At 63.6% G+C, this 226,339-nt stretch carries 207 protein-coding genes, 1 tRNA gene, 1 other RNA gene and 2 pseudogenes (2 of these 211 only partly in view); 86 read left to right on the forward strand and 125 right to left on the reverse strand.

Translation table 11 applies throughout. The features are described from left to right. Positions 1 to 438: the 3' portion of a siderophore-interacting protein gene (locus tag ABNP31_RS20785; protein WP_238066864.1), read on the forward strand. The gene continues 324 nt to the left of window position 1, outside the view; only the last 438 of its 762 coding nucleotides appear in the window; its start codon lies beyond the left edge, outside the window; the stop codon is at positions 436 to 438. 250 nt (positions 439 to 688) lie between these two features. Here ABNP31_RS20785 and ABNP31_RS20790 read toward each other — a convergent pair whose 3' ends face one another. Continuing rightward, the gene (locus ABNP31_RS20790; protein ID WP_085665435.1) at positions 689 to 1,324 is read right to left on the reverse strand and encodes a Pr6Pr family membrane protein; all 636 of its coding nucleotides are present in this window, start codon (positions 1,322 to 1,324) and stop codon (positions 689 to 691) included. 1 nt (position 1,325) lies between these two features. Continuing rightward, the gene (locus tag ABNP31_RS20795) at positions 1,326 to 1,547 is read right to left on the reverse strand and encodes a VF530 family DNA-binding protein (protein WP_003252112.1); all 222 of its coding nucleotides are present in this window, start codon (positions 1,545 to 1,547) and stop codon (positions 1,326 to 1,328) included. 165 nt (positions 1,548 to 1,712) lie between these two features. Here ABNP31_RS20795 and ABNP31_RS20800 point away from each other — a divergent pair, with 165 nt between their 5' ends. From ABNP31_RS20800 to cmoB, 7 genes are all read left to right on the forward strand, one after another. Continuing rightward, a complete protein-coding gene (locus tag ABNP31_RS20800; protein WP_350012718.1) occupies positions 1,713 to 3,758 on the forward strand; it encodes a TonB-dependent receptor in 2,046 nt (681 codons plus the stop codon). Positions 3,759 to 4,101: 343 nt separating this feature from the next. Then, positions 4,102 to 5,436 carry a carbohydrate porin gene (locus tag ABNP31_RS20805; RefSeq protein WP_075046166.1) on the forward strand — a complete coding sequence of 445 codons (1,335 nt, stop codon included), beginning with the start codon at positions 4,102 to 4,104 and terminating at the stop codon, positions 5,434 to 5,436. Positions 5,437 to 5,466: 30 nt separating this feature from the next. Beyond that, positions 5,467 to 7,878, forward strand: coding sequence for a glucose/quinate/shikimate family membrane-bound PQQ-dependent dehydrogenase (locus ABNP31_RS20810; RefSeq protein WP_085614224.1), 2,412 nt, complete (start codon positions 5,467 to 5,469; stop codon positions 7,876 to 7,878). A 217-nt stretch (positions 7,879 to 8,095) separates the two neighbouring features. Further along, the gene (gene lon, locus ABNP31_RS20815) at positions 8,096 to 10,516 is read left to right on the forward strand and encodes an endopeptidase La (protein WP_085614225.1); all 2,421 of its coding nucleotides are present in this window, start codon (positions 8,096 to 8,098) and stop codon (positions 10,514 to 10,516) included. A gap of 170 nt (positions 10,517 to 10,686) precedes the next feature. Continuing rightward, entirely contained in the window at positions 10,687 to 11,079 is a 393-nt protein-coding gene (locus ABNP31_RS20820) for a protease inhibitor I42 family protein (RefSeq protein WP_075046169.1), read from the forward strand. Between the two features lie 146 nt (positions 11,080 to 11,225). Continuing rightward, on the forward strand, positions 11,226 to 11,969 hold the full coding sequence (gene cmoA, locus ABNP31_RS20825) for a carboxy-S-adenosyl-L-methionine synthase CmoA (protein WP_025340420.1): 744 nt from the start codon (positions 11,226 to 11,228) through the stop codon (positions 11,967 to 11,969). After that, entirely contained in the window at positions 11,966 to 12,922 is a 957-nt protein-coding gene (gene cmoB / locus ABNP31_RS20830; protein ID WP_085590264.1) for a tRNA 5-methoxyuridine(34)/uridine 5-oxyacetic acid(34) synthase CmoB, read from the forward strand. The genes cmoA and cmoB overlap by 4 nt, the downstream gene beginning before the upstream one ends. Positions 12,923 to 12,990: 68 nt before the next feature. Here the strand turns inward: cmoB and ABNP31_RS20835 are convergent, their stop codons facing one another. Next, positions 12,991 to 13,194: a hypothetical protein gene (locus tag ABNP31_RS20835; protein ID WP_350012719.1), complete on the reverse strand. Its 204-nt coding sequence runs from the start codon at positions 13,192 to 13,194 to the stop codon at positions 12,991 to 12,993. A 349-nt stretch (positions 13,195 to 13,543) separates the two neighbouring features. On the opposite strand from ABNP31_RS20835, the gene ABNP31_RS20840 reads away from it, so the two are divergent. Together ABNP31_RS20840 and ABNP31_RS20845 are read left to right on the forward strand one after the other, a co-directional pair. Beyond that, entirely contained in the window at positions 13,544 to 14,218 is a 675-nt protein-coding gene (locus ABNP31_RS20840; RefSeq protein WP_003258489.1) for a heavy metal response regulator transcription factor, read from the forward strand. Continuing rightward, positions 14,215 to 15,597, forward strand: coding sequence for a heavy metal sensor histidine kinase (locus tag ABNP31_RS20845; RefSeq protein ID WP_350012720.1), 1,383 nt, complete (start codon positions 14,215 to 14,217; stop codon positions 15,595 to 15,597). Before ABNP31_RS20840 ends, ABNP31_RS20845 begins: the two co-directional genes overlap by 4 nt. A 127-nt stretch (positions 15,598 to 15,724) precedes the next feature. Here the strand turns inward: ABNP31_RS20845 and pdxJ are convergent, their stop codons facing one another. The 10 genes from pdxJ to rpoE form a co-directional block, all read right to left on the reverse strand. Then, complete coding sequence (gene pdxJ / locus ABNP31_RS20850; RefSeq protein WP_153670549.1) at positions 15,725 to 16,447, reverse strand: pyridoxine 5'-phosphate synthase; 723 nt, start codon at positions 16,445 to 16,447, stop codon at positions 15,725 to 15,727. Positions 16,448 to 16,508: 61 nt separating this feature from the next. Continuing rightward, positions 16,509 to 17,192, reverse strand: coding sequence for a DNA repair protein RecO (recO, locus tag ABNP31_RS20855; protein ID WP_350012721.1), 684 nt, complete (start codon positions 17,190 to 17,192; stop codon positions 16,509 to 16,511). A 170-nt stretch (positions 17,193 to 17,362) separates the two neighbouring features. After that, positions 17,363 to 18,265, reverse strand: a complete 903-nt coding sequence (gene era / locus ABNP31_RS20860; protein WP_015271595.1) for a GTPase Era — start codon at positions 18,263 to 18,265, stop codon at positions 17,363 to 17,365. Beyond that, positions 18,258 to 18,947, reverse strand: coding sequence for a ribonuclease III (rnc, locus tag ABNP31_RS20865; protein WP_003258487.1), 690 nt, complete (start codon positions 18,945 to 18,947; stop codon positions 18,258 to 18,260). The genes era and rnc overlap by 8 nt, the downstream gene beginning before the upstream one ends. Positions 18,948 to 19,108: 161 nt before the next feature. Beyond that, the gene (gene lepB / locus ABNP31_RS20870) at positions 19,109 to 19,963 is read right to left on the reverse strand and encodes a signal peptidase I (RefSeq protein ID WP_003258486.1); all 855 of its coding nucleotides are present in this window, start codon (positions 19,961 to 19,963) and stop codon (positions 19,109 to 19,111) included. A gap of 5 nt (positions 19,964 to 19,968) precedes the next feature. Beyond that, on the reverse strand, positions 19,969 to 21,768 hold the full coding sequence (gene lepA / locus ABNP31_RS20875; RefSeq protein WP_013973995.1) for a translation elongation factor 4: 1,800 nt from the start codon (positions 21,766 to 21,768) through the stop codon (positions 19,969 to 19,971). Positions 21,769 to 21,949: 181 nt separating this feature from the next. After that, a complete protein-coding gene (locus ABNP31_RS20880; RefSeq protein WP_371257967.1) occupies positions 21,950 to 23,350 on the reverse strand; it encodes a DegQ family serine endoprotease in 1,401 nt (466 codons plus the stop codon). Positions 23,351 to 23,572: 222 nt separating this feature from the next. Beyond that, the gene (locus ABNP31_RS20885) at positions 23,573 to 24,535 is read right to left on the reverse strand and encodes a MucB/RseB C-terminal domain-containing protein (RefSeq protein ID WP_085692281.1); all 963 of its coding nucleotides are present in this window, start codon (positions 24,533 to 24,535) and stop codon (positions 23,573 to 23,575) included. Between the two features lie 12 nt (positions 24,536 to 24,547). Then, positions 24,548 to 25,138: a sigma-E factor negative regulatory protein gene (locus tag ABNP31_RS20890; RefSeq protein ID WP_075046173.1), complete on the reverse strand. Its 591-nt coding sequence runs from the start codon at positions 25,136 to 25,138 to the stop codon at positions 24,548 to 24,550. A gap of 31 nt (positions 25,139 to 25,169) precedes the next feature. After that, entirely contained in the window at positions 25,170 to 25,751 is a 582-nt protein-coding gene (gene rpoE / locus ABNP31_RS20895) for an RNA polymerase sigma factor RpoE (protein WP_003252049.1), read from the reverse strand. Between the two features lie 434 nt (positions 25,752 to 26,185). On the opposite strand from rpoE, the gene nadB reads away from it, so the two are divergent. After that, entirely contained in the window at positions 26,186 to 27,790 is a 1,605-nt protein-coding gene (nadB, locus tag ABNP31_RS20900) for an L-aspartate oxidase (RefSeq protein ID WP_085665429.1), read from the forward strand. A 118-nt stretch (positions 27,791 to 27,908) separates the two neighbouring features. Here nadB and ABNP31_RS20905 read toward each other — a convergent pair whose 3' ends face one another. After that, a complete protein-coding gene (locus ABNP31_RS20905; RefSeq protein WP_350012722.1) occupies positions 27,909 to 28,367 on the reverse strand; it encodes a protein YgfX in 459 nt (152 codons plus the stop codon). Continuing rightward, positions 28,351 to 28,605 carry a succinate dehydrogenase assembly factor 2 gene (locus tag ABNP31_RS20910; RefSeq protein ID WP_003252043.1) on the reverse strand — a complete coding sequence of 85 codons (255 nt, stop codon included), beginning with the start codon at positions 28,603 to 28,605 and terminating at the stop codon, positions 28,351 to 28,353. Before ABNP31_RS20910 ends, ABNP31_RS20905 begins: the two co-directional genes overlap by 17 nt. Positions 28,606 to 28,738: 133 nt before the next feature. On the opposite strand from ABNP31_RS20910, the gene ABNP31_RS20915 reads away from it, so the two are divergent. Together ABNP31_RS20915 and ABNP31_RS20920 are read left to right on the forward strand one after the other, a co-directional pair. After that, on the forward strand, positions 28,739 to 29,680 hold the full coding sequence (locus ABNP31_RS20915; protein ID WP_350012723.1) for a YgfZ/GcvT domain-containing protein: 942 nt from the start codon (positions 28,739 to 28,741) through the stop codon (positions 29,678 to 29,680). 55 nt (positions 29,681 to 29,735) lie between these two features. Continuing rightward, positions 29,736 to 30,542 (forward strand): HDOD domain-containing protein, encoded by an 807-nt coding sequence (locus ABNP31_RS20920; RefSeq protein ID WP_015271603.1) that lies wholly within the window; start codon positions 29,736 to 29,738, stop codon positions 30,540 to 30,542. A gap of 127 nt (positions 30,543 to 30,669) precedes the next feature. On the opposite strand, the gene ABNP31_RS20925 is transcribed toward ABNP31_RS20920, so the two are convergent. Then, positions 30,670 to 32,049, reverse strand: a complete 1,380-nt coding sequence (locus ABNP31_RS20925) for a sensor histidine kinase (RefSeq protein ID WP_025340432.1) — start codon at positions 32,047 to 32,049, stop codon at positions 30,670 to 30,672. After that, the gene (locus tag ABNP31_RS20930; RefSeq protein ID WP_025340433.1) at positions 32,042 to 32,713 is read right to left on the reverse strand and encodes a response regulator; all 672 of its coding nucleotides are present in this window, start codon (positions 32,711 to 32,713) and stop codon (positions 32,042 to 32,044) included. The genes ABNP31_RS20925 and ABNP31_RS20930 overlap by 8 nt, the downstream gene beginning before the upstream one ends. A gap of 199 nt (positions 32,714 to 32,912) precedes the next feature. Here ABNP31_RS20930 and ABNP31_RS20935 point away from each other — a divergent pair, with 199 nt between their 5' ends. From ABNP31_RS20935 to ABNP31_RS20955, 5 genes are all read left to right on the forward strand, one after another. Beyond that, positions 32,913 to 34,202: an OprD family porin gene (locus ABNP31_RS20935; RefSeq protein ID WP_025340434.1), complete on the forward strand. Its 1,290-nt coding sequence runs from the start codon at positions 32,913 to 32,915 to the stop codon at positions 34,200 to 34,202. 46 nt (positions 34,203 to 34,248) lie between these two features. Then, positions 34,249 to 35,229 (forward strand): Bug family tripartite tricarboxylate transporter substrate binding protein, encoded by a 981-nt coding sequence (locus ABNP31_RS20940; RefSeq protein ID WP_025340435.1) that lies wholly within the window; start codon positions 34,249 to 34,251, stop codon positions 35,227 to 35,229. 138 nt (positions 35,230 to 35,367) lie between these two features. After that, a complete protein-coding gene (locus ABNP31_RS20945) occupies positions 35,368 to 35,826 on the forward strand; it encodes a tripartite tricarboxylate transporter TctB family protein (protein ID WP_046614795.1) in 459 nt (152 codons plus the stop codon). 3 nt (positions 35,827 to 35,829) lie between these two features. After that, positions 35,830 to 37,344, forward strand: coding sequence for a tripartite tricarboxylate transporter permease (locus ABNP31_RS20950; protein WP_350012724.1), 1,515 nt, complete (start codon positions 35,830 to 35,832; stop codon positions 37,342 to 37,344). After that, entirely contained in the window at positions 37,337 to 38,368 is a 1,032-nt protein-coding gene (locus tag ABNP31_RS20955) for an AbrB family transcriptional regulator (RefSeq protein WP_085590287.1), read from the forward strand. Before ABNP31_RS20950 ends, ABNP31_RS20955 begins: the two co-directional genes overlap by 8 nt. Positions 38,369 to 38,488: 120 nt before the next feature. Here the strand turns inward: ABNP31_RS20955 and ung are convergent, their stop codons facing one another. Continuing rightward, a complete protein-coding gene (ung, locus tag ABNP31_RS20960; protein WP_025340439.1) occupies positions 38,489 to 39,181 on the reverse strand; it encodes a uracil-DNA glycosylase in 693 nt (230 codons plus the stop codon). 126 nt (positions 39,182 to 39,307) lie between these two features. Between ung and ABNP31_RS20965 the strand changes: the two genes are divergently transcribed. After that, entirely contained in the window at positions 39,308 to 40,414 is a 1,107-nt protein-coding gene (locus ABNP31_RS20965) for an enoyl-CoA hydratase/isomerase family protein (RefSeq protein WP_350012725.1), read from the forward strand. A 130-nt stretch (positions 40,415 to 40,544) separates the two neighbouring features. On the opposite strand, the gene ABNP31_RS20970 is transcribed toward ABNP31_RS20965, so the two are convergent. After that, a complete protein-coding gene (locus ABNP31_RS20970) occupies positions 40,545 to 40,997 on the reverse strand; it encodes a hypothetical protein (RefSeq protein WP_025340441.1) in 453 nt (150 codons plus the stop codon). A 143-nt stretch (positions 40,998 to 41,140) separates the two neighbouring features. Between ABNP31_RS20970 and ABNP31_RS20975 the strand changes: the two genes are divergently transcribed. The 5 genes from ABNP31_RS20975 (at position 41,141) to ABNP31_RS20995 (ending at position 45,470) form a co-directional block, all read left to right on the forward strand. Beyond that, the gene (locus tag ABNP31_RS20975) at positions 41,141 to 41,353 is read left to right on the forward strand and encodes a cysteine-rich CWC family protein (RefSeq protein WP_085664353.1); all 213 of its coding nucleotides are present in this window, start codon (positions 41,141 to 41,143) and stop codon (positions 41,351 to 41,353) included. Positions 41,354 to 41,362: 9 nt separating this feature from the next. Then, positions 41,363 to 42,055, forward strand: a complete 693-nt coding sequence (locus ABNP31_RS20980) for a pseudouridine synthase (protein WP_350012726.1) — start codon at positions 41,363 to 41,365, stop codon at positions 42,053 to 42,055. A gap of 448 nt (positions 42,056 to 42,503) precedes the next feature. Beyond that, positions 42,504 to 43,391, forward strand: a complete 888-nt coding sequence (phaG, locus tag ABNP31_RS20985) for a (R)-3-hydroxydecanoyl-ACP:CoA transacylase (RefSeq protein ID WP_238066874.1) — start codon at positions 42,504 to 42,506, stop codon at positions 43,389 to 43,391. Between the two features lie 111 nt (positions 43,392 to 43,502). Beyond that, a tRNA-Gly gene (locus tag ABNP31_RS20990) sits at positions 43,503 to 43,576 on the forward strand. 163 nt (positions 43,577 to 43,739) lie between these two features. Then, positions 43,740 to 45,470 carry a SulP family inorganic anion transporter gene (locus tag ABNP31_RS20995; protein WP_350012727.1) on the forward strand — a complete coding sequence of 577 codons (1,731 nt, stop codon included), beginning with the start codon at positions 43,740 to 43,742 and terminating at the stop codon, positions 45,468 to 45,470. 31 nt (positions 45,471 to 45,501) lie between these two features. Here the strand turns inward: ABNP31_RS20995 and ABNP31_RS21000 are convergent, their stop codons facing one another. Beyond that, entirely contained in the window at positions 45,502 to 46,569 is a 1,068-nt protein-coding gene (locus ABNP31_RS21000; protein ID WP_238066875.1) for a glycerophosphodiester phosphodiesterase family protein, read from the reverse strand. Positions 46,570 to 46,808: 239 nt separating this feature from the next. On the opposite strand from ABNP31_RS21000, the gene ABNP31_RS21005 reads away from it, so the two are divergent. Beyond that, entirely contained in the window at positions 46,809 to 47,819 is a 1,011-nt protein-coding gene (locus tag ABNP31_RS21005) for a DUF4917 family protein (RefSeq protein ID WP_350012728.1), read from the forward strand. Between the two features lie 151 nt (positions 47,820 to 47,970). Here ABNP31_RS21005 and ABNP31_RS21010 read toward each other — a convergent pair whose 3' ends face one another. The 14 genes from ABNP31_RS21010 to ABNP31_RS21075 all read right to left on the reverse strand — a co-directional run bounded on the left by ABNP31_RS21010 (position 47,971) and on the right by ABNP31_RS21075 (position 60,762). After that, positions 47,971 to 49,014: a tetratricopeptide repeat protein gene (locus tag ABNP31_RS21010; RefSeq protein WP_350012729.1), complete on the reverse strand. Its 1,044-nt coding sequence runs from the start codon at positions 49,012 to 49,014 to the stop codon at positions 47,971 to 47,973. Position 49,015: 1 nt separating this feature from the next. Beyond that, positions 49,016 to 49,984 carry a type II secretion system F family protein gene (locus ABNP31_RS21015; RefSeq protein ID WP_075047036.1) on the reverse strand — a complete coding sequence of 323 codons (969 nt, stop codon included), beginning with the start codon at positions 49,982 to 49,984 and terminating at the stop codon, positions 49,016 to 49,018. Between the two features lie 26 nt (positions 49,985 to 50,010). Further along, positions 50,011 to 50,997: a type II secretion system F family protein gene (locus ABNP31_RS21020; RefSeq protein WP_075046191.1), complete on the reverse strand. Its 987-nt coding sequence runs from the start codon at positions 50,995 to 50,997 to the stop codon at positions 50,011 to 50,013. Further along, positions 50,994 to 52,436, reverse strand: a complete 1,443-nt coding sequence (locus ABNP31_RS21025) for a CpaF family protein (RefSeq protein WP_286100491.1) — start codon at positions 52,434 to 52,436, stop codon at positions 50,994 to 50,996. The genes ABNP31_RS21020 and ABNP31_RS21025 overlap by 4 nt, the downstream gene beginning before the upstream one ends. A gap of 3 nt (positions 52,437 to 52,439) precedes the next feature. Further along, positions 52,440 to 53,657: an AAA family ATPase gene (locus ABNP31_RS21030; protein WP_350012730.1), complete on the reverse strand. Its 1,218-nt coding sequence runs from the start codon at positions 53,655 to 53,657 to the stop codon at positions 52,440 to 52,442. Further along, positions 53,651 to 54,154, reverse strand: coding sequence for a TadE/TadG family type IV pilus assembly protein (locus ABNP31_RS21035; protein ID WP_286100493.1), 504 nt, complete (start codon positions 54,152 to 54,154; stop codon positions 53,651 to 53,653). Before ABNP31_RS21035 ends, ABNP31_RS21030 begins: the two co-directional genes overlap by 7 nt. After that, positions 54,154 to 54,624 (reverse strand): TadE/TadG family type IV pilus assembly protein, encoded by a 471-nt coding sequence (locus ABNP31_RS21040; protein WP_075046194.1) that lies wholly within the window; start codon positions 54,622 to 54,624, stop codon positions 54,154 to 54,156. The genes ABNP31_RS21035 and ABNP31_RS21040 overlap by 1 nt, the downstream gene beginning before the upstream one ends. A 9-nt stretch (positions 54,625 to 54,633) precedes the next feature. Continuing rightward, complete coding sequence (locus tag ABNP31_RS21045) at positions 54,634 to 55,956, reverse strand: TadE/TadG family type IV pilus assembly protein (protein WP_350012731.1); 1,323 nt, start codon at positions 55,954 to 55,956, stop codon at positions 54,634 to 54,636. Positions 55,957 to 55,991: 35 nt separating this feature from the next. Then, entirely contained in the window at positions 55,992 to 56,273 is a 282-nt protein-coding gene (locus ABNP31_RS21050; RefSeq protein WP_075046195.1) for a hypothetical protein, read from the reverse strand. A gap of 15 nt (positions 56,274 to 56,288) precedes the next feature. Beyond that, a complete protein-coding gene (locus ABNP31_RS21055) occupies positions 56,289 to 57,776 on the reverse strand; it encodes a type II and III secretion system protein family protein (RefSeq protein ID WP_075046196.1) in 1,488 nt (495 codons plus the stop codon). An 87-nt stretch (positions 57,777 to 57,863) separates the two neighbouring features. After that, positions 57,864 to 58,676: a Flp pilus assembly protein CpaB gene (gene cpaB, locus ABNP31_RS21060; RefSeq protein WP_350012732.1), complete on the reverse strand. Its 813-nt coding sequence runs from the start codon at positions 58,674 to 58,676 to the stop codon at positions 57,864 to 57,866. A 12-nt stretch (positions 58,677 to 58,688) separates the two neighbouring features. Continuing rightward, complete coding sequence (locus ABNP31_RS21065; RefSeq protein WP_350012733.1) at positions 58,689 to 60,023, reverse strand: AAA family ATPase; 1,335 nt, start codon at positions 60,021 to 60,023, stop codon at positions 58,689 to 58,691. Between the two features lie 15 nt (positions 60,024 to 60,038). After that, entirely contained in the window at positions 60,039 to 60,557 is a 519-nt protein-coding gene (locus ABNP31_RS21070; RefSeq protein ID WP_350012734.1) for an A24 family peptidase, read from the reverse strand. A 25-nt stretch (positions 60,558 to 60,582) separates the two neighbouring features. Further along, positions 60,583 to 60,762: a Flp family type IVb pilin gene (locus tag ABNP31_RS21075; RefSeq protein ID WP_075046200.1), complete on the reverse strand. Its 180-nt coding sequence runs from the start codon at positions 60,760 to 60,762 to the stop codon at positions 60,583 to 60,585. Between the two features lie 450 nt (positions 60,763 to 61,212). Between ABNP31_RS21075 and ABNP31_RS21080 the strand changes: the two genes are divergently transcribed. After that, positions 61,213 to 62,091, forward strand: a complete 879-nt coding sequence (locus tag ABNP31_RS21080; protein ID WP_238066882.1) for a response regulator transcription factor — start codon at positions 61,213 to 61,215, stop codon at positions 62,089 to 62,091. 4 nt (positions 62,092 to 62,095) lie between these two features. Here the strand turns inward: ABNP31_RS21080 and ABNP31_RS21085 are convergent, their stop codons facing one another. Continuing rightward, positions 62,096 to 63,319, reverse strand: coding sequence for a class I SAM-dependent methyltransferase (locus ABNP31_RS21085; RefSeq protein WP_350012735.1), 1,224 nt, complete (start codon positions 63,317 to 63,319; stop codon positions 62,096 to 62,098). 294 nt (positions 63,320 to 63,613) lie between these two features. Then, positions 63,614 to 64,231 (reverse strand): TPM domain-containing protein, encoded by a 618-nt coding sequence (locus ABNP31_RS21090; protein WP_075046203.1) that lies wholly within the window; start codon positions 64,229 to 64,231, stop codon positions 63,614 to 63,616. A gap of 186 nt (positions 64,232 to 64,417) precedes the next feature. Between ABNP31_RS21090 and bglX the strand changes: the two genes are divergently transcribed. The 5 genes from bglX to ABNP31_RS21115 all read left to right on the forward strand — a co-directional run bounded on the left by bglX (position 64,418) and on the right by ABNP31_RS21115 (position 72,862). Continuing rightward, a complete protein-coding gene (gene bglX / locus ABNP31_RS21095; protein WP_085664371.1) occupies positions 64,418 to 66,709 on the forward strand; it encodes a beta-glucosidase BglX in 2,292 nt (763 codons plus the stop codon). 146 nt (positions 66,710 to 66,855) lie between these two features. Beyond that, entirely contained in the window at positions 66,856 to 68,613 is a 1,758-nt protein-coding gene (locus ABNP31_RS21100; RefSeq protein ID WP_085664372.1) for a sensor histidine kinase, read from the forward strand. Next, positions 68,607 to 69,941, forward strand: coding sequence for a sigma-54-dependent transcriptional regulator (locus ABNP31_RS21105; protein WP_085664373.1), 1,335 nt, complete (start codon positions 68,607 to 68,609; stop codon positions 69,939 to 69,941). The genes ABNP31_RS21100 and ABNP31_RS21105 overlap by 7 nt, the downstream gene beginning before the upstream one ends. Before the next feature lie 279 nt (positions 69,942 to 70,220). Further along, the gene (locus ABNP31_RS21110) at positions 70,221 to 71,540 is read left to right on the forward strand and encodes an MFS transporter (protein WP_075046206.1); all 1,320 of its coding nucleotides are present in this window, start codon (positions 70,221 to 70,223) and stop codon (positions 71,538 to 71,540) included. Between the two features lie 182 nt (positions 71,541 to 71,722). Then, entirely contained in the window at positions 71,723 to 72,862 is a 1,140-nt protein-coding gene (locus ABNP31_RS21115) for a Fic family protein (protein WP_350012736.1), read from the forward strand. On the opposite strand, the gene ABNP31_RS21120 is transcribed toward ABNP31_RS21115, so the two are convergent. Next, on the reverse strand, positions 72,841 to 73,593 hold the full coding sequence (locus ABNP31_RS21120) for a COG4705 family protein (RefSeq protein WP_025340470.1): 753 nt from the start codon (positions 73,591 to 73,593) through the stop codon (positions 72,841 to 72,843). The genes ABNP31_RS21115 and ABNP31_RS21120 overlap by 22 nt on opposite strands. Positions 73,594 to 73,937: 344 nt before the next feature. On the opposite strand from ABNP31_RS21120, the gene ABNP31_RS21125 reads away from it, so the two are divergent. Both ABNP31_RS21125 and ABNP31_RS21130 read left to right on the forward strand, forming a co-directional pair. Continuing rightward, positions 73,938 to 74,264 (forward strand): hypothetical protein, encoded by a 327-nt coding sequence (locus tag ABNP31_RS21125; RefSeq protein ID WP_075046208.1) that lies wholly within the window; start codon positions 73,938 to 73,940, stop codon positions 74,262 to 74,264. Positions 74,265 to 74,382: 118 nt separating this feature from the next. Continuing rightward, positions 74,383 to 74,988, forward strand: coding sequence for a flavin reductase family protein (locus tag ABNP31_RS21130; protein ID WP_085614260.1), 606 nt, complete (start codon positions 74,383 to 74,385; stop codon positions 74,986 to 74,988). Here the strand turns inward: ABNP31_RS21130 and ABNP31_RS21135 are convergent, their stop codons facing one another. Further along, a complete protein-coding gene (locus tag ABNP31_RS21135; protein WP_015271637.1) occupies positions 74,989 to 75,255 on the reverse strand; it encodes a hypothetical protein in 267 nt (88 codons plus the stop codon). 130 nt (positions 75,256 to 75,385) lie between these two features. Continuing rightward, positions 75,386 to 75,679 carry a putative quinol monooxygenase gene (locus tag ABNP31_RS21140; RefSeq protein ID WP_075046210.1) on the reverse strand — a complete coding sequence of 98 codons (294 nt, stop codon included), beginning with the start codon at positions 75,677 to 75,679 and terminating at the stop codon, positions 75,386 to 75,388. Between the two features lie 202 nt (positions 75,680 to 75,881). Between ABNP31_RS21140 and ABNP31_RS21145 the strand changes: the two genes are divergently transcribed. Continuing rightward, positions 75,882 to 76,802 (forward strand): AraC family transcriptional regulator, encoded by a 921-nt coding sequence (locus ABNP31_RS21145; RefSeq protein ID WP_025340474.1) that lies wholly within the window; start codon positions 75,882 to 75,884, stop codon positions 76,800 to 76,802. 134 nt (positions 76,803 to 76,936) lie between these two features. Here the strand turns inward: ABNP31_RS21145 and ABNP31_RS21150 are convergent, their stop codons facing one another. Continuing rightward, positions 76,937 to 78,574 carry a 5-guanidino-2-oxopentanoate decarboxylase gene (locus ABNP31_RS21150; RefSeq protein ID WP_238066886.1) on the reverse strand — a complete coding sequence of 546 codons (1,638 nt, stop codon included), beginning with the start codon at positions 78,572 to 78,574 and terminating at the stop codon, positions 76,937 to 76,939. Between the two features lie 115 nt (positions 78,575 to 78,689). Between ABNP31_RS21150 and ABNP31_RS21155 the strand changes: the two genes are divergently transcribed. Then, positions 78,690 to 79,565 (forward strand): LysR substrate-binding domain-containing protein, encoded by an 876-nt coding sequence (locus ABNP31_RS21155; protein WP_238066887.1) that lies wholly within the window; start codon positions 78,690 to 78,692, stop codon positions 79,563 to 79,565. A 98-nt stretch (positions 79,566 to 79,663) separates the two neighbouring features. On the opposite strand, the gene ABNP31_RS21160 is transcribed toward ABNP31_RS21155, so the two are convergent. After that, entirely contained in the window at positions 79,664 to 80,278 is a 615-nt protein-coding gene (locus ABNP31_RS21160) for an NAD(P)-dependent oxidoreductase (RefSeq protein WP_350012737.1), read from the reverse strand. Between the two features lie 27 nt (positions 80,279 to 80,305). After that, positions 80,306 to 81,181 (reverse strand): MBL fold metallo-hydrolase, encoded by an 876-nt coding sequence (locus tag ABNP31_RS21165; RefSeq protein ID WP_085664381.1) that lies wholly within the window; start codon positions 81,179 to 81,181, stop codon positions 80,306 to 80,308. A gap of 103 nt (positions 81,182 to 81,284) precedes the next feature. On the opposite strand from ABNP31_RS21165, the gene ABNP31_RS21170 reads away from it, so the two are divergent. Then, positions 81,285 to 82,190, forward strand: a complete 906-nt coding sequence (locus ABNP31_RS21170; RefSeq protein WP_085664382.1) for a LysR family transcriptional regulator — start codon at positions 81,285 to 81,287, stop codon at positions 82,188 to 82,190. Between the two features lie 133 nt (positions 82,191 to 82,323). Here ABNP31_RS21170 and ABNP31_RS21175 read toward each other — a convergent pair whose 3' ends face one another. Beyond that, positions 82,324 to 83,193 carry an isocitrate lyase/PEP mutase family protein gene (locus tag ABNP31_RS21175; RefSeq protein ID WP_025340480.1) on the reverse strand — a complete coding sequence of 290 codons (870 nt, stop codon included), beginning with the start codon at positions 83,191 to 83,193 and terminating at the stop codon, positions 82,324 to 82,326. A gap of 452 nt (positions 83,194 to 83,645) precedes the next feature. Between ABNP31_RS21175 and ABNP31_RS21180 the strand changes: the two genes are divergently transcribed. Further along, positions 83,646 to 85,097: an MDR family MFS transporter gene (locus ABNP31_RS21180; protein ID WP_085614266.1), complete on the forward strand. Its 1,452-nt coding sequence runs from the start codon at positions 83,646 to 83,648 to the stop codon at positions 85,095 to 85,097. 220 nt (positions 85,098 to 85,317) lie between these two features. Here the strand turns inward: ABNP31_RS21180 and ttgR are convergent, their stop codons facing one another. Continuing rightward, the gene (gene ttgR / locus ABNP31_RS21185) at positions 85,318 to 85,950 is read right to left on the reverse strand and encodes an efflux transport transcriptional regulator TtgR (protein WP_025340482.1); all 633 of its coding nucleotides are present in this window, start codon (positions 85,948 to 85,950) and stop codon (positions 85,318 to 85,320) included. Positions 85,951 to 86,208: 258 nt separating this feature from the next. Here ttgR and ttgA point away from each other — a divergent pair, with 258 nt between their 5' ends. The 6 genes from ttgA to ABNP31_RS21215 all read left to right on the forward strand — a co-directional run bounded on the left by ttgA (position 86,209) and on the right by ABNP31_RS21215 (position 95,380). Then, positions 86,209 to 87,363: a toluene efflux RND transporter periplasmic adaptor subunit TtgA gene (gene ttgA / locus ABNP31_RS21190; protein WP_025340483.1), complete on the forward strand. Its 1,155-nt coding sequence runs from the start codon at positions 86,209 to 86,211 to the stop codon at positions 87,361 to 87,363. Positions 87,364 to 87,366: 3 nt separating this feature from the next. Next, positions 87,367 to 90,519 (forward strand): multidrug efflux RND transporter permease subunit TtgB, encoded by a 3,153-nt coding sequence (gene ttgB, locus ABNP31_RS21195; protein WP_075046219.1) that lies wholly within the window; start codon positions 87,367 to 87,369, stop codon positions 90,517 to 90,519. Continuing rightward, a complete protein-coding gene (locus ABNP31_RS21200; RefSeq protein ID WP_025340485.1) occupies positions 90,516 to 91,973 on the forward strand; it encodes an AdeC/AdeK/OprM family multidrug efflux complex outer membrane factor in 1,458 nt (485 codons plus the stop codon). Before ttgB ends, ABNP31_RS21200 begins: the two co-directional genes overlap by 4 nt. A gap of 339 nt (positions 91,974 to 92,312) precedes the next feature. Next, positions 92,313 to 93,569, forward strand: a complete 1,257-nt coding sequence (locus ABNP31_RS21205) for an OprD family porin (RefSeq protein ID WP_075046220.1) — start codon at positions 92,313 to 92,315, stop codon at positions 93,567 to 93,569. Between the two features lie 181 nt (positions 93,570 to 93,750). After that, a complete protein-coding gene (locus ABNP31_RS21210; protein ID WP_025340487.1) occupies positions 93,751 to 94,674 on the forward strand; it encodes a LysR family transcriptional regulator in 924 nt (307 codons plus the stop codon). A gap of 193 nt (positions 94,675 to 94,867) precedes the next feature. Next, positions 94,868 to 95,380, forward strand: a complete 513-nt coding sequence (locus ABNP31_RS21215) for a DUF962 domain-containing protein (protein ID WP_025340488.1) — start codon at positions 94,868 to 94,870, stop codon at positions 95,378 to 95,380. Between the two features lie 127 nt (positions 95,381 to 95,507). Here the strand turns inward: ABNP31_RS21215 and pcaC are convergent, their stop codons facing one another. The 9 genes from pcaC to pcaR form a co-directional block, all read right to left on the reverse strand. Then, entirely contained in the window at positions 95,508 to 95,900 is a 393-nt protein-coding gene (pcaC, locus tag ABNP31_RS21220; protein ID WP_013974040.1) for a 4-carboxymuconolactone decarboxylase, read from the reverse strand. 11 nt (positions 95,901 to 95,911) lie between these two features. Further along, the gene (pcaD, locus tag ABNP31_RS21225) at positions 95,912 to 96,703 is read right to left on the reverse strand and encodes a 3-oxoadipate enol-lactonase (protein WP_015271650.1); all 792 of its coding nucleotides are present in this window, start codon (positions 96,701 to 96,703) and stop codon (positions 95,912 to 95,914) included. Between the two features lie 11 nt (positions 96,704 to 96,714). Continuing rightward, complete coding sequence (locus ABNP31_RS21230) at positions 96,715 to 98,067, reverse strand: 3-carboxy-cis,cis-muconate cycloisomerase (RefSeq protein ID WP_025340490.1); 1,353 nt, start codon at positions 98,065 to 98,067, stop codon at positions 96,715 to 96,717. 9 nt (positions 98,068 to 98,076) lie between these two features. Beyond that, on the reverse strand, positions 98,077 to 99,366 hold the full coding sequence (locus ABNP31_RS21235) for an MFS family transporter (protein ID WP_025340491.1): 1,290 nt from the start codon (positions 99,364 to 99,366) through the stop codon (positions 98,077 to 98,079). Between the two features lie 185 nt (positions 99,367 to 99,551). Continuing rightward, positions 99,552 to 100,757, reverse strand: a complete 1,206-nt coding sequence (gene pcaF / locus ABNP31_RS21240; protein ID WP_178080684.1) for a 3-oxoadipyl-CoA thiolase — start codon at positions 100,755 to 100,757, stop codon at positions 99,552 to 99,554. Further along, positions 100,754 to 101,533, reverse strand: a complete 780-nt coding sequence (locus ABNP31_RS21245; RefSeq protein WP_015271653.1) for a CoA-transferase subunit beta — start codon at positions 101,531 to 101,533, stop codon at positions 100,754 to 100,756. Before ABNP31_RS21245 ends, pcaF begins: the two co-directional genes overlap by 4 nt. After that, entirely contained in the window at positions 101,530 to 102,390 is an 861-nt protein-coding gene (locus ABNP31_RS21250; protein WP_015271654.1) for a CoA transferase subunit A, read from the reverse strand. Before ABNP31_RS21250 ends, ABNP31_RS21245 begins: the two co-directional genes overlap by 4 nt. Positions 102,391 to 102,628: 238 nt before the next feature. Further along, positions 102,629 to 103,975 carry an MFS transporter gene (locus ABNP31_RS21255; RefSeq protein WP_085664387.1) on the reverse strand — a complete coding sequence of 449 codons (1,347 nt, stop codon included), beginning with the start codon at positions 103,973 to 103,975 and terminating at the stop codon, positions 102,629 to 102,631. A 411-nt stretch (positions 103,976 to 104,386) separates the two neighbouring features. Beyond that, positions 104,387 to 105,277, reverse strand: coding sequence for a pca regulon transcriptional regulator PcaR (gene pcaR, locus ABNP31_RS21260; protein ID WP_025340494.1), 891 nt, complete (start codon positions 105,275 to 105,277; stop codon positions 104,387 to 104,389). A 489-nt stretch (positions 105,278 to 105,766) separates the two neighbouring features. On the opposite strand from pcaR, the gene ABNP31_RS21265 reads away from it, so the two are divergent. Together ABNP31_RS21265 and ABNP31_RS21270 are read left to right on the forward strand one after the other, a co-directional pair. Further along, on the forward strand, positions 105,767 to 105,967 hold the full coding sequence (locus ABNP31_RS21265; RefSeq protein ID WP_003259583.1) for a hypothetical protein: 201 nt from the start codon (positions 105,767 to 105,769) through the stop codon (positions 105,965 to 105,967). A gap of 313 nt (positions 105,968 to 106,280) precedes the next feature. Next, positions 106,281 to 107,753 (forward strand): inorganic phosphate transporter, encoded by a 1,473-nt coding sequence (locus ABNP31_RS21270; RefSeq protein WP_085590382.1) that lies wholly within the window; start codon positions 106,281 to 106,283, stop codon positions 107,751 to 107,753. A 224-nt stretch (positions 107,754 to 107,977) separates the two neighbouring features. Here ABNP31_RS21270 and ABNP31_RS21275 read toward each other — a convergent pair whose 3' ends face one another. Next, the gene (locus ABNP31_RS21275) at positions 107,978 to 109,453 is read right to left on the reverse strand and encodes a helicase HerA-like domain-containing protein (RefSeq protein WP_085706234.1); all 1,476 of its coding nucleotides are present in this window, start codon (positions 109,451 to 109,453) and stop codon (positions 107,978 to 107,980) included. Between the two features lie 313 nt (positions 109,454 to 109,766). On the opposite strand from ABNP31_RS21275, the pseudogene ABNP31_RS26270 reads away from it, so the two are divergent. The 5 genes and pseudogenes from ABNP31_RS26270 to ABNP31_RS21295 form a co-directional block, all read left to right on the forward strand. Then, a pseudogene (locus tag ABNP31_RS26270) lies at positions 109,767 to 110,591 on the forward strand (cache domain-containing protein); the annotation flags it as partial. A gap of 309 nt (positions 110,592 to 110,900) precedes the next feature. Further along, positions 110,901 to 111,497 (forward strand): annotated as a pseudogene (locus ABNP31_RS26275) (methyl-accepting chemotaxis protein); the annotation flags it as partial. A 243-nt stretch (positions 111,498 to 111,740) separates the two neighbouring features. Then, entirely contained in the window at positions 111,741 to 112,862 is a 1,122-nt protein-coding gene (locus tag ABNP31_RS21285) for a glycosyltransferase family 4 protein (protein WP_025340498.1), read from the forward strand. After that, positions 112,855 to 113,619 carry a DUF2334 domain-containing protein gene (locus ABNP31_RS21290; RefSeq protein ID WP_238066891.1) on the forward strand — a complete coding sequence of 255 codons (765 nt, stop codon included), beginning with the start codon at positions 112,855 to 112,857 and terminating at the stop codon, positions 113,617 to 113,619. Before ABNP31_RS21285 ends, ABNP31_RS21290 begins: the two co-directional genes overlap by 8 nt. Next, the gene (locus ABNP31_RS21295) at positions 113,616 to 114,608 is read left to right on the forward strand and encodes a lysylphosphatidylglycerol synthase transmembrane domain-containing protein (RefSeq protein WP_085592062.1); all 993 of its coding nucleotides are present in this window, start codon (positions 113,616 to 113,618) and stop codon (positions 114,606 to 114,608) included. Before ABNP31_RS21290 ends, ABNP31_RS21295 begins: the two co-directional genes overlap by 4 nt. A gap of 308 nt (positions 114,609 to 114,916) precedes the next feature. On the opposite strand, the gene purU is transcribed toward ABNP31_RS21295, so the two are convergent. Next, positions 114,917 to 115,768 (reverse strand): formyltetrahydrofolate deformylase, encoded by an 852-nt coding sequence (gene purU / locus ABNP31_RS21300; RefSeq protein WP_023662871.1) that lies wholly within the window; start codon positions 115,766 to 115,768, stop codon positions 114,917 to 114,919. Positions 115,769 to 116,052: 284 nt separating this feature from the next. On the opposite strand from purU, the gene mvaT reads away from it, so the two are divergent. Next, a complete protein-coding gene (mvaT, locus tag ABNP31_RS21305) occupies positions 116,053 to 116,430 on the forward strand; it encodes a histone-like nucleoid-structuring protein MvaT (RefSeq protein ID WP_003259590.1) in 378 nt (125 codons plus the stop codon). Positions 116,431 to 116,515: 85 nt separating this feature from the next. Here mvaT and sbcB read toward each other — a convergent pair whose 3' ends face one another. The 3 genes from sbcB to ABNP31_RS21320 form a co-directional block, all read right to left on the reverse strand. Next, a complete protein-coding gene (sbcB, locus tag ABNP31_RS21310) occupies positions 116,516 to 117,949 on the reverse strand; it encodes an exodeoxyribonuclease I (protein WP_085664392.1) in 1,434 nt (477 codons plus the stop codon). A 75-nt stretch (positions 117,950 to 118,024) separates the two neighbouring features. Further along, entirely contained in the window at positions 118,025 to 118,384 is a 360-nt protein-coding gene (locus ABNP31_RS21315) for a PilZ domain-containing protein (protein WP_025340502.1), read from the reverse strand. A 123-nt stretch (positions 118,385 to 118,507) separates the two neighbouring features. Next, positions 118,508 to 118,894: a hypothetical protein gene (locus tag ABNP31_RS21320; RefSeq protein ID WP_084785259.1), complete on the reverse strand. Its 387-nt coding sequence runs from the start codon at positions 118,892 to 118,894 to the stop codon at positions 118,508 to 118,510. Positions 118,895 to 119,073: 179 nt separating this feature from the next. On the opposite strand from ABNP31_RS21320, the gene pyk reads away from it, so the two are divergent. Then, positions 119,074 to 120,528: a pyruvate kinase gene (pyk, locus tag ABNP31_RS21325; protein WP_013974057.1), complete on the forward strand. Its 1,455-nt coding sequence runs from the start codon at positions 119,074 to 119,076 to the stop codon at positions 120,526 to 120,528. Between the two features lie 138 nt (positions 120,529 to 120,666). Here pyk and ABNP31_RS21330 read toward each other — a convergent pair whose 3' ends face one another. Then, positions 120,667 to 121,587, reverse strand: a complete 921-nt coding sequence (locus tag ABNP31_RS21330; RefSeq protein ID WP_137162350.1) for an iron-sulfur-binding ferredoxin reductase — start codon at positions 121,585 to 121,587, stop codon at positions 120,667 to 120,669. Between the two features lie 369 nt (positions 121,588 to 121,956). Here ABNP31_RS21330 and ABNP31_RS21335 point away from each other — a divergent pair, with 369 nt between their 5' ends. Further along, positions 121,957 to 123,480 (forward strand): fumarate hydratase, encoded by a 1,524-nt coding sequence (locus ABNP31_RS21335; RefSeq protein ID WP_025340505.1) that lies wholly within the window; start codon positions 121,957 to 121,959, stop codon positions 123,478 to 123,480. A 119-nt stretch (positions 123,481 to 123,599) separates the two neighbouring features. Here ABNP31_RS21335 and ABNP31_RS21340 read toward each other — a convergent pair whose 3' ends face one another. Next, a complete protein-coding gene (locus ABNP31_RS21340) occupies positions 123,600 to 124,472 on the reverse strand; it encodes a carbon-nitrogen hydrolase family protein (RefSeq protein ID WP_350012738.1) in 873 nt (290 codons plus the stop codon). After that, a complete protein-coding gene (locus ABNP31_RS21345) occupies positions 124,469 to 125,059 on the reverse strand; it encodes a GNAT family N-acetyltransferase (protein WP_085664395.1) in 591 nt (196 codons plus the stop codon). The genes ABNP31_RS21340 and ABNP31_RS21345 overlap by 4 nt, the downstream gene beginning before the upstream one ends. A gap of 115 nt (positions 125,060 to 125,174) precedes the next feature. Here ABNP31_RS21345 and ABNP31_RS21350 point away from each other — a divergent pair, with 115 nt between their 5' ends. Continuing rightward, a complete protein-coding gene (locus ABNP31_RS21350) occupies positions 125,175 to 125,573 on the forward strand; it encodes a nuclear transport factor 2 family protein (protein WP_025340507.1) in 399 nt (132 codons plus the stop codon). A gap of 83 nt (positions 125,574 to 125,656) precedes the next feature. Here the strand turns inward: ABNP31_RS21350 and ABNP31_RS21355 are convergent. From ABNP31_RS21355 to ABNP31_RS21385, 7 genes are all read right to left on the reverse strand, one after another. Continuing rightward, positions 125,657 to 127,008 (reverse strand): IS3 family transposase gene (locus ABNP31_RS21355; RefSeq protein ID WP_371915777.1). Its coding sequence is split into 2 segments (ribosomal slippage): positions 125,657 to 126,537 and positions 126,537 to 127,008, totalling 1,353 coding nucleotides; the frame shifts between segments, so codons are not numbered across the junction. Between the two features lie 115 nt (positions 127,009 to 127,123). Further along, positions 127,124 to 127,702 (reverse strand): DJ-1/PfpI family protein, encoded by a 579-nt coding sequence (locus tag ABNP31_RS21360; protein ID WP_085601223.1) that lies wholly within the window; start codon positions 127,700 to 127,702, stop codon positions 127,124 to 127,126. Between the two features lie 51 nt (positions 127,703 to 127,753). Continuing rightward, positions 127,754 to 128,911, reverse strand: a complete 1,158-nt coding sequence (locus ABNP31_RS21365; RefSeq protein ID WP_085664396.1) for a phospholipase D-like domain-containing protein — start codon at positions 128,909 to 128,911, stop codon at positions 127,754 to 127,756. 1 nt (position 128,912) lies between these two features. Continuing rightward, positions 128,913 to 129,494, reverse strand: coding sequence for a YceI family protein (locus ABNP31_RS21370; protein WP_025340510.1), 582 nt, complete (start codon positions 129,492 to 129,494; stop codon positions 128,913 to 128,915). Between the two features lie 44 nt (positions 129,495 to 129,538). Beyond that, a complete protein-coding gene (locus tag ABNP31_RS21375; protein WP_238066895.1) occupies positions 129,539 to 129,835 on the reverse strand; it encodes an amidase in 297 nt (98 codons plus the stop codon). Beyond that, a complete protein-coding gene (locus ABNP31_RS21380; protein WP_350012739.1) occupies positions 129,832 to 130,914 on the reverse strand; it encodes a serine hydrolase domain-containing protein in 1,083 nt (360 codons plus the stop codon). Before ABNP31_RS21380 ends, ABNP31_RS21375 begins: the two co-directional genes overlap by 4 nt. Positions 130,915 to 131,081: 167 nt before the next feature. Beyond that, entirely contained in the window at positions 131,082 to 131,969 is an 888-nt protein-coding gene (locus ABNP31_RS21385; protein WP_350012740.1) for an acyl-CoA dehydrogenase, read from the reverse strand. A 160-nt stretch (positions 131,970 to 132,129) separates the two neighbouring features. Here ABNP31_RS21385 and olsB point away from each other — a divergent pair, with 160 nt between their 5' ends. Further along, positions 132,130 to 132,885 carry an L-ornithine N(alpha)-acyltransferase gene (olsB, locus tag ABNP31_RS21390; RefSeq protein WP_015271672.1) on the forward strand — a complete coding sequence of 252 codons (756 nt, stop codon included), beginning with the start codon at positions 132,130 to 132,132 and terminating at the stop codon, positions 132,883 to 132,885. Then, positions 132,885 to 133,673 carry a lysophospholipid acyltransferase family protein gene (locus ABNP31_RS21395; protein ID WP_350012741.1) on the forward strand — a complete coding sequence of 263 codons (789 nt, stop codon included), beginning with the start codon at positions 132,885 to 132,887 and terminating at the stop codon, positions 133,671 to 133,673. The genes olsB and ABNP31_RS21395 overlap by 1 nt, the downstream gene beginning before the upstream one ends. Positions 133,674 to 133,795: 122 nt before the next feature. Here ABNP31_RS21395 and ABNP31_RS21400 read toward each other — a convergent pair whose 3' ends face one another. Beyond that, positions 133,796 to 134,380 carry an ACP phosphodiesterase gene (locus ABNP31_RS21400; RefSeq protein WP_350012742.1) on the reverse strand — a complete coding sequence of 195 codons (585 nt, stop codon included), beginning with the start codon at positions 134,378 to 134,380 and terminating at the stop codon, positions 133,796 to 133,798. A 150-nt stretch (positions 134,381 to 134,530) separates the two neighbouring features. Between ABNP31_RS21400 and ABNP31_RS21405 the strand changes: the two genes are divergently transcribed. Then, positions 134,531 to 134,833, forward strand: coding sequence for an ArsR/SmtB family transcription factor (locus tag ABNP31_RS21405; RefSeq protein ID WP_003258229.1), 303 nt, complete (start codon positions 134,531 to 134,533; stop codon positions 134,831 to 134,833). Positions 134,834 to 134,850: 17 nt separating this feature from the next. Beyond that, positions 134,851 to 135,900 (forward strand): alkene reductase, encoded by a 1,050-nt coding sequence (locus ABNP31_RS21410; protein WP_013974072.1) that lies wholly within the window; start codon positions 134,851 to 134,853, stop codon positions 135,898 to 135,900. Between the two features lie 123 nt (positions 135,901 to 136,023). On the opposite strand, the gene ABNP31_RS21415 is transcribed toward ABNP31_RS21410, so the two are convergent. From ABNP31_RS21415 to ABNP31_RS21425, 3 genes are all read right to left on the reverse strand, one after another. Beyond that, complete coding sequence (locus ABNP31_RS21415) at positions 136,024 to 136,893, reverse strand: ATPase (RefSeq protein ID WP_085664401.1); 870 nt, start codon at positions 136,891 to 136,893, stop codon at positions 136,024 to 136,026. 87 nt (positions 136,894 to 136,980) lie between these two features. Continuing rightward, the gene (locus ABNP31_RS21420; protein ID WP_087500401.1) at positions 136,981 to 137,976 is read right to left on the reverse strand and encodes an NAD-dependent epimerase/dehydratase family protein; all 996 of its coding nucleotides are present in this window, start codon (positions 137,974 to 137,976) and stop codon (positions 136,981 to 136,983) included. A gap of 49 nt (positions 137,977 to 138,025) precedes the next feature. Then, positions 138,026 to 138,916, reverse strand: a complete 891-nt coding sequence (locus ABNP31_RS21425; RefSeq protein ID WP_025340518.1) for a LysR family transcriptional regulator ArgP — start codon at positions 138,914 to 138,916, stop codon at positions 138,026 to 138,028. Between the two features lie 97 nt (positions 138,917 to 139,013). Here ABNP31_RS21425 and ABNP31_RS21430 point away from each other — a divergent pair, with 97 nt between their 5' ends. The 9 genes from ABNP31_RS21430 to ABNP31_RS21470 all read left to right on the forward strand — a co-directional run bounded on the left by ABNP31_RS21430 (position 139,014) and on the right by ABNP31_RS21470 (position 152,740). After that, complete coding sequence (locus ABNP31_RS21430; RefSeq protein WP_003258234.1) at positions 139,014 to 139,613, forward strand: LysE/ArgO family amino acid transporter; 600 nt, start codon at positions 139,014 to 139,016, stop codon at positions 139,611 to 139,613. Positions 139,614 to 139,894: 281 nt separating this feature from the next. Beyond that, complete coding sequence (locus ABNP31_RS21435) at positions 139,895 to 140,491, forward strand: superoxide dismutase (RefSeq protein WP_013974076.1); 597 nt, start codon at positions 139,895 to 139,897, stop codon at positions 140,489 to 140,491. 329 nt (positions 140,492 to 140,820) lie between these two features. Then, positions 140,821 to 142,875 carry a putative bifunctional diguanylate cyclase/phosphodiesterase gene (locus tag ABNP31_RS21440; protein WP_238066899.1) on the forward strand — a complete coding sequence of 685 codons (2,055 nt, stop codon included), beginning with the start codon at positions 140,821 to 140,823 and terminating at the stop codon, positions 142,873 to 142,875. A gap of 158 nt (positions 142,876 to 143,033) precedes the next feature. After that, complete coding sequence (locus ABNP31_RS21445; RefSeq protein WP_025340520.1) at positions 143,034 to 144,371, forward strand: imelysin family protein; 1,338 nt, start codon at positions 143,034 to 143,036, stop codon at positions 144,369 to 144,371. 317 nt (positions 144,372 to 144,688) lie between these two features. Continuing rightward, positions 144,689 to 146,116, forward strand: a complete 1,428-nt coding sequence (locus ABNP31_RS21450; RefSeq protein WP_085664404.1) for a di-heme oxidoredictase family protein — start codon at positions 144,689 to 144,691, stop codon at positions 146,114 to 146,116. Positions 146,117 to 146,136: 20 nt separating this feature from the next. After that, the gene (locus ABNP31_RS21455) at positions 146,137 to 147,201 is read left to right on the forward strand and encodes an imelysin family protein (protein ID WP_025340522.1); all 1,065 of its coding nucleotides are present in this window, start codon (positions 146,137 to 146,139) and stop codon (positions 147,199 to 147,201) included. Between the two features lie 2 nt (positions 147,202 to 147,203). After that, positions 147,204 to 148,301: a DUF1513 domain-containing protein gene (locus ABNP31_RS21460; RefSeq protein WP_075046244.1), complete on the forward strand. Its 1,098-nt coding sequence runs from the start codon at positions 147,204 to 147,206 to the stop codon at positions 148,299 to 148,301. 233 nt (positions 148,302 to 148,534) lie between these two features. Then, the gene (locus tag ABNP31_RS21465; protein WP_350012743.1) at positions 148,535 to 149,683 is read left to right on the forward strand and encodes an efflux RND transporter periplasmic adaptor subunit; all 1,149 of its coding nucleotides are present in this window, start codon (positions 148,535 to 148,537) and stop codon (positions 149,681 to 149,683) included. 12 nt (positions 149,684 to 149,695) lie between these two features. Next, positions 149,696 to 152,740: a multidrug efflux RND transporter permease subunit gene (locus ABNP31_RS21470; RefSeq protein ID WP_025340524.1), complete on the forward strand. Its 3,045-nt coding sequence runs from the start codon at positions 149,696 to 149,698 to the stop codon at positions 152,738 to 152,740. Between the two features lie 169 nt (positions 152,741 to 152,909). Here the strand turns inward: ABNP31_RS21470 and ABNP31_RS21475 are convergent, their stop codons facing one another. The 5 genes from ABNP31_RS21475 to colR all read right to left on the reverse strand — a co-directional run bounded on the left by ABNP31_RS21475 (position 152,910) and on the right by colR (position 156,622). After that, on the reverse strand, positions 152,910 to 153,143 hold the full coding sequence (locus tag ABNP31_RS21475) for a hypothetical protein (RefSeq protein WP_025340525.1): 234 nt from the start codon (positions 153,141 to 153,143) through the stop codon (positions 152,910 to 152,912). Further along, positions 153,140 to 153,841: a lipopolysaccharide kinase InaA family protein gene (locus ABNP31_RS21480; protein ID WP_025340526.1), complete on the reverse strand. Its 702-nt coding sequence runs from the start codon at positions 153,839 to 153,841 to the stop codon at positions 153,140 to 153,142. The genes ABNP31_RS21475 and ABNP31_RS21480 overlap by 4 nt, the downstream gene beginning before the upstream one ends. Before the next feature lie 6 nt (positions 153,842 to 153,847). Continuing rightward, on the reverse strand, positions 153,848 to 154,531 hold the full coding sequence (locus ABNP31_RS21485; protein WP_025340527.1) for a class I SAM-dependent methyltransferase: 684 nt from the start codon (positions 154,529 to 154,531) through the stop codon (positions 153,848 to 153,850). A gap of 107 nt (positions 154,532 to 154,638) precedes the next feature. Next, entirely contained in the window at positions 154,639 to 155,949 is a 1,311-nt protein-coding gene (locus ABNP31_RS21490) for a sensor histidine kinase (RefSeq protein WP_025340528.1), read from the reverse strand. Then, entirely contained in the window at positions 155,939 to 156,622 is a 684-nt protein-coding gene (gene colR, locus ABNP31_RS21495) for a two-component system response regulator ColR (protein WP_003255215.1), read from the reverse strand. Before colR ends, ABNP31_RS21490 begins: the two co-directional genes overlap by 11 nt. Before the next feature lie 183 nt (positions 156,623 to 156,805). Between colR and ABNP31_RS21500 the strand changes: the two genes are divergently transcribed. Next, positions 156,806 to 157,534 carry a phosphatase PAP2 family protein gene (locus tag ABNP31_RS21500; protein ID WP_085614288.1) on the forward strand — a complete coding sequence of 243 codons (729 nt, stop codon included), beginning with the start codon at positions 156,806 to 156,808 and terminating at the stop codon, positions 157,532 to 157,534. A 200-nt stretch (positions 157,535 to 157,734) separates the two neighbouring features. On the opposite strand, the gene groL is transcribed toward ABNP31_RS21500, so the two are convergent. The 5 genes from groL to ABNP31_RS21525 all read right to left on the reverse strand — a co-directional run bounded on the left by groL (position 157,735) and on the right by ABNP31_RS21525 (position 162,461). Beyond that, entirely contained in the window at positions 157,735 to 159,375 is a 1,641-nt protein-coding gene (gene groL, locus ABNP31_RS21505) for a chaperonin GroEL (RefSeq protein ID WP_085592107.1), read from the reverse strand. Between the two features lie 48 nt (positions 159,376 to 159,423). Beyond that, a complete protein-coding gene (locus tag ABNP31_RS21510) occupies positions 159,424 to 159,717 on the reverse strand; it encodes a co-chaperone GroES (RefSeq protein WP_003260750.1) in 294 nt (97 codons plus the stop codon). Positions 159,718 to 160,040: 323 nt separating this feature from the next. Then, positions 160,041 to 160,502, reverse strand: a complete 462-nt coding sequence (locus tag ABNP31_RS21515) for an FxsA family protein (protein ID WP_025340530.1) — start codon at positions 160,500 to 160,502, stop codon at positions 160,041 to 160,043. A 67-nt stretch (positions 160,503 to 160,569) separates the two neighbouring features. Then, on the reverse strand, positions 160,570 to 161,301 hold the full coding sequence (locus ABNP31_RS21520) for a HugZ family protein (RefSeq protein WP_075046249.1): 732 nt from the start codon (positions 161,299 to 161,301) through the stop codon (positions 160,570 to 160,572). A gap of 149 nt (positions 161,302 to 161,450) precedes the next feature. Continuing rightward, on the reverse strand, positions 161,451 to 162,461 hold the full coding sequence (locus ABNP31_RS21525; RefSeq protein WP_085664406.1) for a DUF481 domain-containing protein: 1,011 nt from the start codon (positions 162,459 to 162,461) through the stop codon (positions 161,451 to 161,453). Between the two features lie 166 nt (positions 162,462 to 162,627). Between ABNP31_RS21525 and ABNP31_RS21530 the strand changes: the two genes are divergently transcribed. Together ABNP31_RS21530 and ABNP31_RS21535 are read left to right on the forward strand one after the other, a co-directional pair. Continuing rightward, on the forward strand, positions 162,628 to 162,981 hold the full coding sequence (locus tag ABNP31_RS21530) for an MGMT family protein (protein ID WP_085592113.1): 354 nt from the start codon (positions 162,628 to 162,630) through the stop codon (positions 162,979 to 162,981). A gap of 43 nt (positions 162,982 to 163,024) precedes the next feature. Further along, positions 163,025 to 164,572, forward strand: a complete 1,548-nt coding sequence (locus ABNP31_RS21535; protein ID WP_025340534.1) for an AmpG family muropeptide MFS transporter — start codon at positions 163,025 to 163,027, stop codon at positions 164,570 to 164,572. A gap of 132 nt (positions 164,573 to 164,704) precedes the next feature. Here ABNP31_RS21535 and ABNP31_RS21540 read toward each other — a convergent pair whose 3' ends face one another. The 3 genes from ABNP31_RS21540 to ABNP31_RS21550 form a co-directional block, all read right to left on the reverse strand. Then, on the reverse strand, positions 164,705 to 165,949 hold the full coding sequence (locus ABNP31_RS21540; RefSeq protein WP_025340535.1) for an MFS transporter: 1,245 nt from the start codon (positions 165,947 to 165,949) through the stop codon (positions 164,705 to 164,707). A 204-nt stretch (positions 165,950 to 166,153) separates the two neighbouring features. Continuing rightward, the gene (locus ABNP31_RS21545) at positions 166,154 to 166,996 is read right to left on the reverse strand and encodes a mechanosensitive ion channel family protein (protein ID WP_025340536.1); all 843 of its coding nucleotides are present in this window, start codon (positions 166,994 to 166,996) and stop codon (positions 166,154 to 166,156) included. A 114-nt stretch (positions 166,997 to 167,110) separates the two neighbouring features. Continuing rightward, positions 167,111 to 167,596, reverse strand: coding sequence for a YajQ family cyclic di-GMP-binding protein (locus ABNP31_RS21550; RefSeq protein WP_016713577.1), 486 nt, complete (start codon positions 167,594 to 167,596; stop codon positions 167,111 to 167,113). A 100-nt stretch (positions 167,597 to 167,696) separates the two neighbouring features. Here ABNP31_RS21550 and ABNP31_RS21555 point away from each other — a divergent pair, with 100 nt between their 5' ends. Genes ABNP31_RS21555 through ABNP31_RS21565 form a run of 3 tightly spaced genes read left to right on the forward strand, consistent with a single transcriptional unit; the run spans position 167,697 to position 171,251 of the window. Next, positions 167,697 to 168,614, forward strand: coding sequence for a putative 2-dehydropantoate 2-reductase (locus ABNP31_RS21555; RefSeq protein ID WP_085664408.1), 918 nt, complete (start codon positions 167,697 to 167,699; stop codon positions 168,612 to 168,614). Positions 168,615 to 168,652: 38 nt separating this feature from the next. Further along, the gene (locus tag ABNP31_RS21560; protein ID WP_085592119.1) at positions 168,653 to 170,683 is read left to right on the forward strand and encodes a sensor histidine kinase; all 2,031 of its coding nucleotides are present in this window, start codon (positions 168,653 to 168,655) and stop codon (positions 170,681 to 170,683) included. A 1-nt stretch (position 170,684) separates the two neighbouring features. Then, positions 170,685 to 171,251, forward strand: coding sequence for a cob(I)yrinic acid a,c-diamide adenosyltransferase (locus ABNP31_RS21565; protein ID WP_085626524.1), 567 nt, complete (start codon positions 170,685 to 170,687; stop codon positions 171,249 to 171,251). A gap of 143 nt (positions 171,252 to 171,394) precedes the next feature. Here the strand turns inward: ABNP31_RS21565 and ABNP31_RS21570 are convergent, their stop codons facing one another. From ABNP31_RS21570 to secA, 4 genes are all read right to left on the reverse strand, one after another. Next, on the reverse strand, positions 171,395 to 172,339 hold the full coding sequence (locus ABNP31_RS21570; protein WP_238066903.1) for a Nudix family hydrolase: 945 nt from the start codon (positions 172,337 to 172,339) through the stop codon (positions 171,395 to 171,397). After that, positions 172,336 to 172,968, reverse strand: coding sequence for a glutathione S-transferase family protein (locus ABNP31_RS21575; protein WP_075046257.1), 633 nt, complete (start codon positions 172,966 to 172,968; stop codon positions 172,336 to 172,338). Before ABNP31_RS21575 ends, ABNP31_RS21570 begins: the two co-directional genes overlap by 4 nt. Before the next feature lie 139 nt (positions 172,969 to 173,107). Next, the gene (gene argJ / locus ABNP31_RS21580; protein ID WP_023662147.1) at positions 173,108 to 174,325 is read right to left on the reverse strand and encodes a bifunctional glutamate N-acetyltransferase/amino-acid acetyltransferase ArgJ; all 1,218 of its coding nucleotides are present in this window, start codon (positions 174,323 to 174,325) and stop codon (positions 173,108 to 173,110) included. Positions 174,326 to 174,479: 154 nt separating this feature from the next. Beyond that, a complete protein-coding gene (secA, locus tag ABNP31_RS21585; RefSeq protein WP_025340542.1) occupies positions 174,480 to 177,215 on the reverse strand; it encodes a preprotein translocase subunit SecA in 2,736 nt (911 codons plus the stop codon). Positions 177,216 to 177,605: 390 nt separating this feature from the next. Between secA and ABNP31_RS21590 the strand changes: the two genes are divergently transcribed. Continuing rightward, positions 177,606 to 178,061 carry a DUF721 domain-containing protein gene (locus tag ABNP31_RS21590; RefSeq protein WP_085614293.1) on the forward strand — a complete coding sequence of 152 codons (456 nt, stop codon included), beginning with the start codon at positions 177,606 to 177,608 and terminating at the stop codon, positions 178,059 to 178,061. A gap of 190 nt (positions 178,062 to 178,251) precedes the next feature. Here ABNP31_RS21590 and lpxC read toward each other — a convergent pair whose 3' ends face one another. The 18 genes from lpxC to rsmI all read right to left on the reverse strand — a co-directional run bounded on the left by lpxC (position 178,252) and on the right by rsmI (position 197,591). Beyond that, the gene (gene lpxC, locus ABNP31_RS21595) at positions 178,252 to 179,163 is read right to left on the reverse strand and encodes a UDP-3-O-acyl-N-acetylglucosamine deacetylase (RefSeq protein ID WP_003260771.1); all 912 of its coding nucleotides are present in this window, start codon (positions 179,161 to 179,163) and stop codon (positions 178,252 to 178,254) included. 112 nt (positions 179,164 to 179,275) lie between these two features. Next, positions 179,276 to 180,472, reverse strand: a complete 1,197-nt coding sequence (gene ftsZ, locus ABNP31_RS21600) for a cell division protein FtsZ (protein ID WP_003260772.1) — start codon at positions 180,470 to 180,472, stop codon at positions 179,276 to 179,278. 55 nt (positions 180,473 to 180,527) lie between these two features. Further along, complete coding sequence (gene ftsA, locus ABNP31_RS21605; protein WP_015271706.1) at positions 180,528 to 181,784, reverse strand: cell division protein FtsA; 1,257 nt, start codon at positions 181,782 to 181,784, stop codon at positions 180,528 to 180,530. Between the two features lie 14 nt (positions 181,785 to 181,798). Then, positions 181,799 to 182,668: a cell division protein FtsQ/DivIB gene (locus ABNP31_RS21610; RefSeq protein ID WP_025340544.1), complete on the reverse strand. Its 870-nt coding sequence runs from the start codon at positions 182,666 to 182,668 to the stop codon at positions 181,799 to 181,801. Positions 182,669 to 182,673: 5 nt separating this feature from the next. Then, positions 182,674 to 183,630, reverse strand: a complete 957-nt coding sequence (locus ABNP31_RS21615; protein WP_350012744.1) for a D-alanine--D-alanine ligase — start codon at positions 183,628 to 183,630, stop codon at positions 182,674 to 182,676. Next, positions 183,627 to 185,075: a UDP-N-acetylmuramate--L-alanine ligase gene (murC, locus tag ABNP31_RS21620; RefSeq protein ID WP_013974110.1), complete on the reverse strand. Its 1,449-nt coding sequence runs from the start codon at positions 185,073 to 185,075 to the stop codon at positions 183,627 to 183,629. Before murC ends, ABNP31_RS21615 begins: the two co-directional genes overlap by 4 nt. Next, a complete protein-coding gene (gene murG / locus ABNP31_RS21625) occupies positions 185,068 to 186,147 on the reverse strand; it encodes an undecaprenyldiphospho-muramoylpentapeptide beta-N-acetylglucosaminyltransferase (protein WP_075046262.1) in 1,080 nt (359 codons plus the stop codon). The genes murC and murG overlap by 8 nt, the downstream gene beginning before the upstream one ends. Further along, entirely contained in the window at positions 186,137 to 187,351 is a 1,215-nt protein-coding gene (ftsW, locus tag ABNP31_RS21630) for a putative lipid II flippase FtsW (protein WP_075046263.1), read from the reverse strand. Before ftsW ends, murG begins: the two co-directional genes overlap by 11 nt. Next, a complete protein-coding gene (murD, locus tag ABNP31_RS21635; RefSeq protein WP_350012745.1) occupies positions 187,348 to 188,694 on the reverse strand; it encodes a UDP-N-acetylmuramoyl-L-alanine--D-glutamate ligase in 1,347 nt (448 codons plus the stop codon). Before murD ends, ftsW begins: the two co-directional genes overlap by 4 nt. 6 nt (positions 188,695 to 188,700) lie before the next feature. Then, on the reverse strand, positions 188,701 to 189,783 hold the full coding sequence (gene mraY, locus ABNP31_RS21640) for a phospho-N-acetylmuramoyl-pentapeptide-transferase (RefSeq protein ID WP_025340548.1): 1,083 nt from the start codon (positions 189,781 to 189,783) through the stop codon (positions 188,701 to 188,703). Then, the gene (locus tag ABNP31_RS21645) at positions 189,783 to 191,150 is read right to left on the reverse strand and encodes a UDP-N-acetylmuramoyl-tripeptide--D-alanyl-D-alanine ligase (protein WP_350012746.1); all 1,368 of its coding nucleotides are present in this window, start codon (positions 191,148 to 191,150) and stop codon (positions 189,783 to 189,785) included. The genes mraY and ABNP31_RS21645 overlap by 1 nt, the downstream gene beginning before the upstream one ends. Then, entirely contained in the window at positions 191,143 to 192,630 is a 1,488-nt protein-coding gene (locus tag ABNP31_RS21650; protein ID WP_350013428.1) for a UDP-N-acetylmuramoyl-L-alanyl-D-glutamate--2,6-diaminopimelate ligase, read from the reverse strand. Before ABNP31_RS21650 ends, ABNP31_RS21645 begins: the two co-directional genes overlap by 8 nt. Then, positions 192,630 to 194,372 carry a peptidoglycan D,D-transpeptidase FtsI family protein gene (locus tag ABNP31_RS21655; RefSeq protein WP_162276789.1) on the reverse strand — a complete coding sequence of 581 codons (1,743 nt, stop codon included), beginning with the start codon at positions 194,370 to 194,372 and terminating at the stop codon, positions 192,630 to 192,632. Before ABNP31_RS21655 ends, ABNP31_RS21650 begins: the two co-directional genes overlap by 1 nt. Continuing rightward, on the reverse strand, positions 194,372 to 194,665 hold the full coding sequence (ftsL, locus tag ABNP31_RS21660) for a cell division protein FtsL (protein WP_025340552.1): 294 nt from the start codon (positions 194,663 to 194,665) through the stop codon (positions 194,372 to 194,374). Before ftsL ends, ABNP31_RS21655 begins: the two co-directional genes overlap by 1 nt. Beyond that, positions 194,662 to 195,609: a 16S rRNA (cytosine(1402)-N(4))-methyltransferase RsmH gene (gene rsmH / locus ABNP31_RS21665; protein WP_025340553.1), complete on the reverse strand. Its 948-nt coding sequence runs from the start codon at positions 195,607 to 195,609 to the stop codon at positions 194,662 to 194,664. The genes ftsL and rsmH overlap by 4 nt, the downstream gene beginning before the upstream one ends. Continuing rightward, positions 195,606 to 196,061: a division/cell wall cluster transcriptional repressor MraZ gene (gene mraZ / locus ABNP31_RS21670; RefSeq protein WP_350012747.1), complete on the reverse strand. Its 456-nt coding sequence runs from the start codon at positions 196,059 to 196,061 to the stop codon at positions 195,606 to 195,608. Before mraZ ends, rsmH begins: the two co-directional genes overlap by 4 nt. A 308-nt stretch (positions 196,062 to 196,369) precedes the next feature. Then, an RNA gene (gene rnpB, locus ABNP31_RS21675) (RNase P RNA component class A) lies at positions 196,370 to 196,729 on the reverse strand. A 67-nt stretch (positions 196,730 to 196,796) separates the two neighbouring features. Next, positions 196,797 to 197,591: a 16S rRNA (cytidine(1402)-2'-O)-methyltransferase gene (rsmI, locus tag ABNP31_RS21680; protein WP_350013429.1), complete on the reverse strand. Its 795-nt coding sequence runs from the start codon at positions 197,589 to 197,591 to the stop codon at positions 196,797 to 196,799. A 267-nt stretch (positions 197,592 to 197,858) separates the two neighbouring features. Here rsmI and ABNP31_RS21685 point away from each other — a divergent pair, with 267 nt between their 5' ends. From ABNP31_RS21685 to ABNP31_RS21705, 5 genes are all read left to right on the forward strand, one after another. Further along, positions 197,859 to 199,676, forward strand: a complete 1,818-nt coding sequence (locus ABNP31_RS21685; RefSeq protein WP_350012748.1) for a penicillin-binding protein activator — start codon at positions 197,859 to 197,861, stop codon at positions 199,674 to 199,676. Then, positions 199,676 to 200,047: a YraN family protein gene (locus tag ABNP31_RS21690; protein WP_085664411.1), complete on the forward strand. Its 372-nt coding sequence runs from the start codon at positions 199,676 to 199,678 to the stop codon at positions 200,045 to 200,047. The genes ABNP31_RS21685 and ABNP31_RS21690 overlap by 1 nt, the downstream gene beginning before the upstream one ends. Positions 200,048 to 200,133: 86 nt before the next feature. After that, entirely contained in the window at positions 200,134 to 200,727 is a 594-nt protein-coding gene (locus ABNP31_RS21695) for a phosphoheptose isomerase (RefSeq protein WP_012274070.1), read from the forward strand. Further along, positions 200,724 to 201,302, forward strand: coding sequence for a BON domain-containing protein (locus ABNP31_RS21700; RefSeq protein WP_015271720.1), 579 nt, complete (start codon positions 200,724 to 200,726; stop codon positions 201,300 to 201,302). The genes ABNP31_RS21695 and ABNP31_RS21700 overlap by 4 nt, the downstream gene beginning before the upstream one ends. 163 nt (positions 201,303 to 201,465) lie before the next feature. Next, positions 201,466 to 201,684 (forward strand): YgdI/YgdR family lipoprotein, encoded by a 219-nt coding sequence (locus ABNP31_RS21705; RefSeq protein WP_025340556.1) that lies wholly within the window; start codon positions 201,466 to 201,468, stop codon positions 201,682 to 201,684. Between the two features lie 48 nt (positions 201,685 to 201,732). Here ABNP31_RS21705 and ABNP31_RS21710 read toward each other — a convergent pair whose 3' ends face one another. The 7 genes from ABNP31_RS21710 to rplM form a co-directional block, all read right to left on the reverse strand. Beyond that, positions 201,733 to 202,164, reverse strand: coding sequence for a ClpXP protease specificity-enhancing factor (locus tag ABNP31_RS21710; protein ID WP_025340557.1), 432 nt, complete (start codon positions 202,162 to 202,164; stop codon positions 201,733 to 201,735). 10 nt (positions 202,165 to 202,174) lie between these two features. Beyond that, complete coding sequence (locus ABNP31_RS21715; RefSeq protein WP_238066906.1) at positions 202,175 to 202,798, reverse strand: glutathione S-transferase N-terminal domain-containing protein; 624 nt, start codon at positions 202,796 to 202,798, stop codon at positions 202,175 to 202,177. 117 nt (positions 202,799 to 202,915) lie between these two features. Further along, entirely contained in the window at positions 202,916 to 203,695 is a 780-nt protein-coding gene (locus tag ABNP31_RS21720) for a cytochrome c1 (protein ID WP_085614300.1), read from the reverse strand. Continuing rightward, positions 203,695 to 204,906 carry a cytochrome b gene (locus tag ABNP31_RS21725; protein ID WP_025340560.1) on the reverse strand — a complete coding sequence of 404 codons (1,212 nt, stop codon included), beginning with the start codon at positions 204,904 to 204,906 and terminating at the stop codon, positions 203,695 to 203,697. Before ABNP31_RS21725 ends, ABNP31_RS21720 begins: the two co-directional genes overlap by 1 nt. Next, positions 204,906 to 205,499 (reverse strand): ubiquinol-cytochrome c reductase iron-sulfur subunit, encoded by a 594-nt coding sequence (gene petA, locus ABNP31_RS21730; protein ID WP_015271723.1) that lies wholly within the window; start codon positions 205,497 to 205,499, stop codon positions 204,906 to 204,908. Before petA ends, ABNP31_RS21725 begins: the two co-directional genes overlap by 1 nt. A gap of 263 nt (positions 205,500 to 205,762) precedes the next feature. Continuing rightward, positions 205,763 to 206,155, reverse strand: coding sequence for a 30S ribosomal protein S9 (rpsI, locus tag ABNP31_RS21735; RefSeq protein ID WP_003260797.1), 393 nt, complete (start codon positions 206,153 to 206,155; stop codon positions 205,763 to 205,765). A gap of 14 nt (positions 206,156 to 206,169) precedes the next feature. Further along, positions 206,170 to 206,598 carry a 50S ribosomal protein L13 gene (gene rplM / locus ABNP31_RS21740; protein WP_003260798.1) on the reverse strand — a complete coding sequence of 143 codons (429 nt, stop codon included), beginning with the start codon at positions 206,596 to 206,598 and terminating at the stop codon, positions 206,170 to 206,172. Positions 206,599 to 206,855: 257 nt separating this feature from the next. Here rplM and ABNP31_RS21745 point away from each other — a divergent pair, with 257 nt between their 5' ends. Both ABNP31_RS21745 and ABNP31_RS21750 read left to right on the forward strand, forming a co-directional pair. Beyond that, a complete protein-coding gene (locus ABNP31_RS21745; RefSeq protein ID WP_023662822.1) occupies positions 206,856 to 207,896 on the forward strand; it encodes an NADP(H)-dependent aldo-keto reductase in 1,041 nt (346 codons plus the stop codon). Between the two features lie 274 nt (positions 207,897 to 208,170). Next, positions 208,171 to 209,091 carry a GlxA family transcriptional regulator gene (locus ABNP31_RS21750; protein ID WP_075047039.1) on the forward strand — a complete coding sequence of 307 codons (921 nt, stop codon included), beginning with the start codon at positions 208,171 to 208,173 and terminating at the stop codon, positions 209,089 to 209,091. Positions 209,092 to 209,208: 117 nt separating this feature from the next. Here the strand turns inward: ABNP31_RS21750 and zapE are convergent, their stop codons facing one another. The 3 genes from zapE to ABNP31_RS21765 form a co-directional block, all read right to left on the reverse strand. After that, entirely contained in the window at positions 209,209 to 210,303 is a 1,095-nt protein-coding gene (zapE, locus tag ABNP31_RS21755) for a cell division protein ZapE (RefSeq protein ID WP_025340562.1), read from the reverse strand. Positions 210,304 to 210,467: 164 nt separating this feature from the next. Continuing rightward, complete coding sequence (locus ABNP31_RS21760; protein WP_025340563.1) at positions 210,468 to 211,817, reverse strand: tryptophan--tRNA ligase; 1,350 nt, start codon at positions 211,815 to 211,817, stop codon at positions 210,468 to 210,470. Positions 211,818 to 211,842: 25 nt separating this feature from the next. Then, the gene (locus ABNP31_RS21765; RefSeq protein WP_350012749.1) at positions 211,843 to 212,478 is read right to left on the reverse strand and encodes an alpha/beta hydrolase; all 636 of its coding nucleotides are present in this window, start codon (positions 212,476 to 212,478) and stop codon (positions 211,843 to 211,845) included. Positions 212,479 to 212,613: 135 nt separating this feature from the next. On the opposite strand from ABNP31_RS21765, the gene ABNP31_RS21770 reads away from it, so the two are divergent. Then, positions 212,614 to 213,051, forward strand: coding sequence for a YhcB family protein (locus tag ABNP31_RS21770; RefSeq protein ID WP_025340565.1), 438 nt, complete (start codon positions 212,614 to 212,616; stop codon positions 213,049 to 213,051). Between the two features lie 162 nt (positions 213,052 to 213,213). Here the strand turns inward: ABNP31_RS21770 and ABNP31_RS21775 are convergent, their stop codons facing one another. Further along, positions 213,214 to 214,410 (reverse strand): methionine gamma-lyase, encoded by a 1,197-nt coding sequence (locus tag ABNP31_RS21775; protein WP_350012750.1) that lies wholly within the window; start codon positions 214,408 to 214,410, stop codon positions 213,214 to 213,216. A 127-nt stretch (positions 214,411 to 214,537) separates the two neighbouring features. On the opposite strand from ABNP31_RS21775, the gene ABNP31_RS21780 reads away from it, so the two are divergent. Then, positions 214,538 to 215,017, forward strand: coding sequence for an Lrp/AsnC family transcriptional regulator (locus tag ABNP31_RS21780; protein WP_016498026.1), 480 nt, complete (start codon positions 214,538 to 214,540; stop codon positions 215,015 to 215,017). A 256-nt stretch (positions 215,018 to 215,273) separates the two neighbouring features. On the opposite strand, the gene cysN is transcribed toward ABNP31_RS21780, so the two are convergent. The 3 genes from cysN to ABNP31_RS21795 all read right to left on the reverse strand — a co-directional run bounded on the left by cysN (position 215,274) and on the right by ABNP31_RS21795 (position 219,106). Then, positions 215,274 to 217,175 (reverse strand): sulfate adenylyltransferase subunit CysN, encoded by a 1,902-nt coding sequence (gene cysN / locus ABNP31_RS21785; protein ID WP_025340568.1) that lies wholly within the window; start codon positions 217,173 to 217,175, stop codon positions 215,274 to 215,276. Positions 217,176 to 217,190: 15 nt separating this feature from the next. After that, entirely contained in the window at positions 217,191 to 218,108 is a 918-nt protein-coding gene (cysD, locus tag ABNP31_RS21790; protein WP_013974136.1) for a sulfate adenylyltransferase subunit CysD, read from the reverse strand. A 239-nt stretch (positions 218,109 to 218,347) separates the two neighbouring features. Then, complete coding sequence (locus ABNP31_RS21795) at positions 218,348 to 219,106, reverse strand: Nif3-like dinuclear metal center hexameric protein (protein ID WP_075046277.1); 759 nt, start codon at positions 219,104 to 219,106, stop codon at positions 218,348 to 218,350. A gap of 169 nt (positions 219,107 to 219,275) precedes the next feature. Between ABNP31_RS21795 and algW the strand changes: the two genes are divergently transcribed. Then, positions 219,276 to 220,436 (forward strand): Do family serine endopeptidase AlgW, encoded by a 1,161-nt coding sequence (gene algW / locus ABNP31_RS21800; RefSeq protein ID WP_025340570.1) that lies wholly within the window; start codon positions 219,276 to 219,278, stop codon positions 220,434 to 220,436. Positions 220,437 to 220,556: 120 nt separating this feature from the next. Here algW and ABNP31_RS21805 read toward each other — a convergent pair whose 3' ends face one another. The 4 genes from ABNP31_RS21805 to ABNP31_RS21820 form a co-directional block, all read right to left on the reverse strand. Beyond that, positions 220,557 to 221,321 (reverse strand): amino acid ABC transporter ATP-binding protein, encoded by a 765-nt coding sequence (locus ABNP31_RS21805; RefSeq protein WP_003251792.1) that lies wholly within the window; start codon positions 221,319 to 221,321, stop codon positions 220,557 to 220,559. 10 nt (positions 221,322 to 221,331) lie between these two features. Beyond that, positions 221,332 to 222,429: an amino acid ABC transporter permease gene (locus tag ABNP31_RS21810; protein WP_025340571.1), complete on the reverse strand. Its 1,098-nt coding sequence runs from the start codon at positions 222,427 to 222,429 to the stop codon at positions 221,332 to 221,334. A gap of 10 nt (positions 222,430 to 222,439) precedes the next feature. Further along, positions 222,440 to 223,618, reverse strand: a complete 1,179-nt coding sequence (locus ABNP31_RS21815; RefSeq protein WP_085692186.1) for an amino acid ABC transporter permease — start codon at positions 223,616 to 223,618, stop codon at positions 222,440 to 222,442. Positions 223,619 to 223,685: 67 nt separating this feature from the next. Then, complete coding sequence (locus ABNP31_RS21820) at positions 223,686 to 224,714, reverse strand: amino acid ABC transporter substrate-binding protein (protein WP_085614304.1); 1,029 nt, start codon at positions 224,712 to 224,714, stop codon at positions 223,686 to 223,688. 331 nt (positions 224,715 to 225,045) lie between these two features. Between ABNP31_RS21820 and ABNP31_RS21825 the strand changes: the two genes are divergently transcribed. After that, on the forward strand, positions 225,046 to 225,702 hold the full coding sequence (locus ABNP31_RS21825; protein ID WP_025340573.1) for an alpha/beta hydrolase: 657 nt from the start codon (positions 225,046 to 225,048) through the stop codon (positions 225,700 to 225,702). Positions 225,703 to 225,803: 101 nt separating this feature from the next. Beyond that, positions 225,804 to 226,339, forward strand: partial view of an ATP-dependent RNA helicase RhlB gene (gene rhlB / locus ABNP31_RS21830; RefSeq protein ID WP_025340574.1) — the beginning only. The gene runs 928 nt beyond the window's last position; only the first 536 of its 1,464 coding nucleotides appear in the window; it begins with the start codon at positions 225,804 to 225,806; its stop codon lies off the right edge, out of view.

Genomic DNA, 226,339 nt, shown 5'->3' on the forward strand with positions numbered 1-226,339 from the left:
ACCTGGGCAGCCCAGGCGGCACCCGGGCAAACCCTGGACATTGCCGGGCCGCGGGCTTCGATGGTGGTGCCGGACATCTTCGACAGCTACCTGCTGATCGGCGACGAAACCGCCATTCCGGCCATTGGCCGCCGCCTGGAGGAATTGCCAGCGGGCCGCCAGGTACTGGCGGTTATCCAGATCGAAGACGAGCAGGAACGCCAGCCACTGCCGAGCAAGGCACAGGTGGAAGTGATCTGGGTACGTCGCCAACAGGAAGACGTGCTGGCGCTGGTGAAGAACCTGACCTTGCCACAAGGCCGGTTGTATGGCTGGGTGGCACTGGAAAAAGCCCTGACCCGGCAGGCCAAGGCACTGTTGCTGGAGAAAGGTTTGCCTGAGGATGCGCTCAAGGCTGTGGCCTACTGGCGTGCCGACGGGACTGCGGACGACGAATGATTGTTTATTGCCTGCACTGGCCCTATCGCCGGCAAGCCAGCCACAGGAATCGCTTAGCCCCTGTGGGAGCGGCCTTGTGTCGCGATAGGGCTGCAAAGCAGCCCCAGCAATTTCAACTATGGCGCATCAATCCTGGGGCCGCGTTGCGGCCCTTTCGCGACACAAGGCCGCTCCTACAGGTACAGCGACAACCTCGAGAGCAACGCTGTACCTGTGGGAGCTGGCTTGCCGGCGATAGGGCCAGTGCAGGTCAAGCCAATCTGTGCAGCCCCCGCCACCTGTCCAGCCCCAGCAACACCAGCCCAATCCCCCAGAACCCAGCCAACACCCCCAGGGCATTGAGCAATACCTGCCCATACCCCAGGCTCGCCACATCGATGAACGGGTAGGCATACACGCCAATCTCGCTCCCCCGCCACAGCGCGTAGGCAAAATACATCGCCGGGTACACCGCCCAGACCAGCAGATGCCATAGCCGCAACCTGCCCTTGGGCACCTCGCACCACCAGTACAAGGCATATAGCACGGGCATCACATCGTGCAGCAACTCGTCCGCCAGCCATTGCCAGCCCTGCGGTTGCCACAAGTGACGCAACAGCACGCTGTACGCCAATGCCACCAGCACGATGCTGGCGGCCACCGCGGAACTCACCGCAGGCGACAGGAAAAAGCGCTTGGCACGGCCTTCCCGGCCGAACGCCGCATAACTGAGCACTGTTGCCACCAGGGTATTGGTCAACACGGTGAAATACCCGAACACATTGATCAGGCCACCCACCAGACTGGCCTGTTCCTGCCAACGCGCCAACAGCACCAGGTACACCTGCACGGTCAGGCCGAACCAACCCAGCACGGCCATGCCGGTCAGCCAGGGACGCCGCGGCATGTCAGGCCTGGCGCTGCAGCTTCACGTACAGCTGCTCGACCTTTTCCCGTGCCCACGGCGTCTTGCGCAGGAAGGTCAGGCTCGACTTGATGGTCGGGTTGCTTTTGAAGCAGCGCACATCGATGCGCTCGGCCAGGCCCTGCCATTGGTAGTGCGCCACCAACTCGGTGAGGATCTGTTCGAGGGTCTTGCCGTGCAGCGCGTTGTGTTGGGCCGTGCTCATGCCAGTGCTCCGTAGGAAAGATGCGCACCTTACACGAGTGTAGTGGTGGGTGGGATCAGGTGAGTCGACAGAAAAACCGCTGGCCAGGCGCAAAACCTCTGTGCTGAAATAGAGATGTTATATTGTAACAATACAAAAGCATCTGCCAAGGAACGCCCCATCCCCATGCTGTACACACCGCTTCGCCTCTCTCCCCTCGCCGTCGCGCTGTGGCTGGCCGCATCACCCAGCCACGCCGTGGAACTCGAACCCCAGGTCATCACCGCCAACCCTTTGGGCAACAGCCAGCTGGCCGCACCCAGCACCGTGCTAGAAGGCGACAACCTGCTGCAACAGCAGCACGGCAGCCTCGGTGAAACCCTGAACAAGCAGCCCGGGGTCGCCTCCACCTGGTTCGGCCCAGGCGCCAGTCGCCCGGTAATTCGTGGCCTGGATGGCGACCGCATTCGCATCCTGCGCAATGGCGTCGGCGCCCTGGATGCTTCATCGCTGTCCTACGACCACGCCGTGCCGCTGGACCCGGTGACCGTCGACCGCGTCGAGATCGTCCGTGGCCCGGCTGCCCTGCTCTACGGCGGCAACGCCATCGGAGGCGTGGTCAATACCTTCGACAATCGCATCCCGGATACCCCCATCGAGGGCATCCAAGGTGCCGGTGAACTGCGCTACGGTGGCGCCGATACCACCCGCAGCAGCGCTGGCAAGCTGGAGGCCGGCAACGGTGCCTTCGCCCTGCACCTGGATGCCAACAGCCGCCAGTTCAACGACCTGCGCATCCCCGGTTACGCGCGCAGTTCCAAGGTGCGCGACGCCGACGAACCCGGCGGCAAGCACCGCCTGGAAAACAGCGACGGCCGCCAGGACGGTGGCGCCGTGGGTGGGGCCTACCATTGGGACCACGGTTACGCCGGCCTGTCGTACAGCCGCTACGACAGCAACTATGGCTCGGTGGCCGAGCCAGGTGTGCGCCTGGACATGAAGCAGGACCACTACGCCTTCGCCTCCGAACTGCGTGACCTGGACGGCCCGTTCACTTCGGTCAAGGTCGATGCCGGCTACACCGACTACGAGCACCGTGAAATCGAAGAAGGCGAAGTCCACACCACCTTCAGGAACAAGGGCTATGAAGCACGTATCGAAGCCCGCCACCAACCGCTCGGGCCGGTAGAAGGCGTGATCGGCGCCCAGGTCAGCCGTAACGAATTCTCCGCCTTGGGTGAGGAAGCCTTCGTCCCGCACACCGACACCGACAGCCTGGCGCTGTTCATGCTGGAGCAGTGGCAAGCTACCGAGCGCCTGAACCTGAGCCTGGGCGCACGCATGGAGCACACCCGGGTCGACCCGGATGCCAAAGGCAACGAGAACTTCGCCGTCGCCGACAGCGCCAGCACTTTCAACGCCTTCAGCCTGTCTTCCGGGGCGGTGTACCAGCTCGACCCGATCTGGTCGCTGGCCGCCAACCTCGGCTACACCGAGCGCGCCCCGACCTTCTACGAGCTGTATGCCAATGGTGCCCACGTGGCCACCGGAGCCTTTGAAGTCGGCGATGCCAGCCTGAACAAGGAAAAAGCCATTTCCGCCGACCTGGCCCTGCGTTTCGACAACGGCACCCACAAGGGCAGTGTCGGGGTGTTCTACAGTCACTTCCGCAACTACATCGGCCTGATCGGCACCGGCAACACCCGCGAGGGGCATGACCACGACCATGGCGAGGATGACCATGACCACGATCACGACCATGACGGTTTCCCGGAATACCAGTACCAGGGCGTGCGGGCGCGCTTCTATGGCATCGAGGCCCAGGACCGCTGGCAACTGGCCGAGAACCGCTATGGCAGCTTTGCCCTGGAGCTCTCCGGTGACTACACCCGGGCGAAAAACCTCGACAGTGGCGAGCCGCTGCCACGCATCGCCCCACTGCGCCTGAACAGCGGCCTGGTCTGGGAGCTGGACCGCTGGCAGGCGCGGGTCGACGTGCAGCATGCTGCGTCGCAGCATCGCAAACCGGCCAACGAAACCAGCACCGATGGCTATACCACGCTGGGGGCCAGCGTTGGCTACCGCTTCGAAGTTGGCCAGAGCCAGTGGCTGGCGTTTGTGCGCGGCGAGAACCTGACTGACCAGACCGTGCGCTATGCCAGCTCGATCCTGCGCGATATCGCCCCGGCGCCGGGGCGTAGTGTGGAAGTGGGTCTGCGTACCACCTTCTGATCTACCGGGTCCTTTGGGATCAACCGTTTTACTTAAGACTTGAAGCTGACGAGATTCCTGTGGGAGCGGGTTCACCCGCGAATGCGATGCCAGGACCACCATCGCATTCGCGGGTGAACCCGCTCCCACAAGATCCCGTATTAACCTAACTTCATCTGTACTGTTACCAGACAAGCAACAATCCACTGCGACAATTTGTCTTTTTTTCTTACAACTTCCCCTATATCCTCCCCGCCGCAAGCTGAATCGCTTCATCGAAACCATCTTGTCGCCATATCCATTGAGGGGCCCGCCCTTCGATGCGCTTGCCGTTTATTCAATAATCAAAAGATAGCGCTATCTCATGCTCCAACTGCCCAAAACCTGTTACATCGGCCTTGCCCTCAGCGCCCTGGCGGCCCCCACCGGCGCCAGCGAGATGTTCGCCAGCGACTCCCCCTGGATGCTCGGCGACTGGGGTGGCACCCGCAGCGAACTGCTGGAAAAAGGCTACGACTTCACCCTCGGCTACACCGGCGAGATGGGCAGCAACCTGCATGGTGGCTACGACCACGACCGCACCGCGCGCTACAGCGACCAGTTCACCTTCGGCAGCCACCTGGACCTGGAGAAGATCCTTGGCTGGCACGACACCGAATTCCAGCTGACCATCACCGAGCGCCACGGCGACAACATCAGCAACGACCGCATCAACGACCCGCGTGTCGGCGGCTTCACCTCGGCCCAGGAGGTATGGGGCCGTGGCGAAACCTGGCGGCTGACGCAGATGTGGATCAAGCAGAAGTACTTCGATGGCGCACTGGACGTGAAATTCGGCCGTTTCGGCGAAGGCGAGGACTTCAACAGCTTCCCCTGCGACTTCCAGAACCTGGCCTTCTGCGGCTCGCAGGTAGGCAACTGGGTGGGTGGCATCTGGTACAACTGGCCGGTCAGCCAGTGGGCCCTGCGCGTGCGCTACAACCTCAGCGACGCGCTCTACGCCCAGGTCGGCGTGTTCGAGCAGAACCCCTCGAACCTGGAGTCGGGCAACGGCTTCAAGCTCAGCGGCAGCGGCACCCAAGGCGCGGTAATGCCGGTGGAATTGGTGTGGAGCCCACAGATCAATGGCCTGAAAGGGGAATATCGCGCCGGCTACTACTACAGTAATGCCAAGGCACAGGATGTTCTCAAGGACAGCAACGGCCAGCCGGCAGCCCTCAGCGGCGCCGCCTACCGCAGCAGTTCGAGCAAGCACGGCTTGTGGCTCGGCGCCCAGCAGCAGGTGACTTCGCTGGCGTCCGACCAGTCGCGTGGCCTGAGCCTGTTCGCCAACGCCACGGTGCACGACAAGAAGACCAATGCCATCGACAACTATGTGCAGGCAGGACTGGTATACAAAGGGCCCTTCGACGCCCGCGCCAAGGACGACATCGGTTTCGCCCTGGCCCGTGTGCACGTCAACCCTGCCTATCGCAAGAACGCGCGCCTGGCCAACCAGGCCGCCGGCCTCTACGACTACGACAACCCCGGTTTCCTGCCAGTGCAGGACACCGAGTACAGCGCCGAGCTGTACTACGGCATCCACCTGGCCGACTGGCTCACGGTCCGCCCCAACCTGCAGTACATCCGCCACCCGGGCGGGGTGTCGCAGGTCGATGGCGCCCTGATCGGCGGCCTGAAGATCCAGAGCAGTTTCTAACCCCCTTTTTGACCTGACGGAGAACCTACGATGAGCACTGAAGGTGCCAACAATGGAAGCCGCTGGCTACCGCGCCTGATCGGCGCGCTGCTGTTGCTGATGGGCCTGGCCCTGCTGGCCGGCGGCATCAAGCTGAGCCAGCTGGGCGGATCGCTGTACTACCTGATCGCCGGTATCGGCTTTGCCCTGTCGGGCATCCTGCTGCTGGCCCAGCGCCGCATCGCCCTGGGCCTGTACGGCCTGGTACTGCTGGGCAGCACCGTGTGGGCCCTGCTCGAAGTGGGCCTGGACTGGTGGCAACTGGTACCGCGCCTGGCCATCTGGTTTGCCATCGGTGTGGTCCTGCTGCTGCCCTGGGCGCGTCGCCCGCTGATCGGCCCGGCCAACAAGGCCAACACTGCGCTGCTCGGCATTGCAGTGGTCGCTTCGGGCGCTTGCGCCCTGGGCAGCCAGTTCACCCACCCCGGTGAAGTGTTCGGCGAACTGGGCCGCGACAGCAGCGAAATGGCCAGCGCCGCCCCGGCCATGCCCGACGGCGAATGGCAGGCCTACGGCCGCACCGAGCACGGCGACCGCTATTCGCCGCTGCGCCAGATCACCCCGCAGAACGCCTACCGCCTGGAAGAGGCCTGGCGCATCCGCACCGGTGACCTGCCGACCGAAAACGACCCGGTGGAGCTGACCAACCAGAACACCCCGCTGAAGGTCAACGGCATGCTCTATGCCTGCACCGCGCACAGCCGCGTGCTGGCCCTGGACCCGGACACCGGCGCGGAAATCTGGCGCTACGACCCGCAGGTCAAGAGCCCGGTCGGCACCTTCAAGGGCTTCGCCCACATGACCTGCCGTGGCGTTTCGTACTATGACGAAAACCGCTACGTCAGCCGCGACGGCAGCCCGGTACCGAAAATTACCGACGCCGGCCAGGCCGTGGCCCAGGCCTGCCCGCGCCGCCTCTACCTGCCCACCGCAGACGCCCGCCTGATCGCCATCAACGCCGACAACGGCAAGGTCTGCGAAGGCTTCGCCAACCAGGGCGTGATCGACCTCACCACCGGCATCGGCCCGTTCACCGCCGGCGGCTACTACTCCACCTCGCCAGCCGCGGTCACCCGTGACCTGGTGATCATCGGTGGCCATGTCACCGACAACGAGTCGACCAACGAGCCATCCGGCGTGATCCGCGCCTACGATGTACACGATGGCCACCTGGTGTGGAACTGGGACAGCAACAACCCGGACGACACCCAGCCACTGGCTCCCGGCAAGATGTACAGCCGCAACTCGGCCAACATGTGGTCGATCGCCAGCGTCGACGAAGACCTCGGCATGATCTACCTGCCACTGGGCAACCAGACCCCGGACCAGTGGGGCGCCAACCGCACCCCAGGCGCCGAGAAGTACAGCGCCGGCGTGGTCGCCCTGGACCTTGCCACCGGCAAGGCTCGCTGGAACTACCAGTTCACCCACCACGACCTGTGGGACATGGACGTCGGCAGCCAGCCGACCCTGGTCCACCTGAAGACCGACGATGGCGTGAAGCCGGCAATCATCGTGCCGACCAAGCAAGGCAGCCTGTACGTGCTCGACCGCCGCGACGGTACGCCGATCGTGCCGATCCGCGAGATCCCCACCCCGCAAGGTGCGGTGAAGGGCGACCACACCTCGCCGACCCAGGCCCGCTCCGACCTCAACCTGCTCGGCCCTGAACTGACCGAACAGGCCATGTGGGGCGCCACGCCGTTCGACCAGATGCTGTGCCGCATCCAGTTCCGCGAGCTGCGTTACGAAGGCCAGTACACCCCGCCGTCCGAGCAAGGCTCGCTGATCTACCCGGGCAACGTCGGTGTGTTCAACTGGGGTAGCGTGTCGGTCGACCCGGTGCGCCAACTGCTGTTCACCTCGCCCAACTACATGGCCTTCGTGTCGAAGATGATCCCGCGTGAGCAGGTGGCCGAGGGCAGCAAGCGCGAAAGCGAGACCAGCGGCGTGCAGCCGAACACCGGTGCGCCGTACGCGGTGACCATGCACCCGTTCATGTCGCCACTGGGCGTACCGTGCCAGGCCCCGGCCTGGGGCTACGTCGCCGCCATCGACCTGTTCACCAACAAGGTGGTGTGGAAGCACAAGAACGGCACTACCCGCGACAGCACCCCGGTGCCGATCGGCATGCCGGTTGGCGTGCCGAGCATGGGTGGTTCGATCGTCACCGCCGGTGGCGTCGGCTTCCTCAGCGGCACCCTGGACCAGTACCTGCGCGCCTATGACGTGAACAACGGCAAGGAACTGTGGAAAGCCCGCCTGCCAGCGGGTGGCCAGGCCACGCCGATGAGCTACAGCGGCAAGGATGGCAAGCAGTACGTGCTGGTGACTGCCGGCGGGCATGGCTCGCTGGGCACCAGGATGGGCGACTACATCATCGCTTACAAACTGGCTGAGTAATCCAGAGATGCGGCAGTGAACCTGCTGCCGCATTCGCGGGTAAACCCGCTCCCACAGGTATGGCGCTGCCCCCAAGCTCGGCGCCGTACCTGTGGGAGCGGGTTTACCCGCGAAGAGGCCGGTACAGGCATCACTCCTCTCTGCACCCTTCAACTACCATTGAAACCCATCCCCCCCCGCCCCATCTAAGCACCATAGTCATTCACGCAGGTGCCCCATGAGCGACCAGCAGGATTTCCCGGAACATCCCGACGAACACAGCGAAGTCGAACACACCACTCCCCAGGCCGAAACCGGCCACGCCCTCGCCCTGCCCGGCCAGCAGCTGCCGGACAAGGTCTATGTGATCCCGATCCACAACCGCCCGTTCTTCCCGGCCCAGGTGCTGCCGGTCATCGTCAATGAAGACCCTTGGGCAGAAACCCTCGACCTGGTGGCCCAGTCGCCAGACCACAGCCTGGCCCTGTTCTTCATGGATACCCCGCCAGAAGACCATCGTCACTTCGACACCTCGGCGCTGCCGCAGTACGGCACGCTGGTGAAGGTGCACCACGCCAGCCGCGAAAACGGCAAGCTGCAGTTCGTCGCCCAGGGCCTGACCCGGGTACGCATCCGTACCTGGCTCAAGCACCACCGCCCGCCGTACCTCGTCGAGGTGGAATACCCGCGCCAGCCAGCCGAGCCGACCGACGAGGTCAAGGCCTACGGCATGGCGCTGATCAATGCGATCAAGGAGCTGCTGCCGCTCAACCCGCTGTACAGCGAAGAGCTGAAGAACTACCTCAACCGCTTCAGCCCCAACGACCCGTCGCCGCTCACCGACTTCGCCGCCGCCCTCACCTCGGCCACCGGCAACCAGTTGCAGGAAGTGCTCGACTGCGTACCCATGCTCAAGCGCATGGAAAAGGTCCTGCCGATGCTGCGCAAGGAAGTCGAGGTGGCGCGCCTGCAGAACGAGATCTCGGCCGAGGTCAACCGGCAGATCGGCGAGCACCAGCGCGAGTTCTTCCTCAAGGAACAGCTCAAGGTCATCCAGCAGGAGCTGGGCCTGACCAAGGACGACCGCAGCGCCGACCTCGAGCAGTTCGAGCAGCGCCTCGAAGGCAAGACCCTGCCGGACCAGGCACGCAAGCGCATCGACGAAGAGATGGGCAAGCTGGCCATCCTCGAAACCGGCTCGCCCGAATACGCCGTCACCCGCAACTACCTGGACTGGGCCACCGCCCTGCCCTGGGGCGTGTACGGCAAGGACAAGCTCGACCTCAAGCACGCACGCAAGGTCCTCGACCAGCACCACGCCGGCCTCGACGACATCAAGGAGCGCATTCTCGAGTTCCTTGCCGTGGGCGCCTGGAAAGGCGAGATCAGCGGCTCGATCGTGCTGCTGGTGGGCCCGCCCGGGGTAGGCAAGACCAGCATCGGCAAATCCATCGCCGAATCGCTCGGCCGGCCGTTCTACCGCTTCAGTGTCGGCGGTATGCGTGACGAGGCCGAGATCAAGGGCCACCGCCGCACCTACATCGGCGCCCAGCCCGGCAAGCTGGTGCAGGCCCTGAAGGACGTCGAAGTGATGAACCCGGTGATCATGCTCGACGAGATCGACAAGATGGGCCAGAGCTACCAGGGCGACCCGGCTTCAGCGCTGCTGGAAACCCTGGACCCGGAGCAGAACGTCGACTTCCTCGACCACTACCTGGACCTGCGCCTGGACCTGTCCAAGGTGCTGTTCGTGTGCACCGCCAACACCCTGGATTCGATCCCCGGGCCATTGCTCGACCGCATGGAAGTGATCCGCCTGTCCGGCTACATCACCGAAGAGAAACTGGCCATCGCCAAGCGCCACCTGTGGCCCAAGCAGCTGGAAAAGGCCGGTGTGGCCAAGACCAGCCTCGGCATCAGCGACAGCGCCCTGCGCGCGGTGATCGAAGGCTATGCCCGCGAAGCCGGGGTACGCCAGCTGGAGAAACAACTGGGCAAGCTGGTGCGCAAGGCCGTGGTCAAGCTGCTGGAAAACCCCGAGGCCAAACTGAAGATCGGCACCAAGGACCTGGAAGCCGCGCTTGGCATGCCGGTGTTCCGCAGCGAGCAGGTACTGGCTGGCAAAGGCGTGATCACCGGCCTGGCCTGGACCAGCATGGGCGGCGCCACGCTGCCGATCGAAGCCACCCGCATCCACACCCTCAACCGCGGCTTCAAGCTGACCGGCAAGCTGGGTGATGTGATGAAAGAGTCGGCCGAAATTGCCTACAGCTACGTCAGCTCCAACCTCAAGCAGTTTGGTGGTGACCCTGGCTTCTTCAACGAAGCGTTCATTCACCTGCACGTGCCCGAAGGCGCCACGCCCAAGGACGGCCCGAGTGCCGGCATCACCATGGCCAGCGCCCTGCTGTCGCTGGCCCGAGACCAGGCGCCGAAGAAGGGCGTGGCCATGACCGGCGAGCTGACCCTGACCGGGCAGGTACTGCCGATTGGCGGTGTGCGCGAGAAGGTGATTGCGGCGCGGCGGCAGAAGATCTTCGAGCTGATCTTGCCGGAGCCTAACCGTGGGGACTATGAGGAGCTGCCGGACTACCTGCGCGAAGGCCTGACCGTACATTTCGCCAAGCGCTTTGCCGACGTGGCCAAAGTGCTGTTCTAGCCAGCACCGGCCTCTTCGCGGGTAAACCCGCTCCCACAGGGATAGCGCAGGGCTTGAGCCCAGTGAGATCACTGTGGGAGCGGGTTGACCCGCGAAAGGGCCGGCACAGGCAACACAAATCTCCTCGATCATCGGTTATCCTCAGGCCATCGTCAGCCTCCGGAGCCAACATGACCGCCCCTCGTCTGCTCGTTCCCCTGAGCTTCGCCCTGATTTCCGCCTGCGCCCAACAGCCCACGCAACCCGTCGAACTGGACGCCGAAAGCGAATGCCCGACGCGCCTGCAGGTTGGCCAGGCGCTGATCCTGAGCTTGCCCAGCAACCCGTCCACCGGCTACCGCTGGCGCGTCGAAGCACCTGCCTCCAACGTACTGCGCAGCCTTGGTCCGGAGGTGTATAGCGCTCCCGAGGAGGAAGACGTGGTCGGCAGCGCCGGTGTCTCCACCTGGCGCTACCAGGCCAGCGATACCGGCGATGGTCAGTTGGTGCTGGTGTACCAGCAGCCATGGGCCGCAGATATCGCCCCCGTGCAAACCTTCGACTGCAAGATCATCGTCCGCTAAAGTCCGCAGCTTCGCTCATAGGCAACCTGCACACCCACCAGGCAGGCGCAGAGGTCCCTCAGCGCCCGCCCCTGAAGCGCTGCCATGGCAAGAATCGCGGCCTTTGGCTAAAATGCGCCTCCGTTTCACCCTGTATCGAGCCCGCCGTGAGCAAACAACCCGACCGCCTTTTCGCCCAGCCCTTGGAGCAAGTGCCCGACTTCGTCTTCAACGAGGATGTGGTGCGTGTGTTCCCGGACATGATCAAGCGCTCGGTTCCGGGCTACCCGACCATTGTCGAGAACCTCGGCGTGCTGGCCGCGCGCTTCGCCCAGCCGCATACCGCGCTGTACGACCTGGGTGCGTCGTTGGGTGCCGTTACTCAATCGCTGCGCCGCCATGTGCGCAGTGACGGCTGCCGGGTAATCGCCGTGGACAACTCCGCGGCGATGGTCGAGCGTTGCCGCCAGTACCTCACCGCCCAGGACTCGATGTTCCAGGAACTGCTGCCGGTGCAGGTGCTGGAAGCCGACATCCTGGCCCTGCCCTTCGAGCCCGCCTCGGTGGTGGCGATGAATTTCACCCTGCAGTTCATCGCCCCCGACCAGCGCCTGGAGCTGCTCGGCCGCATCCGCCAGGCGCTGTTGCCCGGTGGTGCGCTGATCCTCTCGGAAAAACTGCGCTTCGCCGATGATGAACAGCAGGACTTGCTCAATGAACTGCACCTGGACTTCAAACGTGCCAATGGCTACAGCGAACTGGAAATTGCCCAGAAGCGCAGCGCCATCGAGAACGTGATGAGGCCCGACACCCTCGAAGCCCACCAGGCGCGCCTGCGCGCAGCCGGTTTCTCGAAGGTGGTGCCCTGGTTCCAATGCCTTAATTTCGCCTCTTTGATTGCCCTGCCATGATCGATCTGTCCCCACTCGTCCGCCGCCTGGCGGGCACGCCCCTGGCTTCCTGGTCGCAAGGCCTGCAAGCGCAACTGGAAGCCAAGCTGGAGAAGGGTCACGGTGACCTCGACCGCTGGCGCGGTGCGCTGGAAGCCTTGCCCGCCCTGAATCCGAGCGAAATCGACCTGGTCAACGGGCTGCGCCTGGACTGCGATTGCGACGACGCCACCCGCGCGCAGATGCGCCAGGCACTGATGGGCCTGTCCCCTTGGCGCAAAGGGCCATTCGACCTGTTCGGCGTGCATGTGGACACCGAATGGCGTTCGGACTGGAAATGGTCCCGGGTCGGCCCGCACCTGGACCTCAAGGGCAAGCGCGTGCTCGACGTGGGCTGCGGCAACGGCTACTACCAGTGGCGCATGCTCGGTGCCGGCGCCGACATGGTGATTGGCGTAGATCCCAACTGGCTGTTCTTCTGCCAGTTCCAGGCCGTTCAGCAATACCTGCCAGAGCTGCCCGCCTGGCACCTGCCATTCGCCCTGGAAGACCTGCCGGCCAACCTCGAAGGTTTCGACACGGTGTTTTCCATGGGGGTGTTCTACCATCGCCGCTCGCCCATCGAGCACCTGCTGGCGCTCAAGGACTGCCTGGTCAAAGGCGGGGAACTGGTGCTGGAAACCCTGGTGATCGAGGGTGACGAAAACCAGGTGCTGGTACCTGAGGACCGCTATGCACAGATGCGCAACGTCTGGTACCTGCCGTCGGTACCGGCCCTGGAGCGCTGGTTGCGCCGTGCCGGTTTCAGCGACGTGCGTTGCGTCGACGTAAGCGTGACCAGCGTCGAGGAACAGCGCAGCACCGAGTGGATGCGCTACCAGTCACTGGGCGACTTCCTCGACCCGAACGACCACAGCAAGACCATCGAAGGCCTGCCGGCCCCACGCCGCGCCACCCTGCTGGCGCGCAAATAAAAAAGGCGCCCGGATGGGCGCCCGAATACACCTGCGCCGAGGAGCTGTCACGGCGCAGGTGCTGTCACTCAATCCTTGGCCAACTCGCGGGCCTTCTCCTGCGCCTTGCGCTCACGCTCGGCAACGGCCTGTTGCTTGTCGTCGTGCAGGCGCTGCTGGTCTTCGCGGAACGCTTGCCAGAATTGTTTGGAACGTTCCGCACCGCCCTCGGCGTAAACACTGGCGCTGCCCAGGGCAAGGGTGGCCAACAGCAGGTATTTGGTCAGGTTCATCGTGGTTGCCTCGTGATAACCGATCAGACAGGGCCATCCTAGCGAGGGCTAGCTAACGGCAAGGTGAGGCGGGGATTACAGTCTTGCAATGTGGCCCTGTTTTGCCTGTTCGGGCCCTATCGCCGGCAAGCCAGCTCCCACAGGATCACCACAAGTCTTGAAAACTGTGCAGTACCTGTGGGAGCTGGCTTGCCGGCGATAGGGCCCGAACAGACAGCCAGATAACACCAGGATTACAAATCCGTTATCTGCGCCGCGCGTCCTTACTCATGCCGTAACATCCCACGCCTTGACCCTGATGCCACTACAGGGTCGAGAATCGCCCCCTTTCATCACACCGAGCCCACCCATGCGTCTACTGATCATCGAGGACGAACTGCGTACCGCCGACTACCTGCAGCAGGGCCTGCGCGAGAACGGCTACGTGGTCGACTGCGCCCACACCGGCACCGATGGCCTGCACCTGGCCCGCCAGCAGCCCTACGACCTGGTCATCCTCGACGTCAACCTGCCCGAACTCGATGGCTGGACCGTGCTGCAGCGGCTGCGCGCCGAATCGGCCACGCGCATCATGATGCTTACCGCCCACGGCCGCCTGGCCGACCGGGTCAAGGGCCTGGACCTGGGGGCCGACGATTACCTGCTCAAACCTTTCGAGTTCCCGGAACTGCTGGCCCGTATCCGCAGCCTGCTGCGCCGCAACGACCAGCAACTGCAGCCCAGCACCCTGCGCGTCGCCGATCTGGAGCTGGACCCCGGCCGTCACCGCGCCTACCGCGCGGGGCAGCGTATCGACCTGACCGCCAAGGAGTTCGCCCTGCTGCACCTGCTGATGCGCCAGACCGGCGAGGTGCTGTCGCGCACCCAGATCATCTCGCTGGTGTGGGACATGAACTTCGACTGCGACACCAATGTGGTCGAGGTTTCGATCCGGCGCCTGCGGGCAAAGATCGACGACCCGTTCGACAACAAGCTGATCCATACCCTGCGTGGCGTCGGCTACGTGCTCGAGGCACGCTTTTGAAAAACGCCAGCCTGTCACTGCGCCTGGGCTTGAGCGTGACGCTGATGGGCGCCGCACTGGTGCTGCTGCTGGCCTGCCTGGCCGTGTTCGCCCTCGATCACGAACTGGACAGCCGCGCACGCAAGGACCTGGCGCGCAAGATGCTGCAGGTCGAGCACAACCTGCGCGTCGACCTGCGTAGCGAAGATCTGGGCAGCCGCGCCCATCCCTTGCTCGACCTGGTGATGGGGCACGACAACCTCAGCCTCAGCGTGCTGGCCCTCGAAGGCCGCCACCCGCACCTGCTCAGCCTGGGGCCAGCGCTGGAATCGCAGGTAGGCGATCTGCGCACCGATGCCCGCCTGGCCTTTCATGCGTGGCGCGACAGCAATGGCAACCAGATACTCACCGTGACCCGGCTGATGCGCCTGCGCGACGACACCCCGGTCAAGGTGATGATGTCGCTCAACCGCGCCGACGACAACGCCCTGCTGCAGGCCTACCTGCACTCCACCTTGCTCGCGCTGCCGTTGCTGCTGTTGCTGATCGGGGCCGGTGCCTGGTGGCTGATGCAGCGCGGCCTGAGACCACTGCGGCACTTCCGGCGCATTGCCGGGCGGGTGTCGGCCCAGGACCTGCAACATCGTCTTCCCGCTACCGGCCTGCCGCTGGAGCTGGCAGAGCTGGCCAGCAGCATCAACGTGATGCTCGACCGCCTCGATCAGGGCGTCAGCCAGTTGTCGCAGTTCTCCGATGATCTGGCCCATGAACTGCGCACACCGTTGAGCAACCTGATGGGCAAGGCGCAAGTGACGCTGGCCCGCGAACGGGACAACGCGAATTACCGGGAAGTGCTGGAAGACAGCATCGAAGAACTGACCCGGCTCAACCGCATCATCAATGACATGCTGTTTCTCGCCCAGGTCAGCCAACCCCAGGCCCAGGTCGCGCTCAAGCCCATGGCATTGGCCGACGAGACGGCGCGGGTTGTCGAGCTGTTTGCGTTCAGTGCCGAGCTGAAAGGGGTTGAGTTGCGTGTGCAAGGCTGGGGGACGGCGCAGGGTGATCGGCTGATGTTTCAGCGGGCACTGTCGAACCTGTTGAGCAATGCCATTCGGCACTGCCCCGATGACAAGCCTGTGGAACTGCGTATCGAGCGCGTGGGCAGCGAAGTTCGGCTTTCGGTGGAAAACCAGGGGCCTGGTATTGCTGAAGAACACCAGTCGCGCTTGTTCGAGCGGTTTTACCGGGTGGGCTCCGGGCGCTCACGGCTGGAGGGAGGGACCGGGTTGGGGCTGGCGATCGTGAAATCGATCATGCAGTTGCATGGCGGGCGGGTCGAGGTCAGCAGCAGCCCCTTTGGGCCTACCCGGTTTACCCTGGTGTTTCCAGCCGAGTAATACATCGCTTGTGTCGGCCTCTTCGCGGGTAAACCCGCTCCCACAGGGATTGCACAAGCCTCAAGGCCTGTGGGGTACCTGTGGGAGCGGGTTTACCCGCGAAGAGGCCGGTACAGGCGACCAACGATTAGCGCGACGCGGCCACGATCAGCGCCTTCATCTCGGCCACAGCGGCCTTGAAGCCGACGAACAGCGCATGCGCCACCAGCGCATGGCCGATGTTCAGCTCATTGATGCCTTTGATTGCCGCCACCGCCTCGACGTTGTGGTAATGCAAGCCGTGGCCGGCATTGACGATCAGCCCCTGCCCCACGCCAAACGCCACGCCATCGACGATACGCTTGAGTTCCTCGGCCACTTCGGTCGGGGTTTCGGCATCGGCGTAACGCCCGGTGTGCAGCTCGATGGCAGGCGCGCCAACGCGACGCGAAGCCTCGATCTGCCGCTCGTCGGCATCGATGAACAGCGACACTTCGGCACCGGTACGCGACAGGCGCTCAACCGCAGCCTTGATCCGTGCTTCCTGGCCCGCCACGTCAAGGCCGCCTTCGGTGGTCAGCTCCTGACGGGTTTCGGGTACCAGGCAGATATGCGCCGGGCGGATCTTCTCGGCAAAGGCCATCATCTCTTCGGTGACGCCCATCTCGAAGTTCATGCGGGTCTGCAGCACGTCCTTGAGCAGCACCACGTCACGCTCCTGGATGTGCCGGCGGTCTTCACGCAGGTGCACGGTGATGCCATCGGCGCCTGCTTCCTCGGCATCCAGGGCAGCCTTGACCGGATCAGGGTAACGCGTGCCCCGGGCCTGGCGCAGGGTCGCCACGTGGTCGATGTTTACGCCGAGAAGCATGCGGTTGCTGTGAGTCACGAAAGGCTCTCCTGAAGATTTAGCCCCACAGCATACGTCGTGATCAGCGCTTGCGAAACAGTTCCCGGCTGACCAGCGGTTTTGCCCCGAGGTGAACCGCCAGTGCCTGGCGCATCAGGCGCTTGGCGGCGAGCAAGGCACCTGGGGCATCCCAGTCGGCTTCGGCCAGGGCCAGCAGTTCGGTGCCGCGGAACAGCCCGGGTTGCACCAGCTCGACCCGTTCCAGGCCGGCATCCACACGCAAGCGGTACAGGCCATCGACCGCGATCGCCTGGTCATTGACGTCGTGGTGCAACGAAAACGCGTAACCGAGTTCGTCCAGCAGCCGCCATTCGAAGGAGCGCAGCAGCGGCTCCAGCGGGCGACCGGCGGCCAAGGCTTGCAAGGTCAGGGTGTAGTGCTCGAACAGCGCCGGGAAAGGCGCTTCGGCGGGCAGCAGGCGCATGAGCAGTTCGTTGAGGTACAACCCGCTGAACAGGGCATCGCCATGCAGCCAGGTGGCGATGCCGGCACTGTCCATGCGCCCGACATTCTTCAGCTCGCCACGCCCACGCAGTTCCAGCTCCAGCGGCACGAACGGCCGCACCAGGCTGCCACCCTTGCCACGCGCACGGCGCAGCACGGCGCGCATGCGGCCCTGCGGGGTGAAGAAGTCCACCAGCGCGCTGGTTTCCTTGTAGGCACGGCTGTGCAGCACGTAGGCTGGCTGGCCGACAGGTTGTTCCATGGAAAATACGTGCCCCAGGGGTTGCACTGGCCCTTGTAGGAGCGGCCTTGTGTCGCGATAGGGCTGCGCAGCAGCCCCAGCAATTTATGCTGCGAAACTGAAAATCCGGGGCCGCTTTGCGGCCCTGTCGCGACACAAGGCCGCTCCTACAGAGACCGGCCGTGCGAGGCTTAGAGGTCGCCGTAGCCCAGCGAGCGCAGGGCGCGCTCGTCATCGGACCAGCCGCCTTTCACCTTGACCCACAAGTTGAGCATGACCTTGGAGTCGAACAGCACCTCCATGTCCTTGCGCGCCTCGGAGCCGATGCGCTTGATGCGCTCGCCCTTGTCGCCAATGATGATCTTTTTCTGGCCGTCGCGCTCGACCAGGATCAGCGCATGGATGTGCAGCACATGACCCTGCTGCTTGAATTCTTCAATTTCCACGGTGATCTGGTACGGCAATTCCGCACCCAGCTGGCGCATGATCTTCTCGCGCACCAGTTCGGCGGCCAGGAAGCGGCTGCTGCGGTCGGTGATCTGGTCTTCGGGGAAGAAGTGCTCGTTCTCAGGCAGGTGCTTGGCGATCTGTGCTTCCAGCGCCTGCAGGTTGTGCCCCTGCTGCGCGGAAATAGGCATCACTTCGGCGTTCGGCAACTGCTCCTGCAGCCATTGCAGGTGCGGGATCAGTTCGGCCTTTTCTTCCATGCGGTCGGTCTTGTTGACCGCGATGATCAGTGGGCCCGTCACGTACTGCACGCGCTCCAGCACCAGTTGGTCCTCATCGGTCCATTTGGTGCGGTCGACCACGAAGATCACCACGTCGACGTCCTTCAGGGCCGCCGAGGCGTTGCGGTTCATGTAGCGGTTCAAGGCCTTGTCGTTGGCCTTGTGCATACCGGGGGTATCGACGTAGATCGCCTGCACGTCACCCTCGGTCTTGATGCCGAGCATGTTGTGGCGGGTGGTCTGCGGCTTGCGCGAGGTGATCGCCAGCTTCTGGCCGAGGATGTGGTTGAGCAAGGTCGACTTGCCCACGTTCGGGCGGCCGACAATGGCTACGTAGCCGCAGCGGGTCGGGTTGCTATCAGTCATTGCCATTCTCCACGCCCAGGGCGATCAGTGCAGACGCGGCAGCGACTTGCTCGGCGATACGCCGGCTAACGCCTTGGCCACGGCTCTTGTTGTTCAGCAGCACCACTTCGCATTCGACGAAGAAGGTCCGGCAGTGCGGTTCGCCCTGGATGTCCACCACTTCGTAACGCGGCAGCTCGCAGCTGCGCGACTGCAGGAACTCCTGCAGGCGGGTTTTCGGGTCCTTGTTGGTATCGACCAGGGTCAGGCCTTCGAACTCATCGGCCAGCCAGGCCAGCACGCGCTCCCGGGCCGTTTCCATGTCGGCGTCCAGGTAGATGGCGCCAATCAGCGCCTCCAGGGCATCGGCCAGGATCGACTCGCGGCGGAAGCCACCGCTCTTGAGCTCACCCGAACCCAGGCGCAGGTGATCGCCCAGGTCGAAACCACGGGCCAGGCGGGCCAGGGTCTCACCCTTGACCAGGCGCGCGCGCAGGCGCGACAGCTGGCCTTCGCGGGCCTGCGGGAAGCGCTCGAACAGCGCTTCGCCGGCGACGAAGTTGAGAATGGCGTCACCGAGAAACTCCAGGCGCTCATTGTTGCGCCCGGCGTAACTGCGATGGGTCAGTGCCAGGAGCATCTGGTCCTGGTTCTTGAAGGTATAACCGAGCTTTCGCTCCAGACGGGCAAGGGGAGCACTCATGCAGCCACCCGTTCGTTGTTCAACGCGTTGTTCAAATCAACATCCTGAAAGACTGTTTGGCTGTGGCCCGCCGCGATGTGCGGCGAATCTCCCGATCCCTGAGAACACAGCCTATGTCAGAAATGCATTCGGCGCTGCCTGCTGGCCAGCGCCGATGGGTATCAATGGATCAGACCGACCCGCGACAGGTTGGGCAGGTGGCTGAGCTTGGGCTCTGGCCAGCTCATCCACACCGCGAAGGCCTTGCCGACGATGTTCCGGTCCGGAACCATGCCGTGCAGTTCCTTCGGGATGTTCGGGTCATCCCAGTAACGGCTGTCGTTGGAGTTGTCGCGGTTGTCGCCCATCATGAAGTAATGGCCTGCCGGCACGGTCCATTGCTGGTCCGGCGGCATGCGGTAACGGCTCATTTCCTTGCGGATCAGGTGTTCGGCCTCGCCGAGCTTTTCCTTGTACAGCTCGGCGCTGCCCAGGGTGCCCGGCTCGGTGCCCACCAGTTGTTCGGCAATCGGCTGGCCGTTGACGAACAACCGCTTGTCGCTGGTGTAGCGCACCTGGTCACCCGGCAGGCCGACCACACGCTTGATGTAGTTGACGTTCGGGTCGCTCGGGTAGCGGAACACCATCACATCACCGCGTTGCGGGTCACCCACCTCGATGACCTTCTTGTCGATCACCGGCAGGCGAATGCCGTACGAGAACTTGTTCACCAGGATGAAGTCGCCCACTTCCAGGGTCGGCTTCATCGACCCCGAAGGGATCTGGAACGGCTCGACCAGGAACGAACGCAGCACCAGCACGATGAACAGCACCGGGAAGAACGACTTGCCGTACTCGACCAGCAACGGTTCCTTGCCCAGGCGCTCGACCACCGCCATCTCGGGCTGGCTGACGCTGCCCTGGTAGTTGGCGATTGCCGCACGCCGGCGCGGAGCCAGGAACAGCAGGTCGATCAAGCCCAGCAGGCCGCAGACGAAGACGGCGATGACTAGCAACAGCGGGAAATTTAGCGACATAGGACCTAGCTATCCAACCTGAGCACGGCGAGGAAGGCTTCCTGTGGAATCTCCACGTTACCCACCTGTTTCATGCGTTTCTTACCGGCCTTCTGCTTCTCCAGCAGCTTCTTCTTACGGCTGACGTCACCACCGTAGCACTTGGCCAGTACGTTCTTTCTGAGCGCCTTGACGGTTGTCCGCGCGATGATCTGGCCGCCGATAGCTGCCTGGATCGCCACATCGAACATCTGCCGAGGGATCAGTTCCTTCATCTTCTCGGTCAACGCACGGCCTTTGTAGGCCGCGTTGTCGCGGTGCACGATCAATGCCAGGGCATCGACCTTGTCGCCGTTGATCAGTACATCCAGCTTGACCAGGTTGGCCGACTGGTAGCGATCGAAATGATAGTCCAGCGAAGCATAGCCGCGGCTGGTGGACTTGAGGCGGTCGAAGAAGTCCAGCACCACTTCGTTCATCGGCAGGTCGTAGCGCACCTGCACCTGGCTGCCGAGGAACTGCATGTCGCGCTGCACGCCACGCTTCTCGATGCACAGGGTGATGACGTTGCCCAGGTGTTCCTGCGGTACCAGGATGGTGGCAGTGACGATCGGCTCGCGGAAGTCGGCGACCGCCGAGACGTCTGGCAGCTTCGACGGGTTGTCGACGGTGATGGTCTCGCCGGTTTTCAGTTCCAGCTCGTAGATCACGCTTGGCGCCGTGGTGATCAGGTCCAGGTCGTATTCGCGCTCCAGGCGCTCCTGGATGATCTCCATGTGCAGCATGCCGAGGAAGCCGCAACGGAAGCCGAAGCCCAGGGCGTCGGAGCTTTCCGGCATGTACTGCAGCGACGAGTCGTTCAGGGTCAGCTTCTGCAGCGCATCGCGGAAGTCCTCGAAGTCGTCGGAGCTGACCGGGAACAGGCCGGCGTAGACCTGCGGCTGGATCTTCTTGAAGCCTGGCAGCACTTCGACCTCAGGGGTCGCGGACAGGGTCAGGGTGTCACCGACCGGGGCACCGTGGATGTCCTTGATGCTGGCAATGATGAAGCCCACTTCGCCGGCCTTCAGGTCGGCGGTCTGGGTGTGTTTCGGGGTGAACACGCCCACGCTGTCGACCAGGTGCACCTTGCCGGTGGACTTGACCAGGATCTTGTCGCCTTTCTTGACGCGGCCGTGGCGTACGCGCACCAGCGAGACCACGCCCAGGTAGTTGTCGAACCAGGAGTCGATGATCAGTGCCTGCAGCGGCGCCTCGATATCGCCTTCCGGCGCGGGGATGGTCTGCACCAGGCGCTCGAGCACCTCGTCCACGCCCATGCCGCTCTTGGCACTGCAGGCCACGGCGTCGGTGGCGTCGATGCCGATGATCTTCTCGATCTCGTCCTTGACGCGATCCGGATCGGCCTGGGGCAGGTCCATCTTGTTCAGTACCGGCATGACCTCAAGGCCCTGCTCGATGGCGGTGTAGCAGTTGGCTACGGACTGGGCCTCGACGCCCTGGCCAGCATCCACCACCAGCAGCGCGCCTTCACAGGCCGCCAGCGAACGCGAGACTTCGTAGGTGAAGTCGACGTGGCCGGGGGTATCGATGAAGTTCAGCTGGTAGACCTTGCCGTCCTGCGCCTTGTAGTTGAGCGTGACGCTGTGGGCCTTGATGGTGATACCGCGCTCACGCTCCAGGTCCATGGAATCGAGCACCTGGGCTTCCATCTCGCGTGCCGACAGGCCACCGCACATCTGGATGAAACGGTCGGCCAGCGTCGACTTGCCATGGTCGATGTGGGCGATGATGGAGAAATTGCGGATATGACTCAAATCACTCACGGGTCAACACTCGAAAAGGCTGCGAGCCGGACGCCCGCCGAAAAATAGCCGGGAATTGTACCTTAAGCTGCCGGGATATGGGAGATTCCTCTATCGGGCTGTACACAGCATTCGCCCCTGCAATTGTGAACTTTCATGAAAAAGGGCAGCCGAAGCTGCCCTTTTCTCCTTGCCAAGCCGCTTATTCAGCCAGCTTGAAGGTAATGAAGCTGGCACGGCCCTGACGCAGCACGCGCATCGACACCGAACGGTTCTTCGGCAGTTCCTTGGCGATTTCGGTGAATTCCTTGGCCGAACCGATGGCCTGGTTGTTCAGGTGGCTGATCACGTCACCCGGGCGCAGGCCGATCATCGCGGCCGGGCCATCCTGGACTTCCTTGATGACCACGCCACCCTTGAGCTCCAGGGCTTTCTTCTGCTCGGCGGTCAGGTCGGCCACCGAGACGCCCAGGCGGTTGCTGCTGCGCTCGGCGCTGCCTTCGGCGCCGGTACCGATGTCGGCATCGTCGTCCGGCAGTGCGCCAACGCTGATGTCGAGGTTCTGGCGCTTGCCGTTGCGGATGATCTCCAGCTTGGCCTTTTCGCCGTCCTTGAGGCTGCCGACCAGGTGCGGCAGGTCGGCCGACATGACGATCGGCTGGCCGTTCATGCTCAGGATCACGTCACCCACCTGCAGGCCGCCCTTGGCTGCCGGGCCGTTTTCCAGCACCTGGGCCACCAGGGCACCGGCCGGCTTGTCCAGGCCGAACGACTCAGCCAGGTCCTTGTTGACCTCCTGGATCACCACGCCCAGCCAGCCGCGACTGACCTTGCCGTCTTTCTTCAGCTGGTTGGAGACATCGATCGCCACATCGATCGGGATGGCGAACGACAGGCCCATGAAACCGCCGGAACGGGTGAAGATCTGCGAGTTGATACCCACCACTTCGCCGTTCATGTTGAACAGCGGGCCGCCGGAGTTGCCCGGGTTGATGGCAACGTCCGTCTGGATGAACGGTACGTAAGTGTCGTTGGGCAGGGTGCGCCCCTTGGCGCTGACGATACCTTTGGTCACCGAATGGTCGAAGCCGAACGGCGAACCGATGGCCAGTACCCACTCGCCCACCTTGAGCTTCTCGGAATCACCCAGCTTGACGGTCGGCAGGTTCTTGCCCTCGACCTTGAGCAGGGCCACGTCGGTGCGCGGATCGGTGCCGACCAGCTTGGCCTGCAGCTCGCTGCGGTCCGACAGGCGGACGATGATCTCGTCGGCATCAGCTACCACGTGGTTGTTGGTCAGCACGTAGCCATCGCTGGAAATGATGAAGCCCGAACCCAGCGACTGGGCCTCGCGCTGGCGGTCGCCACGCGGCGAGCGCGGCTGCTGCGGCATGTTGCGCTCGAAGAACTCGCGGAACATCGGCGGCAGGCCTTCCAGGTCGGGCATCTGCCCGGCGGCCATGCGGCGGTCCGGCAGCTTCTGCTTGGTACTGATGTTGACCACGGCTGGCGAGGCCTGCTCGACCAGGGTAGTGAAGTCCGGCAGGGCTTCCTCGGCCTGGGCGCTGAGCACCTGGCCGAGCATCAGCACGGCGGCGAACATCGATAGGTAGGATTTCAAGCGTGGTATTGACATACGGCTCCCGTCACAACGAGCGGTAGTTTAGAAAGGCCCCTGCACAAAGCAGGAAAGGCCAGGCTCCAAGAAGCCTGACCTATAGAAAATTTGCCGATGGATTGCAAATGACAATGCTTTAATTTCATTTCAGAGGCATGTCCGCACGCCTTGGCATGGCCCGCACGCCAGGCCCGCAAATGCTCGCCATCACTGGCGCGCCTGGCCATCCTGGGGGCGCATCGACAGCGCCACACGCTCTGCGGTACCCAGCGGGATCTCGCCGACCACAGTGACCATCACCTTGCCCTTGGGCGTGTTCAGCCGACGCGAGACCGCCGAAGTCGGGCCAAGCTGGGTACGCATGTCGGTCCCGCCCTCATCCTTTACCAGCTCGAGGAACACCGAGAAGCGCGCCAGGCCATCGTCGTACATCAGGCTGCTGACCGTGCTGTCATTCTTGGGGTCGCGGCGTACCGAGCTGTTGACCAGTTCGAAGCCAGGCGGCAGCCAGTCCGAACGCCAGCCGGCGACCGTGTCATTGGCGGCAGCGGCCACATGCTGCACCGGCTTGCACGCAGCGCTGGCGCGCAGGTCGTCGTCGCTAGGTGCTTCGGTATCGAGACGGGTCATCTGGAAGCGCTCCAGCAACTGCCCCTTGTCGTTGACCATCAACGAGCGCAGCGGCAGGCCGGTAGCACGGTCCAGGTGCAATTCGAAGGCATAACGGTGCTGGTCGCGCGGGGTGAGCGTCACGATCACGGCATCGCGCCCGGCGACCCGTGACTTGCCCGCCACGCTCAAGTCATACCAGCCCATCAGTTTCAGCGGATCAAGCACACGCTGCGCGGTGTCCGGGGGCGTCGTCACACCACTGGCCAAGGCCCCGCTGACGCACTCTACCTTGCCATCCACGCGCACGATCTCCTGGGCGGCGCCATCGAGCTGCAACAGCCGCTCGCTGACCTTGCCGTCGTCGACCCTGTGCCAGATCTCGTGGGAAGAGAAGCTGCCATTGCGTTCGTAGACAAAAGAGCCTTGGTAGCTCTGCTTTTGCTCGGCCTGTGCCAGCTTGCTCAGCCACTCGCTCGCCTCGGGCGAGGAATTGGCCGCCAATGCTGGCACCGTCATGCAGCTGCCAATCAGCAGCGACAGGAGAGGTAGCGCGCGCATGATCCTCCTTACTTAACGGTTTTCCAGGCTGGCGGCGCGGGCATACGGCAATGCGGTTTCAGTGCCCTTGAGCGCAGATTCCTGGGCATGCTGGCGCAGGTAGCCTGGCAGACGCTGGTCCCAGCCGGCCTGGTTCTGCAGCACGCCGTTGGCCATCGGCCCGGTCGGTTGCTCACTGCTCTCACTATAGCCTGCCAAAACGGCCGGGCCTTGTGCTTGTGGCACAGTCAGGCCTTGCTGGGCAGGTTGCTGGGCAGCAAGCTCGGCGCCAGTGATCTCGTCCTGGTTGTACATGCGCACACCGGCCAGCACCGCTACGGTGACCGAGGCAGCTACCGCCAGGCGGCCAATGCTGCGCCATGGCCCTTTCTTGGCCTTGGCCGGCACGGCTTCGTCAGCCAGCGCTGCAGACACCGCCGAGGCGATATCCAGGTTGGGCAGCAGCAGCTCCTTGTGCATGGCTGCGCGGGCAACCTGGTAACGCGACCAGGTGGCACGGGTTTCAGCATCGTCTACGGCGTTCAACACACGACGCAGTTCAAGCTCGTCCGCTTCGTTATCCATCACCGCGGACAGCGATTCCTGCAAAGCTTCACGACTCATGGCGGTTCCTCTCTTGGCTGTCGCCGCTGTCTCAGGTTTCCTGCAGCAAAGGTTGCAGGGCTTTGTCTATGGCCTCCCGAGCGCGGAAGATTCGAGAGCGCACGGTACCCACCGGACATTGCATGACACTGGCAATGTCTTCGTAACTCAGCCCGTCGAACTCACGCAGGGTCAATGCCGTGCGCAGGTCTTCAGGCAGTTGCTGGATGGTGCGATGGACAGTGCCTTCGATTTCATCCCGCAACAACGAGCGTTCTGGGGACTCGAGATCCTTGAGACCATGATCGCCGTCGTAAAACTCCGCATCCTCGGAGCTCACATCACTGTCTGGCGGCCGTCTTCCACGGGACACCAGGTAGTTCTTCGCCGTGTTGATGGCGATGCGGTACAGCCACGTATAGAACGCACTGTCTCCGCGGAAGTTGCCAAGCGCACGGTAGGCCTTGATGAAGGCTTCCTGTGCTACATCCTGGGCCTCGTGGGTATCGTGAACGAACCGCACGATCAACCCGAGAATCTTGTGCTGATACTTCAGCACCAACAGATCGAAAGCTCGCCTGTCACCGCGCTGAACGCGCTCGACAAGCTGCTGATCCTCTTCCTGGGTTAGCATGAACACTCCTCAGTGAACTCGAAGGAGCGTTGCAACAGCCATCGTTCAGGCTTGCAACCATAGACTCGGGCTTTGCGCAAAAGTTCTCCCCTCCAAGCAAGTTTCCTGCAGCCCTTGGTCGGGTTGCACGGAAGACGCGGCACGGTCACGGCCGGCTACGTCGATAATCAGGTTTCGAGTACGCAGGGACAGCCCGGACAGGCCTGCCGCCCTGCGTCGCCGCGGCAAGTTGTGGCGCGTGGGCAGCCTTCATAGGATTTCCGGCCATGTCGGAAAGTTCCCACAAAGGTTGTCGCGACCAGGCAAGTGGCATGGAAATTGGCCACCCGGGGCTGCTATAAAGGCAACCCGGCCAGCTTTAACGATAGTTTCACAATGCCATCGGCGCGTGACTATTGTGCCGCGCCCCTTCCAAAGAATACTAGTGTCCCGACATGAGCCAACAATTCCAACATGATGTCCTGGTGATCGGCAGCGGTGCCGCCGGTCTCAGCCTGGCACTGAACCTCCCCAGCCACCTGCGAGTCGCCGTGCTCAGCAAGGGCGACCTGGCCAACGGCTCGACCTTCTGGGCCCAGGGCGGTGTCGCGGCAGTGCTGGACAATACCGATACCGTGCAGTCGCATGTCGAGGACACCCTCAATGCCGGCGGCGGCCTGTGCCACGAAGAAGCTGTGCGCTTTACCGTCGAGCACAGCCGCGAAGCCATCGAGTGGCTGATCGAGCAAGGCGTGCCCTTTACCCGCGACGAGCACTACAGCGTCGACGACGGTGGCTTCGAGTTCCACCTGACCCGCGAAGGCGGCCATAGCCACCGGCGCATCATCCATGCCGCCGACGCCACCGGCGCAGCCATCTTCACCACGCTGCTGGAGCAGGCCCGTCTGCGCTCGAACATCCAGCTGCTGGAGCAGCGCGTGGCGGTCGACCTGATTACCGAACGTCGCCTCGGCCTGCCCGGCGAGCGCTGCCTGGGTGCCTATGTGCTCGACCGCAACACCGGCGAGGTGGACACCTTCGGTGCGCGCTTCACCGTGCTGGCGACTGGCGGCGCGGCCAAGGTCTACCTGTATACCAGCAACCCCGATGGTGCCTGCGGCGACGGCATCGCCATGGCCTGGCGGGCCGGTTGTCGGGTGGCGAACCTGGAGTTCAACCAGTTCCACCCGACTTGCCTGTACCACCCGCAGGCCAAGAGTTTCCTGGTCACCGAAGCCCTGCGCGGCGAAGGTGCCCTGCTGCGCCTGCCCAATGGCGAGCGCTTCATGCCACGCTTCGACCCCCGCGAAGAACTGGCCCCGCGCGACATCGTGGCCCGCGCCATCGACCACGAGATGAAGCGCCTGGGTGTGGACTGCGTGTACCTGGACATCACCCACAAGCCGGCCGACTTCATCAAGAGCCACTTCCCCACCGTGTACGAGCGCTGCCTGGCCTTCGGCATCGACATCACCCGCCAGCCGATCCCGGTAGTACCTGCGGCGCACTACACCTGCGGCGGAGTGATGGTCGACGACCGCGGCCACACCGATGTGCCGGGCCTGTATGCCATAGGTGAAACCAGCTTCACCGGCCTGCACGGTGCCAACCGCATGGCCAGCAATTCGCTGCTGGAGTGCTTCGTCTATGGCCGTGCCGCCGCGGCCGACATCCAGGCGCACCTGGATGAAGTGGTCATGCCCAAGGCCCTGCCCGGCTGGGACGCCAGCCAGGTCACCGACTCGGACGAGGACGTGATCATTGCGCACAACTGGGACGAACTGCGGCGCTTCATGTGGGACTACGTCGGCATCGTGCGCACCAGCAAGCGCCTGCAGCGAGCGCAGCACCGCATTCGCCTGCTGCTGGACGAAATCGACGAGTTCTACAGCAACTACAAGGTCAGCCGCGACCTGATCGAATTGCGCAACCTGGCGCAGGTGGCCGAGTTGATGATCCTGTCGGCCATGCAGCGCAAGGAAAGCCGCGGACTGCATTACACCCTGGATTACCCGGGGATGCTGGACGAGGCCAAGGACACCATTCTCAGCCCGATCTGAAATCGGTGTCGCGGCCTTCGCGGGCGCGCCCGCTCCCACAGGAATCCCACTGCCTTGCAGGCTTGCGCAGTACCTGTGGGAGCGGGCAGGCCCGCGAAGAAGCCAACTCGGTATGGTTTTATGCCCGGCTCACCCCTGCCCACCTGCGCCGGCTGAATTTCAACCGCACCCGCAAGCGCCGGTGCTCATCAGCCCCCAGCGCATCCCGTGGCACGCATTGGCTCTCCCCCAACCAGCGCCCCGCCCGCCCAAAGCGCAACACCACCAGCGCCGGCAACGCCACGCTGTCCCGGCACAAGCGCACCGGCTGCCAGCCACGGGCACGGCTGAACACCTGCCAGCCGCGCACATCACGGCGCAGGCCAACAACGGCATGCTCATGCGTCAGCAGAATACGTCGGGGAATGGCCCAGCCAGCGTGGGCAATACAGGCGGCGACAACAGCAAGGGCCGACCACCCGGGCAGCGGGCTCGCCCATACGGCGAACCACGCCAGTACCTGGCACCCCAGGTAGGCCGCCACCAGCAGGCGCGAGCCTTGCCAGCGGCACTCGAAGCACTCACTTGGGCTGGACACGGTCCAGGATGATGCGAACCATGCGCTGCAGCTCCGGGTCTTCGGACTCGGTGCGCTCCATGAACCAGCCGAACATGTCCTGATCCTCGCAGCTCAACAGACGCACGTAGAGTTCGCGGTCGGTTTCGTTGAGCGTGGGGTAGACTTCCTGGGTGAAAGGCACCAGCAGTACGTCCAGTTCCAGCATGCCGCGGCGGCTGTGCCAGAAAAGCCGGTTGAGTTCAGTTTGTTCGACCATGGGGCCCTCCTCGAATGGCCCGCCAGTATACAGCCAGGCGAGCGAAGCGACACCGGGCGTTGGTCTAGTCACCTACCTATTTTGTTACCGGCGTTCTATGATGGCCGCCAGTCTTTAGCCACCGCGATGACCCATGGCCGATTCCGCTTTCTTCTGCCCCCTGTCCCACGAGGGCATCCTCGCCGTCCGCGGCTCCGATGCAGGCAAGTTCCTGCAAGGCCAGCTGACCTGCAACATCAACTACCTCAGCCCGGAACACGCCAGCCTCGGCGCCCGCTGCATGGTCAAGGGGCGCATGCAGTCGAGTTTCCGCATCCTGCCCGAAGGCAACGGCTACCTGCTGGCCATGGCCAGCGAGCTGCTCGACGCCCAGCTGGCCGACCTCAAGAAGTACGCCGTGTTCTCCAAGGCGACGCTGACCGATGAAAGCGCTGCCTGGGCACGCTTCGGCCTGCAAGGCGGCGATGCGGCGCTGCAGGCCCTGGGGCTCGATGTGCCTGCGGCAGCTGGCAGCACCGTGCGCCACGACGGGTTGATCGCCATTGCCGTGTCCGCTGGCCGCGTGGAGCTGTGGGTACCGGCAGACAAAGCCGACAGCGTTCGCCAGGCGCTGGCCGCCGCACTGCCCGAAGGTAGCCTCGGCGACTGGCTGCTGGGGCAGATTCGCGCCGGGATCGGCCAGGTAATGGGGCCGACCCGCGAGCTGTTCATCCCGCAGATGATCAACCTGCAGGCCGTCGACGGCGTCAGCTTCAAGAAGGGCTGTTACACCGGTCAGGAAATCGTTGCCCGCATGCAGTACCTGGGCAAGCTCAAGCGCCGCCAGTACCGCCTGGCACTGGACCAGCAGGCCATTCCGGCCCCGGGCGCCGAGATCTTCTCGCCCACCCATGGTTCGTCGGTCGGTGAAGTGGTCATCGCTGCCAGCAACGGCACAGGCTGCGAACTGCTCGCCGTGCTCAGCGCCGAAGCGGTGAAAGACGACAACCTGCACCTGGGCAGCCTGGAAGGCCCACGCCTGCAGGTGCTGACCCTGCCCTACGAACTGGACCGCGACCGGGAAATCCAGCGTTGACCAGCCTGCCCCGCCTACGTGGCGGGGCCGCACCACCACTGCGGTAGACACGCCCATGAACAAGCTGGCCGAGATGGTTCAAGCACAGTTGCTCGATGCCATCGAAAAGGATGACCTGGTCCTGCCGACCCTGCCCGAGGTTGCCTTGAGCATCCGCGAGGCGGCGGAAGACAGCGAAATCAGCGTAGCGGCCCTGAGCAAGGTGATCGGTCGCGATGCGGCCCTTTCAGCGCGCCTGATCAAGGTCGTCAACAGCCCGCTGCTGCGCGCGGCGGTCGAGGTCACCGACCTGCACACCGCCATCACGCGGCTGGGCATCAACTACAGCTGCAACCTGGCCATTGGCCTGGTGATCGAGCAGATTTTCCACGCCCGGGCGCCGGCGGTGGAGCAGAAGTTACGTGATATCTGGGCCAACAGCCTGGATGTGGCGGGCATCAGCTACGAAATTTGCCGCCGCTTTACACAACTCAAGCCCGACCAGGCCACCCTCGGCGGGCTGGTCAACCAGATTGGCGCACTGCCGGTGCTGATCTATGCCGAAGAGCACAACGAACTGCTGTCCGATCCGGTGTGCCTGCACTATGTGATCGAGCAGATCCAGCCGGTGCTGGGCGACAAGATCCTCAAGGCCTGGGAGTTTCCGGAGCAACTGGTCAACCTGCCGAGCCAGGTGCAGGACCTGGACCGGCAGACTGACAAGATCGACTACATCGACATCGTGCAGATCGCCCGCTGCATCAGCCAGCGCGGGCGCCACCGGCCACTGGCGGCACTACCGGCATACCGCCACCTGGGCCTGCCGTACGGCACCGAGCTTGAAGTAGGTGAACTGATTGAGGCGCGGAGCATGTTGCGCTGACCGGTGTCAGCCTGTGCCGGCCTCTTCGCGGGTAAACCCGCTCCCACAGGGATAGCGCAGCCTTCAGCAGCGGCGCGGTCACTGTGGGAGCGGGTTCACCCGCGAAAGGGCTGGTACAGGCCACACATCAATCCGCGATAAAACTCACCCGCACCCGCAACCCGCCCTTCGCACCGTCATGCAGGCTCACCTGCGCCAGGTGCGCCCGGCAGATCTCGCCGACAATCGCCAAGCCAAGCCCACTGCCCTGCGCACTGCGCCGGTAGAAGCGCTCGAATACCCGCTCACGCTCGGCCTCGGGAATCCCCGGCCCGTCGTCCTCCACCTCAAGCACCGCCGGCGCCAGCACCCGCAAGATCACGTTGCCGCCAGCCGGCGTATGCGCCAAGGCATTGTCCACCAGGTTGCTCAACAGCTCGTTGAGCAGCGTCGGCTCCCCCTTCAGCCACACCGGCGCCTCGGCCTCCAGGGCCAGCGCCACCCCACGCTTGTGCGCCAGCGGTGCCATGGCCATGCCCAGCTCACGAGCCAACTGGCTCAGGTCCAGGCGCTGCGCCCCGCCTTCGGCAATCGCCCGCGCACCGTTCTCGACCCGCGCCAGCGACAGCAGCTGGTTGGCCAGGTGGGTCAGCCGGTCAGTGCCCTGGGCCGCGGACTCCAGCGTCTGCCGCCACTCCTGCGGTTCGGCCGAACGCAAGCCCAGCTCGACCCGCGCCTTCAGCGCGGCCAGCGGGGTACGCAACTCGTGGGCAGCGTCGGCGATGAACTGCGCCTGGCGCTCGAACTGGCCGCGCAAACGCTCGGTGAAATGGTTCAAAGCCCGCACCAGTGGGCCCAGCTCACGCTGCACCTGCACCACCGGCAAGGCCCGCAGGTCGTCCGGCTGGCGTTCTTCCACCGCCGTGCGCAGGCGCTCCAGCGGCCGCAAAGCGGCACTCACGGCAAACCACACCATCACCAGCGCGCCCAGCGCCAGCATCCCCAGGCGCAGCAGGGTATCGGCCATCAGGCCACGGGCCATGCGCACCCGCGCTTCCTCGGTCTCGGCCACACGGATTTCCGCCATGCCGTTCATGTTCGGCTCGCTCACCGGCTTCAGCAGGCTGACAACGCGCACGTCCTGGCCCAGGTAGGTGGCGTTGTAGAACCGCGCCAGCGCCGGGTAATCGTCGGTACGCGGTGTGCCCGGCGGCGGCGCTGGCAGGTTCTCGTAGCCGGAAATCAGCCGCTGCTGGATGTCCAGCACCTGGTAGTAGATGCGCCCGGCACTGTCGTAGGCGAAGGTGTCCAGGGCCACGTAGGGCACATCTGCGCTCAGCGAGCCGTCACGCTGGGACAGGCCTGCGGCAATGGTCCGCGCCGAGGCCAGCAGGGTCCGGTCGTAGGCGGTGTCGGCGGCCTCGCGGCCATTCCAATAAGCGCTCAGGCCACTCGCCAGCATCAACACCACCAGCAACAAGGCCAGGTTGCCGAGCAAGCGCCCACGCAGGCTGCCGTTGTCACGCATCGCGGTGCTCGAGCAGGTAGCCCAGGCCACGGAAGGTGACGATGGCCACCGGGTGGCCGTCGAGCTTCTTGCGCAGGCGGTGGATGTAGATTTCGATGGCGTCGGGGCTGGCTTCTTCGTCCAGGCCGAACACCTGGGCGGCCAGTTGCTCCTTGCTCATCACCCGGCCCGGGCGGGCGATCAGCGCTTCCAGTACGCTCTGTTCGCGCGAGGTCAGGGTCAGGTTTTCGCCACCCAGGGCGAAGCGCCGGGTGTCCAGGTCGTACACCAGCGGCCCGCAGCGTTGCTGGCGCTCGCCACCGAGCACGCTGCGCCGCAGCAGGGCCTTGACCCGTGCTTCCAGTTCGGTCAGCTCGAACGGCTTGGCCAGGTAGTCGTCGGCGCCCAGGTTCAGGCCGTGGACCCGGTCCTTGACGTCGCTGCGCGCGGTCAGCATCAGCACCGGCAGGGTCTTGCCACGGCCGCGCAGGCGCGCCAGCACCTCGAAGCCGTCCATGCGCGGCAAGCCGACATCCAGCACGGCCACGGCGTATTCCTCGCTGGCCAGGGCCAGGTCGGCGGCCACGCCGTCATGCAGCACATCCACGGTCAGGCCATGGCTTTTCAAGGCCTGGGCCACGCTTTCGGCCAGTTGCAGGTGGTCTTCGACCAGCAGCACACGCATCGGATTCTCCCTGCTCGGGTGGGACGGTGGCGCGGAGTGTACCGCTGTCGGCAGGCCTGTGAAGCCCTGTCGACAAACCTTTCACGCTGAAAGGTTAGCGAAAGGTTGGTTACCTAGCATCGCACCACGGTCGCCCTTCGCGCCGAAAAAAGCACCAGCAAGGTGCAACGAATAAGAACAATAAACGGAGCCATCAGTGATGCTGTCATCGCAGCCGCAGGCGTTCGCGCCTACCCGTTCCTTTGCCGCACGCCCCTCCGCCATCGCCAGCGCCCTTGCGCTTGCCGGTGTCGCCCCGATGAGCCAGGCCGCCTTCTTCGAAGACAGCACGGCCACCTTCGAAACCCGCAACATGTACTTCAACCGCGACTTCCGCGACGGCACCAGTGCGCAGCAATCCAAGCGCGACGAGTGGGCCCAGGGCTTCATGCTCAACTTCGAGTCTGGCTACACCGATGGCACCGTGGGCTTCGGCCTGGATGCGCTGGGCATGCTCGGCATCAAGCTCGACTCCAGCCCCGACCGCACCGACACCGGCCTGCTGCCGACCCACGATGACGGCAAGGCCGCGGACGAGTACTCCAAGCTCGGCCTGACCGGCAAGGTGAAGGTGTCGCAGACCGAACTGAAGATCGGCACGCTGATCCCCGAACTGCCGACCCTGCAGCCCAACGATGGGCGCATCCTGCCGCAAACCTTCGAAGGCGGCCTGCTCACCTCGAAGGAGGTCAAGGGCCTTACCTTCACCGGCGGCCGACTGGACAAGGCCAAGGACCGCAACGACACCAACTGGGAAGACCTGGCCCTGAACAACAAGAACGGCCGCTTCGGTGGCTCGTTCAGCGCCGACAACCTGGACCTGGCCGGCCTCGACTACCAGTTCACCGATCGCATCACCGGCAGCTACCACTTTGCCCAGCTCGACGATATCTACCGCCAGCACTTCATCGGCATGGTCGCCACCCAGCCATGGGGCCCGGGCACCTTCGGCGCCGACCTGCGCCTGGCGGTGAGTGACGACGCCGGCGCCGCCAAGGCCGGCAACATCGACAACACCACCGTCAACGGCATGCTCAGCTACGCCCTGGGCGGGCACAAGGTCAGCGCCGCCTGGCAGCAGCTGTCCGGCGACAGCGCCTTCCCGTACGTCGATGGTGCCGACCCGTACCTGGTCAACTTCGTCCAGATCAACGACTTCGCCGGCGCCGACGAGCGCTCCTGGCAGGCGCGCTACGACTACAACTTCGCCGCACTCGGCGTGCCCGGCCTGACCTTCATGACTCGCTACATCAGTGGCGACAACGTCAGCCGCGCGGCCGGTGGCGAGGGCAAGGAGTGGGAGCGCAACACCGAACTGAAGTACGTGGTACAAAGCGGCCCGTTGAAGAACGTCGCCGTGCGCCTGCGCAACGCCACCTTCCGCTCCAACTTCGCCCGCGACGCGGACGAGGTGCGGCTGCTGGTGAGCTACAGCGTGGCGCTGTGGTAACCCCATAGCGATAACTTGATAACAACAACGCTCACGGAGATAGACGATGACCTTTTCACTGCGCCGCCTCGTCCTCGCTACCGGCTGCCTGCTGCTGGCCGGCAACGCCCTCGCTGCCGAACCGAAACGCCCCGAATGCATTGCCCCCGCCTCGCCCGGCGGCGGCTTCGACCTGACCTGCAAACTGGTGCAGAGCGCCCTGGTGCAGGAAAAGATCCTCACCAAGCCGATGCGCGTCACCTACATGCCCGGCGGTGTCGGCGCGGTGGCCTACAACGCCGTGGTCGCCCAGCGCCCGGCCGATGCCGGCACCCTGGTGGCCTGGTCCAGCGGCTCGCTGCTGAACCTGGCCCAGGGCAAGTTCGGCCGCTTCGACGAAAACGCGGTGAAATGGCTGGCCGCCGTCGGCACCAGCTACGGCGCCATCGCAGTGAAAAGCGACTCGCCCTACAAGACCCTCGACGACCTGGTCGCGGCGTTGAAGAAAGACCCGAGCAAGGTGGTGATCGGCTCCGGCGGTACGGTCGGCAGCCAGGACTGGATGCAGACCGCCCTGATCGCCAAGGCCGCCGGCATCAACCCGCGTGACCTGCGCTACGTGGCCCTGGAAGGCGGCGGCGAAATCGCCACGGCGTTGCTGGGCGGGCATATCCAGGTAGGCTCGACCGACATCTCCGACTCCATGCCGCACATTCAGAGCGGCAACATGCGCATCCTCGCGGTGTTCTCGGAAAACCGCCTGGACGAGCCCGAGATGAAAGACATCCCCACCGCCAAGGAGCAGGGCTACGACATCGTCTGGCCGGTGGTACGCGGTTTCTACCTGGGGCCAAAGGTGAGCGACGAGGACTACGCCTGGTGGAAACAGTCATTCGACAAGATGCTGGCCTCGGAAGACTTCGCCAAGCTGCGTGACCAGCGCGAACTGTTCCCCTTCGCCATGACCGGTGCAGAGCTGGACGGCTATGTGAAGAAGCAAGTGGCTGACTACAAGGCACTGGCCAGGGAGTTTGGCCTGATCCAGTAAGCCACCCACGATCTTTCACCGATCCCTGTGGGAGCGGGCGTGCCCGCGAAGAAGACACCGCGGTGCCAGGCACCGGCGTTGCCGGTGTTCGCGGGCACGCCCGCTCCCACAGGGTCCGTGCTCAATGAGGACTCTCTGATGATCCTGCAACGCATCTTCGCCCTGGCCCTGCTGGCGGTGTGCGCCGCCCTGGCCGTGATGGCCTGGCCTTACCAGGCGGCGTTTTCCTATGAACCGGTGGGCCCGCGCGCCTACCCGCTGTTGATGCTCGGCCTGTTGGGCCTGGGCCTGCTGTATCTGGTGTTTCGCCCCACGCCCATCGTGCGCAAGGACGACGAACCAGAACTGGACCGCGAAACCCTGATCAAGATCACCGCCTGCGTCGGCCTGCTGATCGTTTTCGCCAGCACCTTCGAAGCCCTGGGCTTCATCCTCAGCGCCATCCTGGTCGGCGTGCCCATGGCCCGCCTGTACGGCGGCCGCTGGCTGCACAGCGCCATCGTGGTGGTGGGCATGAGCCTGTTCCTCTACTGGCTGTTCGACCGCGTGATGGACGTGCCCCTGCCCCTTGGCCTGCTGAGCGTACTGGAGAACTGACACATGGATACCTTGAGCTACCTGGGCCAGGGCTTCGGCGTCGCCCTGTCCCCCTACAACCTGGTCACCGCCCTCACCGGCACGCTGATCGGCACCGTGGTCGGCCTGCTGCCGGGCCTGGGCCCGATCAACGGCGTGGCCTTGCTGATCCCCATCGCCTTCGCCCTCGGCCTGCCGCCGGAGTCGGCGCTGATCCTGCTGGCGGCGGTGTACCTGGGCTGTGAGTACGGTGGGCGCATCAGTTCGATCCTGCTTAACATCCCCGGCGAAGCCTCGACCGTGATGACCACCCTCGATGGCTACCCGATGGCCCGCAATGGCCTGGCTGGCGTAGCGCTGTCGCTGTCGGCCTGGAGTTCGTTCATCGGTGCGCTGATCGCCACCTGCGGCATGGTGCTGTTCGCCCCGCTGCTGGCGAAATGGGCAATCGCCTTCGGCCCGGCGGAGTACTTCGTGCTGATGGTGTTCGCCATCGTCGCCCTCGGTGGCATGGCCGGCGACAAGCCGCTGAAAACCTTCATTGCCGCACTGATCGGCCTGTTCCTGTCGGCAGTCGGCATCGATGCCAACAGTGGCGTGTACCGCTTCACCGGCGACAGTGTGCATCTGGCCGACGGCATCCAGTTCGTGGTGCTGGTGCTGGGCCTGTTCTCCATCAGCGAAATCCTCCTGCTGCTGGAAAAGACCCACCATGGCCACCAGGCGATCAAGGCCACCGGGCGCATGCTGTTCAACTTCAAGGAAGCGGCCTCTGTATTCGTGGTCAACATCCGCTGCGGCCTGCTGGGCTTCATCATGGGTGTGCTGCCTGGCGCCGGTGCAACACTGGCCAGCGCCGTGGCCTACATGACCGAAAAACGCCTGGCAGGTGACAAGGGCAAGTTCGGCAAGGGCGACGCCCGCGGCCTGGCCGCCCCGGAAACCGCCATCGGCGCCTCCTGCTGTGGCGCCCTGGTACCGATGCTGACCCTGGGCGTACCCGGCTCGGGCACCACCGCGGTAATGATCGGCGCACTGACCTTGTACAACATCACCCCGGGCCCACTGCTGTTCGAACAGCAGCCAGACATCGTCTGGGGCCTGATCGCCTCGCTGTTCATCGCCAACATCATGCTGGTGATCCTCAACATCCCGATGATCCGCATCTTCACCCGCATCCTCGCCGTGCCGAACTGGGCGCTGGTGCCGGTGATCGCCATCATCACGGGGATCGGGGTGTACGCCGTGCATGCCACCACCTTCGACCTGTTCCTGATGGTCGGCATCGGCATCATGGGCTATATCCTGCGCAAGCTGGACTTCCCGCTTTCGCCGATCCTGCTCGGTTTCATCCTCGGTGGGCTGATGGAGCAGAACCTGCGCCGGGCGCTGTCGATCTCCAACGGCGAACTGGGCATCCTCTGGTCGAGCCCGATCAGCATGTCGGTATGGGTACTGACCATTTGCATGCTGACCCTGCCGCTGCTGCGCATCTGGCGCAAACGCAGCCAGCAGCGCCGGGCGATGGCCGATGCCTGATCGCTCGTTGCCGTTGTTTGTCGCGACCGGGCTGGTCGGCCTCGCTGGCGGTTTTGCCGCCAGCAAGGTCGGCTGGCCTTTGCCGTGGATGGTCGGCTCGTTGCTGGCGATCATCCTGGTACGCTGCCTGACACCCTGGCAGCTGCCGGAAATCCCCAATGGTCGCAAATGCGGGCAGTGGATCATCGGCATCGGTATCGGCCTGCACTTCACCCCGGCGGTGATCGAGCAGGTGGCCAGCCATTTCGCGCTGATCTTCTTCGGCGCGCTGTTCACCACCCTGTCCAGCGTGATCAGCGTATGGCTGTTGCGGCGCACCGGTGAAGACCGTGCCACGGCGTTCTTTGCCAGCATGCCGGGCGGTTCGGGGGAGATGGTCAACCTTGGCGCGCGCAACGGCGCGGTGCTCAGCCAGGTAGCGGCGGCGCAGAGCCTGCGCGTGCTGGCGGTAGTACTGTGCGTGCCGGCGCTGTTCAAGTTCCTGCTGGGTGACGGGGTACCGCTGAATCACACCGGCAGTGTGAGCTGGGGCTGGCTGGCGCTGATTGCGCCGCTGGGCGTTGCCGTCGCCCTGCTCTGGCAGCGCTTGCGCCAGCCCAACCCGTGGCTGTTCGGGCCATTGCTGGTGGCAGCCACCGTGAGCCTGGCGGGCAACCTGCAGATAACCCTGCCCAATGGCGCCAGCCAGATCGGCCAGTGGTTGATCGGCAGTGGCCTGGCCTGCCACTTCAACCGCGCGTTCTTCCGCCGCGCACCGTCGTTCCTGGGGCGTACCCTGGTGGCCACGGCGTTGTGCATGGCGATTGCCGGCAGCGCCGCTTGGGTATTGAGCGTGATGACCGCACTGGATCTGCGCTCGCTGACATTGGGGATGATGCCGGGCGGAATTGCCGAGATGAGCCTGACGGCAGAGACCCTGCAACTGTCGGTGCCGCTGGTGACGGCGCTGCAGGTGATGCGCTTGTTGTTCGTGCTGTTTCTGGCAGAGCCGTTGTTCCGGGTGTGGAACACCAACTCGGAATAATCGCGTCGCCTGCTTCGCGGGCTTGCCCGCTCCCACAGGGATAGCACCTGCCTTGAGGGCGGTGCAGTACCTGTGGGAGCGGGTTCACCCGCGAAGCAGGCAACGCGTTCTTTCAGGTGATCACAACGGTGGCAACGCCCAGTTGATCGGCGCCAGCCCGCGCTGCTGTAGGAAACTGTTGGTCCGGCTGAAATGCCCGCACCCCAGGAACCCACGGTAAGCCGACAACGGCGATGGGTGCACCGATTTCAGCACCAGGTGCTTGGTCCCGTCGATCAGCTTCTGCTTGCTTTGCGCATGCGAGCCCCACAGCAGGAACACCACGTTCGGGCACTGCTCGCTGACCACCTGGATGACCCGGTCGGTAAAGAACTCCCAGCCCTTCTTGGCATGCGACGCGGCATTGGCGCGCTCCACGGTCATGGTCGTGTTGAGCAACAGCACGCCCTGCTCGGCCCAGCTCTGCAGGTAGCCATGGTTGGCAATCGGGATGTTCAGGTCGCGCTGCAGCTCCTTGTAGATGTTGACCAGCGACGGTGGCGTGGCCACGCCCGGCTGCACCGAGAAGCACAGGCCATGCGCCTGGCCCGGCCCGTGGTACGGGTCCTGGCCGAGGATGACCACCTTCACCTGGTCCAGCGGCGTCGAGTTGAGCGCATTGAAGATCAGCGGCCCTGGCGGGTAGATCTCTTTGCCGGCGGCGTACTCGCCGCGCAGGAACTCGCGCAGCTGATGCATGTAGGGCTGGTCGAATTCGGCGCGCAAGGCGGCCTTCCAGCTGGGTTCGAGTTTGATGCGATCGTCGTCAGTCATGGGGCCTTCCATAAACAATGGCGCGACACTAGGTAAGCCCTTCCCGCTTGTCAAACGATCCGACCGACGACCGGCATGTTCGGCCAGGCAAGCCATACTTGTCCGATGACTTGCGCGAGGTAGTCCATGACCATTCACTGCGAGGTACTCACCGGCGCCGATGGCGCCCGCATCGGCATCGCCACCCTGGATGCGCCCAAGGCGCTCAATGCCCTGAACCTGCCGATGATCGAGGTATTGGGCGAACAGTTGCACGCCTGGGCTCGCGACCCAGGGATCGTCTGCGTGCTGCTGCGCGGCAACGGTGCCAAGGCCTTCTGTGCCGGCGGTGATGTGCGTGCGCTGGTGCAAGCCTGCCGCGACCACCCCGGCAGCGTACCCCCGCTGGCCGCCACCTTCTTCGCCGCAGAATATCGCCTGGACTTTGCCCTGCACATCTATCCCAAGCCGCTGCTGTGCTGGGGGCACGGGCATGTGCTGGGCGGCGGCATGGGCCTGCTGCAGGGCGCCAATGTACGTATCGTCACCCCCAGCAGTCGGCTGGCCATGCCGGAAATCAGCATCGGCCTGTACCCGGACGTGGGCGCCAGCTGGTTCCTTGCCCGCCTGCCGGGCAAGCTGGGGTTGTTCCTCGGCCTGACAGGCGCGCCGATCAATGCCCACGACGCCTTGGACCTGGGCCTGGCCGACCGCTTTCTGGGTGAGTACCAGCAAGAGGCGCTGATCGAAGAACTGCTGCAACTGAACTGGCAGGAACAGACTGCCCTGCAACTGAACAGCCTGCTCAAGGCCGAACAGCACCGCGCCTGCGCCGAGTTGCCCGATGCCCAGTGGCTGCCGCGGCGACAGGTAATCGATCAATTGCTCGATGTGGCCGACGCAGCCGCCGCCTGGCGTGCGCTGGAGGGGCTCAAGCACCACGACGACCCGCTGCTGGCAGATGCCGGCCAACGGTTGCATGAAGGTTGCCCGCTGACCGCACACCTGGTGTGGGAACAGATCCGCCGGGCACGCCACCTGTCGTTGGCGCAGGTGTTTCAGATGGAGTACAGCATGAGCCTGAACTGCTGCCGCCACCCGGAATTCAGCGAAGGCGTGCGTGCGCGCTTGCTGGACAAGGACAACCAGCCGCACTGGCACTGGCCCGATGTGGCGCAAGTGCCGGCGGCGGTGGTGGAGGCGCATTTTGCCAAGGTGTGGGAGGGGCGGCATCCGCTGGCGGATCTCGGGTAGCTTCGAGAAGTTGGGGCTGCCTTGCAGCCCATCGCGACACAAGGCCGCTCCTACAAGCGGATCGCGGTCCCCTGTGGGAGCGGCCTTGCGTCGCGAAAGGGGCGCACCGCGCCCCCGATTTTCAATTCACCTACCGCTGCCAGTTCCCTCCTTGCCCATGCCCACGCCGCCCGTCCCCGCGCCGGTCACCATCCCCCCGCCCGTTGGAGTGCCAACGGTCATTCTGCTGGTAGCGCTGGCTGCCACCGCGATAATCATGACGGTCCCGGTCGCGCCCATAGTCATACCGCTGGCGGTTGCCATAGTCATAGCGTGGGTTGCCATGCCACTGCTTCATCCCCGGCTGTGGATGAGACCGGTAGTGAGGCGCTGGCGCCGAGCGGTAGTAGTAGCGCGGCGCCGGCTGGTAGTAATAGCGCTGTTGCGGCGTTACGTAATAGCGGTCATAGCGGTAATAATCTGGTGATACATAACGGTCGGAGTAGTAGTGGTCCGACCGGTAATAGCCCCCGCTCTCGTAGTACGGAACGCAGGCGGAAGTCATCAGCCCCAGCAGGGCGATCAACAGGATTCGATAGGACATGGCGGCCTCCTGGACCGCTGGAGTGCCCGAACAGCGGCGCTGGCGAGCATCGATGCGAAATGCGATCATCGACATTGAATAAGACAGTGCCGCCAAGGTGCAGTGCCATTTCTGCAACAATTTGATACAGGTGAGCGGCAGCCATGCCCGACAACCAGCACTGCCCCGCTTGTGGCGCCCTCAACCAGTGCAGCCTGGCCGACCCGCTCCGGGCCACCCAGGCCTGCTGGTGTTACAGCGTGACCATCGACCCTGCCGTGCTCGAGGCCCTGCCCGCCGATCTGCGAGACAAAGCCTGCCTGTGCCCGCGCTGCGCCGCCGTCGAAGAACAACTTCGCTCCCCCGCCTCCGACTGACCGTTTGCCATGCGCCTCGACCGTTTCCTCGCCAACCTGCCCAGCCACAACCGCCAGCAAGTCCGCCTGATGCTGGCGCAACGCCGCGTGCGGGTGGATGGCCAGGTGGTCAGCGACCCGCTGGCCGAGGTGCGTGAATTCAGCCGGGTGGAGCTGGACAACCAGCTGCTGCAGGCTGGCCGCCCGGCGCGCTACCTGATGCTGCACAAGCCCGCTGGCTGCGTAAGCGCCACCCAGGACCCGCAACACCGCACCGTGCTCGACCTGCTGCCAGCCGCGTTGCGTGAGGACCTGCACATTGCCGGGCGCCTGGACTTCAACACCACCGGCCTGATGATCCTGACCAACGATGGCCAATGGTCACGGCGGCTTACCCAACCCGCGACCAAGCTGCCCAAGCACTACCTGGTGGAAACCGAGGACGAGATTGGCGAGCACTATGTGGCCAAGTTCCTGGAGGGCTTCTACTTCGCCTTCGAAGACCTCACCACCCTGCCCGCCCAACTGGACATCCTCGGGCCGCGCCAGGCGCGGCTGGCAATCGTCGAAGGGCGCTATCACCAGGTGAAGCGCATGTTCGGCCATTTCGACAACAAGGTGGTGGGGTTGCATCGGGAGAGCATGGGGGCGATCCGGCTGGACCCGGGGTTGGCGCCAGGGGCGTTTCGTGAGCTGACGGCGGATGAAATAGCCACGGTCTAGGTTGGCTGTTCCGGCCTCTTCGCGGGCTCGCCCGCTCCCACTGGTACACCACAGGCCTCCGGGCTGGAGTTACCCCTGTGGGAGCGGGCGAGCCCGCGAAGAGGCCGGAACAGACAGATCAGGGTCGTCATACGACCGCTCAGCGACAAAAGTCACATTTTCCCCCGAACGGCACTTGCGGGATCCCCGACCCACTGCTTGAATCCAAATCGTCAGTCTGCATGTGACTACCAAGTCACACCCGCAGTCGAAGACACCTTTTGCCGGCCACCCAGGGCCTTGATGCCTTGGGGCACGGCAAATTGCCCGCCAAAAACAATACCGTCGACGCAAGTGCCAAGGATCGACACAGGGCCCCCCGGTATCTCTTCAGGCAAATGCCTACCTGTCATAAAGAACGTGCACCCTAGGTGACGCGAATACCCTTTTTGCGCCAGGAGTCGATGACATGAGGCCAGAAATCGCTGTACTTGATATCCAAGGTCAGTATCGGGTTTACACGGAGTTCTATCGCGCGGATGCGGCCGAGAATACGATCATTTTGATCAATGGCTCGCTGGCCACCACGGCCTCGTTCGCACAGACGGTACGTAACCTGCACCCGCAGTTCAACGTAGTACTGTTCGACCAGCCATACGCGGGCAAATCCAAGCCGCACAATCGCCAGGAACGCTTTATCAGCAAGGAGACCGAAGCGCATATTCTCCTCGAGCTGATCGAGCACTTCCAGGCAGACCACGTGATGTCGTTCTCGTGGGGTGGCGCAAGTACGCTGCTGGCGCTGGCGCACCAGCCGCGGGGCGTGAAGAAGGCAGTGGTGAGTTCTTTCTCGCCGGTGATCAACGAACCGATGCGGGACTACCTGGACCGTGGTTGCCAGTACCTGGCCGCCTGCGACCGCTATCAGGTCGGTAACCTGGTCAACGACACCATCGGCAAGCACCTGCCGTCACTGTTCAAGCGCTTCAACTACCGCCACGTCAGCAGCCTGGACAGCCACGAGTACGCGCAGATGCACTTCCACATCAACGAGGTGCTGCAACATGACCTGGAGCGGGCGCTGGATGGTGCACGCAATATCGACATCCCGGTGCTGTTCATCAACGGCGACCGTGACGAGTACACCACGGTCGAAGATGCGCGGCAGTTCAGCAAGCACGTGGGTCGCAGCCACTTCAGCGTGATCCGCGATGCAGGCCACTTCCTGGACATGGAAAACAAGACCGCTTGCGAGAACACCCGCAGCGTCATGCTGGGGTTCCTGAAGCCAACCATGCGTGAACCTCGTCAACGTTACCAGCCGGTAAAACAGGGGCAGCATGCATTGGCCATCTGAGCAGCTCGGCGTCCTGTGGATGAGACCCGCAAGCCAGGGGGCGCCGACAAGCTTTTTTATAACTTGGGCTTCTAATTCGTTGAGGGTTCTGGTAAAAAGTGCTGCGCAAACGCGGGTATAGTTTAGTGGCAAAACGAAAGCTTCCCAAGCTTTAGTTGAGGGTTCGATTCCCTCTACCCGCTCCACATCGCATTCCCGCATGGCGTTCCCGCAACGTCATCGCTGTCAAAAGGAGCCCAGGCTCCTTTTTTCGTTTCTCCCCTCCCTTTGACCTGCCCCATGGCCATTTGCCGGCCGATCCGCTTCAATGCGTGGATGGATTCGTGAAGCATTTCGAAAGGACGACGCATGTTTCTCTCCCGCTGGCTACCGGGCCTTGCCAACCTGCTGCACTACCGCCGCGAGTGGTTCCACGCCGACCTGCAGGCCGGCCTCTCGGTGGCGGCGATCCAGATTCCCATTGCCATCGCCTACGCGCAGATCGTCGGCCTGCCGCCGCAGTACGGCCTGTACGCCTGTGTGCTGCCGATGATGGTCTACGCCCTGATCGGCAGCTCGCGCCAGTTGATGGTAGGCCCTGACGCCGCCACCTGCGCGATGATCGCCGGCGCCGTGGCGCCGTTGGCCATGGGCGAGCCGCACCGCATTGCCGAACTGTCGGTGATCGTCACCTTGCTGGTCGGGGTAATGCTGATCGCGGCCGGGGTGGCCCGGGCCGGGTTCATCGCCAGCTTCTTCTCGCGGCCGATCCTGATCGGCTATCTCAACGGTATCGGCCTGAGCCTGATCGCCGGGCAGTTGTCCAAGGTGGTGGGGTTCAAGATCGAGGGCGACGGCTTCATCCTCAGCCTGATCAACTTCTTCCAGCGCCTGGGGGAAATCCACTGGGTGACGCTGCTCATCGGCCTCGCCGCACTGGGCCTGCTGATCTGGCTGCCACGGCGCTACCCCCGCCTGCCCGCGGCGCTAACGGTAGTGGCGTTGTTCATGCTGCTGGTCGGCCTGCTCGGCCTCGACCGCTTCGGCGTCGCCATTCTCGGCCCGGTGCCTGCCGGCATCCCGCAGCTGGCCTGGCCACACAGTAACCTGACAGAAATGAAAAGCCTGCTGCGCGACGCCCTGGGTATCGCCACCGTCAGCTTCTGCAGCGCCATGCTCACCGCACGCAGCTTTGCCGCCCGGCACGGCTACGCGATCAACGCCAACCACGAATTCGTCGCCCTGGGCGTAAGCAACCTGGCTGCCGGCGTTTCCCAGGGTTTTGCCATCAGCGGCGCAGACTCGCGCACGGCGGTCAACGACATGGTCGGTGGCAAGAGCCAGCTGGTGGGCATCATCGCCGCGCTGGTCATCGCCCTGATCCTGCTGTTCTTCACCGCACCGATGGCGTGGATCCCGCAGGCCGCGCTGGGCGCCGTGCTGCTGATGGCCGGCTGGGGGCTGATCGACATCAAGTCGCTGGGGCACATTCGCCGCCTGAGCCGCTTCGAGTTCTGGCTGTGCCTGCTGACCACGGTCGGCGTGCTGAGCCTGGGCGTACTGCCCGGTATCGTGTTTGCCGTGACCCTGGCGATCCTGCGCCTGCTGTACAGCATCTATCAGCCCACCGATGCGGTGCTGGGCTGGCTGCCGGGCACCGAAGGCCAGGTGGACATCCGCAAACACAAGGATGCCCGCACCGTGCCAGGCCTGGTGGTGTACCGCTTCGACGACGCGATCCTGTTCTTCAACGCCGACTACTTCAAGATGCGCCTGCTCGAGGCGGTGCAGAGCCAGGACCAGCCCAAGGCCGTGCTGTTCGATGCCGAAGCGGTAACCAGCATCGACGTCAGCGGTATCGCCGCCCTGCGCGAAGTGCGCGACACCCTGGCCGCCCAGGGCATCTTCTTCGCCATCGCCCGCGCCCGCGGCACCTTCCTGCGCATGCTGGTGCGCTCGGGGATGGCCCGCGAGATGGAAGACAAACTGCTGTTCGGCTCGGTGCGGGCGGGCATTCGCGCCTATCGGGTTTGGCGTAACAGGAGTCGCAGTGAGAGGACACCTGCACAAGTTCAGGATCCGACGCAGGTCCCTTTGTAGGAGCAACCTAGTGCCAGTACGCATGCATTCATCAGTATCCCAACCTCTCCAGCATCACCACCTCAGGCTCCGCCGGACGCTGATAGAACCGTAGCAACGCCCCCGTGCGGTTGGTAAAGATCCCGTCGACACCCGCCTTCATCGCCTTGTCGAAGTCCACCGGTTCGTCGAGGGTGTACGCATGCACCAGCAAATCCCGCGCCTGGCTGGCCTGGTTCATCCAGGGCTGGATCAGGTCGGCATAGCTCTGTTCGCCCAGATGAGTGCGCATGGCAGAAGGCCCCGTACCGACCGCACCGCCCTGCCTGGCCTGATCGAGCCAGCGCAGGAATTCTGCCTGGTCCTTCGGCTGCTGACGGGCATAGAACGCGGCCTTGTCGGTTTCACCCGAGTCAGCGAAATCCTGCCCGGAAGCGGGCTCGATGGTTTTTGTCCCCACCCACAGCAGGAGTACCTTCGGCACCTGCGGCATTGCCTCGTGCAGCAACGCCAGGCTGTTGCGGTCGAAGGTCTGCAACACCACACGGCCTGGCCGGTCGAGCCAGCCGCGGGCTGCGAGGCGCGCCTTCAGGTCCTGCTCGATACCCGGGAACTGCTTGGGGACCTTGGTCTCGATGTACAACCCGGGGTGCCGCTCGGGGTTGCCTTCAGCGATGTCGATGACCTCGTCCAGGGTGAGGATCGGCAGTTTGCGGAAAGAAGCCCGGGCGCGCGCCGGGTAGGCCTGGTTGAACCAGCTGCCAGCATCCAGCGACTTCAGTTCGGCGAGCGTGAAGGCGCTGACCGGGCTGTCCTTTCGCTCCGGGAAGCGCTCGGCGACATCGCTGGTACGCGACAGCACATCGTCATGGACCACCACCAGCACGCCGTCACTGCTGCGTTGCAGGTCGAGTTCCAGGTAGTCGGCGCCCTGGTCGCGGGCCAGCAGGTATGCTGGGGTGGTGGATTCCGGGGCATCGTACGAGGCGCCGCGGTGGGCGATCACCGCCGGGTGCGCAATGCCGTGGGCGGTGGCCAGGGCCTTGCCATTGCTGGCGGAAGCGGCCGATACAGTGAGCAAAGCGGTCAAAGCCAAGAAACTGAACATGGGATTGCGCATGGATAAGTCCTTTATCGTTCTGTGAACCTTGCGCTGCCTGTTCTGGCCTCTTCTCGGGCACGCCCGCTCCCACAGGTACTGCACTGAATTCAAGGGCAGTGTGATTCCTGTGGGAGCGGGCGTGCCCGCGAAGGGGCCGGCATTGCCGACACAAGGCCCTTGCCTGGATACAACCCTCGCACACCTTGCATGACATGCTAAAGTCGCCCCCGTTCCCGCTCCACCCAACGGACCCCAGCATGCCCGCACTAGACGCTACCCTCACCCCCTGGCCGGAACTCGCCGCCCGCCACCCTTGCGACGCCCTGCTGCTGGGCAACGGCGCCAGCCGCGTGCTGTGGAAGCCGTTCGGCTACTTCTCGCTGTTCGAGGAAGCGCAACGTGCCGGCCGCAAGAAAGGCCTGGCCGTGAGCGACCAGGCACTGTTCAAGTCGCTGGGTACGGAACTGTTCGAGCCGGTGCTCAGCGCCCTCAACACCACCGTGCGCACCAACGCCGCGCTGGCCATCAACTCCACCGCGCCGCTGAACCGCTACTACTCGATCAAGGAAGCGCTGATACACGCCGTACGCACGGTGCACCTGCCGTGGCCACTCATGCCGGCCACGACCCTGGCAACCCTCAACCAGGCCCTGCGCGGCTACCGCAGCGTCTACACCAGCAACTACGACCTGCTGCTACCGTGGGCCGTGCAACACGCCCCGCACGGCTTCGCCGAACTGTTCGACGAGCAAGGCTTCTTCGACGTGCGCCGCACCAACGGCGAAGGCACGCGGGTGCTGCATCTGCATGGCGGCCTGCACCTGCTCAAGCTGCCCGACGGCACCACCCGCCAACGCAGCGCCGACAGCGCCGAACTGCTCGATGGTTTTGCCGTGAACATCCCGGGCGAAGTGCCGCTGTTCATCAACGAAGACCGCAGCGACGAGAAACTGCGCGCCATCCGCAACTCTGACTACCTGGGCTGGTGCCTGGGGCAACTGGCGCGGGAAAGCCAGGGGCTATGCCTGTTCGGGCTGCACCTGGACAGCTGTGACCAGCATCTGCTCGAAGCCATCCGACAGGCCCGACCGATGCATCTGTCGATTGCCATAAGGCCGTTGAGCGAGGCATCGGTGATCAACCAGAAGCAGCATTTTGTCGACAGGTTCGGGGATATGCCCGGGACCGTGCTGCATTTCTTCGATGCCAGTACGCATCCGTTGGGGCAAGCAGCGTTGGCTATTGAAGCACCGCTCACCCACAGGTGAAGTGGACCAATTGGGGGCCGCTTTGCGGCCCATCGCCGGCAAGCCAGCTCCCACAGGGATCGCGCAACTCCTGATTCTGCGCGGTGCCTGTGGGAGCTGGCTTGCCTGCGATGGGCTGCGTAGCAGCCCCGTTTACGCTATCTGTCAGGCATCAGGGCGCCGACGCGGTTGTCACCTGCACGGCCGGGCCAACTGCAATCGGCTCGGGCATCGCTACATCGCCGCCCAGCTGGCGGATCTGCCGAATCTGCTGAACCCTGTTCAGGTTTTCCCAGGCGACGGGATAGTGCCCCGGCGACAACTCGATCGCGCTGCGGAAGAACTGCTCAGCCACATCCAGCTTGCCTTCCACCAGGCAGACATAGCCGACATCATTGCTGGCCTCGGCACGCTTTTCGACCTGTTCGAAGGCAGACACCGCCTCCTCATAGCGCCCCATGCGAGCCAGCAGCAACCCATAGTTGCGCCAAAGCGGTTTGTAGGTGCCGTCGTAGCTCACACCACGCTTGTACCGGAGCTCGGCATCGGCCCATTGCCCGGCCATGTAGTAGGAATACCCCAGGCTGTTCTGCACCAACGCCGAACGCGGATCGATGAGCTCGGCCAGGCGGTAGTAGGTCTGCGCCTCGGCGAAGTTGTCGGCCAGATCCGCGAGCACCCCCAGCCCGTTATACGCCTTGAGCGGTGACTTGCTGTCGACCCTGAGCGCAGCCGCCCCTGTCTGGGTGTTGGCCGCGTCCCTGGCGAAGCGTTTCTGATCCACGGCAACTGCCTTCAACAGCATCACCTTGGCCTGCTCATGTTTACGCATGGACAGGTTCAGCAGGCCCATTTCCGTCAAGGCATCGGGGTTTTCAGGTGCCTTGCTCAGTACCTCGGTGAAGGCCATCTCGGCAAGCTGGTTATTGCCCCGTTCGCGGTGGATACGACCAACCCAGACCAGGGCCTCATAACGTTCGGGCGCCAGCTCGAGGACGCGCAGGTACTGGTACAGCGCCTGGTCCAGGTCACCGGCCTGGTAAGCCATAGCAGCCATCTGCATCGCCTGGTCGGGCGAGTTGCTCTGCGACTGCACCTGATAGAGCACCGAATTGCCAGCGGAGTAGACAGAACGCACCCCATTCAAGTCTGGCCCAGTGCTCTGGCAACCCGAGAGCACGGCTATCATGGTCAACAGCAAGCTGATCCTGTTCATGTCATGGATTCCCGAACGTTTTAAGTATCCCGATGATCACCGGGCCGATGGCAACCAGAAAAAAGCTTGGCCACAGACAGAAAATTAGCGGAAAAACCAGCTTTGTTCCGATTTTCGCGCCCATTTCCTCGGCGGCCTGCATGCGCCGGTCACGAAACTCCTCGGCATAGATGCGCAAGGTGGCCGCTACGCTGGTACCGAAGCGGATGCTCTGGGCCAACAGGCTGACCAGACCCTGGATGTCTTCCAGGCCGGTGCGGTCCGCCAGTTGTCTGAGCGCTTCGGTACTGGAAATGCCGGCGCGGATCTGTGCATTGACCAAGGCCAGTTCCTCGGCCAGCTCGGCCTGGCTGACCGACATTTCTTCAGCCACCCGCTCGATGGCCTGGGGCAACGCTAGGCCCGACTCCACGCAAACCACCATCAGGTCCAGGGCATCAGGGAAGGCTGCACGCAACCGACCTTGCCGAGCATTCTTTCGCTTGTCGACATAGATTGCCGGCAGAAGCCATCCGACGGCCGCTCCCATGGCCACCAATCCCATGCCCATCATCAGGGAAAGGTTTGGAACCAGTGGCAGTACCAACAGCGAGACGCCTACCAGCAGCAACGGCAACAGCAAACGCACCGCCCAATACACCTGTACCGCCGACGCCGAACCATAACCCGCGTGGGTCAACAGGGTTCGAGTAGCCGACACCTGCCCATCCGTAGACGGGGTAACGCGCCGACCAACCCGCTCCAGTAGAAGCTGAAGGTTGCCTGGCGCCTCTCGCCCGGCCGCAGCGCTGGAGTGATCACGCTTGATCAGTGCAAGACGACGCTGCAGTGGGCTCTGCAAACCCTGCACCAGTAACGTCACAGTGATAACGGCAATGACCGTGCTTACCCCGATCGCACCGACGATCAGCAAGCGTGCCAATGCCTCGTTGTCCGTCACCCCACTCAATAAACCGAGCAAATAGTCCATGACCGACGCCCCCATGCGAGAACTGCCTAAATCTGGATACGGATAATCTTACGAATCCAGAAAATCCCCACCAACATGGAGCCAAAAGCCCCCATGACCAACTTTTGCCCAGTAGGATCCTTGATCAGCATCGTCAGATAATTTGGGCTCGTGATAATGATCGCTGCCGCCAGCAGGAAGGGAATGGCCACCAGCACCCAAGCCGACATACGCCCTTCGGCCGACATTGTCTTGATCTTGCGCTGAAAGCGGAAACGCCCGCGTATCAAATTGCTCAAGCGCTCCAGTACCTCTGTCAGGTTGCCGCCAGTCTCACGGTGAATAAGGATCGAGGTGACCAGCATCATCACTGTCATGCTTGGCATCCGCTCTAGCAGGCCAAGCATGGCCCGGCGCACATCATTACCGTAGTTGATATCGGCGAAGGTCAGGCCAAACTCATGCGCCACCGGCCCCTTGTGCTCATCTGCCACCAGACGCAGGGTTTCATTAAAAGGGTGCCCGGCGCGCAATGCCCGGCACATAGCTTCCAGCGCATCCGGCAAGCCCTCTTCAAACTTGGCGAAACGCTTGCCACGGTCACGGGTAATTTTCAGCAGCGGCAGCCAGAACGCCACGAACGCTGCCGCCAGCGCCAGCCACCAGTAAGGAAAGAACATCCAAGCCAGCATCCCGGCAGCAGCTGCCAGCGCCAACCCCAGCAGTAGTACCCGATAGGCCCGGTACTCATGCCCGGCCTGCTCGATCATTTGAGTCAGCGTCGCCATGAAGGGCAATTGCTCGAGCCGCGCCTCCAGCGGCGACAGGCGTGTCAGGTATTTCTGCCGCAGCACGGTCTGCATGTTCGGCAGATGACTTGCCCGCTCCAGGAGCACAAGTCGACTGCGGATACGCTTGCGTACCTTGCCCGCCTCGCCGAACACTGGCACTGCCAATCCTTGGCTGAGGAGAAACACGGCAACGAACACCATGCCAAGAAACATCAGGATGAATTCACCGGGTATCTGGCTCATGGCTGACGAGCCTCCATCCATTCAGGCCTGAACATCGTCAGCGGCAACTCGATCCCGCGCTTGGCCAAGGAATCGCGAAACGCTGGGACCATGCCGCTTGGCCGGAAGTCACCTAGCACCTGGCCCTGCTCGCCCACACCATTGCGGACAAAAGAGAAGATCTCGGTCATGGTGATGATTTCACCCTCCATGCCGTTGATCTCCTGCACGCTTACCAACCGTCGCTTCCCGTCTTCCTGCCGCTCCAGCTGGATCACCACATCGATGGCCGATGCGATCTGTTGACGCATGGCCTTGATCGGGAACGTGGCACCAGACATCAAAACCATGTTCTCGACCCGGCCCAACGCATCGCGCGCGGTATTGGCGTGGATCGTGGTCAGCGAGCCATCGTGGCCGGTGTTCATCGCCGTCAGCATGTCCAGCGCCTCGGCGCCGCGCACCTCACCGATCACGATACGGTCCGGGCGCATCCGCAGGCTGTTGCGCACCAGCTCACGCTGGCCCACCTCGCCACGTCCCTCGATGTTCGCCGGCCGTGTTTCCAGGCGCACCACATGTGGCTGCTGCAGTTGCAGCTCGGCTGAGTCCTCGATGGTGACGATGCGCTCGTTGTGGGGAATGAAACTGGACAGCACATTGAGCATGGTGGTCTTGCCGCAGCCGGTGCCGCCGGAGATCAGCACGTTCAGCCGCCCCCGCACGATCGCCTTGAGCAGCAAGGCGATGGCCGGGGTCAGGGCGCCCGCCTGGATCAGGCTGTCGACATTGAGCAGGTCCACCGCAAAGCGGCGGATCGAGATACTTGGCCCGTCGATGGCCAGCGGCGGGATGATCGCATTGACCCGTGAACCATCCTTGAGCCGTGCGTCGACCAACGGCGAAGACTCGTCGATACGCCGGCCGAGGCTGGAAACAATGCGGTCGATGATATTCAGCAGGTGCTGATCATCGCGAAAACGCACATCGGTGCGCTGCAACTTGCCGAACCGTTCGACGTATACCGAGTCATGGCCGTTGACCAGAATGTCGGACACCGTATGGTCGGCCAGCAGCGGCTCCAACGGGCCAAGGCCAAGCACTTCGTCGGTGATCTGCTTGATGATCAACTGGCGGCTGGCAGAGCTCACCGGCGCCGAATGCTCATCGAGCAGACGCTGGCAGATATCGCGGATCTGCCGCACGGCCTCGGCCTGCTCGAGCGAATCGAGCAAGGACAGGTCCATGACCTTGAGCAGTTGCTGATAGGTCTTCTCCCGCCACTCGGCTTCCACCGATGTGACCTGGCTTTTCGTTTCAAACAGGACATCCGGTGCCGAATGTTCCCACGCCATCAGCGCCTCTGCCGGGTCCTTCGCGCCTCCACCCTGCTTCGACGGCGTCGATGCCTCGGGGGTGGCTGCCTGTTTGCGCAAACGGTTACGGAAATCGCTAAGCATGGTTCACCCCCGAAAAACACGCTTGAAGGCGCGTTTGAACAGCCCGTTTTCAGTGTCCACCTGCTTGCCAACCAATTCCTCGGCCAGCCCACGCAGCGCCTGGGTGATCGCGGAGCGAGGTGCTTGCAGACCTAATGGCACACCTGTGTTCTGGCTCTGGTTGATGACGCTGAAGTCATTCGGCAGTTTCACGATATTGGTGCAGCGCAGCGCCTCGCCAATATCCTTGAGGCTGACCGGTGCTGCCTTGTCGTAGCGGTTGACCACCACCTCCAGCTGATTGCCGCGTACGCCCAGGTCATCGCGCAGAATGCGCGCCAGGGAACTGGCGTCGCGCAGGTGGTTGACACTCTGCTGCACCACGACGTACACCCGGTCGGCCTGCTCCAGCACCGAAGCGGTGATGTGATCGATCTGCCGCGGCAAGTCCGTCACCACCCAGTCATAGTTGGCCCGCGCCAGCTGCAGCAGCGCATCGAGCTGTTCGGCCTGGACATCCTGCGGCAGGCACAGCTCATTGGCGCGGCTGCCAAGCACATGCAAGGACGGGCTGAAATGGCTGCAGAAGCCGCGCAGTGCAACACCATCCATTTCTTTTATCTGCTGCAACACGTCCAGTTGGCTGTGCGACTGCGCCACATCCAGATGATGCGACACGCTGCCAAACTGCAGGTCCAGGTCAAGCAACAGGGCGTTGCCCTTGAGGCTGAGCTGATGCGCCAGGTTGCAGGCCAGCACAGTGCCGCCGGAGCCCCCCTTGGCATTCATCACCGCGACCAGTTTGCCTGTTGCCGTGCTGTTGGTCTGGGTTTCCATGACCATACGGTTCAAGGCAGCGATAAGCTCCGTGGCAACGATAGGCTCTGGCAGAAAATCGCGCGCACCGGCCTGCATCGCCAGGCGCATGCCTTCCCGATCGTCCAGCAGGCCACACACCAACAGCGGCGGGCGCTCATGTGCCGGGCGTTGCAACAGGGCCGCCAGCTCCTCACGCCACAGCTGGCCAACGCGCAGCAGCAAGAAATCGGGCATCCGGTCCAGCCCGTACAGAGGGTCGCAATGCCCATTGCTCACCTGGCGAACATTCACCTCCAGACCCGAGATGCGCTGACAGATTTCTTGCAACTGACGCAAGGCCAAGGCGTCCGAGCTGCTGATCAACAGACGCATCCCGGGCTTGATGGAGGTTGCGGATACAGAAGATTCCCTAAGATTCAGCATGGCGTGATCTCCGGTACGACACCCGCCCCGGTATGACGCCCGAGGCTCTCGCGAGGTAAGGTCGCCTTGAATACTGGCAAGGTAATGGGCACGCCAAACCCTGGAATAAACAGGCTGAATTGAAAGTTCTGCAGCGTCAGTTGCACATAGCGGACAGCGGCAAACCCGGTGGCGCTCACCAGATCACCGGGGTTGGCGACCTGTGCACCGTTCTTGTCCAGGTAACGCAGAGTCAGGTCCGAGGTGTCCAGACCGGCCAGCAGGCTGCTGGCACCACTGTCGCCCGCAGTGTTGAATATCGCCCGGCGCAGCACCACCGGATCGCTGATATTGCACACCGCCGCCAGACGTGCACCACGCCGAACGGACTCATTCAGCACGTTCACGGTGTAGTACAGCCGGCCTATTTCCAGCACCCCGAACAGCAGCGTGAACATCAACGCACTGACGATGGCGAACTCCACCACGTAAACGCCCTGCATGCCTCTGCGCTTCATCACAGTGCCCTCATCACGGTGGTGGCGACCAACGGGAAGTTCAGTGCCGTGCCGTTGCCGATAAACGCCGGAATACCGCTGGCTATCAGCGGGGAAAAGACCGCGCTGATGGTCACCTGCACGTGGTCGTTGGTGCCCGCCACCTTGGCCACCTGCACGGTGGTATTGGCCGGCATCCCGGTCAGGCTGCAGGGCGGCGCGGAAGGTGCACCGTACACCGCCACTTTCTTGGTCATGCACTCGAGGTCGGCGCTCACCTCGACCTTGCCAAGGGTCGAGTTCCAGGCCTGGCTGGCGACAAAGCGCGCTGCATCCCGGCTGCCCTGCAGCAGGCTGTTGTACTGATAGAGCATGCGGCCAAATTCGCCAAAGGCCAGCAAGGTCAGGAGCAACAGTGGCAGAGTGATGGTGAACTCGACGATTGCCACCCCTTGCTGACGCTGCGCACGCTTGAGCCGATAAAGTTCCATGACACGCTCCTAGGAGTCGGTGCTCGGTGTGCCACTGCCACTGATAAAGGTTTTGTACAGCTGGATGATCTGCGGGCCGGAATCGTCTTGCGGTGTAGGTCCTGGCACGCCGTCACCCTCGCATTGCTTGACGAACTGGCCGAAGATCTGCGAATCCCCACCCGAGTTGTCGGCCGGCTGCACTACATAGAAGCAACCGAAACCGATGACTGGAATTGACGATGCCCCTGAGTTCTTGCCCGAGCAGTCCCCCACCACGATCTTCAGCATCCGCCGCTCAAAAACCCCGCTCGACTGGCACCCCGCCCCTCCACCTCCGACACATGCAGCTGTCTGAGCGGCATAGTCGTTGTAGTCGAACAGCGGCGTGCCGCCGGCCGAGAGGTTGCCATTATTCGAAGTGACAGGTTGGCCCTGGTGCTCCACCCGGTGAGGCGTGGTTTTGTCGTTGTACTTCATTTCCGGGTTGCTGTAGTTCGTCACCAGGTCAGGCGGATAGTCCGAACTACTAAGTGACCCGGAGTACTGACCGAAGCGCGTGTTCAAGCCTTTGACCGATGGGCCAACCGTGTTGCCAGGCTTGGTGGCGACATTGTCACCGACATTGCGGCATACCGAACCGCCTCCGGCCATCAGGTCGCCAATGGTCTTGCCGCCAGAGCCAAAATCGAGCAACTGGAAGTTACCCGGACCAATCGGGTCGCTGTTCTTGGAAGCTGATTTCAAGACCTCCAGGTCACCAAAGCGATACCCCCAGAACATGCCGGCATCGGGGTTGTATTGAGCCGGGTTGCCACACACCAGCAGCGGCGCCAGATCACATGGGCTGGTCGGGCTCGGTCCGGCGGTGGCAATCGCCGTGACTTGCTTGGCTCCCACGCCACCGTCACCGAATGACTGGGCGAAACTCCAGAAAAAACCCGCCAGTGAATAATTCGCTACCGAGACCCGCACATAGGTGGCATTGGCCGGCCCTGGGAAGGAGAAAGGCCCATAGACGTTGTCTGCCAGTTCCACCATCGCAAACCCGCCAGGGTTGCCGCCGATTGCCGTTGCCAGCTCCTGGTTGCCCAAAGCACTGGCATTTTTTTGCAGGGTAGAGAGCGCGGCATCACGTGCGGTAGTGGCAGCATTGCCAGCGCCCATTACCTGGCTCAGGGTTTTTGCGCCACTGAGGGCGGCGGCATCCACGGCATTCTGTAGTCGGGTCTTGTTCAACAACATGTGACCGCCATCGAGCACCAACGCGGCCATCATCAGTATCGCCAACAGGGCGATCACGATGATGACAGTTACTGCCCCCCGCTGTTGGCCTGGCGGCGCGGTGAACATCCGTTGAGTTCGAGGAGTCATGATCACGCCCTCAATCAGCGAGTTGAATCAGTGACTTGGATCTGGATCGGCTGACCGACCTGCTGCGCATCGCCAGTCACCCCCCTATAACCATTGATCACCTTCTCCAGCAACGGCCCATCGGCGCCAGCAGCAGGCAGTTCAGTACCTGGATTGGCAGCCACCTGCTTGTCAGCAATCTGCTGGTAGGTAGTCTGGTAGACGCTGTAGCCCAGCGGGCCAACGCGCCCTTCGTCGTACGACATGCAACCGGACAACCCCGACAGCAGCGCGCAACACACGATCATGGTTCTCATGCTGGTTCTCTCCGATCAGTTCAGATCATGGCCAAAGTTGCCACCGCTGACGCCGAGGCTGACGGGCACCGAGCGCCCGGGCTCACTGCTCTTGGTCTTGCCAAGCAGGTAGAAGTCCAGGTCACTGGGTTCGACGAATTTCTCGGTGGGCAGGCGCACCGCCTTGGCATCCACAGGCTTGGCGAGGTGCGGCGTCACCAGGATCACCAGTTCGGTCTCACCGTTGATGAACGACTGGCTGCGGAACAGGTGCCCGAGTATCGGCAGGTCCCCCAGCCCGGGGAAACGGCTGACGAAATCGCGGGTGTTTTCACTGATCAGACCGGCGATGGCGATGGTCTGGCCATTGCCCAGTTCGACCGTGGACTCGGCGCTGCGCTTGGTCAGCGACGGGATGACCTGGGTAACACCATCGCCCAGAATACTGTTCAGTCCCGTGTCGAGTACCAGCGAGTTGACGTTGGAAAGCTCGCTTACCGAGACATTCAGGTTGAGGTTGATACGCCCGGATTCGAGCACCACCGGCAGGAACTTCACGCCGACACCGAATTCCTTGTATTCGATGGTGATGCCATCATCCTCGGTGATCGGGATCGGGAACTCGCCACCGGAAATGAACTCGGCCTGCTGGCCGGTCAGCGTGGTGAGAGTGGGCTCGGCCAGCACTTTGGCCGAACCATTGTCCTTGGACGCTTCCAGCACCACATTGAACAGGAAATCGTCGGACAGGAACTGGGCGAACAAACCTTTGCCGCCACCAATCAGCGAACCTGGCGAAAGGATCGACCCGCCGCCTGGAGTCAGGCCCAGCCCTTGGCCATTGTTGAACCCGCCACCGCTCCAATTGCCGGATGAGCCAAGGGCATTGAAGCGCACGTTGAGATTCTTGATCAGGCTGCGCTGCATCTCGGCCACTTTCACTTCCAACATCACCTGCTGGCTGCCACCGACGCTGAGCAGGTTGATCACCTCCAGCGACTGGGCCGGTGCCGCTTCAGCGGCTTCACCCTTGCCTTGCACCACGCTCGAGGTTTGCGCGGCATAGGTCTTGGCGACCTTCATTGCCGTGTCCATGGCAGCGGCGCTGCGCACCTGGCCACGCAGTACCAGCGCGCCCTGGGCGCTGAACACTTCGATGTTCTCCTCGGGCAGCAACTGGTGCAGTTTGGTCTTGAGCCCGGTGAGGTCATGCACGACCTCCACATCCATGGTCTCGATCAAGCGGTTGTTGTTGTCCCACAGCAGCACGTTGGTAGTGCCCAGGGAACGGCCGAGCAGGTAGAGCTGGGTCGGGCTGGTGATCAGGATATCGGCGATATCCGGATTGCCGACCGAGATTTTCCTCACCGGCGTACGAGCGCTGATCGTACGCGACTTGTAGATGGGTACCTGGATCATATTGGTGTTGGCCGCCGGCATGGCGCTGTATCCCGATCCCGGTTCTGCAGCCTGCGTCACACCGACGAACAGCAGCTGCGTACCCAGCCCGCACAACAGGTACATCCCTAATCTCTGCAAAGTATTCATGCACAACTCCTTGCGAGGTGTTCTTGTTCCTGCCGAAAGTTAGCCATTCGGACGCCAGCTGCTTTAGAACCGCGCTTTCGCTACTTCAACTTCAGTCCCGCGGATGATGGTGACCGAGCCACCTTCACTACTACGATTTACCACCGGTCTCGGTTGGGGTTTGAATGCTGGCGTTGCAGCCTTCACCGGCTCGACAGCGGCTAAGGCTGGCGCCTGCTTCTGAGCGTCCAGCGGATTGCGCAGGGCCAGTTGCAACTTGCCTTCGGATTGCGCCCTGACCAGCACCTCGGCCTCTTTGGCCGACATTTCCAGGGTCACGGCACGTACCACCACCGGCTGGGTCTTGTCCGTCCCCGCTGTCTGGTCCACAGCCAATACCCGGAGGTCCTGGAGGATGGTTCTGGACTCAGCGTCATTACTACCGCCATTGCTTTGCTTGGTAGCCAGAACATCGACCCGGTTACCCGGCAACAGGAACCCGCCCACCCCGACCACGTCATCCACACGCACCGAAATGGCGCGCTTGTCTGGAGCAATCAGCGAAGCCAGGGTACTGCCACCCAGGTGCTCGGCCAGGCGAGCGCTACGCAGCACATCGCCGCGCAACAATGCAAAAGTGGCAATCTTGCCAACCACCTTTTCATTGCTGTCAAAGGCATCATCAGGTACCGCATCCTTGGGCATGCGCACGATGGCGACTTGCTGCGCCTCGATCATCTGCCCGAACGGGATCTCCACCGTGGCGACCACCACGTTCTTCATGTTGTCATCCGGGGCGGCGTTGAGCCGACCATTGAGCCAGTTGTTGGCCATCAAGGCGGCGCCAAGCCCCAAGGACAGGGAAACGGCAACCAGGATCAGCGTACGGGCACTCATGTCTGCATCTCCTCATCCAAGGAAGTCGATCTGCACGAAGTAGCTTTGCCAGGCCCATTTCAGCTCCTGAGGCGACAGCGGACCATCGCCGCCCAGGTAACGCTGGCGGTCGAGCGCCATGTTCAGCAGGTCGCGAGGGTGGCAGGGCACCAGCGGCACGCCTTCGGCCTCGTACAGCGCCTGTAACGCGTAACGCAACAGCAGCGGGTCGTAATCCAGGCCCAGGCGTTCGCATTCCTGGCGCCAGATGCGTTCGTACTCATCGACTTTCAGGTAGCTGAACTGCAGCTTGTAGCCAATGCGCCGCAAGAAGGCCTCGTCAGCCAACTCCAGCGGGTTGAGGTTGGTGGAGAACACAAGCACCAGATCGAATGGCAGCTCACAATGACGCCCGCCACCCAGGTTGAGGAAGTCGCGCTTCTCTTCCATCGGCACGATCCAGCGGTTGAGCAGTTCGGCCGGGGCCATGCGCTGGCGCCCCATGTCGTCGATGATGAACAGGCCATTACTGGCCTTGAGTTGCAAGGAGGCCTGGTACTGACGGGTACTGGGATCGAAGCGGACATCCAGTTGCTCCATGCCCAGTTCGCCGCCAGTGATCACTACGGGGCGTTTGCAGCGCACCAGCCGGCGATCGATGCCTTCGTTCAGCAACAGGCTGGTGGGTTGACCCTCCTCCTCCAGGCGCTGATGCACCTGAGGGTCATACACCTCGATGACCGACTCATTGATTTCTATGGCATGCGGTACCCAGATGGATTCGGCGAACAGGCGAATCAACCGGCTGCTGATGTAGGTCTTGCCGGTACCTGCGGGGCCATAAATCATGATGGCGCGCCCTGAGTTCAACGCTACGCCCAGTTGATCGAGCATGCTCTCCGAGAGCACGACGCCAGCGAACGCCGCATGCATGTCCTGCGTACTGATGCGGCCATGGTGGATGGTCTGCAGCTTGAGCAGGTCACGGTAGGCACTTACGGGGAAGGGCGCCGCGCCGATGTAGCCGCTGCGCGCCAGTGCATCCCGGGCGGTACCGCGGCCGCGTTCGGTCAAGCCGTAACGCAGCACCTGCCCCCCCGTTTGCACACCGACCTGGCCCAGTACTTCGACGCGGCCATCCTTGCGCAGAAAGGCCAGCACTTCTTCCACCACCGCACCGGTCAGCGCAAGGCGCTCGACCAAGCGCGGCAGGTCCAGCGTACCGGCGTCATGCAGGTGCTTGCACAGCAAATCACCGAGAAAGCTTTCCGCCAGGCCAGTCTCGCGAACTGTACGTGGCTGAGGTGCCAGGCTCTGCACTGCGTCCTTGTCACAGGCGCCGGCACCACTGTCTCTGAGTGCGTACATTATTAGCCTCCCAGGCTATAGGCCTAGCGGTAGCCCAAACAGGCTAACAAGGGTTCCAGAAAGGATTGCGACCGAATAAGGGAATGGCTTGGCTGCAACTGCATCCGACGCTGGTGCCAAATAAGCCCCTGCCCTCAACATCAACCAGTAGCGTTGTAACGTCTGTTGCAACTGGCCGCGGATGAGCACTATCAGGATCCCGAACATGCCACCGGCTATCAGGCTGAAAAGTGCAGCCGAAAGTACGTCGTACGGTGTAAGAAAGGCGCCGACCATGGCCATCAACTTGACGTCGCCGGCGGCCATTCCCCCCAACGCATACATCGGTAGAAATATGGCGAACCCGATAAGCATACTCAGCACGCCATACCCCAACCCGGCGAGTGCTGCGGAGTAAACCTGGCCCGCCAACCCCAACCCCAACCCCACTAAGATCAGGACGTTGGGGATGCGGTGGTGTCGAAGATCGCCCACCACCGCGATACCCAGCAGCCCTAGCAGCACGACAATGGCGAACAGAGGCTCTGCTGACATTGCTGCATCCCCCCGGTAGGGCTTATCAGTTGACTGCGTTCACCAAGGCGGTGATTTTGGTAACTACTGCAGCACCCAATGAATCGAAAGCAGCAACTACAGCCAGCGTTATCAGCCCCCCCGCCACGGCATATTCCACAATGGTCAGGCCATCTTCGTCTTTGGCGAACTTCATCACCGAAGCCTTGATAGTTTGCAGATTCATTTCGCTCACCTCGCTAAGGACATTATTTTTCTTCCCGGGCAGTGGTGTTTTGCACTACCTGTTGCGAATCCTAGTCAGAGGGTGACAGCAGTGGTTAGGAGATTTTTGCGAATCGCTAGGACTTTTTTGCGGCCATTGGCCAGCATCGAAAAGGTGGGCGAGGCCACCAGTAAAACAGGCAGGAAACCCGAATATGAGAAGCACTTTCGTACGCATTTGCAGCCGGCTCAGGGAAAGGTTCTGGCACGTTTGTTCAAAGCCGACAAGCGGTCGCCATGATCAAAGACCAGCCTGGCTGCGGAACCTGTCTAACATCAGGGTTTTACAAAACGCATAGAACCCCTTAAGCAAAAACGATCTAAGTTAATAACCAAATTGCTCGTCGAACTAATAGTGTTTTGACAATACTGCTGCTCGTAGGGAAACTCCCAGCACTAAGGTTAAGTCACGATGTCTAACCCGGGCACAAAGCCGCTGTTGTTGTGGTTCGATCTGACACGCGATCATTCCACCGAAGCGCTGATGGCACAGTTCAGCCATGTCTGCGATTGCAAACTGGCGAAGGCCGTCGCGCATTCCGAACGCCAGCAGGCAGACATGATCTGCATGCATTTCGATCGCCCCGACACCCTCAACCTCAACCTGCTGCTGGAAGTGAAACGCAACTCACCATCCATCCCGGTCACCATGTTCACCGTGCAGCACTCCGAAGAGTTGGCCGTCTGGGCCATGCGTTCGCGGGTCTGGGAGTATCTGGTATTGCCGCTGACAAGCGGTGAGAAAAGTCGCTACATCGATGTCCTCAAGCAGCTGTGCGACATACGCCGCGCCAGCAAGCCCTCAGGCAATGCGCAGCGCATCGATCACCTTCCCTCCCTGCCGGACAGCATTCGCCTGACCGGCGAACACCACAAGCACCAGGCGCTCAGCAAGGTCATGCCGTACATCGACCAGCACTTTCGCGAATGTGTCGATCAAAAGGACCTCGCGCAGCGTTGCGGCATGACCACGGCCCGCTTCAGCCGCCTGTTCAAGGAAGTCAACGGCGTTGGGTTTCTGGATTACATCCTGAGCAAGCGCATGAATCTGGCCATGGACCTGCTCGTCAACAGCCAGATGCCGATTACCAGCATCGGCTATGAGGCAGGCTTCAAGGACCCGTCCTACTTCGCCCGCACCTTCAAGCAGGTCAGCAACTGCACGCCCAGCGAATACCGCCAGGCCCGCCAGCTCGAAGCGACGGCCAGCGAAAGCGAGCCCTTGAAAGGTTCGAATGCGCCACTACTGGATAACGTGTTACCGAGTGCGGCGTTTCACAAGAGCCGCTGAAGGATCACACGCCAGGCAGCAACCCGTCCCCTCGCAACAACGTCTCCAGGCAATGCTCCTGCACTCCATAGAACGCCTTGAGCTGCCCGATCTTCTCCAGCAACGCGCCGTTGTCCCCTGCCTGGCGCCGCTTCACCGCAAGAATCATCTTGTTCTTGTTGGTGTGCTCCAGCGAGATGAACTCGAACACCTTGGTCTCGTACCCGCAGGCTTCCAGGTACAGCGCGCGCAGGCTGTCGGTCAGCATTTCGGCCTGCTGGCCCAGGTGCAGGCCGTACTGCAGCATCGGTTGCAACAACCCCGGGCTGTGCAGTTGCGGGCGGATCTGCTTGTGGCAGCACGGCGAGCACATGATGATCGCAGCGTTGCAGCGGATGCCGGTGTGGATGGCGTAGTCGGTGGCGATGTCGCAGGCATGCAGGGCGATCATCACTTCGATGGCCTCGGGCACCACGCTACGCACGTCACCACACTGGAACTCCAGGCCCGGGTGCTCCAGGCGCAAGGCGGCGGCGTTGCACAAGTCGACCATGTCCTGGCGCAGCTCGACGCCGCTTACCTGCGCTTCGCGGCCCAGGCTGTTGCGCAGGTAGTCGTGCATGGCAAAGGTCAGGTAGCCCTTGCCAGAGCCGAAGTCGGCTACCCGCAGCGCCTGCTCCGCCGGCACCGGGGCGCTGGCCAGGGCGTGGTCGAAGACTTCGATGAACTTGTTGATCTGCTTCCACTTGCGCGACATGGACGGGATCAGCGCGCCTTGTGCGTCAGTCACGCCGAGGTCACGCAGGAATGGCCGCGACAGCTCCAGATAGCGCTTCTTCTCGCGGTCATGGCCGCTGCTGCTGGCAGCTTCGCGCGGTGCCTGTGCGCCGTGGCGCTGGAGCATGGGCTTGCCCTTCTTGCTGAAGGTCAACTGCACTTCACCGTCGGCGTCGAACAGGTGCGCGTTGCGGAAGCTGTCCGGCAGCAGCTCGGCGACCAGCGCCTGGGCCTGATCCAGCGCCAGGTTGCGGGTGATGTCGCGGGTCTGGTGGCGATAGACCAGCGACAGGCACGGCTGGCCCTTGACCTGCAGCGGCTTGGCAATGATCCGTTGCAAGGTCTGGTCGGCACCGACATGGCGCGCCAATACCAGTTTGACCAAGGTATTGCCATGCAGGGCGGCGTTCAGCAGGTCGAGAAACTGGGTGCGCGCATCCGGCGCGGATGGGGCAGAAGAACTGGCGGACATGGAAAAACGGTGCCTCGGGTAGCGGGGAGCGCATGGCGCAATGCACGCATTCTACAGGGTGGCTAACTTCCTGTGGGAGATCGCCCAGTCCTTTGGGCTGCGCTGTCGCGTAGAGAACTGAATTCGCAAGCGGCACGCGTACCCTGTGGGAGCGGCTTTAGCCGCGAAGAATCCAACGCGGTGCATGGCACCGGCTGCGCCGGTGTTCGCGGCTAAAGCCGCTCCCACAGAGTCCCTGCTAATTCAATGAGTTATGTGCAGTTCTATGGGCGCGTCAAGCCATCGGGGTTCGGCTCAATCGAGAATCACCAACCGGTTGGGCAACTCGTTACGTGCATGGGTAGGCGGCACATGTTCGCTGAGCAGTTCGCCGCACGCCTCGATGCACTCGACAAACCCCTGCAAGGTGCGGCCCTGGCGTACCTGTTCGGCAAAGCGAGCGACGATGGCCGCGCGGGCGGTGGCATCCAGATGGTGTTCGATACCACGGTCGACCAGGATCTCCACATGCCGCTCCGCCTCGCTGACAAAGATCAGTACGCCCGTGGCACCAGCCGTGCGCTGCAGGTTCTGTTCGCGAAACTGCTGGCGGGCCAGGCGCGAGGCGCGCCAGCGGCGCAGGGCCCGGGGGATCAGCCAGCCGGCCAGGCGTGGGCTGCGCAGCAGCAGGCACAAGCCGACGAACAACAGCACATTGGCCACCAGCAAGCCACGCACTCCGGGCCAACCCAGCAGCCAGTGCAACAGGGCCGGCACGGCCAGCGCCAGCACGGCGGCCCAGAACAACGGCCAGTAGGCGTAGTCATCGGCCCGGCGGGCCAGCACCGTCACCAGTTCGGCATCGGTGCGCCGTTCGGCACGGGCAATGGCTTCGGCGATCTGGCGCTGATGGTATTCGTCGAGGGGGGTCATGCCGTCGGTCTCTTGAGCGTTCTTATAGTTGTTGTCCCGGCATTCGGGGCTTCGTCCGCAGGCGACATATTCAGGCATAATCCGCCGCTGGAAGAAATGCCTGCAAATCGTACAACAATAGCCGCCTGAAAACTTCGGCCGCGCGCGTATCACCGTGGATACGGCAGAGGCCCCACAACGGAATTGATGATGAAACTGTCTTTGCTGGGCCTGGCCATGGGCCTTGCCAGTCAGGCGGCCCTCGCCGCCCCCTCCGCCCCGCCCCTGCAGGACAAGCAGGCGTTCATCGACCATCTGATCAGCCAGATGACCGAAGCCGAGAAGATCGGCCAGCTGCGCCTGATCAGCATCGGCCCGGAAATGCCCCACGACAAGATTCGCGAGGAAATCGCCGCCGGCCGCATCGGTGGCACCTTCAACTCGCGTACCGCGCCCGAGAACCGGCCGATGCAGGACGCTGCCATGCGCAGCCGCCTGAAGATCCCGATGTTCTTCGCCTACGATACCGTCCACGGCGAGCGCACCATTTTCCCGATCGGCCTGGGCATGGCCGCGACCTGGGACATGGACGCCGTCGCCAAGGTCGGCCGCACCGCCGCCATCGAAGCCGCGGCCGACGCCCTGGACATGACCTTCGCACCGATGGTCGACATCGCCCGCGATCCGCGTTGGGGCCGCACCAGTGAAGGCTTTGGCGAAGACACCTACCTGACCTCGAAGATCGGCCAGGTGATGGTCCGTTCGTTCCAGGGCAGCAGCCCGGCCAACCCCGACAGCATCATGGCCATCGTCAAGCACTTCGCCCTGTATGGCGCGGTGGAAGGCGGGCGCGACTACAACACGGTCGATATGAGCCTGCCGAAAATGTACAACGACTACCTGCCGCCCTACCGCGCCGCGCTTGACGCTGGTGCCGGCGGGGTGATGGTGGCGCTGAACTCGATCAACGGCGTGCCTGCCACCTCCAACACCTGGCTGATGAACGACCTGCTGCGCAAGGAGTGGGGCTTCAAGGGCGTGACCATCAGCGACCACGGCGCCATCCAGGAGCTGATCCGCCATGGCGTCGCCCGCGATGGCCGCGAAGCCGCCAAGCTGGCGATCAAGGCCGGCATCGACATGAGCATGAACGACACCCTGTACGGCGAAGAGCTGCCAGGCCTGCTGAAGTCCGGCGAAGTGACCCAGGGCGAGCTGGACCAGGCGGTGCGCGAAGTGCTGGGTGCCAAGTACGACATGGGCCTGTTCAAGGACCCGTACGTGCGCATAGGCAAGGCCGAAACCGACCTGAAGGACTACTACGGCAACGACCGCCTGCACCGCGACGCCGCGCGTGACGTGGCGCGCCGCAGCCTGGTGCTGCTGGAAAACCGCAACCAGACCCTGCCGCTGAAAAAGGCCGGCACCATCGCCCTGGTCGGCCCGCTGGCCGATGCCCCGATCGACATGATGGGCAGCTGGGCTGCCGACGGCAAACCAGTGCACTCGGTGACCGTGCGCGAAGGCTTGCGCCGCGCCGTGGAGGGCAAGGCCAAGCTGGTCTACGCCAAAGGTTCCAACGTCACCGGCGACAAGGCAATGTTCGATTACCTGAACTTCCTCAACTTCGATGCCCCGGAAATCGTCGACGACCCGCGCCCGCCTGCGGTGCTGATCGACGAGGCGGTGAAGGCGGCGAAGCAGTCCGATGTGGTGGTGGCAGTGGTCGGTGAATCCCGCGGTATGTCCCACGAGTCGTCGAGCCGTACCACCCTGGAAATCCCCGCCAGCCAGCGGGAGCTGATCAAGGCCCTGAAGGCCACCGGCAAGCCGCTGGTGCTGGTGCTGATGAACGGCCGCCCACTGTCGATTGCCTGGGAGCGCGATCAGGCCGACGCCATTCTGGAAACCTGGTTCGCCGGTACCGAAGGCGGCAACGCGATCGCCGACGTGCTGTTCGGCGATTACAACCCGTCCGGCAAGCTGGCCATCACCTTCCCGCGTTCGGTCGGGCAGATCCCGATGTACTACAACCACACCCGTATTGGCCGGCCCTTCACGCCGGGCAAGCCGGGCAACTATACCTCGCAGTACTTCGAGGAGCCCAATGGCCCGCTGTACCCGTTCGGCTATGGCCTGAGCTACAGCAGCTTCGAGCTGTCGGGGCTGAAGCTGTCGAACAAGGACCTCAAGCGTGGCGACACGCTGGAAGCCAAGGTGACGGTGAAGAACACCGGCAAGGTGGCAGGCGAGACCGTGGTGCAGCTGTACCTGCAGGATGTATCGGCATCGATGAGCCGCCCGGTGAAGGAACTGAAGAACTTCCAGAAGCTGATGCTCAAGCCTGGCGAATCGCGCACGTTGAGCTTCCGCATCAGCGAAGAAGACCTGAAGTTCTACAATGGCCAACTGCAGCGGGTTGCCGAGCCTGGGGAATTCAATGTCCAGGTCGGGCTGGATTCCCAGGCGGTGCAGCAGCAGAGCTTTGAACTGCTGTAACTGACCGGTTTGCCTGTACCGGCCCCTTCGCGGGTAAACCCGCTCCCACAGGTACTCCGCAAGCAGATGGCCTGCGCGATACCTGTGGGAGCGGGTTCACCCGCGAAGAGGCCCGCCCTGATATCCCATTCATCCGGATCCGCCCCATGCCCTTTTCCGTTCGCGCCCTGCGTCTGGGGCTGATCACCCTGCTGATCGTGCTGGGCACCGCCTTCAGCGCCGGCTGGGCCATGCACCAGGCCAAGCGCCAGGCCATGGAAGCCGACGCCCAGCGTGCCAGCCAGCAGTTGGGCTTGTATGCCAATGCCTTGCACACGCTGATCGACCGCTACCGCGCCCTGCCCGCCGTGCTGGCGCTGGACCCGGAGCTGATCGCCGCCCTGCGCGGCCCGGTCAGCGAACCGGTGCAGGACGCCCTGAACCGCAAGCTCGAACGCATCAATGGCGCCGCCAACTCCTCCACCCTCGAACTGCTCGACCGCACCGGCCTGGCCATCGCCGCCAGCAACTGGCGGTTGCCCAGCAGCTACGTGGGCTCCAACTACGGTTTTCGCCCCTATTTCAAGCAGACTCGCAGCCAGGGCAGTGGTCGCTTCTACGCCGTGGGCGTGACCAGTGGCGTGCCGGGCTACTTCCTCGCCAGCGCGGTGAACGACGAGCATGGCCGCTTCCTCGGCGCCATGGTGGTGAAGCTGGAGTTCCCCGAGCTGGAACGCGAGTGGCGCCAGGGCAGCGACATCCTGCTGGTCAGCGATGCGCGCGGCATCACCTTCATCGCCAACCAGGACGGCTGGCGCTACCGCGAACTGCAGCCGCTCAGTGGTGCCGACCGTGCCGAACTGGCCGAAACCCGTCAGTACGACAAGCAACCGCTGGTGCCGCTGCAGCACCAGGTGCTGACCCGCTTTGCCGACAACAGCACCCTCAGCCGCGTGCAAGGCCCTGAGGGCAGCGCCGAGTACCTGTGGGAAAGCCTGCCACTGGAGGGTGAAAACTGGACCTTGCACCTGCTGCGCAAGCCGCAGGTAGCCGCCGACGGTCGCAATGCCGCCCTCGGCGCCGCCGCCGTTTGGCTGAGCCTGGTGTTCGCTGCGCTGTTCGTCAGCCAGCGCCTGCGCCTGGCCCGCCTGCGCCAGCGCAGCCGGGAGGAGCTCAAGCGCCAGGTCGAGGAGCGCACCCGTGAGCTGCGCACCGCCCAGGAGGGGCTGGTGCAATCGGCCAAGCTGGCGGCGCTGGGGCAGATGTCGGCAGCCATGGCCCATGAAATCAACCAGCCGCTGACCACCCAGCGCATGCAGCTGGAAACCCTGCGCCTGCTGCTCGACCATGGCCGACATGACGAAGCACGCCAGGCACTGGAGCCGCTGGAGCAGATGCTCACACGCATGGCCGCGCTCACCAGCCACCTGAAAACCTTCGCCCGCAACAGCCCGGTCGGCCTGCGCGAGCGCCTCGACCTGGCCACGGTGGTCGACCAGGCCCTGCACCTGCTGGAAGCACGCATTCGCAGCGAAGAAGTGGAAGTAGCCCTGTACCTGGCGCGCCCGGCCTGGGTGCGCGGCGATGCCATTCGCCTGGAGCAGGTGCTGATCAACCTGCTGCGCAATGCCCTCGACGCCATGGCCGACAAGCGCTACAAACGCCTGGAGATCCGCATCGAGCCCGACGGCGAGCTGTGGCGCCTGAGCGTGCTGGATTCGGGTGGCGGCATTGCCGAGGCCGACCTGGCCAAGGTCTTCGACCCGTTCTTCACCACCAAGCCGGTGGGCGAAGGCCTAGGGCTGGGCCTGGCCATTTCCTACGGTATCGTCCACGAGGCCGGTGGCCAGCTGCAGGCCGAAAACCTGCCTGGCGGCGCGCGCCTGAGCCTTACCCTGCCCCGTGACCTGGAGCCTGTATGTTGAATTCAGTGATCGTCGTCGATGATGAAGCCAGTATCCGCACCGCGGTCGAGCAATGGCTGAGCCTGTCCGGCTTCAGCGTGCAACTGTTCGCCCGCGCCGAAGAATGCCTGGCACACCTGCCACAGCACTTTCCCGGAGTAATCATCAGCGATGTACGCATGCCGGGCATGGATGGCCTGCAGTTGCTCGAACGCCTGCAGGCGGACGACCCCGACTTGCCGGTGATCCTGCTGACCGGCCACGGCGATGTGCCCATGGCAGTGGAAGCCATGCGCAGCGGGGCCTACGACTTCCTGGAAAAACCCTTTACCCCGCAGCACCTGCTGGGCAGCCTGCGTCGGGCCCTGGAAAAGCGCCAGCTGGTCCTGGAAAACCGCCGGCTGCACGAGCAGGCCGACCTCAAGTCACGCCTGGAAGGCACGCTGCTTGGCATGTCCCAAGGCCTGCAACAGCTGCGCCGGCAAGTGCTGGACCTGGCCAGCCTGCCGGTCAATGTGCTGATCCGCGGCGAAACCGGCAGTGGCAAGGAGCGCGTGGCCCGGTGCCTGCACGATTTTGGCCCGCGCGCCGACAAGCCGTTCGTCGCCCTCAACTGTGCAGCCATCCCCGAGTCGCTGTTCGAGGCCGAGCTGTTCGGCCATGAAAGCGGCGCTTTTACCGGTGCCCAAGGCAAGCGCATCGGCAAGCTGGAGTACGCCAACGGTGGCACGGTGTTCCTCGACGAAATCGAAAGCATGCCACTGGCCCAACAGGCCAAGCTGCTGCGGGTGATCCAGGAACAGAAGCTGGAGCGCCTGGGGGCCAACCAGAGCATCAGCGTCGACCTGCGCATCATTGCCGCGACCAAGCCCGACCTGCTCGAAGAAGCCCGCGCCGGGCGCTTCCGCGAAGACCTTGCCTATCGCCTGAACGTGGCCGAGCTGCGCCTGGCGCCATTGCGTGAACGGCGTGAGGACATTCTACTGCTGTTCGAGCACTTTGCCCGTGCCGCCGGCGAAAAGCTTGGCCGCGCGGCCCCGCCACTGTCGGGCGCGCAACTGGCGCAGCTGCTGTCGCACGACTGGCCGGGCAACGTACGTGAACTGGCCAACGCGGCGGAACGCCATGCATTGGGGCTGGGCTCGCCGAACATCGAGGTGGCGCCTGCCGGGCAGTCGCTGAGCGAGCAGATGGAAGCGTTCGAGGCGCAATGCCTGCGCGCGGCGCTGCGCCAGCACGGGGGCGCGATCAATGCTGTGATGGAAACGTTGCAGCTGCCGCGGCGCACGCTGAACGAGAAAATGCAGCGGCATGGGTTGGTGCGCGAGGATTTTGTTGGCCGAGAATGAGCGGAAATCCGCCTATCGCGCTCGGTCACTAAGCAAATAACCGCTCATTAACAGGATTCTTTTGGGGCTGCCTTGCAGCCCTTCGCGGGCACGCCCGCTCCCACAGGGAAACGCGAAGAGTCAGACGTCACGCGGTCCCTGTGGGAGCGGGCGTGCCCGCGAAGGGTCGCGCAGCGCCCCCATTTGAAGCCCAATGCACCCATTTGGCACACCTTCTGCAATTGCCTTGGCAAGCTGCGCCACGGCGCGCTCCACAAAAACAACGAGAAGGTATCCCTGATGGATAATGCCACCTCCCTGCCAGCCGGGGCGGCCACCGCGCCTGCCACAGAAAAAACCACCGCCAGCCGCCTGAAGTCGATCTTCAGCGGGTCCATCGGCAACATGGTCGAATGGTACGACTGGTACGTCTACGCCGCATTCTCGCTGTACTTCGCCAAGGCCTTCTTCCCAGCCGGCGATTCCACCGCACAATTGCTCAATACCGCCGCGATCTTCGCCGTGGGCTTCCTCATGCGCCCGATCGGTGGCTGGCTGATGGGCCTGTACGCCGACCGCAAAGGCCGCAAGGCCGCATTGATGGCCTCGGTGCTGCTGATGTGTGCAGGCTCGCTGGTCATCGCCCTGACCCCGGGCTACGAAACCATCGGCGTCGCCGCGCCAATCCTGCTGGTCATCGCACGCCTGCTGCAGGGCTTGTCGGTGGGTGGTGAATACGGCACCTCGGCCACCTACCTCAGCGAAATGGCCAGCAAGGACCGCCGTGGCTTCTTCTCCAGCTTCCAGTACGTGACCCTGATCTCCGGCCAGCTCATCGCCCTGGCGGTACTGATCGTCCTGCAACAGACCCTGACCACCGAGCAGCTGTATGCCTGGGGCTGGCGCGTACCGTTCGTGATCGGTGCGCTGTGCGCCGTGGTGGCCCTGTACCTGCGTCGCGGCATGGAAGAAACCGCTTCCTTCACCAAGAAGGAAAAGGCCAAGGAAAGCCTGATGCGCACCCTGCTGCGCCACCCCAAGGAGCTGATGACCGTGGTCGGCCTGACCATGGGCGGCACCCTGGCCTTCTACACCTACACCACCTACATGCAGAAGTACCTGGTCAACACCGTGGGCATGAGCATCAGCGACTCGACCACCATCTCGGCCGCCACGCTGTTCCTGTTCATGTGCCTGCAGCCGGTGATCGGTGGCCTGTCCGACAAGATCGGTCGACGCCCGATCCTGATCGCCTTCGGTGTACTCGGCACACTGTTCACCGTACCGATCCTCAGCACCCTGCACACCATCCAGACCTGGTGGGGCGCGTTCTTCCTGATCATGGCGGCGCTGATCATCGTCAGCGGCTACACCTCGATCAACGCCGTGGTCAAAGCCGAGCTGTTCCCCACCGAAATCCGCGCCCTGGGCGTGGGCCTGCCGTACGCCCTGACCGTGTCGATCTTCGGCGGCACCGCCGAGTACGTGGCCCTGTGGTTCAAGAGCGCCGGCATGGAGAGTGGCTTCTACTGGTACGTCACCGCCTGCATCGCCTGCTCGCTGCTGGTTTACGCGACCATGAAGGACACCAAGCAGCACTCGCGGATTACCACTGAGTGATGCTGGCCTGGCAGTACTGAAAAGGGGCGCTCCAGTGCATGGGGCGCCCCTTTTTTGTGATACGCGGCAGCCTGTGAGCCGATTGACGGCCTTATTCGGCTCACAGAATGAGCCGAATAGCGCTATTATTCGGCTCACAAGATGAGCCGAATAGCCGGCTTATTCGGCTCATGGGACGGATCATGAATAGCCCTTTATGGATCTGGCAGCAACCTGCCTGGCCACGCTTCACCTGGCAAAACGAAGCCATCGCCCCAATGCTACGCAATTGCATCGACATGCAAGGACGCCTGCTGGGCAAGATCGGCAGCGTCGATGCACTCAGCGAGTGCCAGAACATCCTCGATACGCTGCTGCAAAACATCGTCACCTCTTCGGCAATCGAAGGTGAGCAGTTGAACGTGGGTTCTGTCCGCTCCTCCCTCGCTCGCCGGCTGGGCATCGAGGAGCAAGGACCTACCAATGCCCGCAGTGAAGGGCTGGCGGAGCTGATGCTGGATGCAACGCAAGGGTATGACCGACCGCTGACCCTGCAACGCCTGTACACCTGGCACCAGTGGCTGTTCCCACTGGCACAAGGCGCCTTGAGCAAAGCGATACTGGTCGGCCAGTTGCGTGATGAAATGCCCATGCAGGTGATCTCCGGCCGGCTCGACAAGCCTACCGTGCATTTCGAAGCACCACCGCGCGATGGCCTGGAAGCCCGACTCAACGAGTTTCTCGACTGGTTTGCCAACAGTCGCGATTCCACCAGCCTGGACCCACTGCTACGTGCCGGAATCGCCCACTTCTGGTTCGTCACCCTGCATCCGTTCGACGATGGCAATGGCCGTCTGACTCGGGCAATCACCGACCTGGCGCTGGCGCAAGGTGAGCGACAGGCCATTCGTTTCTATGCCATGTCTGCCAGCATCCTCGAAGACAGGGCCGGCTATTACCAAGTGCTGGAGAACAGCCAGAAAGGCGACCTGGATATCACCCGCTGGCTATCCTGGTTTCTTGCTACCCTGCTGCGCAGCCTGGAACAGGCCCTGGCCAATATCGACCGGATACTGGCCAAGGCCAGGTTCTGGCAAGCACATCGCTCAGATGGTTTGCTGCCCGAACAGGTAAAGGTGCTCAACAGGTTGCTCGATGGCGGCCCCCGAGGATTCGAGGAAGGCATCAACGCAGCGCAATACCAGGCGGTGGCGAAGGTATCAAAGGCCACTGCGACCCGCCACCTGTCCGATCTGCTCGACAAGGCCTGCCTGGTTCGCCTGCCTGGCGGGGGCCGCAGTACCCGCTACCGCATCAACACTCAGGACATCTCCAACGCCTGACGCGGCTCACGGCGCTGGTACCAGGTGGCCATCAGCACCAGTACCAGCAACACCCCGCCCAGCACCGCCGAAGAGCCGACCGTGCCGAAGTCCAGGCCGCCCTTCTCGTGGGGCTTGGTGAGGAAGTCGCCCAAGGTGGCGCCGAACGGGCGGGTAAGCACGAACGCAACCCAGAACAACACCACGCCAGGGATGCGTGTCCAGTAGCGGGCCACCACTACCAAGGCGATGGCACTGCCGATCAACAGTGCGCCACCGGCAAAACCGAGCCCCGAGTCATCGGCCAGGTAATCGCCCAGCGCCGTGCCGAGTGTGTTGGAAAACAGGATCGCCACCCAGTAGAACAATTCGCCCGTGCGGTTCTTGATGCGGGTGACATCCAGCGGGTTGCCGCTCAGGCGCCATACCAGGAAGGTCAGCAGCAGAATGCCGATGAGGATGGCCGAACCCGCGGCGTAGCCCAGGCCCAGGGTGCGGTCCATGAAGTCGGACATGGTGGTGCCGGCGGTGCTGGTGGAGAGGATCACCAGCCAGTACAGCATCGGGTGGTAGCGGCGCGAGTACAGCTGGCCGAGCAAGGTCAGCAGGAACACGCTGATCAGCAGCAGCGAGCTGAGGGCATAGCCGATGTTCAGGGTCATCGACAGCAAATCACCCGCCGTTTCGCCAAGGGTGGTAGCGCAGATCTTCATGACCCAGAAGGCCAAGGTGATTTGCGGAAGTTTGTTCATTGTTGTGCCGCTCCGGTTTGAGGTGCGGCGATGGTGCTGAGCAGCATTTGAAAAATCGGTTGGTGATGTATGAAAAATGCGTTGAACAGCCTTCAATGACAGATTTTTCATCCTTAACGCCCCATTAATTCCACCCCCTCAAGCTGCAATGGCTGGCAGAACGTCGGCGCATGGGCAGACACATCCTGAGCCAGAACCGCTGCCAGAGCCCCAAGATGCGCGCCAATATATATCTAATTATTCGATTTTTAAACGCTATTATTTGCGCTTTTTAATCAAGTTAATCGGCGTAGGATTAAACCCATAGAAACAAAACAACCTCAAGAACCCCTGGAGCAACGACCATGAAAAACAAACTGATCCTCACCCTGGCCCTCTCGGTTTTCGCTGCTGGCGCCTTCGCCGAAGATGGCTTCAACCGCACCAACGCCCACACCTTCGCAGCGACCCAGAGCCAATCCGCTGCCTACGCTGAAGATGGCTTCGACCGCACTGGCGGCCAGCGTTTCGCCGAAGACGGCTTCGACCGCACCGGTGGCCAGCGCTTCGCCGAAGACGGCTTCGACCGCACCGGTGGCCAGCGCTTCGCCGAAGACGGCTTCGACCGCACTGGCGGCCAACGTTTCGCCGAAGATGGCTTCGATCGCACCAACGCCCACCGCATCAGCTGATCCCTGATGCGAGCACCCAGCCCGGCTTCGGCCGGGCTTGATCATTTGCAGGCGGGCACAGGCTTGGCACACTAGGCGCCTTGTCCACCAGGAGGTAGGGCCAGCAAGCCCAGCACAGATGTATTACTACGAACCCGCCAAAGGCCACGGCCTGCCCCACGACCCGTTCAACGCCATCGTCGGCCCCCGCCCTATCGGCTGGATCTCCTCACAGGACCGCGAAGGCCGCCTGAACCTGGCGCCCTACAGCTTCTTCAATGCCTTCAACTACATCCCGCCGATCATCGGTTTCTGCAGCGTCGGGCGCAAAGACAGCCTGAACAACATCGAGCAGACCGGCGAATTCGTCTGGAACCTGGCAACCCGCCCGTTGGCCGAGCAGATGAACCAGAGCTGCGCACCGGTTGCCGCCGAGATAAACGAATTCGAACTGAGCGGCCTCACCGCCAAGCCGTCGAGCATCGTCAACGTGCCGCGTGTCGGCGAAACCCCGGTGGCCTTCGAGTGCAAGGTCAGCCAGATTGTCCAGCTCAAGCGGGCCGACCAGGAACTGGTGCCCAGCTGGCTGATCCTGGGTGAAGTGGTGGCGGTGCACATTGCCGAGCACCTGTTGAAGAACGGTATCTACGATACCGCTGCCGCCGAGCCGATCCTGCGTGGGGGTGGCCCGGCAGACTATTTCGAGCTGGGCAACCTGTTCAAGATGGCCCGCCCGCCGGCCTGATCACCAGATCAGCTCACCCTCTTCGCTGACGCCCTGCAGGCGTTGCAGCTCGGCCGTGGCCGCTTCATCGGCGGCCACGGCGCCCTTGAACACCTGGCCGTCGAGAATCTTGTGAAAGCGCGGCGCGCCGCCCATGCCCAGGGCCTTGACCGCGATGGCCGCGTTGTAGCCGCCACCTTCCACCGGGACCATCGCCGAAACCGCTTCGAAATGCGGGAATTCTCTACGTGCCATGTTGCTATCTACCTGGTTGATCAAGGGCAGCATCTTACCCCATTCACCTGTACCGGCCCTATCGCCGGCAAGCCAGCTCCCACAGGTACTGCACCGCCCTCAAGACCTGTGATAACCCTGTGGGAGCTGGCTTGCCGGCGATGAGGCCAGAACAGGCAATACCTCAATCAAAGGTATGCAGATCCAGGCTGCTGACCACCTGTTCCTGCACCAACTCACCAAACACTTCCAGCGTCGGCGAAGCAAAGTAGCCAGTCATCGCCTGCTGGTCTTGCCAGCTGCCACTGAGCAACCATAAATCGGCATCAGCCTGCGAACGCTGCACCGTGAAACTCAGGCAGCCCGGTGCCCGCAACGAGGGCTCGAGCAGGTCACGCAGGCGCGCGCCCAGCTCCGCCGAGCGCCCGCTGCTGGCACGGATGAAAGCAAGGTGGGTGACCGGTTGTGTCGGGGTCATTGCACAATCTCCTTGAAGCAGGCGGACGGAAAAGCCAGGCTGCCAAGGTTAGGGCCTCACCCGCGCGACGCGTTAGGCCATTACTGCTCGCCGATTGCCTGATCCTGCAGCGCGGCAGGATCAGGCAATCGGCGTGCAGCTTTTGACTAGCGCCCGCCATTGCCCAAACCTATGCTGCGTCGGTCAGCAGAGGAAAGCCATCATGACCACCGCCACGTCCATCGACCCGAGCCTGGAACTGCAACGCCAGGAGCTCGCCGAGCTGATCCGCCGCCACGCCGGGGAACCCCACGGCCCGGCATCGGCCATCGATGACCTGTACCTGGTGCGCTACACCGAAAACGTGCGCTCGGTACCGACCCTGGCGCAACCAGCGCTGTGCATCCTCGCCCAGGGCAGCAAAAGCCTGTTCCTGGGTGACGAGCAGTACGCCTACGACCCGCTGCACTACATGGTGGTCTCGGTAACCTTGCCGCTTAGCGGCGTAAAACTCGACGCCAGCCCCGAGCACCCGAGCCTTGGCCTGCGCATGGACCTGGACCCGGCCGAAATCAGCCAGCTGATCGCCGAAAGCGGGCCGATGCTGGTGCCCAACCGGCCTTCCGGTCGTGGCTTGTATGTGGAAAGAACCGATGCCGCGTTGCTCGACGCCTTGCTGCGGCTGATACGCCTGCTGGACACCCCTCGCGATATCGCGATGCTCGCGCCGCTGTTCCGTCGGGAGATTCTGTACCGCCTGCTGCGCGGGCCGCAGGGCTATCGGTTGTACGAAATTGCCTTGGCCAACAGCCAGACCCATCGGGTTTGCCAGGCCATCACCTGGCTCAACCAGAACTACCAGCTGCCTTTGCGCATCGAGGACCTGGCGCGCGAGGTCAACCTCAGCACCTCGACCTTGCACCACCGGTTCAAGGCCGTGACGTCGATGAGCCCGTTGCAGTATCAGAAGCAACTGCGCCTGCAGGAGGCGCGGCGCTTGATGCTGAATGACGGGCTCGAGGCAGCGGTGGCTGCCTACCGGGTGGGGTATGAAAGCCCGTCACAGTTCAGCCGTGAATACAGCCGGCTGTATGGCGCGCCGCCGATTCGTGATGTGGCGAGGTTGCGGGCGACTGCTGGCTGAGTTTGGCTTTGCCTGTGCCGGCCCTTTCGCGGGTAAACCCGCTCCCACAGGTTTTGCACAGATACTGAAAACTGTGCAGTACCTGTGGGAGCGGGTTCACCCGCGAAAGGGCCGGTACAGGCAATAGCTTCACTTCAACCCAACACAGCCCCCTGCCACTGATTCTGGTCAACCTGGATCAAGGTCGGCCCCTTGCGCTCCACTGCCTGCCCCAACGCCACCTGCAACTGCGCCACATCTGCCACCTGCTCCGCCGCCGCGCCCAGGGCCCGCGCCACACCGATGAAGTCCGGCGTATGGATATCCACCCCGACTGGCTCGATGGCCCGGTTGACCATGTACTTCTTGATTTCCTCGTACCCCTGGTTGTTCCACAGCAGCACGATCAGCGGCACCTGAGCTTCCACCGCGCTGGCCAGCTCCGGCAAGGTGAACTGCAAACCGCCATCACCAATCAGGCACACCGCAGGCGCACGCTCACCGACCTGCTCCGCGCTGCCCAGCCAGGCGCCCATGGCCGCCGGCAATGCATAACCCAAGGTGCCGTAGCCGGTCGAGGCATTGAACCAACGGCGTGGCTGGTCCATGTCCAGGGTCAGGTTGCCGGTGTACACCGGCTGGGTCGAATCGCCCACCAGAATGGCATTGGGCAGGCGCTCGAGAATTGCGTTCAGCAAACGTGTCTGGCTCAGGGTCGGCTGGTCCCAACCCGCCGCCAGTGCCTGGCGCAGCTTGGCCACCCGGGCCGCCCCCCACGTGCTTTCACGGACGGGTTGCGTCAGTGCCTGCAAGGCACCGAGCAGCGCCTCGGTGGCCAGTTCGGCATCGGCCACCAGCGACAGCGCCGGCAGGTAATTGCGCACGGCCTGGTCCGGGTCGATGTCGATGCGCAACAGGCTGCCCGGGATCTCGAAACCACCTTTGAAGGTGACGTCATAGTCGGTTTCGGCCAGTTCGGTGCCGATCGCCAGCACCACATCGGCCTCGGCCACCAGCGCCCGCGTGGCAGGCAGTGACTGGGTCGAGCCAATCTGCAGCGGGTGGCTGGCCGGCAGCAGCCCCTTGGCATTGATGGTCAGCGCCACCGGCGCCTGCAGGTGTTCGGCCAGGCGCGCCAGCGCAGCGCCCGCGGCCAATGCGCCGCCCCCGGCCAGGATCAATGGTCGCCGTGCATTGGCCAGGCGCTCGGCCATCTGCGCCACGGCCTGCGGCGCTGCCCCTGCCCGGCTGCTGCGCACCACGCGCCCCGGCAGCAGGTGATCGGCCGGTTCGACCAGCACGTCGAGCGGGATCTCGATATGCACCGGGCGCGGGCGGGCGCCTTCGAACACGGCGAATGCCCGGGCCAGCACCTGCGGCAGGTCATCGGCACTCATCAGGGTGTGGGAAAACGCCGCCACACCCGACACCAGCGCTGCCTGGTTGGGCAACTCGTGCAGCTTGCCGCGGCCACCGCCCAGCTGGTCGCGGGCCTGCACGCTGGAAATCACCAGCATCGGGATCGAGTCGGCATAGGCCTGGCCCATGGCGGTGGTGATGTTGGTCATGCCCGGGCCGGTGATGATGAAGCACACCCCGGGCTTGCCGCGGGTCCGCGCATAGCCGTCGGCCATGAACCCGGCACCCTGCTCGTGGCGCGGGGTAACATGGCGGATGGACGAGCCAGCCAGGCCGCGGTAGAGCTCCACGGTATGTACACCAGGAATGCCGAAGACATGGTCAACGCCATAGCCTTCAAGGAGTTTTACCAGTACTTCGCCGCAGGTCGCCATTGGGTTTCACCGTGAATCTTGGTTAGGTTATGCCCTTATTTGGACCCAGCCACGGCTATCGCCACAATGCAAAAAAACACATACTAGCCATGTCCTGCAATCATGGCTCAGCACTATGAAACGCCTCCCGCCCCTGCCCGCCCTGCATACTTTTCTGGTCACCGCCCAGCACTGCAATTTCACCCGTGCCGGGCAGCAGTTGCATATCACCCAGGGCGCCGTAAGCCGGCAGATCGCGGCCCTCGAGGAGCATCTGGGTTATGCCTTGTTCCAGCGCCAGGCCCGTGGGCTGAGCCTGACCCGTGAAGGCCAGGACTGGCTGCCAAGGGTGCAGCAGGTGTTCGCGCTGATCGAACAAGGGGTGCGCGAGGTGGGTGGGCGCAGCACTACCTTGCAGCTCAAGGCACCGACCTGCGTGATGCGCTGGCTGCTGCCACGCCTGATGGAATGGCAGGCGCTACGCCCGGATGTGCCTGTAGAGCTGACCACCACGGTGCAACATGGAGTGGACTTTCGCCGCGAGGGTTTCGATGCGGCGGTGGTGTATGGCGATGCGCCGAACCACGGGCTGCGCGTGCGCAAGCTGTTCGATGAGCAGCTGACGCCGGTGTGCGCGCCGTCATTGCGCCAAGGGCCGGTACCATTGCAGCAGGTCGAGGATCTGGCGCTACACATGCTGCTGCACCCGTCGCGGGATGAGCATGACTGGCGGTTGTGGCTGCAGGCAGCCGGGGTGACGCTGGGCACTCAAGGGCCGAAGCAGCATTTCGAGACGCTGGACATGGCGATGGCCATGGCCTCGCAGGGGACCGGCGTGGCCATCGGCGACTGGTCGCTGATCGGCGATGACTTGCGCGGGGGGCGGTTGTGCATGCCGTTTGCGCTGAAAGTGATGACCGGCAAGGGCTATTACCTGGTGAGCCAGGCCAAGAGCTTGCCGGCGGGGTTGGGGGAGTTGCTGGATTGGCTGGAACACCAGGCCAGCCAGTGAGGGCCTCTTCGCGGGCACGCCCGCTCCCACAGGTACAGCACAGATTCCAAGACCTGTGCTTCACCTGTGGGAGCGGGCGTGCCCGCGAAGCAGGCGACTCAATACCCGACCGTGAACCGCCGCCGCGAATGTTGCGGTTTTTCCAGTTCGTCGAACATGGCAATCGCGTAATCGGCAAAGGTGATCCAGCTCTTGCCATCCGCGCCGATCAACAGATGATCCTTGCCCAGCTTGTAATGCCCGCTGCGCTCACCTTCAACGAACTCCGCCGACGGCGACAGGAAGGTCCAGTCCAGGTTCGGCTCCCGTTGCAACGCTTCCAGAAAACGCACCCCGGCAGTGGCCTCGGCCTTGTATGCCTCGGGGAAGTCCGGGCTGTCGATCACCCGATGCCCCGACGGCAGCAACAGGCTACCGGCCCCACCTACCACCAGCAGGCGCCTGACCCCGGCCCGCTTGACCGGCTCGATGATGGCGTGTGGCTCGATGGTCGAGAAATGCGCCGCACTCAGCACCGCATCCACACCCGCGACCGCCGCTTGCAGGGCCGCGCTGTCCTTGGCATCCAGCGCCTTGACGGTCACCCCGTCCCGCCCCTGCAACCGCGACGGGTCGCGGGCGATAGCCAGCACACTGTGGCCACGGCGTCGGGCCTCTTCCAGCAACTGGCTGCCAGCGCGGCCAGTGGCACCGATGATTGCAATCTTGCTCATGGGATACTCTCCATCAGTTGAACGGAATTACCACTTCATCTCGCCCTTGGCGACCTTGGCCCCCAGCTCCAGCGAGCTTTCATCGGCCAGCCCCGGGTAACGTTGCTTCATCGCCGCGATCAACGCACCGGCGTCTTTCGCCTTGGCGGTCTCGGCATCGAAATCACGAATGTAGTTCGCCGTGAAACGCACGGCCTGCAGCGATCGGCTGCTGTCTTCCAGGTAATGCCCGGGGATGACCGTGCGCGGCGCCAGCGCTTCGATGTGCGCCAGGGTGCCGAGCCAGTCGGCGTGGGACTTGGCCGTTTGCGTGTCGGCCATCCATACATGAATGTTCTCCGACACCACCACGCCACCGACCACCGCCTTGATCGACGGGATCCACACAAAACTGCGGTCAGGTTGCGGGCCGTCCAGGCCGACCACTTCGAGGGCCTGCCCTTCCAGCGTCAGGCGGTTGCCTTCGAGCACCTGCGGCAGCACCAGCCGCGCCGGCTTGTCCGCGCCCATCTGCGGGCCCCAGTAGGCCAGCTTGGCATCCATGGTCTGGCGGATATGGGCAACCGTGGCGGCCGACGCCAGCACCTTGGCCTCGGGGAAGGCCTGGGTCAGGGTATCCAGGCCGAAGTAGAAGTCCGGGTCGCCATGGCTGATGTAGATGCTGGTCAGCTGCTTGCCGCCCGCCCGCAGGCGCTGCACCAGCTGCTCGGCCTGGGCCTTGCCGAACTGGGCATCGACGAGGATGGCGTCGTGCTTGCCGCTGACGATCACCGAACTGACCGGGAAGATCGCCTCATGCCCGGGGTTGTAAACCTCCAGCCGCAAGGGGTCGGCAGCCAGCGCCGGGCCGGCCAGGGTCACACAGGCCAGCAGCAGGCCACGCAGAGGAGTGAAAAGAGACATCGCAAACGCCCGTCAGATGAACAATGCCCAACAGCTTAGTTGCCCAATCCGTGACAAAAAATGCGATGCTCGAACATAGTTTGTTTCTGAAACCGGGCAAATCATGGACCGTCTCAACGCCATGCGCGTTTTCGTCACCGTCGTCGACCTGGGCAGCCAGTCGGCGGCGGCGGATCATCTGCAACTGTCGCGGCCGGTGGTGTCGCGCTACCTGGCAGAGCTGGAAGACTGGGTTGGCGCACGGCTGATGCAGCGCACCACACGCAAGCTCAGCCTCACCGCCGCCGGCCAGGAAACCCTGCCCCGCTGCCGGCAACTGCTGGAACTGGCCGGCGACCTGCAGGCCGCGGTGCAGCAGCCGGATGACGCGCCCAAGGGCGCACTGCGCATCAGCGTCAGCACCTCGTTCGGCCAGGCCCAGCTGGTGGATGCAGTGGCCGCCTACGTCCGGCGCTACCCCGGGGTGAAGGTGGAACTGCAGATGCTCGATCGCACGGTCAACCTGGTGGACGAGCGCATCGACCTGGCCATCCGCACCAGCAATGACCTGGACCCCAACCTGATCGCCCGGCGCCTGAGCGTGTGCCGCTCGGCAGTGTGTGCGGCACCGGCCTACCTGCGCGAGCACGGCACGCCGCAACGGGTCGAGGAGCTGAGCCGACACAACTGCCTGACCCATGCCTACTTCGGCCACAGCCTGTGGCATTTCGAGGTGGCCGGCCAGCAAGTCGCCGTGCCAGTGGCGGGGAACATCAGTGCCAACGAGGCGATGACACTGCAGAAGGCGGCGCTGGCCGGCGCAGGTATCGCCATGCTGCCGACCTACCAGGCCGCGGACGCCCTGCGCCGGGGTGAACTGGTGCGCCTGCTGCCCGAAGCCAGCCCACGCGAGCTGAACCTGAATGCGGTATACACCTCACGCAAGCACATGCCGGCGACATTGCGCAGCATGCTGGATTTTCTGGTGCAGCGGTTCAAGGACGAACCGGAGTGGGATCAGGACTTGTAAGGCCCATGTGGGAGCGGCCTTGCGTCGCGAAAGGACCGCGCAGCGGTCCCGGGATCTTGGCCACATCAAATATTGTCGGGGCTGCTACGCAGCCCTTTCGCGACACAAGGCCGCTCCTACAGGGGTGGCGCTGTCACTCCTCGACGCTCATGTATTCCTTGGCCCAGCGGATGTAGTCCTCGGGCTGGGTGTAGGTATGCGAGAGTTCGGTGGCGCTGAGGTTTTCCGACTTGTTCTGCTGGCCGCGCTGCAGCCGCAGGCAATCGTAGGTGGCCTTGATCGCGGCAAAGTAGGCGGCGTGACCATCGACCACGATGCGCACGCCCAGGCGTGCCAGGCGCTCGTCGTCGCGCAGGCTCGGGTTGCCGTAGGTCACCAGCATCAGCGGCACCGTCAGGTGCTCGGCAATCTGCTCGAGTTGCTCGAAGTCCTTCACCCCAACCATGCAGATACCGTCGGCTCCGGCCTTCTGGTAGCTCTGGGTACGCACGATGATTTCTTCGGTGGTGAGCACGCCAGCGTTGGTCCTGGCAATGATCGACAACGACGAATCGACCCGCGCCTCCAGCGCCGCACGGATCTTGCCGACGCCCTCTTCAACCGGGATCAGGTCGGTGGACTTGCGCCCGAACTGGGCAGGCAGCAGGGTGTCCTCGATGGTCAGCGCAGCCACGCCGGCGCGCTCCAGTTCGATGACCGTGCGCATGACATTCAGCGCGTTGCCATAGCCGTGGTCGGCGTCAGCCAGCACCGGCAGTTGCGCCACGCGACCAATACGGGTGGCCTGCTCGACGAACTCGCTGAGGGTGATCAGGGCGAAGTCCGGTGCAGCCAGTACCTGCAACGAAGCGACCGAACCACCGAGGATGCCGACCTCGAAGCCCAGGTCTGCGGCAATGCGTGCCGACATCGGGTCGAACACCGATGCGGTGTGATAACAGGAACCTGAAGCGAGCAGCTCGCGGAAGGCAAAACGCAGATCTTGATGGGAAGCCTTGGGCATGATCACTCCGCAAAATAAGTTGAAATTCGAACGGTAACTACCGACCCCTGTAATCGGGTCTACCTGGCCTGTTCCAACCGTCGCCATCTGGGCGGTCATGCTCGACATGCAGGCAGAGGAATAAAAGGTGTGGGAGACAGCGGCGCGAAAACCTGCGGCATAATGTTGCACCAAGCTGGTGCAAGCCCCCGGTTTTCAGCCTCTGTGGCATACCAACGATATCACGCAGCCATGCAGCACTGGATGAATGCGCCAATGCCGATCTTGCATAGGGGATGCAGATAGTACATAGGAAGCTACCTAACTCAGGTTACAATCCGGGGACTTCATGCTGGCCTCTTCGCGGGTAAGCCCGCTCCCACAGGGACCGCGCCGTCCTCAGGAGCGACACCGGACCTGTGGGAGCGGGTTTACCCGCGAAGAAGGCCGCCACCGTCATACAAGGTATCCCCGTGACCGCCGCCCTGCCCCCCACCACCCTGCGCAACGTGCTCACCGCCCTGATGCTGGCGATCTTCCTCGGCGCCCTGGACCAGACCATCGTTGCCGTCTCGCTGCCGGCGATCTCGGCGCAGTTCAACGATGTCGGCCTGCTGGCCTGGGTCATCTCCGGTTACATGGTGGCAATGACCGTGGCCGTGCCGATCTACGGCAAGCTGGGCGACCTGTACGGGCGGCGCAGGATGATCCTCACCGGCATCAGCCTGTTCACCCTGGCCTCGATCGCCTGCGCCCTGGCCCAGGACATGCAGCAACTGGTGCTGGCCCGGGTACTGCAGGGCATTGGCGCCGGTGGCATGGTCTCGGTGAGCCAGGCGATCATCGGCGACTTCGTGCCCCCGCGAGAGCGCGGCCGCTACCAGGGCTATTTCAGCAGCATGTACGCGGTGGCCAGCGTCGCCGGGCCGGTGCTGGGCGGCTGGCTGACCGAATACCTGTCATGGCGCTGGGTGTTCTGGATCAACCTGCCGCTGGGGCTGGTTGCACTGTGGGCGATCCGCCGCGCCCTCGGCGGCATGCCGGCGCAGCGCCGCGAGGCGCAGGTGGACTACCTTGGCGCCGTGCTGCTGATTCTCGGCCTGGGTAGCCTGTTGCTGGGCATTACCCTGGTCGGCCAGGGCCACGCCTGGGCCGACCCGGCCGTGCTGGCCCTGTTCGCCTGCGCCGCGCTGGGCCTGGTGCTGTTCATCGCCCATGAGCGCCGCTGCCCGGAGCCACTGCTGCCACTCGGCCTGTTCGGCAACCGCGTGGCGGTGCTGTGCTGGGGCGTGATCTTCTTCGCCAGTTTCCAGTCGATCTCCCTGACCATGCTCATGCCGTTGCGCTACCAGGGCATCACCGGCGCCGGTGCCGACAGCGCGGCCTTGCACCTCCTGCCGCTGGTGATGGGGCTGCCCATGGGTGCCTTCACCGGCGGGCGCATGACCAGCCTGACCGGGCGCTACAAGCCGCAGATCCTCGCCGGTGCACTGCTGATGCCGCTGGCCATTTTCGCCATGGCGCTGACCCCGCCGCAGTCGGCCTTGCTCAGTGCGCTGTTCATGCTGCTGACGGGCATCGCGTGTGGGCTGCAGTTCCCGACCTCGCTGGTAGGCACGCAAAGCGCGGTGGACAGCAAGGACATCGGCGTGGCCACCAGCACCACCAACCTGTTCCGCTCGCTGGGCGGGGCCATGGGGGTGGCGTGCATGTCCAGCCTGCTGCTGGCGCTGCTGCACCAGGGCGGGTTCGAGTCGCTGGGTAATCCGTTGCTGGGGAGCCTGAAGGCCGGTGAAGTAGACCTGGTGACACAGGGGCGGTTGCTCGAGACGTTCCAGCAACTGTTGATGGGGAGTGCGCTGGTTGCACTGCTCGGGCTACTGGCGGCGGTGGCATTGCCGGATCGGCAACTGCGCGGACGCTAAGAGCTGCGCGATTTTTGTAGGAGCGGCCTTGTGTCGCGATAGGGCTGCAGAGCAGCCCCAGCAATTCATGCATTGATGCTGGAATCCTGGGGCTGCTCTGCAGCCCTATCGCGACACAAGGCCGCTCCTACAGGATTTGCACCTTATGCCAGTCACCCGAAAGCATTAATCCCCCCTTAACACAAAGGGGTAACACTCCCTCACAATCCTTAACAAAGTGTCATTTGCGCAGAGCCGGGCTCAAGCGCAGCATATCCAGCCCGGTGTCGACCCACTTTTCGACATCCTTCAACAGATCGACACTGTCAGGCAGCAACAGCCAGCGCCCGATCAGGCCATCGACATAGGCAAACATGGCCACCGCCGCGCGCTCGACATCCAGCTCGCCTGGCAACTGGCCCCGGCGCACGGCATTGGCCAACGCCAGGGTGATGCCCTTGTGGCAATCCAGCACCGCACCCTGGCGCTGCTGGCGAATTTCACACATGTCATCGGTGAACTCGCACTTGTGATGCAGGATTTCATTGATACGCCGGGTTCGGGCATCGAGCACCAGCTCGTTGAACACTTGCAGCAACAGCTTGCGCATGCAGCCAAGCGGGTCCACTTCGTCCTCGCTTTCGCTCGCCCGCGCCAGGTGGTCATGGGTTTCATGCAGGCTGTCGAGCAGCGCCTGCACCAACTCGGCCTTGTTGTTGAAGTGCCAGTAGATCGCCCCCCGCGTCACACCCGCCAGTTCGGCGATGTCGGCCAGGGTGGTTCGCGCAACCCCGCGCTTGTAGAAGGCCTTTTCCGCCGCCTCGATGATCTGGGCGCGGGTTTCCTGGGCTTCTTCTTTGGTTCGACGGACCATGGCAGTACAAACCTCATTTGCCCCGAACGCGCGGCGCGTGCGGGGAACACTCCGGGGGCACCTCTGCAGGGTGCCTCGCGGAGGAGCTAATCAAGGGCTGTGGCAGTACCCGAGTACAACCCAGCGGTATTTACAAACAACCATGAATGTAAGTATATTCCTTAGCAAGCTATTTATCCACCGGATAGCAACTTTTCCAGATCAAGACTCTTCCATTACTCTTGAGCGTCTCCCAGCTCCAGCGACCCGAGGATCCTCATGCAATTCAAGCCAGCCGTTACCGCTCTGGTTTCCGCCGTCGCCCTGGCAACCCTGCTCAGTGGCTGTAAGAAAGAAGAAGCAGCGCCAGCGGCGCAGGCTCCTCAGGTCGGCGTCGTGACCATCCAGCCCCAAGCCTTCACCCTGACCTCGGAATTGCCGGGGCGTACCAGTGCCTACCGCGTCGCCGAAGTGCGCCCGCAGGTCAACGGCATCATCCTCAAGCGCCTGTTCAAGGAAGGCAGTGAGGTCAAGGAAGGCCAGCAGCTGTACCAGATCGACCCTGCCGTGTACGAAGCCACCCTGGCCAATGCCCAGGCCAACCTGCAGGCCACCCGCTCGCTGGCCGAGCGCTACAAGCAGCTGATCGACGAACAGGCTGTTTCCAAGCAGGAATACGACGACGCCAATGCCAAACGATTGCAGGCCGAGGCTTCGCTCAAAAGCGCGCAGATCGACCTGCGCTACACCAAGGTCCTGGCACCGATCAGCGGCCGTATCGGCCGTTCTTCGTTCACCGAAGGTGCACTGGTGAGCAATGGCCAGGCCAACGCCATGGCCACCATCCAGCAACTCGACCCGATCTACGTCGACGTCACCCAGTCCACTGCCGAGCTGCTCAAGCTGCGCCGTGACCTGGAAAGCGGCCAGTTGCAAAAGGCCGGCGACAACGCCGCCTCGGTGCAGCTGGTGCTGGAAGACGGCAGCCTGTTCAAGCAGGAAGGCCGCCTGGAGTTCTCCGAAGTCGCTGTCGACGAGACCACCGGCTCGGTCACCCTGCGCGCCCTGTTCCCCAACCCCGATCACACCCTGCTGCCAGGCATGTTCGTGCATGCGCGGCTCAAGGCCGGGGTCAACGCCAACGCCATCCTGGCCCCGCAACAGGGCGTGACCCGCGACCTGAAAGGCGCGCCGACGGCGCTGGTGGTCAACCAGGAGAACAAGGTCGAACTGCGCCAGCTCAAGGCCAACCGTACCCTGGGCAGCGACTGGCTGATCGAGGAAGGCCTGAACCCGGGCGACCGCCTGATCACCGAAGGGCTGCAGTACGTGCGCCCGGGCGTCGAGGTCAAGGTCAGCGAAGCCACCAACGTCAAGAAGCCGGCCAGCCCTGTTCAGGCCAACGCGGCGAAAGCAGACGCCAAAGCGGAGTAAACCATGTCGAAGTTCTTTATCGATCGCCCGATCTTCGCCTGGGTGATCGCCTTGGTGATCATGCTGGTCGGCGCCTTGTCGATCCTGAAGCTGCCGATCAACCAGTACCCCAGCATCGCGCCGCCGGCCATCGCCATCGCCGTGACCTACCCGGGCGCCTCGGCGCAAACCGTGCAGGACACCGTGGTACAGGTGATCGAGCAGCAGCTCAACGGTATCGACAACCTGCGTTATGTGTCGTCGGAAAGTAACTCCGACGGCAGCATGACCATTACCGCCACCTTCGAGCAGGGCACCAACCCAGACACCGCACAGGTGCAGGTGCAGAACAAGCTGAACCTGGCCACCCCGCTGCTGCCGCAGGAAGTGCAGCAGCAAGGTATCCGCGTCACCAAGGCAGTGAAGAACTTCCTGCTGGTGATCGGCCTGGTGTCCGAAGACGGCAGCATGACCAAGGACGACCTGGCCAACTACATCGTCTCCAACATGCAGGACCCGATCTCGCGTACCGCGGGTGTGGGTGACTTCCAGGTGTTCGGTGCGCAGTACGCCATGCGTATCTGGCTCGATCCGGCCAAGCTGAACAAGTTCCAGCTGACCCCGGTCGACGTCAAGACCGCCGTGGCCGCGCAGAACGTGCAGGTGTCCTCCGGCCAGCTCGGCGGCCTGCCGGCCATGCCGGGTACCCAGCTGAACGCCACCATCATCGGCAAGACCCGCCTGCAGACTGCCGAGCAGTTCGAGAAGATCCTGCTCAAGGTCAACAGCGACGGTTCGCAGGTGCGTCTGGGTGATGTCGCCCAGGTTGGCCTGGGTGGTGAAAACTATGCCGTCAGCGCCCAGTTCAACGGCAAGCCGGCCTCCGGCCTGGCAGTTAAACTGGCTACCGGTGCCAACGCCCTGGACACCGCCAAGGCCCTGCGCCAGACCATCGCCGACCTGGAACCATTCTTCCCGCCTGGGGTGAAAGCGGTATTCCCGTATGACACCACCCCGGTGGTCACCGAATCGATCAGTGGCGTTATCCACACCCTGATCGAAGCCGTGGTCCTGGTGTTCCTGGTGATGTACCTGTTCCTGCAGAACTTCCGCGCCACCATCATCACCACCATGACCGTACCGGTTGTGTTGCTGGGTACCTTCGGCATCCTTGCCGCTGCCGGCTTCAGCATCAACACCCTGACCATGTTCGCCATGGTCCTGGCCATCGGCCTGCTGGTGGACGACGCCATCGTCGTGGTGGAGAACGTCGAGCGGGTGATGTCCGAGGAAGGCTTGCCGCCCAAGGAAGCGACCAAGCGCTCGATGGAGCAGATCCAGGGTGCCCTGGTGGGTATCGCCCTGGTGCTGTCGGCGGTACTGCTGCCCATGGCGTTCTTCGGCGGCTCCACGGGTGTGATCTACCGGCAGTTCTCCATCACCATCGTCTCGGCCATGGGCCTGTCGGTGCTGGTGGCGCTCATCTTCACCCCGGCCCTGTGCGCCACCATGCTCAAGCCGCTGAAGAAGGGCGAGCACCATGTGGCCAAGCGTGGCTTCTTTGGCTGGTTCAACCGCAACTTCGACCGCAGCGTAACCGGCTACGAGCGCAGCGTGGGCACCATCCTGCGCAACAAGGTACCGTTCCTGCTGGCCTACGCGCTGATCGTGGTCGGCATGATCTGGCTGTTCGCCCGCATCCCTACCGCGTTCCTGCCGGAAGAAGACCAGGGCGTATTGTTCGCCCAGGTACAGACCCCGGCCGGTTCCAGTGCCGAGCGCACCCAGGTGGTGGTCGACCAGATGCGTGAGTACCTGCTCAGCGAAGAGGCCGACACCGTGGCTTCGGTGTTCACCGTCAACGGCTTCAACTTCGCCGGCCGTGGCCAGAGCTCGGGTATGGCGTTCATCATGCTCAAGCCGTGGGATGAGCGCTCCAAGGAAAACAGCGTGTTCGCCCTTGCCCAGCGCGCCCAGCAGCACTTCTTCACCTTCCGCGATGCGATGGTGTTCGCCTTTGCCCCGCCTGCGGTGCTCGAACTGGGTAACGCCACCGGCTTCGACGTGTTCCTGCAGGACCGCGGCGGTGTCGGCCATGCCAAGCTGATGGAAGCGCGCAACCAGTTCCTGGCCAAGGCCGCGCAGAGCAAGATCCTCAGCGCCGTGCGCCCGAACGGCCTGAACGACGAGCCGCAGTACCAGCTGACCATTGATGACGAGCGTGCCAGCGCCCTGGGCGTGACCATCGCCGACATCAACAACACCCTGTCGATTGCCCTGGGTGCCAGCTACGTCAACGACTTCATCGACCGTGGCCGGGTCAAGAAGGTGTACATCCAGGGCGAGCCGAACGCGCGGATGAGCCCGGAAGACCTGCAGAAGTGGTACGTGCGCAATGGCGCCGGCGAAATGGTGCCGTTCTCCTCCTTCGCCAAGGGCGAATGGACCTACGGTTCGCCGAAGCTGTCGCGTTACAACGGCGTCGAGGCAATGGAAATCCTCGGTGCTCCGGCCCCGGGCTACAGCACCGGTGAAGCCATGGCCGAGGTCGAGCGCATTGCTGGCGAACTGCCAAGCGGCATCGGCTTCTCCTGGACCGGCATGTCCTACGAGGAAAAACTCTCCGGTTCGCAGATGCCGGCACTGTTCGCCCTCTCGGTACTGTTCGTGTTCCTGTGCCTGGCAGCCCTGTACGAAAGCTGGTCGATCCCGATCGCCGTGGTACTGGTAGTACCGCTGGGTATCATCGGTGCCCTGATCGCCACCAGCCTGCGCGGGTTGTCCAACGACGTGTACTTCCTGGTCGGCCTGTTGACCACCATCGGCCTGGCGGCGAAAAACGCCATTCTGATCGTCGAATTCGCCAAGGAACTGCACGAGCAAGGCCGCAGCCTGTACGACGCGGCGATCGAGGCGTGCCGCATGCGTCTGCGCCCGATCATCATGACCTCGCTGGCGTTCATCCTCGGCGTGGTACCGTTGACTATCGCCAGCGGCGCCGGCGCCGGCAGCCAGCACGCCATCGGTACTGGCGTGATCGGCGGCATGATCAGTGCGACCGTGCTGGCTATCTTCTGGGTACCACTGTTCTTCGTCGCAGTGTCGTCACTGTTCGGCAGCAAAGAGCCGGAAAAAGACGTCACCCCTGAAACTCCACGTTATGAGGCTGGGCAATGACCAAGTCTTTGTTGTCCCTGGCAGTAACCGCTTTCATTCTTGGCGGCTGCTCGCTGATCCCTGACTACCAGACCCCGGAATCGCCGGTGGCTGCGCAGTGGCCGCAAGGCCCTGCGTACTCGCCGACGCAATCGGCGGAAGTTGCCGCCGCCGAGCAGGGCTGGCGCCAGTTCTTCCACGACCCGGCACTGCAGCAGCTGATCCAGACTTCGCTGGTCAACAACCGCGACCTGCGCGTTGCCGCGTTGAACATCGACGCCTACCGTGCGCAGTATCGCATCCAGCGTGCCGACCTGTTCCCGGCGGTTTCGGCCACCGGCAGCGGCAGCCGCCAGCGCGTACCGGCGAACATGTCGCAGACGGGCGAAGCGGGCATCACCAGCCAGTACTCGGCCACCCTGGGCGTCAGCGCCTATGAGCTGGACCTGTTCGGCCGCGTGCGCAGCCTGACCGAGCAGGCCCTGGAAACCTACCTGTCCAGCGAGCAGGCGCGTCGCTCCACGCAGATCAGCCTGGTGGCCAGCGTGGCCAACGCCTACTACACCTGGCAGGCCGACCAGGCGCTGTTCAAGCTGACCGAAGAAACGCTGAAGACCTACGAGGAAAGCTACAACCTCACCCGTCGCAGCAACGAAGTCGGCGTAGCCTCGGCACTCGACGTCAGCCAGGCGCGTACCGCCGTGGAAGGCGCCCGGGTCAAGTACTCGCAGTACCAGCGCCTGGTCGCCCAGGACGTCAACAGCCTGACCGTGCTGCTGGGCACCGGCATTCCCGCCGACCTGGCCAAGCCTCTGGAGCTCAATGCCGACCAGCTGGCCGAAGTACCGGCCGGCCTGCCGTCGGACATTCTCCAGCGTCGCCCGGACATCCAGGAAGCCGAGCACCTGCTCAAGGCCGCCAATGCCAACATTGGCGCGGCCCGCGCAGCGTTCTTCCCGAGCATCAGCCTGACCGCCAATGCCGGCAGCCTGAGCCCCGACATGGGCCACCTGTTCTCGGGCGGCCAGGGCACCTGGCTGTTCCAGCCGCAGATCAACCTGCCGATCTTCAACGCCGGCAGCCTGAAGGCCAGCCTGGACTACTCGAAGATCCAGAAGGACATCAACGTCGCCAAGTACGAAAAGACCATCCAGACCGCCTTCCAGGAAGTCTCCGATGGCCTGGCGGCGCGCAAGACCTTCGAAGAGCAGCTGCAGGCGCAACGCGACCTGGTGCAGGCGAACCAGGACTACTACCGCCTGGCCGAACGCCGCTATCGCATCGGTATCGACAGCAACCTGACCTTCCTCGACGCCCAGCGCAACCTGTTCAGCGCCCAGCAGGCACTGATCGGCGACCGCTTGTCGCAGCTGACCAGCGAAGTCAACCTGTACAAGGCGCTTGGCGGTGGCTGGTACGAGCAGACCGGGCAGGCCAACAACCAGCAGGCAGCGGTGGAAGCACCGAAGAGCTGATTGAAGCTGTCAAAGCATCAAGCCCACCCTCGCGGTGGGCTTTTTGTTTTGTGTTGCCTGAACCGGCCTCTTCGCGGGCTCGCCCGCTCCCACAGGCTGTGATGATCCTGTGGGAGCGGGCGAGCCCGCGAAGAGGCCAGTGCAGGAGAACAATTAACCAACCAGAACATTCTGTTCGATTATCGCCCGCTTCCGTTTGTGGCGAATTGCCTCACCCCAGCCCTACCCCGCACCATCCTCCCACGCAACGTTGCCCCGGTTCATCCCAAAAGACCCGCACCTGCAGGCCGCATCCTGCAGCGTACCGGCTCGCCCATAAAAACAAGAGATCCACGACAGATGAGCACTTTGCAACCCGCACGCCAGCTGCTGCCCGGCCTGTTGGCCATGTCCTGCGCACTCCCCGTGTTCGCCGCCGACCAAGGTGGTTTCCTGGAGGACGCCAAGGCCACCCTCAACCTGCGCAACTTCTACATCAACCGCAACTTCGTCGACCCGGCACACCCGCAGGCCAAGGCCGAGGAGTGGACGCAGAGCTTCATCCTCGACGCCCGCTCCGGCTTTACCCAAGGCACCGTCGGTTTCGGCGTGGACGTACTGGGCCTGTACTCGGTCAAGCTCGATGGCGGCAAAGGCACCACCAACACTCACCTGCTGCCGGTGCACGACGACGGCCGCCCGGCCGATGACTTCGGCCGCCTGGGCGTGGCACTGAAAGCCAAGCTGTCCGAAACCGAGCTGAAAGTGGGTGAATGGATGCCGGTACTGCCGATCCTGCGCTCGGACGATGGCCGCTCGCTGCCGCAGACCTTCCGCGGTGGCCAGCTGACCTCGAAGGAAATCGCCGGTTTGACCCTGTACGCCGGCCAGTTCCGCGGCAACAGCCCGCGCAACGACGCCAGCATGGAAGACATGTCGCTGAACGGTAAGGCCGCATTCACCTCCGACCGTTTCAACTTTGGCGGCGGCGAGTACACCTTCAACGACAAGCGCACCATGATCGGCCTGTGGGATGCCCAGCTCAAGGACATCTACCGCCAGCAGTACCTCAACCTGGTGCACAGCCAACCCCTGGGCGACTGGACCCTGGGCGCCAACCTGGGCTACTTCATCGGCAAGGAAGACGGCGCCGAACGCGCTGGCGAACTGGACAACCGCACCGCCTCGGCCATGCTCTCGGCGCGCTATCAGGGCCACACCTTCTACGTCGGCCTGCAGAAAGTCAGCGGCGACGACGCCTGGATGCGGGTCAACGGCACCAGCGGCGGCACCCTGGCAAACGACAGCTACAACTCCAGCTTCGACAACGCCAAGGAGCGCTCCTGGCAGGTGCGTCATGACTTCAACTTCGCCACCGTCGGCGTGCCAGGCCTGACCCTGATGAACCGCTACATCAAGGGTGACAACGTCACCGCAGGCGGCGTGGACGATGGCAAGGAATGGGCGCGGGAAACCGAATTGGCCTATGTGGTGCAGTCGGGCAGCTTCAAGGACCTGTCGGTGAAGTGGCGCAACTCCACCATGCGCCGGGACTTCAGCACCAACTCGTTCGATGAGAACCGGTTGATCGTGAGTTACCCGCTGAATCTCCTCTGAATTCTTCAGGTTCACCACAGCTTCAGAATCTGTGGTGAACCTGTGGGAGCGGGTTTACCCGCGAAGAGGCCAGAAGCCACAGCAAATAACCATAAGCTATAAACAAATCAATAAACCTTCTTTGACGACATATGCAGCAACCGCTTGAATAGGCCCCTGATCCCCGCCCCAGAGCCGTGACATGGACCTCCGTCAGCTGCGCTACTTCATCGCCCTCACCGAATACCGCAGCTTCGTCCGTGCCGCCGAGGCCATGGGCATCACCCAACCCGCCTTCAGCCGTGCCATCCAGAGCCTGGAACACAGCTTCGGCTGCCCACTGGTCGACCGCGCCAGCAAAGCCCTGCCGCCCACCCCCGAAGGCCTGGTGGTGCTGCAACATGCCCGGCGCCTGGTACAAGGTGCCGCGCAGCTGAGCAACGAAGTGCTGCAGATGACCAAGCTCGACGCCGGCGAGCTGCATTTCGGCAGCGGCCCGGCGCTGGCCGTGCGCCTGGTGCCCGATGCCCTGCGTCACTTTCTCGAACGCCACCCGGGCATCCGCACCTCGCTGCTGGTGGACAACGCCGAACGCCTCGGCCAGGCCCTGCGCCGCGAGCAGATCGAGTTTTTCGTCGACGATATCCGCCCGTTCGAAGCCGACCCCAACTTCCACACCGAGCCCCTTTCACCGCGCCCCGGCCTGTTCTTCTGCCGCCCGGGGCACCCATTGCTGGCCAAGGACAGCCTGTCGACCAACGATCTGTTCAGCTACCCGCTGGCCAGCGCCCTGCTCGCCCCCGGCGTGCGCAAGCGCCTGGCCAACCTGAGCGGGCGCAGCGATTTCACCCCGCACCTGCAAACCGAGCACCTGGCCGTGCTGCGCAGCGTGGTGGAGGCCAGCGATGCCATCGGCACCGCCAGCGAGGAAGCCGTGGCCGAAGACCTGGCCAGCGGCCGCCTGGTGCGCCTGCACTGGCGCAACCTGCCACCGGCGCTGGAAGTGCTGAGCGTGCGCTGTGGCGTGGTCAGCCGCAGCGGTTACCGGCTGTCGCCGGCGGCGCGAGCGATGATCGAGACGCTGGTGGGGCTGGATATGCCAGTGCGGGCTGCTGCCATTCGCTGAGCTGATGATGGTGGCAGGGGCGGGCTATCCTGAGCTATATCGGTCGCCTGTACCGGCCCTTTCGCGGGTGAACCCGCTCCCACAGGCACAGCGCAGCCCCCAGGAGTTGTGGTGACCCTGTGGGAGCGGGTTTACCCGCGAAGAGGCCAGAACAGGCAATACACCTCGATCAGGCAACCAGGGAGGCACAACAATGAAAACCCTCGTCGACCACCTGAGCCAATACGCCAGCTACCACCGCGACCCACGCAACATCGCCACCCATTTCGTCGGCATCCCGATGATCGTGCTGGCGGTCACCATCCTGCTGTCGCGCCCTGGCTGGGAGGTAGCCGGCATGTGGCTGTCCCCTGCCCTGCCGGCGGCGGCAGCCTCGGTCTGGTTCTACCTGCGCCTGGACCTGCGCTTCGGCCTGGTGATGGGGTTGTTGCTTGGGCTATGCCTGTGGGTCGGCCAGGTGCTGGCGATGCAGACGACAGCGCTGTGGCTCGGTGCCGGGCTGGGGGCGTTCGTGGTGGGCTGGATCATCCAGTTCGTCGGCCATTACTACGAAGGCCGCAAGCCGGCGTTTGTCGACGATGTCAGTGGGTTGATCATCGGGCCGTTGTTCGTGGTGGCAGAAGCGGCATTCATGCTCGGCCTGTGCCCGGCCCTGAAACGCGCCGTCGAGGCCAACGCCGGGCCCGTGGTGGCGCGCTCTATGTAGGAGCGGCCTTGTGTCGCGATAGGGCTGCGAAGCGGCCCCAGGGTTTCAGCTTCGCAGCCAATATTGCCGGGGCCGCTTTGCGGCCCATCGCGACGCAAGGCCGCTCCTACAAGGGACCGCGTAGTGGTCAGGTACGCGACTCCACGCCCAGCTCATCCCACACCGACTCAGCCATGTGGAAGGTGGCATTGGCCGCCGGAATGCCGCAATAGATCGCGCTCTGCATCAGCACTTCCTTGATCTCGTCGCGGGTCACGCCGTTGTTGGCCGCCGCGCGCAGGTGCAGCTTCAGCTCGTCGTTGCGGTTCATGCCAATCAGCATGGCGATGGTGATCAGGCTACGGGTATGGCGCGGCAGGCCCGGGCGAGTCCAGATGTCACCCCAGGCGTGGCGGGTGATCATCTCCTGGAACTCGCCGTTGAAGTCGTTGAGCTTCTCCAGGCTGCGGTCCACGTGGGCATCGCCAAGCACTGCGCGGCGTACCTGCATGCCGGCGTCGTAACGTTGTTTCTCGTCCATGGTGGTATCCCTCAGTGAGCCAGCAGGAAGTCGAGCACGCGGCGGCTGAACGCCTCGCCGATCTCGACGTTGGACAGGTGCGCCGCCGGGAAGTCGACGTACTCGGCACCCGCGATACCGGCCTGCATGAAGCGGCCGTGCTCCGGAGTGGTCACCACGTCCTCGGTACCGGCAACGATCAGCGCCGGCACCTGGATACGGCCCAGTTGCTCGCGGTAATCGGCATCACGCACCGCCGCGCAGTTGCCGGCATAACCCTGCGGACTGGTTTGCGCCAGCATCTGGCAGATGCGCTGGGCCTGCGCTGGCTGGGCCTGGGCGAAGCCCGGGGTGAACCAGCGGGCGATGGAGGCATCGCGCAGGTCGACCATGGCCTGCTGGCCGCCCTTGAGCACGGTGTCGATACGGGTGTTCCACACCTCGTCGTTGGCGATCTTGGCGGCGGTATTGCACAGGGTCAGGCTGTGCAGGCGCTCGCCGGCATTGATGCCCAGCCACTGGCCGATCAGGCCACCCATCGACAGGCCGACGAAGTGCGCCTTGGCAATATCCAGCCCATCGAGCAGGGCCAGCACGTCACGGCCCAGCTGTTCGATGCTGTAAGGGCCTTCAGTGACCAGCGACCCACCGTGGCCACGGGTGTCGTAGCGCAGCACGCGCAAGTGCTGGCTCCACAGTGGAATCTGCGTGTCCCACATGCCCAGGTCGGTACCGAGCGAGTTGGACAGGACCAGCACCGGGGCGTTTTCCGGGCCATCGATCTGGTAATTCAAAACGCCATCGGCCAGTTGCAAGTGCGCCACAGCGGTCTCCTTCAGGCAGTGAAACGTTGATGTTCGGACACGGCGCGCGCCACCCAGACGCGGGCCTGGCCCAGGTAATGGGCAGGGTCGAGCAAGCGATCGAGTTCTTCGGCGGACAGTTCGGCGCTGACCTGCGGCTCTTCACCCAGCACGGTGCGCAGGTGGCGCTGCTCGGCCACCGCGCGCTGGCAGCACTGCTCCAGCAGGTGGTGGGCGTGGTCACGGCCCAGGCGCTGGGCGAGGACGATGCTCACCGCTTCGGCCAGCACCAGGCCCTGGGTCAGGTCGAGGTTACGGCGCATGCGCGCGGCATCCACTTCCATGCCCTCGGCAATCACCTGGGCCTGGCGCAGCGCGCCAGATACCAGGCAGCAGATGTCCGGCAGGGTTTCCCATTCGGCATGCCACAGGCCGAGGCTGCGCTCATGCTCCTGGGGCATGGCGGCGAACAGCGTCGAAACCAGCCCCGGCACGCGGGTCGCGGCACCGATCAGCACCGCGGCGCCCACCGGGTTGCGCTTGTGCGGCATGGTCGAAGACCCACCCTTGCCCGGTGCGGAAGGCTCGAACAGTTCCCCCGCCTCGGTCTGCATCAGCAGGCTGACATCACGGCCGAACTTGCCCAGGCTACCGGCGACCAGGCCCAGCACCGAGGCAAACTCCACCAGGCGGTCGCGCTGGGTGTGCCAGGGCTGCTCGGGCAGGGTCAGCTTGAGCTGCTCGGCCAGGGCTTCGGCCACCGGCATCGCCTTGCTGCCCAAAGCCGCCAGGCTGCCCGAGGCACCGCCGAACTGCAGCACCAGCAAGCGTGGGCGCAGCTCCTGCAGGCGCTGGCGGTGACGGGTCAAGGCGCCCAGCACACCGGCCAGTTTCATGCCCAGGGTCACCGGGGTGGCATGCTGCAGCCAGGTGCGCCCCACCAACGGCGTGTCGGCGTGCTGCAAGGCCTGGCGCGACAAGGTATCGGCCAGCTTGCCGAGGTCGGCTTCGATCAGGTCGAGGGCAGCACGCAGCTGCAGGACCAGCCCGGTGTCCATCGCGTCCTGGCTGGTGGCGCCCAGGTGCACATAGCGCTCGGCCTCGGGCACGCCACTGGCAATCACCTTGCCCAACGCCTTCACCAGCGGGATCGCCGAGTTGCCAGCAGTGGCGATGGCATTGGCCAGCGCGCCAACGTCATAGCGCTCGGCGTGGCACGCCGCCTCGATGGCCGCTACCGCGCTATGCGGGACCAGCCCGGCAGCCGCCTCGGCCCGCGCCAGCGCCGCTTCGAAATCGAGCATGCCCTGCAGGCGGCCACGGTCGGAGAAGATCTCGCGCATGGCCGGTGCGGTGAAGTAGGCGTCGAACAGTTGGTTGGTCATGCCACGTCCTTAATCATCGTGGTGCAGGTACGCGGCCTGCTTCGGCAAGCGCAGGCTGAACAGGAAGGCAATCGCCATCATCGCCGTCACGTACCAGTAGAAAGTGTTTTCCATGCCCAGGGTCTTCAGGCCCAGGGCAACGTATTCGGCCGAACCGCCGAACGCCGCGTTGGCCACTGCATAGGCCAGGCCCACACCCAGCGCACGCACCTGCGGCGGGAACATCTCGGCCTTCACCAGGCCGCTGATCGAGGTGTAGAAACTGACGATACACAACGCCAGGGTAATCAGCACGAAGGCCATGAACGGGCTGCTCACGGTTTTCAGCGCCATCAGCAGCGGCACGGTGAACAGCGTACCCAGGGCGCCGAACAGCATCATCGAATTACGCCGGCCGATGCGGTCGGAGAGCATGCCGAAGAACGGCTGCAGCACCATGAACAGGAATAGCGCGCCAGTCATCACGTAGCTGGCGTTTTTTGCGGTCATGCCGGCGGTGTTGACCAGGTACTTCTGCATGTAGGTGGTGAAGGTGTAGAAGATCAGCGAACCGCCCGCGGTATAGCCGAGCACGGTGATGAAAGCCGCCGCGTGGTTGCGGAACAGGCCCTTGATGGTGCCGGCGTCCTTGTCCTGGCGGGTTTCGGCGCTGCTGGTCTCATGCAGCGAGCGGCGCAGCATCAGCGAGATCAGCGCGGCAATGGCGCCGACCACGAACGGAATGCGCCAGCCCCAGGCGCGCAGTTCATCTTCAGTGAGCAGCTGCTGCAGAATCACCACCACCAGCACCGCCAGCAACTGGCCGCCGATCAGGGTCACGTACTGGAACGAGGCGAAGAAGCCGCGCTGGCCGCGCAGGGCCACTTCACTCATGTAGGTGGCAGTGGTGCCGTATTCGCCGCCTACCGACAGGCCCTGGATCAGCCGGGCCAGCAACAACAGCGCCGGGGCCCAGGTGCCGATGCTGGCATAGGTGGGCAGGCAGGCGATCATCAGGGAGCCGAAGCACATCATCAGCACCGAGATCATCAGGGAATTCTTGCGACCATGGCGGTCAGCGAGGCGGCCGAAGATCCAGCCACCGATGGGGCGCATCAGAAAGCCCGCGGCGAACACGCCTGCCGTGTTCAACAACTGCACGGTGGGGTCGTCGGAGGGGAAGAAAGCCGGGGCAAAGTAGATCGCGCAGAAGGCATAGACGTAGAAGTCGAACCATTCCACCAGGTTGCCTGAAGAGGCACCAACGATAGCGAAGATGCGTTTGCTGCGTTCTTCGCCGGTGTAATAGGCTGAGGTCATGGTGAGTTTACTCCTGGAGGGTCGCAGGTAATTCTAGACACACCTGGTAACACACTCGTTCCGCTATCTGGCTGGCAATTAGCCTTGAGTCGCATGTGCCGGCCTCTTCGCGGGTAAACCCGCTCCCACAGGGGATGCGTGGTTCCCTGTGGGAGCGGGTTTACCCGCGAAGAGGCCGGTACAGGTCAAACCCGCTCGATGGCCAGCGCCAAACCTTGGCCTACGCCCACACACATGGTCGCCAGGCCTTTACGCCCACCGCTCTTCTCCAGCTGGTGTAGCGCAGTCAGCACCAGGCGCGCACCGCTCATGCCCAGCGGGTGGCCCAGGGCGATGGCACCGCCGTTGGGGTTCACCTGCGGTGCATCGTCGGCCACACCCAGCTCACGCAGCACCGCCAGACCTTGGCTGGCAAAGGCTTCGTTGAGCTCGATCACATCGAAATCATTCACCGCCACACCCAGGCGCTCGGTCAGCTTGCGCACTGCCGGCACCGGGCCAATGCCCATCACCCGCGGTGCAACACCGGCACTGGCCATGCCCAGTACCCGGGCACGTGGGGTCAGGCCGTGTTTCTTCACCGCCTCGGCCGAGGCCAGGATCAACGCCGCGGCACCGTCGTTCACGCCCGAGGCGTTGCCGGCGGTGACGGTCTTGTCCGGGCCGTTGACCGGTTTGAGCTTGGTCAGGGCTTCCAGTGTGGTTTCCGGGCGCAGGTGCTCGTCATGCTCGACGACGGTCTCGCCCTTCTTGTGCGCGATACGCACCGGCACGATTTCTTCGGCGAAGAAACCGGCGGCCTGGGCGGCAGCTGCCTTCTGCTGGCTGCGCAGGGCGAAAGCATCCTGGTCAGCACGCGAAACCTGGTAATCGTCGGCCACGTTGTCGGCGGTTTCCGGCATGGAATCCACACCGTACTGGCTCTTCATCAGTGGGTTGATGAAACGCCAGCCGATGGTCGTGTCTTCGAGCTTCATGTTGCGCGAATAGCCGCTTTCGGCCTTGCCCATGACGAACGGGGCACGCGACATCGACTCGACGCCGCCGGCAATCGCCAGCTCCATTTCGCCGCTGGCAATGGCGCGGAAGGCAGTGCCGATGGCATCCATGCCCGACGCGCACAGGCGGTTCAGGGTAACGCCCGGGATGCTCTGCGGCAGGCCGGCCAGCAGCAGCGCCATGCGCGCCACGTTGCGGTTGTCTTCACCGGCCTGGTTGGCGCAACCGAAGAACACTTCGTCAACCTGATCCCACTGCACGCTCGGGTTGCGCTCGATCAGCGCCTTCAGCGGCACGGCGGCCAGGTCGTCGGCCCGCACACCGGCCAGGGCGCCGCCGAAGCGGCCGATCGGGGTACGGATGGCGTCACAGATGAATACGTCGCGCATCAGGCTTCTCCTGCCACCTGGCCATGGGCCGCGGCGGTACGGGCTTCGAGGTCACGCAGGGCGGACAGCTCGACTTCGGTAGGTTCGGCAGTGGTCTGCACATCGTCGGCAAAGCGGATCGCCCAGCCAGTGGCGGCGATGATCTGCTCGCGGGTCACACCCGGGTGGATCGCGGTGACGACGAATTCGTGGGTGCCGGCTTCCGGCTCCATGATGCACAGGTCGGTGATGATGCCGACCGGGCCGTCGCCTGGCAGGCCAAGGCGTTTGCGCGAGTCGCCGCCTTCACCGTGGCCAACCGAGGTGATGAAGTCCAGCTTGTCGACGAAGGCACGCGGCGACTGCTTGAGGATGATCAGCACCTGCTTGGCGGAACCGGCGATTTCCGGTGCGCCACCGGCACCCGGCAGGCGGGTTTTCGGGGCGTGGTAGTCACCGACCACAGTCGTGTTGATGTTGCCGAAGCGGTCGACCTGGGCGGCGCCAAGGAAGCCGACGTCGATGCGCCCACCTTGCAGCCAGTAGCGGAAGATCTCGCCGGTCGGCACCACGGTGTCAGCGGTTTCGGCCAGCTCGCCGTCGCCGATCGACAGCGGCAGCACGCTTGGCTTGGCGCCGATCGGGCCGGATTCGTAGATCAGCACCACATCTGGCGACGAGGTCAGGCGCGCCAGGTTGGCAGCCTTGGATGGCAGGCCGATGCCGACGAAGCACACAGCACCGTTGCGCAGGCGACGGGCTGCGGCGACGGTCATCATTTCGGAAGTGGAGTAGCTCATTGTGCGGCCTCCGCAGTGCTGGCCAGCTTGGCCTTGAATTCGTTGAAATCGGCAGTGCCACGGATGTAGGTGTCGATCCAGGCGGTGAACGATTCGCGGCTACGCGCGATCGGGTCCCAGGCCTGGTAGAAGCGGTTGTCACGCTCGTAGTAGCCGTGGGCATAGGACGGGTGCGCACCACCAGGTACCAGGCACACCGCGCTCAGCGCCCAGGTCGGCAGCACGCAGGCGTTCATCGGGGCCTGCAGGTCGTCGACGATTTCCTCGACGGTGACGATGCAGCGCTTGGCGGCCAAGGCGGCTTCCTTCTGCACACCGAGGATGCCCCACAGCAGCACGTTGCCCTTGCGGTCGGCCTTTTGCGCGTGGATCACGGTCACGTCCGGGCGCACCGACGGCACGGCTGCCAGCACTTCACCGGTGAACGGGCAGGTGACGCTCTTGATCAGCGGGTTGACCTTCGGCAGGTCGGAGCCGGCGTAGGCACGCAGCACGGCGAACGGCAGGCCAGAAGCACCGGCGACATAGGCGTTGGCCAGGTCGGCGTGGCTGTGTTCTTCGATTTCGATGGCGTGTGGCCATTGCTTCTCGACGGCATCACGCAGGCGGTGCAGCGAACCGACACCCGGGTTACCACCCCAGGAGAAGATCAGCTTGCTGGCGCAACCGGCGCCGATCAGCTGGTCGTAGATCAGGTCCGGAGTCATGCGCACCAGAGTCAGGTCGCGCTTGCCCTGACGGATGATCTCGTGGCCGGCGGCAGTCGGGATCAGGTGGGTGAAACCTTCGAGGGCGACGGTATCGCCATCCTGGATGAACTGCTTCACGGCTTCGTGAAGCGGGAGAATTGCAGCCATTTGGAGACTCCTGGTCAGGGTGCTTCGGTGAGCTCAGATTAAGGAGACTGGTGGGTGGCTTACAATCCGATAATCGACTATTTGTGCGATTATCGAACCATTTGTTGTCCTGCTACTCATCTTGATTCTGGGGCTGCTGCGCAGCCCTTTCGCGCCACAAGGCCGCTCCTACAGGGGATCGCGTTTCCCTGTAGGAGCAGCCTTGTGCTGCGAAGGGCCGCAAAGCGGCCCCCGGGCTTCAGGTCGCGTCAGCGTGGCTCACCAGCCCTTTCACGATCACACCCACGGTCGCCAGCCCCGCCGGCACCAGCAACGCCGTCAGCACCTGTTCGAAGTTCCAGCCCAGCCCCAGCAGCGTCGCGCCACTCCAGGCCCCGAGAATCGCCCCGAAGCGGCCGATACCCAGCATCCACGATACCCCTGTGGCGCGGCCCTGTGTCGGATAGAAGCGCGCCGCCAGCGAAGGCATCGCCGACTGGGCGCCGTTCACGCACATGCCGGCAACCAGCACCAGGGTGGCCAATACGGTGATGTTGCCCAGGCTCTGCCCCACGGCGTAGGCGAACACCCCGGCCAGCAGGTAGAAAATGCCGATCACCTTGTGCGGATTGAAGCGGTCCATGGCCCAGCCCACGCCGACGGCACTCAGCACGCCACCGAACTGGAACAGCGCGCCGATGAAGGCAGCCTGCTCCATGCTCGCGCCGCTGTCGCGCATCAAGGTTGGCAGCCAGCTGGTCAGCAGATAGACGATCACCAGGCCCATGAAGTAGGTCAGCCACAACAGCATGGTGCCCATGCCGTAGGTACCGGAGAAGATCAGCGCGAACACGTTGCGCGCGGCCACCGCCTTCTGTTCCGGCACGCTGAAGCTGCCCGCCTCGGCCACCACCCCTGGCGCGATGGGCGACAAGGTCTGGCGCACCTTGTCGGTGCCCCGATTGCGCACCACCAGGAACCGCGCCGACTCCGGCAGCCATACCATCAGCACCAGTGCCAGCAGCAACGGCAGCACGCCACCGATCACCAGCAGGCTGTGCCAGCCGTAAGCCGGGATCATCTTGGCGGAAATGAAACCACCACCGGCCATGCCCAGGTTGAAGCCGCAGAACATGCTGGTCACCAGCAGCGACTTGAGGCGCTCGGGGGTGTATTCAGACAACAGCGTGGTGGCGTTGGGCATGCCTGCGCCAAGGCCCAGGCCGGTCAGGAAGCGCAACACCAGCAACTGGTCGACGTTGGTGGCATAGGCCGAGGCCAGGCTGAAGCCGCCAAATACCAGCACCGCCCCCACCAGCACGCCCTTGCGGCCAAACCGGTCCGCCAGCGGGCCGGAGCCGAGGGCACCGAAAACCATGCCGATCAATGCAGCACTCATGACTGGGCCGAGGCTGGCGCGGTCAATCCCCCACTCCTGCGACAGGGCCGGGGCGATGAAGCCCATGGCGGCGGTGTCCAGGCCATCGAGGAAGACGATCAGGAAGCACAGCAACACCACCCGCCATTGGTAGCGGGACAGCGGCTGCTGATTGATGAACGACTGGACGTCAAGGCTTTTGCCGACGTTGGTTTGCGCTTGGTTCATTGTTGTTATCCAGAATGAGGGGCACAGCCAGGCCACTGCACGCGATAAACCGGTACAGAGGACGATAGTTTGAGGGAATGCGGCCGGCGTCAGCCTGGATATAACGGTACTGCGCGCGGGTGCGGCCGCGGCAGCGAGGGGACAGTATTCATGTAAGTGCCTCTTATTATGTTTTTCTTGTTCGGTCGGCACAGCCGACCGTTGCGAGAGACATTAATCAGCGGGCGGTGGTGGCGCAATTGACCGCGAACGACACTGTGCGTTTATCGCACAGGAAACGGTTATTACTGTTTTATTTTGGGGCCGCTTTGCGGCCCATCGCGACACAAGGCCGCTCCTACAGGGTTACGCGATCTACCTGTAGGAGCGGCCTTGTGTCGCGAAAGGGGTGCAACGCGCCCCCGGGACACTTCAGCCAAACAACTGATGGCAAAGGTCCCGGCTGGCCGCCAGCAGGATCGGCAAGAACCGCTGCTCCAGCTCACTGCGCGTCACCCGCCCGACATGGGTACTCACATTCAACGCCGCCAACACCTGCCCCGAGGCGTCATACACCGGCACCGCAATCGAACGCAGCCCCTGCTCCAGCTCCTGGTCTACCACGCACCAGCCCTGGGCGCGCACCTGCTGGATACAGGCGAACAGCGACTCAGGGTCATGCAAGGTACGGCTGGTACGCGCCTTCAGGTCGGCACGCTCCAGGTATTCCCGCAGGCTGGTGTCATCCATGGCCGCCAACAGAATGCGCCCCATCGATGTGCAATAGGCCGGCAGGCGCCCGCCCACCGACAGGTCGACCGAAATCAGCCGCTCCACGGTGGCCGAACGGGCTATATAAAGAATGTCGTCACCTTCGAGCGTGGCCATGTTGGCCGCCTCGTGCAGCTGGTCGCTGATGCGGTCAAGGTAAGGCTGGGCGGAAATCGCCAGCGGCGTCGACGACAGGTACGCATGCCCCAGCGTCAGCACTTTGGGCAACAGCGAATAGGTGCGCCCGTCGGTGGTGGCGTAACCCAGCTTGATCAACGTGTGCAGGCAACGGCGTACCGCCGCACGGGGGATTTCGGTGCGGTGGCTGATCTGGGCGATGGTCAGGTGACGCTTGCGTTCCTGAAAGGCCTGGATGACTGCCAGGCCTCGGGCCAAGGAGGTCATGAAGTCCGGGTCGCCAGTAAAGGCCTGGATGCGCTTTGCCGGGGAAGCCACGATCGGCGGTGCCAGGGCTGCCGAGGCAGATCGCCCCTGCTCCGGGTTGCCCGACTCTGGATTGACGGAATCGTTGGCCAGGGTTTCGTCACTCATCGCACACCTCAAAAAAAACGCCCACTCGTGCGATTATCGAACAAACGACCGATAATCGCAATTGACCGCTGACACTTTTACTTATACCTTTCTCATGCCACTTGTGGCTTCTTTGGAGAGACTGGTCAGGTACCCACCGTAGAAGTCCCCAGGCAACGGCCTCGCCTTTTGGCGAGGCCGTTTTTCATTACCCTCCCGCTCGACGGTCCCGCTGCTGCACTGCAACGAACTTTTGTCCGTCTTGCCTTTCAAACTTGTACGAAAGGCCCAAACTGTTGTCGGATGCATTCCGTTACTTGCGTCTGGTGATGTCAGGGTTGGGTAAATAACGATGTTCGGCGAAATATCGGTTGCTATAATCGATTGCGCAGGCCTCGACGATGCCGTGGCAATGGAACCTTCCGCTGTATCAAGCCGTTGCGGCCAGCAAGGCATGTGCACGCTGCACAGCGCATAACAACACTCATCAAACTTAATTCAGGTACTACTGTGACGAAAGATGAACTGCGCGCGGAACTCGAGCGCCAGGCTGAACGTTACAAGGATGTTTACGGTGGCGAAGTCACCACTTACGCCGCACAACCGGATCCGGAACGCAAACCTTGGCGCAAGCGCGCCAGCGTGCGCGACCAGGCCTTCAGCCAGGAACTGGAACGTATGGAAAAGGAACTGCGCAGCGACACTCCCTGACCCCCGGGACCACGCCAGCGCGTCGTCGCCCGGCCTGCCCGGGCGCGGTCGATCTTTACTGTCCGGCCGAAGGTGAAATGGAATTACACAAATTTCATACGGCCGTTTGAACAGAAGCGAAGCGGCTTTTTCTCCAGCTTTTTGCCGGTTTTCGCCAGATTTTGCGCGTTTTAGCGGACATTTCCCTGCCTCCACGTCACGCCGTGCACATCACGCTCCCGACAGGAAGATTGCCATCGGTCTGTCGCAGATGCATCGATTGCCAAGGTTTTCTGGCATAATCCCGCCCCCCTAAGACCGCCAGACAACCTTCATGATCGAATTATTCAGCGGACTGGATGCCTGGGTGTTGGTGAGCCTGCTGCTCGCCTTGACCTTCGTGCTCGCCTTCGAGTTCATCAATGGCTTTCATGACACCGCCAACGCGGTAGCTACCGTCATCTATACCAAAGCCATGCCGCCGCACCTCGCCGTGTTCTTCTCCGGCGTGTTCAACTTCCTTGGCGTTCTGCTCGGCGGTGTCGGGGTGGCCTATGCCATCGTGCACCTGCTGCCGGTAGAGCTGCTGATCAATGTGAACACCGGACACGGCCTGGCCATGGTCTTCTCGCTGCTGGCTGCGGCCATCACCTGGAACCTGGGCACCTGGTACTTCGGTATCCCCGCCTCCAGCTCGCACACGCTGATCGGCTCCATCCTCGGCGTCGGCCTGGCCAATGCCCTGATCAACGACATCCCGCTGGGCGACGGCGTCAACTGGCAGAAGGCGATCGACATCGCCATGTCGCTGGTGGTCTCGCCGATGGCCGGCTTCGCCGTTGCCGCCCTGGTACTGATCGGCCTGAAGTGGTGGCGCCCGCTGTCGAAGATGCACAAGACCCCCGAGCAGCGCCGCAAGCTCGACGACAAGAAGCACCCGCCGTTCTGGAACCGCCTGGTACTGGTGGTTTCGGCCATGGGCGTGAGCTTCGTGCACGGCTCCAACGACGGCCAGAAAGGCATCGGCCTGATCATGCTGGTGCTGATCGGTATCGTCCCGGCCAAGTTCGTCCTCGACCTGAACAGCACCACCTACCAGATCGAGCGTACCCGCGACGCCACCCTGCACATGAGCCAGTTCTACCAGCGCAACGCCGCCACCCTGGGCGAGTTCCTGGCACTGGGCAAGGCCAAGTCCAGCGACCTGCCGGAGCAGTTCAGCTGCAACCCGCAGCAGACCGAGCCGACCATTGCCGCACTGCAGTCCTCGCTGCAGGGCGTGACCGACTACCACAGCCTGAGTGCCGACAAGCGTGTCGAAGTGCGCCGCTACCTGCTGTGCCTGGACGACACGGCGAAGAAGGTCGGCAAGCTGCCAGGCCTGGAAGCCCGTGAAAAGGCCGACCTGGAAAAACTGCGCAAAGACCTGACTGCCACCACCGAGTACGCCCCGTTCTGGGTGATCGTGGCCGTCGCTCTGGCCCTGGGCCTGGGTACCATGGTCGGCTGGAAGCGCGTGGTACTGACCGTTGGCGAGAAGATCGGCAAGCAGGGCATGACCTATGCCCAGGGCATGTCGGCGCAGATCACCGCGGCTTGCGCCATCGGCATGGCCAACATCTTCGCCCTGCCGGTATCGACCACCCACGTGTTGTCGTCCGGTGTGGCCGGCACCATGGTCGCCAACAAGAGCGGCCTGCAAGGCGGCACCGTGAAGACCATCCTGCTGGCCTGGGTTCTGACCCTGCCTGCGTCGATGGGCCTGGCGGCCGGCCTGTTCTGGCTGGCGTCCAAAGCCATTGGCTGAGTGATACCGCAATAGAAAAAGGCGCCCTCCGGCGCCTTTTTCGTATCCGCAAACACACACGCCTCCTGTAGGAGCGGCCTTGTGTCGCGAAAGGGCTGCAGAGCAGCCCCAGCAATTTGTGCATCTGCGCTGAAATCCCGGGGCTGCTTCGCAGCCCTTTCGCGACACAAGGCCGCTCCTACAGGTACAGCGCAGGCCTGTGGATGGGGGCCGGTAAAGGCAAACTACCTTTTCTTGCCCCCCAGCAACGACCCCATCAACCCACGCACCAACTGCCGCCCCAACTGGTTGGCCGCCTGGCGCACCGCCGACTTGATTGCCTGCCCTGCCGCACTCTGCAAGAACTCACCAGCCTTGTCGGCAAAGCTCTCTTCATCTGCCTTGGGTTGCGGCGCGGGCTCCACCGGCTCACCCTTGCGCTGGGTCAGCATCTCATACGCCGACTCACGGTCCACCGGCTTGTCGTAACGCCCCGCCAGCGGCGAATCGGCAATCAGCGCACTGCGCTCAGCCGCACTCAACGGCCCGATACGCGACTGCGGCGGGGCAATCAGCACCCGTTGCACCATCGCAGGCGTGCCCTTTTCTTCCAGCGTCCCCACCAGCGCCTCGCCAATGCCCAGTTCGGTCAGCACCGCCAGGGTGTCGAACGCCGGGTTGGGGCGGAAGCCATCGGCCACGGCGCGCAGCGACTTCTGCTCCTTGGCGGTAAACGCCCGCAAGCCATGCTGAATGCGCAAGCCCAACTGGGCCAGCACCGCATCCGGCAAATCCCCCGGCGACTGGGTAACGAAGTACACCCCCACACCCTTCGAACGAATCAGCCGCACCACCTGCTCCAGGCGATCCTGCAATGCCTTGGGCGTATCGTTGAACAACAAGTGCGCTTCATCGAAGAACAACGCCAGCACCGGCTTGTCGGCATCACCGCGCTCGGGCAGTTGCTCGAACAACTCGGCCAGCAACCACAACAGGAAGGTCGCGTACACCTTCGGTGCATCGTGAACCAACCGGCTGGCGTCCAGCAGGTGGATACGGCCACGGCCATCCGGGTCTGGCCGCAGGAGGTCCTCGAGCTGCAGCCCCGGTTCACCGAACAACGCCTCGGCGCCCTGCTGCTCCAGGGTCGCCAACCGGCGCAACAGCGCCTGGGTGGAGGCCGTGGTCATCAGCGCGCTGTCCTCACCCAGCAGTTGCGGGTTGTCCTTCAGGTGCGCGAGCAGCGCCTTGAGGTCCTTGAGGTCGAGCAGCAGCAGGCCTTCACGGTCGGCCACCTTGAACGCCGCATACAGCGCCGCCTGTTGGCTGTCGGTCAGTTCAAGCAGGTTGCCCAGCAGCAGCGGCCCCATTTCACTGAGGGTGGTGCGCAGCGGGTGGCCGGACTGCCCGGCAATGTCCCACAGGCTCACCGGGTAAGCCTGGGGCCTGTGCCCCAGCCAGGGCATGCCGGCGATGCGCTCGGCCACCTTGCCCTGCGGCGCACCAGCAGCGCCCAGGCCGCAAAGGTCACCTTTGACATCGGCGGCGAACACCGCAACCCCCGCGTCACTGAACGCTTCCGCCAGATGCTGCAGGGTGACGGTCTTGCCAGTACCCGTCGCGCCCGCCACCAGGCCATGGCGGTTAGCCAGCCTCATCGCTTGCCCAACTGGCTGGCCATCCGGGCCAGCACCTACAACGATGGTCGAAATTTCCGACATCTCTTTAATCCTCTGCTCAAGCTTTACCGTAATTCGGCCGATACCTGTGGGTGATATTCGCCTTAATAGAGAGGAACAACCGAAAAGGGACTTTTCGGGATGTTGCACTGCTTTGCGACTCCACGCGTGCAAACGCCTGATATGAAACCTTAGCGGAACCGATTACGCCATGAACAAAAGCCTTCGTTTCAGCCACAAGATTCTTTTGGCCGCGTCACTGATCGTGATACTCGCCTTCAGCCTTTTCACGCTCTACAACGATTACCTCCAGCGTAATGCGATCCGCGAGGACCTCGAAAACTATCTGGCTGAAATGGGCGCTTCCACTTCGACCAATATTCGCAACCTGTTCGAAGGCCGTATCAAGCTGGTGGAAAACCTGGCACAGAACATAGCCCAGGACCCGACCAACGCCGAAACCCTGATGGGCCAGAATGCGCTGGTTTCCAGCTTCCTCACCGTCTACCTGGGCAAGGTCGACGGTGGCTTCAGCGTGCGCCCTGATTCGAAAATGCCCGACGGCTACGACCCACGCACCCGCCCCTGGTACAAGGACGGCATGAATGCCGCTGGCGCGACCCTGACCGAGCCGTACATCGACATGACCACCAACAAGATGGTCATCGGCATCCTCAGCAAGGTTTCCGCCAGTGTCGGCGTGGTCGGTGGCGACCTGGCCCTGGACGGCCTGGTACAGATCATCAACTCGCTGAACTTCGGCGGCATGGGCTACGCCTTCCTGGTCAACGACCAGGGCAAGATCCTGGTGCACCCGGACAAAGACCTGGTGATGAAGTCGCTGTCGGACCTGTTCCCGCAGCACACGCCGAAACTGACCGGTGAGCTGACCGAAGTGCAGAGCGAAGGCCAGGCCCGCCTGCTGACCTTCACCCCGATCACCGGCCTGCCTTCGGCCAACTGGTACATCGGCCTGTCGGTGGACAAGGACAAGGCATTCTCGATGCTCAGCACCTTCCGCACCTCGGCGGTGATCGCCACGCTGGTGGCGGTGGTGATCATCATCGGCCTGCTCGGCCTGCTGATCCGTGTGCTGATGCAGCCGCTGCACACCATGACCCGCGCCATGGAAGACATCGCCGAAGGTGAAGGCGACCTGACCAAGCGCCTGCGTATTCACAACCACGACGAATTCGGCATCCTGGGCAGCGCCTTCAACCGTTTCGTCGAGCGTATTCACAGCTCGATCCGCGAAGTGTCCTCGGCCACCGAGCAGGTCAACGAAGTAGCCCTGCGGGTCATCAGTGCCTCGAACTCGTCGATGACCAACTCCGACGAACAGTCCAACCGCACCAACAGCGTGGCCGCCGCCATCAACGAACTGGGCGCCGCCGCCCAGGAAATTGCCGGCAACGCCGCCCAGGCTTCGCAGCACGCCAGTTCGGCGCGGTTGCTGGCCGAAGAAGGGCAGCAGGTGGTGGAACGCAACATTGCGGCAATGAACCGCCTGTCCGACCTGATCGTCACTTCCAGCGCGCACATCGAGACGCTGAACAGCAAGACCGTCAACATCGGCCAGATCCTCGAAGTGATCACCAGCATTTCCCAGCAGACCAACCTGCTGGCGCTGAACGCGGCCATCGAAGCGGCCCGCGCCGGTGAAGCCGGGCGTGGTTTTGCGGTTGTAGCCGATGAAGTACGCAACCTGGCGCACCGCACCCAGGAGTCGGCGCAACAGGTGCAGACCATGATCGAAGAACTGCAGGTCGGCGCGCGCGAATCGGTCGAGACCATGGACCAGAGCCAGCGCCACAGCCAGGACAGCATGCAGATCGCCAACCAGGCCGGTGAGCGGCTGGACAGCGTTACCGTGCGCATCGGCGAGATCGACGGCATGAACCAGTCGGTGGCCACCGCCACCGAAGAGCAGACCGCCGTGGTCGAGGCGATCAACATGGACATCAACGAGATCAACATGCTCAACCAGGAAGGCGTGGAAAACCTGCAGGCCACCCTGCGCGCCTGCTCCGACCTGGAGCAGCAGGCCGGCCGCCTGAAGCACCTGGTGGGCAGCTTCCGTATCTGATCGCAAACCGCGTCGCCTGCTTCGCGGGTAAACCCGCTCCCACAGGATCTCCGCCGCTCTTGAATGCGTGGTGATCCCTGTGGGAGCGGGCAAGCCCGCGAAGAAGCCCACACCGATCCCCCGCCTTCCCCCTCCCCGCCCAACCCCGATCGAACAAACTATCCTTCTGATAGGTCAACCTTTAGGCGCGTCATCGCCGGCCCGTTAGCGCCGGATGACAGACCCGAAGACGATCCCGGAGGGATGCTGATCGTGCACATCGCCGACATCACCATGTTCTACGCCCCCGCCAGCGGCGGCGTACGTACCTATCTTGATGCCAAACACCACCGCCTCGACGCCATCCAGGGCGTCCGCCACAGCTTGCTGATACCCGGTGCCAGCGCCCAGCACGCCGATGGCATCTACCAGGTGCCCGCACCGCCGCTGCCGTTCGGCAATGGCTACCGCTTCCCGGTACGCCTGGCCCCCTGGTGCAATGTGCTGCGCAGGCTCAAGCCCGACCTGATCGAAGTCGGCGACCCCTACCTGACCGCCTGGGCTGCGCTGGAAGCGCGGCGCAAGCTCGATGTGCCGGTGATCGGCTTCTACCATTCCGACCTGCCGCTACTGGTCAGCAACCGCATGGGCAACTGGTTCACCCCCAATGTAGAGGCCTATGTCAGCAAGCTGTACGGCAATTTCGACCGGGTCCTGGCCCCCAGCCAGGTCATGGCCGACAAGTTGCGCCGCCTGGGGGTGCGCGATGTGCACGTGCAGCGCCTGGGCGTCGACCTGGCCACCTTCCACCCCAGCCAGCGCGACCCGCAGCTGCGTGCCGAACTGGGCATTGCCGACACCAGTCGCCTGCTGATCTACGCCGGCCGTGGCTCGCGGGAAAAGAACCTGCCGGTGCTGCTCGAGTGCATGCAGCACCTGGGCCACCCCTACCACTTGCTGCTGGTGGGTTCGAACATGCCGGCCAACGTGCCGCAGAACGTCAGTGTGATCGATCACTTCTGCCCGGCTCCGGAAGTCGCCCGGCTGATGGCCAGCGCCGACCTGCTGGTGCACGCCGGCGACCAGGAAACCTTCGGCCTGGTCATTCTCGAAGCGATGGCCAGCGCCACGCCGGTGGTGGCCGTGCGCGCCGGTGCTTTCGGCGAAATCGTCAACGAACAGTGCGGGCGCCTGTGCCGCCCCAACGATAGCAAAGCCATGGCGACGGCCGTGCAGGAGGCGTTCGAGGCCGGCGTGCGCAAGCTCGGGGCTCAGGCCCGTCGCCATGCCGAGCAGCAGTATTCGTGGGACCACGTGGTCGCCGGCCTGCTGCAGCACTACCAGGCCGTGCTTGGCCACCAACCGCAGGTCCGTGCCCATGGCTGAGCCACTGCCGCCAGCGCGCAGCCTGATGCTGGTGCTGCACGATGTCGCGCCCGAGACCTGGCCCGACTATCAACCCTTCGTCCAGGCCGTCGACGCCATCGGCGGCATCCCCATGACCTGGCTGGTGGTGCCGGACTTTCACCACCGCAACCCGCTGCAGCGCTCGCCCACCTTCTGCCGCTTGCTCGAACGGCGCCTGGCCCAGGGCGACGAGCTTGCCCTGCACGGCTTCTACCATGCCGACAACGGCCCGCCACCACGCACGCCCGGCGAATACTTCATGCGCCGCATCTATACCCATGAAGGCGAGTTCTACGCCCTGGACCAGCAGCAGGCCCTGCAACGTCTGGAGCACGGCCTGGCCCTGTTCGCCCAGCAGGGCTGGCCGGTGGCCGGCTTCGTCGCGCCTGCCTGGCTGATGAGCGAAGGCACCCGCCAGGCACTGCGCCGCCTGCCGCTGCGCTACACCAGCACGCCACAGCACTTGTACCGTTTACCAGACTTCACCGCGATCAAGGCCCCGGGGCTGGTCTGGAGTGCCCGCAGCGCCTGGCGTCGCGGCCTGTCACGGGTGCTGTGCGACTGGCAATGCCGGCGCTGGCACGACGCCCAGACCCTGCGCCTGGGCCTGCACCCGGTGGACATGCGCCATCGCGCCTCCCGCGACTATTGGCTGAACACCTTGCACACGCTACTGGCACAGGGCCGCGAGCCCCTGACCAAGTCCACCTGGCTCGACCGCCAGGCCAGCGCATGAACCGCTTGGCCTGGCTGGCCCTGGCACTGCTCGGTGCCGTGCTGGTGCCAGCCCTGCTCGGTGGCAGCGAGCTGCTACCGAGGTTGCAGCGCTTCGCCCCCAGCCTGATGCTGACCCTGCTGGGCATGATCCTGCTGTGCTGGGTCATCAACGCCATCCGCTTGCGCCTGTTGCTCGGCCAGCAAGGAGCAAGGCTTGGGCGCCTGCGTAGCCTGGGTGTGGTGATGGCTACCGAGTTCGCCATCTGTACCACCCCCGGCGGCAGCGGCGGCCCCTTGACCCTGATGGCCCTGCTGGCACGCGACCGGATCGGCCCGGCGCGCAGCGGCGCGGTGTTTGCCATGGACCAGCTGAACGACCTGGTGTTCTTTTTCTGCGCGATGCTGGCGATTGCCGGCTATGCACTGTTCCACAGCCTGGGCCGCAGCCAGGAAAGCATGTTGCTGGGCAGCGCGTTGCTGTTGTGCACGGCACTGGCCGGGGTGATTGGCCTGCTGCGCTACCGGCGCACGGTGATGCGTGTGAACGGCAGGTTGCTGCGCCGCCTGGGCATGAGCCGCCAGCGCAAGTGGCGCTGGGCGCGCAAGCTGCTGCGCTTCATCGACGCACTGGCGCAGACCTGGCGCCTGCCCAAGCGCACGCTGACCCTGGTGTTCACCCTGACCTGCGCCCACTGGGGCCTGCGCTACAGCGTGTTGTATCTGGTATTGAGGGGGTTGGGGGTAGACCTGGCGTGGATCCCCAGCTTTTTGGTGCAGATGCTCTCGCTCAGTGCCGGCCAGTTCAGCCTGCTGCCTGGCGGTGCCGGTGCCGCCGAGCTGACTTCGGCCAGCCTGCTGACGCCACTGGTGGGCAGTTCGACCGCGGCTGCGGCGATCCTGATATGGCGGGCGGTCACTTACTACTTTTATCTGCTGGCGGGTGGGCCGGTGTTTGTGTGCCTGCTGGCGCGCCCGCTGCTGGAGCGTTGGCGGCGTCAGGCGGGTTGAGCTGCTGCCAGAGTTCGGCGGCGCCGGGGAAATCGGTGCCATCGGTGTCGGCCAGGGCTTCGGGGTCGTAGCGGGCCAGGCAGCCTTCACCGAGGGTGGGTGGGGGTGAGGCGGTGGGTTGGTTGCGCTGCTTGGCCATCGGCTTATCCCTCAGATTGCTGGGGGCGCTTCGCGCCCCTTTCGCGACACAAGGCCGCTCCTACAGGAGTTACGCGACGCAGTGCCGGTACGCGATCCCTTGTAGGAGCGGCCTTGTGTCGCGATGGGCTGCAAAGCAGCCCCAGAACCTCACAGGCAACCAGTCTGTATCAGTCAAACACCACAGTCTTGTTGCCATGCACCAGCACCCGGTCCTCCAGGTGATAACGCAGGCCACGGGCCAGCACCATCTTCTCCACATCACGGCCAAAGCGGACCATGTCATCGATGCTGTCGGCATGGCTGACACGCACCACGTCCTGCTCGATGATCGGGCCGGCGTCCAGCTCTTCGGTGACGTAGTGGCAGGTCGCGCCGATCAGCTTCACACCACGCAGGGCGGCCTGGTGATACGGCTTGGCGCCGACGAACGACGGCAGGAAGCTGTGGTGGATGTTGATCACCTTTTCAGCATAGTCCTGGCACAGTTGCGGCGGCAGGATCTGCATGTAGCGGGCCAGCACCACCACGTCGGCGGCGTGCTCCTGCACCAGGCGCGACACTTCGGCAAAGGCCGGGGCCTTGTCCTTGGGGTCGACCGGTACATGGAAGAACGGAATACCGTGCCACTCGACCATGCTGCGCAGGTCGTTGTGGTTGGAGATCACGCAAGGGATCTCGCAGTCCAGCTCATCGGTGTGCCAGCGGTGCAGCAGGTCGGCCAGGCAGTGCGACTCGCGGCTGGCCATCAGCACCACGCGCTTTTTCTGCGCCGAGTCGGTAATGCGCCAGGTCATGGAGAACTCTTCGGCGATCGGCGCAAACGCCTCGCGGAAGGCTTCGATACCGAATGGCAGCGATTCGGCGCGGATTTCATGGCGCATGAAGAACCAACCGCTCTGCTCATCGGAGTGGTGGCTGGCTTCGTTGATCCAGCCATTGTACAAGGCCAGGAAATTACTGACTTTCGCCACGATGCCAACACGGTCGGGGCAGGCGATCACCAGACGATAGGTGCGCATGAATGAGACTCCAGAACTTCGCAAAGGCGCTCATTCTAGCGGCCCGCCAGGAAAAACGCAGTATTGATCGCAGCGGCCGTGGCCTGTGTTCCTGACGAGATGCACTGCCGGCATTCTCTGACAGACATGACGAAATGCAGGGTTAATTGTAAATTTTTGTTCACGTAGAGAATTGGTTGTCACAGCTTAGTTAACAGTTAATTGCCCAACAATATGTTTACTTGCGAGTATTGCCTGTCTATTATTGCCCCACACATTTCTGAACACGCATTAAGGAACACTCCATGTCCCTGATCAACGAGTACCGCGCTACCGAAGAAGCCATCAAGGAACTTCAGGCCCGCCTGGCCAACCTGTCGCAGGATGACAAGCTGAAGAAAGAACTGGAGTTCGAAGGCAAACTGCGCACACTGATGGGCGAGTACTCCAAGTCGCTGCGCGACGTGATTGCCCTGCTCGACCCAGAGTCGAAACTGAGCAAGGCACCTCGTGGTGCGGTCAAGACTACCGCCACCAAGCGTGCACGCAAGGTCAAGCAATACAAGAACCCGCACAACAATGAAGTGATCGAAACCAAAGGCGGCAACCACAAGACCCTGAAAGAATGGAAAGCCAAGTGGGGTGGCGATGTGGTTGAAAGCTGGGCGACCCTGCTGGACTGATTGTCCGCACACGCCTGCTGCTTATCGCAACAAGAACGCCGGCATATTGCCGGCGTTTTTGTTTGTCCGCGTTTTGTGTCAGCGCTCAGCCAATTGCAAACTGTGCCTGCAATTGCCGGGCATGTACCTGCCACGCGTCCAGCACGCGCCGCCCCGCCTCGTCGGCGCCCTCCCAGGCCTGCTGCCGCGCCTGTTCGAAGTCGCCCAGCGTATTCGGCGCACCCCAATGCGGGTCGCTCAGGCGCTGCTGGCAGAAGCTGAACCAGCGTTGCCGCTCTTCGCCGGTCAGGGTCTCGGGGAAGTTGCGCGCCCGATAGCGGAACAACAGTTCAGGCAGGCGCGGGTCATCGAACATCCACTGCCCACGGCCCAACTGCGCCGGTTCCAGTGCACGAACTTGCTCACATAAGCGGCGGTCACGGTCCCCCAGAAAACCGTCATACAACTGTTGTTCCGGGTCTTCACTCGGGGCGAAGTCTTCCTTGCCGTAGATGTGTTCCAGCTTGTCTTGCCATTGCGCCTGTTGCTTGGCCAATTCTTCGCCGCGCAATTGTAACAACGTCAAGTCCAGACCCAACCGTTGTTGATCAGCCGGGCGCAATACCGAAAGTGGCGCCAGTACCGGGCAGCGATTGATCTGCACCAATTTGAGCGGCACGGGTAATTCGCCTTCGGCCAGTTCTTCATGGCGGGTATACAAACGCTGGCGTAGAACTTCAGCACTTTCCCGTAGTAACGGTAGGGTTTCCTGATGCAGGTCGCACACAATCAGTGCATTGCGATTACGCGGGTGCCAGGCCAGTGGCAATACGACACCAAGGTAATTGCGTGCCGCCGAGAAGCGCCCGGATATATGCACCAGTGGCTGCAACAAATGGATCTGCTCCATCACTTTATGCTTGCTGCGCAACTGGAACAGCCAGTCATACAACTTGGGCTGTTTCTGCCGGATCAGGCGGGCCAGGGCGATGGTTGCCCGCACATCGGAAAGCGCTTCGTGGGCATGCCCATGGTCGATGCCATTGGCCTTGCTCAGCAGCTCCAGGCGCAGGCTGGTGCGCCCATCCTGCTGCGGCCACTCGATGCCGTCCGGGCGCAATGCATAGGCCGTGCGTACGATGTCGATCAGGTCCCAGCGGCTGTTGCCACCCTGCCACTCTCGGGCATAAGGGTCGAAAAAGTTGCGGTACAGGCTGTAGCGGGTCACTTCGTCGTCGAAGCGCAGGGTGTTGTAGCCGGCGCCACAGGTACCAGGGTGCGCCAGCTGCGCATGCACCCGGGTCATGAACTCGGCTTCGCACAGGCCCTGTTCGGCCAGCAGTTGTGGAGTGATGCCGGTCACCAGGCAGGCGGCCGGGTGCGGCAGGATATCGTCGGAGGGCCGGCAATAAAGGCTGATCGGCTCGTCGATTTCGTTGAGGTCGAAGTCGGTGCGCACGCCGGCCACCTGCAGCGGCCGGTCGCAGCGCGGGTTGATGCCGGTGGTTTCGTAGTCGTGCCAGAAAATGCTGGAGGTCACGGGGTCGTCCTGTATCGAGGTCGACCCGATTCTAGCGCGATTCTGGCGCGACTCCAGCGAGCCTGGGCCCGAGGCTCAGGCAGAGGCGTTGGCGGGGCGGAAACTGAAATAGTCGCGCAACGAGCGGACGAATTCGTCGTACTCGCGGGGCGCCTGCAGCAGCATGAAGCCCGAATCGTAGTGCCCGGGTGTCTGGTCTTCACGGCACCACAGGCAGCTGGCGGTAAGGTTGACGAACTGATGCCCGCCACCAACCAGCGGCAGGCGTAATTGCAGATCGTAGTCGGGCCCGACCAGCACAGGTAGCTGGCTTATCAGCATCAGCCCGTCTTCGGAGGCGTTGCCCAGCTGGCCGATGGCCTGGCCGGTAATGCGGTTGAACACCTTGAGAACACAAGGCAGCTGATGGCGTTCGATGTGGCGCTTGTTGAACATGATCGCAAGTGCAGTCCGTATCCGATGCCAGGAATACGTGGAACTGGCGGTTGTTGTAACAGCTGAGTTACAGATTAGCGCAGCACGCGCGGCAAATCCCGTGAAATAAATCACACCTTGGTGTTAACGCCAAGGTGCGGCGCTCACCGGGTTTGCCACGGCGGCTTCGGCGCCGCGCAAATGGCCGAGTTTCTCCAGGGTCTGCAGGCGTGCCTGGGCACGATAGGCGTATTCATTGCCCGGGTACTGCTGGATCAGGTACTGGTAGGTCTGCGCCGCATCCACGTACAAGGCCTGGCGCTCCAGGCACTGGCCGCGCAGCAGCGACACCTCGGGGTGGATGAACGGTCGCGCACGGCTGGTGCGGTCGACCTGCGACAGCTCGAGCATGACCCGTGCGCAATCGCCACGGTCGTAGGCGCGGTAGGCATTGTTCAGGTGGTGGTCCATGGACCAGCGGGTGCAGCCGACGGCGCTGGCCGCCAGGGCTAAAACGATCAGGGCTCGCATGGGGGTCTCCTTTGATGCCAGTGTATCGGCCTTTGCCGGCAAATCTTCACACCCTTTTGCAAGGATACCCTGCCCGTTCAAATGCCACCCTGCCTTGGTCGCAGGTAGTGCAACGGAACAATGACTACAGCGAGATTCAGGAGTAGCCTTTCGCTGCGCTTCACTATAGGAGTCTGTGCATGAGCATCCGCCGTACCAAAATCGTCGCCACCCTTGGCCCCGCCAGCAACTCGCCGGAAGTGATCGAACAGCTGATCCTCGCCGGCCTGGACGTGGCACGCCTGAACTTCTCCCACGGCACTCCGGACGAGCACAAGGCCCGCGCGCGCCTGATCCGTGACATCGCCGCCAAGAACGGCCGCCATGTTGCACTGCTGGGCGACCTGCAGGGTCCGAAGATCCGCATCGCCAAGTTCGCCAACAAGCGCATCGAATTGAAGATCGGTGACAAGTTCACCTTCTCCACCGCCCACCCGCTGACCGAAGGCAACCAGGACATCGTCGGTATCGACTACCCCGACCTGGTCAAGGACTGCGGCGTTGGTGACGAGTTGCTGCTCGACGATGGCCGCGTGGTGATGCGCGTCGAGACCGCCACCGCAGATGCCCTGCACTGCGTGGTGATCATCGGTGGCCCGCTGTCGGACCACAAAGGCATCAACCGTAAAGGTGGCGGCCTGACCGCACCGGCCCTGACCGAGAAAGACAAGGCCGACATCAAGCTGGCTGCGGAAATGGACCTGGACTACCTGGCCGTGTCCTTCCCGCGTGACGCCAGCGACATGGAGTACGCACGCAAGCTGCGTGACGAAGCCGGCGGCAGCGCCTGGCTGGTGGCCAAGATCGAACGCGCCGAAGCGGTGGCCGACGACGAAACCCTCGACAAGCTGATCCTCGCCTCCGACGCCGTCATGGTCGCCCGTGGCGACCTGGGCGTGGAAATCGGCGACGCCGAGCTGATCGCCATCCAGAAGAAGATCATCCAGCACGCCCGCCGCAACAACAAGGCGGTGATCGTGGCGACCCAGATGATGGAGTCGATGATCCAGAACCCGATGCCGACCCGTGCCGAAGTGTCCGACGTGGCCAACGCCGTGCTGGACAACACCGACGCGGTGATGCTGTCGGCCGAGAGTGCCGCCGGTGCCTACCCGATCGAAGCCGTCCAGGCCATGGCCCGCATCTGCCTGGGTGCCGAAAAGCACCCGACCAGCCAGAAGTCCAGCCACCGCCTGCACACCACCTTCGAGCGCTGCGACGAGAGCATCGCGCTGGCGGCCATGTACACCGCCAACCACTTCCCGGGCGTGAAGGCGATCATCGCCCTGACCGAGAGTGGCTACACCCCGTTGATCATGTCGCGCCTGCGTTCGCACGTGCCGATCTTCGCCCTGTCGCCGCACCGCGCTACCCAGGCCCGTGCCAACATGTTCCGCGGCGTGTACCCGATCGCCTTCGACCCGGCCTCGCTGCCGGCCGACAAGGTGAGCCAGGCAGCGGTCGACGAACTGCTCAAGCGTGGCCTGGTGGAGCAAGGTGACTGGGTAATCCTGACCAAGGGTGACAGCTACCACACCATCGGTGGCACCAATGGCATGAAGATCCTGCATGTCGGTGATCCGCTGGTCGGTTGATCTGCTTCAGAGGGGGCCGCTCTGCGGCCCAATCGCCGGCAAGCCAGCTCCCACAGGTACCGCGCAGGCCCAGGTCTGATGCAATCCTGTGGGAGCTGGCTTGCCGGCGATGAGGCCAGCCCAGGCTACACAAATGCCTCAGGCATGCTCGACAAACACATCGGCAAAGACCTGCCCCCGCGGCACCCCGGCAATGAACAGCCGCCGGGCAAACCGCTCGACACTCCCCGGCGCCCCGCACACCAGCGCCACCGTCTGCCGCGATGACGGCCGCAACCCGGCCAACGCCTCATCCAGCTGCTCTGCCAGTACCAACTCGACATTCACATCCGCCATCTCCCGCAACGGCTCGGCCAGATAATGCCCAACGCCCTCGCGCGCCACATGCATGACCCTGATTTCCCCTTGGTGCCCCTGCCGCAGAGCCTCGCGCAAGATGCCCCACAACGGCGCCAGCCCGGTCCCCGCCGCCAGCAACCACAGCGGCCGCTGCTGCCAGTCCGGGTCGTAATGCAAGGCCCCCCCCCTTAGCTCGCCCAGGCGCAGCACATCACCCAGCTGCAAGCCACGGGCCTTGTCACAAAAGGCGCCGGGGTGCTGGCAGTCGATATGAAACTCGAGGAAATCATCTTCGCCCGGAAGGCTGGCCAAGGAGTAAGGCCGCGCCACCGCGCCATTCCACAGCACCACATGCTGCCCCGCCTGGTAACGCATTGCCCGTTCGGGCCGCAGCCGCACGCGCAGCACATCGCCGAACCAGTCCAGGGCACAGACCTGCGCAGGCACGCCATCCTGCTGCGGGTCGAACAGCGCCACGCGCAGGTCCTCGACTACCCGGCACTGGCAGGCCAGGCGCCAGCCCTGGGCGTGCTTGTCCTGCGCCAGGGCCTCGGGCATGGCATCCAGCGGTTGCCCGCCCAGGCAGTGCACCAGGCAGGCATGGCAACTGCCGGCACGGCAACTGTAGGGCACATTCAGCCCGGCCTCGTTCAGGGCATCGAGCAGGTTGCTGCCGGTCGGCACCGCCCAGCGGCGCTCGCCCACGCAAAGTTCGGGCATGTTCTGGTTTCTCTTCCCGCTTTGGATTGCTGGGGACGCTTTGCGCCCCTTTCGCGACGCAAGGCCGCTCCCACAAAGGCACGGCGTACACCGGCCCATGTGGGAGCGGCCTTGTGTCGCGAAAGGGCTGCGCAGCAGCCCCAATCGATTTTACGGCCAGCCGCGCAACCCAGCAGCAAAAAGAATGCCTGCCACCTGCCGACCATGGTCCAGACCGGCCGCAGGTGTGCCCGGCACGGATGCGCGCTATACTGCCGCGCCTTTTTCCGTCGGCCTGACCTGCCGGCGCCTTGCAAGGCGCTTCGACACGCTGGTCGGCACCGTCGAGCGCCGTAATGAATGTTCCCGTCTTTAAGAGGAGCGCGCTGCATGACCGTGATCAAGCAAGACGACCTGATTCAGAGCGTCGCCGACGCCCTGCAATTCATCTCGTACTACCACCCCGTCGATTTCATCCAGGCCATGCACGAGGCCTATCTGCGTGAAGAGTCGCCTGCTGCGCGCGATTCCATCGCCCAGATCCTGATCAACTCGCGCATGTGCGCCACCGGCCATCGCCCGATCTGCCAGGATACCGGTATCGTCACCGTGTTCGTGCGCGTGGGCATGGACGTGCGCTGGGACGGCGCCACCCTGAGCGTCGACGACATGATCAACGAAGGTGTGCGTCGCGCCTACAACCTGCCTGAAAACGTCCTGCGCGCTTCGATCCTGGCCGACCCGGCCGGTGCCCGCAAGAACACCAAGGACAACACCCCGGCAGTGATCCACTACTCCATCGTCCCCGGCGACAAGGTCGAGGTCGATGTCGCAGCCAAGGGCGGCGGCTCGGAGAACAAGTCGAAGATGGCCATGCTCAACCCGTCCGACTCGATCGTCGACTGGGTACTGAAGACCGTCCCGACCATGGGCGCTGGCTGGTGCCCGCCTGGCATGCTCGGCATCGGCATCGGCGGTACCGCCGAGAAGGCCGCCGTGATGGCCAAGGAAGTGTTGATGGAGTCCATCGACATCCACGAACTGAAAGCCCGTGGCCCGCAGAACCGCCTGGAAGAAATCCGCCTGGAGCTGTTCGAGAAGGTCAACCAGCTGGGCATTGGCGCCCAGGGCCTGGGTGGCCTGACCACCGTGCTCGACGTCAAGATCATGGACTACCCGACTCACGCCGCTTCGCTGCCGGTGTGCATGATCCCCAACTGCGCCGCCACCCGCCACGCCCACTTCGTGCTCGATGGCTCCGGCCCGGCCGAGCTGGAAGCGCCGTCGCTGGACGCCTATCCGGAAATCGTCTGGGAAGCCGGCCCGAGCGCCCGTCGCGTCAACCTCGACGCCATCACCCCGGAAGAAGTCGCCAGCTGGAAGCCGGGCGAGACCATCCTGCTCAACGGCAAGATGCTGACCGGCCGCGATGCCGCGCACAAGCGCATGGTCGAAATGCTCAACCGTGGCGAAGAGCTGCCGGTGGACCTGAAAGGCCGCTTCATCTACTACGTCGGCCCGGTCGACCCGGTCGGTGACGAAGTGGTAGGCCCAGCCGGCCCGACCACCGCCACCCGCATGGACAAGTTCACCCGCCAGATCCTCGAGCAGACCGGCCTGCTGGGCATGATCGGCAAGTCCGAGCGCGGCCCTGCCGCCATCGAAGCGATCAAGGACAACAAGGCCGTGTACCTGATGGCCGTCGGCGGCGCTGCCTACCTGGTGGCCCAGGCCATCCGCAAGTCGAAGGTCCTGGCCTTCGCCGAGCTGGGCATGGAAGCGATCTACGAGTTCGAGGTCAAGGACATGCCGGTGACCGTCGCCGTGGACAGCAACGGTGAGTCGGTACACATCACTGGCCCTGCCCTGTGGCAGAGCAAGATTGCCCAGAGCCTGGCAGTCGAAGTGAAGTAAGCCTGATGTAACAGTGTCGCCTTCTTCGCGGGTAAACCCGCTCCCACAGGGACAGCGCAAGCCTGGGGCTACGCGCTACCTGTGGGAGCGGGTTCACCCGCGAAGAGGCCGCCCCTGTTCTACACAATTCTTTCGAACTGCTCCGGCCAGTCCCTTCGGGTAAACACCTGCCCTTCCCGCCTCACCCGCCGTACTTCCTCAAGGTCCACCTCACAGACCAGCCACTGACTGGTTGCAGGGCTCGATTCTTCACTCAAGGCCACCACCCCATCCCCCGGCATCCCATGATCCGGCGGCACGAACAGCCCTGCCCGGCCGATATTCTCGTCCAGCGCCGGCGACCAGGGCGCCAGCCCGACCGTAGGGCTCTGCAACACCGCAATCTGGTTCTCCAGCGCCCGCGCCTGGGCACCGATACGCACCCGGTGGTAACCCGCCTCGGTGTCGGTACAGCTCGGCGCCAGGATCAGGTCGGCACCACCCTCGGCCAGACGCCGCGCCAGCATCGGAAATTCGTTGTCGTAGCAGATCAGGATGCCCAGGCGCCCCAGTTCGGTGTCGAACACCTGCAACCCCTGGCCTGCGGCTATATCCCATTGCTCCCGTTCGAAACGGGTCATCATCAGCTTGTCCTGATAACCCAGCACGCCCTTGGGGCCGAACAACCAGGCACGGTTGCGGTAGCGCCCATCGCGGTCCAGCACCGGTATGCTACCCGGTTGCAGGTAGATTCCCCAGCGCCGGGCAAGGCTCTCGCACAAGGCCTTCCAGGGCTCGATCAGCGGCTGGATGCCGACGATGGAGGCCTTCAGGTCACCCCGCTGCTCGGCACTCAGCTGCCCGCTGAGCACCAGCCCGGCGTACTCCGGCAACAGCAGCAGGCGGGCCCCCGCCTCCACCGCTTCGGCACACAGGCCTTGCAGGTGGTCGGCGTAGGCCTCCCAGGTTTCATGCAGCTCGATGGCGTACTGGCAGGCCGCCAGACGGATCATATCGGCAGTTCCTTGAGCCAGAACGACATCAGCTTGTCGGAGCTTTCCTGCTCGTCCAGGTCGCGCCAGGCGTAGCTGGTGCGCAGCGACGGGTCGTGCAGGAAGCCGCGGTTACGCCAGAAGCCATGCAATGGCTTGTAGTCCGCTGGCCGCCGTGGATGCACGCCTGGCCGCTCGACCGCACAGAACGCGCAGTAGTCGAACTCGGCCAGCTTGTGTGCGTAGGACTCGCGCTCGATGAAAAAGCGCACCCCCAGGCCCTGGCCACGGTAGTCGCGCAGTACCACCGATTCACCGAAGTAGTACACGCTGGCCGGGTCGCGCCCCTGGGCCAGGAACGGCTGCTGGAACTCGGGGGCGACATCCACCAGCGGCAGGCCGGTGGAGGCGCCAACGACCTTGCCGTCGTCCAGTGCCAGCACCACCAGGCTGCGCCCGGAGCGGGCATAGGTGGCCAGGTAGTCGGCCTCGTACTCCGGGGTGCCGTCGTAAAGGTAGGGAAACTCGCGGAACACGGTAAGGCGCAGGCGAGCGAGGTCATCGATGTAAGGCGCGATAGCGGCGCCGTGCAACAGGCGTATTTCCATGCTTGGCGGTCGTTTTGTCGATGTGGATGACGCGCTCGGCTAAGCCGGGCTTGAGGGGAAACCCTATCATCCGGAGCAACGACCCGCCTTTTCCCTCCACGACAGGTATTGTTCCATGACCGCTACCGAACTGGTAAATGCTTACTACGCCGCCTTCAATGCTGGCGACATGCCGGCCTTTCTCGCCCTGCTCAGCGAGGATGTGATCCACGACATCAACCAGGGCGAGCGGCAGATGGGCAAGGCCCGGTTTGCAGCGTTCATGGACAAGATGAACCGCTGCTACCGCGAGCGCCTGGCCGATATCGTGGTGATGCAGAACGCCGACGGCAGCCGCGCGGCGGCGGAGTTCACCGTGCATGGGGAATATCTGGCCGATGACGAAGGGTTGCCGGCGGCCAACGGGCAGACCTATGTACTGCCGGCGGGGGCGTTTTTCTATATCCATTGCGGGAAGATTGCCCGGGTGACCAACTACTACAACCTCAATGACTGGGTTGAGCAGGTGGCCTGATTAGAGTGTATTGCCTGTACTGGCCTCTTCGCGGGCACGCCCGCTCCCACAGGGATGGACTGCCCCCGAAAAGTTGGACAGTTTTAGCCCGTGGCCTGAGTCCTGTAGCTGACAGGGCTCAGGCCATTGAGTTTCAGCCTGATGCGGTCATGGTTGTAGTAATGGATGTACTCCTCCAGGCCCGCCTTCAGCTGTTCGACGCTTTCAAAGCGCTTCAGGTAGAAGAACTCTGACTTCAGTGTGCCGAAGAAGCTTTCCATCGCTGCATTATCCAGACAATTACCCTTGCGAGACATGCTCTGCTTCACACCGTGCGCTGCGAGCTTATGGCGGTATTGGGGCTGCTGGTAATGCCATCCCTGGTCTGAGTGGATCACTAGCTTGGGCTTTTCACCCAACCCATCGAGCGCCTTTTCCAGCATGTTCCCGACCAAGCCATAGGTAGGCCGGCAAGCTGTTTCATAGGCGATGATCTCACCGTTGTACAAGTCCATCACGGGCGACAGGTAGAGCTTTTGTTGGGCCACTTTGAACTCAGTGACATCGGTCACCCACTTCTGGTTGGGGCGTTGCGCGACGAAATTACGCTCCAGCAAATTCATTGCCACCTTGCCGACAATGCCGCGATAGGATCGATACTTCTTCGGGCGTACAACGGACTGCAAACCAAGCTCAGCCATCAACCGTTCAATGACCTTCTTGTTGACCAAGGTCCCCTGATTCCTGATGGCAAGGGCAATGCGGCGGTAGCCATACAGCCCTTTCTCCTCGTGATAGACACGCTGCACCAACTCCTTGAGCGAGGCGTGCCTGTCCGGCTTTTGCTGGCACTTGACCTGGTAATAAAAGGTACTGCGTGCCAACCCCACCATCTGCAAGAGGTCGGGCAGCGGATATTTATGTCTGAATTTGCAGACGATCAGGGCTTTTTCGTCCGTGTTCGCTCCTTCTCCTCTCGCAGAGCCTTTAACTCCTTTAGGACATCATTCTCCATGCGCAGATACTCGAGCTCGCTCAACAACTGCTCACGAGATTTCTCTGCGTCATTGGTGTCTGTCGGCTTGATGGGCTTAATTTTCTTCGGCACGGCTGATTTTCTTTGTTTGGCGAGAGTGGCTACAGGACTGCCACTGTAGTGCTGCCGCAGCCAAATGCCTATCTGTGAGGACTGTCCAAGGTCAAAGTGCGCCGCTGTTTGGCGCAGGGACAGGCGATGCTCAAGCATGTACTTGAGCACCCGCCGCTTGAATTCCTCGGTGTAGCGGCGACCATGCGAGCGAGGGCTGAGGCTGGCATCGACTTGGTAGCCAGCAACCCAGCGCCGAAGCAGGCTGAAATCGATGCCAAAGTGTTGTGCCACCTTGCGAAAGCCCCGGCTGCCCTCTAGGTAAGCGGTGATAGCCGTGAGCTTGAACTGCTCTGTGTATTTACCCATAGATCCCCCAAGGGTTGGATTGGTGTCCAACTTCTTGGGGGCAGTCCAGGGATCCCACACGACTTGAGAGCAGTGAGGTACATGTGGGAGCGGGCATGCCCGCGAAGAGGCCCTGTCAGGCAATACGGGTACCAAGCACCTTGAGGAATGCCGCCAGCCACGCCGGATGCGCCGGCCATGCCGGTGCCGTCACCAGGTTGCCGTCCACATGCGCCTGGTCCACCGCGATATCGATGAATGTCCCGCCCGCCAAGCGCACTTCCGGGGCGCACGCCGGGTACGCACTGCATTCGCGCCCTTCCAGCACGCCGGCCGCCGCCAGCAACTGGGCACCATGGCATACCGCCGCGATCGGCTTGCCGGCCTGGTCGAACGCCCGCACCAGCTCCAGCACCCGCTCATCCAGGCGCAGGTACTCCGGTGCACGTCCACCCGGGATCAGCAACGCGTCGTAACCCTCGGCACGCACCCGCACGAAATCGTAGTTCAGGGCAAAGTTGTGCCCCGGTTTTTCGCTGTAGGTCTGTTCGCCCTCGAAATCATGAATCGCGGTACGCACGGTCTGCCCCGCGACCTTTTCCGGGCATACCGCATGCACCGTGTGCCCGACCATGCTCAGCGCCTGGAACGGCACCATGACTTCGTAATCTTCGACGTAGTCGCCGACCAACATGAGAATTTTCTTCGCCGTCATCGCACCCACTCCTTCGATTGCCTTGAGACAGTCACTGCACGATAGCCGGTCTCAGTCGCGACGGTCGAGCAAGTTGACCACCAACCGGTCCAGCCAACCCCACAACCGCTGCTTGAGCCGGCGCCACAGCGGCCGGGCATTCCAGTGGCCCAGGTCGACCACCTCGCTCAAGGCGAAATCACGCTCGAAACTGGCTTGCACGGCAGCCGTCAGCGGCGGGTCGAGTGCCTCGATATTGGCCTCGAGGTTGAAGCGCAGGTTCCAGTGATCGAAGTTGCATGAGCCGATACTGACCCAGTCGTCGATCAGCACCATCTTCAGGTGCAGGAAACACGGCTGGTACTCGTAGATGCGCACCCCGGCGCGCAGCAGACGCGGGTAATAGCGGTGCCCGGCGTAACGTACCGAGGGGTGATCGGTGCGCGGCCCGGTCAGCAGCAGCCGCACATCGACCCCCTTGCCGGCAGCCCGGCGCAGCGACCGGCGCACGCTCCAGGTCGGCAGGAAGTAAGGCGTGGCCAGCCACACTCGCTGCTTGCCGCTGTTGATCGCCCGCACCAGCGAATGCAGGATGTCCTGGTGCTGGCGGGCGTCGGCATAGGCCACCCGGCCCATGCCCTGCCCCTGCGCAGGCACCTTGGGCAGGCGCGGCAGGCCAAAGCCCTCGGCGGGGCGCCAGGCAGTGCGACGGTTGTTGGCGTGCCACTGGCGGTCGAACAGCAACTGCCAGTCGCTTACCACCGGCCCCTGCATCTGCACCATCACCTCGTGCCATTCACTGGTCGCCTCGCCCGGTGTCCAGAACTCGTCGGTGACGCCCGTGCCGCCCACCACTGCCCAGCGCTCGTCCACCAGCAGCAACTTGCGGTGATCGCGGTACAGGTTGCGCAGGCCACGCTTCCAGCGCAGGCGGTTGTACCAGCGCAGGTACACACCTGCGTCCAGCAGGCGCTGACGCAACTGGCTGTTGAAAGCCAGCGAGCCATAGTCGTCGAACAGGCAGCGCACCCGCACGCCACGTCGGGCAGCCTGCTCCAGCGCTTCGACCACCGCATCCGCGCAGTCACCGGCTTCGACCAGGTACAGCTCCAGGTCGACCTGGAACTCGGCGCGCATGATCGCCAGGAGCATGCGCGGAAAAAACTCGGGGCCGTCGATCAGCAGTTCGAACTGATTGCCATCCCGCCAGGGAAAGACCGGCCCCGGCATGTCAGCGGGCGGTGAAGATCAGCACCGCGCTAACCGGCACCGACGGGTTGATGGACTTGAGCCCGGCGAGCTTGCGCAGGCGTTGCAGCCCCGGCAACAGGCCGAAATCCTCGGCGCGCAGCACCAGGGGCTCAAGGGTCACCACCTGGAAGCGTCGCTCGTCCAGGCGGGTGGCCAGCAGCAGGGCGTTGTAGCTGTGCGACTGGCCATGCAGGGTCACGGTCAATGGCAGGCGCAATTCGATCTGGGCACCGTTGGCCAGGTCGTTGATCGGCCGCAGGTCCAGTTGCGCCTGCACCTTGGCTTCGGCAAAGCGCTCGACCTCGAACAGGTCCTCGCGCATGCGTTCATCACGCAGCGGAATACCGCTGCTCACCGAGTCCATCTCGATGCTCAACCCGGCCACACCCTTGCGGTCGACCGTGCCATGCAGCACCAGGAAGCGGTGCACTTCGGCGGTGTTACCGTTCTTGCCGGTAATGAACGAAAGGCGCGAAGACTCGCCATCGAGGTGCCAGTTGGCATGGGCGGGCAGGCAAAAAGCCAGCAACAAGGCGGGCAGCAGGCGGGGCAGCTTGAACATGACAGATCTCGTGAAACCAGGCCGCCAACCTTACCCGCCCGCCTTCACGGCAGCAAGCGGCAGCCCTCGCGCGGGCCTTGCCAGGCGGCCCGATTGCGACGGCCCAGGCCTTCGGCGGTGATCTGCCGCTGTTGGCTGTCTTCCTCCAGCAGGCTCAGCGGCAGCCATTGCTTCACGTAGCCTTGGCAATGCGCCGGCTCGAACCCCATGACGAAGCGGCACGAGCAATATTCCTTGGCCGAGTAGGCCGAAAGGATACCGGGGAAGTCCGCCAAGGCCTGGCGCTCGTGCCAGGCCCAGTACACCAGCCCCAGCAACACCACCAGCAGCACCCGCTTCATGCCCCCTCCCCGGCCAGCGCCGCGAGTATCCGCTTGAGCAGTTCATCGTGCTGGTAGCTGCCGTCGCGGTCATCGGCGTAACGCACGATCACCAGCTTTTGCGCGGGTAGCACGTACAGCGCCTGGCCCCAGTGGCCAAGGGCTGCGTAGGTGTCTGCGGGTGCACTCGGCCAAGGCCGTGCAGCGCCGGCCAGCGGCTGGTTGAGCCACCAGTGGCCACCGGGGTTGGCCTCGCCGGGCAGCGCTTCGGCCGCGGCAAACGGCGTGCGGTTGAAGGCCACCCAGGGCTTGGGCAGCAATTGCCGATCCTGCCAGCGCCCGTCGCGCTGCATCAGCAGGCCGATGCGCGCCAGGTCGCGAGCGCTGAGGTACAGGTAGGACGAACCCACATAGGTACCTGCGCGGTCACGCTCCCATACCGCGCTGTCGATCCCCAACGGAGTGAACAGCGCATGCCAGGGGTAGTCGGGGTACTGACCGGCATCGAGCATGCCGCGCAACGCGGCGGCCAGCAGGTTGCTGTCGCCACTGGAATAGAGAAACCGCTGGCCCGGGCTGGCCACCGCTTCCCGCGCCGCCGCATAGGCCGCCATGTCCTCGCGGCCACGGGTATACAGCATGGCCACCACCGAGGACTTGAGCGGGGCGTATTCGTAGTCTTCCTGCCAGTCCAGGCCGCTGGCCCAATGCAGCAGATCGGCCATGCGCACGCCGGGATGGGCGTGCATGGCCGGGTAGAAGCGGGTGACCGGGTCCTGCAGCTGGAAGCGGCCTTCGCCCTGGGCTACGCCCAATAGCGTGGCGAGTACGCTCTTGCTGATCGACCAGGTCAGGTGGGCGGTGGCGGCGGTGCTGGGGGCGGCGTAGCGTTCGTGGAGGATGCGGCCGTCGCGGATGATCAGCAAGGCGTCGGTGCGGATGCCGCTGCGTTCGGGGGTGGTGTGTGCGGGGAAGGCGTAGGCGTCGACGGCTTGCCAGTCGAGGGGGATGTTGTCGATTGGCCAGTCCGGAGTTGGCCAGACCTCGGCTTTGGCGGTTCCCGTAGCCATGCAAAAAAGCAGCAGCAGACTTTTCAGCATCCCGTTTCAGGCTCGCAATTTTGGGGCTGCTGCGCAGCCCTTTCGCGACACAAGGCCGCTCCCACAGGGAACAGCGCTGCTCTTGCTTTTGTGGGAGCGGCCTTGTGTCGCGAAAGGGCCGCAAAGCGGCCCCAGGATTCATCGGATCACACAAGCCTATCAGGCATTCATGACAATCCCGCAGCAGCCCAAGCCTTGTTCAGCCGCTTCTCCCGCGCCGCCGCCGCCAACGCCATCACCCCCTGGTCACGCTGCCAGATCTGCGCCCACTGCGCCGGCCCCGCCGCCAACGCAGCATCGATCTCCCCTCGCAGCGCCTGGAACTGTGCAAACAATCCCCCCAGCAACAAATGGCAGCCAACGCTATCGGCGCACTGCCGGCTACCTTCGGCACACCCGGCCAGCAGCCCAAGCAGCTGCAGGCGCAGGGCCTGCGGCCAGGCGCACTCCTGCCCCACGCCATACAGCCAGGCCGTCAACGCCGTAAGCACATACAAGTCCTCCAGCGAACGGAACGGCTTCACATAGGCATCCCAACCATCACCGGCCAGCAACTCGCACGCCGCCTGCTCCAGCACCAGTCGCCCATGGCCCACCTCCGGCATCAGCGGCAGGGTCGGCAGCGCTTCCAGCGTCACACCAGGCTCCCCGGGGTAGACCACCGCCAGGTTCAACTGCGGCGCCGCGCCCGTCGCCTCGCAGCGCGCCGCCACCAGCAGCCATTCCGCCTCCAGGCCGGCAGTGACAAAGTCCTTGCTGCCGGTCAGCCGCAAGCCGTCCAGGCGCGTGCGCATCTCCGCCGGCCGCACGCTGCGCCGCTCGGTGGCGCACAGGGCACCGAGGCTCGGTGGAGCACTGGGCCACAGCACGCGCAAGGCGGCCTGGTAGCCGACCAGGAAGGCCAGGCCCGGGGTGGCCATCGCGCGCCCGCCGAGCACCGCCAGTTCGAACGGGGCAACCGGGCCAAGGCGCTCGAGCAGCGCGGCATAGGTTTCGCCCAGGGTGCCCGCCAGCGCTTGGCGAAGCGGGTCGTTGAGTCGTTGCAACCAGGCCATCGGTCGGCTCCTTGCTGAAGGGCTTTCAGTTGAGGCTCAGGGGGTGTCACGCAAGCATCACCAAAGATTCACAGGGGTGACACCCCATCTACCTAGGCTGACTTTGCACAACAAAGCCGACCGGCCGCAACCCTTCATGGCTGGCTTATGGAGACTCGTAATGACTCGGATCGCTCACGCTGGCGACAACAGCACCGAACGCCGTCTGCAAGCCGAACGCCTGGTTGGCGCTGCGGCCCTGCAGGAAGCCCAGGCCCTGCGCTACAAAGTGTTCAGCGCCGAATTCAAGGCCAAGCTCAAAGGAGCCGAGCAAGGCCTGGACATGGACGACTACGACGTGCACTGCCGCCACATTGGCGTACGCGACCTGAGCACTGGCGAGCTGGTTGCCACCACCCGCCTGCTCGACCATCAGGCCGCCAGCAGCCTGGGCCGCTTCTATAGCGAAGAGGAATTCAGCCTGCACGGCCTGTTGCAGCTGCAGGGCCCGATCCTGGAACTGGGCCGCACCTGCGTGGCCCCCGATTACCGCAACGGCGGCACCATCGCCGTGCTCTGGGGCGAACTGGCCGAAGTGCTCAACGAAGGCCGCTACAGCTACCTGATGGGCTGCGCCAGCATCCCCATGCAGGATGGCGGGGTGCAGGCCCACGCGGTAATGCAGCGCCTGCGTGACCGCTACCTGTGCACCGAGCACCTGCGCGCCGAGCCGAAGAACCCGTTGCCCAACCTGGCCCTGCCGAACAACGTCATCGCCGAAATGCCACCGCTGCTCAAGGCGTACATGCGCCTGGGCGCGAAGATCTGCGGCGAGCCGTGCTGGGACGAAGACTTCCAGGTGGCCGACGTGTTCATCCTGCTCAAGCGCGACGAACTGTGCCCACGCTACGCCCGCCACTTCAAGGCAGCGGTCTGATGCCGAAGCTGCGGGTAATGGCCCGCCTGACTCGACTGCTGCTGGTACTGCTGCTGGGCATGCTGATGGCCAGCGTGATCGCCCTGGGCGAACGCCTGGGGTTCAAGACGCCCATCGAGCGCCGCCAGCGCTGGACCTGCCTGTTCATGAAGCGCCTGGTCGCGGCCCTGCCCTTCGATGTGCGGGTGGTCGGCGAGCTGCCGCAGCGGCCGATGCTGTGGGTCAGCAACCACGTGTCCTGGACCGATATCCCCCTGCTCGGCATGCTGCTGCCGCTGTCGTTCCTGTCCAAGGCCGAAGTCCGCCACTGGCCGGTGGCCGGCTGGCTGGCAGAAAAGGCCGGCACCCTGTTCATCCGCCGTGGCGGGGGCGACAGCCAGCGCCTGCGTGAACAGATCGCCGGGCAGTTGGGCCTTGCCCGGCCGCTGCTGATCTTCCCGGAAGGCACCACCACCAGCGGCCGTACCCTGCGCACCTTCCATGGCCGCCTGCTGGCAGGCGCCATCGACCGTGGCGTGGCGGTGCAGCCGGTCGCCATCCAGTACCTGCGCGATGGCCAGATCGACCCGATTGCACCGTTCATTGGTGACGATGACCTGGTGTCGCACCTGATGCGCCTGTTTGCCCTGCCGCGGGGCGAGGTATGCATTCACCTGCTGCAGCCGATCGGCAGCGTGGGCAAGGAGCGAGCGGTGCTGGCGTTGCAGGCGCAGCAGGCGATTCACCTGGCGTTGTTCGGGGTTGAAGACGTTGAGCTGGCGCCACGGCGGCAGGCGCGGGCTGCCTGAATTCTTGCACTGCCAGTACCGGCCTCTTCGCGGGCTTGCCCGCTCCCACAGGGACCGCGCATATCTTGAGAACTGCGCCAACCTGTGGGAGCGGGCAAGCCCGCGAAGAAGCCAGCGCAGGACTAACTGCCAGACAACCGGCCAGCCGCTGCAAACGCCTGCAACTGTGGATAAAACTCCCTGAAGTCCGCCAGCAATGGCTCATACAGCCGCTCCAGCTCCCCCATCACCCCAACCATCCCCTCCGGCCGCGACAAGCGCCGGGCAATACCGTTGAACACCTGCTCCAGCGTGGCAAAGTCGCCATACGCCCCCAGCCAGTCATCCGCCGCCATGAACGGCGCAATCCCCGCCAGCCGCCCCGGCAACTCGGGCTCCGCCAGCAACACCCGATAAAAGTCCCCGGTGAACTGCGCCAGCGGCTGCTCGGTATAATCCCGCCAATGCCGGGCCAGGCAATGGTCGAAAAACACATCCAGAACAATGCCGGCAAAGCGCCGCCGCTCCCGCGGAAAGCGCGCCAGTGCCGCCAGCACCAACGGGTGCTGGTCGGTATAGCTGTCGATATGCCGGTGCAGCCGGATGGCCGCCTCCAGCGCAGGCGGGAAGCGCCCTTCCAGCGAGCCTTTGACGAAGTCGCCATACAGGCTGCCAAGCAGTTGTTGCGGCGCCGGGCCGCCAAGGTGCAGGTGTGCGAGGTAGTTCATGAGCGCAGTCTAGCACCGCCGCCGCCTATATCGTTATAACGCGATATAGCGATTCGTGCTCAGCTCAGAACCTCTTCATATTTGTATATCGGGAATCCACGATTTACATTTCGCCCTATCGCGATATACCGCTACAACGAGCCTCAACCCATGCCTCTCGATCTCGACGAAATCATAAAAGCGCTGGCCCACCCGGTCAGGCGAGAAATCCTCAGCTGGCTGAAGGACCCGGCAACGCAATTCCCCGACCAGTACCACAGCACCGAGAACGGTGTGTGTGCCGGGCAGATCGACCAACGCTGCGGCCTGTCGCAGTCGACCGTCTCCGCCCACCTGGCCACCCTGCAGCGCGCCGGGCTGATCAGCAGCCAGAAGATCGGCCAATGGCACTTCTTCAAACGCAACGAAGCCACTATCCAGGCGTTTCTCGAACAACTGCGCCAAGCACTCTGAACAGGCAGGTAACCGTCATGACCACGCTTTTCGATCCGATCACCCTGGGCGACCTGCAACTGCCCAACCGCATCATCATGGCCCCGCTCACCCGCTGCCGGGCCGACGAAGGCCGCGTGCCCAATGCGCTGATGGCCGAGTACTACGTGCAGCGCGCCAGCGCCGGGCTGATCCTCAGCGAGGCGACCTCGGTCAGTGCCATGGGCGTCGGCTACCCGGATACCCCTGGTATCTGGAACGACGAGCAAGTGCGTGGCTGGAACAATGTGACCAAGGCCGTGCATGCCGCTGGCGGGCGCATTTTCCTGCAGCTGTGGCACGTTGGCCGCATCTCCCACCCCAGCTACCTGAACGGCGAGCTGCCGGTAGCCCCCAGCGCGATCCAGCCCAAGGGCCATGTAAGCCTGGTGCGCCCGCTCAGTGACTACCCCACCCCACGCGCGCTGGAAACCGAAGAAATCATCGACATCGTCGAGGCCTACCGCAGCGGTGCCGAGAATGCCAAGGCTGCCGGTTTCGATGGCGTGGAGATCCACGGTGCCAACGGCTACCTGCTCGACCAGTTCCTGCAGAGCAGCACCAACCAGCGCACCGACCGCTACGGCGGCTCGCTGGAAAACCGTGCGCGGCTGCTGCTGGAAGTGACCGATGCGGCCATCGAGGTGTGGGGCGCAAACCGCGTGGGCGTGCACCTGGCGCCGCGTGCCGATGCCCATGACATGGGCGATGCCGACCGTGCCGAAACCTTTACCTACGTGGCCCGTGAGCTGGGCAAGCGGGGTATTGCCTTCATCTGCTCGCGGGAAAAGGAGGCCGATGACAGTATCGGCCCGCTGATCAAAGAGGCGTTCGGTGGCCCGTACATCGTCAATGAGCGGTTTGACAAGGCCAGTGCCAATGCAGCCCTGGCCAATGGCAAGGCCGACGCCGTGGCGTTTGGCGTGCCGTTCATTGCCAACCCTGACCTGCCGGCGCGGCTGGCGGCGGATGCGCCGTTGAACGAGGCGCGGCCGGAGACTTTCTATGGCAAGGGGCCGGTGGGGTACATCGATTATCCGCGGTTGTAACTGAAATCGCCGGGGCCGCTTTGCGGCCCTTTCGCGACACAAGGCCGCTCCTACAGGGGAACGCGATTTCCTGTAGGAGCGGCCTTGTGTCGCGATAGGAGGGCAAAGCCCTCCCCTACAATGTCACGGCCGGGCATTGATCTGCTGCTGCAGGTTCTGGATCTGGCTCTGCAAGGTATTCAGGTTGCGGGTCGTCTGCGCCCGGAAGGCGTCGAATTCCTGCACCGAAGCACCACTGGACGCCGCCGCGGCCGGGCGGTTGTCGATCTGGCTCTTGAGCACCAGGATGTCCTGCTCCAGGTCCTGGATGGCCGCGCTCGGGTTACCCTGCTTTTTCAGCGCTGCCACCTCGTTGCCCAGGCTCTTGAGCTGCCCGTCCAGCTTGGCGCCATCAGCCTGCGCGGCCTTCAGCGCAGCAACCTGTTCGTTCAGGCCCTTGAACTGCGTATCCAGCTTGCCACCATCGACCTGCCCCGAGCGCAACGCGGCCAGCTCACCATTCACCGCCTTCAGCTGCGCCTGCAACTGGGTTTGCAGCTGGGTCACGACCTTCTGCTGTTCACGGGTATCGGCCAGTACCTGCTCCAGGCGCTTGCCCAGATCGCCGGTCTGCCCGGCCACACCCTTCTGCAACTGGCGCAGCTGCAGCTTCAACGCCTCGCTGTTGGTAGTGGCGCCGGATTCGCTGGCCGCCACCTTGCCGCTGATCGCCTGCAGGCGCCCGGCAGCCTCTTCGCTGATGCGGGCGAAGCTTTCCTGGGTCGCCACCAGTTGCTGCTCCATCAGCGAGATCTGCTGGAAGCTCCACCAGCCAAGGCCCGCCAAGGCGATGAACGAGGCCCCGAGCAATGCCCACAGCGGCGCCGTGCTGGCACCACGAGCGGCTTTCTGGCGGCTGCGCACCACGTGCGCCGGCATCAGTTCGTCATCGTCATGGGTGCCGGCCCGCAGGCTAGGCACGTCATCGTAGTCATCGTGAGCATGGTTACGCATGGATACATTCAACCGCGGTAGTCGCAAAGAGGCACGAGTATAAACCGCCAGCGCGGCGCGTTGATGTCCATTGTCGGCCCGACGGTTTCACTGCCCCGGCGGCTGGTGCTTCCACCAGGCACAGAATTCATCCAGCGCCGTCCACAGGCTGACCTTGGGCTGGTAGTCCAGGTACTGCCGGGCGCGGCTGATATCCAGGGTGAAATCGCGGCTCATCACCTGCATCCCAAGGCGCGAAAGGGTCGGTTGCGGGCGCCCCGGCCACAACATGCAGGCCGCCTCGTTCAGCGCGGCCAGGCTGTAGGCCAGGCCGTAGGAGCGGTACCGGGTAACCTGCGGCAACTGCATCTGGCGCATCACGTAGTTGACCACGTCCCACAGCGGCAGCGGCTGGCCGTTGCTGATGTTATAGGCCTGGCCCAGCGCCCGGTCGTCGGCGAACAGGGCACTGAGCAGCGCTTCGTTGAGGTTGTGCACGCTGGTGAAATCGACTTTGTTCAGGCCGTTGCCGATGATCGCCACACGCCCCTTGCGCTGCATCTGCATCAGCCGCGGGAAAATACTGGCATCGCCGGCGCCGGTGACGAAGCGCGGGCGCAGCGCCAGCACCTCGAGGCCGAACTCCTGGGCACCGAACACTTTCTGCTCGGCCATGTGCTTGGTCTGCCCGTAGTGGTCATGGAAGCGGCGCGGCACCTGGTCTTCCCGGATGTCCAGGCGCGAGCGGCCATTGAAGTAGATCGACGGCGACGACAGGTGTACCAGCCGCCGTACGTGCTCCTTCAAGCAGCCCTCGACCACGTTTTCAGTGACCACCACATTGCCCTGATAGAAGTCCTGGTAGCGCCCCCAGTTGCCCACTGCGCCGGCGCAGTGCACCACCGCCTCGACGCCCTGGCAAAGGCGGCGTGCCAGCTCGGCATCACCCAGGTCGCCGGGGATGAACTGGGCGCCGCGCTTGACCAGGTGCTCGACCCCTTCGGCTCGACGGCCGCTGACCCGCACGTCCAGGCCCTGCTCCAGGGCAAAGCGCGCAAAGCGCCCGCCAATGAAGCCACTCGCGCCGGTGACCAGAATTCGCATGTAAGACTCCGTCTTGCCAGATTTCAGATGCAACTGACGCCAGCCGTGGCTACAAGGGCACCAGCCATTGCCGTGCGGTGTGTCGCAGGTGGTCGGTCAGTTGCGCGAGCAGTTGCCCGCCATTGCGCCAATGATGCCAGTACAGCGGCACATCGATGGGGGTATCGCTGCAGATTTCCACCAACTGGCCGCTGACCAGTTGCTCGCGAGCCTGCAGTTCCGGCACCAGGCCCCAGCCCAGGCCGGCTTCGGTCATGCGCAGGAAGCCTTCGGACGACGGGCACAAATGGTGCAGGAAGCCATCCTCGATGCCCAGCGATGCCAGGTAGCGGTGTTGCAGGAAGTCGTCCGGGCCGTACACGATCGCCGGGGTACGGGCCAGGCGGCTGGCAGCGAAGCCCTGCGGAAAATGCCGCGCCATGAACCCGGGGCTGGCCAGCGCCCGGTAGCGCATGGCGCCCAGCGGCAGGCTGCGCGCGCCGGCCACCGGCCGCTCGCTGCCACACAGGCAGGCCGCCACTTCGCCCGCACGCATGCGTTTCAGGCCCACTTCCTGGTCTTCCACCACCAGGTCGGTCAGCACGTTCTGCTGTGCGCAGAAGTTGCCCACAGCGCCGGCCCACCAGGTAGCCAGGCTGTCGGCGTTGAGGGCTATGCGCAGGCGCTCCGGCATGCCCTCCTCGTCCAAAGCCGGCACCTGGCGCTGCAGGTCGCGTTCGAGCAGGCGCACCTGCTGCACATGGTTGAGCAACTGGCGGCCGACTTCGGTCGGGCTTGGCGGTGTGGCACGCACCAGCACCGGCTGGCCGACCCGCGCCTCGAGCAGCTTGATGCGCTGGGAGATGGCCGACTGCGACAAGCCCAGCACCTGCGCCGCGCGTTCGAAACCGCCCTGCTCGATCACCGCGGCAAGGGCGGCCAGCAGCTTGTAGTCGAACATCGATTTTCCTAATGACTGATCAGCTCTATTTGTTTTTCTTATACAGCGTGGTTCATCACAATGACCAGCATCTTTTGGACTCTTTGGAGAGCACGCCATGTGGCAAAGCTATCTCAACGGCATGCTCGTGGCCTTCGGCCTGATCATGGCCATCGGTGCACAGAACGCTTTCGTCCTCGCCCAGAGCTTGCGCCGCGAGCATCATTTGCCGGTGGCGGCACTGTGCATCGTCTGTGACGCCATCCTGGTGGCGGCCGGAGTGTTCGGCCTGGCCACCGTTCTGGCGCACAACCCGACGTTGCTGGCGATCGCCCGCTGGGGCGGTGCGGTGTTCCTGATCTGGTACGGCGCCAAGGCTTTGCGCAGCGCCTGCTCCAGGCAGAGCCTGCAACACCAGCAAGGCCAGGGTGCGCGCTCACGCCGCGCGGTACTGCTCAGCGCCCTGGCGGTGACCCTGCTGAACCCGCACGTGTACCTCGACACGGTGCTGCTGATCGGCTCGCTGGGCGCCCAGCAGGCTGCGCCTGGCGCCTACGTGGCCGGCGCTGCCAGCGCCTCGCTGCTGTGGTTCTCGACACTGGCGATCGGTGCCGCCTGGCTGGCACCGTGGCTGGCCAGGCCGGCGACCTGGCGCATGCTCGACCTGATGGTGGCGGTGATGATGTTCGCGGTGGCGGCGCAGTTGATCTTCAACTGAGCTGGGCTAGTCACAACATTTTAGCGCCTGTGAGATCGAGCGCCGCCCGCGCGGCGCTCGATCTGCCAGGCGCCACAAGGGATAAGCCGAACACCACCGGTCGGCACGCCCCAACCGCTCTGGAACCTCTATTCCCTATCTTTGTTGCGTGGTTATGCGCCGGGCCCGGTGCTATGATCCAGCCCTTGCGTCGCAAAGAGTACAAACTCGCCGACGCTCATCGGGCCGCCCGTGATCGGCCTTGCGCAAACCGCAAACAGACCTGAATCAGGAGATCCACCATGGCTTTTGAATTGCCGCCGCTGCCGTACGCCCACGATGCCCTGCAGCCGCACATCTCCAAGGAAACCCTGGAGTATCACCACGACAAGCACCACAACACCTATGTCGTGAACCTGAACAACCTGGTCCCAGGCACCGAATTCGAAGGCAAGACCCTGGAAGAGATCGTCAAGAGCTCTTCGGGCGGCATCTTCAACAACGCCGCTCAAGTCTGGAACCACACCTTCTACTGGAACTGCCTGGCACCAAACGCCGGTGGCCAGCCGACCGGTGCCCTGGCTGACGCCATCAACGCCGCTTTCGGTTCCTTCGACAAGTTCAAGGAAGAGTTCACCAAGACTTCGGTTGGCACCTTCGGTTCCGGCTGGGGCTGGCTGGTGAAGAAGGCTGACGGTTCCCTGGCCCTGGCCAGCACCATCGGCGCCGGCTGCCCGCTGACCAGCGGCGACACCCCGCTGCTGACCTGCGACGTCTGGGAACACGCCTACTACATCGACTACCGCAACCTGCGTCCGAAGTACGTCGAGGCGTTCTGGAACCTGGTCAACTGGGCCTTCGTTGCCGAACAGTTCGAAGGCAAGACCTTCAAGGCCTGAGTCATTCAGCCCTGAACGAAAAACCCGGCCCGGTGCCGGGTTTTTTTATGCCTGTACCGGCCTCTTCGCGGGTGAACCCGCTCCCACAGGTACGGCGCAGCTTGTGGACTTGATGCTATCCCTGTGGGAGCGGGTTTACCCGCGAAAAAGCCAGCACGGTTTTGCTTGCTCAGCCCGCATAGCACGCTAACATCAAACCTCTGGAAGATTGTTACGGCGCATTCAAGTTGCGGGGTCAGGCAACCGATACACTATTGATGGTCGGCCGATAGTGTATCGTCATCGTTGATGGCAAAATGATGCCATGCGCATGGATTAAGGAAACCCCATTGAAGCTGGAATTGCGGAACAGCTTGTCGGTCAAGTTGCTCAGGGTCGTGCTGCTGTCGGCGCTAGCGGTCGGTGTCGTGCTCAGCTGTGCGCAAATCGTCTACGACACCTACAAGACCCGCCAGGCCGTGAACAACGATGCCCAGCGCATCCTCGACATGTTCCGCGACCCCTCGACCCAGGCGGTATACAGCCTCGACCGCGAAATGGGCATGCAGGTGATGGAAGGCCTGTTCCAGGACGAATCGGTACGCATGGCCTCCATCGGCCACCCCAACGAAACCATGCTGGCGGAAAAGTCCCGCCCGTTGCAGGACATGTCCATGCGCTGGCTGACCGACCTGATCCTCGGCCAGGAACGTACCTACACCACGCAACTGGTCGGCCGCGGCCCCTACAGCGAATACTACGGCGACCTGAGCATCACCCTGGACACCTCGTCCTATGGCGAAGACTTCCTGATCAACGCCGTGATCATCTTCATCTCCGGTGTGCTGCGGGCCCTGGCCATGGGCCTGGTGCTGTACCTGGTCTACCACTGGCTGCTGACCAAACCGCTGTCGAAGATCATCGAGCACCTCACCCAGATCAACCCCGACCGCCCAAGCCAGCACCAGCTGCCGCTGCTCAAGGGCCACGAGAAGAACGAGCTGGGCCTGTGGGTGAATACCGCCAACCAGCTGCTGGCCTCGATCGAGCGCAACACCCATCTGCGCCACGAGGCGGAAAACAGCCTGCAACGCATGGCCCAGTACGACTTCCTCACCGGCCTGCCTAACCGCCAGCAGCTGCAGCAGCAACTGGACAAGATCCTCATCGACGGCGGCCGCCTGCAACACCGCGTGGCGGTACTGTGCGTAGGCCTGGACGACTTCAAGGGCATCAACGAGCAGTTCAGCTACCAGGTCGGCGACCAGCTGCTGCTGGCCCTGGCCGACCGCCTGCGCGCCCACAGTGGCCGCCTGGGCGCCCTGGCACGCCTGGGTGGTGACCAGTTCGCCCTGGTGCAGGCCAATATCGAGCAGCCTTACGAGGCGGCCGAACTGGCGCAGAGTATCCTCGACGACCTGGAAGTGCCGTTCGACCTCGACCACCACCAGCAGATCCGCCTGCGCGCCACCATCGGCATCACCCTGTTCCCGGAAGACGGCGACAGCACCGAGAAGCTGCTGCAGAAAGCCGAACAGACCATGACCCTGGCCAAGGCCCGCTCGCGCAACCGCTACCAGTTCTACATCGCCAGCGTCGACAGCGAGATGCGCCGCCGTCGCGAGCTGGAAAAGGACCTGCGCGAAGCCCTGCCGCGCAACCAGCTGTACCTGGTGTACCAGCCACAGATCAGCTACCGCGACCACCGCGTGGTCGGTGTCGAGGCATTGCTGCGCTGGCAGCACCCGGAGCTGGGCATGGTGCCGCCAGACCAGTTCATCCCCCTGGCCGAACAGAACGGCAGCATCATCAGCATCGGCGAATGGGTACTCGACCAGGCCTGCCGGCAATTGCGCGAATGGCACGACATGGGCTTCAGCGAGCTGCGCATGGCGGTCAACCTGTCCACCGTGCAGCTGCACCACAACGAACTGCCGCGGGTGGTCAACAACCTGCTGCAGGCCTATCGCCTGCCGCCGCGCAGCCTGGAGCTGGAAGTCACCGAGACCGGCCTGATGGAAGACATCAGCACCGCCGCCCAGCACCTGCTGAGCCTGCGCCGCTCCGGAGCACTGATTGCCATCGACGACTTCGGCACCGGCTACTCGTCGCTCAGCTACCTGAAATCGCTGCCGCTGGACAAGATCAAGATCGACAAGAGCTTCGTCCAGGACCTGCTGGACGACGATGACGACGCCACCATCGTTCGCGCCATCATCCAGCTCGGCAAGAGCCTGGGGATGCAGGTGATCGCCGAAGGCGTGGAAACCGCCGAACAGGAAACCTACATCGTCGCCCAGGGCTGCCACGAGGGCCAGGGCTACCACTACAGCAAGCCGCTGTCGGCCCGTGAGCTGACCAACTTCCTCAAGCAGGCGCAGCGAAACCAGGTTTCGATGTTCTGAGTCGCCTGCCCGGTTACAGGCCGTGACCGGCATTTACACGAATTGCATGCCCGCCCCCTTTACAGCAAATGCAAATCTTTCGCATGATGTTGCGGTTTCGCGTGCCACGGCGCACGGTCCACCCCTTGGTCCAACCACACGACGCAGGAAAACCAATAATGATTCGAATGCCTCTGGCCTCCGCCAGTCTGCTGGCCATTGCCATCGCTCTCGCCGGTTGCGGTGAAGGCAAGGACGACAAGGCCGCCGCGCCGCAAGCCCAGGCACCTGCTGCCGCCAGCACCACCGCTGCGGCGCCCGGGGCTGTCGACGAAGCCGCCGGCAAAGCCGTGGTCAAGCATTACGCCGAGCTGGTCTACGCCGTGTACAGCGACTCGCTGAGCACCGCCAAGACCCTGCAGACCGCAGTCGACGCGTTCCTGGCCAAGCCCAACGACGAAACCCTGAAGGCAGCCAAAGAAGCCTGGGTCGCCTCGCGCGTACCGTACCTGCAGAGCGAAGCCTTCCGCTTCGGCAACACCATCATCGACGACTGGGAAGGCCAGGTGAACGCCTGGCCGCTGGACGAAGGCCTGATCGACTACGTCGACAAGAGCTATGAGCACGCCCTGGGCAACCCGGCGGCCAACGCCAACATCATCGCCAACACCGAGATCCAGGTGGGCGAAGAGAAGATCGACGTCAAGGACATCACCCCCGAGAAGCTTGCCAGCCTGAACGAACTGGGCGGCTCCGAGGCCAACGTCGCCACCGGCTACCACGCCATCGAGTTCCTGCTCTGGGGCCAGGACCTGAACGGCACCGGCCCGGGCGCGGGCAACCGTCCGGCGTCGGACTACCTCGAAGGCAAGGGCGCCACCGGTGGCCACAACGACCGCCGCCGTGCCTACCTGAAAGCGGTCACCGACCTGCTGGTCAAGGACCTCGAAGAGATGGTCGGCAACTGGGCACCGAACGTCGCCGACAACTACCGCGCCAAGCTGGAAGCCGAGTCGGTCAACGACGGCCTGCGCAAGATGCTGTTCGGCATGGGCAGCCTGTCGCTGGGCGAACTGGCTGGCGAACGCATGAAGGTTTCGCTGGAAGCCAACTCGCCGGAAGACGAGCACGACTGCTTCAGCGACAACACCCACTACTCGCACTTCTACGACGCCAAGGGCATCCGCAACGTCTACCTGGGCGAGTACACCCGCCCGGACGGCAGCAAGGTGACCGGCCCGAGCCTGTCATCGCTGGTGGCCAAGGTAGACCCGGCCGCCGACGCCACCCTCAAGGCCGACCTGGAAGCCACCGAAGCCAAGATCCAGGTGATCGTCGACCACGCCCTCAAGGGCGAGCATTACGACCAGCTGATCGCTGCCGACAACGCAGCCGGCAACCAGATCGTGCGTGACGCCATCGCCTCCCTGGTCAAGCAGACCGGTGCGATCGAGCAGGCCGCGGGCAAGCTGGGCATTGCCAACCTGAACCCGGATACCGCGGATCACGAGTTCTGATCCTGCTGTAGCGGTTCTGAAAGAGGCGGCCTTCGGGTCGCCTTTTTCTTTGCAAGCTGCACGGTCCCCTGTAGGAGCGGCCTTGTGTCGCGAAGGGCTGCAAAGCAGCCCCAGCTATCTGGACGTTGACGCTATGGTCCTGGGGCCGCTTTGCGGCCCTTCGCGACACAAGGCCGCTCCTACAAGAGCCCGCACCAATGCTGCCGACATGGCCAACTGACACCGATTTCATCCAGCAATTGCAAATTGCTCTTATTCAAACTCCCTCACCCTGCTAAGCTTGCACGCCGGTTTTTCGCTCACGCCCAGGATTCTCGATGTCCTTGTCGCTGTCCCGACTCTCCCCCCTGCTGCTGGCCTTTGCCCTCGCCGCCTGTGACGACGCCCCGCGTTTCACCCAGGCCGAGCCCGGCGAAGCGTTGTCGGGCGGCAAAGCCACCGTGCAGCGCACTGACCGCAATGCCTATTCCCTGCCCTCGGCCAACCTCTCGCCCGAGCGGCGCCTGGACTTCGCCGTAGGCAACAGCTTCTTCCGCAACCCCTGGGTGATCGCCCCGTCCACCACCACCGCCCGTGACGGCCTGGGCCCGCTGTTCAACACCAATGCCTGCCAGAACTGCCACGTGCGCGACGGCCGCGGCCACCCGCCAGAGCCGGGCGACAGCAACGCCGTATCGATGCTGGTACGCCTGTCGATCCCCGACCAGCCCTACCTGGCCAAGGTGGTCGAACGCCTCGGCGTGGTGCCGGAGCCGGTCTATGGCACCCAGCTGCAGGACATGGCCATCCCCGGCGTGACGCCGGAAGGCAAGGTGCGGGTGAGCTACACCAGCGAAACGGTGTCGTTCGAGGACGGCCACCAGGTCGAGCTGCGCAAGCCGGCCCTGCAGATCACCCAGCTCGGCTATGGCGTGATGCACCCCGACACGCGCTTTTCGGCGCGGGTGGCGCCGCCAATGATCGGCCTGGGCCTGCTCGAAGCCATCCCCGAAGCCGACCTGCTGGCCAACGAAGACCCGGATGACCGCAACCGCGACGGCATCCGCGGCCGGGCCAACCGGGTGTGGGACGACGCCCAGGGCAAGACCGTGGTCGGCCGCTTCGGCTGGAAGGCCGGGCAGCCCAACGTCAACCAGCAGAACGTGCACGCCTTTGCCGGCGACATGGGCCTGACCACCACCCTGCTGCCCAACGACGACTGTACCCCGGCGCAGGCCGACTGCCTGGCCGCGCCCAACGGCGACGGCGCCAATGGCGAGAAGGAAGTCAGCGACAACATCCTGCGCCTGGTCACCTTCTACACCCGCAACCTGGCCGTGCCGGCCCGCCGCGATGTGGGCTCGCCGCAGGTGCTGGCGGGCAAGAACCTGTTCTACCAGGCCGGCTGCCAGGGCTGCCATACACCGCAGTTCACCACCGCCGCCAATGCCGCCGAGCCGGAGCTGGCCAACCAGCTGATCCGTCCCTACAGCGACCTGCTGCTGCATGACATGGGCCCGGGCCTGGCCGACGAGCGCACCGAATTTGCCGCCAACGGCCAGGACTGGCGCACCCCGCCACTGTGGGGCATCGGCCTGAGCGAAACGGTCAGTGGCCACAGCCAGTTCCTGCACGACGGCCGCGCCCGCAACCTGCTCGAAGCCGTGCTCTGGCACGGTGGCGAGGCCGAGGCGGCACGCAATTTCGTACTCACTTTCAATGCCGAGCAGCGTGCCGCGTTGCTGGCTTTCCTGAACTCACTTTAAAAAGCGCAAAGGAGCCGGGCATGTTCCGACCCAAACTGTTGTTCACCAGCCTCGCCGCACTCGCCCTCGGCGCCTGCTCGCCGCAGGACCCGCAAGCCGTGACCTCCGCTGCCATCGCCAAGCAGGTGATCCTGCCCACCTACAGCCGCTGGGTCGAAGCCGACCGAACGCTGGCCGCCAGCGCCCTGGCCTACTGCGAAGGCAAGGAAACCCTGGACAAGGCCCGTGCCGACTTCCTCAACGCGCAAAAGGCCTGGGCCGAACTGCAACCGCTGCTGGTCGGCCCGCTGGCCGAAGGCAACCGCGCCTGGCAGGTACAGTTCTGGCCCGACAAGAAGAACCTGGTCGGCCGCCAGGTCGAGCAGCTGGTCAACGCCGACCAGCCGGTCGATGCCGCGGCCCTGGGCAAGGCCAGCGTGGTGGTACGTGGCCTGTCGGCCTACGAGTACATCCTGTTCGACAGCAAGCCGGACATCGCCACAGCCGAGCAGAAAGCCCGCTACTGCCCGTTGCTGGTCGCCATTGGTGAACACCAGAAGGCCCTGGCCGAAGAGATCCTCAAGGGCTGGAACAGCACCGACGGCATGCTCTCGCAGATGACCAAGTTCCCCAACCAGCGCTACGCCGACTCCCACGAGGCCATCGCCGACCTGCTGCGCGCCCAGGTCACCGCCCTGGACAGCCTGAAGAAAAAGCTCGGTGCGCCGATGGGCCGCCAGAGCAAGGGTATCCCGCAGCCACTGCAGGCCGAAGCCTGGCGCAGCCACAGCTCGCTCAAGAGCCTGGAGGCCAGCCTCAAGGCCGCCGAAGCGGTCTGGGTCGGGGTCGACAACCAAGGCCTGCGCGGCTTGCTGTCCAGCGATCAGAAAGCCCTGGCGGACAAGATCGACGCCGCCTACGCTGCCTCGCTCAAACTGCTGGCCGCCAACCAGAAGACCTTGGGCGAGCTGCTGGCCGACGACGCCGGCCAGCAAACCCTGAACCAGATCTACGACAGCCTCAACGCCGTCCACCGCCTGCACGAAGGCGAGCTGGCCAAGGCGTTGAACATCCAGCTGGGCTTCAATGCCAACGACGGTGACTGATCATGCTGCGACGCCAGGCCCTCAAACTCGGTAGCGTATTGCTCAGCGCCCTCACCCTGGGCGGCTGGAGCCTGTTCCGCAACAAAGGCAGCGAGCCCCTGCTGCTGTCGGCGCGTGACGACGGCGACGGCAAGCACTATGCGGTCGGGTTCCGCCTGGACGGCACCCAGGTGTTCAGCACCCAGGTCGCCCAACGCTGCCATGCCATCATCCATCACCCGGACCTGCCGATCGCCCTGTTCGTCGCCCGCCGCCCCGGCACCGAAAGCTACCTGGTCGACCTGCGCGACGGGCGCCTGCTGCAGACCGTCACCTCGCAGCCGAACCGGCATTTCTACGGCCACGCGGTCATCCACAAAAGTGGCGAATGGCTGTATGCCACCGAGAACGACACCACCGACCCGGGGCGTGGCGTACTCGGTGTGTACCGCTTCGAAGGCGAGCGCCTGGTGCACAGCGGGGAGATTCCGACCCACGGTATCGGCCCGCACGAAGTGGCCTGGCTGCCGGACGGCGAAACGCTGATCGTGGCCAACGGCGGTATCCGCACCGAAGCCGAAAGCCGGGTGGAGATGAACCTCGACGCCATGGAACCGAGCCTGGTGCTGATGCAGCGCGACGGTACCCTGCTGAGCAAGGAAACCCTGGCCCAGCAGATGAACAGCGTGCGCCACCTGGCGGTAGGCAGCGATGGCACTATCGCCGCCTGCCAACAGTTCATGGGCGATGCCGATGAAACCGCAGAGCTGCTGGCGATCAAGCGCCCGGGCGAGCCGTTCAAGGCCTTCCCGGTGCCGGAGCGGCAGTTGCAGGCCATGGCCCAGTACACCGCCAGCGTGGCTATCCACAGCGAGCTGCGGCTGGTCGCACTGACCGCGCCACGGGCCAACCGCCTGTTCGTCTGGGACCTGGACAGCGGCGCGGTGCGGCTGGATGCGCCAATGCCCGATTGCGCGGGGGTGGGCGCGGTACAGGACGGCTTTGTCGTCACCTCCGGGCAGGGCCGTTGCCGGTTCTATGATTGCCGCAAGGCCGAGCTGGTCGGGCAACCGATGAACCTGCCGTCCGGTTTCTGGGACAACCACCTGCATCTCGTCTGATTTTCGGGTTGGCTGTACTGGCCCCTTCGCGGCTAAAGCCGCTCCCACAGGAATAGCGCAACCCGCTGACTGCGCGGTCCCTGTGGGAGCGGCTTCAGCCGCGAAGGGGCCGGCACAGGCATTCCACTCCCCTTCCCCCCAAAAACAGTCAATACTTCCCCCATCCACACGTGGGCAGGATCGCCCGTTGTCGTGTCTAAGCGAATAACAACCGCATCCAAGGAACCGGACCTATGCTGCGCCGCCGCATGCTCATCATGTTGGCCGTGGTTCTGCTGATCGTGCTGGCCCTGGGGGGCTACAAAGCCTTTTCGATCTACCAGCAGATCCAGATGTTCACTGCCCCCAAGCCGCCCATCACCGTGGCGGCCGCCTTGGCCGAACAGCGCCCGTGGCAAGAGCGCCTGCCCGCCGTCGGCAGCCTCAAGGCGCTACAGGGCGTGGAGCTGAGCCTGGAGGTGGAAGGTATCGTCAAGGCCCTGCATTTCGACTCGGGCCAGCAGGTCAAGGCCGGGCAACTGTTGCTGCAACTCAACGACGATCAGGAAACCGCCCTGCTCGGCACCGCCCAGGCCGACCTGGGCCTGGCCAAGGTAGATTTCGGTCGTGGCAGCCAGCTGGTCGGCGACTCGGCCATCTCCCGCGGCGAGTTCGACCGCCTCACCGCCCAGTACCGGCGCAACCAGGCGGTGGTCGACCAGCTCAAGGCATCGAAGACCAAGAAGAGCATCAGCGCCCCGTTCAGCGGCACCATCGGCATTCGCCAGGTGGACGTCGGCGACTACCTGGCCGCCGGCACGGTGATCGCCACCCTGCAGGACACATCCAGCCTCTACGTCGACTTCAACGTACCGGAACAGGCCCTGCCGCACCTCAGCCTGGGCCAGCAGGTGCTGGTGCAGGTGGCCGCCTACCCGGGCCAGACCTTCCCCGCCCGCCTCAGCGCCATCAACCCCAAGGTCGAGGAAACCACGCGCAACCTGCTGGTGCGCGCGACCATGGCCAACCCGGATGGCAAGCTGCTGCCGGGCATGTTCGCCAGCCTGCTGATCCTGCTACCCAACCCGCAGCCACAAGTGGTAGTACCGGAAAGCGCCATCACCTACACCCTGTATGGCAACTCGGTGTACGTCGCCACGCCGAAAAAGGACAAGGACGGCAAGCCGGAAAACGACGACAAGGGCCAGCCGCAGCTCACCGCCGAGCAGCGCACGGTGCAGACCGGCGAGCGCCGTGACGGCGTGGTGGTGGTCAGCAAGGGCCTGCAGGCCGGGGAACAGGTGGTCACCGCCGGCCAACTGAAGCTCACCCCCGGCGCCGCGATCCGCATCGGCCAGGACAAAGCCCTCAAGCCCGCCCAAGGCGCGCCGGGCAAGGACTGACAGGAGGCTGGCATGGCGTTCACCGACCCGTTCATCCGCCGCCCGGTGCTGGCCAGCGTGGTCAGCCTGCTGATCCTGCTGCTGGGCTTCCAGGCCTGGAACAAACTGCAGATCCGCCAGTACCCACAAATGGAAAACGCCCTGATCACGGTGACCACCGCCTACCCCGGCGCCAACGCCGAGACCATCCAGGGCTATATCACCCAGCCGCTGCAGCAAAGCCTGGCCAGCGCCGAAGGCATCGACTACATGACCTCGGTGAGCCGGCAGAACTTCTCGATCATTTCCATCTACGCCCGCATCGGCGCCGACAGCGACCGGTTGTTCACCGAACTGCTGGCCAAGGCCAACGAAGTGCGCAACAAGCTGCCCCAGGACTCGGAAGACCCGGTACTGAGCAAGGAAGCCGCCGATGCCTCGGCGCTGATGTACATCAGTTTCTACAGCAAGGAGATGAGCAACCCGCAAATCACCGACTATCTGTCACGGGTGATCCAGCCCAAGCTGGCGACCCTGCCGGGCATGGCCGAAGCGGAAATCCTCGGCAACCAGGTGTTCGCCATGCGCATCTGGATCGACCCGGTGAAACTGGCAGGCTATGGCCTGTCGGCCACCGACGTGACCAATGCCGTGCGTCGCTACAACTTCCTTTCCGCGGCCGGCGAGGTGAAGGGCGAATACGTGGTCACCAGCATCAACGCCAGCACCGAGCTGAAGTCGGCCGAGGCGTTCGCCGCCCTGCCGGTCAAGACCAGTGGCGATAGCCGCGTGCTGCTGGGCGATGTGGCACGGGTCGAGATGGGGGCGGAAAACTACGACACGGTCAGCTCGTTCGACGGCACCCCATCGGTGTACATCGGCATCAAGGCCACACCGGCCGCCAACCCGCTGGACGTCATCAAGGAAGTGCGGCGCATCATGCCCGAGCTGGAAAGCCAGCTACCCTCGGCGCTGAAGGTATCGATCGCCTACGATGCCACGCTGTTCATCCAGGCCTCCATCGATGAAGTGATCAAGACCCTCGGCGAAGCGGTACTGATCGTCATCGTGGTGGTGTTCCTGTTCCTCGGTGCCCTGCGTTCGGTGCTGATCCCGGTGGTAACCATTCCGCTGTCGATGATCGGTGTGCTGTTCTTCATGCAGATGATGGGCTATTCGCTCAACCTGCTGACCCTGCTGGCCATGGTGCTGGCCATCGGCCTGGTGGTGGACGATGCAATTGTCGTAGTGGAGAACATCCACCGGCACATGGAAGAAGGCAAGTCGCCGTTCGACGCCGCCCTCGAGGGCGCCCGCGAAATCGCCATGCCGGTGGTGTCGATGACCATCACCCTGGCGGCGGTGTATGCACCGATCGGCTTCCTTACCGGGCTCACCGGCGCGCTGTTCAAGGAGTTTGCCCTGACCCTGGCCGGTGCGGTGATCATCTCCGGCATCGTTGCCCTCACCCTGTCACCGATGATGTGCGCCCTGCTGCTGCGCCAGGAACAGAACCCCAGCGGCCTGGCCCACCGCCTGGACGTGCTGTTCGAACGCCTGAAGGTGCGCTACCAGCGCCTGCTGCACACCACCCTCGACAGCCGGCCTGTCGTGCTGGTGTTTGCCGTGATCATCCTGTGCCTGATTCCGGTACTGCTGAAGTTCACCCAGAACGAACTGGCGCCCAACGAGGACCAGGGGGTGATCTTCATGATGAGCAGTTCGCCGCAGCCGGCCAACCTTGATTACCTCAACGCCTATACCGACGAATTCACCCCGCTGTTCAAGGCTTTCCCCGAGTACTACTCATCGTTCCAGATCAACGGTTTCAATGGCGTGCAGACCGGCATCGGCGGCTTCCTGCTCAAGCCCTGGAACGAGCGCGAGCGCACACAGATGGAGCTGCTGCCGCTGGTGCAGAGCAAGCTCGAGGAAATCAGTGGCCTGCAGATTTTCGGCTTCAACCTGCCGTCACTGCCCGGCACCGGCGAGGGCCTGCCATTCCAGTTCGTCATCAACAGCGCTGGCGACTACCCGGCACTGCTGGATGTGGCCCAGCGCATCAAGGCCCGCGCCCAGGAATCCGGAAAATTCGCCTTCCTCGACATCGACCTGGCCTTCGACAAGCCCGAGGTGGTGGTGGATATCGACCGGGCCAAGGCGGCGCAGATGGGGGTGTCGATGGACACCTTGGGCAGCACCCTGGCGACCTTGCTGGGCGAGGCGGAAATCAACCGCTTCACCCTCGAAGGCCGCAGCTACAAGGTGATTGCCCAGGTCGAGCGGCCGTACCGCGACAACCCCGGCTGGCTGAACAACTACTACGTGAAGAACGACCAGGGCCAGCTGCTGCCACTATCCACCCTGATCACCCTCACCGACCGCGCCCGCCCGCGCCAGCTCAACCAGTTCCAGCAGCTGAACTCGGCGATCATCCAGGGCGTGCCCATGGTCAGCCTGGGCGAAGCGCTGCAGACCGTGCAGGGCATCGCCCGCGAAGAGGCTCCGGAAGGCTTCGCCTTCGACTATGCCGGCGTGGCGCGGCAGTACGTGCAGGAAGGCAGCGCGCTGTGGGTGACCTTCGGCCTGGCGTTGGCAATCATCTTCCTGGTGCTGGCGGCGCAATTCGAAAGCTTCCGCGACCCGCTGGTGATTCTGGTGACGGTGCCGTTGTCGATCTGTGGCGCGCTGCTGCCGCTGTTCCTGGGCGTATCGAGCATGAACATCTACACCCAGGTCGGGCTGGTGACGCTGATCGGGCTGATCAGCAAGCACGGCATCCTCATTGTCGAGTTTGCCAACCAGTTGCGTGAGGAGCGCGGCCTGAGCGTGCGCGAGGCGATCGAGGAGGCCGCGGCGATTCGCCTGCGGCCGGTGCTGATGACCACGGCGGCGATGGTGTTCGGCATGGTGCCGCTGATCCTGGCGACCGGGGCGGGGGCGGTCAGCCGCTTCGACATCGGTACGGTGATTGCCACCGGGATGTCGATCGGCACGCTGTTTACCCTGTTTGTGTTGCCTTGTATCTACACGTTGCTGGCGCACAAAGAGGTGGCCAGAGCGACATCGGTTGCCTGAACCGGCCTCTTCGCGGGTAAACCCGCTCCCACAGGTACGGCACCGGATCCGGAATGGGTGCAGTACCTGTGGGAGCGGGTTCACCCGCGAAGAGGCCGGCAAGGCAGATGCAAAAATGCCAGAGGCCCCGCAATCGCGAGGCCTCTGGCATTTCCATCTACCACCGGGTTCAACCGAACGGCCGCAACCCCTGGCGCATGCCGAACAGGAACAGCAACAGGTCCTGATCCGGCGCGGCCTCGGCCTGTTGCTGCGGTTTCACATCCCGCGGCAACGCGCACTGGTCGGCCAGTTCGGCCTTGCTGAACACTGTCGGCCTCGGCTCTTCCCACGCAGCCACCGCCACGGTGGTCACCGCCAGGCCAGCTACCAGGAACAAAGCTCGAGCTATTTCTAGTTTCATTGCCCTAACCCTTTGACAGCGCTGCCAAACGCCATCTGGTAAAAGTAGAGCAGTGTTTGCCATTCCGCGTCATTGATCGACGAATGGCGGCGCAGCTGGCGCAGGTCATTGCCCGCCGCGCGCTGGCAGCTGATGCGCCGCCGGCATTTTTCCAGGTCCAGCAGGGCGACCTCGACCCGGGCCTGCTCGCCCTCGCCAATCACCTTGATGAACACGTGCTTGCCATACAGGCAGCCGTGCTGCCAGTGCCCCAGGTGCATGCGCGCCAGGTTGTCCGCCAGGTCCTTGAGCATGCGCTCATGCACCACCTGCGGGTAACGCTCGCGGGCACCTTCGGCATGCCAGGTGTCGAGTTCGACGAAGCCGTCGAGTGCTTCGCTCACCAGCAGCGCACGCCACTGCTGGTCGGCACCCCGCTCGGCGCCACAGAAGACGATGCGCGGTACACGCACGCCCAGTTGCTCGAAGCTGTTCAACGCATCGAGTTCACGCAATACGGTCGGCCGGCCGAAAGGGTGCAGCAGGCTACGGTAGATATGCCCGACCTGGCGCTTGGCATACAGCAGCTTGCCATTGCCATCGTCGAGGCGTTGCACACCACTCTCGCCACCACGGCGCTGGTTAGGCTCCTCGACCCACTCGCCCTGCTGGCGCCAGTAAAAATCGAACCGCGACTCCCCTCTCTGGGCTACAGCCATCAAACACTACCCCTTACGCAATACATATACCCGCCACATGGCATAGAACGGCAGGAAGTCGAGGCGTTCCTGGATTCTGAAGCCGGCGGCTCGGAATTCTTCTTCGACCGTGTCGGCCGGTAACACAAAACGGTTCTGGTAATTGTCCTGGTCGCCCTTCCTGGCGCTGCGACGCTGTTCCAGTTTTTTCCGGCGCCAGGCCTTGAAGTTACCATCCACCCACAATGACAGGATCACACTATCACGGCTAACCCGTTGAAATTCCGAAAGAATGGTCTTTCTGTGCGCCGCTTCGCCAATGTGGTGGAACAAACGCATGCAGAAAATGCTGTCCACCGAGTTGTCCGGCAAGTCGATGGCAAATGCCGAAGTCTGCAAAGGCCGTACCCGTGCCACCACCTCTGGCGCTTGCGCGGTACAGGCTGTCTCGATCATCGCTTCGGAGTTGTCGGCGCCGATGATCACTCGGTTCGGCTTTTCTGCCAGCAACGGCCAGAAGCGGCCGGCACCGCATGGCAGGTCGAGGACTAGCCCAGGCTCACCAGCCAATGCCAAGGCGCGACGCGCCAGTTGCTCATCACGCTTGTGGGAAAGGCGTCGCGCCAGGCCATCCTGGTGCTTGAGAAAGTACTCGCGCGCATGTTCTTTGTCGTACTTCTCGGAAAATTCAAGCTTGATGGGGCTACGCATTGGGCATCTCCTGACTCCATTCCACCCACATTAGGTAAGCAAGCGTAGGAATCAGGTCATGCCGATGTGAAAAATATGTTGAGCGCCGAATGACCTGTTACAACAGATTACTCGACCAAAGCCTCCGGGTCGCCCTTGGCCGCGGTATTGCTCAGGTCCACCATGAAACGGCAGCCGTGCGGCAAGGTCGAGGTCAGGGTGACATGCCAGCCCTGGTCGTCGCAGATCCGCTGTACCAACGACAGGCCCAGGCCCAGGCCCTCGCCGCGCCGCTCGTCGCCGCGCACGAACGGCCGGAACATCGCCTCGCGCTGCTCCTCCGGGATACCTACGCCGCTGTCCTCCACGCTGAAGCCGTTGGCTTCCAGGCTAAGCCGGATATAGCCGCTATCGGTGTAGTGCGCGGCATTGCGCAGCAGGTTGCCCATCACCGACTGCAGGAAGGTGGCGTTGTACAGCACCGGGCTGGCACTGACGCGACCATCGAAATACAGGGCCAGGCCCTTTTGCTCGATGGTGTCGCGCCAGACCCCGACCAGTTCGTCCGCCACTTCCCGCAGGGTGGCCCGCGAAGCCACGGCGCCCTCGTCGCGCTGTGCCCGGGCCAGCATCAGGAAGGTCTTGACCAGTTCGCGCATTTCTTCCGTGGCCCGCGCCACGCGCTCCACCTGGCTGCGCGAGCGGGCGTCCAGCGTCGGGTTTTCCATCAGCAGTTCGCACGAGGTGGCCAGCACCATCAAGGGCGTGCGCAGTTCATGGCTGACGTCGCTGGTGAACAACCGTTCGCGGGTCAGCGCATCGCGCAGGCGGCCCAGGGTATCGTCGAAGGCTACCGCCAGCTGGCCGACTTCGTCCGCGGCATAGTCCGGCGCCAGCGGCGGGGCCAGGCCCAGCAACTGGTCACGGTGGCGTACCTGGCGCGCCAGGCGGATCACCGGCGCCATCACTCGGCGCGCCACCAGCCAGCCGAGGATGACCGCCAGCACCAGGCTGAGCAGGAAGCCCACCACCACCACCGCGAACAGCACGCGCTCGCGCTCCTCGAAGTCGCTCTGGTCCTGCAGCAGCACATAGCGACGGCCATCGACGATCTCGACCATGGCGTGGTACGACAGCTGATCGCGGAATACCTCGTGGAAGCCGCGGTCGAGGTGGCGCAGGTCCTTGGGCAGCTCGAAGTCGTCACGCCCGCCGCTGAAGTAGAACAGCTGGTCGGGACGTGGCCGGTGGCTCCAGTCGCTGACGCTGTCCATGCGCAGCAGGCGTTGCAGGTCACCGCCCAGCACCGAGGAAATCAGCCGCTCTTCGACCAGGTGCACGGTGCCGACGATGCCGAAGGCGAAGGCCCCGGCCACCAGCGCGCTCATCAGGGCAAAGGCGATGATGATGCGCTGGGCAAGGCTTTGCTTAAACTCCATCACGGCCCTCGGCGAGGCGATAGCCGACGCCATGGACGGTATGCAGCAGCGGTTTTTCAAACGGCTTGTCGATCACCTGGCGCAGCTGGTGCACGTGGCTGCGCAGGCTGTCGCTGTCAGGGCAGTCATCGCCCCACAGGGCTTCTTCCAGCACTTCGCGACGCAATACGTGCGGGCTCTTCTGCATCAGCACCGCCAACAGCTTGAGGCCGACCGGGTTGAGCTTGAGCAAGCGGCCCTGGCGGGTGACTTCGAGGGTGTCGAGGTCATAGCTGAGGTCGGCCACCTGCAAGGTGCGGCGCCCACCACCCTGGGCCCGGCGCAGCACCGCCTCTATGCGAGCGGCCAGCTCCGACAGGGCGAAGGGCTTGAGCAGGTAATCGTCGGCACCGGAGCGGAAGCCTTGCAGGCGATCGTCCAGTTGGTCGCGGGCGGTGAGCATGATCACCGGCGTATCACGGCGGGCGTCTTCGCGCAGGCGCTTGCACAGGGTGTAGCCGTCGATGCCCGGCAACATGATGTCGAGCACGATCAGGTCGTAGTGCTCGGTGGCTGCCAGGTGCAGGCCGGACAGGCCATCCTGGGCGCAGTCGACGGTGTAGCCCTTCATGCCCAGGTAATCGGCCAGGTTGGCCAGGATATCGCGGTTGTCTTCAACCAAAAGAATGCGCATCGGTTTCTCCTGTGCGGCGCTTCTCGCTGTGGTGCGCGGCAGGCGCAGCTTAAGGCCTATGCCTGCAGGGTGCCAGCCCCAGGAAAAATTCAGCGCACTTGACGGTTTTTTCACTGATCCTTCACGGACACAGGATAGCGGGCGGCCGACAATGCCCGATCTTTTTCGCGCCCTGGAGCCGTCATGCAGCAACCAACCCGCCCTCGCCCGATCAATTTCTGGCTGTACCTTGGGCTACCCCTGGCGACCGCGCTTGGCCTGATCCTGCTGGAACTGACCTCGGTCGACATGGACATTGCCAACCTGTTCTTCGACCCTGCTGCCGGGCAATTCATCGGCCGCCACAGCTATTTGCTGGAGAACATCCTGCATGACCGGGTCAAACAGGGGGTGATCCTGCTGGGCGTGATGTCGCTGGTGACCTTTGCTGCCAGCTTCTTCTGGAAGCGCCTGTTCGGCTGGCGCCGTGAGCTGGGCTGCCTGGTACTGGCACTGGGCCTGTCCACGGCGTTTGTCACACCGCTGAAGAAAGTGACTCAGGTGCAATGCCCGTGGAGCCTGACCCAGTTTGGCGGCAAGGAAACCTACAGCAAGCTGCTAGAGCCGCGGCCGGCGACCGACAAGCCCGGGCTGTGCTGGCCGGGCGGGCATGCCGCCACCGGGTTCTGCCTGTTCGGGCTGTTCTTCATGTTGCGTGATCGCAAGCCGAGACTGGCGCGGGTGGCGTTGACGGTGGCCTTAGTGGCCGGGTCGGTGCTTTCGCTGGGGCGGATGATGCAGGGGGCGCACTTCCTTTCGCACAACGTGTGGACGGCGGTGTTCTGCTGGTTGATCGGCTTGGGGTCGTATTACCTGGTTCTGTATCGTCGGGGAATGGCTGAGGTGCCTGCTGCCGAGCGTAGCGTCGCCTGACCCAGGGGCCCGCTCTGCGGCCCTTTCGCCGGCAAGCCAGCTCCAGGTACAGCGCAAGTCCCAGTGTTGGCGCAATCCTGTAGGAGCGGCCTTGTGTCGCGATGGGCTGCAAAGCAGCCCCAATGGCCCCAACAGCAAAAACAAAAAAGCCCCGGTTCTCGCGAACCGGGGCTTTTCATGGTGCAGGGGGTAAGGCTGGCTTACATCATGCCGCCCATGCCACCCATGCCGCCCATGTCAGGCATGCCAGCAGCTGGCTTGTCTTCCGGCAGGTCGGCAACCATGGCTTCGGTGGTGATCATCAGACCGCCGATCGAAGCAGCAGCTTGCAGCGCCGAACGGGTGACCTTGGCTGGGTCCAGGATGCCCATCTCGATCATGTCGCCGTATTCGCCGGTAGCAGCGTTGTAACCGAAGTTACCCGAACCTTGCTTGACCTTGTCAGCGACAACGCTTGGCTCGTCGCCGGCGTTGGCAGTGATCTGGCGCAGCGGCGCTTCAACGGCGCGACGCAGCAGGGCGATACCGACGTTCTGGTCTTCGTTGTCGCCTTTGAGGTCGGCAATGGCAGCCAGGGAGCGAACCAGGGCCACACCACCGCCAGGCACCACGCCTTCTTCAACGGCTGCACGGGTAGCGTGCAGGGCGTCTTCAACGCGGGCTTTCTTCTCTTTCATTTCAACTTCGGTGCCGGCACCGACCTTGATCACGGCAACACCGCCAGCCAGCTTGGCCAGACGCTCTTGCAGCTTCTCACGGTCGTAGTCCGAGGAAGTCTCTTCGATCTGGGCACGGATCTGCTTGACGCGTGCTTCGATCTCGGTGTCGGCGCCAGCGCCGTCGATGATGGTGGTGTTTTCCTTGGACAGGATGACGCGCTTGGCGTTACCCAGGTGCTCCAGGGTAGCGGTTTCCAGGGACAGGCCGATTTCTTCGGAGATGACCTGGCCGCCAGTCAGGACGGCGATGTCCTGCAGCATGGCCTTGCGGCGGTCGCCGAAGCCCGGAGCCTTGACCGCAGCAACCTTGACGATGCCGCGCATGTTGTTGACTACCAGGGTAGCCAGGGCTTCGCCTTCAACGTCTTCGGCAACGATCAGCAGTGGGCGGCCGGCCTTGGCAACGGCTTCCAGAACTGGCAGCAGCTCACGGATGTTGGAGATCTTCTTGTCGACCAGCAGCAGCAGCGGGCCTTCCAGCTCGGCAACCATGGTGTCCGGCTTGTTGACGAAGTACGGCGACAGGTAGCCACGGTCGAACTGCATGCCTTCCACGACAGACAGTTCGTTTTCCAGGCCCGAGCCTTCTTCAACGGTGATCACGCCTTCTTTACCGACTTTTTCCATGGCTTCGGCGATGATTTCACCGATGGAGTTGTCGGAGTTGGCGGAGATGGTACCTACCTGAGCGATGGCCTTGGAGTCGGCGCATGGCTTGGACAGGTTCTTCAGCTCGGCGACGACGGCAGCGGTGGCCTTGTCGATGCCGCGCTTCAGGTCCATCGGGTTCATGCCGGCAGCGACGGCTTTCAGGCCTTCGTTGACGATGGCCTGAGCCAGGACGGTAGCGGTGGTGGTGCCGTCACCGGCAGCGTCGTTGGCCTTGGAAGCAACTTCCTTGACCAGCTGGGCGCCCATGTTCTCGAAGGCGTCTTTCAGCTCGATTTCCTTGGCGACGGAAACGCCGTCCTTGGTGATGGTCGGCGCGCCGAAGCTCTTGGCCAGCACCACGTTACGGCCTTTCGGGCCCAGGGTCGCTTTTACCGCGTCAGCCAGAACGTTGACACCAACCAGCATTTTCTTACGAGCGGAGTCGCCGAATTTTACGTCTTTAGCAGCCATGATCGTTTAATCCTTGGAATTCTTTGGAGTAACGGGAAGTCGGGGAAATCAGCCTTCGATAACGGCGAGGATTTCGTTCTCGGCCATGACCAGCAGGTCTTCGCCATCGACTTTCACGGTGTTGCTGCCCGAGTAAGGGCCGAAAACCACTTTGTCACCCACTTTCACGGCCAGCGCGCGAACTTCGCCGTTGTCCAGGATGCGACCGGTGCCGACGGCGACGACTTCGCCGCGGTTTGGTTTTTCAGCGGCCGAACCCGGCAGGACGATACCGCCAGCGGTTTTCGATTCTTCTTCGCTGCGACGGATAACGACGCGGTCATGCAGAGGACGAAGCTTCATTGTCGATCTCTCCCAAATAGTGGTTTTCATCGGCCGGTGTCGACACCGGCGGTTTGATGCAGTCCGGCGTTGCCGGGGGTGATCCGCAATGGGCGAAGCACCTGTGTAATGTCTGGTGTCGCCACCAGAAACCTTGCGGTGACCACATACATGAGGCCGCCATATTCAATTACAAGGCTTGTTTCAGAAAATTTTTCATTAGCCTGAAAAGCTTGGGGCCGCTTCGCAGCCCTATTGCGACACAAGGCCGCTCCTACAGGGGTTCGCGTACTCTGTAGGAGCGGCCTTGTGTCGCGAAAGGGCCGCGAAGCGGCCCCCGGCTATTACTTGTCGCGGCGCTCGTACTCGCCTTCGATCACATTCGGCCGATGCCCGCCATCCTGCGGCCGGGCCTGGAACGGGTCGTCCTGGAAGGCGCGCTGGCGCATGGCCTGGGCCTCGGCACGCTCGCGCATCTTGCGCGCGGCCAGGTGACGGGTGAATGGCAGCAGGCAGAGCAAGCCCAGCACGTCGCTGATGAAACCTGGCAGCAACAGCAGGCCACCACCAACGGCCAGCATCATGCCCTGGAACATGTCCTCGGCGGGCAGTTCGCCACGCTGCAGGCTTTCACGGGCGCGCAGTGCGGTGGCCAGACCGGCCACGCGCATCACCAGCACACCCAGGGCGGAGCCGGCGATGATCAGCAGCAGCGCCGGGAAGAAACCGATGGCGGCACTGACCTTCACGAAGACGAACAGCTCCAGCACGGGAAACAGTAGAAACAACAGTAGAAAAGCACGCATCAAAGCATTCCTCGTCGGAAGAGACCCTTCCTGTAAGACCAACAAATGGATGCGGGCGCTCGGCTTTTCAACCCTCGACTTCCGTCGCAACCGGCCACTGGTCGGCGCGTGCCAGCAAAACCAGGGCTTCGCGGACTTGTGTCGGCGTGTTGCAAGTACTTGGGAAAGGCAACCAGTGCACCGCCTGGCCGATACGCAGGTGCATGCCTTCGCTGTCTACCCCGACCATCTGCGCTGGCGCATGGTTTGGCAGCTCGGTCAGTTGCACATAGTGGGCGATGGCGTTGGCGTGGTCGTTGTTCATGTGCTCGACCATGCTCGCCTCGGCTTTACCGGCGAACGGGTTGGCCAGGGTTACCTGGTCAAGCCAGTGGATCGCGCCGAAGCCGCCGATGTAGCGGTGGCGCACCGGCTGCAGCACCCAGAAGTCGAAGTCGTGGGCCTTGTGGTAGTTGGCCGCGTCCGGGAAATAGCGGTAGTAGCGCTCGGCGGCGGCCTCGATGGCGGCCTCCTCCACCAGCTTGTGCGCCTCGGCCATCACCGTCAGGCGCCCCACGGCCTGCACGTCCTCGGCTTCGCGTTCGCCCACCAGCAGCGAGCACTTGGGGTCTTTCTGCAGGTTGTGGGTGTGCTGGGCGATGCGGCTGATGAGGATCAGCGGGTTGCCCTGGGCGTCCAGGCAGTACGGCACGACCGAGCCGAACGGGTAGCCGGGCATCGACTTGGAATGGGTCGAGAGCACGCCGCGGTATTCCTTGAGCAGCAGCTCCCGGGCGGGGCGGATGGCATTGGTACTCACTTGGGGGCGGCTCCTGATATCGGGCTGGATGGGACAAGATAAGCATTATCAGATCCAGTGCCAATGGGGCTGCTTTGCAGCCCATCGCGACACAAGGCCGCTCCTACAAGGGATCGCGTACATCCTGTGTCGCGATGGGCCGCAAAGATTTACCAGGTAACGCCGAAGCCTGCGGTATAGCGGGTCTTGTCCAGGTCACTGTCACGCGTACCGGTGATGACGTCCTTCTCCGCCTTGAGGTTGAGCGAGGCCCACTCGGTGACCTTGTAGCGCAGGCCAATCTCGGCATCCAGCGCGTAGTCGGCCACGCCACCCAGCGGCTTGGCGAACTCGCCGTTGGTGAACAGCTGCACGTTCTTGCCAATCAGGTAGCGGGTGTAGTCCCACTTCACCGCCGCGGAATAGAAGTTGTCCTTGGCGCCATCCTGGTATTCGAAGTCGGTACGGTTGATCAGCGAACCCAGCGAGAATGCGCCCAGTTCGTCGTCCCAGAACTGGTAACCCGGGCCGGTACCCACGGTGCGCTGGCGGGCGAGGTCTTCGATGCGGTCGCGCTTGTACTCTGCGCGCCCCTGCCAGAACCACTTCTCGGTAAGGAAGCGGTCCAGGGCGTACTCGGCACTCCAGTTGTCGGTGGTGGTGACGTCGTCCTTGGTCTCGCGGTTGTATTCGCCTTCGGCGTTGTGCCGCCAGCGGCCATGGCGGGCGCTGGTCTTGAAGCCGATGTCGTAGTCGTCGGTGTCGTTCTCGGCGCGCTTGTAGTCCAGCGCCACGTCGACGTTGCCCTTCCACACGAAGTCCTCGACCAGCGGCTTGGGCTTCATGATCTGCTCGATGCTGGCCAGCTCCACGGTCTTTGGCGCCTCGCCATTGGCCAAGGTCACCTTGCCGGGCTCGGCGGCCTTCAGCGACTTGGCGCGCTCACCGCTGTAGGCATCCTGCTTGACCAGCATCTCCTGGTCGCTCTCCAGGGTCTGGACTTCTTTCCAGTCCAGGGCGATGGAACCGCCATAGGGGGTTTCCAGCAGCAGCTTGCCGCCGTCGAAGACTTTGATCTTGCCGCTGAGCCGGTCGCCGTTCTTCATCCACACGGTGTCGGCGAACACCGGGGAGGCGCACAGGGAAGCAGCAAGCAGGCACAACAAGGATCTAGAATACATAAGCGGGCTATGATTTGCGGACTACGGGTTCGATTTGACGAAAAAAGCCGGGCATTATCCAGATAACCACGACCAGAGCAAGGAAAGACCGGGAGCATGCCGTTGAGTTCAACTCTCATTTGCCAGACCGCCGGTCCGGTTTCATCTGCAGCCCAGTGGGGGCCTGATGTCTGACGGATATGAGCACGCCCTCGACTCCGCCGAGGGCCGACGAACGGCGCTGTATTCGGTACTCGGTCAAGTGCCGGCCGGCAAGGTGGTCAGCTATGGCCAGTTGGCCGAGCTGGCGGGGCTTGGGCGGGCGGCACGCTGGGTCGGGCGTACCCTCGGGCAACTGCCCGCGGACACTCGCCTGCCCTGGCACCGGGTGCTTGGCGCAGGTGGCCGGCTGAGCCTGGCACTGGGTACCCCGTCTGGGGATGAACAACGGGCGCGACTGCGTGCGGAGGGTGTGAATGTAACCAACAATCGTGTGGATATGACGCGCCATGGCTGGCGCCCGATGGAGCACAGCGGTTAGAGTGCGCGCTTTGTTTTCGCAAACTTGAGGCAGATGTTGGCCCATGCCCCGTAAAACCTGGCGCGCTGCGCTTGCTGCCTATGCCAGCCCGTCAACCTTGGTACTTTTGCTGCTCGGCTTCGCTGCCGGTCTGCCTTACATGCTGGTGTTCTCCACCCTTTCGGTGTGGTTGCGCGAAGCCGGCGTGGCCCGCGAGACCATTGGCTACGCCAGCCTGATCGGCCTGGCCTACGCCTTCAAGTGGGTGTGGTCGCCGCTGCTCGACCAATGGCGCCTGCCACTGCTCGGCAGCCTGGGGCGTCGGCGTTCGTGGCTGCTGCTGTCGCAGGCGCTGGTGGTGGTCGGGCTGGTCGGCATGAGCCTGTGCGATCCGCAGCAGCACCTTTCATGGCTGATCGCCCTGGCGGTGCTGGTGGCCTTCGCCTCCGCTACCCAGGACATCGCCGTCGATGCCTACCGCCTGGAAATCGCCGACGACCAGCGCCAGGCTGCGCTCGCTGCCAGCTACATGGCCGGCTACCGCGTGGCGGCCCTGCTGGCCACGGCTGGCGCACTGTTCTTCGCCGAGTGGTTCGGCTCCACCGGTTTCAGCTACCTGCACAAGGCCTGGGCCGGCACCTACGTCATGTTCGCGGTGATGATGCTGCCCGCCGTGTTCACCACCCTGATCATGCGCGAACCGCCCGTACCCATGCGTACCCAGCTGTCGGCAGCGCGCTATGGGCTGGTGCACCAGCTGGCCTCGGTGTTCGTATTGATCATCCTGCTGGTTTCGGTACCGGCGAGCTTCACCCAGATGTTCAATACCGGCTGGTCCAGCGTCATCTCCGGTGATGCCACGCCACTGGACCTGCTGCTGGAAGACCGCGCCTTCCTGCGCCTGATCCTCTACGTGCTGCTGACCTGGGCGTGCCTGTCGAGCCTGGGTCGTCGCGGCCTGGCCCCGGTGCTGACCCCGGTCAACGACTTCATCGCCCGCTACCGCTGGCAGGCCCTGCTGCTGCTCGGCCTGATCGCCACCTATCGCATGTCGGACACGGTGATGGGCGTGATGGCCAACGTGTTCTACATCGACATGGGCTTCACCAAGGACCAGATCGCCAGCGTCAGCAAGATCTTCGGCCTGATCATGACCCTGGTCGGCGCCGGGGTTGGTGGCCTGCTGATCGTGCGCTTCGGCATCATGCCGATCCTGTTCATCGGCGGTGTGGCCTCGGCGGGCACCAACATCCTGTTCCTGATGCTGGCCGACATGGGCCCGAACCTGCAGATGCTGGTGGTGACCATCTCGCTGGACAACTTCAGCTCCGGCATGGCCACCTCGGCCTTCGTCGCCTACCTGTCGAGCCTGACCAACCTGAAGTTCTCTGCTACCCAGTACGCGTTGCTCAGTTCGATCATGCTGCTGTTGCCAAGGCTGATCGGGGGTTATTCGGGGGTGATGGTGGAGAAGTTCGGTTACCACGACTTCTTCCTGATCACTGCCCTGCTAGGCGTGCCGACCTTGATCCTGATTGCCCTGCAGTGGCGCCAGGAGGCCGGGCCGGGCAAACCGGTGGCAGAGGAAGGTTCGGCGGCCGAGCGGCCCTGACAGGTTTGTATTGCCTGTACTGGCCTCTTCGCGGGTAAACCCGCTCCCACAGGGACTGCACAGCTCTCGAGGGCAGTGCTGTACCTGTGGGAGCGGGTTTATCCGCGAAGAGGCCGGTACAGGCAATAAAGTTTACTGAGCAACAGCCCCCTCACCAGGCCTTCCACCCACCACAAACCACAGCGGCCACAGCGCCAAGGCCCCCGCCACACCCGCCGCCAGGGCAAAGTGCAGCAAGCTGGCCCCGGCGCCAATCATCGCCAGCACCGCCCCACCCAACCCCAGCAAGGCGATGGTGATCATCCCCAGCATGGCCGAGACCAGGCCCTTGCTCTGCTCGCTGGCGAACAGCGTCATGCGATACAGCACCGCGTTGGCCACGCCCAACCCCAGTGCGTACAGCGACATGCCCGCCACCACGCTGGTCACGCTCGGCCAGTACCAGGTCGCCAGCACCATCAGGCACAGGCCGGCCAGGTATGGCCACAACGCACCCCGCACCAGCGCCGGCAGCGGATAGCGATCGGCGATGCGGTTGATGATCAGGTTGCCCAGGATCAGCCCGCCAAACACCGGCAACTGCCACAAGGCGTACTCCATGGTGCTCAGCCCCTCGTCGTGGATCAGCAGCACCGGCGACAGGCCGATCCAGCCAATCAGCGGCAGACCGACCAGGCCCAGGGCCGCGCTACCTGCGACAAAGCGGCGGTTGGCCAGCAACTGGCCGTAACCGGCCAGCAGCGGCAGCAGGTGGATCGGCGTGAATGCCAGGCGCGAGCCATCACGGCGTTCCACGCCAAGGGTTTCCGGCATCAGCCGGTGCAGCAGCAGCCAGGCCAGAACCGCGCCGATGGCAAAGGCCACGAACAGCCAGCGCCAGTCCAGCCACTGCAGCAGCAAGGTACCCACCAGCGGCCCGAGCAGTGGCGAGAGCAAGGCGATGTTGGCCAGCAGGGCCATCATGCGCACGGCGTCCGCTTCGCTGAAGGCTTCGTTCAGGGCCGGGTAGCTGACCGTGACCACAAAGCCCAGGCCGATGCCCTGCAGCAGGCGCAGCAAGTTGAACAGGCCGATGTCGTGGACCCAGAAGGTGGCCAGGCAGGCCAGGCCGAAGAACGCGCAGCCAATCAGCAGCAACGGGCGCCGGCCATAGCGGTCGGCCAGCGGGCCGATCAGCCATTGCAGCACCACGCCACCCAGCAGGTACAGGTTGAGGGCGTGGGGAATGTATTCGGGGCTGGCGTTCAGGTCGCCGACCACCACCGGCATGGCCGGCATGACGGCGTCGCTGGCCAGGTAGGTGAGCAGCTCGAACAGCGCCAGGGTCAGGCCGAACAGCAAGGCGCGCAGGGGGGTGATGTACAGCAGTGGTTTCATGATGGCGTATCGGGTGTGGCAGGTGGGGTCAGGCTATATGCCAGAAATGGCGGGGTATTGCTGTGAACAAGTGTAAAAAGCCGGGGCCGCTTCGCGCCCCATCGCGACACAAGGCCGCTCCTACGAGGGTTACGCGATTCCCTGTAGGAGCGGCCTTGTGTCGCGAAGGGGCGCGAAGCGGCCCCAACCGATGACAACGCGGTATTACTGCGCTGCAGTCTCCTGCACCACGCGAATCACCCGCTGCGGGAACGGAATGTCGATCCCTTCAGCCTTCAACCGGTCGCGCGCATGCTCGTTGAGCATGAACATCACATCCCAGTAATCGGCAGTCTTGGTCCACAAGCGCAACGACACGGTGATCGAGCTGTCGCCCAGGGTCGCGACCACCGCCTGCGGCGCCGGGTCGGGCAGTACACGCGGGTCCTGCGCTAGCTCCAGCAACACGTTGCGGGCCTTCTGCAGGTCGGCGTCGTAGTCCACGCCCACATCGAACACCACCTTGCGCGTCGGCTGGCGGTTGGTGTTGGTGATGATGCCGTTGGACAGGCTGCCGTTGGGCATGATCACAGTCTTGTTGTCACCGGTGCGCAGCACGGTGTGGAAGATCTGGATGCTGTCGACGGTGCCAGCCACGCCTTGCGCCTCGATCCAGTCACCGATGCGGAACGGGCGGAACATCAGGATCAGCACACCGCCGGCGAAGTTCGCCAGGCTGCCCTGCAAGGCCAGGCCGATGGCCAGGCCCGCGGCACCGATGGCGGCAACGAACGAGGTGGTCTCGATACCGATCATCGACGCCACGCTGACGAACAGCAGCACCTTCAGCACGATATTCGACAGGGTGCTGATGAAGCCCTGCAGCGCCAGGTCGGCGTTGCGCAGGCCAACCAGCCTGCCCAGGCGGGCGCTGACCTTGTTGATGATCCACCAGCCGACCGCCAGGGTCAGCAGCGCCAGCAGCACACGGCTGCCGTATTCCATGATCAAGGGAATCCAGGTCTGGGATTGGCGGACCAGCTGATCGACTTCAGCGTTCAAATCCATATTCATCTCCTGATGCCGAGCGGCAAGTACACGGTAGAACAGGCCGCGCGCGATTGCGCAGCCCCGGCCCCCATGGACATCATTTCGCCATCGGGGTTCCGGGTGGTGCCCACATCAGTCGCGGAAGTTGTTGAACTGCAACGGCATGTCGAATTCCTTGGTACGCAGCAGGGCAATGGCTTCCTGCAGGTCGTCACGCTTTTTACCGGTAACGCGTACCTGTTCGCCCTGGATGGCGGCCTGCACTTTCAGCTTGCCATCCTTGATGGTGGCGACGATCTTCTTCGCCAGGTCCTTGTCGATGCCTTCGCGGAACTTGGCTTCCTGTTTCTTTTCCTTGCCCGAGGCGTACGGGTCCTTGGTTTCCAGGCACTTCACGTCGATCTTGCGCTTGACCAGCGCCAGGCGCAGGATTTCCAGCATCGCTTCGAGCTGGAACTCTTCCTCGGCGGTGAGCATCACGGTCTGCTCTTTGTCCTTGAACTCGAAGGTACCCTTGCCCTTGAGGTCGTAGCGGCGGTCCAGGTCCTTGATGGCGTTGTCGACCGCGTTCTGCACTTCGTGCTTGTCCAGTTCCGATACCACGTCGAACGAAGGCATGGTTGTTCTCCCAAAATAAAAGCGCGCTCAGGCTGAAGATGGAGCGCGCTGGGTTTGACGGTTAAAATGCGGGCTCATTATAACGGGTTGCGAAACGCATATGAGCAGCACCTGGCATATTCTCGGCGCCGGTAGCCTGGGCAGCCTGTGGGCTTGCCGCCTGGCGCGCGCGGGCAAGGCAGTACGCCTGATCCTGCGTGACGGGCAACGGCTGCAGGCCTACCAGCAGGCCGGCGGCCTTATCCTGGTCGAACAGGACCAGCCCCGCCACTACGCCATCCCCGCCGAAACCGCGCAGGCACACGGCCCGATCCACCGTCTGCTGGTGGCCTGCAAAGCCTACGACGCTGCCCCGGCCATGGCCGGCGTGGCAGCGCGCCTGGCCGAGGGCGCCGAAGTGGTGCTGCTGCAGAACGGCCTGGGCAGCCAGGACGAAGTCGCCGACCTGGTGGCCCACGCGCGCTGCATCTTCGCCTCCAGTACCGAAGGGGCGTTCCGCGAGGGTGACTGGCAGGTACGCTTTGCCGGCCACGGTTTCAACTGGCTGGGCGACCCACGCAACCCGACGATCCCGACCTGGTTCGATGACCTGCACGAGGCCGGCATCCCCGCCGAGTGGACGGTGGATATCCTCACCCGCCTGTGGCGCAAGCTGGCGCTCAATTGCGCCATCAACCCGCTGACCGTGCTGCACGACTGCCAGAACGGCGGGCTGCTGGGGCACCTGGGCGAAGTGGACGCCCTGTGCATCGAGCTGGCCCAGCTGCTGCGCCACTGTGGTCAGCCAGAAGCGGCAAACGGGCTGGACGAAGAAGTACAGCGGGTGATCCTCGCCACCGCAGCCAACTACTCTTCCATGTACCAGGATGTACGCGCTGGCCGGCGCACCGAGGTGCACTACCTGCTTGGCCACGCCTGCCGCGTCGCTGGCCGTCATGGCCTGCAGCTGCCACAGCTGGAACACCTGCGGCAGCGCCTGGTCGATAATTTGCGCGTGCGTGGTTTGCCCTGCGACTGACGCGCCCCTTTCAACCGGATATGGACATTGCCTAGCCCATGACCTTGCGCCAACGCCTGGAAAACCTCCCGGTCGGGCAGAAGCTGCTGGCGGCCCTGCTGGTGTTGCTGGTGACCATCCTGCTGGTGGCCAACCTCACCTTCATCAGCGCCGCCTACTGGATCACCCAGGAAAGCATGGCGCCACAGGCGCTGCACACCATCGGCCGGCTGGTGGCCAACCCGCAACTGGCGGCCCGCGCCGGCGACAGCCCGGACACCGCCAGCGCCCTGCTCAAGGAACTGGACAGCTACACGCCGCTGCGCGCCGCCGCTGTCTACGGTGGCGATGGCCGCATACTGGCGCAACTGCAGCACGGCGAGCCGCTGGCGTTGCCCAGGCGTTTTCGCGACATCGACGGCTGGCGCCTGATGGAGTTTCGCAGCACCCAGCTGATCCGCATGCCACGCGACGCCAACCCGCCCGCGCACCTGCTGCTGGTGGCCAGCAGCGAACTGCCCACGGCTTTCTACACCGGCACCCTCAGCGCCAGCCTGGGCATCCTGGTGTTCAGCATCCTGCTGTGGATCGTCATCGCCCGGCAGATCAAGCGCCTGATCACCCAGCCGATCAACCAGCTCGAAGAACTCAGCCGCCAGGTCACCCGCGAAGAAAGCTATGCCCTGCGTGCGCATCGCGGCAACGACGACGAAATCGGCAGCCTGGCCGAAGCATTCAACACCATGCTTTCGCGCATCGAGGCCCGCGAACAGCAGCTCAAGCGCACCCGCGACGAGTTCCAGGAGGCCTATGACCAGGCCCAGGGGCTGGCCGAGGAAACCCGCCATACCAACCGCAAGCTGGAACTGGAAGTCCAGGTGCGCAGCAAGATCGAGAAGAAGCTCACCGGTTTCCAGAACTACCTCAACAGCATCATCGACTCGATGCCTTCGGCGCTGATCGCCCTCGACGAACAGCTCTACGTGACCCAGTGGAATCACGAAGCCACGGTGCTTTCCGGCACGCCACTGGACGAAGCGCTGAACCAGCCGATCTTTATCGCCTTCGAACCGCTCAAGCCGTTCCTGCCACAGCTGAAGGAAACCGTGGAAAAGCACCGGGTGGCGAAGATCGAGCGGGTCACCTGGCCCAAGGGCGACGACCTGCGCCACTACGCCCTGACCTTCTACCCGCTGACCGGTGGCGGCGGCCGTGGCGTGGTCATCCGTATCGACGACATCACCCAGCGCCTGTCGCTGGAGGAAATGATGGTGCAATCGGAGAAGATGCTTTCGGTCGGCGGCCTGGCCGCCGGCATGGCCCACGAGATCAACAACCCGCTAGGCGCGATCCTGCATAACGTGCAGAACATCCGCCGGCGCCTGTCACCCGAGCTGCCGCGCAACCAGGAGCAGGCCGAGGAACTGGGCATCGACCTGCCCACGGTCAACCGTTACCTGGAGAGCCGCGAAGTGCCGCTATTGCTCGACGGCATCCAGCAGGCCGGTGCCCGGGCGGCGAAGATCGTCACCCACATGCTCAGCTTCAGCCGCCGCAGCAACCGCCAGTTGGCGCCGTGCGACCTGCCGGCGCTGATCGATCAGGCGGTGGAGATTGCCGGCAACGACTTCGACCTGGCCATCGGCTTCGACTTCAAGGGCCAGGCCATCGTGCGCCAGTTCGACCCCGAACTGGGGCAGGTGCCGTGCACGGCCAACGAATTGGAACAGGTGCTGCTGAACCTGCTGAAAAACGCCGCCCAGGCCATCCACCAGCGGCCGCAGCCGAGCGAGCCCGGGCGCATCACCCTGCGCACCCGCTTGAGCCCGCCATGGGCGGAAATCCAGGTCGAGGACAACGGCGTCGGCATGCCCGAGGGGGTGCGCAAACGCACCTTCGAGCCGTTCTTCACCACCAAGGAAATCGGCCAAGGCACCGGGCTGGGCCTGTCGGTCTCGTACTTCATCATCACCAACAACCACAAGGGGCAGATGGAAGTGCAATCCACGCCCGGCCAGGGTACCTGCTTCACCCTGCGCCTGCCCCTCGGCCAGCCGGCAGCGGTGGCGCCGGCCAAAACGGAGAAATGACATGGGCTACCGCCTGTCGAAGATCTACACCCGCACCGGCGACAAAGGCGAAACCGGCCTGGGCGACGGGCGCCGGGTGCCCAAGGACCACCCACGGATCGAAGCGATTGGCGAGGTGGACAGCCTGAACAGCCAACTGGGTTTGCTGCTGGCGGGGCTGGCCGAACAAGGGTTGGATGAAGTGAGCGCGGTGTTGGCGCCGTGTCAGCACCGCCTGTTCGACCTGGGCGGTGAGTTGGCGATGCCCAGTTATCAGGCGTTGAACCTGGCGGAAGTGGAACGGCTGGAGGCGGCGATCGATGTGTGGAATGAAGAGCTGGGGCCGTTGAAGAACTTCATCTTGCCCAGTGGCTCGGCGCTGGTGGCACAGGCGCATGTGTGCCGGAGCCTGGCGCGCAGTGCGGAGCGGCGGTGCCAGCAGCTGAATGCGCTGGAGCCGTTGGCGGGGGTTGGGTTGGCGTATATAAACCGGCTTTCGGATCTGCTGTTCGTGGCGGCGCGGATCATTGGGCGGCGGCAGGGGGTGGCTGAGGTTTTGTGGCAGCCTGCTGAGAAACCAAAAGGCTGATATTTCTGGGGCTGCTTTGCAGCCCGTCGCGACACAAGGCCGCTCCTACAGGGGGTTCGCGATTCATTCAGGATTACGCGATTCCTTTGTAGGAGCGGCCTTGTGTCGCGATGGGCCGCAAAGCGGCCCCAATTACAGGCGACTCAGATCTCAGGCCAGAACGCCCGGATCCCGGCCACACCCTGTGCCCCCGCTTCCCAGGCCTGCTCGCGCTCACCCGGCCCTACCCCACCCAGCAGGTAGACCGGCTTGTTGAACCCGGCAATCAACCGCTGTGCCTCGTCCCACCCCAGCGGCACCGCCTCAGGGTGTGTCAGGGTTGCCTGCACCGGCGACAAGGTGACGAAGTCCACGCCCATCTGCTCCGCAAACGCCAGCTCTTCGGCACTGTGGCAGGACGCCGCCAGCCAGCGCTCCTTGGGGAACGGCCGGCCGTTGGCGGCATACTTGCGCAGTTGTGCAGCCGTCAGGTGCCAACCTGCGGCTGGGAAGTCACCCAGCCACTCCAGCGGCCCCTTGAGCATCAACTGCGCCTTGCCCGCGCACAGGCCGACCGCATCCACCGCCACATCGCGGTACTTGGGGTCGTACATGTCCGGGGCACGCAACTGGATCAGGCGAATGCCGCTGGCCACCGCCTTCTGGATGCCCTTGAGCATCTGCGGCACTTCCAGGCCATCGGGGGTGATCAGGTACTGGTCCGGCAGGCGCGCGGCTGCAACGATCGGTTTATTGGCCTCGGGGAATTCGTACTGGGGCAAATCACGTGGGGCAACCCATTCCAGCGGCTGACCCTCGGCGCCATGCGGCTCGCCGGTGAACGCCTCGACTTCGCGCACGTCCAGCAGCACCTGCTTGTCCGGGTAGTCGTGGCTGACCTTGATCAGTGCGCGCGAACGGCTTACCTCGATGCCCAGCTCCTCGCGCAGCTCGCGGGCCAGCGCCGCCTCGACGCCCTCACCCTCTTCCACCTTGCCGCCCGGGAATTCCCACAGGCCGCCCTGGTGCTGGGTATCGGCACGCCGTGCGATCAGAATGCGGCCGTCAGTACCACGAATGACAGCGGCTACAACATGAATCCGTTTCACCCTTCACGCTCCGCCAGGCCAGCCTGCTGCCAGGCCTGGAAGGCCGGCCACTGGTAAATGGTTTCGATATAGGCCGCCGCCTCCGCAGGCACTTCCACGCGGTAGGTGCGCAGGCGTACGGCCACCGGGGCGAAGAAGGCATCGGCCAGGCTCGGCTTGCCGAACAGGAACGGGCCGCTGTCCTTGGCCACCAGGCGGCATTCGGACCACAGTGCAACGATACGGTCGATATCGATTTGAACCTCCAGCGGCACGCTGTCCAGCGCCTGGTCGCGCGACAGGTCGAACGGCATGGCACCGCGCAGGGCGAAGAAGCCGCTGTGCATCTGCGCGCAGGCCGAACGGGCCTGGGCCCGGGCCGCCACGTCGGCAGGCCACAGCTGGGCGTCGGGGTGGCGTTCGTTGAGGTATTCGGCAATGGCCAGCGAGTCGGCGATGACACCGTGCTCGGTCTTGAGCAGCGGTACCTTGCCGGTGGCAGAGAAGGCGAGGATGCGCTGACGGGTGTCAGGCTGGTTGAGTTTGATCAGTGTTTCTTCGTAAGGCACGCCAGCCAGCTCGAGGGCCAGGGCGCCACGCAGCGACCAGGAGGAATACAGCTTGTCGCCGATGATCAGGTGATAGCTCATGGTTCGGCTCCATCGTTTTGGATTTTTTGGGGCTGCCTTGCAGCCCATCGCGACACAAGGCCGCTCCTACACGTACAGCATGGACCCCTTGTAGGAGCGGCCTTGTGTCGCGATGGGCCGCAACGCGGCCCCAATTACATCAGGTACGGTACTCGGCGTTGATCTTCACGTACTCGTGGGACAGGTCGGTGGTCCAGATGGTTTCGCTGCACTGGCCACGGCCCAGCTCGATGCGGATGGTGATCTCTTCCTGGGCCATTACCTTGGCGCCCTGGTCTTCGGTGTAGCTCGGGCTGCGGCCGCCTTTGCTGGCAATGCACACGCTGTCCAGGTACACATCGATCAGGCTCACATCCAGCTCCGGTACACCGGCACGGCCAACGGCAGCGAGGATACGGCCCCAGTTGGGGTCGGAAGCGAACAGCGCAGTCTTGATCAGCGGCGAGTGGGCCACGGCGTAGCCGACGTCCAGGCACTCCTGGTGGTTGCCACCGCCGTTGACCTGCACGGTAACGAACTTGGTGGCGCCTTCGCCGTCACGGACGATGGCCTGGGCCACCTCCATGCACACTTCGAACACCGCCTTCTTCAGCGCTTCGAACAATGCGCCGCTGGCCTCGGTGACTTCCGGCAGGTTGGCCTTGCCGGTGGCGATCAGCATGCAGCAGTCGTTGGTCGAGGTGTCGCCATCGATGGTGATGCGGTTGAACGACTTGTTGGCGCCGTCCAGCATCAGGTCCTTGAGTACCGCTGGGGCAACCTTGGCGTCGGTGGCGATGTAGCCGAGCATGGTAGCCATGTTCGGGCGAATCATGCCTGCACCTTTGCTGATGCCGGTGACGGTAACGGTCACGCCATCGTGCTGGAACTGGCGGCTGGCGCCCTTGGGCAGGGTGTCGGTGGTCATGATGCCGGTGGCGGCTTCAGCCCAGTGGTTTTCCGACAGGTTGTCGAGGGCGGCCTGCAGCGCGCCTTCGATCTTCTCGACTGGCAGCGGCTCGCCGATTACGCCGGTGGAGAACGGCAGTACCGACTCGGCCGGTACGCCAGCCAGTTCGGCCAGCTTGGCGCAGGTGCGCTCGGCGGCGGCCAGGCCTGGCGCGCCGGTGCCGGCGTTGGCGTTACCGGTGTTGGTCAGCAGGTAGCGCACGGTGCCCTGCACACGCTGCTTGGACAGGATCACCGGCGCTGCGCAGAAGGCGTTGAGGGTGAACACGCCAGCCACGCTGGAGCCTTCGGCGCAGCGCATGACCACCACATCCTTGCGCCCCGGGCGCTTGATGCCGGCAGAAGCGATGCCGAGTTCAAAACCCGGAACCGGGTGCAGGGTGGGCAAAGGACCAAGACCAACAGCCATTAGAGCGCTCCTAGAAAATACGGTTGAATTGCAAAAAGCGGGGCCGCTTCGCGCCCCATCGCGACACAAGGCCGCTCCTACAAGAGTACTGCGATTCCTGTAGGAGCGGCCTTGTGTCACGACAGGGCCGCAAAGCGGCCCCATTCAGGTCAGATCACTCGATCTGCCCGTGGCAATGCTTGAACTTCTTGCCCGAACCACACCAGCACGGCTCGTTGCGGCCCAGCTTCTGCTCGTTGCGCACCGGTGCCGAGGCAACGGCCACTTCGGCGCCCTCCTCGTTCAGTTGCTCGCTTTCCAGGCCCGGGGCAGCGGCATGCTGGAACTGCATGCGGCTGGCCAGTTCCTCGGCCTCGCGGCGCAGGCGGGCTTCCTCTTCGACCGGGTCTTCGCGGCGTACCTGAACGTGCGACAGCACACGGATGGTGTCGCGCTTGATCGACTCGAGCAGCTCCTGGAACAGGCTGAAGGATTCGCGCTTGTACTCCTGCTTCGGGTTCTTCTGCGCATAACCACGCAGGTGGATACCGTGACGCAGGTGGTCCATGGTCGACAGGTGGTCCTTCCACAGGTCATCCAGCACGCGCAGCAGGATCTGCTTCTCGAAGGTACGCAGGGCTTCCATACCGGCCTGGTCTTCCTTCTCGGTGTACGCGGTGGTGATTTCGTTCAGCAGCTTCTCGCGCAGGGTCTCTTCGTAGAGGTGATCGTCCTCGTCGAGCCACTGCTGGATCGGCAGCTTCATGGCGAAATCGCTGGCAAGCGAAGCTTCCAGACCGGCCACGTCCCACTGCTCTGGCAGCGACTGCGGCGGAATGTGCTGGCTGATGGTAGCGTCCAGTACTTCCTTGCGGAATTCGACGATGGTGTCGCCAATGTTCTCGGCGGCCAGCAGGCTGTTGCGCATGTGGTAGATCACCTTGCGCTGCTCGTTGGCCACGTCGTCGTATTCCAGCAACTGCTTGCGGATGTCGAAGTTGCGGCCTTCGACCTTGCGCTGGGCCTTCTCGATGGCGTTGGTGACCATGCGGTGCTCGATGGCCTCGCCGGACTGCATGCCCAGCGCCTTCATGAAGTTCTTCACCCGGTCAGAGGCGAAGATACGCATCAGGCTGTCTTCCAGCGACAGGTAGAAGCGGCTGGAGCCCGGGTCGCCCTGACGGCCGGAACGGCCACGCAGCTGGTTGTCGATACGGCGCGATTCGTGGCGCTCGGAAGCGATCACGTGCAGGCCACCCGTCTCGATCACCTGCTGGTGACGCTTCTGCCAGTCGGCCTTGATCTGGGCGATCTGCTCGGCGGTCGGGTTTTCCAGGGCAGCCACTTCGGCTTCCCAGTTACCGCCCAGCAGGATGTCGGTACCACGGCCGGCCATGTTGGTGGCGATGGTCAGGGCACCTGGCGCACCTGCTTGCGCGATGATCTCGGCTTCCTTCTCGTGGTACTTGGCGTTGAGCACCTTGTGGTCGATACCTTCCTTCTTCAGGAGGTTGGACATGTGCTCGGAGGTTTCGATGGTCGCAGTACCCACCAGCACCGGGCGGCCCTGCTTCATGCTTTCCTTGATGTCGGCGATGATCGCGGCGTATTTCTCGTCGGCGGTCAGGTACACCAGGTCGTTGAAGTCTTTACGCGCCAACGGCTTGTTCGGCGGAATGACCATCACGTTGAGCCCGTAGATCGACTGGAACTCGAACGCTTCGGTGTCGGCGGTACCGGTCATGCCGGACAGCTTGGTGTACAGGCGGAAGTAGTTCTGGAAGGTGGTCGAAGCCAGGGTCTGGCTCTCGGCCTGGATGTTCAGGTTCTCTTTGGCTTCAATGGCCTGGTGCAGGCCTTCGGACAGACGACGGCCCGGCATGGTACGGCCGGTGTGCTCGTCGATCAGCAGGACCTGGCCGTCCTGGACGATGTATTCGATGTTGCGGTGGAACAGCTTGTGCGCGCGCAGGCCGGCGTAGACGTGGGTCAGCAGGCTCAGGTTATGCGCCGAGTACAGGCTCTCGCCCTCGGCCAGCAGGCCGGACTGGGTGAGCATCTCTTCGATGAACTGGTGACCGGCTTCGTTCAGCTCGACCTGACGGCTCTTCTCGTCGATGGTGAAGTGGCCTTCCTGGGTGACCTGGCCTTCGACCTCTTCGATGTGCTGGGTAAGGCGCGGGATCAGACGGTTGATCTCGATGTACAGCTTGGAGCTGTCCTCGGCCTGACCGGAGATGATCAGCGGGGTACGCGCTTCGTCGATGAGGATGGAGTCGACTTCGTCGATCACGGCGAAGTTCAGTTCACGCTGGAACTTCTCGTCCTGGCTGAACGCCATGTTGTCGCGCAGGTAGTCGAAACCGAATTCGTTGTTGGTGCCGTAGGTGATGTCGGACGCGTAGGCGGCGCGCTTTTCTTCCGGCGGCTGGAAGGCCGAGACGATGCCGACCGACAGGCCGAGGAACTCGTACAGCGGGCGCATCCAGTTGGCGTCGCGGCGGGCCAGGTAGTCGTTGACGGTGACCACGTGCACGCCCTTGCCGGACAATGCGTTGAGGTACACGGCCAGGGTACCGACCAAGGTCTTGCCTTCACCGGTACGCATTTCTGCGATCATGCCCTCGTGCAGGGTCATGCCACCGATCAGCTGCACGTCGAAGTGGCGCATGCCCATCACGCGCTTGCCGGCCTCACGGGCCACGGCGAAGGCTTCAGGCAGCAACTGGTCCAGTGTCTCGCCTTTGGCCAGGCGCTCCTTGAACTCTGCGGTCTTGCCCCGCAGTTGCTCGTCGGAGAGGGCCACCATCTTCTCTTCGAGAGCATTGACGATGTTCACCGTCTTGAGCATGCGTTTGACTTCACGCTCGTTCTTGCTTCCAAAAAGTTTCTTTAACAAAGGCGCAAACATATCGGCAGGATCTTCCACACGTAGGGATGGAGGGCGGCCCCATGAGTCGCCCGTGCAGCCCTGAGGCCGCATGCGAACGAGCATTCTACCCGGAAACGATGGTGAGGAAAGTGGTGGATTTCCACGATGCTTGTACAGCGTTTTGGCGGGGGCTTGTTTTAGATAGGGGCATTTTCCCTGAGTTCAAGGTTCGGGAAGATGAAACGTATCGAGAATGAGTCTTGTCTTTTGTTATCTGTGCCGGCCTCTTCGCGGGTAAACCCGCTCCCACAGGATCACCTACATATCAAGGTCAGTGCCGTACCTGTGGGAGCGGGTTCACCCGCGAAGAGGCCAGTGCAGGCTATAGAGATGTTAGACTGCGGACCATGTAACCTCATGCGTACCCCCATGGCCTACAAACCCTCTCCCGCCCAGCCGCCCTCGGCCCTGCTCCGCCAGGTCCGCCCGCTGCGCCTGCTGCTGAACCAGGCCGAACGCCTGGAGCACCTGCAGCGCCTGCTGGAAAGCCAGCTGCAACCAGCCGCCCGCGAGCACTGCCATGTGGCGTCGTGGCGCGACGGCACATTGTTGCTGGTGGTAACCGACGGCCACTGGGCAACCCGCCTGCGCTATCAGCAGAAACGCCTGATGTCGGCATTACAAGCCATGGAGGCATTCGCCAATCTCAGGCGCATCCTGTACAAGGTCCAGCCCCCGCTGGTGCCAGCCAAGCGTGGTGGCCATGCTGCGGAACTGTCCAATAACGCAGCCGAGAGCCTGCGCGATACCGCCGAGGGCATCACTGACCCCAAGCTGCGTGCAGCACTGGAAAGGCTGGCAGCTCACGCCCAGGACAAGCGCTGACACCTTCGGGACTGCTGCGCAATCCATTCGCGGGCACGCCCGCTCCCACAGGTACTGCGCCGCTCCAGAGGCAGTGAGCACCTTGTGGGAGCGGGCGTGCCCGCGAATGGCCGGACCTGCCCGGCAAAATGCGTCAGCCATAAAAAAGGCCACCCGAAGGTGGCCTTAATGAACTAGAGAGTGTTCGAACTTACACGGCCGCAACAGGGCGCATGTACGAGATCGGTGCCGTGCTGGCATCTTCGAAGGTGACCACTTCCCAGGCATCGGTTTCGGCAATCAGCTTGCGCAACAGCTGGTTGTTCAGCGCGTGGCCGGACTTGTAGCCCTTGAACTCGCCGATCAGGCTGTTGCCCAGCAGATAAAGGTCGCCAATGGCGTCGAGGATCTTGTGCTTGACGAATTCGTCATCGGAACGAAGGCCGTCTTCGTTGAGCACACCGGTCTCGTCGACCACGATGGCGTTCTCGACACTGCCACCCAGCGCAAGGTTGTGCTTGCGCAGGTACTCGATGTCACGCATGAAACCGAAGGTACGGGCGCGGCTGACTTCCTTCACGAACGAGGTGCTGGAGAAGTCGACGACCGCACTCTGGGTCTGGCCCTTGAGGACCGGATGATCGAAGTCGATCTCGAAGCTCACCTTGAAACCGTCGAAAGGCAGGAAAGTGGCGCGCTTGTCGCCCTCTTCCACGGTTACCTCACGCAGGATGCGGATGAACTTCTTGGCTGCGTCCTGTTCTTCCAGGCCGGCAGACTGAATCAGAAATACAAAGGGTCCGGCGCTGCCATCCATGATCGGCACTTCCGAGGCGGAGAGCTCGACGTAGGCGTTATCGATGCCCAGGCCCGCCATGGCGGAGAGCAGGTGCTCGACCGTATCGACCTTGACGTCACCGTTGACCAGCGTCGTCGACATGGTTGTCTCGCCGACGTTGGCCGCGCGCGCCGGGATTTCGACCACAGGGTCGAGGTCGGCGCGGCGGAAGACGATGCCGGTGTCAACAGGTGCAGGCTTGAGGGTCAGGTAAACCTTCTCCCCGGAGTGCAGACCGACACCTGTGGCACGGATGGTATTCTTCAGGGTGCGTTGTTTAATCATGGCATTGGCCGCTTCAGCGCAAATTGCGAACAGGTATCAACAAAGGCTGGGGATGATAACAGACCCAACCTTTGATGAATACCAATCACCTTTATACCCCTGATAAATTCCATTAATCAGCCTGACGACGCAGGAATGCCGGGATATCGAGGTAGTCCAGGTCATCCTGAGGGTTCAGTTTAGCGGCTGCAGCAGCACCTGCATGGGCCTGGTTGCGCATTACGGTCGGGCGCTCCAGGTCACGGTAGTTGACCGCAGGCTGCTCCTGGCGAACCGGCGCCGGGTTGGAAGCCTCGTACACCTGCTGGGCAGTCTGCAGGGTGTTGTCGACCACCTTCACAGGCTTCTCGATGCGCGCGCCCAGGCCGGTGGCCACTACGGTCACGTGCAGCTCGTCACGCATGTCCGGGTCGATCACGGTGCCGACCTTGACCATGGCGTGGTCGGAGGCGAAGGCTTCGATGATGCTACCCACGTCGGAGTACTCGCCCAGCGACAGGTCAGGGCCTGCGGTGATGTTCACCAGGATGCCGCGGGCGCCCTGCAGGTTGACGTCTTCCAGCAGCGGGTTGCGGATCGCTGCCTCGGTGGCTTCACGGGCACGGTTCGGGCCGCTGGCGCAGCCAGTACCCATCATGGCCATGCCCATTTCACCCATCACGGTACGCACGTCGGCGAAGTCGACGTTGATCATGCCCGGGCGCTTGATGATATCGGAGATACCGCGCACGGCACCGGCCAGTACGTCGTCGGCCTTGGCGAAGGCGGACAGCAGGCTGGCATCCTTGCCCAGGATGGTCAGCAGCTTCTCGTTGGGGATGGTGATCAACGAGTCGACGCTTTCGGCCAGCATGCGGATGCCTTCATCGGCGATCTGCATGCGCTTGCGGCCTTCGAACGGGAACGGACGGGTCACCACGGCAACGGTGAGAATGCCCATTTCCTTGGCCACTTCGGCGATGATCGGCGCTGCACCGGTACCGGTACCGCCGCCCATGCCAGTGGTGATGAACACCATGTTGGTGCCCTGCAGCACTTCAGCGATGCGCTCACGGTCTTCCAGCGCGGCCTGGCGGCCGACTTCCGGATTGGCACCGGCACCCAGGCCCTTGGTCACGCCAGTGCCCAATTGCAGGATGGTGCGCGCGCCGATGTTCTTCAGCGCCTGAGCATCGGTGTTGGCGCAGATGAATTCCACGCCTTCGATGCTGCTCTTGACCATGTGGTTGACGGCGTTGCCGCCACCACCGCCAACACCGATCACTTTGATGACCGGGCTTTGCGGGACGTTGTCTACGAGCTCGAACATTTTCCCTCTCCTTACAGTTCTCTAGTTGTCGCGCCTACCACTACTGCTTTGAAACTTAGAAATTGCCCTGGACCCAGCGTTTGAAGCGTTCAAGCACTGGAGCCTTCGGTTCATCGCCATAGCTGTTGTTGCTGCTGTTACCGGTCAGGGGCAGGTCTTCGGTCTGCTTCTGCAGGCCGTAGGTGAGCAAGCCCACGCCGGTGGAATAGATCGGGTTGCGAACCACGTCGCTAAGCCCCCGAACGCTGTGCGGCACGCCCAGGCGTACCGGCATGTGGAAGATTTCCTCGGCCAGTTCCACGGCGCCTTCCATCTTCGCGGTGCCGCCGGTGAGGACGATGCCGGCCGGCACCAGGTCCTCGTAGCCGCTGCGGCGCAGTTCGGCCTGGATCAGGGTGAAGAGCTCGTCGTAACGTGGCTCCACCACCTCGGCCAGGGCCTGGCGCGACAGCTCGCGCGGTGGGCGATCACCCACGCTTGGCACCTTGATGGTCTCGCCAGCGCCAGCCAGTTTGGCCAGGGCGCAGGCGTAGCGGATCTTGATTTCTTCGGCGTACTGGGTCGGGGTACGCAGGGCCATGGCGATGTCGTTGGTCACCTGGTCGCCGGCAATCGGGATCACCGCAGTGTGACGGATCGCGCCCTCGGTGAAGATGGCGATGTCGGTGGTGCCACCACCGATGTCCACCAGGCACACGCCCAGCTCTTTTTCATCGTCGGTCAGCACCGAGTAGGCCGAGGCCAACTGCTCGAGGATGATGTCGTCGATTTCCAGGCCGCAGCGGCGTACGCATTTTTCGATGTTCTGCGCCGCGTTGACCGCGCAGGTGACCACGTGGACCTTGGCTTCCAGACGTACGCCAGACATGCCCAGCGGCTCGCGCACGCCTTCCTGGTTGTCGATCACGTAGTCCTGCGGCAGGGTGTGCAGCACGCGCTGGTCAGCCGGGATGGCAACGGCCTGGGCGGCGTCGAGTACGCGCTCCAGGTCGGCCAGGCTGACCTCGCGGTCGCGGATGGCGACGATGCCGTGGGAGTTCAGGCTGCGGATGTGGTTGCCGGCCACGCCGACGAAGGCCGAGTGGATGCGGCAGCCGGCCATCAGCTGCGCTTCTTCCACGGCGCGCTGGATCGACTGCACGGTGGACTCGATGTTCACCACCACGCCTTTTTTCAGGCCGCGGGACGGATGGGTACCGATCCCTACGATTTCCAGGGTGCCGTCCTCGCCCACTTCACCCACCAGCGCCACCACCTTGGAGGTGCCGATGTCCAGCCCGACGATCATTTTGCCGCTATGCGCGTTTGCCATGGTCCTGCCTCTCTCTAATTCTTCGCAACGGCGGGTTGGGCCGTCGTCGGTGCAATCGGTTCCCGCCAACCAACGGCAAGTCCGTTGGAATAACGCAGATCAATGCGGGCGATAGTGCTGATCTGGTCTTTGAGTGTCTTGTCGTAAATGGCAATGAAACGGCGCATCTTCTCCACCAGATGGTCGCGCCCCAGCAGCAGCTCGATGCCCGGCCCGGCGCTGCTCGCGCCCGTGGTCAGGAACCAGCTGCCTCGCTCGCGCAGCTCCAGGCGAGCGATGGAAAAGCCCAGGGGGCGCAGCATCTGGCTCAATACCTGATACTGCTGCATCACTTGTTGCTGAGCACGCTGCGGCCCGGCCAGCTGCGGCAGGTGTTCGTAGTTGGCCAGTTCGCGCGGGGTGAAGGCCTGGCCCTGGTTGTTGAGCAAGGCTTCGTCACCCCAGCGCGCCACCGGCAACTGTTCCTCCAGGCGGATCACCACCTCGTCGGGCCACACCCGGCGCACTTCGGCGTGGGCGATCCACGGCATCTGCTCGAGCTCTGCGCGCATCGCCGGCAGGTCGACACTGAAGAAGCTCGCTGCCACGTAGGGCGCGATACGCTGCTGCACCGACTGCTGGCTGATGTAGCTGAGGTCGCCCTGCACGTCGATCTTGGTGATCGGCCGGTCGGCGTACGGCATCAGGCGAATGGCGCCCTCGTAGGCGCCAAAACCGGCCGCCACAAGCAGCACCGGCCACAGCAGGCGCTTGAGACCACCCAGGCTTGGCCGCGGCAGGCGCGCCGATACGGGCTCGTCGGCCACCAGCCGGCTGGCACCACGCGGCACCGGCTTGCTACGGCCGGTAACGGGTTGCTGCTGACGTATCATCGCGCCTTGCATGGTTGTTAACCTCGCGTCGCCACGCTTTCGGCCAGGATCGCCAGCACCAGTTGCTGGAAGTCCAGGCCGGCCGCGCGGGCCGCCATGGGCACCAGGCTATGGTCGGTCATGCCGGGTGCGGTGTTGACTTCGAGCAGCCAGAACCGGCCCTGCTCGTCCTGCATCACGTCCAGCCGCCCCCAGCCTTCGATGCCGATGGCATCGCAGGCACGTGCGGTCAGGTCGATCAGTTCCTGTTCCTTGACGCTTTCCAGGCCGCACGGAATGCGGTACTGGGTATCGTTGGCGATGTACTTGGCGTCGTAGTCGTAGAACACGTGCGGCGTACCCAGGGCGATCGGCGGCAGCACCTGGCCGCGCAATACCGCAACGGTGAACTCCGGCCCGTGGATCCACTGCTCCACCAGTACCTGGGAATCGTATCGGGCGGCATCCTGCCAGGCGGCGACCAGTTCCTGGGCGCTGTTCACCTTGGCCATGCCGATGCTGGAACCTTCATGGGCGGGTTTGACGATAAGCGGGAAGCCCAGTTCCGTGCTGGCCTTCAAACAATCGCTTTCGCTCGCCAGCACCGCGTGGCGCGGGGTCGGAATACCCAGGCTCTGCCACACCTGCTTGGTGCGCAGCTTGTCCATGGCCAGTGCCGAGGCAAGGATGCCACTACCGGTGTAGGGGATGCCCAGGCACTCGAGCAGGCCTTGCATGCTGCCGTCTTCACCGCCACGACCGTGGAGGATGATGAAGGCGCGGTCGATCTTCTCGCTTTGCAGGCGGTCGAGCAGGTCGTCACCCACATCGATGGCGACCACGTCGACACCGGCGGTGGTCAGCGCGTCGATCACTGCGGCGCCGGACTTGAGCGACACTTCGCGCTCGGCGCTCTTGCCGCCGTACAGCACCGCGACGCGGCCGAACGCCTTGACGTCCAGGGTCGAGTGCAGCTTGTCGTAGGCGCTGGTCATTTCGACTTCTCCTGCTTGGCGCCAGCGAACAGCGGGCTTTTCATCAATTGAGGGGCCAGGCCGCCGACATCACCGGCACCCTGGCAGATCAGGATGTCGCCAGCGCGCAGCAGTGGCTTGACCAGCGGCGCCAGGTCGACGCCACGCTCGATGTAGATCGGGTCCAGCTTGCCGCGCTGGCGGATGCTGTGGCACAGCTGGCGGCTGTCGGCGCCGGGGATCGGCTCTTCGCCGGCCGGGTAGACCTCCATCAGCAGCAGCACGTTGGCATCGCCCAGCACCTGGACGAAATCGTCGTACAGGTCGCGGGTACGGCTGTAGCGGTGCGGCTGGTAGACGATCACCAGGCGACGGCTTGGCCAACCGCCGCGCACGGCCTGGATCACCGCAGCCACTTCGGTCGGGTGGTGGCCGTAATCGTCGACCAGCATCACGCTGCCGCCTTCGACCGGCAGTTCGCCGTACACCTGGAAGCGGCGGCCGACACCCTGGAAGCCGGACAGGCCCTGGACGATGGCTTCGTCGGTGATGCCTTCGTCGGTGGCGATGGCGATGGTGGCCAAGGCGTTGAGCACGTTGTGGTTGCCGGGCATGTTCACCGACACCTCCAGCGGCTCGCGGTCGCGGCGCAGCACGGTGAAGTGGGTCTGCATGCCCATCTGGCGCACGTTGATGGCGCGGATGTCGGCCTCGTCGCTGAAGCCATAGGTCACGGTCGGGCGCTTGACCTGTGGCAGGATCTCGCGCACTACCGGGTCGTCCAGGCACATCACGGCCAGGCCGTAGAACGGCAGGTTGTGCAGGAACTCGACGAAGGTTTTCTTCAGTTTGTTGAAGTCACCTTCGTAGGTCGCCATGTGGTCGGCGTCGATGTTGGTGACCACGGCAACCATTGGCTGCAGGTGCAGGAAGCTGGCATCGCTCTCGTCCGCTTCGGCAATCAGGTAGCGGCTGGTACCCAGCTGGGCATTGGTGCCGGCCGCGGTCAGGCGGCCACCGATGACGAAGGTCGGGTCCAGGCCGCCAGCGGCGAACACCGAGGCCAGCAAGCTGGTAGTGGTGGTCTTGCCGTGGGTGCCGGCAACGGCCACGCCATGGCGATAGCGCATCAGCTCGGCGAGCATCTCGGCACGCGGCACCACCGGAATGCGCCGCTCGAGGGCGGTGGCGACTTCCGGGTTGGCCGGGTTGATGGCGCTGGACACCACCAGCACATCGGCGGTGGCGGCGTTCTCGGCGCGGTGGCCGACGAAGATCTCGGCGCCGAACGATTCCAGGCGTTCGGTAACCGGCGAGGCCTTCAGGTCGGAACCGGACACTTCATAGCCCAGGTTCAGCAACACTTCGGCAATGCCGCACATGCCCACGCCGCCGATACCGACGAAGTGGATACGGCGGATACGGCCCATCTTCGGCTGGGGCATGGCTTTCTGGCTCTCAACCATGGGCCACCTCCAGGCAGATATCGACCACGGTGCTGGTTGCGGCAGGTTTGGCCAGGCGCCGTGCGGTGCCTGCCATGACGTTGAGTTTCTCGGGTTGCATCAGCACCTCGTTCAGGCGTTCAGCGAGCTGCGCTGCGCCAGTTGTCGCTTGTGGCATCAGGAAGGCAGCGCCTTCCCGGGCCAGATATTGGGCGTTGTGGGTCTGGTGGTCGTCGATCGCGTGGGGCAATGGAACCAGCATCGAAGGCAGGCCCGCTGCCGCCAGCTCGCTGACGGTCAGGGCGCCGGCCCGGCACACCACAATGTCGGCCCAGCCATAGGCTTGGGCCATGTCCTTGATGAAGGGCTCTACCTGAGCCTCGACGCCCGCCTCGTGATAACGCTCGGCGGTGGCCGGCGCGTGTTGCTTGCCGGCCTGGTGGAATACCTCTGGCCGCAGTGCAGCGGGCACTTCGGACAGGGCCTTAGGCAACAATTTGTTCAATGGTTCCGCACCCAGGCTGCCGCCCATCACCAGCAGGCGCGCACGGCGCTCGGCCAGGGGCGCGCGCAGGGCGTCCATGAACAGTTCCGGGCGCACCGGGTTGCCGGTGGTGCGCAGTTTGTCGCTGGCGGCGAAGGTGGCCGGGAAGGCTTCGCAAACACGCGCAGCCAGCGGCAGCAGCAGGCGGTTGGTGGTACCGGCGCGGGCATTCTGCTCGTGGATCACCAGCGGTACGCCGCACAGGCGTGCAGCCACGCCGCCGGGGCCGGTCACATAACCACCGAAGCCGACCACGCATACCGGCTTGAGCTCACGCACGATACGCCGCGCCTGCAGCACGGCCTTGACCAGGGTGAACGGTGCCTTGAGCAACGACAGCTTGCTCTTGCCGCGCAGGCCACTGACCTGGATCAGGTGCAGCGGCAGGCCGGCCTGGGGCACCAGTTCGTTCTCGATACCGCGCGGGGTGCCCAGCCAGTGCACGCTGTAGCCGCGCGCCTGGAATTCACGGGCGCAGGCCAGGGCCGGGAACACGTGGCCCCCGGTGCCGCCCGCCATGATCAGTACGTTCTTGCCGTCAGCGGCCATGATTGGTCTCCTCGGCAAAATCGCTTTCGCTGAATTCGTGTTCCTCACTGCCCAGGTGCGTGCGGCTTTCCCACTCGATACGCAGCAACAGGCCCACACAGGCACAGCAGATCACCAGCGAACTGCCCCCGTAGCTGAGGAACGGCAGGGTCAGGCCCTTGGTCGGCAGCAGGCCGACGTTCACACCGATGTTGATCAGGAACTGGCCGATCCACAGGAAGGCCAGGCCGAAGGCAACATAAGCGGCAAAGAACTGCTTGGCTTTTTCCGCCCACAGGCCGATATACAGGGCACGTACAGTCACGAATACGAACAGCGCGATAGTCAGCAGCGAGCCGACCACGCCGAGCTCTTCGGCCAGTACCGAGAACACGAAGTCGGTGTGCGCTTCAGGCAGGTAGAACTGCTTTTGCACGCTGTTGCCCAGGCCAACGCCCAGCCACTCGCCACGGCCGAAGGCAATCAGCGCCTGGGTCAGCTGGTAGCCCGAGCCGAACTGGTCGGACCACGGGTCGGTAAAGGTAATCAGGCGCGCCATCCGGTAAGGCTGCGCCTGTACCAGGACGAACACTGCGACCACCGCCAACACCACCATCAGGCTGAAGCGGAACAGCCCCACCCCGCCGAGGAACAGCATGGCCGCCGCCGCGCCCATCATCACCACGGTGGCACCGAAGTCCGGCTCCATCAGCAGCAGGGCAGCCATGGGCAGCAGCACGATGAACGGCTTGAAGAAGCCCATCCAGGTTTCGCGTACCTCGGTCTGCCGGCGCACCAGGTAGCCGGCCAGGTAGACGACCACGAATACCTTGGCAATTTCCGAAGGCTGCACGTTGAAGAAGCTGAAGCCGATCCAGCGCATGGAGCCGTTCACTTCGCGGCCGATACCCGGCACCAGCACCAGTACCAGCAGGCCGAAGGCACCCAGCAGCATCAGGAAGCCCATGCGCTGCCAGGTGGCGATCGGTACCAGCATGGTGGCGCCACAGGCGACCAGGCCGAGGAACACGTACACCAGGTGGCGGAACATGTGGTAAAGCGGGTTGCCCGACTGCACCGCAGCCACTTCCGAGGACGCCGAGGTGATCATCACCAGGCCCAGGCCCAGCAATGCAAGGCAGCCGGCGAGCATCGCGAAGTCCAGGTCGATGCCACGGCCGCTGATCAGCGGCGACGGATAGGGCTTGAGGATGCCGAAGATCATGCAAGGCCTCCCGCTGCCTGGGCGAACAGGCGCCCGCGTTCTTCGAAGTTCTTGAACATGTCGAGGCTGGCGCACGCCGGCGACAGCAGCACGGCATCACCCGCCTGGGCCAGTTCGGCGCATTGCTGCACGGCGTCGTCGAGGGTCTTCACGCGGACCAGTTGCACGCCATCGCCCAGGGCTTCGGCCAGCCGCTCTGCATCACGGCCAAGCAGTACCACGGCACGGCAGAAGCGTTTGACCGGCTCGCGCAGCGCGGCGAAGTCGGCGCCCTTGCCATCGCCACCGGCGATCAGCACCAGCTTGCCTTCGATGTCGGCACCCAGGCCTTCGATGGCGGCCAGGGCAGCACCGACGTTGGTGGCCTTGGAATCGTCGTACCAGTTAACGCCATTGCGCTCGCGCACCCACTGGCAACGGTGGGCCAGGCCGCCGAACTCGCGCAGTGCCTCGAGCATCGGTTCGAACGGCAGGCCGGCAGCATGCCCCAGGGCCAGTGCCGCCAGGGCGTTGCTCTGGTTGTGGGCGCCACGAATCTTCAGCTCACGCGCCGGCATCAGCGCCTGGAACTCGAACGCCAGGTATTTCTCGCCGTCCACTTCGCGCAGGCCGAAGGCCTTGAAGTCCGGCTGGTTCAGGCCGAAGGTCCAGCATGGGCGGCCTTCCACCGGCAGCGGCCGGCTCAGGGCGTCCTGGCGGTTGACCACGACCTGGCGGGCACCACGGAAGATCCGGTGCTTGGCCAGGTGGTAGGCCGGCAGGCCGCTGTAGCGGTCCATGTGGTCTTCGCTGATGTTCAGCACGGTGGCCACTTCGGCGTTGAGCTGGTCGGTGGTTTCCAGCTGGAAGCTGGACAGTTCCAGCACGTACAGCTCGACGTCATCGGCCAGCAGGTCCAGCGCCGGGGTACCGAGGTTGCCGCCCACCGCCACGCGCTTGCCCGCCTTGGCGGCCATTTCGCCGACCAGGGTGGTGACGGTGCTCTTGGCGTTGGAGCCGCTGATGGCAATGATCGGGGCCTTGGCGTGGCGGGCGAACAGTTCGATGTCACCGGACAGCTTCACGCCACGCGCGGCCGCCTGCTGCAGGGCCGGGGTGGCCAGGGCCAGGCCGGGGCTGACGTACAGCTCGTTGGAGCGGCACAGGAAGTCCACGTCCAGTTCACCACAGCGCACTTCCACCTGCGGGTAATCACGGCGCAGGGTGTCCAGTTCCGGCGGTTGCTCGCGGGTGTCGGCGACCGCAAAGGCAATGCCCCGGCTCGCCAGGAAGCGAACCAGGGACATGCCGCTCTTGCCGAGGCCGACAACGATGCGGAATTGGTCGGAAGCGATCAGGGACACGCTCATCTACCTCAGTTTCAGGGTTGCAAGGCCGACCAGCACCAGGATCACGGTGATGATCCAGAAGCGGACGATCACCCGTGGCTCTGGCCAGCCCTTGAGTTCAAAGTGGTGGTGGATCGGCGCCATGCGGAACACGCGCTTGCCGGTCAGCTTGAAGGAGGCAACCTGGATCACCACCGACAGGGTTTCCATGACGAACACGCCGCCCATGATGAACAGCACGATTTCCTGGCGGACGATCACGGCGATGGTGCCCAGCGCGGCGCCCAGCGCCAGCGCGCCGACGTCACCCATGAATACCTGCGCCGGGTAGGTGTTGAACCACAGGAAGCCCAGGCCGGCACCGATCAGCGCGCCGCAGAACACGATCAGCTCGCCCGAGCCCGGCACGTAGGGGATCAGCAGGTATTCGGCGAACTTCACGTTGCCCGACAGGTAGCAGAAGATGCCCAGGGCACCGCCGACCATCACCGTCGGCATGATCGCCAGGCCGTCGAGGCCGTCGGTGAGGTTGACCGCGTTGCTCGAACCGACAATGACGAAGTAGGTCAGCACGACGAAGCCGATGCCCAGCGGAATGGTGACATCCTTGATGAACGGCAGGATCAGCGTGGTTTCGACGCTGGTCGGCGCGGTCTTGTACAGGAAGATGGCTGCAGCCAGGCCGAACACCGACTGCCAGAAGTACTTCCAGCGGCTTGGCAGGCCACGCGAGTTCTTTTCGATCACCTTGCGGTAGTCATCGACCCAGCCGATGGCACCGAATGCCAGGGTAACGATCAGCACCACCCACACGTAGCGGTTGGTCAGGTCGGCCCACAGCAGGGTGCTGACGGCGATGGCGGACAGGATCAGCGCCCCACCCATGGTCGGGGTGCCGGACTTGGACAGGTGCGATTGCGGGCCGTCGTTACGCACGGCCTGGCCGATCTGGCGGATTTGCAGGGTACGGATCATCCACGGCCCCAGCCACAGCGCCAGGGACAACGCGGTCAGCACACCCAGAATCCCGCGCAGGGACAGGTACTGGAAGACCGCGAAGCCTTTGTGGAACTGTTGCAGATACTCGGCCAACAGCAGCAGCATTAATGTTTCTCCCCGCTGGCACCGCACAATGCCGCCACGACGTTTTCCATCGCAGCGCTGCGCGAGCCCTTGATCAAGATAGTGGTGTCGCTGGCATTCTCGGCGCCAACCGCGTCGATCAACTCAGCTTGAGTAGCGAAATGGCGGCCATTGGCGCCGAACGCCTTGACCGCGTGTGTCATGTTGGAACCCACTGCGTACAGGGCGTCGACCTTGCCACGCGCGTAGTCACCCACCTGACGGTGGCCTTCTTCCGCCCATTGCCCCAGTTCGCCGATATCTCCAAGCACCAGGACGGTGCGTCCGGAAAAGCCGGCGAGTATATCAATGGCCGCGCACATGGAGGTGGGATTTGCGTTGTAACTGTCGTCGATCACGCGCACGCCGTTCGGCGCGATCTGCGCCACGGTACGGCCCTTGACCGGCTGCACGGCAGCCAGGCCGGCGGCGATGCCGCTCAGGCTCAGACCAACGGCATGGGCAGCGGCGGCGGCGGCCAGGGCGTTGCTGACGTTGTGCTCACCAAGCACATTGAGTTGCACGTCTACCACGTCACCAGCGCCGTGCAGCTTGAACGACGGGCAACCACGGGCATCACGACCGATGTCCGTGGCATGGAAATCGGCCTTTGCATTGCTGCGGGCGAAGCTGAAGACCTTGTGCGAGCCGGCGCGTGCCTTCCAGATATCAAAGGCCTTGTCGTCCAGGTTGAGGATGGCGATACCGCCCTCGCCCAGGCCTTCGAGGATCTCGCCCTTGGCTTCGACGATCTTTTCCGGGCCGCCGAACTCGCCAACGTGGGCGGTACCGGCGTTGTTGATGATGACCACCTGGGGCTGGGTCAGGCCGACGGTGTAGCGGATCTCGCCAATGCGCGAGGCGCCCAGTTCGATCACCGCGGCACTGTGCTCGGGGGCGATCTCCAGCAGGGTCAGCGGCGCGCCGAGGTCGTTGTTCAGGTTGCCGCGGGTGGCGTGCACCAAGCCACGGGTGCGCAGGATGCTGGCGAGCATCTCCTTGACCGTGGTCTTGCCGCTGGAACCAGTGATGGCCACCACCGGCTTGTCGAAGGCAGCACGGTTCAGCGCGCCAAGCTGGCCGAGGGCCAGGCGGCAATCGGCGACCAGCAGCTGCGGCAGATCGACATCGGCTACTTCACGCTCGACCAGGGCCGCGACAGCGCCCTTGGCCTTCACATCGGCCAGGTAGTCGTGGCCATCGAAGCGCGGGCCGGCCAGGGCGACGAACAGTTGCCCGGCGCCAACACTGCGGCTGTCGATGCTGACGCCGGTGAAGGTGGCGTCGGCACCGATTTGTTGACCACTCAGTGCTGTGGTCAGCTGGCTGAGTGACATCGGCTTAAGCATGTGGAGCCTCCCAGGCTGCAAGTGCCTTTTCGGCCTCGGTCAAATCGGAGAAATCATGGCGCTTGCCATTGATCTCCTGGTAATCCTCGTGCCCCTTGCCGGCCAGCACGATCACATCGTCGGCAGCGGCAATGGCGATCAGGTGTGCGATGGCTTCGCCACGACCGGCAACGAACTCGACCTCGGCAGGACTGGCGAAACCGGGACGGATGTCATCGAAAATGCGCAGCGGGTCTTCAGTACGCGGGTTGTCGTCGGTGACCAGCACGCGGTCTGCCAGGCGTTCGGCCACTTCGGCCATCAGCGGACGCTTGCCGCGGTCTCGGTCGCCGCCGCAGCCGAACAGGCACAGCAGCTTGCCGTGCGCGTGCGGGCGCAGGGCTTCGAGCACTTTCTCCAGGGCGTCCGGGGTGTGTGCGTAGTCGACCACCACCAGCGGCTTGTCGCCCCCACCCAAGCGCTGCATGCGGCCGATCGGCCCCTGCAACTGCGGGGTGACCTCGAGGATTTCGTCCAGCGCATAGTCCAGCGCCAACAGGGTCGCCACGGCGGCGAGCATGTTGCTCAGGTTGAAGCGCCCCAGCAACTGGCTGCGCAGGGTACGTTCGCCCTGGGCAGTGACCAGTGTGGCGCGCACGCCATCGTCATTGAACACGGCTTCGCGGCAGAACAGCGAGGCCTCCGGCTTCTCCAGGCTGTAGCTGAGCAACCGGGTCTCGATATGGTCGACACTCGGGCGGCGGGCAAAATCGGCGGCCAGGCGACGGCCGAAGTCGTCATCCAGGTTGACCACCTGGCAGCGCAGGCTCGGCCAGGCGAACAGCTTGGCCTTGGCGGCCTCGTAGGCCTCCATGCTGCCGTGGTAGTCCAGGTGGTCGCGGGACAGGTTGGTCATGACCGCGATGTCGAATTCCAGCGCGGCGACCCGGCCCTGCTCCAGGGCGTGGGAGGAAACCTCCATGGCCACGGCCTTGGCGCCACCTTTCTTGAGATCGTTGAGGGTCGACTGCACGGCGATCGGGTCGGGCGTGGTCAGGCGGCCACTCTGCAGCTCACCATAGAAGCCGGTACCCAGGGTGCCGATCAGGCCGCAACGCTGACCAAGCAAGTCCAGCGCCTGGGCCACCAGCTGGGTGACGCTGGTCTTGCCGTTGGTTCCGGTCACGCCCACCAGGTTCAGCTGGCGGCTCGGTTCGCCGTAGAAGCGCCCTGCGATATCCGAAAGCTGGGCGATCAGGCCCTTGACCGGGATGAGCGGCGCGTCGGTCAGTGGCAGAACGCTCGTGCCCTGTTCTTCATAGGCAACGGCAGCAGCGCCACGCGCCAGGGCATCGGCGATATGCGCGCGGCCATCGACCTTGGCGCCCGGCACGGCCAGGAACAGATCGCCCGGGCGCACATTGCGGCTGTCCAGGGTCAGTTCACGGATCAGCGGGTCACGGCTGGCGTGAGCGAAAAGCTTGCTCAATGGCATTGTCATCATCCACGCCCTCCCTTGGCGGTTGCTGCTGCATTGACTTGCGATTGTTCGACGGGTGCTGGCGGCGGCAGGTTGTCTGGCGGCACGTTCATCAGGCGCAGGGTGCCGGACATGACCTTGCTGAACACCGGCGCCGAAACCAGGCCACCGAAGTAGCCGCCCTTGCCTGGTTCGTCGATGACCACGACGATGGCGTAGCGCGGGTCGCTCATCGGACCGAAGCCGGCGAACAGCGAGCGGTAGGCGTTTTCGGTGTAGCCCTTGGAGCCCACGGTGGCTTTACGCGCGGTACCCGACTTGCCGGCCACGTGGTAGAACGGCACCTGGGCGCGGAACACGCCGCGCGGTGCTTCGATCACCTGCTGCAGCATGCCCTGGACGGTTTCGGCGGTTTCCTTCGGAATGGCCTGCACGGCTTCCGGGGCCTTGTCGACCTTGAGGATCGACAGCGGCACCATCTTGCCGTCGTTGGCCAGCGCCGCGTAGGCATGCACCAGTTGCAGAGCGGTGACCGACACGCCATAGCCATAGGACAGGGTCGCGGTCTCTGCCTTGCGCCACTCGCGGTGGTTGGGCAGGTTGCCGACGCGCTCGCCGGGGAAGCCAAGGCCGGTGTACTGGCCCAGGCCGACCTGGGACATGACCCGATAGATGGCCTCGCCGCCGATGTCGAAGGCGATCTTGCTCATGCCGACGTTACTGGAGTTGATCAGGATGCCGGTCAGGTCGAGGATCGGGCCCTCGCTCCTGGACACGTCCTTGATGGTGTAGCGGCCGATCTGCAGGCTGCCCGGGTACACCTCGACCTTGTCGGTCGGCTTCCAGCGGCCACTTTCCAGCGCCGCGCTCATGGAGATCGGCTTGACCGTGGAGCCCGGCTCGAACACGTCGATGATCGCGCGGTTACGCATGGCGGCCGGGAACATGCTGCGGCGGTTGTTGGGGTTGTAGGTCGGCTGGTTGACCATGGCCAGGACCTCACCGGTCTTGACGTCCATGATCACCAGGCTGCCGGCCTTGGCGTCCTGTTCGGCAATGGCGTTGCGCAGCTCGCGGGTAGCCAGGTACTGCAGGCGCAGGTCTATCGACAACGCCAAGGTCTTCCCGGCCTTGGCGTTCTTGGTTACCTGGATGTCCTTGATCAGCCGGCCGCGCCGGTCCTTGATCACCTGCCGCTTGCCGGGTACGCCGGCCAGCCACTCGTCATAGGCCAGTTCCACCCCTTCGCGACCGTGGTCGTCGAGGTCGGTGAAGCCGACCATGTGCGCGGTGACATCACCGGCCGGGTAGAAGCGGCGGAATTCTTCCAGGCCGTACACGCCCGGCACTTTCAGGTCGAGTACATGCTGGCCCTGCTCCGGGGTAAGGCCGCGGACCAGATAGATGAACTCTTTGCTGGCCTGCTGGGTCAGGCGCTCGGTCAGTTGCTGCGGGTTCTGCCCCAGCGCTGCCGCCAGCTGTGGCCAGCGGTCCTTGGAGGCCTGCATTTCCTTGGGGTTGGCCCACAGGGTGGTGACCGGGGTACTGACCGCCAGCGGTTCACCGTTACGGTCGGTGATCAGGCCGCGGTGAGCCGGGATAGGGATGTGACGCAGGCTGCGCGCATCGCCCTGGCCCTTGAGGAAGTCACGGTCGACCACCTGCAGGTCGATGATGCGCCAGCAGATGGCACCGACCATCAGCGCCAGCAAGCCGATCACCACGCGGAAGCGCCATGGGTAGAGTGCGCCTTCGAGCTTCATCATGGCGCCACCATCCGTACTTCGTCAGCCGAAGGTACGCGCATCTTCAGTTGCTCGGAAGCCAGGTTTTCGATGCGGCTGGCGGCGGTCCAGGTGCTTTGCTCGAGGATCAGCCGGCCCCACTCGGCCTGGGCCTTGTCGCGTTCGTTCAACTCGCCGTACAGGGTGTTGAGCAACTGACGGTTCCAGTGCGCGCTGTAGGACACGGCGATGGCCGAAATCAGCACGGCAACGAACAGCAGAAGCATCAGGAAGCTTCCGCCTGGCAAGGGTTTGGCAAACAGCCTGCTCACCGCAGCTTCTCCGCCACCCGCATCACGGCGCTGCGCGCCCGCGGGTTGGCCTTGAGCTCGGCTTCGGAGGCGAACTGGGCCTTGCCGATGAGCTTGATTTTCGGCTCGAAGGCCTTGTGCTGAACCGGCAGGTTGCGTGGCAGGTTGTCGGCCTCGCCCTTGACCAGCTTGCGCATGAACAGCTTGACGATACGGTCTTCCAGCGAGTGGAAACTGATGACTGCCAGGCGCCCGCCAACTTCCAGCGCTTCGAGCGCTGCCTCAAGACCGGTCTCAAGGTCGCCCAGTTCGTTGTTGACATGGATGCGCAGGCCCTGGAAGGCACGGGTAGCCGGGTTCTTGCCCTTTTCCCAAGCCGGGTTGGCCACCTTGAGCACTTCCGCCAGGTCGGCGGTACGGGTGAACGGCTGCTTTTCGCGACGCTCCACCACAGCACGCGCCATGCGCCCGGCAAAGCGCTCCTCGCCGTATTCCTTGAATACGCGGGCGATCTCTTCCACCGGCGCAGTGGCGATGAACTCGGCGGCGCTGATGCCCTGGTCCGGGTTCATGCGCATGTCCAGCGGGCCATCATTGAGGAAGCTGAAGCCACGCTCGGGGTCATCCAGCTGCGGCGAGGAAACGCCCAGGTCCAGCAATACGCCACTGACCTTGCCATCCAGGCCGCGCTCGGCCACTTCCGCGCCCAGCTCGGCAAAGCTGCGCTGCACAATGACAAAGCGGCCGTCTTCGGCCGCCAGCGCTTGCCCCGTGGCAATCGCCTGTGGATCTTTGTCGAAACCCAGCAACCGCCCTTGCGGCCCGAGCTTGCTGAGAATCAGCCGGCTGTGCCCGCCACGGCCGAAAGTGCCGTCCAGATAGCAACCGTCGGCGCGCAAGGCCAATGCCTCGACAGCTTCGTCGAGCAGGACGGTAATGTGGTTGAAGCCGCTATCTATGGTCACAGGATCAGGTCACGCAATTCGTCGGGCATGGCGCCCGGTTGTTGAATAGCTGCAAGGTCGGCTGCCGAAACCGCGTTCCAGGCATCGTCATCCCACAGCTGGAATTTGTTCAGTTGCCCCACCAGCATCGCCTTCTTGTCGAGCTTGGCGTACTCACGCAGACGGGGCGGTACCAGGAAACGCCCGCTGCCATCGAGCTCCAGGTCAACCGCATTACCGATCAGCAAACGCTGCAGGCGGCGGTTTTCCTCACGCAACGATGGCAAGGCACGCAACTTGGCTTCTATCTGTTCCCACTCATCGAGGGGATAAACACACAAGCAGGGGTCAACCGCGTCGATGGTCACGATCAGTTGACCATTGCAACGCGAATCGAGCTCGTCACGGTACCGGCTCGGCATGGCGAGACGGCCCTTGGCATCGAGGCTGACGGCGTTGGCTCCGCGGAACACGGCTGCGATTCCCCACAATGTTAGCTTTTTTGTGCCAGAAAACCCACTTCATCCCACTTTCTGCCACTTGCGCACACTATAGGAATCCGCCCGCAGCACCGTCAAGGCACGTTCGGAAGGAAAAGCCTTACAGGACCGAGATTTAGCGCAATAAAGGAATGCGGAAGGACTACCGAGGAGAAAAAAACACGAGAAAAATCAAACCCACGCAGGCGAATGGAGTTCGAAGTTAAAGTGATTTATTAAGAGTAAGATTTTTTCGGTATTACCAGAGGGCATCTGCTATCGAATAAAGCAGGGAGGGAAAGGTGGAGAGTCGATCTGTAAGCCGGGTTTTGTCGAGGACAGTCATTCCTCTACGACGGCCATCGCTGGACGCCTCTAGCAACCTACCCGGTTCCGACGCGGGCCACGCCTGATGGAACCCTATTTGGTCTTGCTCCGAGTGGGGTTTACCTAGCCACGAACTGTTGCCAGCCGTGCGGTGCGCTCTTACCGCACCTTTTCACCCTTACCGGCACCGAAGTGCTTAGGCGGTTATTTTCTGTGGCACTTTCCGTAGGCTCGCGCCTCCCAGGCGTTACCTGGCACTCTGCCCTATGGAGCCCGGACTTTCCTCCCCCTGCTGTTGCGGAACAAAAGCAGGCAGCGACTGTCCGATCGACTCTCCGCCGCCAAGATTAACGGCACGCGCGCCCGAGAACAAGCAATACCGACATCTATATCAATTTGCCACTACTCGGCTTTCTGCTTATCCAGGGCCAGTTGATACAGCAGGTTCTTGCGCACCCCGGTAATTTCCGCGGCCAGCGCCGCCGCACGCTTGAGTGGCAACTCGGCCAGCAGCAGGTCGAGCACCCGCTGCGCCTCGGCACTGATCGCCTGCTCGCCCTCCGGCGCACTCCAGCCACCGACCAGCACCACGCACTCACCGCGCTGCTGGTTGCTGTCGCCGGCAACGAACGCGCGCAGCTCGGCCAGGGGCAGGCCCTTGAGGGTCTCGAAGGTCTTGGTCAGCTCGCGCGCCAAAAGCGCCGGGCGCTCGCCACCGAACACCGCCTCCATGTCCTCGAGGCATTCCAGGATACGGTGCGGGGCCTCATAGAAGATCAGCGTGCGCGGCTCTTCCTTTACCTGCTCCAGGCGCGCCCGGCGCCCCGCTGCCTTGGCCGGCAGGAAGCCTTCGAAGATGAAGCGGTCCGAAGGCAGGCCGGCCGCCGACAGCGCGGCGATCAGAGCGCAGGCGCCCGGCACCGGCACCACGTTCACACCCGCAGCCCGCGCCTGGCGCACCAGGTGGTACCCCGGATCGGAAATCAGCGGCGTGCCGGCATCGGAGACCAACGCCACATTCTCACCCGCCAGCAGCTTGGTGAGAAAACGCCCGCCCTCGTCACGCTCGTTGTGCTCATGGCAGGCCGCCAGCGGCGTGTCGATGCCGAAGTGCTGCAGCAGGCGGATCGAATGACGGGTATCTTCCGCCGCGATCAGGGCCACGTCCGCCAGCACCTTCAGCGCCCGGGCGCTCATGTCGTCGAGGTTGCCGATGGGAGTCGCGACCACATACAGCGTCCCCACGGTGGATTTCGAAGCCCCTGCCACATCAGTCACTGCGCACACCTGTCGTTCGGATCAAAGGCGCCATTGTAGCCCGAGCGCCTGCAACAGGGCGCAAAGAACTTCGCCGACGACCGATGACAGGCCTCCTATAGTGAAGGATCGACACGGCAACATCGCGCCCCGGCCAGCGCTTGGGTACAATTGCCGGCCACCTTGATCGAGTAACAGGACCTTTACATGATCGCTTGCCTGCGGCTGTTCACAGCCCTCTGCCTTGCTGCCTTGCTGGCAGCCTGCGCCAGCTCGCCCTCATCCAGCCTGGGCGAACTGCCACGCACCCCGGACGCCAGCATCGAGCAACTGCTCGAGAAGGCTGCTTCCAGCAAGTCCGCGGAAGACGCCGCCCTGCTGCGCCTGAGCGCAGCCGACCTGGCCTACAAGCAGAAGGATTTCCCACTCGCCGCACGCATCCTCGAGCAGGTGCCGCTGGACACGCTCAAGCCGGCGCAGCAAGTGTTCGCCAGCACCCTCGGTGCCGAGCTGGCCATGAGCCGCAACCAGCCCAAGGCTGCCCTGACCGCCCTGGCCCACCCGAGCCTGCAGCGCGTCGCCGAACTGCCGGAAGAACAGCAAGCGCGCACCTACAGCGTGCACGCGGCCGCCCTCGAAGCTGATGGCCAGGCCCTGGCCGCCGCGCAACAGCGCGTGCTGCTGACCCCGCTGCTCAGCGGCCAGGCCGCCAGCGCCAACAATGACGCCATCTGGGCATTGGTCGCCTCGCTGCCGGCAGAGCAACTGCAGCAGCCTGGCAACGACCAGACCCTGGCCGGCTGGACCAGCCTGGCCTTCGCGGTAAAAAGCGCCGGCACCCTGGAACAGCAGCAAGCGGCTATCGACACCTGGGTCAAACAGCACCCGGACCACCCGGCTGCCCAGCAACTGCCGCTGGCACTGACCAAGCTCAAGGAACTGGCCAGCCAGCCGCTGACCAAGATTGCCCTGCTGCTGCCTCAGGAAGGCCCGCTGGCCGGTGTTGCCCGCGCCCTGCGTGACGGCTTCATGGCTGCGCACTTCCAGGCCCAGCAAGCCGGCCAGCAGGCGCCAGCCGTGCAGGTATTCGACAGCTCGCGCATCGGTTCGCTCGACGACTTCTATCGCCAGGCCCAGGCCGCAGGCGTACAGCTGGTCATCGGCCCACTGGAAAAACCGCTGGTCAAGCAACTGGCTGCCAAGCCACAACTGCCGATCACCACCCTGGCCCTGAACTACGCCGACGCCGGCCAGAAAGCGCCGCCGCAGCTGTTCCAGTTCGGCCTGGCTGCCGAAGACGAAGCCCGTGAAGTGGCCCGCCGCGCCCGCGCCGATGGCATGGTCCGCGCCGTGGCCCTGGTGCCGAGCGGCGAATGGGGCGACCGCGTGCTTGCCGCCTTCCGCCAGGACTGGGAAGGCAACGGTGGCACCCTGCTCGCCGCCGAGCGCATCGCCCAGCCGGTCGCACTGGCCCAGCAGATTGCCGACCTGTTCCAGCTGCGCCAGAGCGAAGGCCGCGCCAAGAGCCTGCAGAGCACGGTAGGTGGCAGCATCGCCGCGCAGCCGTCGCGCCGCCAGGACATCGACTTCATCTTCCTCGCCTCGACCCCGCAACAGGCCCAGCAGATCAAGCCGACCCTGAACTTCCAGTACGCCGGTGACGTACCGGTCTACGCCACCTCGAACCTGTACAGCGCCAGTGGTGACGTCAACCAGTACAACGACATGAACGGTATCCGCTTCTGCGAAACCCCGTGGCTGCTCGATACCAGCAACAGCCTGCGCCAGCAGGTCGTGCAGCAATGGCCGCAAGCCGCCGGCAGCCTGGGCCGCCTGTATGCCATGGGCGTCGACGCCTACAGCCTGGCGCCGCGCCTGGGCCAGCTGAAAGCGCTGCCGGACAACCGCGTACTGGGCCTTTCGGGCAGCCTGAGCATGAACGCCAACCAGCGTGTCGAGCGCCAGCTGCCTTGGGCCGAGTTCGTCGGCGGCCAGGTCCAGCGCCTGCCTGACACCGCCCGCTGATGGCAGCAGCGTCGCCCACCAGCGCCGGGCAGGCAGCGGAAACCCAAGCCCTTGAATACCTTCAAGGGCAGGGCCTGCACCTGCTGGCGCGCAACTGGCGATGCAAAGGCGGTGAGCTTGATCTGGTCATGCTCGACGCCGATACAGTAGTATTCGTCGAAGTCCGCTACCGGTTGCACGCGGGCTTCGGTGGCGCCCTCGGCAGTATCGACGGGCGCAAGCAGAAACGGTTGGTGCTCGCCGCCAGCCTGTTCCTGCAGAAGGAGCCCCACTGGGGCAACCACCCCTGCCGCTTCGACGTAGTCGCCCTGCAGGGCAGCCACCATGCAGGCAGACCGCTTCAATGGCTGAAAAACGCCTTCGAATGCTGAACCCACTCCGATTTTTTTGCTCTATGTTTCGCGGGCTGGTCGTTGTTGCGCGTAGCAAAGGCCACCGCCCCACTTAAGGTCACCAGATGGACATGCAATCCCGAATTCGCCGGCTGTTCCAGGCCAGCATCGATACCAAGCAACAGGCAATGGACATCCTGGCACCGCACATCGAGCAGGCCAGCCTGGTCATGGTCAATGCACTGCTCAACGAGGGCAAGATGCTCGCCTGCGGCAACGGCGGCTCGGCCGGCGATGCCCAGCACTTTTCCTCGGAGCTGCTCAACCGCTTCGAGCGCGAACGCCCGAGCCTGCCGGCCATCGCGCTGACCACCGACAGCTCGACCCTGACCTCGATCGCCAACGACTACAGCTACAACGAAGTCTTTTCCAAGCAGATCCGCGCGCTGGGCCAGCCTGGTGACGTTCTGCTGGCGATCTCCACCAGCGGCAACTCGGCCAACGTGATCCAGGCGATCCAGGCCGCACATGACCGCGAAATGATTGTCGTAGCATTGACGGGTCGCGATGGCGGCGGCATGGCTTCGTTGCTGCTGCCCGAAGACGTGGAAATCCGCGTACCTTCGACGGTTACCGCGCGCATCCAGGAAGTCCACCTGCTGGCGATCCACTGCCTGTGTGATCTGATCGACAGCCAACTGTTCGGGAGTGAAGAATGACCCCTATGCGCCTCGGCCTTATGGCCCTGACCCTGTGCCTGAGCGTTACTGGTTGCAGCTCGGTACTGACCTCTACCCGCAATTCGCCAATCGAGGACGATCGCGGCACGCGCACCATCGGCAGCAAGATCGACGACTCGCTGATCGAAACCAAGGCCTCGGTCAACATCGCCAAGGCCAGCCCTGACCTGGACAAAGGTTCGCACATCGTTGTCAGCAGCTACAACGGCATCGTCCTGCTGGCCGGCCAGACCCCGCGCGCCGACCTCAAGAGCCTTGCCGAGCAGACTGCCAGCCAGGTACAGCGGGTCAAGAAAGTGCACAACGAGCTGCAGGTGATGCAGCCCTCCTCCATCCTGGCGCGCAACAACGACGCCTGGCTGACCACCAAGATCAAGACCCAGATGCTGACCGACAATGCCGTGCCCAGCTCGCGCATCAAGGTGATTACCGAGAACGGTATCGTCTACCTGCTCGGCCTGGTGACCCAGCAGGAGGCCAACTCGGCCACTGCCGTGGTACAGGGCGTTTCGGGTGTGCAGAAGATCGTCAAACTGTTCGAGTACATCGACTGATTCACTGATTGCCTGCACCGGCCTCTTCGCGGGTAAACCCGCTCCCACAGGGATCTCACAGCTTTCGAGGCTTGTTGTATTCCTGTGGGAGCGGGTTTACCCGCGAAAAGGCCAGCACAGGCGACAACACTGCCCTACCTTTCAGAAATCCAGGAAACACCGCATGAAAAAGCTTCTGCTGCCTGCCCTGCTGTTCGGCACTTTCGCCACCCTGGCCGGCTGCTCCACACCAAGCCTGATCACCCTCAACGATGGTCGTGAAATCCAGGCCGTCGACGTACCGGAATTCGACCGCGACGCCGGCTTCTACGAGTTCCAGCAACTCGACGGCAAGCGTACCCGCATCAACAAGGACCAGGTACGCACCATCAGCGACCTGTAAGCCAGGGCTGGTAAAGAAAAAGGCGATCCGGTTGGATCGCCTTTTTTGTTACTTGACCACTTTCAGGCTTGGCCGGCCAGTCGGGCGTGGCGGCTGGCCACCACCTTCTGGTGGGCCATTGTCATCCGGCTGTACATCATCATCTTCCGGCTCATCGTCATCCATCACGGGCGGCTCCAGCTCGAAGACCATACCCTGGCCATTTTCGCGGGCATAGATACCCAGGATGGCGCCAACCGGCACGTACAGCGAGTGAGCCACGCCACCAAAGCGGCCCTCGAAGCTGACCGCGTCGTTGTCCATGTGCAGGCTGCGCACGGCACTTGGCGAGATGTTCAACACGATCTGGCCATCACTGGCGAAACCATCCGGCACCTGGACCTTCGGAAATTCGGCATTGACCAGCATATGGGGCGTGCAATCGTTGTCGACGATCCACTCGTACAGTGCTCGAACCAGATAGGGGCGACTGGAGTTCATCAACGGCTCCTTAAAGCTTGCGCATTTCACGTTCTACAGAGGACAGGCTCGCCTGGAAAGGCTCGCGGGCGAACTGCCGCTCCATGTAATCCAGCAGCGGCTTGGCTTGCTGCGGCAACTCGATACCCAACACCGGCAGACGCCAGAGTATGGGCAGTAGACAACAATCGACCAGGCTTTGCTCCTCACTCATGAAGCAGGCGAACTCGCCGAACAGCGGCGAGACTCCGGTCAGGCTCTCACGCAACGCCTTGCGCGCTTCGGCTCGGGCAGCCTCGCTGCTGCGCGAGTCGAGCACGGTATCGGCCAGGGAGCACCAGTCGCGCTGGATGCGATGCATCAGCAAGCGGCTGTTGCCCCGCGCAACCGGGTACACCGGCATCAGCGGCGGATGCGGATAACGCTCCTCGAGGTATTCCATCACCACGGTCGATTCATACAGCGCCAGGTCACGGTCGACCAGGGTCGGCACGCTGCCGTAAGGGTTTACCTCGGCCAGCTTGGGCGGCAGGCGGCCGGGGTCGACATCGATGACCTGCACGCTGATACCCTTCTCGGCCAGCACGAGGCGTACCCGATGAGAATAGTGATCAGCGGGGTCGGAATAGCAGGCTAACCTGTTGGTTGCGCCCATGTAGCGCCTCCTCGCACGGGATGCTTGTGAAACTGTAAATGAAAACGCGCCCGTGGTGACCTGGCAGATCTGCCAGGCCACCACGGGCGCGTTCAACAACCAGAAACTACTGCGTGATCAGTGCACGTCCTTCCAGTATTCACGCTTGAGCAAGTAGGCGAATACGAAGAAGAAAGCCAGGTACAGCAACACGTAGGTACCGATGCGCTGGCTTTCCAGTTTGACCGGGTTGGCCGAATAGGCCAGGAAGGTCACCAGGTTCTTGACCTTCTCGTCGAACTGCTCGGTCGTCAGGGTACCGGAATTCGGCGTAATGGTCAGCTGGTCGCAGGCTTCATGGGTGATCGGGGCGCCGGTCAACGGGTCGAATTGCTTCTTGCCATCGGTCACGGTCTGCACCTGTTTGCAGCCGACGTACTGGTTGCCCTGCAGGCCAACCAGCACGTTTGGCATGCCGACGTTCGGGAACACCTTGTTATTCACCCCATAAGGCCGCGACGGGTCTTCATAGAAGCTGCGCAGGTAGGTGTACAGCCAGTCGGTGCCACGCACCCGCGCCACCAGGGTCAGGTCTGGCGGTGCGGCGCCGAACCAGGTCTTGGCGTCACTGGGCTTCATGCCGATCTGCATGTGGTCACCGATCTTGGCACCGGTGAACACCAGCTTCTCGAGCATCAGCTCGTGGGGGATGCCAAGGTCATCGGCCACCCGCTCGTAACGCTGGAACTTGGCACTGTGGCAACCCATGCAATAGTTGGCAAAGGTACGCGCACCGTCCTGCATGGCGGCCTTGTCGCCCAGGTCGATGTCGACCTTGTCCAGCTCCAGGCCCGTTTCGGCCGCGAAGGAAAAGGCAGGCATCACTGCCAGCAAAAATACTGCAATCAACTTTTTCATCAGCCAGTCACCCTTTCCGGAACCGGTTTGGTCTTCTCGAGCCTTGTGTAGAACGGCATCAGCAGGAAGTAGGCGAAGTACAACACCGTGCACACCTGCGACAGCAAGGTACGCCCAGGTGTCGGCGCCAGTACGCCCAGCACGCCGAGGATGACGAAGGCCACGCAGAACACCAGCAGGAAGAGCTTGCTGATCCAGCCCTTGTAGCGCATGGAGCGCACCGGGCTGCGGTCGAGCCAGGGCAGCACGAACAGCACGGCAATGGCCGCACCCATGGCGATGACGCCCATCAGTTTGTCAGGCACCGCACGCAGGATCGCGTAGAACGGCGTGAAGTACCACACAGGCGCAATGTGCTCGGGGGTCTTGAAAGCGTTCGCCTGCTCGAAGTTAGGTTTCTCCAGGAAGTAACCGCCCATTTCCGGGAAGAAGAACACCACGGCGCAGAACACGAACAGGAACACCACCACGCCAACAATGTCCTTGACGGTGTAGTACGGGTGGAACGGGATACCATCCAGCGGGATACCGTTCTCGTCCTTTTTCTTCTTGATGTCGACGCCATCGGGGTTGTTCGAACCCACTTCGTGAAGGGCGAGGATGTGCAGCACCACCAGGCCGAGAATCACGATCGGCAGGGCGACCACGTGCAGGGCGAAGAAGCGGTTCAGGGTGATACCCGAGATCAGGTAGTCACCGCGGATCCACTGGGTGAGGTCGCCACCGATCACCGGAATGGCACCGAACAGCGAGATGATCACCTGGGCACCCCAGTACGACATCTGACCCCACGGCAGCAGGTAGCCCATGAAGGCTTCGGCCATCAGCGCCAGGTAGATCAGCATGCCGAACAGCCAAACCAGTTCACGCGGCTTCTGGTAGGAGCCGTAGAGCAGGCCGCGGAACATGTGCAGGTAGACCACGATGAAGAACGCCGATGCACCGGTGGAGTGCAGGTAGCGCAGGATCCAGCCGTATTCCACGTCACGCATGATGTACTCGACCGAGGCGAACGCCTCTTCCGCCGAGGGCGTGAAGCTCATGGTCAGCCACACACCGGTGACGATCTGGTTGACCAGCACCAGCAGCGCCAGGGAGCCGAAGAAGTACAGGAAGTTGAAGTTCTTGGGCGCGTAATACTTGCTCAGGTGGTCTTCCCACATCTTGGTGGCGGGGAAGCGAGCATCAATCCAGTCCATGAACTTGCTCATCATGCGTTCTCCTGGTCAACGCCGATGACGACGATCTCGTCCGACTCGTAAGAGTGCGGTGGCACGGGCAGGTTGAGAGGTGCCGGCTGCGACTTGTAGACACGCCCGGCCAGGTCGTAGTGGGAGCCGTGGCACGGGCAGAAATAGCCACCGACCCATTTCGGGCCAAGGTCGGCGGGTGCGACTTCCGGACGGAAGGTGGGCGAGCAGCCCAGGTGTGTGCACAGGCCGACAAGGATGAGGATTTCCGGCTTGATCGAACGAACCTGCGGGTCGACGTAGGTGGGCTGTACCGAGGCCTTGGACTCGGGGTCAGCCAGGTCACCGACGACCTTTTTCAGGTTACCGAGGATCTCGTCCGTTCGCCGCACGATGAACACCGGCTGGCCACGCCACTCGGCCACCATTTGCTGCCCGGCCTCGACCTTGGCGATATTGACCTTCACCGGTGCACCCGCGGCTTTCGCCTTGGCACTGGGAAACCATGACCCCACGAACGGTACCGCAGCCCCCACTGCCCCCGCTGCCCCGACTACAGATGTCGCGGCTACGAGGAAGCGGCGCCGGCCTGCGTTGACGCCGTCATTGCTCATTCAGTCCTCTCCCATCAGCTTGCTTGGCCAGTTGGACCTGGCCTGTACTTAGGTAATGTCTGTGGCACTAAAAATTGGCCGCCATGGTAAGAAACAAATCCACACACTGACAAGGTGATTACCCGGGGAACGGGCTACAACCCTCGCTTTGCTTGATCTGCGTCTATGCGGCAAGTCGTCACCGACATGCTGACAGGTTAGTTCAAGACATAAAAAAAGCCCGGTTCCAAGGAACCGGGCTTTTTTCGACTGCCGAAGCGGTATTAACGCTTGGAGTACTGAGGACGCTTACGCGCTTTACGCAGACCCACTTTCTTACGCTCAACTTCACGAGCGTCGCGGGTGACGTAGCCAGCACGACGCAGAGCGCCACGCAGGGTTTCGTCGTATTCCATCAGAGCGCGGGTGATACCGTGACGGATCGCACCGGCTTGACCGCTGACACCACCACCGGAAACGGTGACGTAGATGTCGAACTTCTCGACGGTTTCGGTCAGCTCGAGCGGCTGACGAACAACCATGCGAGCGGTTTCGCGACCGAAGAACACGTCCAGAGAACGGTTGTTGATGGAAATGTTACCAGTACCCGGACGCAGGAATACGCGAGCGGTTGCGGTCTTGCGACGGCCAGTGCCGTAGTTTTGAGTCGCCGACATAATGAACTATCCCGTTAGATCTTCAGTTCTTGAGGCTGCTGAGCAGTGTGTGGGTGAGCAGCACCCGCGTACACTTTCAGCTTGCGGTACATGTCGCGACCCAGCGGGTTCTTCGGCAGCATGCCTTTGACCGCAGTTTCGATAACACGCTCAGGGGCCTTGGCGATCAACTTCTCGAAGTTGATTTCCTTGATACCGCCCGGGAAACCGGAGTGGGAGTAGTACATCTTGTCGGAAGACTTGGCACCAGTCACACGAACCTGCTCGGCGTTGATGACGACGATGTAGTCGCCGGTGTCAACGTGAGGGGTGTATTCTGGTTTGTGTTTGCCACGCAGACGGCTAGCGATTTCGGTAGCCAGACGACCCAGGGTCTGGCCAGCGGCGTCGACTACGAACCACTCGCGCTTTACTGTTTCCGGTTTAGCAGTAAAAGTTTTCATTCTCTAAAGCCTCAGAGGCCGCCCAGCGAAAAATAGACGGCGAATCTTACTGGATAGTGCACAGCTTGCCAAGGGCAAGCGCGCAGCCGAACGCTGACGCTTTTGGGGGCTCGGGTCAGGCACGCCAATGTTCGACGGGGTTCTTCCTGCGTGGTGGTGCATCACTTCCGCCACACGGAGAGGGGCCGAATTATCCAGATTGCGCGAAAAATTTCAACCTGCTTTGATGGGCTTCTTTGTCAAGGAGTGTCTACCCGATGGAATACCGCCAGCTCGGCCGTACCGACCTCAATGTCAGCGCCCTGTGCCTGGGCACCATGACCTGGGGCGAGCAGAACGTCCAGGCCGAGGCCTTCGAGCAGATTGCCCGGGCCAAGGCCGCCGGGGTCAACTTCATCGACACCGCCGAGATGTACCCGGTGCCGCCCCGCCCCGAAACCTACGCCGCCACCGAGCGCATCATCGGCAACTGGTTCCGCGCCAATGGCGATCGCGACGACTGGGTGCTGGCCAGCAAGGTCGCCGGCCCCGGCAACGGCATCAGCCACATCCGCGACGGCCAGCTCAAGCACAACCGCCAGCACATCGTCGCCGCGCTGGACGAGAGCCTCAAGCGCCTGCAGACCGACCGCATCGACCTGTACCAGCTGCACTGGCCCGAGCGCAGCACCAACTTCTTCGGCAAGCTGGGCTACCAGCACCTGCCACAGGACCACTTCACCCCGCTGGAAGAAACCCTCGAAGTGCTCGACGAGCAGGTGCGCGCGGGCAAGATCCGCCACGTCGGCCTGTCCAACGAAACGCCGTGGGGCACCATGAAGTTCCTGCAACTGGCCGAAAGCCGCGGCTGGCCGCGAGCGGTGTCGATCCAGAACCCGTACAACCTGCTCAACCGCAGCTTCGAGGTGGGCCTGGCGGAAGTGGCCATCCGCGAGCAGTGCGGCCTGCTGGCCTATTCGCCGCTGGCGTTCGGCATGCTTTCCGGCAAATACGAGAACGGCGCACGCCCGGAAAACGCACGCCTGACCCTGTTCAGCCGCTTTGCCCGCTACTCCAACCCACAGACCGTGGCGGCCTGCAGCCGCTATGTGCAGCTGGCCCGCGAGCACGGCCTGGACCCGGCGCAGATGGCCCTGGCATTCGTCACCCGGCAGCCGTTCGTGACCAGCAACATCATTGGCGCGACCAGCCTCGAGCAACTGGACAGCAACCTTGCCAGCCTCGAGCTGAGCCTGAGTGATGAACTGCTGGCGGCGATCGAGGCGATTCACCAGGAGCAACCGAACCCGGCGCCTTGAGCCGGACCCTGTGCTGTGTTCTTCGCGGGCTCGCCCGCTCCCACAGGACCTCACTGCCCCTCAGGCCTGCGGGGTACCTGTGGGAGCGGGCAAGCCCGCGAAGAAACCAGCACGGTGTAGCAGGCTAGACACAATCGCCAAAAAATAAGACGATCCAGCCGGTGATTGACCACTCTACCCTATAAGAACAATGACAATGATGTTTACCCAACCCTCCGCGTCGCTGCGGCGCGTCAGCATCCTGGCCATTGACAAGGTGTTCGCTTCGACCTTGATGCAGGCCAAGGATTTCTTCCACCTCGCCAGCTTGCGCTACAGCAAGCAGCTGGGCCTGGGCCTTCAGCCCATGTTCGAGATCCGCCTGGTGAGCCCGGACGGCCAGCCCGTGGACAGCTTCAGCAATGTGCAGCTGCCGGTCGAAGGCGGCCTGGACGACGCCGATGTGATCATCCTCCCGGCCTTCTGGGACGACTTCGACAACCTGCTGCAACGTTATCCACAGGTGCTGCCGTGGCTGCGTGAACAGCATGCCCGTGGCGCGGTGCTGTGCGCCGAGGCCAGTGGCGTGTTCTGGCTGGCCGAGTCCGGCCTGCTCGACGGCAAGGAAGCGACCACCTACTGGCGCTTCTTCAACAGCTTTGCCGAACGCTTCCCGAAGATCCGGCTGAACCAGGACAAGCACCTGACCGACGCCGACAACCTGTACTGCGCCGGCGGCACCACCTCGGCCTGCGACCTGTACATCTACCTGATCGAACGCTTCTGTGGCGCCAACGTGGCCCGCGCCGTGTCCCGCGACATCCTCTACGAGGTGCAGCGCAACTACACCCCCGGGCGCATGGGCTTTGGCGGGCAGAAGCTGCACCAGGACCTGATCATCCTGCAGATCCAGCACTGGCTGGAAGAACACTTCGCCGACAAGTTCCGCTTCGAGGACGTGGCCCGCAACCACGGCATGAGCATTCGCAATTTCATGCGCCGCTTCCAGGGCGCGACGGGTGACAAGCCGCTGCACTACCTGCAACGGCTACGGATCGAGACGGCCAAGGGGTTGTTGTCGAGTACGCGCAAGAGCATCAAGACCATCAGCTATGAGGTCGGATATGACGATGCCAGTTTCTTTGCGCGGCTGTTCCGTCAGCACACCGAGTTGTCGCCGAACCAGTATCGGCAACAGTTCATGCAGGAGGCTTGAGGCCAATGGGGCTGCCTTGCAGCCCATCGCGACACAAGGCCGGCTCCTACAGGGAATCGCGTAATCCTGTAGGAGCGGCCTTGTGTCGCGAAAGGGCCGCAAAGCGGCCCCGGATTCTCAGGGCTTGTGCGCCCGCGCCAGAAACTCGTGCGACTGCATCTCCAGCAAGCGGCTCAGGGTACGCTGGAACTCGAAGGCCAAGCGCCCACCGGTATACAAGTCCTTCAGCTCCACCTCGGCCGAGATGATCAGCTTGACGTTGCGGTCGTAGAACTCATCCACCATGTTGATGAAGCGGCGGGCGATGTCGTCGGTGGTGACACCCATCTGCTCCACGTTGCTCAACAGCACGGCATGGAAGATCTTGCCCAGTTCGATGTAGTCGTTCTGGCTGCGGGGGCCGTCGCACAGGGCGCGGAAGTCGAACCAGGCCACGTCGTCACAGGTAAGCAGGGCATTGATCGGGCGATTCTCGATCATCAGCACGTCGTTCTCGACCGCCTGGGTGCATTCAGGGGTCAGCGCCTTGAAGCTGGCGCGCAGGCTCTGGTGCGCCGCCTCATCGAGCGGGTAGTGGTACAGCTCGGCCTGCTCCAGGTGACGCAGGCGGTAGTCGACCCCGCTGTCGACGTTCACCACCTCGGTGTACTGCTTGATCATGGCGATGGCGGGCAGGAAGCGCGCGCGCTGCAGGCCGTCCTTGTACAGGCCGTCCGGCACGATGTTGGAAGTAGCCACCAGCGATACGCCGTTCTTGAACAACTCTTCCATCAGGGTGCCGAGGATCATCGCGTCGGTAATGTCCGATACGAAGAACTCGTCGAAACAGATGACCTTGGCTTCTTCGCTGAAGCGCTTGGCAATGATGGTCAGCGGGTTCTTCTCACCCTTGAGGGTTTTCATTTCCTCGTGCACACGCTTCATGAAGCGGTGGAAGTGCGTGCGCATCTTCTGCTTGAACGGCAGCGCCTCGAAGAAGGTATCGACCAGGTAGGTCTTGCCGCGCCCTACCCCACCCCAGAAGTACAGGCCCTTGACCGGGGTCTGCTCCTTCTTGCCGAACAGCTTGCCGAACACGCCCGGCTTGTTGTTCTGCGCGTGCACCAGGTCGTCGTACAGGCGCTGCAGGTGACGCACCGCAGTTTCCTGCGCCGCGTCATGGAAGAAGTCGGGACGTTTCAGATCTGCTTGATATCGTTCTAGGGGCGTCATGATTCGTTAGCGAGGCAACAAAAAACGGGCCGTCACTGTAGCGACAGGCCCGCTTAATGGCAATGCGACTTGCGTCAATATGCCTCATCCAGACCAACTAAGTGCTGGATGGCACCGGCTTTGCCGGTGTTCGCGGGTAAACCCGCTCCTACAGGCGAAATGCCTCAGTCCGGTTGAGGAGCAAGCGCTGCACGCAGGCTTTCAATGGCCGAATCACGGGCTTCGGCGCTGTCGAACTGCGGCCCGTCGGCAACCTGTTCGCCGTTCAGCCACAGGCCGAAGCCCAGGCCTTCGACGCGCACATCCGCCTCGCCACCTTGCTGCAGCTGCTTGCTCACGGCGCCGGCGCTCTTGCCGTCGGCAAAGCTGCGCGACAGCAGCAGTTGTTCGCCGTCAGCGGCCAGCAGGCGGAAGCGGAAGCTGCCGTCTTCATCGCGGAAGCTGACGAAACGCGCGCTCTTGGCGGCCTTCTTCTTCACTTCGGTGCTGGCCTGCACGCTGCTGCGGAACGAACGCAGGCCAACGGCCTCGCGCAGTTGCTCGAGGAATGGCGTGGCAATCTTGCGAGCCTTGGCGGCACCGGCCAACAGGATGTCTTCCAGGTCCGCCGGGCGGGCGATCAGCTGGTGGTAGTACTCGCGCTTCTCGGCCAACTGGCCGTCCAGCAGCTGGAACAGGCGCTGCTTGGCCTCGCCCCAGCCCAGGCCCTGCAGCAGTTCTTCGCGGAACTCGGCGCACTGCGCCGGCGTCGAGAAGGCCTGGAACAGGGTGAACAGGTGAGCGTTGTCCGGGTCTTTCGCTTCGCCAGGCGCACGCGAGTCGGTGACGATGCGCGAGATGGCGTCTTTCATCTCCTTGGCGCTGGTGAACAGCGGGATGGTGTTGTCGTAGCTCTTGGACATCTTGCGCCCGTCCAGGCCCGGCAGGGTCGCCACGCTCTCTTCGATCACCGCTTCCGGCAGGGCGAAGAAGTCCTTCCCCTGGCCGAACAGGTGGTTGAAGCGTTGGCCGATATCGCGGGCCATTTCCACGTGCTGGATCTGGTCACGGCCGACCGGCACCTTGTTGGCGTTGAACATCAGGATGTCCGCGGCCATCAGCACCGGGTAGCTGTACAGGCCCATGGTCACGCCGGCATCCGGGTCTTCGCCGTTTTCCAGGTTCTTGTCCACCGAGGCCTTGTAGGCGTGCGCGCGATTGAGCAGGCCCTTGGCGCTGACGCAGGTCAGCAGCCAGGTCAGCTCGGGGATTTCCGGGATATCGGACTGGCGGTAGAAGGTCACCTTGTCCGGATCGAGACCACCGGCCAGCCAGGTGGCGGCGATTTCCAGGCGCGAACGCTGGATGCGCAGCGGGTCGTCGCACTTGATCAGGGCGTGGTAGTCGGCCAGGAAATAGAACGAGTCGACACCGGGCTGCTGGCTGGCACGGATCGCCGGGCGGATGGCGCCGGCGTAGTTGCCCAGGTGCGGAGTGCCGGTGGTGGTGATACCGGTAAGAATGCGCGTGGTCATGGGTGTTCGCTTATTCAGGCTTGGCTCAGTTCGAAAGGCGCGGCAGCAGCAGATCCTTCAGATCGGTCAGCTTGCCATGGAAGAAGTGTCCGCATTCTGCCACTTTCAGCAGCTCATGGGGGCGCGACAGGCTGTCAGACCAATCGTAAACCAGCTGCGGGGCGACGACTTCGTCGGCGTCCGGCTGCACCACGGTGATCGGGCAGCGCTGCGGCAGCGGGAAATCCGCCGTCAGGCGCATGACCGCCGGGGCGATCATGAACAGCTGCTGCAGCTCTACTCCAGTGGCCTCCAGGCGGCCGGCCAGGCTGGTGGCGACGAAGCCGCCGAACGAGAAGCCCATCAGCACCAGCGGCAGGCCCAGATGCTTCTCGCGCAGCCAGGCCGCAGCGGCCTCGGCATCGGCCACCTCGCCAGCGCCCATGTCATGGGTGCCGGCGCTCTGCCCGACGCCACGGTAGTTGAACCGCAAGGTAACGTAACCGGCATCACGGGCGGTGCGTTGCAGGGTCGAGACCACCTTGTTGAGCATGGTGCCACCCTGGACCGGGTTGGGGTGGCAGATCAGCACCGCGCCACGTGCATTGGCCACGTCCAGATACAAGGCTTCCAGCTGGCCGCTGGGGCCATCGATGAACAAGGGGGTTTCGCGGACAAGCAAGGCACTACTCCGTGACCTCGGGAGGGGTCGATTCGTCTAGGTGAGGAATTCTGTTCTGATTTGCGATCGCTCGCGGTATACAGCGCAGGTCTGAGCCGTTAACGTAAAGCAAAGCCGTTTATAGAGGAAGGACTCGTGGAACTCTCGCTCCTTGTTTGGTTGTTGCCGACCCTGGCCCTGGTCATCGGCGTGGTGGTTGGTTTCGTCGTCGCTCGCCTGCTGCCCAATGCCGCGCCGAGCAGCACCCAGCGTCAGCTGGATGACATCCAGAAGCGTTTCGACAGCTACCAGAACGAAGTGGTCACCCACTTCAACAGCACCGCCGTGCTGGTCAAGAAACTGACCCAGAGCTATCAGGACGTCCAGGATCACCTGGCCGACGGCGCCAATACCCTGGCCCTCGACGATGTGACCCGTCAGCGCCTGCTGGCCGCCCTGCATTCCGAAGGCAGCCAGGGCCCACGTGACCGCCTGACCCCACCGAAGGACACTGCCGAAGTACCGCGCGACTACGCGCCGAAAGCGCCGAACTCGCCGGGCATGCTCGACGAGAGCTACGGGCTCAAGCGCTGATCTGCCGAACATGAAAAAGGCCTCGCAAGAGGCCTTTTTTGTGGGCTGGATTCACTGGCCTCTTCGCGGGTGAACCCGCTCCCACAGGGTCGGCGCAGGTTTCAATCACTGCGCCTGACCTGTGGGAGCGGGTTTACCCGCGAAGAGGCCGGCCCAGGCAACCTAGCTGCAAGCCTGCAATGCCTGCTCGACATCCGCCAGCAGGTCCTCCACATCCTCCAGCCCCACCGACAGGCGCACCAGCCCCTCCGATATCCCGTGATGTGCCCGTTCCTTCGCGGTATAGCTGGAGTGCGTCATGCTCGCCGGATGCTGCGCCAGCGACTCGGCATCGCCCAGGCTCACCGCACGGGCAAACAGTTGCAGGGCATTCATGAACCTGCGCCCGGCCTCGATACCACCCTTGAGCTCGAAGGCGATCATCCCGCCCGGCAAACGCATCTGCCGCTGCGCCAGCTCGTACTGGGCAAACGACGGCAACCCCGGGTAATGAATCAACTCCACCTGCGTCTGCCGGGCCAGAAACTCCGCCACCTGCAGGGCATTGGCGCAATGGCGGTCCATGCGCAAGGCGAGGGTCTTGACCCCGCGCATCAGCAGCGCCGCATCATGGGGCGACAGCACCGCCCCGGTCATGTCCTTCAGCCCTTCCAGGCGAATGCGGTCGACGAGCGCCTTGCGCCCCACCACCAGCCCGGCAGTGATATCACCGTGGCCACTGAGGTACTTGGTCGCCGAATGCACCACCAGGTCCGCCCCCAGCTCCAGCGGCCGCTGCAGGTAGGGCGTGCAGTAGGTGTTGTCGACCACCACATGCACATCATGCCCGCGCACCGCCTCGGCCACTGCGGCGATATCCACCAGCTGCATGTTGGGGTTGGCCGGCGTTTCGAAGTAGATCATCCGCGTTTTGCTGTTGATCGCCGCTTTCAGGGCCTTGGCGTCGTTCAGGTCGACATGGCGGATCTTCACCCCGAATTCGCCAATGCCATGGTGCAGGAAAGCAAAGGTGCAGCCGTACAAAGTACGCCCGACGATCAGCTCATCGCCGGGGCGCAGCAGGGTCCAGATCGTCGAGGTGATGGCCCCCATGCCCGACGCCAATGCCAACCCCGCCTCGCCGCCCTCCAGCGAGGCCATGCGCTGTTCCAACAGGGCCAGGGTAGGGTTGGAGATGCGGCTGTAGAAATGCCCCGGCTCCTCCCCGGCGAAGCAGGCAGCGCCGTATTCCACGGTGGGGAAGGCATAGGTAGCGGTCTGGTACACCGGCGGCACCAGGGCGCCACCGTGGGAAAGCGGGTCGTAGCCATGGTGAATGGCCCGCGTGGAAAAACCGGTGTTGTTATGGGAGTCGCGCATGGCAACAGCCTCTTGTGGTTTGCTATAAGCTTATGCCACCGAGCTGCCCAATTTTTTCCAAAATAGCCCACGCATCCAAGTGCTTGCTGGAACAAAAACAATAATTACCGGACCAGGAGGGCAAAACATGCCTTCAAGCCTCGACCGCACCGACCGCGCCCTGCTCGCTGCCCTGCAGGACAACGCCCGCCTCACCGTTGCCGAACTTGCCGACCAGGTAGCCCTGACCACTTCGCCGTGCTGGCGGCGGGTCAAGTTGCTGGAGGACAACGGCTACATCACCGGTTACCAGGCCATCCTCTCGCCCAAGTCGCTGGGGTTTGGCGTGACCGCGTTCGTCAGCATCATGATGGACTCGCACACCAAGGACATGGCGCTGGCGTTCGAGCAGCGGCTGATGGAAATTCCCGAGATTGTCGCCTGCCACAACATCTCCGGGCGCTACGACTTCTTGCTGGAGATTCTGGCGCGGGATCTGGAGTCGTTTGGCGAGTTCACCCGGGAAGTGCTGCAGCGGTTGCCGGGGGTGAAGGAGATTTACTCGAGTTTTTCCTACAAGGCAGTGAAGGAGCGGCGGGTGATACCGGTGTCGGAAAAACACATCTGAACGACATGCACTGCCCATGCGGGAACAACTGCCTTGCTCAAAATCCAAAGCTCACGCAATCCTTTGTGGGAGCGGCCTTGTGTCGCGAAAGGGCTGCGCAGCAGCCCCAGCAATTTGTGCATCAGTGCTGAGACCCGGGGGCTGCTGTGCAGCCCTTTCGCGACACAAGGCCGCTCCCACAGGAGACCCGCGCATGTATGCCGGGCATAGAAACAAAAAACCCCGCCGAAGCGGGGTTTTTCTTGCAGCCTGGCGCTTAGATCGCGCCACGCTGACGCAGCACGTCCAGCACCTGTTTCACGCCCTCGTCCACGCTGGTGGCCTGGGTGTCGATCACAAGGTCGGCGTCCAGCGGCACATCGTACGGGAAGCTTTCGCCCGGGATGTTATCGCCACCAGCAGCGTACAAGCCTTGCGGGTCACGCTCACGGCAGGCCAGCGGCGAGGCCTGGACGTAAACGGTCACCAGGCGCTCCTTGCCGATCAACGCCTTGGCCTGTTCGCGGCCTTCGGCATCCGGGGCCACGAACGCGGCCAGGGTCAGCAGGCCGGCTTCGTTGAACTGGCGCGCCACGTGGGCGGCGCGGCGCCAGTTTTCGGTACGGCCAGCGCGGTCCTGTGGCAGGCCCTTGTTCAGGTCGTGGCGCAGGTTCTGGCCGTCGAGCACGTACACCGCACGGCCCATATCGAACAGCTTGCGCTCCACGGCGTAGGCCAGGGTGCTCTTGCCAGCGCCGGACAGGCCGCTGAACAGCACGGTCGCAGGCTGCTGGCCGAAGCGCAGGGCGCGCTCTTCGGTGGCCACATGGCACAGCTTGCCATGATGGCCGGTGCTGCCGTGCGGCAGGACTGGCGGGGCGATGATCATGCCGGCGCCGACGGTGCCGTTGGTCAGGCGGTCGATGACGATGAACGCACCGGTGGTGCGGTTGCTGTCGTAACCGTCCAGGGCGATCGAAGCGTCCAGGGACACCTTGACGCGGCCGATCTCGTTCAGCTGCAGCGCGCTGGCAGCGCCCTGCTCCAAGGTGTTCACATCGACCTTGTGGGTGATGCTGGCAATCGAGCCCGGCACGTAGCTCGTGGCGCGCTTGATGTCGTATTTCTTGCCCGGGAGCATCGGCTCCTCGGCCATCCACACCAGCATGGCGTCGAACTGGTCGGTGACCGGCGGGACGTTGTCGGCATGCACCAGCAGGTCGCCACGGGAGATGTCGATCTCGTCTTCCATGGTCAGGGTCACGGCCTGGCCAGGGCCTGCGTTTTCCAGCTCGCCTTCGTAGGTGACGATGGACTTGACGCGGCTGCTCTTGCCCGACGGCAGCACGACGATTTCGTCGCCCTTGTGCACCACGCCGCTGGCGATGGTGCCGGCGAAGCCACGGAAGTTCAGGTTCGGACGGTTGACGTACTGCACCGGGAAGCGCAGGTCGGTGAAGTTGCGGTCGGCCGACACTTCGACGGTTTCGAGGATTTCCATCAGCGTCGGGCCGGCGTACCACGGCGAACGCTCGCTGTGGTTGACCACGTTGTCGCCCTTGAGCGCCGACATCGGCACGAAGTGCAGGCTGCTCGGGGTCAGGTTGATGGCTTCGGCGAACTTCAGGTAGTCGGCCTTGATCGACTCGAAGACGCCCTGATCGAAGCCCTTGAGGTCCATCTTGTTGACCGCGACGACGATGTGCTTGATGCCCAGCAACGAGGCAATGTAGCTGTGGCGGCGGGTCTGGGTCTGCACGCCGTAGCGGGCGTCGACCAGGATGATCGCCAGGTCGCAGGTGGACGCGCCGGTAGCCATGTTGCGGGTGTACTGCTCGTGGCCCGGGGTGTCGGCAATGATGAACTTGCGCTTGGCGGTGGAGAAGTAGCGGTAGGCGACATCGATGGTGATGCCCTGCTCGCGCTCGGCCTGCAGGCCGTCGACCAGCAGTGCCAGGTCGACTTCCTCGCCGGTGGTGCCGACTTTCTTCGAATCACGGGTGATGGCCTCGAGGTGGTCCTCGTAGATCATCTTCGAGTCGTGCAGCAGGCGCCCGATCAGGGTGCTCTTGCCGTCGTCGACGTTGCCGCAGGTCAGAAAGCGCAGCAGTTCCTTGCGCTCGTGCTGGGCCAGGTAGGCGAGGATGTCCTCGCTGATCAGATCAGATTGGTGCGACATGGAGTAACCCTGAAATTAGAAGTAGCCTTGGCGTTTCTTGTCTTCCATGGAACCGGCGCCATCGTGGTCGATGACACGGCCCTGGCGTTCGGACGTACGGGTCAGGAGCATTTCCTGGATGATGTCCGTCAGGGTCTCGGCTTCCGACTCGACAGCACCCGTCAACGGGTAGCAGCCAAGGGTACGGAAACGCACCTTCTTCTTGACGATGCGCGCTTTCTCTTCATCGGTGAGATGTTCGAGGATGCGTTCATCGTCGATCATGATCAGGGTGCCGTTCTTCTCGATGACTTCACGCTCGGCGGCGAAGTACAGCGGCACGATCGGGATGCCTTCGAGGTAGATGTACTGCCAGATGTCCAGCTCGGTCCAGTTCGACAGCGGGAAGACGCGGATCGACTCGCCCTTGTTGACCTTGCCGTTGTACACGTTCCACAGTTCCGGGCGCTGGTTCTTCGGGTCCCAGCGGTGCTTGCTGTCACGGAACGAGTACACACGCTCCTTGGCCCGCGATTTCTCTTCGTCGCGGCGCGCACCACCGAAGGCGGCGTCGAAACCATGCTTGTCCAGCGCCTGCTTCAGGCCCTGGGTCTTCATGATGTCGGTGTGCTTGGAGCTGCCATGGGTGAACGGGTTGATGCCCTGCGCCACACCCTCGGGGTTGACGTGGGTGATCAGCTCCAGGCCCATTTCCTCGACCATCTTGTCGCGGAAGCTGTACATCTCCTGGAATTTCCACTGGGTGTCGACGTGCATCACCGGGAACGGCAGCTTGCCCGGGAAGAAGGCCTTGCGCGCCAGGTGCAGCATCACGGCGGAATCCTTGCCGATCGAGTACAGCATCACCGGGTTGTCGAACTCGGCGGCCACCTCGCGGATGATGTGGATGCTCTCCGCCTCCAGCTGTTTCAAGTGCGTCAGTTTGTCGACCATGGCTACTCACGAAAAACGATCTTATGGACGGCCTGCGGGCCGTGTTCGAGCGAGCCACTTTATCACAGCGGCTGCTTCTATTTAGGAGGCTGGCTAGATCGAAAAAGTCTAACGATATGACTGGGGGTTTGGGCTGGAATTGGGGCCGCTCTGCGGCCCTTCGCGGGCACGCCCGCTCCCACAGGTGCAGCGGAGTCCTTGTGGGAGCGGGCGCGCCCGCGAAGAAGGCGACGCCGATATCAGATCGGGTTCGGGCAATCGATGAACAGGTGCTCCACGGCAAAGCGCCGCGCCAGGTAATCACCCAGCGCCTGTACCCCATACCGCTCGGTGGCATGGTGCCCGGCGGCAATGAAGCTGACGCCATTCTCGCGGGCACTATGGTAGGTCTGCTCCGACGCCTCGCCGGTCAGGTACAGATCCACCCCGGCCGCGATCGCCGTGTCGATGTAGCCCTGCCCGCCCCCGGTGCACCAGCCGACCCGGCGGATCATCTGCTCACCTTCGACCAGCAAAGGCTCACGCCCCAGCACCTCCCGCACCCGCCGGGCGAAGTCGCGGGCGGTCATCGGCTCGGCCAGCGAGCCGACCATGCCGACTACCTTGGGGTTCTCAGGGTCCAGCGGCCCTTCGACAGTAATGTCCAGCTGCCGCGCCAGTTGCACGTTGTTGCCCACGTCCGGGTGCACATCCAGCGGCAGGTGGAACGCCAGCAGGCTGATGTCGTTGTTCAACAAGGTCTTCAGCCGGCGCTGCCGGATACCGGTGACGCACGGGTTCTCACCCTTCCAGAAGTAGCCATGGTGCACCAGCACCAGGTCGGCCTCGGCCTCGACCGCCGCATCCAGCAGCGCCTGGCTGGCGGTAACGCCGCTGACGATGCGGCTGACCTGCGGCCGGCCTTCGACCTGCAGGCCGTTGGGGCAATAATCCTGGATCTTCGCGCTGCCCAGGTAACGCTCGGCTTCCTCGACCAGGGTGTTCAGAGCGACGGCCATGAAAATCTCCTCGAAATCTGCGTTTTTCTCGGGCACAACGCCCATGCAACGCCCGTATAATGCCGGCCATTATGGGCCGTCGCCGGCACTGGGGGAACCGGTGTATGATCGCGCGCGCTCATGCCCCACCGCACGGTCACCGTCCCCCGGCTCTTTCCAGGATTCATTCATGTTCAAGGCTTTGCGTTATTTTGGCTGGCCCCTGCTTACCGGCGTACTGATCGCCATGCTGATCATCCAGCGCTTCCCGGAATGGGTCGGCCTGCCCAGTCAGGACGTCAACCTGCAACAGGCGCCGCAGACCTCGCGGATCATGCAGGGCCCGGTTTCCTACGCCGACGCCGTGACCCTGGCCGCCCCGACGGTGGTCAACCTGTACACCACCAAGGTGGTGAACAAGAGCGCCCACCCGTTGTTCGAAGACCCGCAGTTCCGCCGTTTCTTCGGCGACAACCTGCCCAAGCAGCGCCGCTGGGAGTCGAGCCTGGGCTCGGCGGTGATCATGAGCCCCGAGGGCTACCTGCTGACCAACAACCACGTCACCAGCGGTGCCGACCAGATCGTCGTGGCCCTGAAGGATGGCCGCGAGACCCTGGCCCGGGTCATCGGCAGCGACCCGGAAACCGACCTGGCGGTGCTGAAGATCGACCTGAAGAGCCTGCCGGCGATCACCATCGGCCGCTCCGACAACATTCACATCGGCGACGTGTCGCTGGCCATCGGTAACCCGTTCGGGGTCGGCCAGACCGTGACCATGGGCATCATCAGCGCCACTGGCCGCAACCAGCTGGGCCTGAACAACTACGAAGACTTCATCCAGACCGACGCCGCGATCAACCCGGGCAACTCCGGCGGTGCGCTGGTGGATGCCAACGGCAACCTGATCGGCATCAACACGGCGATCTTCTCCAAATCCGGCGGTTCGCAGGGCATCGGCTTCGCCATCCCGGTGAAACTGGCGCTGGAGGTGATGAAGTCGATCATCGAGCACGGCCAGGTGATCCGTGGCTGGCTGGGTATCGAAGTACAGCCTCTGAGCCAGGAACTGGCCGAATCGTACGGCATGAAGGACCGCCCGGGCATCGTGGTGGCGGGTATCTTCCGCGAAGGGCCGGCGGCAAAGGCCGGGTTGCAGCTGGGTGACGTGATCCTGAGCATCAACGGCGAGCCGGCCGGTGACGGGCGCAAATCGATGAACCAGGTGGCGCGGATCAAGCCCAACGAGAAGATCACCATCGAGGTGATGCGCAATGGGCAGCAGCTGAAGCTGATCGCCGAGGTGGGGCTGCGGCCGCCACCGGCGCCGGCAGTCGCCAAGGAAGAGAAGTAAAAAACGGGGCCGCTTTGCGGCCCTTCGCGGGCACGCCCGCTCCCACAGTGATAACACCGGCCTCAAGCCCTGTGCAGTACCTGTGGGAGCGGGCGTGCCCGCGAAGGGGCCCCTACAGCATCAATGCAGGATCTGGCTCAGGAACAACTTGGTCCGGTCACTGCGTGGCCGGTCGAAGAAGTCATCCGGCGCCGCCTGCTCGACGATCTCGCCCTTGTCCATGAAGATCACCCGGTTCGCCACGGTCCGGGCAAAGCCCATCTCGTGGGTCACGCAGAGCATGGTCATGCCATCCTCGGCCAGGCCCACCATGGTATCGAGCACTTCCTTGACCATTTCCGGATCCAGCGCCGAGGTCGGTTCGTCGAACAGCATGATCTTCGGCTTCATGCACAACGCGCGGGCAATCGCCACACGCTGCTGCTGGCCACCGGACAACTGCCCCGGGTACTTGTGCGCCTGCTCCGGAATACGCACCCGCTCCAGGTAGTGCATGGCGATTTCCTCGGCCTTGCGCCGCGGCATCTTGCGCACCCACATCGGCGCCAGGGTGCAGTTTTCCAGAATGCTCAGGTGCGGGAACAGGTTGAAGTGCTGGAACACCATGCCCACTTCGCGGCGGATGGCCTCGATCTGCTTGAGGTCGTTGGTCAGCTCCACACCATCGACCACGATGCGCCCCTGCTGGTGCTCCTCCAGGCGGTTTAGGCAACGGATGGTAGTGGACTTGCCCGAGCCGGACGGCCCGCACAGTACGATGCGCTCGCCCTGGCGCACGTTCAGGTTGATGTCCTTGAGCACATGGAACTGGCCGTACCACTTGTTCACGCCCTGCATCTGGATGATGCCTTCGGGTCCCGCAGGCTGCTTGATCGCTTCACTCATTTCGAAACTCCTAACGCTTGTGGCCAGTGTCCAGCTTGCGCTCCAGGTGCATGGAGTAGCGGGACATACCGAAACAGAAAATCCAGAACACCAGGGCGGCGAACACGTAGCCCTCGGTAGCCATGCCCAGCCAGGCCGGGTCGGCGGCGGCTTGCTTGACGCTGTTCAGCAGGTCGAACAGGCCGATGATGATCACCAGGCTGGTGTCCTTGAACAGGGCAATGAAGGTGTTGACGATGCCGGGAATCACCAGCTTGAGCGCCTGCGGCAGAATCACCAGGCCCATCGCCCGCCAGTAGCCCAGGCCCATGGCAGCGGCAGCTTCGTACTGGCCCTTGGGGATGGCCTGCAGGCCACCACGCACCACCTCGGCGATGTACGCCGACTGGAACAGGATCACGCCGATCATCGCCCGCAGCAGCTTGTCGAAGCTCATGCCCTCAGGCAGGAACAACGGCAGCATCACCGATGACATGAACAGCACGGTGATCAGTGGCACGCCGCGCCAGAACTCGATGAAGGTCACGCACACCACCTTCACCGCCGGCATCTTCGAGCGCCGCCCCAGGGCCAGCAGGATGCCCAGCGGCAATGCGCCGACAATGCCTACGGTGGCGATCACCAGGGTCAGCATCAGCCCGCCCCACTGGCTGGTCGGTACGTTTTCCAGGCCCAGCACGCCCCCGTGCAGCAGGGCATAGGCCAGCAGCGGATACAGCACCAGGAAGCCCAGGCCGTAGAAGGCCTTGCGCGGGAAACGCTTGATGAACAGCGGCGCGGCGCCGAGCACGGCAAGCCACACGGTCAGGTCCACGCGCCAGCGCAACTCGGCCGGGTAGTAGCCATACATGAACTGGCCGAAGCGCTGCTGCACGAACACCCAGCAGGCGCCCTCCTTGGTGCAGTCGGCGCGGGTGGTGCCGACCCAGTTGGCGTCAAGCAACGCCCACTGCAGCAACGGTGGCACGATCAGCCACACCAGGTAGATGGCGAACAGGGTCAGCAGCGTGTTGAGCCAGCTGGAGAACAGATTGGCACGCATCCATGCGAGCACGCCTACGGTTTTCACCGGTGGCGGCATGTCGGGTTTGAAAACATGGGCATTCACGGGCGTATCCTCACCGCTCGATCAGCGCAATGCGCTTGTTGTACCAGTTCATCAGCAGCGAAATGCTGATGCTGATGGCGAGATAGACACTCATGGTGATGGCGATCACCTCGATGGCCTGGCCGGTCTGGTTGAGCACGGTACCGGCGAACAGCGAGACCATCTCCGGGTAGCCGATACCGGCCGCCAGCGACGAGTTCTTCGCCAGGTTCAGGTACTGGCTGGTCAGCGGCGGAATGATCACCCGCAGTGCCTGGGGGATGATCACCTTGCGCAGGGTCGGCCCCTCGCGCAGGCCCAGCGAGCGCGCGGCCTCGGTCTGGCCATGGCTGACCGAACGGATACCGGAGCGCACGATCTCGGCGATGAACGCGGCGGTGTAGATGGTCAACGCCAAGGTCAGCGCCAGCAGCTCAGGGATCAGTACCCAGCCACCGACGAAGTTGAATCCTTTCAATTGCGGCACTTCCCAGTGCACCGGGCTGCCGAACAGCAGTGCGCAAACACCCGGGATAGCGATGAACAGCGCCAGCCCCACCCAGAACTTGTGGAACGGCACGCCGGTCTCGTCGAAGCGCTTGTTGGCAAAGCGCACCATCGCCACGATGGCAAGCAGCGCCAGGGCCAGGGCCACGACGAACGGCCAGAAGCCTTCGGCCATGGACGCGCCGGGCATGTTCAGGCCACGGTTGCTGATGAAGAAGGTGTCATCGATATTGATGCTGCCCCGCGGTCCCGGCAGGGTCAGGAACACGGCAAAGTACCAGAACAGGATCTGCAACAACGGCGGGATGTTGCGGAAGGTTTCCACATACACGGTCGCCAGCTTGTTGATCATCCAGTTCGGCGACAACCGCGCCACACCGATGATGAAGCCGAGGATGGTCGCCAGCACCACGCCGATGAAGGTCACCAGCAGGGTGTTGAGCAGGCCGATGACGAACACTCGCGCATAGCTGTCGGATTCCACGTAGGGGATCAGATGCTGGGCGATGCCGAAGCCGGCACTGCGGTCGAGGAAGTCGAAGCCCGAGGTGATGCCCCGGTGTTGCAGGTTGGTTTGCGTGTTGTGGAACAGATACCAGCCCAGACCGACCACGAAGACTATCGTGAGAATCTGGAACAGCCACGCGCGCACACGCGGATCGTTAAGGGACAAGCCCTTGGGTGCGCCGATTTGATTTTGCATGAAGTGCCCCGGACAGTAGGGATTCGAACAGCCTGCGGCGGCGGGATGCCGCCGCAGGGTGCAGCCATCAGCGCACAGGTGGCGCGTACTGGATGCCGCCGTTGTTCCACAGGGCGTTCATGCCACGGTCGATCTTCAGGTCGGTGCCCTGGCCCAGGTTCTTCTCGAACACTTCGCCATAGTTGCCGACTTGCTTGACGATCTGCACTACCCAGTCCTTGGGCAGCTTGAGGTCCTTGCCGTACTCGCCGTCCGCACCCAGCAGGCGGGCGACGTCCGGGTTCTTGGTGCCTTTGGCCTCGGCCTCGACGTTCTTCGAGGTGATGCCCGCCTCTTCGGCGTTGAGCATGGCGAACAGGGTCCACTTGACGATGCTGAACCACTCCTCGTCGCCTTTGCGCACCACCGGGCCCAGCGGTTCCTTGGAGATGGTTTCCGGCAGTACCACGTAGTCGGTCGGCGCGGCCAGCTTGGAGCGCTGGGCGAACAGCTGCGACTTGTCCGAGGTCAGCACGTCGCAACGACCGGACTCCAGCGACTTGGCGCTTTCGTCGGAGGTGTCGAAGGTGATCGGGGTATATTTCAGGCCATTGGCGCGGAAGAAGTCCGACACGTTCAGCTCGGTGGTGGTACCCGCCTGGATGCAGATGGTCGCGCCATCGAGCTCCTTGGCGCTGGAAACACCCAGCTTCTTGTTGACCAGGAAGCCGACGCCGTCATAGTAGGTAACACCGGCGAATACCAAGCCCATGCCAGCATCACGCGAGCTGGTCCAGGTGGTGTTGCGCGACAGCACATCGACTTCGCCCGACTGCAGGGCGGTGAAGCGTTCCTTGGCGTTGAGCTGGCTGAACTTGACCTTGCTGGCGTCGCCGAACACGGCGGCGGCCACGGCACGGCACACATCGGCGTCGATACCAACGATCTTGCCCTGCGCATCAGGTACCGAGAAGCCTGGAAGACCGTCGCTCACGCCACACTGGACGAAGCCCTTCTTCTTTACCGCATCGAGGGTGGCGCCGGCCTGGGCGTTGCTCACGGCGCCCAGCGCGGCGGCAGCGGTCAGGACTGCCAGGGTGGTTTTCAACATCTTCATTCACAACCTCCAAATCGCTCTTGTTGTATCGAGCCGGAATTGCACCGCACCCTTTTGAGGCGTATCCGACCCGTATTGGCTTGTTATTGGGTCAATGGCGCAATGGACTGTTCTGTGACAGCCTTCGCGTGCAAAGGGTGTTACCGTCACGGCCTGCCCTTTGCATCATTGGTTGAATTGCAAAGCGCGTACCAGAATTTACGGCTGTAGCGATTAAGCGCTCGTCAAGTAGGGAAAGTTGTATCGTTGCGACATTCTTTTTCCGACAATCATTTCCAGCGCCTTCTTTTCACGCACGCCATAACAAGACCCGCACACTTTCGGAGCAGTCATGACCAACCCGCTGATTCTCGAACCGCAGAAAACCGCAGATGCCTGTGTGATCTGGTTGCACGGCCTGGGTGCCGACCGTTACGACTTCCTACCAGTGGCCGAATTCATGCAGGAGCGCCTGCTCAGCACCCGTTTCGTCATGCCCCAGGCTCCAACCCGCCCGGTAACCATCAACGGCGGCTACGCCATGCCCAGCTGGTACGACATCAAGGCCATGACCCCGGCCCGTGCCATCGACGAGGCGCAGCTGGAAGAATCGGCCGAGCAGCTCATTGCCCTGATCAAGGCCGAGCAGGCCAAAGGCATCAGCCTGTCGCGGATCTTCCTGGCCGGTTTCTCCCAGGGCGGCGCGGTGGTGCTGCACACTGCCTATATAAAGTGGCAAGAAGCGCTGGGTGGCGTGATCGCGCTGTCCACCTACGCCCCCACCTTCAACGACCAGCATCAGTTGAGCGCCTGCCAGCAACGCACCCCGGCCCTGTGCCTGCACGGCGTGCACGACCCGGTGGTGATCCCTTCCATGGGCCGCACCGCCTTCGAGTACCTGAATACCTGGGGCGTCGCCGCCCGCTGGCACGAATACCCGATGGAACATGAAGTGGTGGTGGAAGAGTTGAGCGACATCCACGACTGGCTGAGCAAGCAATTGCAATAAGCCAGGGCCGCCTGTAGTTGTAAGGCTATTCCACTACGCCGCGCCTGAATCTTGCTTTACACTGCCCGGCGTACATTCCTTAACCAGTTGACGAGACGATCGTGCTCAAGGCACTCAAGAAAATTTTCGGCAAGGGAGACGCCGCGCCACAGGCCGTCGCTCCTGCTGCCAGCGTGACGCTGCCTGCGCCCGCACCCGCCAGCGAGGCCCAGCCTGCGGCAAAACCGGCCGCCCCACGCGCCACTCCAGCACCACAGGCCGAACAGCCTGCCGCCGTTACGCCAGCCGCCGACAAGCCGGCCAAGGACAAACCGCGTCGCGAGCGCAAGCCCAAGCCGCAGGCCAGCCTGTGGAAACCGGAAGACTTCGTGGTCGAGCCGCAGGAAGGCAAGACCCGCTTTCACGACTTCAAGCTGTCCAACGAGGTGATGCACGCCATCCACGACCTGGGCTTCCCGTACTGCACGCCGATCCAGGCACAGGTGCTGGGTTACACCCTGCGTGGCCAGGACGCCATCGGCCGGGCCCAGACCGGTACCGGCAAGACTGCGGCGTTCCTGATCTCGATCATTTCCCAGCTGCAGCAGACGCCGCCGCCGAAGGAACGCTACATGGGCGAGCCACGCGCGCTGATCAT

It is taken from the genome of Pseudomonas asiatica, from assembly GCF_040214835.1.
Lineage (GTDB): Bacteria > Pseudomonadota > Gammaproteobacteria > Pseudomonadales > Pseudomonadaceae > Aquipseudomonas > Aquipseudomonas putida_Z.

What these genes read in the sequence shown, in the direction of transcription:
- ABNP31_RS20790 (WP_085665435.1), bottom strand. Translation starts at nt 1,324, where the DNA reads ATGCCGCGGCGTCCCTGGCTGACCGGCATGGCCGTGCTGGGTTGGTTC.
- ABNP31_RS20795 (WP_003252112.1), bottom strand. Translation starts at nt 1,547, where the DNA reads ATGAGCACGGCCCAACACAACGCGCTGCACGGCAAGACCCTCGAACAG.
- ABNP31_RS20800 (WP_350012718.1), top strand. Translation starts at nt 1,713, where the DNA reads ATGCTGTACACACCGCTTCGCCTCTCTCCCCTCGCCGTCGCGCTGTGG.
- ABNP31_RS20805 (WP_075046166.1), top strand. Translation starts at nt 4,102, where the DNA reads ATGCTCCAACTGCCCAAAACCTGTTACATCGGCCTTGCCCTCAGCGCC.
- ABNP31_RS20810 (WP_085614224.1), top strand. Translation starts at nt 5,467, where the DNA reads ATGAGCACTGAAGGTGCCAACAATGGAAGCCGCTGGCTACCGCGCCTG.
- lon (WP_085614225.1), top strand. Translation starts at nt 8,096, where the DNA reads ATGAGCGACCAGCAGGATTTCCCGGAACATCCCGACGAACACAGCGAA.
- ABNP31_RS20820 (WP_075046169.1), top strand. Translation starts at nt 10,687, where the DNA reads ATGACCGCCCCTCGTCTGCTCGTTCCCCTGAGCTTCGCCCTGATTTCC.
- cmoB (WP_085590264.1), top strand. Translation starts at nt 11,966, where the DNA reads ATGATCGATCTGTCCCCACTCGTCCGCCGCCTGGCGGGCACGCCCCTG.
- ABNP31_RS20835 (WP_350012719.1), bottom strand. Translation starts at nt 13,194, where the DNA reads ATGAACCTGACCAAATACCTGCTGTTGGCCACCCTTGCCCTGGGCAGC.
- ABNP31_RS20840 (WP_003258489.1), top strand. Translation starts at nt 13,544, where the DNA reads ATGCGTCTACTGATCATCGAGGACGAACTGCGTACCGCCGACTACCTG.
- pdxJ (WP_153670549.1), bottom strand. Translation starts at nt 16,447, where the DNA reads ATGCTTCTCGGCGTAAACATCGACCACGTGGCGACCCTGCGCCAGGCC.
- recO (WP_350012721.1), bottom strand. Translation starts at nt 17,192, where the DNA reads ATGGAACAACCTGTCGGCCAGCCAGCCTACGTGCTGCACAGCCGTGCC.
- era (WP_015271595.1), bottom strand. Translation starts at nt 18,265, where the DNA reads ATGACTGATAGCAACCCGACCCGCTGCGGCTACGTAGCCATTGTCGGC.
- rnc (WP_003258487.1), bottom strand. Translation starts at nt 18,947, where the DNA reads ATGAGTGCTCCCCTTGCCCGTCTGGAGCGAAAGCTCGGTTATACCTTC.
- lepB (WP_003258486.1), bottom strand. Translation starts at nt 19,963, where the DNA reads ATGTCGCTAAATTTCCCGCTGTTGCTAGTCATCGCCGTCTTCGTCTGC.
- ABNP31_RS20880 (WP_371257967.1), bottom strand. Translation starts at nt 23,350, where the DNA reads ATGTTCGCCGCCGTGCTGATGCTCGGCCAGGTGCTCAGCGCCCAGGCC.
- ABNP31_RS20885 (WP_085692281.1), bottom strand. Translation starts at nt 24,535, where the DNA reads ATGCGCGCGCTACCTCTCCTGTCGCTGCTGATTGGCAGCTGCATGACG.
- ABNP31_RS20890 (WP_075046173.1), bottom strand. Translation starts at nt 25,138, where the DNA reads ATGAGTCGTGAAGCTTTGCAGGAATCGCTGTCCGCGGTGATGGATAAC.
- rpoE (WP_003252049.1), bottom strand. Translation starts at nt 25,751, where the DNA reads ATGCTAACCCAGGAAGAGGATCAGCAGCTTGTCGAGCGCGTTCAGCGC.
- nadB (WP_085665429.1), top strand. Translation starts at nt 26,186, where the DNA reads ATGAGCCAACAATTCCAACATGATGTCCTGGTGATCGGCAGCGGTGCC.
- ABNP31_RS20910 (WP_003252043.1), bottom strand. Translation starts at nt 28,605, where the DNA reads ATGGTCGAACAAACTGAACTCAACCGGCTTTTCTGGCACAGCCGCCGC.
- ABNP31_RS20915 (WP_350012723.1), top strand. Translation starts at nt 28,739, where the DNA reads ATGGCCGATTCCGCTTTCTTCTGCCCCCTGTCCCACGAGGGCATCCTC.
- ABNP31_RS20920 (WP_015271603.1), top strand. Translation starts at nt 29,736, where the DNA reads ATGAACAAGCTGGCCGAGATGGTTCAAGCACAGTTGCTCGATGCCATC.
- ABNP31_RS20925 (WP_025340432.1), bottom strand. Translation starts at nt 32,049, where the DNA reads ATGCGTGACAACGGCAGCCTGCGTGGGCGCTTGCTCGGCAACCTGGCC.
- ABNP31_RS20930 (WP_025340433.1), bottom strand. Translation starts at nt 32,713, where the DNA reads ATGCGTGTGCTGCTGGTCGAAGACCACCTGCAACTGGCCGAAAGCGTG.
- ABNP31_RS20935 (WP_025340434.1), top strand. Translation starts at nt 32,913, where the DNA reads ATGCTGTCATCGCAGCCGCAGGCGTTCGCGCCTACCCGTTCCTTTGCC.
- ABNP31_RS20940 (WP_025340435.1), top strand. Translation starts at nt 34,249, where the DNA reads ATGACCTTTTCACTGCGCCGCCTCGTCCTCGCTACCGGCTGCCTGCTG.
- ABNP31_RS20945 (WP_046614795.1), top strand. Translation starts at nt 35,368, where the DNA reads ATGATCCTGCAACGCATCTTCGCCCTGGCCCTGCTGGCGGTGTGCGCC.
- ABNP31_RS20950 (WP_350012724.1), top strand. Translation starts at nt 35,830, where the DNA reads ATGGATACCTTGAGCTACCTGGGCCAGGGCTTCGGCGTCGCCCTGTCC.
- ABNP31_RS20955 (WP_085590287.1), top strand. Translation starts at nt 37,337, where the DNA reads ATGCCTGATCGCTCGTTGCCGTTGTTTGTCGCGACCGGGCTGGTCGGC.
- ung (WP_025340439.1), bottom strand. Translation starts at nt 39,181, where the DNA reads ATGACTGACGACGATCGCATCAAACTCGAACCCAGCTGGAAGGCCGCC.
- ABNP31_RS20965 (WP_350012725.1), top strand. Translation starts at nt 39,308, where the DNA reads ATGACCATTCACTGCGAGGTACTCACCGGCGCCGATGGCGCCCGCATC.
- ABNP31_RS20970 (WP_025340441.1), bottom strand. Translation starts at nt 40,997, where the DNA reads ATGTCCTATCGAATCCTGTTGATCGCCCTGCTGGGGCTGATGACTTCC.
- ABNP31_RS20975 (WP_085664353.1), top strand. Translation starts at nt 41,141, where the DNA reads ATGCCCGACAACCAGCACTGCCCCGCTTGTGGCGCCCTCAACCAGTGC.
- ABNP31_RS20980 (WP_350012726.1), top strand. Translation starts at nt 41,363, where the DNA reads ATGCGCCTCGACCGTTTCCTCGCCAACCTGCCCAGCCACAACCGCCAG.
- phaG (WP_238066874.1), top strand. Translation starts at nt 42,504, where the DNA reads ATGAGGCCAGAAATCGCTGTACTTGATATCCAAGGTCAGTATCGGGTT.
- ABNP31_RS20995 (WP_350012727.1), top strand. Translation starts at nt 43,740, where the DNA reads ATGTTTCTCTCCCGCTGGCTACCGGGCCTTGCCAACCTGCTGCACTAC.
- ABNP31_RS21000 (WP_238066875.1), bottom strand. Translation starts at nt 46,569, where the DNA reads ATGCGCAATCCCATGTTCAGTTTCTTGGCTTTGACCGCTTTGCTCACT.
- ABNP31_RS21005 (WP_350012728.1), top strand. Translation starts at nt 46,809, where the DNA reads ATGCCCGCACTAGACGCTACCCTCACCCCCTGGCCGGAACTCGCCGCC.
- ABNP31_RS21010 (WP_350012729.1), bottom strand. Translation starts at nt 49,014, where the DNA reads ATGAACAGGATCAGCTTGCTGTTGACCATGATAGCCGTGCTCTCGGGT.
- ABNP31_RS21015 (WP_075047036.1), bottom strand. Translation starts at nt 49,984, where the DNA reads ATGGACTATTTGCTCGGTTTATTGAGTGGGGTGACGGACAACGAGGCA.
- ABNP31_RS21020 (WP_075046191.1), bottom strand. Translation starts at nt 50,997, where the DNA reads ATGAGCCAGATACCCGGTGAATTCATCCTGATGTTTCTTGGCATGGTG.
- ABNP31_RS21025 (WP_286100491.1), bottom strand. Translation starts at nt 52,436, where the DNA reads ATGCTTAGCGATTTCCGTAACCGTTTGCGCAAACAGGCAGCCACCCCC.
- ABNP31_RS21030 (WP_350012730.1), bottom strand. Translation starts at nt 53,657, where the DNA reads ATGCTGAATCTTAGGGAATCTTCTGTATCCGCAACCTCCATCAAGCCC.
- ABNP31_RS21035 (WP_286100493.1), bottom strand. Translation starts at nt 54,154, where the DNA reads ATGAAGCGCAGAGGCATGCAGGGCGTTTACGTGGTGGAGTTCGCCATC.
- ABNP31_RS21040 (WP_075046194.1), bottom strand. Translation starts at nt 54,624, where the DNA reads ATGGAACTTTATCGGCTCAAGCGTGCGCAGCGTCAGCAAGGGGTGGCA.
- ABNP31_RS21045 (WP_350012731.1), bottom strand. Translation starts at nt 55,956, where the DNA reads ATGTTCACCGCGCCGCCAGGCCAACAGCGGGGGGCAGTAACTGTCATC.
- ABNP31_RS21050 (WP_075046195.1), bottom strand. Translation starts at nt 56,273, where the DNA reads ATGAGAACCATGATCGTGTGTTGCGCGCTGCTGTCGGGGTTGTCCGGT.
- ABNP31_RS21055 (WP_075046196.1), bottom strand. Translation starts at nt 57,776, where the DNA reads ATGTACCTGTTGTGCGGGCTGGGTACGCAGCTGCTGTTCGTCGGTGTG.
- cpaB (WP_350012732.1), bottom strand. Translation starts at nt 58,676, where the DNA reads ATGAGTGCCCGTACGCTGATCCTGGTTGCCGTTTCCCTGTCCTTGGGG.
- ABNP31_RS21065 (WP_350012733.1), bottom strand. Translation starts at nt 60,023, where the DNA reads ATGTACGCACTCAGAGACAGTGGTGCCGGCGCCTGTGACAAGGACGCA.
- ABNP31_RS21070 (WP_350012734.1), bottom strand. Translation starts at nt 60,557, where the DNA reads ATGTCAGCAGAGCCTCTGTTCGCCATTGTCGTGCTGCTAGGGCTGCTG.
- ABNP31_RS21075 (WP_075046200.1), bottom strand. Translation starts at nt 60,762, where the DNA reads ATGAATCTGCAAACTATCAAGGCTTCGGTGATGAAGTTCGCCAAAGAC.
- ABNP31_RS21080 (WP_238066882.1), top strand. Translation starts at nt 61,213, where the DNA reads ATGTCTAACCCGGGCACAAAGCCGCTGTTGTTGTGGTTCGATCTGACA.
- ABNP31_RS21085 (WP_350012735.1), bottom strand. Translation starts at nt 63,319, where the DNA reads ATGTCCGCCAGTTCTTCTGCCCCATCCGCGCCGGATGCGCGCACCCAG.
- ABNP31_RS21090 (WP_075046203.1), bottom strand. Translation starts at nt 64,231, where the DNA reads ATGACCCCCCTCGACGAATACCATCAGCGCCAGATCGCCGAAGCCATT.
- bglX (WP_085664371.1), top strand. Translation starts at nt 64,418, where the DNA reads ATGATGAAACTGTCTTTGCTGGGCCTGGCCATGGGCCTTGCCAGTCAG.
- ABNP31_RS21100 (WP_085664372.1), top strand. Translation starts at nt 66,856, where the DNA reads ATGCCCTTTTCCGTTCGCGCCCTGCGTCTGGGGCTGATCACCCTGCTG.
- ABNP31_RS21105 (WP_085664373.1), top strand. Translation starts at nt 68,607, where the DNA reads ATGTTGAATTCAGTGATCGTCGTCGATGATGAAGCCAGTATCCGCACC.
- ABNP31_RS21110 (WP_075046206.1), top strand. Translation starts at nt 70,221, where the DNA reads ATGGATAATGCCACCTCCCTGCCAGCCGGGGCGGCCACCGCGCCTGCC.
- ABNP31_RS21115 (WP_350012736.1), top strand. Translation starts at nt 71,723, where the DNA reads ATGAATAGCCCTTTATGGATCTGGCAGCAACCTGCCTGGCCACGCTTC.
- ABNP31_RS21120 (WP_025340470.1), bottom strand. Translation starts at nt 73,593, where the DNA reads ATGAACAAACTTCCGCAAATCACCTTGGCCTTCTGGGTCATGAAGATC.
- ABNP31_RS21125 (WP_075046208.1), top strand. Translation starts at nt 73,938, where the DNA reads ATGAAAAACAAACTGATCCTCACCCTGGCCCTCTCGGTTTTCGCTGCT.
- ABNP31_RS21130 (WP_085614260.1), top strand. Translation starts at nt 74,383, where the DNA reads ATGTATTACTACGAACCCGCCAAAGGCCACGGCCTGCCCCACGACCCG.
- ABNP31_RS21135 (WP_015271637.1), bottom strand. Translation starts at nt 75,255, where the DNA reads ATGCTGCCCTTGATCAACCAGGTAGATAGCAACATGGCACGTAGAGAA.
- ABNP31_RS21140 (WP_075046210.1), bottom strand. Translation starts at nt 75,679, where the DNA reads ATGACCCCGACACAACCGGTCACCCACCTTGCTTTCATCCGTGCCAGC.
- ABNP31_RS21145 (WP_025340474.1), top strand. Translation starts at nt 75,882, where the DNA reads ATGACCACCGCCACGTCCATCGACCCGAGCCTGGAACTGCAACGCCAG.
- ABNP31_RS21150 (WP_238066886.1), bottom strand. Translation starts at nt 78,574, where the DNA reads ATGGCGACCTGCGGCGAAGTACTGGTAAAACTCCTTGAAGGCTATGGC.
- ABNP31_RS21155 (WP_238066887.1), top strand. Translation starts at nt 78,690, where the DNA reads ATGAAACGCCTCCCGCCCCTGCCCGCCCTGCATACTTTTCTGGTCACC.
- ABNP31_RS21160 (WP_350012737.1), bottom strand. Translation starts at nt 80,278, where the DNA reads ATGAGCAAGATTGCAATCATCGGTGCCACTGGCCGCGCTGGCAGCCAG.
- ABNP31_RS21165 (WP_085664381.1), bottom strand. Translation starts at nt 81,181, where the DNA reads ATGTCTCTTTTCACTCCTCTGCGTGGCCTGCTGCTGGCCTGTGTGACC.
- ABNP31_RS21170 (WP_085664382.1), top strand. Translation starts at nt 81,285, where the DNA reads ATGGACCGTCTCAACGCCATGCGCGTTTTCGTCACCGTCGTCGACCTG.
- ABNP31_RS21175 (WP_025340480.1), bottom strand. Translation starts at nt 83,193, where the DNA reads ATGCCCAAGGCTTCCCATCAAGATCTGCGTTTTGCCTTCCGCGAGCTG.
- ttgR (WP_025340482.1), bottom strand. Translation starts at nt 85,950, where the DNA reads ATGGTCCGTCGAACCAAAGAAGAAGCCCAGGAAACCCGCGCCCAGATC.
- ttgA (WP_025340483.1), top strand. Translation starts at nt 86,209, where the DNA reads ATGCAATTCAAGCCAGCCGTTACCGCTCTGGTTTCCGCCGTCGCCCTG.
- ttgB (WP_075046219.1), top strand. Translation starts at nt 87,367, where the DNA reads ATGTCGAAGTTCTTTATCGATCGCCCGATCTTCGCCTGGGTGATCGCC.
- ABNP31_RS21200 (WP_025340485.1), top strand. Translation starts at nt 90,516, where the DNA reads ATGACCAAGTCTTTGTTGTCCCTGGCAGTAACCGCTTTCATTCTTGGC.
- ABNP31_RS21205 (WP_075046220.1), top strand. Translation starts at nt 92,313, where the DNA reads ATGAGCACTTTGCAACCCGCACGCCAGCTGCTGCCCGGCCTGTTGGCC.
- ABNP31_RS21210 (WP_025340487.1), top strand. Translation starts at nt 93,751, where the DNA reads ATGGACCTCCGTCAGCTGCGCTACTTCATCGCCCTCACCGAATACCGC.
- ABNP31_RS21215 (WP_025340488.1), top strand. Translation starts at nt 94,868, where the DNA reads ATGAAAACCCTCGTCGACCACCTGAGCCAATACGCCAGCTACCACCGC.
- pcaC (WP_013974040.1), bottom strand. Translation starts at nt 95,900, where the DNA reads ATGGACGAGAAACAACGTTACGACGCCGGCATGCAGGTACGCCGCGCA.
- ABNP31_RS21230 (WP_025340490.1), bottom strand. Translation starts at nt 98,067, where the DNA reads ATGACCAACCAACTGTTCGACGCCTACTTCACCGCACCGGCCATGCGC.
- ABNP31_RS21235 (WP_025340491.1), bottom strand. Translation starts at nt 99,366, where the DNA reads ATGACCTCAGCCTATTACACCGGCGAAGAACGCAGCAAACGCATCTTC.
- ABNP31_RS21245 (WP_015271653.1), bottom strand. Translation starts at nt 101,533, where the DNA reads ATGAGCTACTCCACTTCCGAAATGATGACCGTCGCCGCAGCCCGTCGC.
- ABNP31_RS21250 (WP_015271654.1), bottom strand. Translation starts at nt 102,390, where the DNA reads ATGGCTGCAATTCTCCCGCTTCACGAAGCCGTGAAGCAGTTCATCCAG.
- ABNP31_RS21255 (WP_085664387.1), bottom strand. Translation starts at nt 103,975, where the DNA reads ATGAACCAAGCGCAAACCAACGTCGGCAAAAGCCTTGACGTCCAGTCG.
- pcaR (WP_025340494.1), bottom strand. Translation starts at nt 105,277, where the DNA reads ATGAGTGACGAAACCCTGGCCAACGATTCCGTCAATCCAGAGTCGGGC.
- ABNP31_RS21270 (WP_085590382.1), top strand. Translation starts at nt 106,281, where the DNA reads ATGATCGAATTATTCAGCGGACTGGATGCCTGGGTGTTGGTGAGCCTG.
- ABNP31_RS21275 (WP_085706234.1), bottom strand. Translation starts at nt 109,453, where the DNA reads ATGTCGGAAATTTCGACCATCGTTGTAGGTGCTGGCCCGGATGGCCAG.
- ABNP31_RS21285 (WP_025340498.1), top strand. Translation starts at nt 111,741, where the DNA reads ATGCTGATCGTGCACATCGCCGACATCACCATGTTCTACGCCCCCGCC.
- ABNP31_RS21290 (WP_238066891.1), top strand. Translation starts at nt 112,855, where the DNA reads ATGGCTGAGCCACTGCCGCCAGCGCGCAGCCTGATGCTGGTGCTGCAC.
- ABNP31_RS21295 (WP_085592062.1), top strand. Translation starts at nt 113,616, where the DNA reads ATGAACCGCTTGGCCTGGCTGGCCCTGGCACTGCTCGGTGCCGTGCTG.
- purU (WP_023662871.1), bottom strand. Translation starts at nt 115,768, where the DNA reads ATGCGCACCTATCGTCTGGTGATCGCCTGCCCCGACCGTGTTGGCATC.
- mvaT (WP_003259590.1), top strand. Translation starts at nt 116,053, where the DNA reads ATGTCCCTGATCAACGAGTACCGCGCTACCGAAGAAGCCATCAAGGAA.
- ABNP31_RS21315 (WP_025340502.1), bottom strand. Translation starts at nt 118,384, where the DNA reads ATGTTCAACAAGCGCCACATCGAACGCCATCAGCTGCCTTGTGTTCTC.
- ABNP31_RS21320 (WP_084785259.1), bottom strand. Translation starts at nt 118,894, where the DNA reads ATGCGAGCCCTGATCGTTTTAGCCCTGGCGGCCAGCGCCGTCGGCTGC.
- pyk (WP_013974057.1), top strand. Translation starts at nt 119,074, where the DNA reads ATGAGCATCCGCCGTACCAAAATCGTCGCCACCCTTGGCCCCGCCAGC.
- ABNP31_RS21330 (WP_137162350.1), bottom strand. Translation starts at nt 121,587, where the DNA reads ATGCCCGAACTTTGCGTGGGCGAGCGCCGCTGGGCGGTGCCGACCGGC.
- ABNP31_RS21335 (WP_025340505.1), top strand. Translation starts at nt 121,957, where the DNA reads ATGACCGTGATCAAGCAAGACGACCTGATTCAGAGCGTCGCCGACGCC.
- ABNP31_RS21340 (WP_350012738.1), bottom strand. Translation starts at nt 124,472, where the DNA reads ATGATCCGTCTGGCGGCCTGCCAGTACGCCATCGAGCTGCATGAAACC.
- ABNP31_RS21345 (WP_085664395.1), bottom strand. Translation starts at nt 125,059, where the DNA reads ATGGAAATACGCCTGTTGCACGGCGCCGCTATCGCGCCTTACATCGAT.
- ABNP31_RS21350 (WP_025340507.1), top strand. Translation starts at nt 125,175, where the DNA reads ATGACCGCTACCGAACTGGTAAATGCTTACTACGCCGCCTTCAATGCT.
- ABNP31_RS21360 (WP_085601223.1), bottom strand. Translation starts at nt 127,702, where the DNA reads ATGACGGCGAAGAAAATTCTCATGTTGGTCGGCGACTACGTCGAAGAT.
- ABNP31_RS21365 (WP_085664396.1), bottom strand. Translation starts at nt 128,911, where the DNA reads ATGCCGGGGCCGGTCTTTCCCTGGCGGGATGGCAATCAGTTCGAACTG.
- ABNP31_RS21370 (WP_025340510.1), bottom strand. Translation starts at nt 129,494, where the DNA reads ATGTTCAAGCTGCCCCGCCTGCTGCCCGCCTTGTTGCTGGCTTTTTGC.
- ABNP31_RS21375 (WP_238066895.1), bottom strand. Translation starts at nt 129,835, where the DNA reads ATGAAGCGGGTGCTGCTGGTGGTGTTGCTGGGGCTGGTGTACTGGGCC.
- ABNP31_RS21380 (WP_350012739.1), bottom strand. Translation starts at nt 130,914, where the DNA reads ATGCTGAAAAGTCTGCTGCTGCTTTTTTGCATGGCTACGGGAACCGCC.
- ABNP31_RS21385 (WP_350012740.1), bottom strand. Translation starts at nt 131,969, where the DNA reads ATGGCCTGGTTGCAACGACTCAACGACCCGCTTCGCCAAGCGCTGGCG.
- olsB (WP_015271672.1), top strand. Translation starts at nt 132,130, where the DNA reads ATGACTCGGATCGCTCACGCTGGCGACAACAGCACCGAACGCCGTCTG.
- ABNP31_RS21395 (WP_350012741.1), top strand. Translation starts at nt 132,885, where the DNA reads ATGCCGAAGCTGCGGGTAATGGCCCGCCTGACTCGACTGCTGCTGGTA.
- ABNP31_RS21400 (WP_350012742.1), bottom strand. Translation starts at nt 134,380, where the DNA reads ATGAACTACCTCGCACACCTGCACCTTGGCGGCCCGGCGCCGCAACAA.
- ABNP31_RS21405 (WP_003258229.1), top strand. Translation starts at nt 134,531, where the DNA reads ATGCCTCTCGATCTCGACGAAATCATAAAAGCGCTGGCCCACCCGGTC.
- ABNP31_RS21410 (WP_013974072.1), top strand. Translation starts at nt 134,851, where the DNA reads ATGACCACGCTTTTCGATCCGATCACCCTGGGCGACCTGCAACTGCCC.
- ABNP31_RS21415 (WP_085664401.1), bottom strand. Translation starts at nt 136,893, where the DNA reads ATGCGTAACCATGCTCACGATGACTACGATGACGTGCCTAGCCTGCGG.
- ABNP31_RS21420 (WP_087500401.1), bottom strand. Translation starts at nt 137,976, where the DNA reads ATGCGAATTCTGGTCACCGGCGCGAGTGGCTTCATTGGCGGGCGCTTT.
- ABNP31_RS21425 (WP_025340518.1), bottom strand. Translation starts at nt 138,916, where the DNA reads ATGTTCGACTACAAGCTGCTGGCCGCCCTTGCCGCGGTGATCGAGCAG.
- ABNP31_RS21430 (WP_003258234.1), top strand. Translation starts at nt 139,014, where the DNA reads ATGTGGCAAAGCTATCTCAACGGCATGCTCGTGGCCTTCGGCCTGATC.
- ABNP31_RS21435 (WP_013974076.1), top strand. Translation starts at nt 139,895, where the DNA reads ATGGCTTTTGAATTGCCGCCGCTGCCGTACGCCCACGATGCCCTGCAG.
- ABNP31_RS21445 (WP_025340520.1), top strand. Translation starts at nt 143,034, where the DNA reads ATGATTCGAATGCCTCTGGCCTCCGCCAGTCTGCTGGCCATTGCCATC.
- ABNP31_RS21450 (WP_085664404.1), top strand. Translation starts at nt 144,689, where the DNA reads ATGTCCTTGTCGCTGTCCCGACTCTCCCCCCTGCTGCTGGCCTTTGCC.
- ABNP31_RS21455 (WP_025340522.1), top strand. Translation starts at nt 146,137, where the DNA reads ATGTTCCGACCCAAACTGTTGTTCACCAGCCTCGCCGCACTCGCCCTC.
- ABNP31_RS21460 (WP_075046244.1), top strand. Translation starts at nt 147,204, where the DNA reads ATGCTGCGACGCCAGGCCCTCAAACTCGGTAGCGTATTGCTCAGCGCC.
- ABNP31_RS21465 (WP_350012743.1), top strand. Translation starts at nt 148,535, where the DNA reads ATGCTGCGCCGCCGCATGCTCATCATGTTGGCCGTGGTTCTGCTGATC.
- ABNP31_RS21470 (WP_025340524.1), top strand. Translation starts at nt 149,696, where the DNA reads ATGGCGTTCACCGACCCGTTCATCCGCCGCCCGGTGCTGGCCAGCGTG.
- ABNP31_RS21475 (WP_025340525.1), bottom strand. Translation starts at nt 153,143, where the DNA reads ATGAAACTAGAAATAGCTCGAGCTTTGTTCCTGGTAGCTGGCCTGGCG.
- ABNP31_RS21480 (WP_025340526.1), bottom strand. Translation starts at nt 153,841, where the DNA reads ATGGCTGTAGCCCAGAGAGGGGAGTCGCGGTTCGATTTTTACTGGCGC.
- ABNP31_RS21485 (WP_025340527.1), bottom strand. Translation starts at nt 154,531, where the DNA reads ATGCGTAGCCCCATCAAGCTTGAATTTTCCGAGAAGTACGACAAAGAA.
- ABNP31_RS21490 (WP_025340528.1), bottom strand. Translation starts at nt 155,949, where the DNA reads ATGGAGTTTAAGCAAAGCCTTGCCCAGCGCATCATCATCGCCTTTGCC.
- colR (WP_003255215.1), bottom strand. Translation starts at nt 156,622, where the DNA reads ATGCGCATTCTTTTGGTTGAAGACAACCGCGATATCCTGGCCAACCTG.
- ABNP31_RS21500 (WP_085614288.1), top strand. Translation starts at nt 156,806, where the DNA reads ATGCAGCAACCAACCCGCCCTCGCCCGATCAATTTCTGGCTGTACCTT.
- groL (WP_085592107.1), bottom strand. Translation starts at nt 159,375, where the DNA reads ATGGCTGCTAAAGACGTAAAATTCGGCGACTCCGCTCGTAAGAAAATG.
- ABNP31_RS21510 (WP_003260750.1), bottom strand. Translation starts at nt 159,717, where the DNA reads ATGAAGCTTCGTCCTCTGCATGACCGCGTCGTTATCCGTCGCAGCGAA.
- ABNP31_RS21515 (WP_025340530.1), bottom strand. Translation starts at nt 160,502, where the DNA reads ATGCGTGCTTTTCTACTGTTGTTTCTACTGTTTCCCGTGCTGGAGCTG.
- ABNP31_RS21525 (WP_085664406.1), bottom strand. Translation starts at nt 162,461, where the DNA reads ATGTATTCTAGATCCTTGTTGTGCCTGCTTGCTGCTTCCCTGTGCGCC.
- ABNP31_RS21530 (WP_085592113.1), top strand. Translation starts at nt 162,628, where the DNA reads ATGTCTGACGGATATGAGCACGCCCTCGACTCCGCCGAGGGCCGACGA.
- ABNP31_RS21535 (WP_025340534.1), top strand. Translation starts at nt 163,025, where the DNA reads ATGCCCCGTAAAACCTGGCGCGCTGCGCTTGCTGCCTATGCCAGCCCG.
- ABNP31_RS21540 (WP_025340535.1), bottom strand. Translation starts at nt 165,949, where the DNA reads ATGAAACCACTGCTGTACATCACCCCCCTGCGCGCCTTGCTGTTCGGC.
- ABNP31_RS21545 (WP_025340536.1), bottom strand. Translation starts at nt 166,996, where the DNA reads ATGGATTTGAACGCTGAAGTCGATCAGCTGGTCCGCCAATCCCAGACC.
- ABNP31_RS21550 (WP_016713577.1), bottom strand. Translation starts at nt 167,596, where the DNA reads ATGCCTTCGTTCGACGTGGTATCGGAACTGGACAAGCACGAAGTGCAG.
- ABNP31_RS21555 (WP_085664408.1), top strand. Translation starts at nt 167,697, where the DNA reads ATGAGCAGCACCTGGCATATTCTCGGCGCCGGTAGCCTGGGCAGCCTG.
- ABNP31_RS21560 (WP_085592119.1), top strand. Translation starts at nt 168,653, where the DNA reads ATGACCTTGCGCCAACGCCTGGAAAACCTCCCGGTCGGGCAGAAGCTG.
- ABNP31_RS21565 (WP_085626524.1), top strand. Translation starts at nt 170,685, where the DNA reads ATGGGCTACCGCCTGTCGAAGATCTACACCCGCACCGGCGACAAAGGC.
- ABNP31_RS21575 (WP_075046257.1), bottom strand. Translation starts at nt 172,968, where the DNA reads ATGAGCTATCACCTGATCATCGGCGACAAGCTGTATTCCTCCTGGTCG.
- argJ (WP_023662147.1), bottom strand. Translation starts at nt 174,325, where the DNA reads ATGGCTGTTGGTCTTGGTCCTTTGCCCACCCTGCACCCGGTTCCGGGT.
- secA (WP_025340542.1), bottom strand. Translation starts at nt 177,215, where the DNA reads ATGTTTGCGCCTTTGTTAAAGAAACTTTTTGGAAGCAAGAACGAGCGT.
- ABNP31_RS21590 (WP_085614293.1), top strand. Translation starts at nt 177,606, where the DNA reads ATGGCCTACAAACCCTCTCCCGCCCAGCCGCCCTCGGCCCTGCTCCGC.
- lpxC (WP_003260771.1), bottom strand. Translation starts at nt 179,163, where the DNA reads ATGATTAAACAACGCACCCTGAAGAATACCATCCGTGCCACAGGTGTC.
- ftsZ (WP_003260772.1), bottom strand. Translation starts at nt 180,472, where the DNA reads ATGTTCGAGCTCGTAGACAACGTCCCGCAAAGCCCGGTCATCAAAGTG.
- ftsA (WP_015271706.1), bottom strand. Translation starts at nt 181,784, where the DNA reads ATGGCAAACGCGCATAGCGGCAAAATGATCGTCGGGCTGGACATCGGC.
- ABNP31_RS21610 (WP_025340544.1), bottom strand. Translation starts at nt 182,668, where the DNA reads ATGCAAGGCGCGATGATACGTCAGCAGCAACCCGTTACCGGCCGTAGC.
- ABNP31_RS21615 (WP_350012744.1), bottom strand. Translation starts at nt 183,630, where the DNA reads ATGACCAGCGCCTACGACAAGCTGCACTCGACCCTGGACGTCAAGGCG.
- murC (WP_013974110.1), bottom strand. Translation starts at nt 185,075, where the DNA reads ATGGTTGAGAGCCAGAAAGCCATGCCCCAGCCGAAGATGGGCCGTATC.
- murG (WP_075046262.1), bottom strand. Translation starts at nt 186,147, where the DNA reads ATGGCCGCTGACGGCAAGAACGTACTGATCATGGCGGGCGGCACCGGG.
- ftsW (WP_075046263.1), bottom strand. Translation starts at nt 187,351, where the DNA reads ATGATCTTCGGCATCCTCAAGCCCTATCCGTCGCCGCTGATCAGCGGC.
- mraY (WP_025340548.1), bottom strand. Translation starts at nt 189,783, where the DNA reads ATGCTGCTGCTGTTGGCCGAGTATCTGCAACAGTTCCACAAAGGCTTC.
- ABNP31_RS21645 (WP_350012746.1), bottom strand. Translation starts at nt 191,150, where the DNA reads ATGCTTAAGCCGATGTCACTCAGCCAGCTGACCACAGCACTGAGTGGT.
- ABNP31_RS21650 (WP_350013428.1), bottom strand. Translation starts at nt 192,630, where the DNA reads ATGACAATGCCATTGAGCAAGCTTTTCGCTCACGCCAGCCGTGACCCG.
- ABNP31_RS21655 (WP_162276789.1), bottom strand. Translation starts at nt 194,372, where the DNA reads ATGAAGCTCGAAGGCGCACTCTACCCATGGCGCTTCCGCGTGGTGATC.
- rsmI (WP_350013429.1), bottom strand. Translation starts at nt 197,591, where the DNA reads ATGAGCGCCCGGGCGCTGAAGGTGCTGGCGGACGTGGCCCTGATCGCG.
- ABNP31_RS21685 (WP_350012748.1), top strand. Translation starts at nt 197,859, where the DNA reads ATGATCGCTTGCCTGCGGCTGTTCACAGCCCTCTGCCTTGCTGCCTTG.
- ABNP31_RS21690 (WP_085664411.1), top strand. Translation starts at nt 199,676, where the DNA reads ATGGCAGCAGCGTCGCCCACCAGCGCCGGGCAGGCAGCGGAAACCCAA.
- ABNP31_RS21695 (WP_012274070.1), top strand. Translation starts at nt 200,134, where the DNA reads ATGGACATGCAATCCCGAATTCGCCGGCTGTTCCAGGCCAGCATCGAT.
- ABNP31_RS21700 (WP_015271720.1), top strand. Translation starts at nt 200,724, where the DNA reads ATGACCCCTATGCGCCTCGGCCTTATGGCCCTGACCCTGTGCCTGAGC.
- ABNP31_RS21705 (WP_025340556.1), top strand. Translation starts at nt 201,466, where the DNA reads ATGAAAAAGCTTCTGCTGCCTGCCCTGCTGTTCGGCACTTTCGCCACC.
- ABNP31_RS21710 (WP_025340557.1), bottom strand. Translation starts at nt 202,164, where the DNA reads ATGAACTCCAGTCGCCCCTATCTGGTTCGAGCACTGTACGAGTGGATC.
- ABNP31_RS21715 (WP_238066906.1), bottom strand. Translation starts at nt 202,798, where the DNA reads ATGGGCGCAACCAACAGGTTAGCCTGCTATTCCGACCCCGCTGATCAC.
- ABNP31_RS21720 (WP_085614300.1), bottom strand. Translation starts at nt 203,695, where the DNA reads ATGAAAAAGTTGATTGCAGTATTTTTGCTGGCAGTGATGCCTGCCTTT.
- ABNP31_RS21725 (WP_025340560.1), bottom strand. Translation starts at nt 204,906, where the DNA reads ATGAGCAAGTTCATGGACTGGATTGATGCTCGCTTCCCCGCCACCAAG.
- petA (WP_015271723.1), bottom strand. Translation starts at nt 205,499, where the DNA reads ATGAGCAATGACGGCGTCAACGCAGGCCGGCGCCGCTTCCTCGTAGCC.
- rpsI (WP_003260797.1), bottom strand. Translation starts at nt 206,155, where the DNA reads ATGTCGGCGACTCAAAACTACGGCACTGGCCGTCGCAAGACCGCAACC.
- rplM (WP_003260798.1), bottom strand. Translation starts at nt 206,598, where the DNA reads ATGAAAACTTTTACTGCTAAACCGGAAACAGTAAAGCGCGAGTGGTTC.
- ABNP31_RS21745 (WP_023662822.1), top strand. Translation starts at nt 206,856, where the DNA reads ATGGAATACCGCCAGCTCGGCCGTACCGACCTCAATGTCAGCGCCCTG.
- ABNP31_RS21750 (WP_075047039.1), top strand. Translation starts at nt 208,171, where the DNA reads ATGCAGGCCAAGGATTTCTTCCACCTCGCCAGCTTGCGCTACAGCAAG.
- zapE (WP_025340562.1), bottom strand. Translation starts at nt 210,303, where the DNA reads ATGACGCCCCTAGAACGATATCAAGCAGATCTGAAACGTCCCGACTTC.
- ABNP31_RS21760 (WP_025340563.1), bottom strand. Translation starts at nt 211,817, where the DNA reads ATGACCACGCGCATTCTTACCGGTATCACCACCACCGGCACTCCGCAC.
- ABNP31_RS21775 (WP_350012750.1), bottom strand. Translation starts at nt 214,410, where the DNA reads ATGCGCGACTCCCATAACAACACCGGTTTTTCCACGCGGGCCATTCAC.
- ABNP31_RS21780 (WP_016498026.1), top strand. Translation starts at nt 214,538, where the DNA reads ATGCCTTCAAGCCTCGACCGCACCGACCGCGCCCTGCTCGCTGCCCTG.
- cysN (WP_025340568.1), bottom strand. Translation starts at nt 217,175, where the DNA reads ATGTCGCACCAATCTGATCTGATCAGCGAGGACATCCTCGCCTACCTG.
- cysD (WP_013974136.1), bottom strand. Translation starts at nt 218,108, where the DNA reads ATGGTCGACAAACTGACGCACTTGAAACAGCTGGAGGCGGAGAGCATC.
- ABNP31_RS21795 (WP_075046277.1), bottom strand. Translation starts at nt 219,106, where the DNA reads ATGGCCGTCGCTCTGAACACCCTGGTCGAGGAAGCCGAGCGTTACCTG.
- algW (WP_025340570.1), top strand. Translation starts at nt 219,276, where the DNA reads ATGTTCAAGGCTTTGCGTTATTTTGGCTGGCCCCTGCTTACCGGCGTA.
- ABNP31_RS21805 (WP_003251792.1), bottom strand. Translation starts at nt 221,321, where the DNA reads ATGAGTGAAGCGATCAAGCAGCCTGCGGGACCCGAAGGCATCATCCAG.
- ABNP31_RS21815 (WP_085692186.1), bottom strand. Translation starts at nt 223,618, where the DNA reads ATGCAAAATCAAATCGGCGCACCCAAGGGCTTGTCCCTTAACGATCCG.
- ABNP31_RS21820 (WP_085614304.1), bottom strand. Translation starts at nt 224,714, where the DNA reads ATGAAGATGTTGAAAACCACCCTGGCAGTCCTGACCGCTGCCGCCGCG.
- ABNP31_RS21825 (WP_025340573.1), top strand. Translation starts at nt 225,046, where the DNA reads ATGACCAACCCGCTGATTCTCGAACCGCAGAAAACCGCAGATGCCTGT.